The organism is Diplocloster modestus (genome assembly GCF_019042245.1).
In the GTDB taxonomy this organism is placed as follows: domain Bacteria; phylum Bacillota; class Clostridia; order Lachnospirales; family Lachnospiraceae; genus Diplocloster; species Diplocloster modestus.
On sequence record NZ_JAHQCX010000001.1, the window covers coordinates 171,347 to 402,032 of the forward strand.

A 230,686-nucleotide genomic window follows, 5' to 3' on the forward strand; every position below is an offset into this window, starting at 1 on the left:
GCGAATACGAAACAGCCCACGATTGCCAGCACATTGTACCATTTCAGCTTCTTTTCCTTATCGAGAACTTCATTTAACCAGAGGATAAAGCCCAGGATGGTGAAAGAGATAGCCACACCGTCGTAGGCATAACAGGTCGCCTGGAACAGGCAGGTGGGGAGCAGACCGATGACGGCGATGATGGCTTTCCCGACTTTCGCGTATTTGATTGCCAGTGCGACAACCAATGTGTAGAGGAGCAGATTGCCGAATTTACCAAACATATAGAGAATGGTAAAGGGCAGATGCAGCAGCCGTCCAACCGCCAGGAACAGAGTCTGGGTAATGTAGGCCCACTGATTATAGGGAATAAACCGGGCTTTGCTGACCAGAACCGCCTGATCGGTATTATCTTTGGAATTAAAATAGTCGGCAATGTACTGCCGTTCCTCCAGCGTATTGTAATAGGGCTGATGCGCCTCTTTCATGATCGTGGCGGCTTCCGTATATTGAACCGTGGAAAAATAAGCGTTGGAATAGGCGTTGTCAAAATGAACCTGCTCGTCCCAGCCGATCCGGAGGGTACCACCAAAAATAATGTAGATACTTCCGGCAAGCAGACTAAGGAATGCAAAGTATACTTCCAGCTTCCTGCCGAACACCGGTGCGCCGAAGATCAGGAACATGATACAGCTGAATACCACGGCCAGGAAAAACATACGGTAGGGATTCATGGATAATTCATTGCTGAATTCAATGAAATCAATGGTACCGTTGAAATTATTCACCACACGGATCTTGCATCCGGCGGCTTCCTGACCGATGTTGTTATAATAATCGGTAAAGGCGGCAAGGGACTGATCATAATATTCGGTGGTGGAGGTTTCGCCGTATCCGTTATCACTGTAGGCATTCATGGTGATGGAAAAATCTACCGGTGACTGGTAGCCGATATGCAGCTTTTTGATATACATATTTTCGGGGAAAGTAAAGGTATAATCGGTTTCAAGGCCCTTGCTTTCCACGGTTTTCCCGTCCTGTTCGGTTGTAGTAGAGTAATCCACATCTTCGATTTTCACATGATCATACGTCTGGCCGCTTGTAAAATCATAGCGGGTTGTGTAAGTGTCATTGAACAGGGAATGAAAGTTAAACACCAGAAGTTCAACCAATACTGTCAAAAGAATTACCGCACCGATCATGATCAGTAATTTTCGCCAGTGTTCTTTGATATAAGTTTTCATGCCTTCTTTTTCCCCTTTCTGATGATTGGCTGGCCCTTATCCGTGACGGCAAATAGGGTCAGCAGTACGAACAGGAATAGAACAAAATACCACAGCAGCGGTTTGTTGTATGCGGGATAACAGTAAGTCATGATCATATTTCCCTGAAGAACCTGGCCGTTAATGCTGGTGCTGACATCCGGGATGATCTGCGGATTCGTATAGATGCCGGGATAATTCCCATCGGTCACGCCGTCACACCAGATGCGCAGAATCAGGGGACCGGAACAGGTCTCAAAGCCGGTGAACGGCATCAGCACATCCTGGCCCTCTGCGATATTGGGAGCGGCCATAGCAGAACTTCCCAGAGAATGACCATCCGTCTGGGATAAGACTTCGTAGTGAATCACACCGGATGTAAGCTTCTTGTCGTAAGTAGTATATTTCACCTGTACACCCAGCAAACGCTCATCGACCTGGAACTTGTACTCCATAACCGTTCCCTCGGCCAGCGGGTTTTGGACCAATTGTTCCGCCTTGGTATTATAGCCCTGTGTCGCCATATATTCATTGGGGAACAGGTAGCTGGCGATGATTCCAAGAACACTCAGCAGTATCCCCAGCAGAAGCAGACGGCGGATATTCCGGTCTATCCAGTTACACACTTTTTTAATCATGTCTTACCTCTTTTCTATATCGTTTGTTACAATTTTTACCATCATACTATAAGCACGGGAAAGTGTCAATTTTCGGCAGTATGATAAGGCTTCGCCGCATAATAGAACAGAATCTCGTATTCATCGAACGTAAAGGTCCCCCGGTATTCCGGCTGGTATCCGGCTGCTCTAAAGTCCTCCAGTACTGTTTCATGAGCAGGATCAGCGGCGATCCAAATGCGCCCATCCGCATGATCCAGCTGGGAGAGAGCGTTTAATTCCCCGATTCGGTAATTCTGATAAACTTTTTGATAGACGTCTGTAATTTCCGACCCATACAGCTCATGCTGCTCTTCAGGAAAATAATAGGCAAAACATTTTTGAACTCCATTGTGTGTATGCACAATGACGTCTCCCGGTTCGAATACGGATTCCATATAGGATTCCATCTGTTCCGCGCCGGATTGGTAACGCAGTTTCAAGATGTCTATAAAATTCAGGGCACTGCAAAATATAAGCCATACGGTTAACAGACGGGATATCCAAGGCTGCCTGATGTTCCGTGCTTCGATGGCGAAGAAAAGCCACATGCAGCCATAGGAAGACACCATATAGCGCTGATAAAAAACAGGCCGGATCAGGAATGAGGCGGCCAGCCCCACCAGGACCATTCCGACGGAAGTGCTGAAACAGGCCGCCGCGAACCAGTCTTCCCGCTCCTTTTTTCGAAATATAAACAGCCAGAAAACAGCCAGAAATACCAAAAGGAGAAATAGGGAGAGAAGGTGGCTGCGCTTTACGGCAAAAGTATATTCTATATAAGTCACCAGCGTAGAAAAGGTAATGGGAGGAATCCAGTATTTCTCCGTAACCTGAGATATCTGCCGGAGAACGACTCCCAGCCAGGGCAGATAGGCGAGTACAGTGAAAACGGCACAGAGCATCCATTTTTTCAAAACTTGTTTATTTTGCCTGAATGCGTGGATCAGGAGATAAAAATAAAGGAAGGCTACCGCTGCACAGGCAAAATAATGGGTATAAGCAGCCAGAAGGCTGAACACAGTAAAATACAGCCAATTACGGAATTTCCCGTTCAATATTATTTCATATGAAAACAGCGCTGCGGCTGTGACGAAGAACATGGCCCAGCTGTACATACGGATGTCTGTAGAGTAATACAACATTTTTGGCATACCGAACAGACAGAGCAGAAACAGAAAAGATGTCCTGTCACCAAACCGTTTCCGGACCAGCGTACAGCCCAGAATCATTTGGAAAAGAAAAGGAAGTACAGATACCAGGTGCATCACAATAAGACTGGTTCCGAAAATACCAGTCAAAAACTTCAGGATCAGATAATAAACCGGAGGATGTACATCCGCGGCGGTCAAAGCGATGACATCCGGGTAAGAATGTCCCGACAGGGAAATAGTAAAAGCCTCATCCATAAATATATTTTTATGAAAAATGAGGGTAAGCATCAACAGGCTTTCCAGAATACATAAACCAGCCAGAAATACAGTTTTCTGCTTTTTTGATAAAACCATAACAAAAATCCTTCTACTTATCTTCGATGTTGGTCTCCTTGCAAATAAACAAGGGACGTTTTTTTGTTTCAAGATAAGTCTTAGCCAAATATTCGCCTAAAATACCTATACTGAATAATTGTAAGCCCCCCAACAGAAAGATAATACAGACCATGGATGGCCATCCGCTGGTCGGATCGCCGAAAATCAAGGTTCGTATAATGATAAAGCAGATCATGATAAACGCAGCCAGGCATAGGACTACACCTGTAAAAGCGGCCAGGGCTAAAGGCGCGGTTGAAAAGGCCACAATGCCCTCAATGCTGTAAACCAGCAGTTTCCAGAAAGACCATTTGGTCTCCCCGGCCACACGTTCTACATTTTCAAATTCAATCCACTTGGTGTCAAAGCCCACCCAGCCAAACAGGCCCTTGGAAAAGCGGTTGTACTCCCCCATCTCCAGCAGCGCGTTTACAAACTGACGGGTCATGAGACGGAAATCCCGGGCGCCGTCTACGATCTCGGTTTTGGATATTTTATGCATGAATTTATAAAAACAGCGGGCGAAAAAGGAACGGATCGGAGGTTCTCCCTTCCGGGTAACCCGGCGGGTAGCGGCTGAATCGTAGCCTTCTTTCGTGACTGCATCATACATCTGCGGCAGCAGTGACGGCGGATCCTGCAAATCAGCATCCATAATGGCTGCGTAATCGCCCTGGGCATAGGAGAGACCGGCATAAATGGCGGCTTCCTTGCCGAAGTTCCGGGAAAACGAGACATATTTTATTCGGGGATCATTTTCGGCGAACTGTTTGGCTATCGCCAGTGTCTGATCAGTAGATCCGTCGTTGACGAATATAATCTCAAATTCCACATAGGGCATGGATTCTGCAACGCTGCAGATTTCTTTGTAAAAATAGGGAAGGGCATCCTGCTCGTTATAGCAGGGGACGATTGCTGAAAGTTTTTCCATATAGAATGTTCACGCACCTTTTTGTTTACCAGGATAATTTTTATTTTTTTAAATATTGCTGATTAAATTCATGGACTAAATTTACAGCTACTATACCATAAACAGGCAAAACTTGCAAAGTATGGTAAATAGAAAAGAATTGTATGATAAATAGAAAAGAATCCAGTTGAAAATAGGACAAAAACTTGCTATGATGGAACACATGAATAAGCCAACTGTATCAGTGATAACAACCACATATAATAATGCAGATAATCTTAGACAGACCATGGAGATGATATTGTCCCAGGACTATGAGCAGATTCAGTATGTAATCGTAGATGGAGGATCTACGGATGATACACTTAAGTTAATCCGGGAATTTGAGCCCAGATTCGGAGCACGTTTAAAATGGATCTCCGAGCCGGATGAGGGGATCTACGATGCGATTAACAAAGGGTATCTGCTGTCCGACGGTGATATCATCGGATATTGTTTCGATCGCTATACCGATGAACATGTGATCAGCCGTATGGTGGAAACGATCGTACGTGAAAAAACAGATGGCGTACACAGCGATCTGATCTACCTGGATGGAGAAAAAGTCGTACGGAAATGGCATATGGGCCAGGGATCGATCCGGACCGGCTGGATGCCGGCTCATCCTACGCTCTATCTGAAACGGGAAGTATATGAAAAATATGGACTGTATAAAACGGATTATAAGTGCTCTGCGGATTATGAATATATGATCCGGTGCCTGAAAGACGGACAGGTAAAATTATCTTATATACCTGAAGTACTGATCTATATGTATTATGGGGGAACCAGCACCAATGGGTTGTCCTCTTATCTGTTATCCCTCAAAGAAGGGCATAGAGCTTTGAAGGAAAATGGTGTAGCTTTTGCCTGGGTGACAGATTTTCTGCGTATAATCCGGGTTTGTCTTCAGTTCTTAACAAAATCTTAAGGGTTTTTTTGTTGACTTTATCACTCGTATACAGTAAAGTAATCTCAAATCAGCTAGCGTTGGATCCGGTAATCAGGGGAACAAGATACGGACAGGCCGGAGATTATAAAGCAAGTCGGATTTTTATTGGAGATCCGATAAATATTTTGATTTTTCTGCAATTGGAAAGTTTTTAATTAATTTAGAACATAATTATATTTATATATAATAAAACCGTGCGTGAGAAGTAGTGATAAAATTTACTATGGAAAGGCGGCGGTAGGATGTCGTTTAATTCGATGGAATTCCTGCTGTTTTTTCCGATCGTGGTACTCATTTATTTTATCATTCCGCATAAGGTTCGATGGGTCTGGCTTTTGCTGGCCAGCTACTATTTTTATATGTCGTGGAATCCTAAGTACGCGTTGCTTATGGGGATCTCCACAGTAATTACATACCTGTGCGGAATCCTGATCGGGAGAACGCAGCAAAAGAGCAGTGAAAATCAGATATTTCTGAAAAAGCTATGGGTAGTTTTAAGCCTGGTATTGAATCTGGCCATACTCTTTTTCTTCAAATATTTCGATTTTGCGGTGAACAGTTTAAACAGTATTTTTTCGTATCTGAATCTTGCGCCGGTGCGGGTGTCGTTCGATGTGATCCTGCCGGTGGGAATCTCGTTTTATACCTTTCAGGCGCTTGGCTACACGCTGGATGTCTATCGCGGTGAAATTGAACCGGAAAAGAATCTAGGGAGGTACGCCCTGTTCGTCTCATTTTTCCCGCAATTGGTAGCGGGACCGATCGAACGCAGTAAGAATCTGCTGCATCAGCTCCGGGAGAAGCATACCTTTGATTTTGACAGGGTCAAGGATGGGCTTTTGCTGATGCTTTGGGGATTTTTCCTCAAGATCGTAATCGCGGACAGAGCTGCGATTCTCGTCGATCAGGTTTACAATCACTATACTGAATATGAAGCTGTCGCGTTGATCCTGGCAACAGTCTTGTTTGCTGTTCAAATTTACTGCGATTTCAGCTCTTACTCCAATATTGCTATCGGAGCGGCCCGGGTAATGGGTTTTCATCTGATGACGAATTTTGAAGAGCCATATCTGGCTTCATCGGTGGCCGGATTTTGGAGAAGATGGCATATCTCCCTGAGTACATGGTTTCGGGATTATGTCTACATTCCATTAGGGGGAAACCGGGTCAAAAAAGGAAGATGGGCTTTTAACGTATTCCTGGTTTTTCTGCTGAGCGGCCTTTGGCACGGAGCAGGATGGACCTTTGTAATCTGGGGCGCGCTGCACGGAGCCTATCAGATTATAGGAGGATATCTAAGGCCCTGGAAGCAGAAAATCTGGAAAACCTTGCATGTAAATGCAGACACTGCCAGTTTTCGGATTGGTCAGATCTTGGTGACTTTTCTGCTCGTGGATTTCGGATGGATCTTTTTTCGATCCAACTCATTTGATCAGGCTAAAACCATTATAAGTAAAATGTTATTTGAATTTGAGTGGCCGCAGCTGTCTTTGAATTATCTGAGCACATTAGGGTTGGACTACCAGCAGCTGATGATACTTCTGGGAGCGATTCTGATGCTGTCGGTTGTCAGTCTCTGTCATTATCGGGGAATTCGTATCCGTCCCCTGATCGAAAGACAGCAGCTTTGGTTTCGTTGGTCCTGCTATTTGTGTTTGCTGTTTGCTGTGTTGACCTTCGGTATACTGGGAGTTCGATATACAACGAGTCCGTTTCTGTATTTCCAGTTCTAAGCGATAAGGCAAAAAGCTGCACACATGGAGGAAAGGTTGAACAAAGAGATGTTCACGCATACCTTTATGTGCAAAAAACTGCACACATGGAGGAAACTATGAAAATAAAAAGAATGTTAGCGGCAGTTGCCTTTCTTGTATTGGCGGCGGGGCTGTATGTGGGGATCCCCAGAGTATTGACCGGCAGTCATGTGCTGGTACGATTTACCAATTCGATTTCCCTGGATGCCAGAATATATGAAACCCGCCGGCTTCCTGAAGAAAATTATGATTATCTGGCAGTCGGGTCATCCATGACTATGAACAATCTGAACTCAGATGTATTGCTGAATTATCTTGGCCCCATGGGTGAAAAGTTCTATAATTTTTCTGTATGGGGTGTTACGATGGAGGATATTGAGAACTGGACTGAAGTACTGCTGGAAAAATATAGCCCCAAAGGCATAATTATTTTCAGTTCCATGGAAGATTTCGACGGGGAAGAAAAGGATTATGATTATAAAGATATCAGCCGCTACATAAGGGGCTTTCCCGAGAGTATGTTCTATCTGCATTACGGTGTGTTCGGGGATCTGCATTATTATGACGAATATGCAAAACTCCAGGGGTACAAAAATGACTATGATTCCCTGGATTTTGACGCGAATGGCGGCGTAGCCCTGGAGGTATACGGGATTGAACGATCCATGAACCGCTGGGACAAACAGTTTGCGGAAGTCTACCAGCAGGACGGCCCCAGCTATGAGAGCCTGTATCAGATGGCATCGAAGCTGAAACTAAAAGGAATCGACCTGTATTTTGTCCAGGTTCCCAGCAGACCGAATTATATGGCAGCCGAAGGGGCAAAAGAGGTACTGGATCAGCATATAGAACGCTGCAGGGATATTGTGGAGAGCAGCGGACAGTATTACTACAGTGCGGTGGACTATGAACAATATTCCGACCAGTATTTTTCTGATTATACCCATATGGATGTCCATGGAGCTACTATGCTGACACAGGAATTCCTGGAAAATGTATTGATACCATCAAGAGATCAGGAATACTAATGCCAAAGTCAGGAACGGACTGGTTCCTGTATGATATGAGACCATGTATACTTTCAGGTAACAGCCCGTTCTTTTTTTGGTCCATTTATTTAAAAAGATTTACCACCAGTTTAATCCCATATTTACAATAATTCAGGAAGATTTTCGGATGTGTGATGCATTCCCCCATCTTTTTGAAAATGTAGCTGGGCCGCAGGTAATATTGCAGCAGAATATTTCTGCGCAGTTTCAGCAGCTCTTCCATACTCAGATATTTGGTCCCCTTCATGCTGGAGTGGAAGAAGTCGCTTCCCAGAACGGATTGGGCGAGAAGATTATCTTCTTTGCACATATTGTAAAGAGGTGTCCCATAAAAAGGCAGGGCCAGCGTAATTTCGATGAAGTCGGGTTTCATCTGGAAGATGAGCTTTTTGGTTTCCATAATATGTTCCTTGGTTTCCCAGGGAAAGCCAATTACGAAAAATCCCCATACGGTCAGCCCCGCTTCTTTGGACCATGCGCAGGCCTGGATGTTTTCCGCAACCGTTGCCCCTTTATGTACCTTGGTCAGCGTATCGTCACTGCCCGATTCAAAGCCAAAGGCAATCGTAAAGCAGCCGGCCTCTTTCATGAGAACCAGAGTTTCCTTTGCGAGCGGGCGGACCCTCGAATTGGCGGTAAAAGCAATTTTATTGTGGAGCGGTGAATTTATGATCAGAGTACATAATTCTTTGACCCACTGGGCATTGATGGTGAAGGTATCCGCTTTGAAGAAGAAATTACGGATACCGAACTTCTCATAGCATTCCGTCATTTCATCCATGACATTCTGCGGACTGCGGAATCGCACTTTTTTTCCGGATATCTCAGGGGACAGACAGAAAATACAGTTGGAAGGGCAGCCGCGGGACGTCTGGATCGTTGCCATAGGCTCATCCGTATCCGGGCGTGTATAGAGGGCATTGTTCATCAACTGGCGGGCCGGGAAGGGCTGGCCGTCCAGATCCTGTCCCCATACATGGAATGGGGTTCTTTTTATATTACCATCCGCATCCTTATAGAGGATATTATCTACATCCTCTATATTCCCTTTATTGTGGAACTCATAATCAGCGATCAGATCGATGGCAAAATCCACTTCTCCGCCAATCAGATAATCAACCTTGGAAAGATCCAGCAGATCCAGCATAGCCTGTTCCGGATCATAGAATATAGCGCCCTTCAGGACCATAACCGCATTCGTCTTTTCCTTGATCCGATTAGAAATCTTAATATCATCAAAAATCGTCGTGTTTGTAACACTGATCATGACCATATCCGGCTGATACTCTTCTAATTCACGGAACATATCCGCTTCCGAACAGAATTCCGTCTGATAATCCCGCAGCTTCACATTATAATTTTTCCGAAGAAGAACTGCGGCGGCGTAGCCCAGATCATTGCAGGCCCGCATGGCCTGTGCGCTTCCGTCGTCGATATTCTGCTGACAACGATCCTCGCCTCTTTGAAATAATGGGCCTGGGGGATACATAAGTAATACTTTTTCCATAGTGTTTGGATATATTATTACCAGTGATAATATATCCTGCTCCTTTCTGAAAACTCATTTTTATCTTAAGCTAATTTCTATGAATGCCATCTTATGATTAACGCGCCTGGGAAAGCGCTCCGGCGCAGATATAATGTCTTTCGACATTATATCATGATTGCACGCAATCATGATCCCTTCCGGGAGATGCACACTCCGCGCTAAGGAAAGCGCTCCGGTGCAGATATAATGTCTTTCGACATTATATCATAAAAAGTAGAACTTGCAAATAATGGTTGTTGGATAAAACTTCCTATTCAATGTATAACTATATGATAGAGAATAATGGGATTTTTGGGGAAATTTTGTAAGAAAAGGTTGTTTCGTGGGGGAAAAATTGATATGATATGTAAGAATTATGGAGGAGGGTTAGAAAATTGAATCAATTAAAAAGTTATATCAAGATCGCGAGGCCGGACCATTGGGTCAAGAATGCCTTTATCGTTCCTGGTGTTATTATTGCTGAGCTTTTAACCGGAAAAGTGTTTGATTCCGGCGTTGTAATTCGTTTTATCTGGGGCTTTATGGCCACATGCTTCATCGCTTCTGCGAATTATGTGATCAATGAATGGCTGGACGCCAAATTCGACAAATATCATCCTACGAAAAAGAATAGGCCTGTTGTGGTATCGAACATCAAGTTTCATTGGGTAATGGTGGAATATGCTTTATTGATCATACTGGGTGTTATATGCTCGATCCAGGTAAACCGTTATTTCCTGTATATGGAATTATGGCTTTTGCTGATGGGCGTTCTCTACAATGTACGTCCGATCAGGACCAAAGACATTCCATACATCGACGTTCTCTCAGAATCATTAAATAACCTGATCCGTCTTTTGATTGGATGGTTTATCATTACCGAATCTTATCAGCCGCCCAGCAGTGTGCTGGTAGGTTATTGGATGTGCGGTGCCTACCTGATGGCGACTAAGCGGTACGCGGAGTACCGGATGATCGGGGATCCCGAAGTTGCCGGAAAATACAGGAAATCATTCAAATATTACACCGAACATACCCTTCTGGTATCTGCCTTCTTTTATGCGATGAGCGCCACTTTCTTCCTGGGTGTATTCATGATGAAGTACAAGATCGAACTGCTGATCGCCATGCCCTTTGTATTTGGCCTGTTCTGCTACTACCTGTATCTGAGTTTTAAAGAAGATTCGGCCGTGCAGAAACCCGAGAAATTATACAAAGAAAAAGGGCTTTTGATCTATATCGTAATACTGATCGCACTGATCGCAGTATTGATGTACAGCAGAATCCCTGCTATGGATTATTTTGTGGAAACTATGCTGCTTAACGTGTAGGCCCGATTTTAAAATAACAGGCCCGGCTCACCAAATCGCGCTCCATCAAGTGGAGTAACGAATAAAAGCCGGGCCATTTTTGTTTTTTGCAATCCAGAACTAGTGGGGCAGTATAGCTCCCGTATCATCAGCAAGAATCCAGTTCGGATCCTCCGGGTATCCATGCCAGAAATTCTGAGGACAAATTTTTAATCCCCTGTTCAGTAAAGCTGGTTTATAGGAAAAGGAACTTTTACTTGTTATAAGGAGATCCGCATTTACCATATGAAGAAATGAATCGATAGGCCCCATATCCAGGCAATAATGCAGATTCAAAAAATCTGCAAATTCCGGAAAATCCTGTTTTTCTCCCTGAGAAAACAGGTAAACCGCAACCGGCTTATCCCCAGGCAGCTGTGGAAGAGTGAGCGCCTGTTCCAAAACCCGGAGAAAATAAGAATTATCCTGCCAGCGTTTCGTAAGACCCGGGTCATTATTCGTCTGTCCAATCACAATATCGCCCCTTCTGACATGGACAGCGATATTAAACTCTTCGGGCCGGTAAATCAAATGATCATCCCGGCGTGCCGAAGCGCTATAGAATTTACGCTGCAGATCCTGCATGACACCGAATTGGGCCTTATAAAACTGATCCTGCTCGCACAAAAACACAACCTTTTGCTCCGCATAAGCGTCCACGATCTCCCGGATCGCAGCCATTTCCTCGTCATTTGCCTCATTAAAATGGGGAATCCGGACTTTTTTATAATGCTGCCGCTTTACCAGTTCATCCAGAGTAATCTCACCCTCACCAAACCCTAAAAACTTTTCCCATTTCGACGAAGCAAACGGCATATGGGCAAAATTCAGCCCCAAAACCTGTGCGAAGTAATACCCGGCAATCCAGTTTGCCATCTGATGACCGATCCCGGAATCCGGATTCGGCCGCGCCGCCAGATAATTTACATGGCCAACATCTCTGTTTCCCTTCACCGGATGCCTTTTCGCAAATCGATAGGCTCTATAAAGTCTGTAATAATAACTTTTATTTCTTGTCTTTGCGATAAACACGGTACGTACCGCCCGCAATTTTTGTGCTAAACCCATGAGATACCTCCTGAAATCAAAAGAAGCAGAACCTTTTCCAATCCATCTTTGCCCAATATAACATGAAACCAAGACATACACAACCCCTTTCCAGGTGCCGCCCGGCTCCCCATACCACGCCCCTCCGCTCCCGGCCCTTTAAAAATCAGCCGTAAATAGTAACGGAGAATGAGCAGAAAGGCAGGGAAAGTCTGATAAACGTCTTGCATTCGTTCGGGCATGTTTGATATAATAGTATAACTTATACTTACGGAACAGAAGTACCTTAGAAATAGGAAGAAAGAAGTCTTGTTATGAAAATGCAAATGCATCGTAATTTAGAGGAATATCACGCGGTTCTGTTTGATATGGACGGAACCCTCTATTATCAGCCGCCGCTTCGCAGAACCATGGCGGTCAGACTGGCCTGCCACTATGTGCTGCATTTCTGGAGGATCAAGGATCTTCTGATTATAAAAAAGTTCAGGGAAGAGCGTGACCGGATGGTTACGGAATATCATAAAGAAGATCCGGAAAAATATCTTTATCAACTGGTCGGAGAAAAATACCGGGTCCCGGCTTATCGGGTGGAATCCGTTATAGGACGGTGGATGTACCGCTTTCCCCTTCCGTATCTGAAGAAATTCCGTGATCATGAAGTGTATGACTTGCTGAAATATCTGCGTAAACATAAGATTACCGTGGGAATTTACTCGGATTATCCCGTCCAGGATAAGCTGGAAGCTTTGGGAATCGTGGCGGATTATTGTTTTGCGGCTACGGATCCCCAGATGCAGTGCCTAAAACCAGATCCCAAAGGGATGAGTGTGATTCTGAATGAATTAGGACTGCCTGCGGAAGAGGTACTGATGATCGGGGACCGCTATGAAAAAGACGGACTGTCGGCAGAAAGCGCTGGGGTGGATTATGTGATCCTGCCGGCAAAAGCGAATAAGCGTCATGAAATACTTATGCAGATAAAAAGGAGCACACAGTAACATGGAGACAACGAAAGATAAAGGTTTTAGGAATGATGCGGAGCAGTCCGGAAAAGCGGGGGTTCCCATGAAAACGTGGAAAAATATCGTATCGTCTGGAATTATGAAGAAAGTGCTGCTGACTGCGGTCGGGCTTTTTGCGTTTTACTTGCTGAGCCTGACGCTGGTTTATTGTATCCCAAAATCAGCCATGGTAGAGAACGTGGCGGAATCGATCGGTGTGATCGCCCAGGACGGGAAATATCCCAACTGGTTTTTCGGATCTCCGGTCTGTTTTTTTGATAACTATTCGGATTCCCGGATGCTGAATATGGCGCTTCAGACTTCAGAGCATCCGTTTCACGCGGCAATGTCAGCGGATTATGAGGTGGCGGAGGGCTCTGCAGATACCCCATTTGCACAGTACCATGATCTTGTGGCGGCGGCCGAAGGAAAAGCTGCCGGAAGAGAGAGTTATGGAAGGATGTGGCATGGCTACCTGGTATGGTTGAAGCCTTTGCTGACTTTTTTGAATCTGCATGAGATCCGGCAAATTATTTATATGGTAAGTTTCTTTTTATATTTACTGACCATTCTGGCAATGAATAAGAAGATGGGATTCCGGGCTGCGTTTCCGTTTATCTGCGCAACGCTCATGAGTTACACCACGATCATAACGATCAATATGATGTTTTCTGTGGATGTAAACCTGATGCTGTTGGGAGTCATGATGGTGCTGCTCTTTTCGGGCAACAAGACATATGACAAGTATGAACCTTTGTTTTTCGGATTGATCGGAACGAGTATGGCATTTTGGGGGACCTTTGAAGCTCCCCTGATTACGCTCGGAATGCCGCTTCTGGTCTCTCTTCAGATGAGGCAGCGGCAAGGAAAGAGCGCGAAGCAGCTGTGGGGACACCTGATCGGGAATTGCGCCGGTTATGGCATCGTCTATTCGATTACGCTGGTGTCGAAATGGATACTCGCCGCGCTGGTTACCGGATCCAGTGACGGCTCTTCGGTATCAGGGGGATGGATCGGACTTCCGCCCAGCTTTCGGGAATATGCGGGGCGGCTGGTAAGTTTACTTCAGGGCTTCCTGACTCCGCTTCGTTCCATGGGTATCCTGATATTGCTGACGGCAGTGGTACTGATAGTTTTAATGATCCGGTTCCGGGCGAAGAAGGTGGCCGTAAGCAGTCTGCTGCCGTTTTTGTTTATTTTCTGCTTCCCGGCGTTTTGGGCGTTGGTGCTGTTCGGACATTCCGGCCACGGATTTACCAGATTTATCGTGATGATTTCTGTGGATGCATTCTTATGGATCGTTATGAATTTTATTGACTGGGAATCCTTTCGGAACAAATTAGAAAAAGGCCGTTTTGGGAAAACAGGTTTGTTGGGGTAATCCTGTCGATATGCCGGTAAAACGCAGGGAGCCGGACAATTGGATCATAGATTAAATGGCCTGGTGCCAAGGGAAGAAAGGTGGATTTGCGTGAACCGATTTCAGATTATAACAAATATATTCCGCTCCTTTTTCATGAAAAGGAAATTGACGAAGCAAAAACATGTAATGTTCGGCCGCGGCGTATTTTTCGATGTAGACAACTGTGAATTCGAGGGACATGCCCGCATCTATTATAATGCCTATATGCTGAATACGTATCTGGGGTATGGCACCATCGTCCAGCATGATTGTGTGCTGAATGATGTCAAGGTGGGCCGGTTTACCGGGATCGGACCGAATGTTAAGTTTGTGATCGGCCAGCATCCCACTTCTAAGTTCGTCTCCACCCATACGGCATTTTTCACGCTGTCCCCGGTCAGCGGTTTTACCTATGTAAAGGAACAGAAGTTTCCGGATTATACGGATCCGGTCTGTGACGGGCGTTACCAGTTTAAAGTGGGAAGCGATGTATGGTTCGGAGACGGCGCTACGGTAATGGCCGGGGTGACGATTGGAGACGGTGCGGTGATCGCGGCGGGTGCGGTTGTGACGAAGGATGTTCCTCCCTTTGCCATTGTGGGAGGTGTGCCGGCTAAAGTGATCAAATACCGGTTTGACGAGGATGACCGGAAATTTTTGATGGATTTTAAATGGTGGGACAGGGATATTTCCTGGATCGAAAGCCATGCGGATTATTTTGATGATATCGAGAGATTTAAGAAAATAGTAAAAGAGGAAGGCTTGCGATAGCCTGGAGGAAATGATACGATGACACAGTATGCTATAGTGGCAATCGGTTATAACAGGCCGCGCAGTATGAAGCGGCTGTTAAAATCTCTGACACAGGCCGACTATGACGCTGACCAGGTGACGCTGATAATAAGTATCGACAACAGCGGTGATGACAGCGTTTTGCGCTGTGCGGAAGAGTTCAGCTGGCCATTCGGACCCAAAATAGTTAAGACCTATCCGGAACGCATGGGGCTTCGCAGACACGTTCTGTCTTGCGGGGATCTGGTGGCAGACTATGAAGCGATAGCTGTATTTGAGGATGACATCTATGTATCCCCGAATTTTTATCAATATATGAAACAGGCGGTTGCTTATTATGAGCAGGATGATCGGATCGCCGGAATTTCCCTGTATCAGCATTTGTGGAATGTCCATGCCAACCGGCCGTTTGTCCCGCTGGCCGATTCTAACGATGTATACTTCGTACAGTTCGCCCAGTCCTGGGGACAGGTCTGGATGAAACGTCAGTGGATGGAGTTTCGGATATGGTATGACGGGCAGGGGGAGGAGTTTCAGGAATCCGCGGATATTCCTGACTATGTGGCTTCCTGGCCCGGTACCTCCTGGCTAAAATATCATGTCAGGTATTGTATTGAGCGGAAAAAATATTTTGTCTACCCTTATATCTCACAGTGTACGAACTTTACGGACGCGGGAGAAAACTTTGCGATTCCCTCCACTGGTCTTCAGGTCCCGTTTCAGACGGGTATTCAGAGGAAGTACCGGTTCGTACCGCTGGATGGCAGTGACACGGTATATGACGCGTTTTGGGAAAATGAAAAGCTGGCCGGTATCCTGGGTCTGCCCGCGGAAGAACTCTGCACCGATCTTTATGGGGTGAAGAAAAACAGGAAAAATCAGAGATACTGGTTGACTTTGGAGATCAAAGATTATAAGATTGTGAGATCCTTTGGATTGTTATTAAAGCCTCAGGAGCAGAATATATTGGCGGATATGGAGGGCAGCCAGATCTTTTTATATGATACGGCTCAAGTGGAGAAAAATCCGTTTCATCATCATGTGGGACGTCTGGCCTGCAGCTATGACTTCCGGGGGGACAACCTGTCGGTCGGTATGCTTAAGAATCTGATGGTGAATAAAGTAAACCGCCAGATTAGGCATAAATGATGCTATCAGAATCCGGAGAAAAATATTTAGGGATACGGCAAATAGGATATGCGAAACTTTGGTCCGGGATCATTGCCGTATAGATGGGATAATGCTATGAATAATCAGCCGAAAATATCGGTAGTCATTCCGATTTACAATGTAGAAAAATATCTGGCAGAATGTATCGACAGCGTGCTTGCACAGACCCTGTCCGATATAGAAATCATTCTGGTAAATGACGGTTCCAACGATGGAGGGCCGCAGATCGCAGAGAATTATGCCGCGCAGCACGGGAATATCCGTCTGATTCATCAGGAAAACGCAGGACTAAGCGCGGCCAGAAATACCGGGCTTCGTGCCGCTGCCGGCCAGTATATCTATTTTCTTGACAGTGATGATTACATTGAGCCGGACGGACTGGAAGTGATTTACAAACAGGCGGCTGATCAGGACTGTGATTTGGTTTTATTTGACGGAGCCTCTTTTTATGATGACGGGGATATCCGTAAACCGAATATGCAGTACGATTATCAGAAACACTATGAATATTCAGGCGTCTATGACGGCGAGGATTTATTTGCGCTTACCCTTCCCAGGGAGGACTTTCGGACCCAGGTCTGCCTGCAGCTGGTGAAAAGACAGACGCTGCTGGATCTGGGACTTACATTTTTAGAAGGGATTATCCACGAGGATCAGTACTATACCTTTGCGCTGTTGCTGCAGTGCCATCGGGTTAAGATAGTGCGTAAAATTGTGTATCACCGGAGGTTTCGTGACGGCTCCATCATGATGCAGGCAAAGACCCTACGCAATTTTGACGGCTTTTACCGGTCGGTCATAGAGATGTTCGCATTCTATGAGGAACATCAATTCCGTCCGGAAAATGATAAAATGATCCGCAGGCATATCGCCAATGTGTTTTGTCTGACAACGGTGGATGTCTATCATCAGCTGGACCGGGCTGTTCAGAAAGAGCAAAAAGAAAAGATACGGGAATTGATCCGGATCGCCCGGGGGAAAGAGTATCTGGGAGACAGCCGGGTGAAATCCTACTGTTTGCTTTACTGGTTTTATCCTGTCTACAAAAAGATAAAGAGCAGGCAGGCTTAATGGACTTTAAATGAAGTTAAGGCAGTGCCTTTCAGGTTCCAGAAGAAGAAAAGCCTGTGAGACTTGAGATAAAGAAAAGGAAAATCTATGAGACTTGAAAAGATCATGAAAAACGGAGTGATCGGCTTGGTGACACAGGTCATTGTGCTGGTCATGGGGTTTTTGACGCAGATCGTGTTTACGCATTATCTGGGACAGACGAACTATGGTTTAAACAGTGTAATCAGCAATCTGCTGAACATGCTGTCCCTGGCGGAATTGGGTGTGGGAAGCGCGATTACCTATCATCTGTATAAACCCATTGCGGAGGGGGATCAGAATACAATTGCCAGTATTATGGCGCTGTTCCGCCGGGTATATTGGACGATCGGTTTTGTGGTGTTCGGCCTGGGCTGTCTGCTGATGCTGCTGATACCGGTGTTTATTACGGAGTCCGGTGTGGATATTGCCTTTGTGCGGCTGATTTTCTTTATTCAGCTGATGTCCACCGTGTCCACATATTTTCTTTCCTATAAAAGAACATTGCTGTATGCCGATCAGAAGAACTATGTCTGCGCGCTGTATGATACTTTAATGAATATTATATTCAGCGTGCTCAGGATCGTGTTCCTGGTTCTTTATCAGGATTACATTGTCTACTCCGTCCTGATGGTGCTGCAGCAGATCGCTGCGAATCTGCTGATCTCCTATTACTGCAATAAACAATATCCGCAGCTTAAGGATAGGCATATCAAGCCTTATGACAAGGCAAAAAATCTGTTTGTGGATACAAAAAATATCCTGGTCGGGAAGGTGGCCGTTTATATCTACTCTTCCACGGATAACCTGGTGATTTCTACGTTCAGCAGTATTACTGGCGGTCTATTTACCGTCGGCGGATTGAACTATTATGTATATATCACCAACGCGATACGCACCATCGTCAACAGTGTGCTGTATTCCATGGCGCCGGCGATCGGTAATTTTCTGCAGAGCGGCAGGGACAGAAAAGAAATGTATCCGCTGTTTAATCACTATACTTTTGTGCGGCATTTCATAGCTACGGTGTCGGCTACCGGACTGATCGTGTGCAGCACGCCGTTAGTTTACATGTGTTATGGGGGAGAACAGGCGGTGATGCCGCAGATCGTGGTGCTGCTCATCAGCCTGGATGTATTTATCAGTATTACATCGGGGCCGATCAATGAGCTAATCAGTGTCCTGGGACTGTTCCATTATGAAAAATATCTGAACGCGGTCGGCGCTGCCATGAATCTGATTTCTTCCATTATTTTCGTGCAGTTCATCGGCGTTCCGGGCGTTTTGCTGGGAACTGTTATCAGCCAGCTGTTTTTCTGGATCAGTAAATGTATACTGGTGTTCCGGAAATATTTTAAGGAAGGTATGATGGAATACTGGAGAAAAGTGTCAGCCTATATAGCGGTGGATATCGTTCAGGTAATAGGACTTCTGTGGCTGTGCGGCAGATTGTTTCCGACTCCGTCGGTGGGAGGTTTTATCGGGGCGGCAGCCCTGTGTGTGGCGGTTCCGTTTGTATTGGTTGTTATCGTATTTCATAGATCAAAAGAATTTCAGTTTGCATACCAGCTGACGTTGGGCGTGCTGAGTAAATTAAGGAGAGTGAAAAAATGAATATTGCAGTTGCAGGTACAGGATATGTCGGCCTGGTTACGGGAGTTTGCCTGGCGGAGCATGGCCATGGTGTAACCTGTGTGGATGTAGACCAGCAGAAAGTTAAGACCATGCGCAAAGGGATATCTCCAATCTTTGAACCGGGTTTGGATGAGCTGATGCAGAAAAACATGGAGAGGCTTACTTTTACCACAGACTATCAGGCGGCATATCGCGGAGCGGATGTAATCTTTATCGGTGTAGGGACCCCGGAAAAGAGAGATGGATCGGCAAACCTGGCCTACGTATATGAGGTGGCGGGACAGATCGCTGCCAGCATTGAAAAGGACTGTGTTGTCGTGGTTAAGTCAACGGTGCCGATTGGGACAAACGATAAAATAGAAGCGTATATGAAAGCACGCCTGGCTCATCCTGTTCAGGTGTGGATTGCCTCCAACCCGGAATTCCTGGCACAGGGCACAGCAGTACAGGACACACTGCATGCCTCCAGAATCGTAATCGGAGTGGAAGAGGAGAAGCCGGGCGCTATCCTGCAGGAGGTTTATAAGGATTTTGACGCGCCTAAGCTGGTGACAAACCGCCGCAGTGCGGAGATGATTAAATATGCATCCAACGATTTCCTGGCACTTAAGATTTCTTATGTAAATGAGATTGCGAATTTATGCGAAACAGTGGGAGCGGATATAGAGGATGTGACCAAGGGGATGGGTTTTGACGGCCGTATCGGGAAGCAGTTCCTGCGGGCCGGCATTGGCTACGGAGGTTCCTGTTTCCCTAAGGATACGAAGGCGTTGAGCTGGCTGGCCAGTTTTAATGATAATGAAATTAAGACAATAAAAGCGGCTATCGAAGTCAACGAGAACCAGAAATACCGGCTGGTAAAAAAAGCGCGGAAATATTACGAAGATTTTAAAGGACTGACGGTTGCGGTTCTGGGACTCACGTTCAAACCGGGAACGGACGACCTGCGGGAAGCCCCCTCTCTGGTTAATATACCGGTATTCCTGGAGGATGGAGCTTTCGTTAAAGCCTGGGATCCGGTAGGGGTCCAAAACTTCAAAAAGAAGTGTGAAGGTGATATCCGGTATTGTGAATCCATTGAGGAGACCTTGCAGGATGCGGATATTTGTTTTATATTTACAGAGTGGCCTGAGGTGAAAGAATTGGATGCTCATATATTTGAAAAATGTATGAAACACCCGATCATTTTAGATGGCCGGAACTGCTATGATTTGGAGCAGATGGAACAGGCCAACGTAATCTATGAAAGCATCGGGCGGAAAGTTGTCCAACCGGCGAAGGAGAACCACAATGGGTAAAAAGATGGAATGGTATGCCGCCAGAGTCAGGAATATTTCCCGGAAGCTATGCGGCAGGATTACCAAAAAACCGATGATTGGCAGCAAGTTCGGCGGTAAAGTGGTACTGGAGCAGCAGGCTGGAAACGACCGGATTCAGCAGTTACTCAGCCAGAAGCAGCCGTTTATGGCAGGACGGTTTGGCTCTACGGAGCTGGCTGTGATGCGTTCTGTGGTCGCATACCAGCTGGGGGTGCGCAAAAACGTGCATCCGGAGGTGGTTAACCGCATCTATGAGCTGTCCGGATTTTTTCCGAAGGATGAGCAGTTAACGATCCGCTTCTCAGATCTTATGTGTGAGAGCTGCGCAAAACTGGACCTGATCGGGACCTGGTTTAATCTGATGGAGGATTATATGATCCAGCATTTTGCGCCGCAGAGTGAAGTGACCTATCTGCGGGCCATCGAACCGTGGTATCACGAAAATCCGTGGTCCGGAGCCCTTAAGGGAAAAAAAGTTCTGGTGATCCATCCGTTTAAGAACACCATCGAAAGACAGTTCGCTCGCAGGGAATTATTATTTCCCGGTACGGATATTCTGCCGGAATTTTATCTGCAGGTGATCCGGGCGGTACAGACGCTGGCGGACCAGACGGATGAGCGTTTTGCCAACTGGTTTGAAGCGCTGGATTATATGTATGAGGAAGCGATGAAACTGGATTTTGAGGTGGCGATACTGGGCTGCGGAGCTTATGGATTCCCGCTGGCAGCCAGACTGAAGGCCGCCGGCCGGCAGGCGATCCATATGGGAGGAGCCACCCAGCTGCTGTTCGGAATCCGGGGATCCAGGTGGGACAGCCATCCGGTAATATCTAAATTATATAACGAAAACTGGGTGAAACCCAATGAAGATGAAAAGCCGGCCGGCTTCAAGAAAGTGGAAGAAGGCTGCTACTGGTAAAATAATTATGAAGATAGCCTTATGTGTAAACCATGATAAATATCTGCAGGATGGGATGTTTTCCGAGGACCGCTACGTGGAAAGCCATCTGCGGGAATTCTACCGGCTGCTGCAGAAAGCGGTGGAGGACCGGGGAGATGAAATCCATACGCTGGATCTTTATGGGGATCCCGAGGAACCGGATGTATTCCTGTTCTTTGATTATCCGATCTTTAATCCGCTGGAATACTCTGCGGTGAAATGGAAAAATTACCGGCGCATGCGAAAGGTCCTGCAGGGGGCGGGGCGTAAAATTCTGTACATTTGGGAAAGCCCGCTTTATAATAAAGGGAATTTTAATACGGAGAATTACCGACAGTTCACCAAAGTCCTGTGTTATTCTCCGCTTAAAACACTGAACTATGAATACTTCCCCTACTCCATCCGTCAGACGGATGTGAGCCGTTGCCGGGTTATCAGCCAGCAGGAGTTTGAACGACGCAAGCTGTCCTGTATGATTACCTCCAACAAACTGATCCAGGGAAACGGTTATGATCTGCGCTATCAGATTGTGGATTATTTTGAGAATCGGCCGGATGGTTTTGATCTGTACGGTGTCAACTGGATCTTTGGCGGAATTAGTAAAGCGGTCAGGGTTATACTGAGAAAGAAATATGCGGCACATCCTCCGAAGAACTATAAGGGCAGCTGCGATTCCAAACAGGATACTTTTGAGCAATACCGGTTTGGGTTTGCCATCGAGAATCTGTATGGTTTTCCTGGATATGTATCCGAAAAATTGTTTGACGTGCTGACATCAGATTGCGTTCCGGTCTATACCGGTTCCAACATTATGGCTGGCACGATTCCGAAAGATATTTTCGTCGATATTGAGGCATTTTCCTCATTGAAACAGCTGGATGACTATTTGAGAGCGATGAGTTATGAGGAGTATGCAGGCTTTCTGGAAAGAAAAATAAAATTTCTGCACTCGCCGCAGTTTGCCGATTATTTTCATCAGGCTAACGTGGGACGGATGATGGACGTCATTTATGGAAAGAATGAGTGATAGAGCTAATGGGTATAAGGCGCAGTAAATGCGCCACTGGAGGAACGGCCGAACGAAAGTTCGTCCATACCTGAATGAAAAACGCGGTACCGCGCCACTGGAGGAAAGCATGAGAAGTGTATCTGTCATTGTACCGGTGTATAATGTAGAAAAATATCTCGCCAGATGCCTGGATTCCCTTTTGAACCAGACACAGCCGGACATCGAAATTCTGGTGGTCAATGACGGCAGTACGGATGCATCCGGTCATATCGTCGATGAATACGCGCGAAAGTATCCCGATAGGATCCGGGCTTTCCACATGGAAAATGAGGGCGTGTCTGCGGCGAGAAACCGCGGAGTGGCAAAAGCGCAAGGCAAATACTTAACCTTTGTGGACAGCGATGACTATGTCACCGGGGATTATCTGGAACGTATGGTTACGGCGGCTGAGAAGAATAGCTCCGATCTGGTGATACAGGGGTTCCGGATGGTGGATGAAAATGGTGCCGTACTGTCCGAGGTCTGTCCAACAGAGTATATTCCAGGAAAAAAAGAAGAATGGCCGCTGCGGATTATATCTGCCTGGGGACGGCTGTTCCGTCGGGATTTCTGGATGGAACATAAACTGATGTTCCCGCTGGGAGTGCGGGCCGAGGATGCGCCGGTGAATCTGGCGGCCAATGCCCTGGCGCATCATATCCAGGTGGTTCCTCATACGGGATATCAGTATTTCCAGCATTCCGCGTCCGCCATGCATAATTTCAAGGGCCTGCAAAAATACAGGCTGCCCTATGAGGCACTGAAGGAAACTCTCCAATATATCCAAGATACCGGCCTTGTGAACGATCGCTATTTCTACGAATATTGTGTGATGCGGATTCTGGCATTCTGGGTGTTTGAGTTCGCCAGAGGCAGCTCGGTTGCAAAAATCAAAGAATTGTGTCATTATATCATGGATATGTTAAAGACCTACATACCGGGATATATGCGGAATCCTTATGTAAACCCATTCCGAAAACTGGAGATACCGTTTTTACACCGGGCCTCTATTTTGGTACTGGCGGTTCTGTGTAAGCTGCATATATTGACGCCGGTAATTAGAGTTTATGCAAAGCTTCTGCGTTGATACAAAACTTCTGGATGGATGCAAAGCTTTGATATTAGGTATAAACACAGGATACAGCATGAGTGGATTCCGCGTCTGGAGGATCGAAAAAGTATGAAAAAATTAGTAATCATACCGGCATACAATGAGAGCAAAAGTATAGAGAGAACCGTACAGGATATTCTTACGAACGCACCTGATTTTGACTATGTGATTATCAATGACTGTTCCACGGATAACACACTGGAGGTTTGCAGAAAAAATAATTTTAATGTTGTAGACCTACCAATTAACATGGGAATCGGCGGAGCCGTGCAGACGGGTTATCTCTATGCGTTCCGCTATGGATATGATATGGCGGTTCAGTTCGATGGGGATGGCCAGCATGACGCGAAATATTTGGATTCCATGGCGGAGTATCTGGTGGAAAATGCGCTGGATATGGTAATCGGTTCCCGTTTCCTGGAAAAAGAAGGATTTCAGTCCACTGGGGCCAGGAGGATCGGTATCCGGTATTTCAGTGTACTGATCCGTATTCTGACCGGCAGGAAGGTCAGTGATCCCACTTCCGGGATGCGGCTGATCAACCGCAAAGTCATGTCTGTCTATGCAAAGGATTATCCGAAGGATTATCCGGAGCCGGAGAGCGTCGTGGCTATCTTAAAAGAGGGCATGATCGTGAAAGAAGTGCCGGTGGTGATGAAAGAGAGAAGCGACGGTGTATCCTCTATTTCTTTCAAACGATCGGTTTATTATATGGTAAAAGTAACATTGGCGATATTGATGGAGTGCTTAAGGCATTAGAAAGGGGCAGCCGGCATGATGACACTTAAGTTACAGATTATTCTGGGAGTAGTACTGATCCTTGCGTTCCTGCTTCTGGTCAATATGATCCGGAAGAAGAGTCTGGAGTTAAAATACGCGCTGTCCTGGCTCATTGTCATCTTCGCGCTGTTTATTCTGGATTGTTTCCCGGTTCTTTTGGATGATGTGGCCGGGTTTTTGGGCATATTTTCCCCGGTCAATATGATCTTTTTCCTGGGATTTGTATTTTCTCTGTTAATCATCTTCGTGCTGACCATTGCGCTTTCCAGAATTTCGAACCGGGTAAGGGCTCTGGCGCAGAATCTGGCGCTTAGTACGAAAAAACTGGAAATCCTGGAGAAAAAGCTTGCAGAGCTGGAAGATAGAAACGAACCGGCAGAAGCCGTAAAGGAAGAGAAAGCGGAAGCCGATTCCTTTGAAATGTAAAATGACTGAGTGGAGTATGTGAGGAGTATTATAGTTAAGAAAAGGAGAATTGCAAAATGAAGAAAATCATGGTAACCGGATGTAACGGACAATTGGGCAGAGCGATCAATAAAGAGATGAGTCAGGACCCTGCGCTGGAATTCGTTAATACAGATGTGGGAGAATTGGATATTACCGATGTAAATAAGGTATTAAGCTTTGTACAGGAAGTCAAACCTTATGCCATTATCAATTGTGCCGCGCATACCAATGTCAACAAATGTGAAACAGATGTGGACAACGCCTATAAAATCAACGCGATCGGCCCAAGAAATCTGAGTATTGCTGCGGCCAGAACGGGCGCGAAGCTGATGCATGTGTCGACGGATTATGTATTTGATGGAAATGGTAGCAAACCTTATATCGAATTTGACCCGGTTGACCCGGTAGGGATGTATGGCGCTACAAAACTTGCAGGTGAGAATTTTGTCCGGGATTTTGCAAAAGACTGGTTTATTATCCGTACCGCATGGCTGTATGGGGACGGCAATAATTTTGTCAAAACGATGCTGCGCCTATCGGAACAAAACGATACGGTGCGTGTGGTTGCGGACCAGTTCGGAACCCCCACCAGCGCGTCAGAACTGGCGAAAGCTATCAAGACCCTGATTTTTACAGATAATTATGGGATTTTCCATGGTACCTGTGAGGGGAGCTGCAGCTGGGCGGAATTCGCTTCGGAAATTTTCCGTTTGGCAGGAAAGAGTACGAAAGTGGACTATATTACCACGGAGGAGTTCGCTTCTCCCGCGCCCCGGCCGGCCTATTCCGTATTGGAGAATTATATGTTAAAGCTGACCACCGATTTTATGTTTGCGGACTGGCGCGATGCGCTGGTGGAATATATGAAGACCATCTAATTCAAGTCTAAACTGTCCTTGAATCTAGGAGGGGACTTGACCAGGCTCACATCCGGGGACAGGCCCGCATCCGGGGACAGGCCCCTTTCTCCGCATAGTTGCTGAAAAGTTTAGCTTTATTACCGAAAGGTGCCAGTCCCCTCCCGAAAACGAAAGAAGTGTCTTTGCGGAACAAAGAGAAGACTATTTGACGCAAAGCCCCTTTGATGTTAGAATGAATAAGTGTATGCCTATGAAAACAATAAAAGTAAAATGTATCGGTTTTTGGGGTGCTTTTGATCCCCAGGATAATTTCATACTGGATCTGCTGAAAAAACGTTATCGGGTGGAGCTTTCAGATGAGCCTGAATACCTGTTTTATGCTACGTCTACGGAAGATTTTCTGGATTATGACTGCGTGCGGATTTTTTATACCGGGGAAAATGTCTGCCCGGATTTTAATCTATGCGATTATGCGGTTGGTTTTGAACGAATGACCTTCGAAGACCGCTATTTACGCCGTCCCTTTTATCTGGACGTTCCCATGTACCGGGAGGATTTGGAACGGGCGATGCATAAGCATGAGTTTTGTCTGGAAGATCTGAAGGAAAAAACGGAATTCTGCAGCTTTATTTATTCGAACAAAGAATCCGATCCATTCCGGGACCAGCTTCTGGACAAGATCAACAGTTATAAGGAAGTTCACTCCGGCGGGCGTTACCGGAACAATATCGGAGGCAGCGTGGATGATAAGTTCGCGTATCAGTGGAAACACAAATTTTCTATCGCATCCGAGAACAGTTATCATACCGGATACAGCACGGAGAAGCTGGTGCAGTCTCTGGCGGCCCTGACGATTCCGATTTATTGGGGAGATCCTTCCATTTCCCGGGATTTTAATGAGAAGGCATTTATCAATTGTCATCGGTACGATTCCCTGGATGCGGTTTTGGAACGCGTAATAGAAATTGACCAGAATGAGGAACTTTATCTGCAGATGCTCCGGGAACCTGCTTTTTATACGGATTTTTCACTGGAAGAAAAGCAGCGGGAACTGGAGGAGTTTATTTATCATATTATAGACCAGCCATATGAGAAAGCCTTCCGGAAGACCCGGTACTGTTGGGGCGCTATTTATGAGGCCAACGCGAAGCGGCATCGGAAAATGGACCGGATGGCAGAGAAGTTTTTGAAAATTTTCCATAGATAAGAACAGGAGGGATTCCCATGGTGACCGTGGAACCCGGCGGCGGATTGTGCAACCGTTTGAGAACGGTGAATTCCGCATATTTCCTTGCAAAGCAGCTGAATCAGAAGCTGCGGATTGTCTGGAAGTTGAATAAAGAATTGAATTGTGCCTATGAGAAGCTTTTTAAAAAGCCTAAAAATATAGAAATCCTGAACTACCGCTATTCCTTTAACGGGGAACGCAAGAAATGGATCCGGACAGCGGATACGATCCTGACGCAAGAGGATATCTCCTTACAGACCGAGCGGGGAAACAGGATGCTTCCGCAGGAATTTATCGATACACTGGGTGAGCAGATCTATATCAATACCTGCCAGCAGTTCATGGATCATCCTGACTATCATCTTTTTGTGCCGACGGAGGAAATGCAGACCAGGATCGATGTGGTCAAGTCCAATTTTGGAAACGAGTGTGTCGGCGTGCATATCCGCAGGACCGACAGTATGAAGTCTATCGAGACCAGTACAACGGATGGATTTGTGGATGCGATGCAAAGAGAACTGGAAAAGAATTCGCATGTTCGGTTTTATTTGGCTACGGATGATCTGGGCGAGGAAGAGAAGATCAAAAAAGAGTTTCCCGGTAAAGTGCTAACTTTGGGAAATAAAACACTGGACAGGAACAGTGAGGACGGTGTCAAGGATGCGATGGTAGATTTTATGTGTCTGGCCGGTACGAAACGGCTGATCGGCAGCTACTGGAGTTCATTTACCGATATGGCAGCCGATTTTTATAAGATTCCGGTTTATATAGTAGGTGGAGAGACAGATATGGCGCAGTGAATGCGCCTCTGGAGGAACGATTGAACGGAAAAGCTGTTCACTCATACCTGAATAAATGGCGCAGCAAGTGCGCCTCTGGAGGAAATTAAGATGAGAATAATGCCGAACCGTATGGATCGCGGCTTTTATCAATATCAGCAGGAGTTTGAAGACAAGGCATTGGAAGTTCTGCGTTCCGGCTGGTATGTGCTGGGTAAGGAAGTTGAGGCTTTTGAACAGGAATTCGCCTCTTATACAGGCGGGGGATATTGTGTCGGGCTTGCCAGCGGACTGGATGCTTTGTGGATTGCCTTCCGGCTGCTGGGAATCGGCGCCGGGGATGAAGTCATCGTTCAGGGAAACACATATATTGCCAGTGTTATGGGGGTTACCATAAACGGTGCTGCTCCGGTATTTGTGGAGCCGGATATGTACTATAACATGGATACGTCGCTGATAGAGGAAAAGATCACGGAGCGGACTAAGGCGATACTGGTTACACATCTGTACGGACAGGCGTCCCATATGGACGAGATCATGAGAATCGCCGGAAAGCATCATCTGAAGGTAGTGGAAGACTGTGCGCAGTCCCACGGAGCCTGCTATCAGGGACAGATGACAGGTACCTTTGGCGACGTAGGCTGTTTTTCATTCTATCCCTCCAAAAACCTGGGAGCTTTCGGAGATGGAGGCGCTGTAGTGGTCAAAGAAGAAAGCCTCGCAAGAGAATTCCGGATCTTCCGGAATTATGGAAGTGAGAAGCGCTATCATAATAAAGTGGTGGGGGCCAATTCAAGGCTGGATGAGCTGCAGGCCGGCCTGCTTCGGGTGAGACTTACACATCTGGAGGAGCTTACGAAGGAAAAAGAAAAAATCGCAAACCGCTATCTGAGAGAGATAAAGAATCCGGATATTAGACTACCGGAAATTCGGGAAAATGCTACCAGCGTCTGGCATCAGTTCGTCATCCGCTGTAAGAATCGGACAAGTCTGATCGAATACCTGAACGACCGGGAAATCGGGACGATTATCCATTATCCGATCCCTCCGCATCTGTCGGAGGCTTATGGGTATCTGGGTTATACGAACGGAGATTTCCCGATTACCGAACAATTCGCAAATGAAGTTTTATCGATTCCAATGTATAATGGAATGGCGGATGAGGAACAACAGATAGTAATCGATGCGATCAATCAATGGAGGGCGTAGTTTTATGCGTATTGAAGATCAATATAAAATACTGGAATTCAAGGATTTCGGGGATGAGAGAGGGAATCTGGTAGTGGTGGAAGGCAATGCGGATATACCGTTTGATCTGAAAAGGGTCTTCTACATCTATGGTTCCGATCCTGATGTAGTCCGTGGAATGCATGCCAACCGCAAGACCGAGTTTGTACTAATCAATGTTGGCGGCACTTCAAAAGTGAAAGTCGACAACGGTTTTGAGACGGTAGTGGTTGAGTTAAACCGCCCCCGAATGGGAATCTACCTGCCCACCATGGTATGGAAAGAGATGTACGACTTCTCAGAGGATTCTATTCTGCTGGTACTGGCCAGCGAACACTATGATTCCAAGGAATACATAAGGGATTATAGTGATTTTCTGAAAGAAGTGGGAGGCATTCATGAGTAAAATATCAATCATCGTTCCGGTCTATTACAATTCGGATACGCTGATGCTGTTATATGAGGACATGAAAGAAAAAATACTGGGTAAGCTTGACTATGAGCTGGTCTTTGTGGATGACGGCTCCGGGGATAATTCCTGGGAGATCATGCAGCAGATCCGGGCGTTGGATGATAATGTAAAACTGGTCAAGCTCTCCCGGAATTTTGGGGAGCATTCTGCTATTCTGGCAGGGCTGTCCCAGTGTACCGGAGACTGTGCCGTGACCAAACAGGCCGATCTGCAGGAGGATTCCGAGCTTATTCTCCAGATGTATGAGAGCTGGAAAAGAGGAAACAAGGTGGTACTGGCCGTACGTTCTGACCGTGATGAGGGCGTGATTCAAAAGTTTTTTGCCAACCTGTATTACGGCATCGTGCGCAAATGTATCGCTTCCAATATGCCGAAGGGCGGTTTTGACTGCTATCTGCTGGACAGGCAGGCGATCGAGGTGTTAAAGATGCTGGATGAAAAGAACTCCGCGCTGACGCTTCAGGTTCTGTGGATCGGCTTTAAGACGGACAAGGTATACTTCCACAGAAAAGCAAGGGAAATAGGGGAGTCCCGCTGGACGCTGTCCAAGAAGGTAAAGCTGGTGCTGGATTCCATGATGAGCTTTTCCTATTTTCCGATTCGATTTATGACTTTTATTGGGGGCGCATTTTTTCTGGTCTCCATGATTATGGTGATCTATCTGGTACTGGCGAAGCTGATTTCCGGTGAAAACGTGGCAGGGTGGACGTCGCTGATGGCTGTGGTACTGTTGGCCTCCGGGCTGATTATGCTGATGCTGGGCATACTCGGAGAGTATGTGTACCGTGGTATGGACGCATCCAGGAACCGGCCTCCATTTTTGGTGGATGAGGTGGTGGATTCCGGCCGGAAGGCTAAGCATACGGCCATGGCAGGGAACGCCGGTGAGGAAGAGTCCTCCTGTGTGGTTAAAAAATCCACCGGAGCAAATGAAATGGATGACCAGACCCAAACAGAAGGAAAGTGATTCAAAGTATGGACAGACTGGCAGAATGTATAAAACGCGATTGGTGGTTATATGTGTTGTGCCTGGGTGTGATGATCTGGGGAATATTCAGCTGGAACACAAGTTCCAGCTTTTATGAACGAGCATTTCAAAATGAAGCGCTGACGATATCCGCAGCGACAGAACAATGCTATGTAGTCTCACCGGATCTTTATCTGGAACCGGGAGAATACGTAGCATTTTTGACGTTATCCGCCGGCCATGGTGACATTGCATTTACGGTATGTGATACTTACGGGGTATCTGAGGATAATAAAACAGGGATTACCCTGGGAGCTATGGAATTGGAAACAGGTGAGGATGCCGGAAGTATTTCATTTACTGTAGAGCAGGAAATGAAACATGTACATATGCAGCTGACCTGTTCGGAGGATGACGCGGAGCTGATTTCCGGTATGGAGGTTCGTTCTGCACAACCCATTTACCATGATTCTCTGGTTGGGATCCTTCTGTCCCTGCTGGTTATGATTGGATTTTCTGTCTATACCCTGCGGTCAGGTGAAAAATGGGATGCGGCGGAGAAAAAGAAACGTCTGGTGATTGGCGGGGTGCTGCTGGCGGCGGCTATGATCGCCAGTTTACCTATGTTGAATCAAACTACTTATTGGGGACACGATATCTGGTTTCATCTGAGCAGGATTGACGGTATTTCCCAAGGGCTTCTGGACGGACAATTCCCGGTTCGGATGCATCCCAACGGAAACCATGGTTTTGGATATGCGTCCTCGGTATTTTATCCGGAGGCTTTTTTGTATATACCGGCCGTCTTGAGAATAATGGGCGTGTCTACCTATATGGCCTATAAAACGCTGCTGGTGGGCATGAATATGGCAGCGGCAGTGATCTCTTATTACAGCTTCTCTAAACTGCTGAAATCGCGTAAAATAGGCCTTCTGGCGGCTGTTCTTTATACCTTGTCTCTATATCGGCTCATTAACCTGTATACAAGGGCCGCTGTAGGGGAGAGCCTGGCCATGGTATTTTTCCCTCTGCTGATGTGGGCCATCTATGAAATCGTCAGAGGAAATGAGAAAAAATGGCTGTGGACGGTGGCGGCGTACAGCTGCATCATCCAGTCCCATGTCATTTCCATTGTTTTGGCGGCTATCTGTATTTTGGTTTTTCTGCTTTGCAATCCCGGATTTTTTCGGGAGAAAAAGAGGATTATTTCTATGGGGAAAGCGGCGGGAACGACTGTCTTGCTGAACCTATGGTTTTTTGTGCCGCTGTTAGCTCATATCGGATATCCGTATTATTCTATGGAGATGAATTACCGAATGCGGGACGGCAGCTTGTATCTGAATCAATTGCTGGCAGTAACTGGGTTTCAGCCGCAGGCTTTGAGTGCAGATCTTGGGGTGGTTACCGGGGAGATGCCCTATGCGATTGGATTTGGACTGCTGGCTGGGACTGCGCTGTTCCTTGGATGGTATTTATTTGGAAATAAATTAAAAAACAATGAAAATGGGCATGAAAGTGGACAAAGCAGTGTGAGCCTGCACAGGAAGATTGGTATCTTCTGCTTCTGGATGTCGACCGGTGCTGCTGTGATGACGCTTTATCCATTCCCATGGGATATGGTACAGAGTATACCAGGGGTGGGGAAAGTGCTTGGGTCCTTTCAATATCCATGGAGATTTTTGTCTGTGCCGGCTCTGTTTTTGTCAGTTACGGCAGCGCTGGGATATTCGTATTTCTGCGCAAAAGCTGAGGCGCGAAGGATAATGTTCGCCGCAGGTGCGGCCGTATCGCTGCTTTGTGCGCTGCTTTATCTGGATGTGTTCTGTGAAGACTCCATATATTTTCTTAATCGGAATGAGATGCCGATGGATAATTATGATTATATGTATACCATGTCAGATGTGAACTGGGGATCATTCCAACAGAGGAATAATCAGCTGGAGGCGAGCCGGCCGGGAACGGAGTTCTCAGAGTTTGAGCATGGATATGGGCATGTTTCGTTCCGCTATGCGATGGAAGGGCGGACAGAGGAGGACTATATTGAGATTCCGCTGATTTTTGACCCGGATTACCGAATTATTTATAGTGACGGGAATAATCAGAGCGATGGCGATGGAGAGATAAGGCTCGAAGGCGGGTGGAGCAGTAACAGTCTGCTGACAGTGACGCTGCCGGAGGATGAAGGGGTGATCACGGTGGAATACCGGGTACCCTGGTATGATCGGGCGGGGGACCTGATATCGCTGGTGGCTTTGCTTAGTTTGCTGGGCTGGGGTGTCTGGAATAGAAATGTATGCCGTGGGAATAGAGGGCAGGGAAGGGAGATGCAGAATGGCTGAGTTTGATTATCTGATCGTTGGAGCGGGGCTGTATGGTTCTGTTTTTGTACATGAGATGAAGAAACGTGGGAAAAAGTGCCTCGTTCTGGAGAAACGAGATAAGGTCGGAGGAAATATTTATACGGAAGAGATAGAAGGGATACAGGTGCACCGCTATGGGGCCCATATTTTTCATACAAGTGATCCGATCATATGGAATTATGTAAATCAATTTGCAGATTTTAACCGGTATACCAACTCGCCCGTTGCGAGATACAAAGATGAATTATATAACCTGCCATTTAATATGAATACATTTCATCAGTTGTGGGGAGTAGCAACGCCGGCTGAGGCAAGAGAAATAATTGAGCGTCAGAAAAAGGAGTGCGGAATTACGCAGCCGAAGAACCTGGAAGAACAGGCGCTTATGCTGGTCGGGCGGGATATTTATGAAAAGCTGGTAAAAGGTTATACAGAAAAACAGTGGGGAAGACAGGCAAGTGAGCTTCCTGCTTTTATCATAAAGAGGCTGCCGGTTCGGTTCATCTATGATAATAATTATTTTAATGACTGTTATCAGGGAATACCAATCGGCGGATACACGAAAATGATAGAAAAAATGCTGGAAGGAGTCGAGGTAAAAACAAATACGGACTATTTGGCAGAGAAAGAAGTCTGGGACAAAATAGCAGACAGAATCCTGTTTACCGGTGGAATCGATGATTACTTTGGTTACTGCTATGGGCCGTTGGAATACCGGAGCCTCAGGTTTGAGAGTGAGGTGCTGGATATGGAGAATTATCAGGGGAATGCGGTTGTGAATTACACAGAGTATGAGGTGCCGTATACCAGAATTATTGAGCATAAACATTTCGAGTTCGGCAAGCAGGAGAAAACGGTGATTACACGGGAGTATCCGCTGGATTGGCAGTGCGGAATGGATGCGTACTATCCGGTGAATAATGAGGAGAATAACGCTCTCTATGAGAAATACAGGGCGCTAGGGGAAAAAGAGAATAAGGTTTTGTTTGGCGGAAGACTTGGCATGTATCGGTATCTGGATATGGATAAAGTGGTGAAAGCCGCGCTGCAGGCCGTAGAAGGAATAAAAGAGTAGATAGGATACAGAAGGAATTTTGAAATCAAAATATAAATGAATCTAGAAAAGTGAAATTTTAAAGCACAAGATAGATACCATGATATGCCCCCTGTCAAGTAGACAGGGGGCATATCTTACTGCTTATCCTGTGCTTTTTCATTATTTACAAAATATCATTCATAATAGATATAATTCGGTGATATCATCAATTCATGGCCAGGCAGGCAACCCGATAACTCCAGAAGCCTACAAAACTGATACCAAGCACAATCACACAAATCAGTATTTTTAGCACCAGATTTGCCAGCTTGTTCTTAATAAGACGGTCAAGAAGGGCGGTGATACCATAAACAGTAAAATACATAAGAGGTATCAACATTGGCATACTATACCGTCCCTGAGGCTGATAATCGATCGCATACGAGGCATACAGATTCAGGATATTTGGAATGATAAGCGCGAGTATCATGAACCAGTTAAACAATCCTTTTTCCAGCCATTTTCCGTCTTTGCGGAGGGCTAACAGTTTGGGGATTTCAATGATACAGCCTAAAATACCAACCGCAAAGATAAGCTTGTAAATGGTATAGCAAATCGTCGGAAGTAAAACAGCCATCTCTTTAAAGATACCGATGAAACTCTTAAACGTGTCGGAATGCCATTTCCATTCCCAGAACAGCATCTTTAAGGCTTCGGAGGCTGAGACTCCTGACATCTTAATGGTCCAATGCTTAGAAGGTTTGAACGCATCCTGGGCGTGCAGCTCGCCGCAGATATCTCTGGCAGTTAATCCAAGGAAATCACCCTGATAGAGTATTGCATTTCTAATAAACCACCAGCCGGCCAGCAGCAGGAAAACAGCCAACACAACAAGGCCTTTTTGGATCATACTCTTGAAATCCCATTTTTTATCCTGACAAAGCAGGATTGTCAAACAGAATAAGAAGAAGCTGCAAAGGAGGAAGCCGTAAGCGGTCACATAGGAGAGCGCACATAGGGCCAGACCTACACCAAGCCAGATACAACTTTTCAAATCCCATTTTCTCTCCAGTCCGGCGATCCAGCTGTAGACGATCACAGCAGTGCTGAAGATAGCCATGCTTTCGCAGTTCATATAGGAATTCAGGTACACCATCTGCGGAAGGAAAGTTACGAGAAAGATAAAAATCCATCCATCTGCTTTAGCGGGAAGCAGTTTCCTGGCAATTTTAATGGTAAACCACACCGTACCTGCTCCAAAAAATACACTTGCCAGCCTTCCGGCAAAGATCAGGATGTGCATGTCCTCCGTGAACAGTTTTGCAACACGGATAAACAGCGCACTGAAAATATGGGGAATATAGGGCTGAAAAGCATAGCTGAATCCCCAGATAGGGTTGATGATGGAAGGATCGTCTCCTCTGGGCAGAGACCAGTGTTCCACCAGGTAATTTACTATGTCATAGCGCATCAGTTCATCGGGACCATCCATATAGGAGGACTGCCAGGCCCACAGCAGAAAGAAAACTGCTGCCAGGCCAACGAAAATCAAATCGATCGCCAGCTGTCTTTTCTGCGCGCTGCCTGTAGTCATATCCCGGGTTTGAATCTTAGTCATACAATACCTCGCAATCCCAAACGTCTACGCCGCTGTCCTGGAAGACTCCGCGCAGCCGTTCTCTTAATTGTTCGTGGGTAACACCCTTCTTCATGATTACCTGTATAAAGCCGCCTCCGCCGGCCCCGGCGATAAAATGGGCGTCGATCAAATCCTCACAGGATAAGAAAATCTGATCGATACAGGTATTCGTGGAACCGTGGTCCAGCTGTTTTGAGAGTTCCCAATGTTGATTGATCAGTTTAGCAAAGCCATCCACATTCTCACGTTCCAGTTCAAATTTCATCAGAGCGGCCAGACGCTGGATATCGTGAAGGGCATGGATAGACTCCGGACGGGAGCCGATATATCCTCCTACCACATCTCTGAGGAGATTTCTGGCCAGCCTGCGCTGACCGGTATAGATCAGAGCGAAACGGTCGTTTATCTCTTTTTTTGTCTTCTCTGAGAGATGGACCTGCTCTACCTGGATTTTCTGCAGAATACCGGGTGTAGTGGTACAATACTTCACACCCGGGGTCAGTCCACCGACCTGATCCTGCCAGCCGCCGCCGGTACTCATCACCTGCTCCATACACAGGACAATATCATATAATTCGTTGTCAGACAAGTCCTGTCCCAAAAATTCAAAGATCCCTTTTACGCAGGCACCGGATAATATGCTGCTGGTACCCAGGCCGGAGCCTTTGGGCACACCGATTACCTGGGTGGACAGATAAATACCGCCGCCGAGCTTTTTCAAATGTTCGCTTAGATTGCAAGGGCCTTCCAGCGGAATCACACCGCAGGCGATCAGAGCGGCCTTGTGGAGGGCAAACGGGTCAAAGGGATCGTGGCAGTTCTGGATATCTGCTGCGTCCTCTACGGTACCGAACACGCCGATGTCCTGGCTTTCGAACTCCACATGGTATTCCGGGAGACGTTTTAAGGTGATCTGGATCGGCAGATTTCCGCGCAGCTTTAGCGCAGCGTTCAGGACGACACCACCGCATTCATTACAGTGCGGAGGTGTATCAGACCAGCCGCCGCCCCAGTTGACACGGACAGGAAGGCTCACATCTACGCGGTCTTTGCAGATGCGGTAGGAATCGCTGTTTTTGATATTGGCGATTACACTGTTATAGATTTCCTGCTGTATGGTCTCAAAACAGAGGCTTTCCACTTTATCGTAGGAGTATTCACCGATGGTCAGAGAATGTTCCTTCATGAAGCGGGAGACTGCGTAATAAATTCTTATTTTGGTAGAGAATGGAGCTGCTTCTGCCTTTTCTAAAAGTAAATCAAACTGATGATGGCGGATGCCGGAGATACCGAATACGTTGAGGGCATCTTTATAATAGACTCCGGATTCCAGTTTGTGAATGAACTTGTCCACCAGGATCCGGGTCTTCAGTTCCTGGGTCCAGGGGATGACGGATTTGAAGTCGGCTTCGTTGAAACTGGAATACAGGCTCATCCGGGGGGCCGCCTTCCAGGCGGCTATATCATCGGCAGTTCCAACTGCACGGATCATGTAATAGAGAATAATGGCATAATGAACAGCTTGTTCCATGGTGTCACATACAGGGTACAGGTTGGCGAACCATAAATAAGGAGCCTGATCCGGCCAGAGATCCGTTTTAGACAACTGGTAGCGATCCATGAATTTACGGATGGGCTCACCAAGGAATAACGTATCCTGATCTAAAGTTCCTTTTGGATTGTCGTAGACACCGTAGATACGAACGATGTATTTACCACTTTTTAAGCGAAGACCGTGAAGTACGACATCATCGGGTACGGAATTGTCCTGTAAAGTGAGATTAGAGACAACCGAGCCGTTTCCTATACTGGAAGAACCCAGGATGTTACTGTTTTCAATATAAGAGTTGACACCAACGCTGGAGGCATCTTCGATAAGGCTGTTGTGGGAGGCAAAAGGTACCGCGTCGGGTACATTCGTGATCACACAGCGTTTCCAGTCCAGGAATTCATAGTCTGTGATATCTGTGGTAACCAGGGAGAGGAGTTCTGCTGTGGTCCCGAAGTGAATGAATTCGGCCGGAGAGAGACAGAGAAGTTTCATATTGAAATCGTGGAGCGCTTCCCAGAGTTTTGTCCGGCAGTCATGAAGTTCAGGGCAGAATTCGCCCTCAGGGGCCTCGTTATAATATTGTTCTAATGTAGATTTACGGGCCAGGGGATAGAGAAAATCACCGTAGAAGCTGATGCGGGATTTTTCATTGACAAATTCATTGAATTTGGCCTGGTCCGGCTGATTGTTGGTGCTGATCAGGGAGTAGAGCGCGTTTAGAAGGTCGCTGTCCATAATGACGGCACCGGTATCAAGGTCTACATGATCATGGTCGTTGACGGCACCCAGAGTGCGGAGCTGTTCGATAGATTGCTTGTGGAGAAAGCGGTCTACGTGATCATAGCCATCATTTAAGAAGACACCGTGGTCCTTGCCGGTGTTTACGTGTTCTTTGATGGAGATAGCGGCCGCGCCGTGGTACTGGAAATCCAGCTGGAGCGGATTGAACAGCAAAAGAACATCGCCGGAAAGGATGAGCATGCCTTCCTTGATGCGGGAAGGGATGCCGGACATAGCGATGATGAATTCATCAAATAAGGTGGACGGGTAGCCGTTGGGCAGTTCCCTGGGAACCGGGGAGAAGAGCTTGCCGCAGGCAGAATACTGGGGGACGCGCTTGCTGTCGCCGCCGGAGTGGATGACCAGGATCCGCTTGTTAGCGAAATGGTTGGCGGCGGTTGAGGAACTTGTGGATTGGGCGCCCGCAGTTACTGCATTTTTTTGGATGTCTTGTTCAGCGATGTAGCGAAGGACGTTAAAGGTGGCGCCACCGGAACCGACCCGCTTGCCGTCGGGGTCGGGGAGGACGACGTATTTAGTCGCCGCGGGGAGAAGGTGGTGCTTTAGGCGGAAGCTGATCTGGGACTGGTAGGCTTCGGCCTGGTCTGCGTTTGAGGCGGTCAGGATGATGTAGTCCCAGCGGATGTAGCTCTCGTTTTGGATGCTTTTTTCGTAGTCTTCCCAGGAGTCTAGGTAGCTTTGACGGAGGAAGAGGTGTTTTATTTTTTTGTATTCGGGTGTTTGCATATTGGTATCCTCGCATTTCTGGAATGTATCCTATTGGCTGCTTATATATAGTACGATAGAATTGGAAACAGCCTGCTTATGGGTTATGATAACATATATATCCATAATTTCAAAGGAGATAGTAACTATTTTTAGACAAAATTATGATTAATATTACAGTGTCTATCCATTACTTGCCAGAAGAGTTGGTTGAGTTTTAAACTCCAATCATATATAATATACTTATTACATTTCAAAATGGAAGAGAGATTTAAATGAAAAAGCAATTTGAACAATATAAAAAATTATATATAACTACTATTGATTTTTTAATGCTGCTCCTTCCAGCATTGTTTTTTTGGATATTATGGAGTAGAGAAATAAATGAACTGTTATACGTAGACTTCAAAAATAAAGGGAATTGGCTGATCGTTATTTTTTATGTGATTGTACTAGCAATTATGCTACATACATTTAGAGGTTTTAAAATAGGTTACTATAAGATTGCCAGCCTGCTTATATCACAGCTCTTGGCCTTGATATGTACTCATATTATTATAATAGTTCAGTTGATTTTAATGGTAGGAAAAGTTGGGGCTATAGGCATTATTATAGCGAATATGATAGGATTGTTTTTGATAAATTGGATAGCAATTTCGTGTGTTACTATTGTATTTGCAAAGATTTATAATAAACTAATGCCTCCATATAGATTACTTCATGTTTATGGAGATTATCAAAATAATCTGAAAAATAAAATTGGTACGCGCTCAGACAAATATACTATAGAAAGAGACATCTATATTGGCAAACCGATTGATGAGATTAAAAAGGAAATATTACTATATGACGGTGTTGTTCTAAATGATATACCTAGCGAAAAGAAAAATGAATTGTTAAAATTCTGTTTTAATAATGGTATCAGAGTATACTTTATACCTAAAATTTCTGATATCTTTATAAAAGGAGCGGAAGAATTAAATATTTTTGACACACCATTGTTTGTATGTAAAAATACTGGATTATCAATTGAACAGAGAATAATAAAGCGATTAATGGATTTAATCATTTCAAGCATAGTACTTGTATTAATGTCTCCAATTATGGGAGTTACTGCATTGGCTATTAAACTGGAAGATGGAGGGCCGGTGATTTATAGCCAAGAGCGATGTACCATAAATGGTAAATACTTCATGCTATATAAATTCAGAAGTATGAGAGTGAATGCAGAGAAAAAGGGTGGGGCACAATTAGCCAAAAAAAATGACGACCGTATTACAAAGACTGGCAATTTTATCAGGAAAACTAGACTAGATGAATTACCACAACTGATAAACGTGTTAAAAGGTGACATGAGTTTTGTTGGACCAAGACCTGAAAGACCAGAGTTTGTGGAAATAAACAGTAGAGAGATACCGGAATTTAGATATCGAATGAAGGCCAAAGCTGGTTTAACAGGTTATGCACAAGTATTCGGCAAATATAATACAAGTTTTTTAGATAAATTAAAATTGGATCTATTATATATAGAAAAATACACACTGTTGTTGGATATACAGATTATATTAATGACTTTGAAAGTTATTCTAATGAAAGAAAGCGCGGAAGGATTAGATGAATGAGTGAGATATCGTTTAGAGCATTATTTCTATTTCTGTTTGCTGTAGTAATACCAATTTCCTGTGGTAAGGTGATGGAATATCTTGATAAAAATAAGCAATTTCAGTTTGAAGAAGTAATTCTATATGGATTTTTATCACAGTTAGTGATTGCCCTGCTGCTGGGAGTGATATGCGTAACTTTTAAATTACAATTTATAGTATTTGAGATATTATACCTTATTATGATGCTCTTAATAATATTATGTGCTGGTATAATTATCTTTAAGAAAAACTTGTGTGTAAAATATCATCGCTTGGACTGGAGCTGCCTTAAACTTATTGTAGTACTAATTATAATAGGGCAAATATTATTAATAATAACACATACGGCAGAAATTATTTCGGACGGAACGATCGAACAACTCGTTACGATTAAAGAGAATGGGACTATCCATCAAATAAATCCTTATACCGGAGATTTAGTGAAAACATTAACCTGGAAAGACTTTACAGGTTTTTATCCAGAATTGTTAGCTGTTTGGGTGCAGTTAATGAATATTTCTCCTAGTGTATTTTGCCATATGGTTCTTCCAATAATTCTTATACCATATGGATATATGGTATATACTTTATGGGCTAGGAAGTTTTTCCCTCAAGATAAAAAATTACAAGATGTATTTATGCTATTTTGCTGTTTGCTGAATTTATATGGCTGCTATTCTGTTTATACAAATTCTTCCTTTCTATTGCTATACCCGTGGTCAACCAATCATTTATTGACTAATATGATTCTTCCCCTTCTATTATATAATTTATATGACGAAGAAATATCAGTTAAGAAGAAAATTTTATATTCAGTTTTAGGCTTGCTTACAGCTGCCTGTCTGGGTAGCCTTAAGATGGGAGTTATCATATTATTAGTAGGAGTTTGGGGAGGAATTGAGGTTTGCAGGAGGTATGTGCGGATTGAAAGAAATATTTAACGTTATAAGTAATGCTTACAATTCTTATAATAATTTGAGCACTTACTATACCATGGGGAGCTACGTTGTTTTGCTGGTAATAGTGCTTATATGGTCATATTATAATAAGAACAAGATTGAAGAGCAGAAAAGAATTATAGATTACACCCTATTATCATTAATATTATGTATGTTCATTCCGACAGCGACTGTTATTATGGATTTATTATTGACTAGAGAAGCTTATTACCAGATTTTTTGGATTTTGCCTATCATAATAGTGATCGCATACTGCGCTATTAAGATCAGTTATGATTTTGACAAACACAAATTTGACAAGATTACTCTATTATTTTTTGTGATTATATTACTTATGTCTGGTGTAAATCCATTTTTGAATACAAATTTTTATAAGACAAATAAATATGAAACAAGTGACAACAATCTGAAGATCAATAATAATATTATTTATTTAGCGAATTATCTGAACGAACTAGATCAAAACATTAGAATTATAGCTCCACCTGATATTATGTTTAATATTCGTAAATATACATCAAATATAAAAACTTTGTATGGTATTGATATTACAATGGAAGATGCTAGTCAGCGATATACGGCAGAAATAATAGCAGCCTATAATACCATGAAATTAGAGATACCAGACATCAATTATGTATTACAAATTGCTGAGAATACAAAGTGTAATATCATTATTTTACAAAATGAAACCGTGAGTGATTATATTTATGAGTCATGGGATATAATTCTGTCAATGTTAGAATATGGTGGTTTTTATCCGGTAAATTATTTTGAGGAGTATACTGTATTTTTGAAAGATACAAATTGAGCAGGAGTATATATGAATATATTATTAATTGGAAATGATTTTCATTCAATATATTACACAAGAAAAGAATTGATTACAGAATTAGTAAAAAAGAATCGGGTATATGTCGCCATTCCTGATAATAATAAAAATTATTTAATAGAACAACTTGGTGCGCAGTTAATAACTATAAATTTGAACCGAATGGGTAAGAATCCTTTTCGGGAGATTTTGGTTATAAATAAAATAAATGAAATTACGAAAAAAACAAAAGCTGATATTATTTTTACATTTACTATAAAACCCAATTTATATACAGGATTGCTTCAATCCCCAAAAACTAAGAAACAAATTGTTACTATAACAGGATTGGGAAGATTATTTCAAAAGGATAATATTATAAAAAAAATTCTGATCTATTTTTATCGTAAATCTTTTCAAAATGTGAAAAGTATTATTTTTGAAAACAAAGAAAATGAATCAATTTTTACGAAGCTAAGGATTGCGAATGGCCGTCATATATTAGTGAACGGTGCTGGTGTTAATTTAGATGAGAATCCACTGGAGAGTTATCCAGAGGATAAAGATGTTTTAAGGATTCTTTTTGTAGGAAGGATCGAAAGAGATAAAGGGTTTATTGAGTTATATAGAGCAGCCCAACATTATGAAAAAAAGAATGAGCGAATTGAGTTTATAATACTGGGTTCATGTGAAAAAACATTTGAAAAGGAATTTAAAAAAATGTGTATTCCGAATAATATGAAATTGGAAGGATGGCAGATGAATGTACATAAGTATTTGAAATTATCTCACGCAGTTATTTTGCCCTCTTACCATGAAGGGATGGCAAACGTACTCTTGGAGGCAGCAGCTGCAGGAAGGCCTATCCTTGCTTCCCGAATTCATGGTTGTATGGAAAGTTTTGAAGAAGGAGAAAGTGGATTGGGTTTTGAAAAAGGAAATTTGGAAGATATGGTCAGAGTGATTGACAAGTTTGTCAAAATGTCAAATGATGATAGGAAATTAATGGGACTAAAAGGTAGACATAAAATGGAGAGGGAATTTGACAGGAAAAATGTGGTTGATAAATTTGTAGAACAGATCTATGAATAGTGGTTGGAAGGAAAAAGGTATGATAAAAGTATTACATGTCTTTAATGTTATGGATAGAGGTGGAGCCGAAGCCATGATCATGAACCTTTATCGAAATATTAACAGAAAAAATGTACAGTTTGGATTTATCGTACACCAGGAAAGAGAAGGGGAATATGACCGTGAGATAATCGAACTCGGAGGTGAAATTTTCCGGGTACCTCAATTTTGTGGGTATAATATGAAAGCTTATAAGAAGGCTTTTCAGTGCATATTTATGGAACATTCAGAGTACGCTATTGTGCATGGGCATATGCAAAGCACAGCCGCTATTTACTTGAAGGAGGCTAAAAAATTAGGGAGGATTACGATAGCGCACAGTCACAATACTTCTTCAGGTAGAGGATTTAAGGCTATGCTTAAAACAATATTGCAGTACCCAATCCGTTTTAGGACTGATTATATGTTCGCTTGTTCTAAAGCGGCTGGTAAATGGCTATATGGTAAGAATAAAATGTCTCAGAATAGTGTAAAAGTAATATATAACGCTATTGATATAGACCGATATCGTTTTGATGCTGAAGTTAGGAATAAAATAAGAAAACAACAAGGACTAGACGACAAGATCGTTATTGGACATGTTGGTCGGTTTACGTATCAGAAAAACCACGAATTTTTAATAAAAGTTTTTCAGATATTTCAAGAAAAACATGGCAGTGCAATACTTCTTTTGATTGGAAACGGGGAGTCAGAAGAAAAAATAAGGAATTTAGTAAAATATAGTGGGCTTGAAAATTCAGTAAAGTTTTTAGGTGTACAAGATAATGTGCATGAATGGATACAGGCGATGGACTTATTCTTGTTTCCTTCGAGATACGAAGGACTGCCGGTTACATTAATTGAGGCTCAAACATGTGGAGTGCCATGTGTTATTTCTGATAATATCACAGATGAAGCGATTCTGTATAAAGTAGCAAAAGTATCCTTGAAAAGTGACGTTAATGAATGGGTTCATGTGATGGAGGAAAGCTTGAAAATAAATGTCAGCCGGTCTGAGGGTGAAGCTGTCATCAAAAATACCAATTATAATATAAAGAATGCTGCTGCACAGATTGAAAATGCCTACTGTAATATGATAATAAAAAAATAATTTATTAAATTCATTGAAAGGTTAATCATACGGAAAATATGGAAAAGAAGCTAATATATATATTGAATAGTTATTCTAAAAATTCGGCGCAACATTTTTACCATGTAGTACACTTGCTGGAAACAATGGCGGATCAGGGGGTAGATATTACTCTGGTTATTGAAAAGGCTACGGACATACCTGAAGTGGGGAATAAAATAAAAATTATTTGTCAAAAAGATAATGGAAAAATTGCTAGAGTAAGAGAATTAAGTAAAATTTTGAGAAGTTTATTTGATGAAGGTTATCGTAAAGTATTCGTACGTATTACAATGCCTGCAGCGATTATAGCTATAAATATTGCCAAAAAATATGGTGCGGAAGTTTATTTTTGGCAAAGTGGAGATAATTTAACCTACGATAAGAAACAGCCAATACTTCCTAGAATAAAATGGTACCTTACAAATTATTCTCTATTGGTATATATAAGAGATCATGTGAATTTTTTTGTGACAGGCCCGGAATCTATGGCAGATTACTACGTAAAGAATCTCAAGGTGAAAAGAGAGAAAGTACTGGTTCTTTATAATGATATTGATGATAAGAGATTTGAGTCGGTAAATGAAGCTGATCAAAAGGCGTTAAAAGAAAAATTGGGTATACCAATCGATAAAAAAGTTGTATTATTTGTACATCGTTTAACTCCAGTTAAGCGTTTCTCCTATCAAATTCCCTTTTTGGCTGAATCAGAGGACTTTAGAAGGGCTAATGCAATTCTTATAGTGGTTGGTGGGGGACCAGAAGAGAATATTATTTATGAAGAATATAAGAAATCTTTATTTAAAGATTGTATTCAATTAATAGGTAAAGTTCCGAATGCAGAAATTATGGACTATTACAAAGTTGCGGATGTTTTTATTAATCCGTCTTATTCTGAAGGATTTCCGCGAGTAGTAATTGAAGCGATGAGTAGTGGCCTGCCAGTTGTAGCGACTGATGTAGGAGGAACTAGGGATATTATGGGGCCAGAACAAAAGAAATTTTTGGTCGACAAGGATGACAGGACAGAATTTAGAAATAAAGTAATTTATTTGCTGACCCATAGTGAAGTTCGTAACAAAATAATATTAGAAAATAAGGAACATGTAAAGAGATATACGACAGATTCAGTGAGCAAAATGTATATAGAGCGAATTTTTAAATGAAAGAGAAAAGGTGATTATGTCAAAATTATTACATATAACCCCAAATGTTTATCCGAAATTAGAAGTTGAACATGCAACGAAACAAATTTGGAAAGAATTATCCAAGGATTATGAAGAATATCATATTGTTGGGAGATCTGATGATCAGCACTTTCATACGGAAAAAGAAGGAAAGCTATATTTGCATCGTGTACCTAAATTGGGAGGAAATAAATCCTTTTTATTTACTTCATTTTTAATCATATATTACCTTCGAAAGTACAAAATTGACACAATGCTTTCACAATGTGCGGTATTAGGCGGTATAGCGGGAGTGCTCTATGGAAGAATTTTTCGTATACCTATCATGATAGAAATTCATGATACTATATATTTTGATATTCTGGACGGAGGTTCGTTTGTAAAAAGATTAAATGCAAGAATCTTAAAAAGAACGTATCAAAGTGCAGATCTCATAAGAGTTTTAAATCCTCTTATGAAAGAAATGTTAGAAGCGAGGATTGGCGCAGCAAAAATAGTTGTTATTGAAAACCGCGTTAATTTTTCGATTTTTAATAAACCTAAAGAAAGTTATTCTGTGAATGACCCCATTAATATTATAAGTGTTGGAACATTTACGAAGAGAAAAGGTTATGCAGATGCAATTAAAGTAATTAATAGGGTTCGGAAAAGGTATAATGTTCATTTAACGTTAATAGGTGGAGGAGATGAGAAAGAGCACTATATACAATTATCGCATGGCGAAGACTGGCTAACGTTAATTGATTTTATATCTCAGAGTGAGCTGAAGGAATTGATTTGCAAATCGGACATCTATATACAGACCTCATACAGGGAAGGGATGCCTAGGACGATTTTGGAAGCAATGGCTTTGGGAATGCCAATTATAACAAGCGATGCCGGAGTGACGGCCGGAAGCGTAGAACATAAAAAAGATGCAATGATGTTTCCGGCAGGAGATTTTAATACATTCGAAAAATATTTAATATTATTGATTCAAAATGACCAGTTGCGTGAAGAATTAGGAAAACATGCTTTGATCGAAGCCAAGAATAGATTTGATTGGAATACAAATTTTTTACATTACAGAAGAGCACTACGTGATATGAAAAAAACCTCTGAAAGTAATTAAAGGAAAATAAATATGAACAAAGATTTTATTATTATAACGGGAAGTAACTTCTTAAATAAAGGATCGCAATCCATGCTTTTTTCAACAGTTCAAATGTTGAAGGAGAAATATCCGGATAAGAAGATAATTATGCTGTCTACAAAAGATTATTTTGATTCAAAGTTGGACAAAGGGAATTTTAATTTTGAAATTTTACCAGATTATTTATCAAGATTTATTGCGCCCCCCATAAGATATGCACGTAAAATTTTTATGAAACTAACAGGCGAGGAAGGGGTAATGGAAAAGAAAGAAGAAATGCAAAAGTTAAAAGAAATTTTGAGCCACACATCGATGCTAGTTGATATCAGTGGTTTTGCTTTGTCTTCTGAATGGAAAAGTCAGGTTGTCAGTATCAACTATATATTGCGAATCGCTGCTGCAAAATACTGGAAGATACCAATGTATATATTACCGCAATCATTTGGACCATTTGAATATAAATTTCCATATAATTTTATAAATAATATTTTAAATTATTATTATCTTAGATATCCACGCATCATATGTTCCAGAGAACAAGATGGCGTGAATTGTTTGCGGAAATATCATTTGAAAAATGTAAAGCGAGTAAACGATACGGTAATAACTACAAAATTTATAGAACTTTCAAAAATATATATGAAAGCACAACATTTGAAAAAATATGAAATAAAAGGAGAACATCCAATTGCAGTTATACCAAATATGAGAAGTATACAGAGAGGGAAAACAGAGCAACTACTAGAATTATATGAAGAATTAATCAATGATTTAAGTAAAATACATGATATTTATTTAATTCGGCATTCAGTAGAAGATATTGAAGGTTGCCGGATGATTGCAGAACGTTGTAGCGGGAACAGCAGGCTACATTTGATTGGGGATGATATGAACTGTTTTGAGTTTGAAGCTTTGGTGAAGCAGTTTGATTTTTGTATAGCAGCACGCTTCCATTCCATTGTACATGCTTATAAAAATGGAATTCCCTGTATTTCCATGGGGTGGGCCGTCAAATATAAAGAATTATTAGAAAGTTTTGGACAAGAAAAGTTTTTGTTTGATGTAAGAGGCGGAGTTGACAGGAAAAGATTGAAAAATTGCATTCAATATCTGGAGAGTAATTATGAAGTTGAAAGTAACGAGATTTTAGAGAATTTACCGTTGTTGAGACAAAATAATGCGCTGTCAGCGATGGAGGAAAGTAAATGAATCAAAAAAAGTATATTCTAATTACAGGAACGGGATTCGTCAATAAGGGGTCTCAGGCAATGCTGTTTACTGCAGTGGATGAACTTAAACGGCGGTTTCCTGATAAAGAAATAATAGACTTATCAACATTAGATTATCAGAAACCTGAGGCGCATGATTTTTCTTTCCGTATTGAACCAGACTATTTATCTATGTTTATACCAAAAAAATATTTAAGAATTCGTGATATGGGACAAAAACTGATGCGTTACAGAGAAAGTCCCAGACAGAGAGAAGAAAGAAGGAAGAATTATAAGCGAGTAAAGGAAATTTATGAAAATACTTATTTTATCGTTAATGCAGGTGGATTTGCATTAGGGGCACCAATAGGAAGAGGAAAATCAGCTGGAAGTTTAGCATATTTAATGCGAATTATGGCCGCAAAGGAACTTAAAGTTCCGATATATTTATTACCACAATCTTTTGGACCATTTGACTATAAGCCTGGGCACAATTTTCTGGTAAAACATTTGATGAAAAAGTATATGGATTACCCGAGACTTATCTTTGCCAGAGAACAAGAAGGTTATGAGTGCCTCTTGCCTTATAGAAAATCAGGGTTATTGAAAGAAAAAGATATAGTTATTACAAATGTTCAAATTGATAAGCAAAATATATATAAAGCCGGTAAAGGTGAGATTAATAATATAAACATTAAGGGAGAACATCCGGTAGCTGTTATTCCGAACATGATGAGCTTTGCAAATGCGGAAAAGAAGGAATTGTTGAGTTTGTATAAAGTTATTCTAGGCAAACTGATAGAGACTCACGATGTCTTTTTGATGCGTCATTCAAAAGAAGATATTCAAGGCTGCCAAGAAATTGCGGAATATTTCGGTAAGAATGACCGTTTGCATCTCTTATTAGATGATATGAATTGTTTTGAGTTGGAATATGTTTTGGGACAGTTCGAATTCTGTATAGCGTCGAGATTTCACTCAATTATTCATGCTTATAAAAATGGTACTCCATGCGTAGTGTTGGGATGGGCTGTAAAATATAAGGATTTATTAGAAGGATTTGAGCAGACAAAGTATCTTTTTGATGTGCGTGAAGAAATGAAAGAGGATAAAGTGTTAAATGCTATCGCTAAAATGGAGCAACAAGTTGATATGGAAAAAGAGACACTTAATAGGTGTTTGTTAAAACAGCAAGAAAGTAATGCCTTCGATCTAATAGAGGAGAATATAAATGAAATTAACAGTTGAAGCCCTTAATCCTGAATTATGTATGGGATGTGGAATATGCAAGGGTGTCTGCATGAAAAGTGCCATAATATACGAAAGGAATGATATAGGGCAATTCCTGCCAAAAGTAAATAAAGAAGATTGTAATCAGTGTGGGAGCTGCTATGCTGTTTGCCCAGGAAAAGGAATTGAGGATTCTGCAATTTTTAATAGCATGGGACAGAAGATTCCAGAAGATGAAATCCTTGGAAAAATCCGAAGTTGCTTTAATGCTAAAATTACAGATGAAAATCTTAGAAAAAAATGCACTTCGGGAGGCATGGTTACAGATTTAATTCGCTTTTTACTTAATGAAGGTTTTTATGACGTTGCATTCTGTGTGGAAGATGATAATTTCGAGGATCAAGTTAATACTAAGCCGCAGTATAAAGACAGTGATTTTACTAAATCAGCACAATCCCGATATATAGCAATCGCTCATACCCAAATGATCAATTATATATTAAAAAATAGAGAAAAAAAGGTAATTATAGTGGGGACTGGGTGTGTAATTGCTGGAATCAGGAGAGTAATTGAACGTTATAAATTAAAACATAATAACTATCTCATTTTAGGATTGTTTTGCTCTATGAGTTTAAATTATAATTCATATGATTATTTGAAGCTTTTCAGTAAAGAAAAGTTAATACAATGTAAGTTTAGATCTAAGGAAAATGGGATCTATAAATATGGAAACATGAAACTTGTTTATAGGAATGGCGATAGCAGATATTTACATTTTATACAGAAGGGATATTTAAAAGAGTATATGTTGCAAGAACGTTGTCTTTATTGTACTGATTTGATGGCAATTTTTGCAGATATTGCATTTGGTGATAATAACACTGCATCGGCAGATGGAGATTCTACTTCAGTTGTAGTAAGGACAGAAGCAGGAGAGAATATTCTGAAGTTATTTCCGAAAGAAAGATATCAGATTGAAAAAATCCAACCGGAAAAGTTATGCCGAAAGGGAACACTAAAAGACAGGCGAAAACATAAGAAATATGCCGAGATTTATGCATCTGAAAAAAAAGTGGATCTATATCCGGACAGACAGAGCTTAATTACGAAACAAGAGGAATATGAAAAAATAAAACAAGAGTTAGATGAAAAAATAAAAAAGATTTGTTGGGGAAGCAATAAGAAAAACCTTCGAAAGTTATACATCTTATTAAAGATAAAAATGATGAGGTTACAAATATTTAAACGAGATTTATTGAACCCAATAGAAGGAATCAAAAATGATTAACATAGGAAAGAAAGACGCAATTTATAGTTATATAAATTATTTTCTAACTGCTGTATCTAATGTAATTGTACTTCCATTTGTTTTAAATAAAGTATCATCAGAGGAATATGCATTATGGAGTGTATTTCTTTCTATTCAGGCATTGGTTATGCTTATTGATACGGGATTCTCCACTCTGGTAGCTCGTTATACTACTTATGCGTATTGTGGTGCGGAGAATATTCCGTTATCAGGCACACCTAATATAAACAAACAAAATACAAGTAATTATACTTTAGTATTTCGAGTTTTTTTTGTGGCCCGTAATATCTATCGTAAACTGGCATGGGTGGCTTTTGGCATTTTAATACTGGGAAGTCTATATATTGCATATCTTTCGCGAGACTTAGAGAATCGTTATATGATCTTATTTGCGTGGGTACTATTCTCTATTGGAGTTGCAATTAAGATATATTTCACTTATTATTCCAGCTTCTTGAAGGGAGTAGGGCATATACAAGAAGTGAATATTATTTCTATTAGTAATACGATAGTATATGTATTTGTTAAAGTGATTTTAGTGCTATGCGGCTGGGGGATTTTGGGTATTGCAATAGGAAATGTAGTTTCAGTTATTATAACCAGAATTCTGGTTATAAAATATGTGAGAGATGTTATAAAAGAAGATCATAATACTTATAAATTAGAAAAAAGTAATCGGAAGAAGATTGATAATTACAGTATTGAAAAAGCATTTATTCATAATTCGAAACAGCTTGGGGCGGTCGTGATAGCTAATTATGTGCAAGGACAAGGAACAACATTGATTTGTTCCGCTTTGATGCCTTTGCAGTATACTGCAAGTTATGGATTAACAATTCAGTTGATTAATGTGGTCGTGAGTTTGGCGAATATTCCATTTAGTACATTTAAACCCAAAATGAATGAATTAAGAATATCTCCGCATAAAGAGACATTCAAAAATATGTATGCATTTATAACGTTATCGATGTGGGCAATATTTTTACTTGGATCTGTTGGAATTGTATGGATACTTCCGGGAGCCTTGGCAATCATTCATTCTCAGACCGCACTTTTACCGGTAGGGTTTACCATACTTATATGTTTATATCAATTTATATATGTTAATCATCAAAGAGCTACTGATATCATTGCATTGGGAAATGAACAGCCATATGCCCGTGCTTATGCTATTTCAAGTATAGTTATGTTGGGTACAGAGCTAATAGCTTTTAAACTTGGCTTTGGTTTGGCAGGATTTTTGTGTGCGAATCTGTTTACGCAATTAGCTTATAATGGGTGGAAATGGCCTAGAGAGGTTTTTAAACTAGTCGGCGTGTCGGCACCGGAAGTTTTTACGCGAGGAACGCGTGAGATTAGAAGACTAGTGAAAAGGGGATAAGGAAAATGGAGACAAAAAGGATTCGACAGTCTAATATGGAATTGTTACGAATTATAGCCATGCTATTTATAGTTGCTCATCACTATGTGTGGAATGGCGGCGGCTGGAAATTCTCTACTGGAATAGTGCAAATGGAATCGGGCTTTTTTGTTGCTGGAGGAAGTCTTGGTATTAATCTGTTTATGTTGATTAGTGGATACTTTCTCGGGGGTGGGAGTACCGAGTATAAGACAAAGCGCTTTATCAGTATTCTTACTGATGTATGGAGTTATTCATGGATTATAGCTGCAATTTTCATGGCATTTGGTCTCGGAACATATAATATGGATGATATACTGGCAAGCGTATTTCCGGTTAGCAGGAGTGCTTATTGGTTTATTACTGCGTATATAGGCGTAATGTTATTTGTACCATTCTTAAATCGCTTTGTTATGAAAATAAGTAAAAAAAACTTTAAGATACTATTATTGGTCACCGCCTTCATAATGTCTGTACTTCCGACATTTATCCCGTATGGGGATCCGTGGACAAGTGAATTTACATGGTTATTGTTTTTGTATTTGGTAGGTGCCTATATTAAATTACATGGTTTTAATATTTTTAAGAACAAAAGCTTCTATTTATGGATATTTTTAGGAGTTTATTTTCTGGTGGGTGCTGCTAATGATGTTTTTGCACAAATCTTTAATGGACATGATGCACTGTTTGATTATGCCAGCTATTTTACGCGAAGAAATGTTTTGCCACTTTTAGTCTGCTCTATTGCATTATTCTTATATTTTGTTAATCTGGAAATAAAACCAAATAAAGTCGTAAACTATTTCGGTAAAATGACGTTAGGAGTTTATTTATTACATTCAAATTTATGGATCAAGAAGATTTTGTATGATAAAGTATTATTTAGTGATAAGGTGTTGGATTCAGGGGGGCTCTTTAGTATAGCTCTTATTGGCAGTACAATCTTTATTTTTATAGCAGGTATTCTTATTGAAAGTATTAGAAGTAAGGGTATGGAGAAGATACTGTTAAATAGAAAATTTGTTGGCCGTTTTTGTGAGTGGATGGATAATAAACTAAAGCTTCAGGAAGAAAAGTAGAGTAGATATATGAAAAATATTATTTATTATGGAATTAGCCAAAACCGTGGTGGGATTGAAAACTACATCTTAAGAATAAGTCAAAATCTAGATAACAGCTTATATCGTATTTATTATATTGACGAAAACGAACAAAGACCATGCATGCAAGAAGAATTTCAAAAATTTGGAGAATTCTGTAAAATAACGCCTAGACGTAAGGGAATAAATAAAAATAGAAGAGAACTGGATCAATTGTTTAGAGAGAAAAAGTTCGACATACTTCATTTTAATGTAAATACGCTAAGCTATGTAGAACCGATATATGCAGCATTGCGTCACGGATGCAAAGTGCTTTTACACAGCAGAAATGCAGGAAATCAAGAAAGGGCGATTACATTATTACTGCATAGAATAAACCAATTTTTGCTACCAGATACAAAAGATATATTTCGACTTGCAGTTTCTAGAGAGGCCGGAGAATGGCTATTTAAAAAAAATAATTATCAAATTATCCATAATGGTATCGATATATCAAACTTTTCGTATCAAGATAAAAAAAGAGACCGAATCCGGCACGAATGGAATATTGGAAAAGAGTTATTAATAGGAAATATTGGCATATTCCTTCCGGTAAAAAATCAGAAATTTGTGTTGGAAATTTTTCGGGTTATATGTGACAAAAGGCCAAAAAGCAGGTTGATTCTGGTAGGCGAAGGGCCTCAGCTTGAAAATTGCAAGGAATATGCAAAACATTTGAAAGTGTATGATAATGTGATTTTTACGGGAAGGCGGGATGATGTACAGGACATTTATTCTGCTTTGGATGTATTGTTATTTCCGTCTATGTACGAAGGTTTTCCTAATGTAGTGTTAGAAGCTCAAACGGCTGGATTACCATGTTGTATTTCAGATGTTATTACACCCGAGGTAGTACTATTCCCGACAACTGAGAGGATCTCTCTAAACAAAACAGCGGAAGAATGGGCAAAAAAGTTATTAGAAAAAGACTGTACAATTGATAAGAGAAAAAGTTATGCGGCGAGAGTGGAGCAGATGGGATATTCCCATAAAAATGAAATAAAAAGAATAGAAAAAATATACAATTTAATGAGTTGAGGGAGGTATTAATGGATACAGTACAAAAGGTGCCGGAAGAATTATGTATATCCTGCGGTATGTGTCAGGGAGTTTGTCCTCTTTCTTGTATTGATATGATACGTAACAAACAAGGACAATATATACCCCAAATCAATAGAGATATATGTGTTAATTGCGGAAAGTGTTTTTCTATATGCCCAGGTAAGGGGATAAACTTACAGGAAATATACAAGACCATATATGAAAAAGAAATGGTTGATGTTTTTCATGGAAATTACCATGCGGTTATAAACTGTGCGGCTAAAGATAAAGAAGTGTTAAAAAAAGCGACTAGTGGCGGAGTAGTTACTACACTGGTAGAGAAATTATTACAGGATGAGAAATATCAAATAGCCTTTTTGGTAGATACTTATAATTATGAACAGCAAATTAGTGTAAAGGCATATCAAAAAGGAGATGTATTTACTAATACTTTTAAGAGTAGATACATACCGGTATCACAAGCCGCAATGGTAAGATTTTGTATAGAAAACCCTAACGAAAAGGTTATTATAGTTGGTACAGGATGCATAGTAGAAAGTTTTTGTAAATTGGTAATTGAGAATAAACTTAATAGGAAAAATTATTTTATAATCGGATTATTTTGTAATTCGGTACTGAATTATAACAGCTGGGAATATTTTGCTAGAATGCTTAAAGAACCATTAAAAGAATTGCGATATCGGGAAAAATCAGACAGTAGGCATTATTTTTATGGAACTATATGTCTTGAGGGAAATAAAGGAAGAAGGAAGGTGATTAACCCCGGGAAGAAAATGTTGGTTAAGCCATATTTAACAATGGAAAAATGTATTTATTGCTTTGACCGATTAAATGTATTGGCAGATATATCTGTGGGCGATAACAATACAAAAAGTGGAGACGGTTCCTCTTGCAGCGTTATTATTCGTACCGAGATTGGCAGACAAATTATGAAACATTATGAAGCTCTTTTTGACTGCTTAGATACTGTATTAGAAAGAGTATCAAAGAGTCAGCAGATAAAATTAGTGAAGCAACAATATCGGTTTGCTAAAGTATATTCATTAAATAAAAAAATGGATATTTTATGTGGGATGAATGATTGTGGAAATGAAAAAGTTAGCACTTCAGATTTGAATGAACTTGACAAACGACTACGCAGGCATAAGTTTGGATCAGACATCAAAAATCTAACAAAATTATTTTATTGGATGCAAATTAAATGGATATTAGTGGAAGTTATAAATTATAGAAGAAAGTTAACTAAATGGTTTAAAAATAAGATACGTTAGGAGATGCAAAATCGGTTACTTAAAACAATGTTATTATAATGAAAGAGAAAAAATCATGATCGATATTTTTACAATAATGCGGTCTATAGGAGCGTTATTATGGTATGCCGTAGTTTGTTATTCTTTTGGAGAATTGTTTATACCAAAAAAATATAATATTGAACATACTATCAAAGAGAAGACATTAATAGGTTTTATGGTATATCATTCAGTTTTTTTTATTCTAATGCTCCCATTTATATTCGTAAGAGTACCGCTTCATATTGTTAGCAGAATATGGATGGTAATAACATCAGTTATTCTGTTTCTTTGTTTCTTTAAAAAGTGTAGGTTGAAAAATAAGTCATTTTATAATATTGGTTTAATAAAAGAATGGCGATGGATAATAGTAGTTATTATTGTGATTTTGTTAGAAGTTGTATTTTCCATATATCATTGGACAGATTACGATTCTCCAACGTATGTAGGTTATGTAGTAACATCTGTTTATACAGACAGTATAAATAGATTTGATTACTTAACGGGCAAGCTATTAGAGGTATTAGAAATAAAGCGTATGTTTAATACTTCATTAGTAAATAGTTCCGTTATTTCGCAGATTTTTTCTTTACATCCATTAATTGAATTACGTTATATAGAGGGTAGTTTTCATATTATTCTTACTAATATTATATATTGGCAGTTTGCAAAGTTGTTTTTTCCTGATAAAAATGAAAAAATAAAATGTTATATTGTAATTGTTTGTACATGTATTATCAATCTTTTGTGGGCCTCAAGTTGGAATACTTCCATTTATCTGCTTGGGAGAAGTTATATGGGGAAGAATGTTGCATCTAATATACTTATGCCTTTAATCCTTTTTGGAATAGTATTACTCAAAAAGGAGAAACAAATAGGATGGACTTATTTATTTTGGATAAGTGCATGCTCAGCTGCTATATCACCAAGTTCTATGATACTAGTACCTATTTCCATGGTAATATGGATATTAGCATATATGATAACGAAAAAATCGTTTCGTGATATTATAAAACCTGCTATTTGCGCAATGCTTCCAGGTAGTATCGTGTTTGGTATATGGTTATTGGTTTACTATTTTAACGGACCCAAAATATACTTATAACGAATTTATATTGAAAGGGAGAGGGTATATGGAGAATTTTGGGTTTGCAGTAGATATATTCCGAAATGTACAGGGTACATATCCATGGTTTATTATTTATTTATGTATTTTATTATATTATATGAAAAAGAATAGGTGGAATCTTGTACAAACAGGTATGTTGTTATGGATACTACTGTTTTTTAATGATATTGCCGGGGTTCTATGGGCCGGTGTAGGAAGTTTAAGAAGTGGTATTTTTAGGTTTAGCTGGATGATGTGTATGGTAATTCTAATTGCTATATTTTGCGCTGAGAAGATTTGGGAAAGTAAAAAAAATATAATCGTTTGGATATTGGGGATAGCAGGCGTAATTTATATATCGGTACTGTATTCTCCGAAGCAGTTCTATCAATATTTTCCTAGTTATAACAATTTATATCAAATTAATGAGGACCTGATCGAAACTGTAAATATTGTTGTAAAGGATGCCAACATGGAAGGGGAACAAAACCCATATGTGATGGGGGATTACACTTTCCTGGAAAAGGCGCGTTTATATAATCCAGCAATAATTTTACTCGAGAGTTACTATGAATCATTTAAATTAACGGATTCAAGGCAAAATTCTGGGTATAAAACGGAAGAGTTTCCTGTGCTGGCTGATATGTGTAAAGGTGGGAATGTTTATACTGTTAATGAAAAAAAGAAAGCCATTAAAAATACTTCTGTTAAGTATATAGTGATTAAGAGAAATGAATTTACGGATGAGTACCAACAAGTATATCAGGATGAATTGAATCAATTGGGTAAAAATATGACTTATGATATTTATAAGATACAGTTAGATTCTGAAAATTATAAGAATTAAAGACAAATAATAATAGATAAAATACGGGAGGCTATAATTATGAAAATAGCAGTAGCAGGAACCGGCTATGTAGGTCTGGTGGCAGGAGTATGTTTTGCAGAGGTTGGGCATGAAGTTACTTGTGTTGATGTGGATGAAATGAAAATTGAATCTATGAAGTCTGGCAGAAGCCCAATCTATGAACGGGATTTGGAAGAGTTAATGAAAAAAAATTATGTAGAGGGAAGACTGCATTATACTACAGATTATGCGAATGCCTATCGGAATGCAGAAGCAATATTCATAGGAGTAGGGACACCTGAGCAGGCAGATGGCTCAGCTAATTTGTCGTATATAGCAACTGTTGCCCGTCAAATAGCTGAAAATGTAGAGAATGATTGTCTGGTTGTCGTTAAATCGACTGTACCAGTAGGAACCAACGATAAAGTGGAACAATTTATAAAAGATTTTATTGTACATGATGTAAAAATTGAGGTCGCCAGTAATCCTGAATTTTTGGCACAAGGAACTGCTGTGCACGACACATTGCATGCAGCCCGCGTGATTATTGGGACTGAAAGTAAAGAAGCAGAAGACAAGATGTTGAAGATATATGAGCCATTTCATCTGCCGATTGTATCTGTTAAAAGGCGTAGCGCAGAAATGATAAAATATGCCAGCAACGATTTTTTAGCACTTAAAATTTCATATATGAATGACATTGCTAACCTTTGCGAAATGGTTGGTGCCGATATAGAAGATGTTGCTAAAGGGATGTCATTTGATGACAGGATTGGAAATCGATTTCTAAACGCTGGAATTGGTTTTGGAGGAAGTTGTTTTCCAAAAGATACCAAAGCACTCGAATATTTAGCCAGACAGCATGGATATGAACTTAAAACTGTAAAGGCTGCTATCGAAGTAAATAAGAAGCAAAAAACAGTATTGTTTAGAAAGGCCTCCAATCGCTTAATAACATTTAGCGGTTTAAAGGTGGCGGTTTTGGGCCTGACTTTTAAACCGGGTACAGATGATTTGAGAGAAGCTCCTTCATTAGAAAATATACCTCTTCTATTAGAGGCAGGTGCAAAAATTTATGCCTATGATCCCGTTGGAATAGAGAATTTCAGAAAAAGATATCCGGAGCATATAACATATGTTAATAACCCTCAAGAGGCTTTGACAGATGCGAATGTATGCTTTATATTTACAGAATGGGCTGAAATTAAGAACGTTCAGCCGATGGAATATAAAAATTGGATGCGTACGGCTTTGGTATATGATGGAAGAAATATTTATCCCTCGAAAGATATGGAAAAAGCTGGAGTAGAGTATTATTCTATTGGAAGGTAGGAGAAAAATATGGAATCTAATAAAAAGGAATTGGATAAATCCCAAAAAGTGTTTATTACCGGCGGGGCCGGGTTTATAGGTTTTCATCTAAGTAAAAGTTTGTTAAATAAAGGGTGTCATGTTATCGGACTTGATAACCTAAATGATTACTATGAAGTCAAGCTTAAGATGGATAGACTTAAGATTCTTAGGAATCACGATAACTATAAATTTTATAAGGATGACTTATCCGATAAAGAAAGATTAAACTTTATATTCTCGGAAGAACGACCTGACATTGTTGTGAATCTTGGGGCGCAGGCTGGAGTTCGATATAGTATAGATAATCCAGATGCATATATGCAATCAAATGTTATTGGATTCTATAATATATTAGAATGCTGCAGAAAATATCCGGTAGAACATTTGGTGTTTGCATCATCGAGTTCTGTTTATGGAGCAAATAAAAAAGTACCATTTTCTACGGAGGACATGGTGGACTATCCGGTTAGCCTTTATGCTGCGACAAAAAAATCCAACGAGTTAATGGCCCACTGCTATAGTAAGCTGTATAAAATCCCAGCAACAGGCTTAAGATTTTTTACTGTATATGGTCCTTTTGGAAGACCTGATATGGCATATTTTAAATTTGCAAAGAAAATAATGAACGGTGAACCTATCCAGGTCTATAATAACGGGGATATGATGCGTGATTTTACTTTTATCGATGACATCGTATTAGGTGTTGAGAATATTCTAAGTAATCCTCCGGCAGAAATGGAGACAGGTGCACGATATAAAGTCTATAATATTGGTAACAACAAGCCTGAAAGTTTAATGTATTTTATACAGACATTGGAGAAGTGCTTAGGAAGAAAAGCTGAAAAACAATTTCTTCCCATGCAGCCAGGAGATGTATACCAGACATATGCTGATGTAACTGAGCTGATGCGTGATTTTGATTTTAAACCCAGTACATCTATTGAGATCGGTCTTGCAAAATTTGTCGAGTGGTTTAAGGAGTATTATGGGTTATGAGCGAAAACGGAGGAAATCAATATGAATTCTTGGTTTGGTATAATCTTAGTGGGTATATTGAGCTGTTCTGTATATCTCATATTGGGCAGATTAATTTCAATTACATTGGGATTAAGCAGATTCGTTAGCATTCAGTTTATCATAGGTTATGCAGCAAGTATTTTGATTTTCAGTTTGATAAATATTCCGTTTGAATTTTTGAATGTCAAGTTAAGCATGTTGGCCAATGTGTACGCAGTAGTATTATTGCTTATTATGCTTATACTTACAATTATCAATAAGAAACATTTGATGGATGTTAAGGTTATAAAAAGATTTATTAAAGAAAATTGGATATGGGTTGTTTGTTTTAGCATAATTATTATAATTCAGTTGTTATATGTACTTTTTAACGGTATATATGGTAGTCTGTGGGACAGCAGTACGTATACGGGCAGAGTTACAACAGCTCTTTTTACAGATGTATTAAATAGAGTAAATCCTTATACCGGTGAACCGACACCTTTTGATTGGTTAGATGCTTTTTTTGGTTTAGAGATGCATTCAGCCGTTATATGTAAGCTGACGAATATGCATGCGCTCGTCTATGTGAATAAGGTGCTTGCTGCGGTTGAAGTGTTGTTATACAATTTTTGCGCATATGCAATTGCTTTGGAATTGTTTAAAAAGGACAGAAAAAAAACAGTTGTGGCAATTGCATTTTTGTTTTTAATAAATTTGGGAATGTATACCAAATACACTCCAGCCACATTTTTGTTTTTTCGTGCCGGGGAACCAAAGTCTATGCTTTCTAATGTAGGATTGATGGTTGTACTATTGACTCTAACAAAACTTTACAAACACGAACAGGATAAAAAAAATTGGGTATTGCTCTCTGTGTCAAGTATCTTTGCATTATGTTTATCTCAAACGGGAGTCTTTCTAGTTCCTGTACTGTTGACGGTAGGCGTTGTACCTCTTATTGTTAAAGATTTCAGATTAATAAAATCATACATTTTCTGTATTTTGCCATCCATTTTTTTTATTTCCATCGTAATTTTGAAAAGGGGATAAGCAATGAATTCTTATTATATCTCTGATTACGGAATATCATTTTTTGCAAAAGTTTTTTGTGACTATTGGCCGGGCTTTGTTTTTCCGTTACTAATATTATTGTCAGAAATATATATATTGAAGACAAAAGATCAATTTTGGAAAAAGATAATGGTATATCCTATCATAATCACTCTGCTTACCGTTTTAAACCCAATTATCATGTATTGGATAGTGTTAAAGATGTCTTGGTCTGACCGATATTATCGTTTTTATTGGCTGATACCGGTAGCTTTTATTTTGGCTTGCTGTATCACAGACATTTTAAGTAAACTAAAATATGGTTGGGAAAAGCTTGCCTGCAGTGTGCTTGTAGTATTCATTCTGTTTGTTTTAGGAGTGAGATTCCCAGTAGACAGTAAGGCCGATAATATATATAAAATTAGTAATGAAGCAATTGAAATATCTGAAATGATACACGCAGATAGTCCTGAAAATCAAATGCCACTTGTTTTATATGATTTATCATTGGTACCGGTAATAAGGCAATACGATGCTTCCATTAGATCTGCCATGGATCGTGGGGAATGCCGTGGATTACGATATTTTGATGTGAATGATAAAGTATATCTAGATGCAGCTGAGGCTGATCAATCATATTTGATAATAGGTAATATAAATTATGAATATAATATAGATAAAATCAGACACGATATGCAGAAGAGAGGAATAGAATATTTCATTAGAAATAAATGGTGGTTTAGTAATAGTTACGTTGAAAAGTTAGGTTATCAATGGATTGGTGAAACGGAAAATTATGAAGTATATAAGTGTCTGTACGAAACAGGTTTGTAAAGGAAATAAAAAATTATTACAAACTATTGGTATGCGCTTGAAAGTGGTGAAAAAATATGCATTTGTAAATTCTGGTAAACAATGCTATAATGAATAGAATCATGCTAAAAATTAAAAAGTAATTGGAGGAAATTGTCAATGAGAACATATCTTGTTACCGGGGGAGCTGGTTTTATTGGCTCCAACTATATTCATTATATGTTTAGGAAATATGGGGACCAAATCAAGATAATTAATGTGGATGCCCTAACTTATGCTGGGAATCTAGAAAACTTAAAAGAAATTGAGAACAGATCAAATTATGTTTTTATCAAAGCTGATATATGCGACAGTAATAAAATACAAGAGATATTTGATAATAATGACATTGATAGAGTAGTGCATTTTGCAGCGGAAAGTCATGTTGACAGAAGCATTCGCAATCCGGATATATTCGTAAAAACGAATGTTCTTGGTACGTTAGTAATGCTGAATGCGGCAAAATGTTCATGGGAGAATAGTGACGGAAGTTATAAATCAGATAAAAAGTTCTTGCATGTATCTACGGATGAAGTATATGGTTCCTTAAGCGATGAGGGAGGATATTTTTACGAAACTACAGCATATGATCCTCATAGCCCCTACTCAGCCAGTAAAGCATCTTCGGATTTCTTGGTGAAGTCTTATGTAGATACTTATAATTTTCCGGCTAATATTACAAATTGCAGCAATAATTATGGACCTTATCAATTTCCAGAAAAATTGATTCCCTTAATGATTAACAATGCTTTGCAAGGGAAGCAGTTACCAATATATGGAGACGGAAAAAATGTAAGAGATTGGCTATATGTGGAAGATCACGCAAAAGCGATTGATATGGTGCAAGAATTAGGAAAACTAGGAGAGACTTATAATATTGGGGGACATAATGAAAAGCAGAATATAGAGATTGTGGAAATAATACTTGATACACTTCTGGATGTATTACCGGAAAATGATCAAAGGAGAAAATTGATATCTAAGGATTTGATCACGTATATTTCAGATCGTAAAGGCCATGATCGCAGATATGCGATTGCTCCAGATAAAATTAAAAAGGATATTGGCTGGTTTCCGGAGACGATGTTTAAAGAGGGAATTAAGCAGACTATAAGATGGTATCTGGATCATGAAGATTGGATGAGTAATATTACCAACGGAGACTATCAAAAATATTACGAAGAAATGTATAAATAATAGACATAGCAGTATCCAAGGATACTGCTAGTTTGTGTATTTTAGGAGGTAGTAAAATGAAAGGAATTATTTTAGCCGGTGGATCAGGTACGAGGCTTTATCCTTTAACAAAAGCAATATCTAAACAAATTATGCCTGTTTATGATAAACCTATGATTTATTATCCTCTCTCTATATTGATGCTGGCAGATATTAGAGAGATATTAATAATATCGACGCCAAGAGATCTTCCAGTCTTTAAGGAGCTGTTAGGAGATGGATCACAATTAGGATTGTATTTGGAATATGCAGTTCAAGATGTCCCGCGTGGTCTTGCTGATGCATTTATTATTGGTGAAAAGTTTATTGGTGAAGATAGTGTAGCATTAATTTTAGGGGATAATATATTTTATGGACAAAGCTTTTCAACAATCCTGCGCCGTGCGGCATCCAGAAAGAAAGGAGCTACTATATTTGGATATTATGTTAGAGATCCAAGAGAATATGGTGTAGTTGAGTTTGACGATAATGGCAAAGCTCTTTCAATAGAAGAAAAACCTGAGAACCCTAAGTCAAATTATGCAGTTCCTGGTTTATATTTTTATGATAATCAAGTTGTTGATATTGCTAAAAATGTAAAGCCTTCCGCCAGGGGGGAGATTGAAATTACCAGTGTTAATAATGAGTATTTAAGGCGAGAAGAATTGTTGGTTGAAACGTTAGGCAGGGGATTCGCTTGGTTGGATACCGGAAATTATGATTCTTTATTAGATGCAGCTGATTTTGTATCGGCATTTCAAAAAAGGCAGGGACTGTATATTTCGTGTATTGAGGAAATAGCATATCGCAGACAATTTATTGATAAAGAACAATTAATAAATTTAGCACAGCCATATCTTAAAACTCAATACGGACAGTATTTATTAGAAATATCAAATGGTTTATAGGGAGATAAGAAATATGGGTCAGATAAGTCTAAAAACATGTGAGATTGAAGGATTAAAGATAATTGAACCGAAAGTATTTGGCGATGAACGTGGCTATTTTATGGAAACTTATAATTACAAAGACTATGCTGCGGCTGGAATCAATATGGAATTTGTTCAAGATAATCAATCGATGTCGAAAAAAGGGGTTCTTCGAGGTTTGCATTTCCAGAAAAATTTCCCCCAGGATAAACTTGTGCGTATTATACAGGGAGAAGTTTTCGATGTTGCAGTAGATTTGAGAAAGGGATCGAAAACGTTTGGCAAGTGGTATGGAGTAATATTATCCGCTCAAAATAAAAAGCAGTTTTATATTCCGAAAAACTTTGCACATGGGTTTTATGTTTTATCAGAGATTGCAGAATTTGCTTACAAATGTACTGATTTTTACCATCCTGATGATGAGGGCGGGTTAGCTTGGGACGATCCTGATATAGGCATTGATTGGCCGCTAGATGATAAAGTAGAATTAATCATATCAGAAAAGGATCGCAATTGGGGAGGCATCAAACAATTGAAACTGAATTGATGTTGAACTGGAGGAAATAATGAAATTTTTAAATAGTATTTTAGATGTGTTATCCAAACATAATTTGGTGTTGTCATTAGCGAAATCTGATTTTAAAAAGAGGTTTGTCGGATCATATTTTGGTATATTTTGGATGTTTGTGCAGCCTATTGTAACTGTGCTTATTTATTATTTCGTTTTTCAAGTTGGATTTAAGGCTGCGCCCCCAGTAAATATGCCGTATGTGTTATGGTTGATACCAGGTATTGTCCCTTGGTTTTTTTTCAATGAAGCATTAGGGGCAGCGACAAACAGTCTGTATGATTATAATTATTTAGTGAAAAAAGTGGTTTTTAAAGTAAGTATATTGCCAATGGTTAAGATTGTATCATGTATCTTTGTTCATGCTATTTTTATATATATACTTTTTGGTGTATATTTGCTCTATGGAGAGATGCCGTCTATTTATTGGCTTCAATGCATTTATTATTCTTTTTGTACTTTTGCACTAGTAGTAGGACTCTCATTTATTACTTCTTCTATAAATGTATTTTTTAAAGATATGAGTCAAATTGTGAATATAGCACTCCAGTTTGGAATGTGGTTAGCGCCGATTATGTGGCATTATAGTATGATGCCGGAGAAATTTTTATGGTTGATCAAATTAAATCCGGTATATTATATAGTAGAAGGTTATAGAGATAGTTTTATTACACATGTTGGGTTTTGGAATCGTCCTTTACTTACATTATATTTTTGGGTAATTACAGGTATAATATTTTTAGTTGGTTTGAAATTGTTTAAGAGGTTGAAGCCTCATTTTGCAGATGTTCTTTAGGAGGGTTTATATATGCATGCGATAGAGGTAAAAGATCTTACAAAGATATATAGGCTTTATGACCGTCCTATTGAGCGGCTAAAAGAATCATTATCACCTATGCATAAGCAATATCACAAAAAGTTTTTTGCTTTAGACAATATCAGTTTTAATGTCAATAAGGGAGAAACGGTAGGGATTATCGGTACTAATGGATCAGGTAAATCGACTATTTTAAAAATAATTACTGGTGTATTAACGCCAACATCAGGTACAGTCAATATACAGGGAAAAATATCAGCATTATTGGAGCTGGGGGCCGGCTTCAATATGGATTATACCGGCATAGAAAATATATATATGAATGGAACAATGTTAGGATATTCTAAAGAAGAGATGGATCAAAAGCTGGAAGAAATTTTAAATTTTGCTGACATTGGAGAATTTGTATACCAGCCAGTTAAGACTTATTCAAGTGGTATGTTTGTAAGATTGGCCTTCGCACTCGCTATAAATGTTGATCCTGAGATACTTATCGTGGATGAAGCGCTGTCTGTTGGGGACGTATTTTTTCAAACGAAGTGTTATAAACGTATCAATGAAATAAAAGAAAAAGGTACAACAATTCTATTAGTGACTCACGACATGAGTAATATAATTAAATATTGTGACAAAGCTGTCCTATTAAACAAAGGTAAATTTATTGAAGAAGGTAAGCCAAGTCAAGTAGTTGATTCGTATAAAAAAATATTGGCTAATCAGTTCGAGGATACAGAAGAAGAAAATACTATAATAGAGGAAAAGAAAAACCATACTCAGTATAATGTGGTTTGGAAAGAAAAGTTAGCAGATAACCCGCAACGTTTAGTTTATGGTGACGGTAGAGCAGAAATCACAGATTATGGAATTTTTGATCATAAGAATCAAGTTTCTAATTTGTTGTTAAAGGGAAAAGACTTCTCTATCAAAATGCGAGTGAAATTTAAAGAAAATGTTACGAATCCAATCTTTGCCTTTACCATAAAGGATAAAAAAGGAATGGAATTAACGGGTACAAATACGTTAATATCGGATACAGGTATTGAGGTAGGTGAAGCGGGCAAAATATATACCATTACTTTTAAGCAGATTGAGAGCTTGCAAGGTGGTGAATATTTGCTTTCGTTGGGATGTACAGGGTATGAAAACGGCGAGTTATCGGTATTTCATAGATTATATGATGTTACCTATATAACTGTGATATCTGAAAATAATACGATTGGTATTTATGATATGTATTCTCAAATAGAAATAAATTGCGGTGAGTGAGGATAACGATATGGAACATACGATATTAAATTTAAAATATTACGGAGGTCAGGATCAATACTCGGATGGAGACATAGAAGACGAGTTATTGAATATTTGTAAGGATAAAGAGAAGATTCCGGAAATATTAAAAAGTGATAAACGCTGGCCTATTCTATATCATTTATCTGATATCAGAGAAAATTTGCTGGATTGGTATGAATTTGGACCAGACACTAGTCTGTTAGAAATAGGGGCTGGGTGTGGTGCTTTGACTGGTCTGTTCTGTAGAAAAGTAAAGAAAGTAACAGCTATAGAATTATCCAAACGCCGATCAGAAATTAATGTGTTACGAAATGGAGATTATGGTAATCTTGAGATAATGGTTGGTAATTTTGAAGATGTTGAGATAAAAGAGAAATTCGATTATATAACACTTATCGGTGTTTTGGAGTATGCATCCAGTTATATCCAATCAGAATTCCCTTTTCATGATATGCTGGTGCGGGTGAAAAAGTATCTGAAACCGCAAGGACAACTAATTATCGCTATTGAAAATAAATATGGATTAAAATATTGGTCTGGAGCAGCAGAGGATCATACCGGAATTACGTTCGATGGGATTGAAAATTATCATTCCAATAATGTTCGTACGTTTTCTAAAACTGAATTGGAAAATTTGTTGCAGGAAGCGGGATTTAGTAAAACACAGTTTTATTACCCCGTGCCGGATTATAAATTGCCATCTGCTATCTATTCGTCAACTTATCTTCCGAAACCAGGGGATCTGAGAAATATATCACTATCTTATGATAGGAAAAGATTTCTTCTGTTTGATGAAGGAGCGGCTTTTGACGGCTTATGCCAAAGCCAGCAGTTTGAATTTTTTTCAAATTCATTTTTAGTAATTGCTGGAATATAGCAGGAGGTTATCATGAGAAAAACATTGTTTATAAAATATAATAAAACAAGAAGAAAAAAGTTTCAGATAAGTACGGCTATATGTCAGGATGAAAATGGTTTTGTAGTAGAAAAAAGGCCTCTAAATCAGGAAGCATATAAACATATTAATGAATTACAATCAAATTTTGAAATTTTAGAACCTGTTTATACTAAAATTAAATTCTTAAAACCTCAAATAAATAATAATGTAGCTTCTTTCAATTATGTAAGTGGTAAAACATTGGAACAAGAATTACAGGTACATCTAGATGATTTAGAGAGTTTAATTGCGGAAATTAAAAGAAAAATAGATGACATTTTTCAGATTTCGTCAAGTTATATTACTGATTTTTATGTTAGTGAAGAGTATGTGAATATGTTTGGCACTAATTACAACTATAACGGTAAAGCTGTTACAGTAGCAAATATAGACATGTTATTTGATAATATTATAGAAATAAAGGGAGATAGCTACTGTTTGGATTATGAATGGGTCTTCAAGTTCCCCGTGCCCATTGATTTTTTGGTATATAGATGTTTAACTTATTTTTATAATAGATATAGTTATAAAATTAAAAAATATTGTACGAGAGAACAATTTTTAAATAAATTTGAAATCTATACCGTGGATTTTTTTGATAGTATGGAAACAAATTTCCAAAAATATGTACATGGAAATAATTTGGAATGGATTTATACAAGTAATTATATTAAAGAAACAGAAACTTTAGATGAGTTGACCAGTTATGAGGAAGAGGCTTTAAGATCTAGAAGTCGTATTATTCAACTGCAGAATGAAGAAGAAGAAAGAAATGAACATCTTCATAAGTTGGATGAAGAAATAGAAGTTTTAAGATCAGAAGTTAAGAATTGTTATAATCAATTAGATATAGCCCATAAAGAGCAGGCATCATCCGCTATATATACGAATGAATTACACCAAAAGATTAAAAGTATGGAAAAAGAACAAAAAGAACAACTTAAAAAGATTAGAGAGATTAAGGAGCAAGAGATTGAAAAAAGAGATAATGATATCGCTTTTTTAAACGATTTGGTTCATAGCAAAGAGCGGATAATCGATGATCAAACATTACTAATACAAAATAAAGATAGATATATTTGTGATTTAGAATTATATACACAAAAAATACAGAACAGTTTATTTTATAAAATAGCCAAGTTACCTAAAAAAGTTTTATCCAAGATATTTCCTAGAGATTCTAGGCGTAGAAAGATTTTGGGATATTGTAAACATGCGCTAATTCATCCTATCAATTTTATAAACGCCAGTAGCGATTCTAAAAATAGAATATTAGGTGATATTTTAATAGGCAGGGGCTATTTAGAAAAAGGCAAAGCGATTTTCAAGTATGAAGAAAATCCGCTGGTATCCATAATCATTCCCGTATATAATCAGGTGACATATACGTATAACTGCTTACACTCAATTATTGAAAATACAAGAGACGTAACTTATGAAGTTATTATAGCAGATGATGTTTCATCAGATGCTACGAAACATCTTAAAAAGTTAACGGAAAATATTACTATAATTCGAAATAATAGAAATCTGGGGTTTTTAAAAAATTGTAATAATGCAGCTGAAAAAGCTAGAGGGAAATATATTCTTTTTTTAAACAATGATACACAGGTTAATGATAATTGGCTGAGTTCTCTTAAAAACTTAATAGAATCAGACCCTAAGATTGGTATGGTAGGATCCAAATTAGTATATCCGGATGGAAGACTTCAAGAGGCAGGAGGGATCATTTGGTCTGATGGCAGTGGATGGAATTATGGGCGCATGGATGATCCGAATAAGCCGGAATACTGTTATGTAAAAGATGTGGACTATATATCCGGAGCTTCAATAATGATTAAAAAAGATTTATGGCAGCAGATTGGTGGTTTTGATGAGAGGTATGCTCCGGCTTATTGTGAAGATTCTGATCTGGCTTTTCAGGTGCGTGATTTGGGGTATCGTGTAGTATTTCAGCCTTTATCTATAGTTACTCATTACGAAGGAATATCAAATGGAACAGATGTGTCCCAAGGGATCAAACAATATCAGGTTGAGAACAGCGTAAAATTTAGAAATAAATGGAAGAAAGAATTAGAAGGACAGCCAGAAGGACCGGATTCATTATTCTATGCAAGAGATAGAAGTAATCATAAAAAAACGATATTAGTGATCGATCATTATGTTCCGATGTATGATCGGGACGCTGGCTCCAGGACAACATACCAATATATTAAAATGTTTCTTCAAAAAGGATTCAACGTAAAATTTATAGGAGATAATTATTATCCAATGCAACCATATACTTCACAGCTGGAGCAATTGGGTGTCGAAGTGCTTTATGGTACATGGTACGCGCAGAATATTTTTGAATGGATAGGAAATAACAAAGAATTTATAGATTTCGCATATGTAACAAGACCGCATATAGTGATTAAGTATATTGACTTTTTAAGAGATCAGACAAATATTAAAATAATGTATTATGGATGTGATTTGGCAGCATTACGTTTGCGAAGGGAATATGAATTAACTAATCAAGAGGAGATCAGAGAAGAGGCAGAAAGCTGGGAAGAGAAAGAATTTTACATCATGAAAAAGGCTGATGTTTCCTATTATCCATCTTATGTGGAAGTTGACTATATTAAAGGAATTGATCCATCTATTCATGTTAAGCCGTTTAATATTTTCGCTTATGATGAATTTAAAAAAGATTTGACCTTGAATTTTAAAGATAGAAAAGGGTTAATGTTTGTTGGTGGATTTGCACATGGACCTAATATTGATGCAGCGATATGGTTTGTAACACAGGTGTATCCATTAATTAGAGAAAAAGAGAAAATACCTTTTTATATCGTAGGTTCTAATCCAACGGATGAAGTAAAGGCATTAGCTAATGATGATGTAATTGTTACAGGATTTGTATCAGACGAAGAGCTTGATCGGATTTATTCAAATTGTAAAATGGCCGTAGTTCCTTTACGCTATGGAGCTGGGGTCAAGGGAAAAGTTATTGAAGCTTTGTATAATGGTATGCCTTTGGTAACTACATCCATTGGAGCGGAAGGTATTGTTGGGGCATCTAAAGTAATGGAAATTGTAGATGGGGAGCGGGAATTTGCACAGTCAATTTTAAGATTGTATCATCGAAATGATTTACTGGAGAAAATGTCGGTTAACACGCAAGATTTTGTGAAAAAGTACTTTAGTATGGACGCAGTATGGGAAAGTGTTGGAGAAGATTTTAGGTAGTGTTTTTATAGGCGTCTTGCAGCTCATAAATATCTGTGTTATATTGTTCATGTGATTTTTATACTTGTATAAGAAGGGATAATTTAATTATGATTATAACAAAAACGCCGTTTAGAATGTCATTTTTTGGTGGAGGTACTGATTTCCCGGAGTTTTACCAAAAAAATGGTGGCTCTGTTATTTCAACAACTTTTGACAAATATTGTTATGTAACAGTTCGACATTTACCTAGGTTTTTTGAGTATAAAACACACCTCACATATTCAAGGATGGAGTATGTAAATTCATATGAAGAAATTGAACATCCAGCAATACGGGAGGCCATGAAATATTTAGATATGCATGAGATCCGCCTTACGTACGAATCGGATCTTCCGGCACGCTCCGGTTTAGGGACAAGCAGTTCATTTGCTGTAGGTATGTTGAATTCGTTTTATGCTTTAAAAGGAAAATATGCGGATAAGCGAAAGCTGGCTGATGATGCTATATACTTGGAGAGAGTCTTGTGTGATGAGGCAGGAGGGGTTCAAGATCAGATAGCAGCGTCATTTGGTGGGTTTAATAGGATAAACTTTAATAGTAATGGATACACAGTTAATCCCATAATAATATCGCCAGAACGTAAAAGAAAGCTAAATCAAAATCTGATGTTATTCTTTACTGGATTTTCGAGATTTTCGGCAGACATACAGATTTCTACACAAAAAGCTTTGAAAAGTAAAGAAGAACAGTTATTGGAGATGCTTGATCTAGTTGATAAAGCAGAGCAAGTTTTAACTTCAGATTCCGATTTGGACGAATTTGGGAGAATGTTAGATTATACTTGGAATTTAAAGAGAGGTATTACTGACAGCATCTCTTCTGATTCCATAAACGGAATTTATAAAAAGGCAATGGAAGCGGGTGCATTAGGAGGAAAACTGTTAGGTGCCGGAGGCGGAGGCTTTCTTTTGTTTTATGTGACACCTGAATATAGGAAAAGTGTAAGAACTGCATTAAATGATTTACTCTATGTTCCGTTTCAGTTTGAAAATGAAGGAACAAGGGTGATCTATTATGCCGCTGAGGCATATTCCCCAGAAGAGGATTAAAGTATTAAGGGAATGAATGGGAGAAGGAATCCATTATGAAGATAGTTATCATGGCAGGCGGAAAAGGAACTAGAATAGCAGCATTAAATTCGGAGATACCTAAACCTATGTTCCCGATAAATGGTAAGCCTATTCTTGAATATCAAATTGAGTGTTTACGAGATCAGGGATACGAAGATATTATTCTTATTGTAGGACATTTGGGACATGTGATAAAAGAGTATTTCGGTGATGGTAATCAAGTCTCGCAGTCAACTGGTAAAGCTTTTGGCGTTCATATAGAATATATTGTTGAGGAGGAACCTCTTGGTACTGCGGGAGCTTTATACCTGTTAAAAAATAAATTGACGGAATCTTTCCTATTATTAAACGGAGATGTGATTTTTGACATTGATATAGAGCGCTTTAAACAATATCATATTTCAAAAGGCGGAGATGCTACATTATTGGTTCATCCAAACAATCACCCCTATGATAGCGGTATTGTAGTGGTAGATGAAGAAGGTAGAGTGCTGAAATGGCTCCATAAAGAGGACAAGAGAACTTGGTATAAAAATCTTGTTAATTCCGGCATCCATATGTTGTCTCCAAATGTTTTAGACAAACTTACTCAATTGAAAAAGATTGATTTAGATAGAGAAATCTTAAAACCGATGGTTGAGGAAGAAAAATTGTATGCTTATCACTCAACCGAATATATAAAGGATATGGGGACACCTGAACGGTTAAATATCGTTTCTGCGGATATTAATCAGGGATTGGTTCAAGCTAAGAATTTGTCTAATAAGCAAAAAGCAATATTTATTGACCGTGATGGCACCATCAATAAGTATGTCGGATTTTTACGAAATATTGATGACTTTGAGTTAATCGAAGGTGTAGCAGAAGCAATCCGTATAATTAATCAGAGCGGGTATTTGACTATAGTCATAACGAATCAGCCGGTGATAGCCAGAGGGGAAGTATCTATTCCTCAATTAAATGAAATTCATAATAAAATGGAAACTTTATTGGGAAATGAAGGCGCATATTTAGATGATATATTTTATTGTCCGCACCATCCCGACAGGGGATATGAAGGTGAGATACCGGAATATAAAAAAGTCTGCGATTGCAGGAAGCCAAAACCTGGTCTAATCATAAAGGCAGCAAAGAAATATAATATTGATCTGGAGCAATCATGGATGATTGGTGATGAGGAAACGGATGTTACCGCAGGGATTTTGGCTGGCTGTCATGTTATGCGAATCGGCGAGAAATCGAACCATGCAAAAAGTTATCCGAACTTATTAACATGTGTTACAGAGATATTTTGTGCTAAATAAGAAAGGAGTATGATAAATTTGGGCGATGTTGCTATAGTTGGCAGTGAAGGTTATATTTCTCAATTTATAATTAAAGCATTAAAAAATTGTAATCATGATCAGAACATTATAAAAATAGATAAGATAAAAAGAGAGGACATTTTTTATTTAGATTTAGAAGAACCAGACAAGTTTGATTTTAATATTTTAGATAATATTGAGTATTTGGTTTTTACTGCTGCCATATCTGGACCTGATGCATGTGCAAAAGAATTCGAAAAGTGTTGGAAGATAAATGTTTTAGGAACTAGCTATGTGATACGAGAAGCATTGAAGAGAAAATGCAAGGTTTTGTTTTTTTCCAGTGATGCGGTTTATGGTGATATTCCAGGATGTGTATATAATGAATTATCAAAAACGCAAGCTTTAACACCATATGGAAAAATGAAAAAAGCTGTTGAAGATGATTTTAAAGCTGAACAGAATTTTAAATGTATAAGATTATCCTATGTTGTATCAGCAAAAGACAGATTTATATCTTATTGCTTAGCCTGCATAACTAAACACGAGACTGCTGAGATATTTCATCCCTTTTATCGAAATTGTACGACCATTAGTGATGTAGTTAAAGTAGTGATATGGTTGAGATCTAACTGGGATAAACTGGATTCTTATTGCTTAAATGTAACAGGAAATGAACTGGTGAGTAGAGTTCGGATGGCAGATGAGTTAAATCGGATCTATTGCGATAAACTTAATTATACGATTGTTACTCCCTCGAATGAATTTTACGTAAATAGGCCTGCGATAACTCAAATGGAGAGTCTATATTTATATAATTTAGGTATACTAGAAGAGAGTTCCTTTACAAAAAAAATACAAAAAGAAATGGAGAATGTTATATTATGAGTAAAAAGGCATTGATAACTGGAATAACTGGAATGGTAGGTTCCCATTTGGCTGATTATATCTTGGATAACACGGATTGGGAAATTTACGGTGTTTGTAGATGGAGAAGTCCTATGGATAACGTAGAGCATCTTTTGGACAAGGTAAATAAAAAGGATCGTGTATACTTCGAATATGCTGATTTGAACGATCAAATATCTCTGATTACTGTTATGCAAAAGGTAAAGCCAGACTACATTTTTCATTTGGCAGCTCAAAGTTACCCCAAAACAAGCTTCGATTCACCAATTGATACATTAAATACTAATATTTTAGGCACTTGCCGACTGCTTGAAGCGGTGCGGGCGACCGCTGATTGCGATCCTATCATTCATGTTTGTGCTTCCTCTGAAGTTTTTGGTCGTGTTAAGAAAGAAAAACTTCCAATTAATGAAGAATGTACGTTTCATCCGGCATCTCCTTACGCAATATCTAAGGTAGGAACCGATCTTTTAGGAAGATATTATGCGGAAGCTTATGGTATGACTGTTATGACAACACGTATGTTTACACATACTGGACCAAGAAGAGGGGATGTATTTGCTGAATCCACATTCGCTAAACAAATTGCTATGATCGAAAAAGGTTTAATTCCACCAATTGTGAAGACTGGTAATTTGGAATCCCTTAGAACATATGCAGATGTTAGAGATGCTGTTCGGGCATATTTCCTTTTAGTGACCCAAAATCCGATCGCTGGGGAATATTACAATATTGGCGGAACATATACCTGTATGGTCAGGGATATGCTGGATACGCTTCTATCTTTTTCTCCTATGAAGGATCAGATTACAGTAGAAACGGATCCGGAAAGGTTAAGGCCTATTGATGCAGATTTGCAAGTGCCTGATTGCAGTAAATTTAAAAAGCATACGGGTTGGGAGCCAGAGATTTCATTTGAGACCACAATGTTAGATTTGTTAAATTATTGGAGAGACAGGGTGAATAAAGGTGAAGTGTTCTTGACCAGATAACCTGTTTGGATGTGTTATTTTATAGATAAAATCATCAACTCAATATGTTAAAACATATGCGGTTGATGATTTTATTCTTTGTTTTTTATGGCTGGAGGAGTAATTAATGAGTACTAAAAAAAAAGCTGTAGTTATATTAGGATTAGTTCTAGGATTAATATGTTGTTTTTTTATAGGACAAATATTTATTTTGCCGATAAGAAATTCCAATACTGATACGGATGAAAACAAAGAGTATGATTTAATTTCGCACTACGATGAGGCATCGCTAGAGGGAGAAACAACAAAAGAGGACAATCCTTGGAAAACTAGTGTTGGTAAAATTGAAACTGATGAATATGGTACGGTTATATTTTTAACCCCAGAGACAAGTATCATATTCAATTGCCCGGATAATATTGGATCAAATTTAAAGTTTGACTATCGGATACATCCATGGGTGGACAAAACGCAATCTGATGGAACTAATTTAGAGGTAAATATTTCTGTAAGTGACAATAATAAGGTTGTTCTTAGCAAGGAATTTAGGATAACACCTGAAGAAGAGATGACCTCTGCAGTTCTGGACTTAAAAGAGTTTTCAGGAAAGGCTATTAAAATAAAGTTTTCCTGTGAGGATAATAGTAACCAAAATTCGGACTGGGTTATTCTAAATAAAATTGAGATTTACTAATGGAGGAAAAAAACTATGGAAAGTAAAAGTTATTTGGATGAGTTAATTGTTAGATATCCTGTTTTGGATAGTATTAAAGAAGATATTATTAAAGCATATGAAGTGCTAGAAGAATGTTATGAAAATGGCAATAAATTATTAATTGCTGGAAATGGTGGAAGTGCTTCTGATGCAGAACATATAGTTGGTGAGCTTATGAAAAGTTTTATTAAGCCAAGACACATGGAAGAAGAATTCATATCTAAGTTAATATCGTGTGATGAGCAATATGGAAAAGAGTTAGGGGCAAAGCTGCAAGGCGGGCTTCCGGCTATAGCTTTATCAGTTCATAATTCTTTAAATACGGCTTTCTTAAACGATGTAGATGGACTTTTATGCTATGCACAGGAAGTATGTGGTTATGGCAAAGAAGGGGATGTTTTATTAGGTATATCAACGTCTGGTAATGCAGAAAACATTATATATGCAGCTGTCACAGCAAAAGCAAAAGGAATGAAAGTAATAGGTCTTACTGGAAAAGACGGTGGACGATTACGCGAGAGGTCTGATACTTGCATAATAGTTCCAGAATTTGAAACCTATAAAATTCAGGAACTTCATCTGCCTATTTACCATACCCTGTGTCTAATGTTAGAAGAAAGATTTTTTCAGTAATTGTAAGGAGACTTTTGAATGATTAGAATTCGAAAATTAGTATTGGCTATATTAACATCCGTACTGTTGGCCTGTGTTGGATGTAGCTTAAGTAATAAAACAGAAACACAGGATTATAAAAATTTGGACTATGTTAAATCTGCCCATTATTTTGCTGATGAATGGCCAGTTAATTTTTGGAATGCAGAGTTACTAAATATTGACGATGATTTTAAACAGATTCAGAGTGATGGTTTTAATAGTATTGTATTAGTTATACCCTGGAGAGAGTTTCAACCCGATATAAATCCAATACAATATAACGAACGAGTTTTTGAAGTTTTAGACGAGCTATTCACAAAAGCTTCTGAGCACGATTTGGGTGTCATATTAAGGGTAGGCTATACTTGGGACTTTTATAATGATGCTGATGACGATGTTACACAGCGGTATTATAAACTCATGTATGATCAACAAACCAAAAAGGCTTGGCTTGATTATTCTGAAACGATTTATCAGTTTGCTAATAAATATAATAACTTTATTGGAGGCTTTTTGTGCTGGGAAGACTTCTGGAAAAATATCTATACAGCTAAAGATGCCTTAAATACTGGTAATGGTATAAAAATGGCAATGGAATCAGGATATCAGGAGTACTTAAGTACGCATTATGATTTAAAAGATATAAATGAAGCTTATAAAGAATCCTTTGATGGTTTTGATAAAGTTTATGTTCCAGATGAAAAAAGTCCAGCTTTTAAATATTTTTATGAGTTTTATGATTATTTCCTAAACAGTTTATTAGAGGAAACGCAAGAGGTATTTCCTAATCTTTCTATGGAAGTACGCGTAGATGCTGATATCGTTTATAATGAACAGGGAAAGCCCGAGATATATACTCATGAGGCAACATACATGTGCGGGAATAGTGATTTTACAACTACAATGTATGGGATTCCTATGGGTTTTGAGAATAAGGGAGAAGAGATTTCCGGGAAAGAAGCTCTTAAAATGACAGATTATATTCTCGGGAATATTAATTCAGTTACATTGAATAAAAAATTATATATAGATCAGTTTATATTTTCCGATAATACACCTAAATTTTCATATAATACAAGACTAAAAAAAGATGAGATAGATAATTACCTAAGTGGCTTAGATGATATTCTGGTTAATGATTCATGGGGATATGGTATTTGGACATACCGTGATTACCTATCAAATATGCTATATAATCCGCAGTTTGGATTAGATGATGAAGGATGGAGCGTCGATGGAAGTAGTAATATTATAGAGGATGGAAAGACTGGACGCTGTATTGAACTTAGTGGCGGTACAAAACTTAGCCAAATAGTCCCAAAACTTAGAAATCATTTTTCGGATTTAGACACTATTTATGTTTCTTTAGACGCTGTAGTAGATGAGCCTACAAAACTGGCTATTAGTGTGGGAAATGAGACTAAGGAGGTTATAATTGATAAATCTGGGACATATCAGATAGAGTTTTCGGATAGCGGAATATACGATTTTACTATTAGTACCGAAAAACAAATAATTCTTGATAATATAAGATTATATTCGCAATATCAGGAAGGTTATTTATACAAATCTGATAATTCGGAAAGTGACTATATAGAAGACCTCAGAAAGCTTAATAAACGTATAGATAAGAAAGTGGAAGTGCTGAAAAAAAACAAACCATACTTTAGTTTCATTGATAATATTCGGGAAGCAAATCTAAGTGGGAAAATAGAAAGTAATGATTTTCCATGGCAAACTAATATTGGTATTATAAATGTAGATAATATTGGCTCATGTGTATTTATGACACCCGGGACATCAATTGAATATAATGTACCTCTTGATAACAAAAAGCACTATCTGAAATTTTCTTATGGTTTGCATCCGACAGCACAAAAGTGGAATATATCTGACGGGATGCAGTTCATCGTTAAAGTAAAAGAAGATTCGGAGAATGAATATACTGTTCTTGATACAATTTTAGTAGATCCTAATAAGACGTCATTGGTAGATTATAATGTTAGCTTAAACAAATATAAAGGCAAAAATATTAGTATTGAAATCATTGCAGACAATAAAAATTCTATGAAATCAGAAGGCGATTGGGGGATATTAAGTAATCCTGTTATACAATGATAATATAGTTTGATTAGATGTTAAACTGCCATATAACCTGTGTTAACAGTCATATGGCAGTTCTTTTATCAAAAAGTACTACTAATCCCCCCTGATTCGTCCAAAAATAAGAGAAACAAGGGGGATAACATCTTTATTCTAATTTGTACTGCATTTCGGTTATTAATTTGTTATCATCTACTCCAATAAATTTAACATTTACTTGAATATCACTGGCCTTTTCACCTTTGACAGCCTGGTAATAATATGCCTGCATATATAGCCCTACAGATGCATAGGAAGTTGATTCATCATATTCTTCGCTTTTACATTTAAATATAAATTCGGTCATATCATCATTGTAAGTTATACTTTTGATACTTTTGTAATTAATTGTATCATCGAGAATTGTATTGATATTTGAATCTATTGTTGCTTGGATATTTTGTAAAAAACTATCATAATCATCTTTAGATAATGTAAATAATATGTAACCGTCATCAGTTAATCTAACCGTATCTATTTTTTCTCCATTAGGTTTATATAATGAATCTGTTTCAGTAAATCCTGGTATGACAGCAGCGGGAACTGTGATCTCAATTGTGGGAATCTCTTCTTTATCAATCGCACTCACATTGTCAGGAACTGCTGTTGTATCAACTGTAGGCCCTGGAGTTTTTGAAGCAGAATTACACGAAGTAAATAATAAAACAATCAGTAGGGCACAACTGATAAAATAATAATTTTTCTTCATCATGTAATGTTGATCCTCCAATTATCATTTGATCTTTTCGGTTGAGGTTTTTAGGCATGAACCCACAGCACCTGAAGCATTTTGTGTATATGCATGGAAGTTATACAGACCTCTGGTGCTATTATGATATTGTTTTAATGAAAAAGTAATTTGATATGTTGTCATATTCAATTGTGTAGCCTTATACCAGTGCAAATCGTCCTGTCCTTTAACATCACTCCAAACAGCAATCATCACCCCGGAGTTACCCCGTTTCAGTTTTGTGTTATACAACGTGACTGTAACCAAATCGCTGTTAGTTGGATTTTGTAATATCTCCATAGAGATATTGTTAAAATTAATATTCATAACAGTCGAGGTTACACCAACTAGCTTCTTAACACCTCTCTTATCAGTAGTATAGGCATGAATCTGATACGCACCATTGTCATAACTATGATTAGAGGTATAGATATAAGCAAGATATTCATCACCAGTCTTGAATGCACTGTACCATTTCAAGTCATCCTGTCCGTTAACTTCACTCCATACAGCAACTTGAACATTAGCGATACCGGCAGGGGAACTGATTCCGCTTATTCTGGCGATAAACGAACCGGTATTGTTATCTTTATTCGTGATAGAAACTTTTCCGCCGTCTATACTTGCTACACTAATTTTTCCCGTTTTGAGGCAGCTATAAGGCATGCCGGCTGACGAGCGGCTATACGCATGTATATTATATTGTCCGGTATCATATTTGTGATCACTTATATTAATATTTAATTTGTAAGTTGAATTATTAATTTTGCTTGCAGGGTACCATTTAAGATCATCTTGCCCATTCACAGAACTCCATACTGCAAATAAAACTCCATTTAATCCATTACCAATCTTAGCATTACTTAATGTAGCCGAAATCTGACCCTCATCCTTACTTTTGTCTAACTGTAAGGCTATATTTGAATTATCAATAGACATATCAACTGTAGCAGTTTTTACTAATTGATGTATGCCGCGAGAATCTTTAGCATAAACATGTATATAATATATACCGGTATCATAATTATGATTGCCTGTATCTACTGTAACGGAAGCTTTCCCTAAATTGTAATTAGAATAATACCATTTCAGGTCATCCTGCCCATTAGATTTACTCCAGACAGCTGCCGTTATACTGGACATCATTGCCGGTGATTTTAGTTCAGTAACATTAAAAGAAAATTTGCCGCCTTTACTATCCACACTGGATGTTATTTTGCCACCAGTAATCCCTTCCATATTAATAACAGAACCTGTTATAAAACGTCCCGGACTACCATTTGCAAGTTTTGTGTATGCATGCACATTATAACTGGTACCAATTCCGTCCTTGTGATCCATGACAGAAATATATGTATAATACGTTGAATCATCTGATTTATCAGCATTGTACCATCTTAAATCATCCTGTCCATTTGCGGTATTCCAAACTGCGAATAATATACCACTGTCAGAAGCGCCAAGGCGGGGATTCTGCAATATAGCAGTGATAGTTGCTTGAGACAGATCCTTATCTAAAGTTAAAATACTGTTTTCGGCAGCCAGTTTCATTACAGTTGTCGTGGTGCCTGCAATTTTTTCATAACCACCAACATTTTGATAATAAACATGAATATTGTATATCCCACTGTCAAAATTATGGTTCGCAATATCTATATATGCATTGTATGTACTGCCGTTTTTATAAGCGGAATACCATTTAAGATCATCCTGGCCATTAATATTACTCCATACAGCAACACGAACCTGTTTAATACCCCCAGGTGCTGCCAGGTTTTTAATTATTACATTAAAAAGGCCAGCCGTTTCATTTTTGTTTAGAATACTGATATTTCCATTATTCCAGGCATCTACGGTTGTTGTCGTATAATAAATACCTTCGTATGCGGTTCCATACCTTGCATACACATGTATATTGTAAATACCACTATCATAATTATGATCTCTTAAGTCTATGGATACCCGCCATGAATCATCGTACCATTTGGAAGCTGATAAATAGGTTAAATCATCCTGCCCATTTACTTCACTCCATACAGGTACGGTTACGGCACTAACGCTGGAACTCAAACCAGAGATTTTTACATCTATTAAATTATCGAGATAATCGAAGGTGACCGAAACTTTTGGTTTGCCATATTCATAACCTGGGCTTCCATAGGATAATGTTGCCATAGGATATTTGTTCATAAATTCACTGGTTGAATAATCATAATCTCTTGAATGACCAGGGAAATCTGCCATATTCTTTAGAAAGTATTCATAACTATAGAAAGGTAAGTTCACACACTCATCCCAAGTCGCATCCAAATTATAATACAGACCGTTAATGGCGGCGATATTCCATGCATGAGCACCACCAGCATCCCCGGGGATAATTCTGGTAGAAACCCCCAAATGCTTTAGCAGTCGGTGTACAGCTAATACATACCCTTGACAAACTGCATTATTTTCCACTAATGCATTATAAGCAGAATGTTTTTGCAATGTATCATCATAGGTAACATGTTTGATAATATAGTCATATACTGCTTTGATCTTTTCATATTCAGAGCCGTTCCATATATTTAATTCATTTAATATAGAATTAATTTTAAGGTTAACTTGCTCCTCTTGAGCAGCTGTAGACCAATATACTACAGATATATTATAAGTATATTTGTCGTAATAAGAATAGCCAGTTGCATTTGAGTAATAGTAACTAAACATTAAATAATCGCCTTCGTCAGGGGCGCAGCCGGGTAACTCCTGCATAGCTCCATGCATAGCATCTAGAAATGTGGTTTTCCAACTTTTTCTTGTATCATATAGAGTAAAAGATAAATTTGTCTGACGGCATCTGGTTTGATACTTTATATAGGAGATGGCATCATCAATTATATAAAAAGTATTTGAGTCACTGTAAGTCTGAGCTAAGCGATTAACAGTAGTTTGGTTTTCTGAAGATTCAAATTGATTTTGATCAAGAAGTTCTTTATAATACGGATTTATATCATAATCTTGATATGAAGTTACTTCTTCCATATCAGATGCTTGCTCAGAGTTTTCGGTAGTTTGATCATTAGAAAGCTGATTTTTAATGATATCTTCTTCTTTTTCAGATTCTGTATTACCAGAAAGGTCTTTGCCTTCATCCGCGTCAGGTTCCGGTGTGTTTTGTGTGGCCGAGTCCTCGGGATGAGGAGTGGGACTGCTGTCAGGACGTTCGGTATCCGATGGTTCGGGGGCCACAGGTATATCAATGCCTGGTGATACAGATGGTATAACAGATGGTGAAGGTGAATTTGTTGGTGCTGGTGTAGCAGACTGCAATACATCTGGTTGTATTGTAGGTAGTGGAGTTGGTTCGGACTCTGTTGTGACATTAGTTGAGGTTCCGTTGTTTGTTACGCCCAGATCCATAGCATATACTGGCATGGACATAATTATAGATAATGTTAGCGCTAAAAGGACCTTACAGGTATGTTTCATTTTTTATCCCCCTTATTTGTGTATAAAATTTAAATCCATACTCATTATCAATATGAGATTATTACTATTATACTTTATTTTATATAAATTTCCAATATGATAAAAAAATATAAACAATTATTATACAAATAGTTTGATAATATTTGTATTGAAAAATGGGTGAACTGTGCAATTTGTACAGAAGAGCCATTTGAACACGAAAGGAATGGTTGAAATGTACAATATCTTGCCTGCTGGTGTAATACTGTAGTTTGTTAAATAGGTATTAAAAAAGAGTCAGATATAAAAATTCTGACTCTTTATAATAAGATTATTCTTAGCTATAATTATGTGATATTTTTTAAAATCTAAAGTAAATAAACGGATTATAAGCTCCACTAGCAATAGAGGAAAAACTCAATATCATAAGTATAGTAAGACAAGCTATTTTAAAACAGGCTATGATGTGTATATTCTTTGTATGTTTATATTTATTTTCTAAATTATCCAAAATTTTTGTAGGATAGCCAGAGGATATGATAACCCCTATAATAATAACTATTAACAATAAAGGAGTAATATATTGTGAAAGGTTATAACCTGATAATTTTGCACCGCTTCCAAACATAATGGTTAACATCTGCGTAGCACTAGACAACGTTTCAGCACGGAAAAAAACCCAACCTATCATGACGATTAACAATGTATATACATGCTGTAGAGGCTTCCATAATTTGTTTACAAAATTACCTAAACCAATTCGTTCCAAAACTAAGAATAATCCGTGAATCAAGCCCCATATTACGAAATTCCAACTTGACCCATGCCATAACCCACATAGGAAGAAGACAATTAACTGATTTAGATAAATTCGCCAGGTAGCACAGCGGCTTCCGCCCAAAGGTATATATAGGTAATCTCTAAACCACGTAGATAATGAAATATGCCATTTTCTCCAGAAATCCCTGATTGATGTAGCATTGTAAGGGTAATTAAAATTCTCTAAAAATTCGAAACCAAACATACGTCCTAAACCAATTGCCATATCAGAATATGCTGAAAAATCAAAATAGATTTGCAATGTATAACATATTATAACTAACCAAGAAATACCAGTGGTCCAATAGTCCATGGAAACGATAAATAAATTATCAACTAATTCTCCTACAACATTAGAAATTAATACTTTTTTAGATAAACCAATTAAAAATCGTTGTATACCGGACGCCATTTGTCGATAGTTAACGGATCGATTCCGAATCTGATTGTCTATATCTTTATACCGGACAATGGGTCCTGCTATTAATTGAGGGAAGAATGAGATATATAAAGCTAATGAAAAATAATTTTTTTGAACATTTCCATCTTTACGATAAACATCTATTACATACGACATAGCTTGGAACGTAAAAAATGAAATACCAATAGGAAGTGGGATCTGGGGATCGGGCAAATTGGTTGATAGAAGCGTATTTAGATTAATAATTATAAATGAACTATACTTAAAGATTATTAAAATACCTAAATTTGCTATTACAGAAAGAATAAGAACAGTCTTTTGCAATACTGGCCGAGTTGATTTATCAACAAGAAGGCCAAACATATAATTTATAGTAATAGAAAAGATCATTAATATAACAGCATATGGTTCACCCCAAGCATAAAATATTAAGCTTACAGCCAACAATATTAAATTCCGTAACTTTTCTTGGGAGAAATAGTAAAGTAGTATAGTAAATGGTAAAAAAGCGAAAAGGAATATAGGAGTACTAAAAACCATAGTGTCACCTCACTGGTTATGTTAATAATCTGAATTTTAACAATAAATATAGAAACTCTCTTTCGATTATACAAGTATTCTATAAATTGTCAAGAAAAAGGTAATAGGGCAAAGAGGCAGTAAATATTAGGTTTAAATCTTATTAATATCAGAATTAACAGATTCAAGTAATTATATTTAATATAATTTGAGATTGTTTATTAATGAATATTTTGGTATTTGAACATTGAAGTGTAATATGTTAATATTTTAAAATAGCCGGAATCTGGATATCTGGTATTTCGGACTTTAAAATATAATTGTATTATGTTATCATTGAAAACAATTAATAAGGAAACTGTAGATAATAAGTTTGTTAATTCAAAGGGAAAATGAGGTATAGAGATGTTAAAGAATGGGCATAAAAGAATATTTAAAACAAGCTTTATGAAGAGACTGATTTGTTTTACACTTACAGCTTATTTGATTTTTGGAGACAGTGGTTTTCTTACTACAGTCTTTGCTCTAGAAAGTTCTGAAAATAGTATAGATATAAAAACGGAAGGACAAAATATTCTGTCAAAAGTGCCCACAGATATTAGCGATGTGCCGGAGGTCCCAACTAAGTCACCTGTCGAATCAGAAACACCGAAAGTGACAGAAACGCCAGAAGTGACAGAGACGCCGAAAGTGACAGAAACACCAGAAGTGACAGAGACGCCGAAAGTGACAGAAACACCGGAAGTGACAGAGACGCCAAAAGCGCCGGAGACAGATAAACCGGCATCAGACGATAAATCTGAAGTTATGGAAAAATCAATTGCAGATATAGAAGTTCTTGATAATAAGGGTAATTCCCTGATCAGTTTTAATAGAGATGTGCTAACTTACGAAATCTCAATTCCATCGTCTACCTTGAATATAAATATTGAATATGTTATCCAAGAGGGAATAAATCAAACTGTACATAATATTGTAGCCGATAATCTGCAGATGGGAAAAAATGAAATAATAATATACGAAGATGATAATATCGGTACATATAAACTGATTATAAATATTTATGATGAGTCATCTGATGAAAATACATTAGATAAGAATACTGAAGATATTCTTGCAAGTACGGATTATCTGAATAATGTTCAACCGATTGAGATTAAAGATAAAGATGATCATAATGGTACCTTTAAGATTCAATATCGTATAAATGATAAAACAGAAAAACTGTCACAATTAAAAGCAGCGGTCTGGAGTGAGGCCAATGGCCAGGATGATTTGAAATGGTATACGTTAACGAATGAGGGAGATGTTTGGGAAACCTATGTGGACAGTGCCGATCATGGATATGATCAAGGTAATTATTTTATACATCTTTATGTAGTTGACAATGAAGGGGTTTCCACGTGTATTAATACGACATCAGTAGATGTTTTGCGAGACGACAATGAGCTATCTTTATCTGTATGGGCAAATGATAAACAAAGTCATATAGCTGCCCGTTTGGAAAGTCGATTTTTTGACAAAGATATTGAAGAGGTGGAATTCGCGGTATGGAGTGATGTGAATGGTCAGGATGATTTGAAATGGTATAATGCGGTCCAAAAATCAGAAAATGATTGGGAAGCTGTCTTTGCTGTTGCTGATCACAAAAGTAGTATTGGAAATTATCAGGTCCACGCGTATACAAAGAATAAGTCCGGTGAGATGAAGTGTGTTTCAACTGGAAAAGTTACGATATCTGGAATTACATCAAGCGGTATTAAAATTACAGATCAAAATGATAAAAATGGAACGTTCCGAGTTGAAGTCGGTAATATAACTTCACCAGCAGATTTAACTAGTGTTCGAGTGGCGGTTTGGAGCGAGATTAACGGCCAGGATGATCTGAAATGGTATAATTTGAAAAAAAATGACTCAGGTTGGTTTGCTGATATTGATTCGGGGAATCATGGATATGATCAAGGAAATTACCAGGTACATTTATATGCTGAAGATAGTAGGAACATAAATGTATGCCTTGATACTAAAACAGTCACCATTCACTCAGAAAATTCATCTGTGAATATGACGGTTTGGACAAATGATACTCAGAGTCATATTGCGGCCAGACTGCAAAATGCTTTTTTTGATAGAGATATCGTAAATGTGAAATTTGCAGTATGGAGTGAGGTAAATGGACAAGATGATTTAAAATGGTATGATGCGACGAAAGCATCAAACTCGTCTTGGGAAGCAGTGTTTGCAGTTGCAGATCATAAAGGGAGTGTTGGTAAATATCAAATTCATGCTTACACAGTAAGTAAAAGTGGCATAATGAAATGTATTCAAACAGGAAATATAGTTATTAATGGATTGTCGGGAGGGAGTATTAGAATTGCGGAACAGGATAATGTGAAGGGGACCTTTAGAGTTTGGGCAGACAATATTAAATCTCCTTCTAAGATTATCAGTGCAACAGTCGCAGTTTGGAGTGAAGTAAATGGACAAGATGATTTGAGATGGTATTCTATGAAGAAATCTGGGGATTCTTGGTATGTAGATATTGACTCTGGTAATCATGGATTTGATAAAGGGAATTATCAAGTTCATTTATATGCTAATGACAGCAGAAATGTATCACAGTGCTTAGACACAAAAACTGTTAAGGTTTCTTCTTCAACAGATAATTTGAAGATGAAAGTATGGACCGATGATTCTCAAGCATACATTGCTGCTAGAATAGAGAACGCGAGATTTGACCGGAATATTACAGATGTACAGTTTGCAGTATGGAGTGAGGTAAATGGACAAGATGATTTAAAGTGGTATTCCGGCAAAAAAGTGAATGATTCTACATGGGAAGGTGTTTTTGCGGTAGCGGCCCATTTGGGGAGTACTGGAGTATACCAAGTCCATGCTTATACAGTCGATAAAAAAGGTATGAAACAATGTATATCAACGTCGAGTGTTTATATAGGTGGAATCTATGCTACCTCTGCCCGGGAGATCGAAAACGATAGTTATAAAGGACAAGCAAAATTAGCATTAGGGGGACTGACATCTCCTGCGCGTATAACGAATGTCAGTGCAGCAGTATGGAGTGAAAACAATGGACAGGATGATTTGAGATGGTATTCACCTACACTTATAAATGGTGAATGGATAGTAATGGTCGATGCATATTATCATGGGTATGTAAAAGGAAATTATAAAGTACATTATTATGCTACAGATGAGAGAGGAGTTACTCAATTGGTAGCAGATATGACAGTAGGTATTAGTGTATCACAGGATTATCTGAATGCGAATGCGCTTTGGGGAATCGATGTCTCTAGGCATCAAAAGGAAATAAATTGGGGCGCAGTCAGAAGCAGTGGTGTTGATTTTGCCATGATAAGGAGTGGTTACGGTAAAGATAGCGGCCAGGAGGATCCATATTTCCGTCAAAATATTATGCAAGCTAGAGCCAATGGAATTAGAGTTGGGGTCTATCACTACAGCTATGCAGATTCTGTTGAAAGAGCGCGTGCTGAAGCAGAATACTGTCTATCTATTATAAGACCATATGGGGGACTGGATTTTCCGGTGGCTTTTGATTTTGAAGAGAGTAGCAGAAAGAAAAAGGAATTGAGGGATGAAAATACAGACATTGTCATAGCATTTTGTACTGTTTTACGTAATGCGGGATATAAAACCTCATTATACTCTGGAGCTAATATGTTAAATAATTATATAGACTGCAATCGTGTAAGAGATAATGGTATTGACTTATGGGTAGCTCATTATGGAGTATCTGAACCGAGAATAAATTATCCTTATGAAATGTGGCAATACACAAGCAGTGGAAAGATTGCCGGTATAGACGGCAATGTTGATCTGAATTATTCTTATAAAAAATATTAATATAAAAGGATGGGCTTGATATGAAAAAAGGCAAAGTAAATATATATTTGCTATTATTTGGAATATTTACAATAATGCTGGCTCTGCCAACAATATTGGGCCCCATAGTTCACAGTGGGTTTGATAGTGAATTAGAGAAAAGAAAAATAAGTTCGAAGCCGGATTATTCCCTGTCGAATATTTCTAATTGGAGTAAGGAAACAGAAGCTTATTATAATGACAGATTTGCATTTAGAGATAAAATGATTACCCTTAATACCGAAGTGAAAGCGGGAATATTGAAAACTTCATCGAGCGATTTGGTTGTTTACGGAAAGGATGGGTGGCTTTTTTACACAGGAGATAATAATTTTCAGATTGCTAGAGGGTTATACCCTATGGATAGTGATATGATGATTAAAGTGAAAAATAACCAAACTGTATTAAAAGAATATTTTGCTAAGAAAGGTATGAAATATTATTTGATCCTGGTTCCGAGTAAAGTCAGTGTATATCCGGAATATCTTCCTGATAATGGTAAAGAGATGACAGATAGAACACCGGTTGATATTTTGGAGGATTACTTAAATGAGTATACCGATATTAATGTAATAAACGTTAAAAAAGCATTGATCGAAGCAAAAGATACAGGAAAACTGTATCATAAAACAGATACTCACTGGACGGAACGAGGAGCATATGTTGCTTATCAGAATATTATAAATGAAACAATAAAAAATAATGATGTAACAATAGCGCCGGCTGAAGTAACATACGAAAAAGGGACCTTTAAAGGAGATTTTTCTGGTTTGTTGGGTAATGACAGTCTGTTAGAACCAGAGATAAAGGATATCTCACAGATATTAGATTGTAAATCAATAGAAATTGCAGATGGATCTGAATATGAAAAATGGGATGCTATAAGAAGCGAAGATGGAGTATCTTATCCAATTAAATTATTTCAAAATGGTAATGTACCTGAAGATAAACTTTTATACTATGGTGATTCCTTTTCTCACAATTTTAATGTACCGGAATTATTTAGTCAAAATTATTCAGAGATGATGTTTGTGAGGTCGGATGCTATCAAGGATGACATGATAGAAGCATTTCGGCCGGATGTTGTTTATCTTCAGCGAACTGAGAGATTTATAGATCAACTAGCAAATGATTTAGATCCCCTTATCATCAGCAGTTTTGTTGAAGGGGCATCGGGGGCTTTGAATGTAGAAAATAGAAATGATAAAGTGATTGTCTCAGCAAAAAATATAGGTGATTCATCCTGGGAACGCAAATATTATTATAAGTTGGCTTTTTTTAGGGATGGTGTAGACACTGGCAAAAGACTGGAGATTCCGGACACAAAATTTGTTAATCCAGGAGAAGAAATTCAGTTTGATGTTACTGATATAGTCGATCAAGAGGGAAACACAGGAATGACCGTCCAAATGATCGTGGAGACAATAGGGGGGATTAGTGAGCCCGTTGAATTAAATTAATTCTTTATATAAATTTTTCTACTAAACTAGGTGTATAATATGTTTAAATATCAATTTGAAAATATCAAATTATATCTAAGTAGAATATTTTCTGAAGATAATATCGAAGTCTTGAGAAAAAATGGTCTTAGAAGCTTTTTATGGAATCTTAGTTATGCAGACGAAGTTTGTAAACAGAAAGATTTATATTTAGCCTGGAGAAATGCAAATAGAGAAGATCCTTATAAAAAATGTCGGATAAAGAATCCGACAAGTTTTTCCATAGTAGTATATAATAAAAATGCTAATGAGAAACAAGCTGAGATGTTTTGGAGAGCTCTTAGGGATCAGGTATATCGCTTTAAGGAAATTCAATACTTTCAGAATTTCGAGGGTGATTGGAGTCAGCTGCTTGGAGAATATATTGTTTTGACAGATGATACCATCTTATTACAACCCAACAATTTACAATGTTTTGCAGACTATATTAGTACTCATCCGGATGTAGATATTATTTATTGTGATGAGGACAGTATATTAGACGATACGGATAAAAGAGGTTTTCCTTTTTTTAAACCAGATTGGTCTCCAGACACGTTTTTATCATTTCAGTATTTTGGGAAATTTTTAGTCGTAAGAAAAGCTTTGCTGCATAACTGTAAATTTGAATTCGATCGTGATCCCTATGTAAATTTATATGAATTATTACTAATACTAACAGAGCATATTAATGAGATTGGTCATATCGATAAGGTCTTGTTTAGTAAACCCTATGAGGAGCCTGTTGGTGATGGAAAAGAAATAAAGGAAATAAAGGAAAGAACATTAAAACGGAGAAATTATAATGGAGACGTAACCCGGGAGCCCAACACCGGTATTTACCGTATTCAATATAAAAATCCTAATTTTCCTAAAGTAAGTATTATTATTCCATCAAAAGATAATCCGGGTATAATAAATCAATGTCTTAAAAGTATTAGGCAATATACATCATATAAAAACTTTGATATAATAGTAATCGATAATGGCAGTAGTAGTAATAATAAGATAGAATATCATTTATTATGCGAGAAGTATGAGGCAAAGTATCTATATTATCCTATAGATTTTAATTATTCAAAAATGTGTAATATAGGTGCTAAAAGCACAGACGGTGAGTTCCTTCTGTTTTTAAACGATGATATTGAAGTTATAAATGAAAATTGGATTGAGTTGTTGGTGGGACATGCGAGTTTGCCATATGTAGGTGCAGTTGGTGCAAAATTACTTTATCCGAATACAAATATAATTCAACACGTAGGAGTTACAAATTTAAAGATAGGCCCGGCTCATAAATTATCTTTGTTACAGGACGACAAGAACTATTATTTTGGTCGAAATTATTTAGAATATAATTATTTAGCTGTAACAGGGGCGTGTTTAATGCTGGAAAGAAAAAAATACAATCGTGTGGGAGGTTTTGATGAAAATTTAAGGATAAGATATAATGATGTGGAGCTATGCTTTTCGCTATATGAAATGGGATACTATAATATAGTTCGTACAGATGTTGTATTGTATCATCATGAATCGTTAAGCAGAGGTGATGATACTTTAGATAATAAAAAAATGTTGGAACTAAAATGTGAAAGAGAAAAGTTATATTCAAAACACTCTATGTTTTATAATCATGATCCTTTTTATAATACGAATCTCGTAGACCATAAAACATTATATGAGCCTAATTTTATTTACAATTTTGAAGAAAGGCAATCCTTTGCTAAATATAGGAAGTTTAATCGGCAGCTTAAGCCTGAATGGTATAATTCATGTTTTAAATGTGTAATTGAAAATATTCAATATTTGGATGAATGTATTCTTCTGGAAGGATGGACATTTGTAATGGGTGCTGATAACAGTGCTTTTAAAAGAAATATACTACTTTTAAATAATAAGATGGATCATAATATTTTATGTTCATTGTTTCCAAGATACAGAGACGATGTAGTTAAACAGTTTCCAAATGAGAAAAAAATAGCTTTGTCAGGGTTTGTCAGCAGGATTCCTTATAACTGCCTTGAAGTGAATGCAAAATATAGAATAAACTTAATTGCTAAGGCTAAATTTTCGAGACAGGTATTATTAGCAGAAACGGATACGATTATAAATCCAAACAAAATATTACACAACAGTAAATGAAGGGCTTAGACTACTTCAATTCTATTATTATGAAATATTTAAATTAAGTAGAATTTAATCTAATAAGATTGATTTATACAATAAAGAATACGAATGCTTATAGAATGAATAATACAAAATTAACATTTATCTATAAGTAAACATGAAAGGTACCAGATATGAAAAAAGTGCAGCCGGCAGAGGAGCTTCTCGAATATTACAAATCCCTCTACGAATCAGAACAAAAAAAAGTAGAAGATTTAGAATCCCAGCTTGAAGAATCCGAAAAAGAAATAGAAGAACTAAAATTTCATCTCGACCGAATAAAAGGCAGTTTTGTCTGGAGACTTTCCAAACCTTTCCGAGGCGCCCTGCATGTATATGAACGTACCCGTGATCGTCTGCGCCGTTACGGCAACGTAAGGGGGATACTGCGCAAAATCCGCAGTAAAATGCGGGAGAAGAAGGCTGCATCCCGCATTCACGGTACGAAAAGTTTTCCTGGTCCAGAAGAAGTGCAGCGACAACGAAAAGAAAAGTTTCCGAAAGATGTTAAAATAAGTATATTAGTTCCTTTGTATAACACTCCTGAAAATTTCCTGCGCGAAATGATAGATTCTGTTTTATGGCAGACCTACCAAAATTGGGAATTATGTCTTGCGGATGGCAGTGATGACGCTCATGAATATGTGGGTGAAATATGCCGGGAGTATCAAAAGGATACCAGGATCAAATACAAAAAGATTACAGAAAATTTGGGTATCTCAGGGAATACCAACGTATGCCTGGAATTAGCCACCGGGAATTTTATTGGTCTTTTCGATCATGACGATATATTACATCCCTCCGTATTATATGAGGTGGTAAAAGTCATCTGTGACAAGAATGCAGACTATGTTTACACAGATGAAGCAACGTTTGAAGGGAAAAATATCAATAACATGATAGTTCTTCATTTCAAACCGGATTATTCGATTGATACGCTGCGTGCGAATAATTATATATGCCATTTCTCTGTGTTTGATGTAAAACTACTGGACAAAACCGGTCTGTTCCGCAGCGCCTATGATGGCAGTCAGGACCATGATCTGATTTTGCGTCTGACAACTGCAGCAAAAAATGTGCAACATATACCGAAAATACTATATTATTGGCGTTCACACAAGAATTCTGTAGCGTCCGATATAAATGCAAAAACCTATGCTATAGATGCCGCTAAGCGGGCAGTGCAGGATCATCTTAAGCAATGTGGTTTGGAGGCGAAGATTGAGAGCACAAGGGCGTTTCCGACGATTTTTCGGCTGAAATATAAACTGACTGCGGAACCTCTGATCTCAATCCTGATACCAAATAAAGACCATAAAGAGGATTTGTCACGTTGTATTGACTCGATCATAAATAAATCTACCTATCAAAACTTTGAAATTATCGTGATTGAAAACAACAGTGCAGAACCAGAGATATTCGATTATTATGAGGTGATCAAAAAGCATCCTCAGATCCGGGTAGTTACTTATGAAGGGAGTTTCAACTATTCTGCGATCAATAATTTCGGAGTTACATTTGCCAAAGGCGAGTACCTGCTGTTCCTGAACAATGATGTTAAAGTAATCACACGGGAATGGATCGAAGAACTGCTGATGTATGCACAGCGCCCGGATGTTGGTGCAGTTGGATGTAAACTCTATTACTCAGACAATACCATACAGCATGCAGGTATCGTAATCGGTCTGGGAGCACACCGGGCAGCCGGCCATACCCATTACAAAGAACCGAAACAAAATCTTGGTTACATGGGGAGGCTGTGTTATGCACAAAATGTAACCGCAGTAACGGGAGCATGCTTATTCGTCAGCAGGAGTATCTATGATGAGGTAGGCGGTTTGGACGAATCCTTTGCGGTTGCTTTAAATGATGTGGATTTCTGCTTGAAAATCCGTAAAAAAGGTTATTTAAATGTTTTCACACCTTTTGCGGAGCTGTATCACTATGAATCAAAATCCAGAGGTCTGGAAGATGATAAAGCCAAAGCAGAGCGATATAATGAAGAGACTGCCAGATTTCGGGATAAATGGAAACAGGAACTAGAAGCAGGTGACCCCTATTATAATAAAAATTTTAGTTTGGATTACTCGGATTATTCACTGAAGTTAGAGTAGAGCAAAAATAATAGTGGAGTCGATCCATATTATTCTTGGTAAGTTTACTTTTTCGTATATAATTCCTCGATATTCATGATTGAAGATTGAGGAATTATATTTTTCTTCTATGAGAAAGCGCTCCTGATGAATTTCCACAAGAGATTCCTTTAGAAATTGAAAGTCAAAAGTAGTATTGATGATTAGATATAAGCAGTACGAAAGAAATCCACGAAAAATCTGAATTAAGGGCTTAGTATGCTATTATAAATGATACCAAACAATACGAAGGAAAGCCTGCTATTGAAATTAGTTAAAAGGAATGCTATACTGATACCCAAATAAAGTATTAATGTAACCCCTTTAACGGCAAGATTTCAAATTTAATACGATCAATAAAAGAATAAAGGTAAGCACAACTTCCTTGCCAATAAAAGGCAGGGAAATTTTTATGAAATAGAGCGATGTTATCTAAATAATGTTATCATGATAAATATATATAAAAGTATTTTTTAGAATGACACCCTCAAGGAGTAAACAAATGAAAAATTTATTCATCCAATTAATCCGTTTTGGAATAGTCGGTGCTATCGCATTCCTGATCGACTACGCAATCATGATTGCCCTGACTGAACTGGCAGGAATTAATTATTTGATCTCCAGTGGTATATCCTTTACCATATCGGTTATTGTAAACTATATACTCAGTGTCACCCTTGTTTTCAAGCGCAAGAAAGATGCCAATAAAAGCAAGGAATTTATTATATTCGTATGCCTCAGCGTCGTTGGTTTGGGGCTAAATCAGCTACTGATGTATATACAGGTGGATCTTCTGTCCATCTATTATATGATAGCTAAAATTGTTGCGACAGCCGTGGTCATGGTCTACAATTTCATTACAAGAAAATTATTTATCGAAGACCATTCAAAAACATGAATTATAAGTCTTGATCAATATGACTTTGTCACAGATGATGAGTTAGTATGAAATAAGAGGAACACCTAATGATCCAAAATATAAAAAAAACCTGGCACTACTTCAAACGAAACGGAATAACCGCAGCCTTAGCCAAAGTATCAGAACAATTATCACAGCAGTCTGCCGAACGTAACTATTCCAGTTGGTTGGCGGACCATCTGCCAGAGGCGGCCCAACTGGAGGCTCAGCGCCGCCATATTTTTATTAATCCGATTACATTCAGTATCATTGTTCCCACCTACTGCACCAACCCCACATTCCTGCAGCAGATGGTGGAATCCGTATTGAATCAGACGTATCCGTACCTGGAACTGTGTATTGCTGATGGCAGTCCGGATGACAGCGTAGCAACCATATTGTCTGAATACCAGGACCCAAGGATTCATTATCGGCATCTTCAGGAAAACAACGGTATCTCAGGAAACACCAACGCCGCATTTGAGATGGCAACCGGTACCTACGTAGCCTTACTGGATCATGACGACTTACTGACACCAGATGCTTTATATGAAATGGCTATTGCAGTGGAGTCTAATCCGGCCACAGATATGATGTACTCGGATGAAGATAAAGTTTCCGCTGATCTTCGGGCATACTTTAATCCACATTACAAACCAGATTATAACCCGGAACTGTTGCGTACAAACAATTATATTTGTCATTTTCTTGCGGTAAAAAGGGAGCTGGCTATCCGGGCCGGTTATTTCAGGCCTGATTATGACGGCGCTCAGGATTATGATTTTATCTTCCGATGTGTCGAATTGGCACAGCATATCCATCATATACCCAGAATTCTCTATCACTGGCGTTCCCATGCTGAGTCTACAGCGGCAAATCCTCAGAGTAAGCGCTATGCCTATGAAGCTGGGAAAAGAGCACTGGAAAGCCATTTGATTAGAAACAATATAGAGGCTATTGTATCGCATACACCACATCTGGGGTTTTATCGTGTACAGTACCGGATCAAGATAACACACGATTCTGATCATTGCTGCCTTCACATAAGTGAAAATGCAGCAAATCCGCCGTTGATTTTAAAAGAGGTAAAACAGGAACTAATATCAAACTGCATGCGTCCAGATGTAGGAATTGTCGGAGGCAAGACTTTATACCCAAATGGCCGCATCAAACAAGCCGGCCTGCGACGGACGTCAGACGGAACCTATGAACCCGAATACAACGGCTTGAAAAAGCACTTTTCCGGCTACATGCACCGTGCTAATTTACAGCGCTGTGTTGACTCGGTGTCCTGTGATTGTTTTGCCGTAAAATTGGAACTTTTAGATCAACTGGGAGTCAGTCCCCAGGACTTGCAGACACAGAAGGATGTCAACCTTCTGTGTGAGAGAATCAGGTCTGCCGGATATCTCGTGGTTTTCACGCCATATGCATGTATTAAAATAAAAGATAGCAGAATGAGACATAGAGGAATAAAACGTAACAGAAGTAAACATGCATAAGTCAAAGCAGGTTGAAAAGCGAGGAACAAACATGAAAAAAGTATCGATCGTGATACCAAATTACAACGGAAAAACCTATCTGGACACCTGCCTGCGTGCCGTATACCATCAAACCTTACGGGACATAGCCGTAATCGTCGTCGACAACGGCTCCACAGACGGCAGCCAGACATTTATACAGGAAAACTATCCGCAAACACGCCTCATCGAACTGGATGACAACTACGGCTTCTGCCGTGCGGTGAATGAAGGAATCCAGGCGTCAGACACAGACTATGTAATTCTGTTAAACAATGATACGGAAGCTGCGCCGGATTTTGCGGCGGTACTGCTGAAGACTATGGAACAGTCCCCGGACATTTTTTCCTGTGCTGCTAAAATGCTCTGCTTCCACCGCCGGGACATCATTGACGATGCTGGGAATCTGTACTGCGCACTTGGCTGGGCTTTTGCAAGAGGAAAAGGAAAAACCGCGGCCAAATTCAACCGGCCGGAAAGTATCTTTGCTGCCTGCGCCGGAGCAGCCATATACAGAAGAGATCTATTCGAAAGAGTTGGACTCTTTGACGAAGCCCACTTTGCCTATCTGGAGGACGTGGATATCGGCTATCGGGCACGAATCATGGGCTTTCGCAACCAGTACCAGCCAAGCGCGGTCGTATATCATATAGGAAGCGCAACAACCGGCTCCAGGTATAATGAATTCAAAGTGCGCTATGCCGCCAGAAATAGTGTCTATCTGGCTTACAAGAATATGCCCTTACTACAGCTGTTGCTGAATCTGCCGCTTTTAATTCTGGGCTATCTGGTGAAAACAGCATTTTTCACCTCAAAAAAAATGGGGAAAGAATATCTGATCGGCATAAAAAATGGGCTTTCTATGTGCCTGAAGGGTCAAAAAGTGCGATTTTATTGGAAAAATATCCCGAACTATGTTAAAATCCAGATAGAACTGTGGGTAAATATTGTCAGAAGATTGACATCGTAACTGCCCTTTGAAAAGCTGCAAATAAAAGTACAAAGGAGAACTATAGGAACATGTCCGATTTTCAAACCAACCCAGAAGACGGTATAAATCCCATTGACCGTAAAAATCAAAAAGCTTACAAAAGAGGAAGATTCCATAAATACCGCATAGCCCTAACAGTAGTTGCTGGCATTACCCTGGTTCTGCTGTCCGGCGCCCTGTATGTGAATTCCAAACTGGACAAACTACAAAAAGACAAAGATTTCAAATCCAACGAGGTACAGATCAACCAGGTTCCGGCTGAAGTCCAAGAGGTGATGGAAGGCTACACGAATATTGCCGTTTTCGGTCTGGACGATGAAGATGGCAAGGGAAACAAGGATAAAGGTACCCACAGTGACTCGATCATCGTGGCCAGTATTGACAACAAGACGAAACAGGTGAAACTGGTTTCCGTATACCGGGACACCTATCTGAACCAGGCAGATGCCAAAGACAGCGGGAAATACCACAAAGCTAACAACGCCTATTTCCGAGGCGGCGCAAAGCAGGCGGTAGACATGCTGAACAAGAATCTGGACCTGGATATAGAAGACTATGTGGCGATCCAATATGATGCAATAGTAGCGGTCGTGGATGCCCTGGGCGGTGTGGATATCAATGTGGAGGAGGATGAAATCTTCCATATGAATAACTATATCATCGATGTTTCAGATGTGACAGGAAAGCGCACCCAGGAGATACTGGAGCCGGGCCTGCAGACGCTGGATGGAGTACAGGCCTCCGCCTATGTCAGAGTCCGCTATACCGCCGGAAGTGATTTTAAACGGACGGAACGGCAGCGGTTATTGATATCCAAGATCACGGAAAAAGCCCAATCCGCAAACCTGTCCACTATTTTGTCCATAGTAAATAAAGTGTTTCCGATGATCAAGACAAGTCTGGACAAGGATGAAATCATCGGTATGGCCAAAGATGCAGGTGCATACAGCATTGCGGATACCACGGGTTTTCCATTTGACAAGAATCCGGATGCCTATGTTGGCAAAATGTCCTGTGTGCTGGTAGATGATCTGGCGCAGAATGATAAACAGCTGCATGAATATTTGTTTGAAGGCGAGAGCTATACCCCTTCCGCGGAAGTGCTGAAGATCAGTGAAGATTTGAAAGAAGTATATGATAAAGATATCGGTCGGAAATAACCCCCTTTTGGCTGAAGGGCTAAATATATAGGAAAATTCGAAGAGATTTGGTCAAAAGTAGCTACTAAATGTTTTAATACTTGCCCTTTTGGGAAAATTATTGTATTATATGAGTTACGGCAAGTTGGCAGAAGGAAAATACTGCCTTTTGAGAATGGGTGATAACCATTGATTAAGGATAATCAGAAGTATTTCAATAGATTACATGTATTGGTCGATGCGTTGGTTGTGGCCGGATGCTACTCACTGACGTGGTTAATCCGCTTTAAAACGGCGCTTGGCCTTATGCTTTTCGGACATCCCGGAGAATACCTGCCGCCGAGCCAGTATTTTGCGGTTCTGTTAGTATTGGTACCGGGATATTTGCTGCTGTATTTTGCGTTTAATCTGTATACGTCCAAGCGGGTACAGGGCCGGCGGCTGGAATTTGGCAATATAGTGAAGGCCAATACGATCGGTCTTTTTCTGCTTGTCATGATTTTGTATTTTAATAAGCAGATGGATTTCGCCCGGTCCGTCATTATCACGTTTTATTTTATCAACATCGTGGTGGAGTCGGTGGTCAGGAACCTGATCCGGGTAGGGCTTCGCAAGATCCGCAAAAAAGGCTTTAATCTTCGCCACATTTTGCTGGTGGGATACAGCCGGGCGGCAGAGGAATACATTGACCGCATCAAATCCAATCCCCAGTGGGGTTATGTAGTCCGGGGCATTCTGGATGACAATGTGGAACGCGGCACCATGTACAAAGGGGTAAAAGTAATAGGAAGAATCGATAATCTGTTAGTGATTCTTCCCGAAAATAAATTGGACGAGATTGCGATCACTCTGGGGCTGGATGAATATTCCAAACTGGAGAGGATCGTGGGTCTGTGTGAAAAGTCCGGTGTGCATACGAAGTTTATACCGGATTACAATAATATTATTCCGACCAAACCCTATACGGAAGACCTGCTGGGGCTTCCGGTGGTCAATATCCGTCACGTGCCGCTTACGAACACGTTTAATATGATGGTGAAAAGAGCCATGGATTTGGCTGGTTCGATACTGGCCATTATCGTGTTTTCACCGGTCATGCTGTTTACGATCATCGCCATCAAGGTGACTTCCCCAGGACCTCTTGTTTTTACCCAGGAGAGAGTCGGCCTTCATAATAAAAATTTTCACATGTATAAATTCCGTTCCATGGAAGTTCAAAAGCCCAACGAAGAAAAAGGCTGCTGGACAGTGCAGAACGATCCACGGGTGACTAAGGTCGGCCGGGTGATCCGGAAACTCAGTATTGATGAGCTGCCGCAGCTATTCAATGTATTAAAAGGAGATATGAGTCTGGTCGGACCCCGGCCGGAGCGTCCGTTTTTTGTGGAAAAATTCCGGGAAGAGATTCCCCGCTATATGGTCAAGCACCAGGTCCGGCCGGGAATGACCGGATGGGCGCAGATCCATGGCTATCGAGGTAACACTTCGATTCGGAAACGAATTGAATATGATTTATATTATATAGAAAACTGGACAGTGGGCCTGGATATCAAAATACTGTTTCTGACGATATTCAGGGGATTTGTAAACAAAAATGCGTATTGAGCCGCGCAGGGAAGGAATGGTTACTAAATAATGGCAAAGACTACAAAAGCATCACCAAAACGCAAGGGAAGCAAAAAGGCAAGAAGAAGACGGAGGAGGATCCTCCTTGTAATAGAAATATTAGTTTTACTTATATTGCTGGCCGTTCTGTTTGTCGTGTCCAAGCTGGATAAAATACAGCAGGACAAGGATTTTAAAGGCGAAGAAACTCAAAAAAATGAATTGACGGAACAAGTTCAGGAGACCCTGGATGGCTATACCAACATCGCGCTGTTTGGCCTGGATTCTAGAGAAAGCGGGAATTTGGACAAAGGCAGCCACAGTGATACGATCATGGTGGCCAGTATTAACAACAAAACGAAAGAAGTAAAACTGGTATCCGTATACCGTGACACCTATTTGAATCAGGCAGATGGCAAAGATACTTATCACAAAGCGAATCAGGCGTATTATACAGGCGGACCAAAACAGGCGGTTGATATGCTGAATCTGAATCTGGATTTACAGATCGAGGATTATGTGACTATCGATTGGGCGGCCCTGGTAGCTGTGATCGATGACCTGGGCGGTATTGACGTTGACATTCAGGAAGACGAGATTATCCATCTGAACAACTACACGGTGAGTGTATCCGAAGAAACAGGGGTAAAAACCAATAAAATAACTTCACCTGGACTGCAGACTCTGGATGGTGTACAGGCAACTTCATATGCCAGAATCCGTTATACCGCGGGTGATGATTTCAAACGTACCGAACGCCAGCGTCTGGTTTTAACTCTGGTAGCGGAAAAAGCGAAGAAAGCCAGCATCGGAACGCTCTCTAAAATAGTTGATCATGTATTTCCTATGATTAAGACCAGTTTGACCTATTCAGAGATCATCGCTATGGCAGGTGATGCGACCGCTTACAGTATCGGTGAAACTGCAGGGTTCCCCAGCGATCACAGTACCGGCCCGGTGGGCAAAATGTCCGTAGTATTTGCAAATGGTTTGACTGAAAATGATAAAACCCTGCATGAATTCCTTTTTGACGGGGAGAACTACACACCCTCCAAAGAGGTACAGAATATCAATGATTACCTGATTAAGAAAACAGGTAAAACACCGACGAAGAGTTCCGGTTCCGGACAGAGTGAAGCGGGAGCAGAAGAATAGAAGCGTGGATTCACCGTAAATATAAGGAATCAATCGACCAAAGGGGGCCATACAGGCTCCCTTTTATCGGTTTCGCAGGGATGATGCGGTTCAACAGCATTCAATAAAATTCTATAGAACAAATCAAGTGGACAAAAAGGGAGAAGTTTGCTAGAATTATCACTATGAAAGTAGATGTAATAATACCGACTTACAAGCCGGATGAAAAATTTCGAAGATTGCTGTTTATGCTCGGCAGGCAGAGTATCTCAATTTCCCATATTATTATTGTGAATACGGAGGAGTCATGGTGGGATCCCGGATTGTGCGAGGGCATAGACGGGGTTCAGGTATATCATGTCCCGAAAAAGGATTTTGATCACGGAGGGACCAGGAATCTGGCCGCTCACAGATCTGACGCGGACATTATGGTATTTATGACCCAGGATGCGGTGCCGGTTGATGAATATCTGCTGGAACGGCTGACGGAGCCGTTTGCGGATGAGCAGGTGGCGGCCGCTTACGCAAGGCAGCTTCCGGATAAACATTGCAGTGAGATAGAGAAATATACCAGACAGTTTAACTATCCGGAAGAGGACCGGAAAAAGACGATTGCAGATCTGGATGAGCTGGGTATCAAGACATTTTTCTGTTCCAATGTGTGTGCCGCATACCGCAGGAGCACATATTTTCAACTGGGCGGTTTTGTGAAGAAAACGATATTCAACGAAGATATGATCTATGCAGGTACGCTGGTCCGGTCTGGTTATGCGATCAGCTATGCTTCCCGGGCGCTTGTGGTACATTCCCACAACTATGGTTGTCTGACGCAGTTTAAGCGGAATTTTGATCTGGCTGTGTCACAGCAGCAGTATCCGGAGATATTCGCGGGTGTACGTTCCGAATCAGAAGGGATCCGTTTGGTCAGACAGACAGCCGGATACCTGTGGCGCATTCACAAACCATGGCTGATCGTGTATCTGATTGTGCAAAGCGGTTTTAAATTTATGGGATACCGGTTCGGGAGAAAATATGAGAAACTGCCGAAATGTATCATTCATCTGTTTACCATGAATAAAGCATACTGGAAATGATGAAGATGGAGAAAGGTATGTTGGGGCTTTTACAGGAATAGATTTACTAAGAATCGTTACGGCATTATGGAAAATCGGCTTTAGAGGAGGAATGAAACTATGTGCGGAATAGTTGGTTACACCGGAGATGAGCAGGCGGCTCCGATCCTGCTGGACGGCCTGGCAAAATTGGAATACCGGGGATATGATTCAGCCGGTATTGCGGTTTTCGACGGAGAAAAGATTAATATGGCGAAAGCGGCGGGGAGACTGAAGGTACTGAGCGAGCTGACCCATGACGGGAAGGAACTCCCGGGTTTTATCGGCATCGGACATACCAGATGGGCTACCCATGGGGCACCCAGTGATACTAATGCCCATCCCCATTGCAATAAGGACCAGTCAATCGTGGTTGTGCACAACGGAATTATCGAGAATTATCTGAAACTGCGCAGGAAACTGGAGAGCAAAGGCTATGAATTCCAGTCCGAGACGGACACGGAAGTGTTGGCGCATCTTCTGGACTATTACTATACCGGAGAGCCTGTCTCCACGATCATCAAAGTGATGCATCGGGTGGAAGGGTCTTACGCGCTGGGAATTCTCTTTGAGAAACATCCCGGTGAAATGTATGCGGTACGTAAAGACAGCCCTCTGATCGTAGGGAAAGCCCAGAGCGGTAATTTAATCGCCTCCGACGTGCCGGCTGTCCTGAAATACACCAGGGAGGTCTGCTTCATAGAAAATGAAGAGATCGTTAAGCTGACCGGGAATGAAATGCATTTTTACAATGTGGATGAGGAAGAGATCACCAAGGAATTCCAGACGATAGCCTGGGATGTCAGCGCTGCGGAAAAGGGCGGATATGAACATTTCATGTTAAAAGAGATGTATGAGCAGCCGAAAGCGGTGGGTGATACCTTAAGTCCCAGAATCAAAGGGAACCGGATCGTGATCGAGGAACTGGGCATGTCCGACGAGGAGATCCGGGCGATCCGTAAGATCTATATTATCGCCTGTGGTTCTGCCTTTCACAGTGGTATGACGAATAAATATGTTTTTGAAGGGCTGGCGCGCATTCCGGTGGAAGTGGATCTGGCCAGCGAGTTCCGATACAGGGATCCGATTTTTGAGCCTAATACGCTGGTGATTATTGTAAGCCAGTCCGGCGAGACCGCGGATTCCCTGGCAGCGCTGCGGGAAGCCAAAGCCCACGGGGTACCGGTATTGGGAATTGTCAATGTAGTGGGAAGCTCTATCGCCCGGGAGGCCGACCATGTGATGTATACCTGGGCCGGGCCTGAGATCGCTGTGGCCACGACGAAGGCTTACAGCACGCAGCTGATCGCCCAGTATCTTCTGGCACTGAAGTTTGCGCAGGTGCGCGCAACTGTATCCGACGAAGAGTTAGAAGAAATGATACAAGATCTGAAACAGCTGCCGGATCAGATCGAGATGCTTCTGAACAATAAAGAAAAAATCCAGCATTTTGCGAACCGCTATATAGCAGCACGGGATGTCTTTTTTATCGGAAGAGGGATTGATTACGCGATATCCATGGAGGGTTCCCTGAAATTAAAGGAGATATCCTATATCCACTCGGAAGCCTATGCGGCCGGTGAATTAAAGCATGGTACCATATCGCTGATCGAGGACGGTACTTTAGTGGCAGCTGTGCTGACACAGGAAAGCCTATATAAAAAAATGATCAGTAATATTGAAGAGGTCCGTACCCGGGGTGCCTTTGTACTTGCCGTTACAAATGTGGGAAATCATGAAGTGGAAAAGACAGCAGATTATGTGATTTATATACCAAAAACAAATCGGTATTTTACCAATTCCCTGGCGATTATACCATTACAGCTGTTCGGATATTATGTGGCAATCGGAAAAGGCTGCGACGTTGATAAACCCAGAAATCTGGCAAAGTCCGTTACAGTAGAGTAAGGTTGAACGAAAATATGGAGTAGAATACAAATGATTAGAGTATATATCTGTCCAAAATGTGAAGCCATAAAAGTCGGTTCCAGAAGGAAGAAAGTTGTATGTTACTATTGCGGCGAAACACCGATGCTCATCACGGAACTGGAATTCCTGAAATATTCGGAGATGCTGCCGGAGGAAAGGCAGGAATATGCCAGAGAGTGGATGAAAAAATATCGGGAGAAGAAAAAAATCGTAGAGGAGAAGGAAGATGCAGATGAAGAACAAAAGGGTTAAAAAGGCAGTGATCCCGGCGGCAGGGCTGGGAACCAGATTTTTGCCGGCTACCAAGGCACTCCCCAAGGAAATGCTTCCCATCGTGGATATTCCGACCGTTCAATATATTATTGAAGAAGCTGTAGCCAGCGGAATCGAAGAGATCCTGATCATTACCAACTCCAATAAGCACTGTATGGAGAATCATTTTGACAAATCTTATGAGCTGGAGGATCGTCTGGCTGCCTCCGGAAAAAAAGCTGAGGTTAAAATGATCAATGATATCGCAAACCTAGCGGATATCTATTATGTGAGGCAGAAGGAACCGCGGGGCCTGGGACACGCCATCATGTGCGCACGTTCCTTTATCGGTGATGAGCCGTTCGCGATACTGCTGGGTGATGATGTGGTGGTGAATAAAGGCGGGACTCCGGCTCTCGGACAGCTGATCGACAGCTATTATAAGATCGGAGCATCTGTGGTTGGAGTTCAGACCGTTGCTGAGGATCAGGTAAGCAAGTATGGTATCGTTGCCCCGGATCCCTCTCACAAACAAAGAGGCCGCCTGTGCAAGCTGACCGACATGGTGGAAAAACCGAAAAAAGAAGAGGCGCCCAGCCAAATGGCGGTTCTGGGACGCTATGTGCTGACTCCTGAAATCTTTGAACTGCTGGAGAACCAGGAAGCCGGTGCGGGCGGGGAGATCCAGCTGACCGATGCCATAAAGCGCCTCATGGATATCCAGGCCGTGTATTCCTACGATTTTGAAGGAATCCGATATGATGTGGGTGACAAGTTCGGTTTTATCAAAGCTACCATTGACTTTGCTTTGGATCGTCCGGAATTGAAGGATGATGTCATGAAATATATTCTGGAAGTCGCTGAAAAAGCGAAAAGTGTTAAATAGAACATTGGTCAAACAACGGCAGATCCTCTCCGAAAGGTCTGCCGTTATTTGTCCTCCGGTATTCCGCGGTTTTTAATAAAATTTCCAACTGCACAAATTTTTAAAGTTTTAATCACATTTTAAACACAATTCCTTGTTACACTATAGGAAATCGAAAAGATAATATAACAAAGGAAGGAGATTTTATTATGAGTGAAGAATATGGAAATAACGGTTATAATGGATATCCCTCAACCGGTTCTGATATGAATAATACAGCAAATAACGAACATCAGGGAAGCGGGGCTTATGGCCAGCAGACAGCCTATACGCAGAACAGCGGGGGTGATTACCAAAGCGGCCATTACGCGGGAAGCTTCCAGAACAGCAGTTCCCAGGAGCAGGAGACGAATAGTACCACAGGATATCAAAACAGCGCCTATACTTCCTATCACATCTCCGGTGATTCCCCGAAGAAGAAACCGGAAAAAAAGAGAAAAGGCGGAGGAAGGAAAGCGGCAAAAGCTGTTGCCTGTCTGCTGGTAATCGTACTGGTCGGTGGAATAGGATTTTATGCCGGCGGCTTGAGAGATACTTCTCAAAAACAGGAAGCCAACGCCACACCACAGCCCGATGAAAAACAACAGGAAGAGCAGAAGGAACTGATACCGGCAGTGAATACCAATGACGGTTCCTCCAATGTTGTAGTCAACGATGTATCCGATGTGGTAGAAGCCGTAATGCCTTCTGTAGTATCCATCACAAACGCAGGGGTACAGGAGGTACAGACCTTCTTCGGAACCCAGCAGTATACGACCCAGAGTTCTGGTTCCGGCATTATCATAGGTCAAAACGATGACGAGTTATTAATCGTAACCAACAACCACGTAATCGCTGATTCCCAGGAATTAAGCGTAGCATTCGCGGATAACTCCGTATATGAAGCTTATGTAAAAGGAGCGGACCCCAACGCGGATCTGGCAGTGGTAGCAGTGAAACTGGATTCGATCAGCGATGAAACGAAGTCCAGTATCAAGACAGCTGCTCTGGGCGATTCCAATGCGCTGAAAGTAGGGGAAGCCGCCATCGCTATCGGCAATGCCCTTGGCTACGGCCAGTCTGTAACCACTGGTGTCATCAGCGCCCTGGACAGACAGGTAGAAGGCTATAACAGTACATTGATCCAGACAGATGCAGCCATTAACCCCGGCAACAGCGGCGGTGCCCTTCTGAATACCAAAGGGCAGGTAATCGGTATCAACGTAATGAAACTGGCCAGTGACAAAATAGAAGGTATGGGTTACGCGATCCCCATCAGCAACGTATCCGACATCATCGATACTCTGATGAACCGTGAAACCAGATCCATAGTGGACGAAAACGAGCGGGGATATCTGGGAATATCCGGCCTTAACGTAACCGATGAGGTATCCAACAGCTATGCAATGCCTCAGGGTGCCTTTGTAGTACAGGTCTATGACGATTCCGCCGCATCAAATGCGGGAATCCACAAAGGCGACATCATTACCAAATTCGACGGTCTCCCGGTAACTTCCATGGAAAGTCTTTCCAGCACCCTGGAATACTATAAAAAAGGAGAAACCGTTGATGTAGCAGTACAATCTGCCAACAACGGAGAATATGTGGAACGTACCATCAGTGTCACGCTGGGAGAGAAGCCGGCGGAAAATAACGTGAATACGAACCAGTAGTTGGAGGGGATCAGGGAAATAAATATAATTTAAGCCGTGGCGGGCGTGGAGGGGACTGGCACCTTTCGGTTATAAAGTGAAACTTTCAGGCAGCTGCGTGGAGAAAGGGGCCTGTCCCCGGATGTTGACTAGAATAGACTCACATCCGGGGACAGGCCCCTTTCTCGGCATGGCTGCCTGAAGATTTGACTTTCCTGCCGAAAGGTGCCAGTCCCCTCCCCGCGCATCCAGTTTATAAAAAGTTTACTTGTAACCGCACAAATGGTAGTCTATAATGAAGGATGAATTGATTTTAGTATGAATGTAGAAGAGGTGGTCATATATGGCATTTGATGATGATAAGTTATCAGACGAAAAGCTTGATGATAAAAAACACGTTGTAACAGAGGCTGAGAAGAAAGACGATGAGTATGAAAGCGTATGTTTCCTCTGCCGGCGCCCGGAGAGCCAGACCGGCAAGATGATCCATCTGCCGAATGATATCTGCATCTGCCCGGACTGTATGCAGAAAACGTTTGACATGGTGGAAAACAGCGGCTTCCAGACCTTTGATTTTATGAATCCGAATCATGTATTACCGAATAATAAAAAGCCTGCAGGCAAATCCCAGGATGAGAAAAAAGAGCAGGATATCCCGGAGGAGACAGATTCACAGAAGAAAACTTTGGACAGCCAGAATCAGGGTTCCATGCCCTATATCAGCATGATCAATCTGGCGGACCTGCAGAATATGATGCCGAAACCGCAGAAGATCAAAAAGAAAAAGCCAAAAGATGAGCAGGACAAGCCGGCCCTGGATATCCACAGTATTCCGGCTCCGCATAAGATCAAAGCCAGCCTGGATGAGTATATCATCGGACAGGAGCAGGCAAAGAAAGTGGTGTCGGTTGCTGTTTATAATCATTATAAGCGTGTGGCTACCGGTACGATGGACGATATTGAGATCGAAAAATCCAATATGCTGATGATCGGTCCTACCGGCTGCGGAAAGACGTATCTGGTCCGTACCCTGGCCAGACTGTTGGATGTGCCGCTGGCGATCGCGGACGCCACGTCTTTGACAGAGGCGGGTTATATCGGCGACGATATCGAGAGTGTGGTTTCCAAACTTCTGGCCGCTGCGGATAATGATGTGGAAAAAGCGGAACGGGGTATCATCTTTATAGATGAAATTGATAAAATAGCAAAGAAAAAGAATACGACCCAGCGGGATGTCAGCGGCGAATCCGTTCAGCAGGGGCTGCTGCGGCTTCTGGAAGGCAGTGATGTGGAGGTGCCGGTTGGGGCAAACAGTAAAAACGCCATGGTGCCGCTTACGACGGTGAATACAAAGAATATTCTGTTTATCTGCGGCGGGGCGTTTCCGGACCTGGAGAATATCATCAAGGAGCGTTTGAATAAACAATCTTCCATCGGTTTCCAGGCAGATCTAAAAGACAAATATGATGATGATCCAACACTGCTTCACAAGGTTACCGTTGAGGACATCCGGCATTTTGGGATGATTCCTGAGTTTATCGGCCGGCTTCCGGTTATTTTCACACTGGATGGTTTGACCGAGGATATGCTGGTTAAGATATTAAAAGAACCCAAGAACGCGATTCTGAAGCAATATCAGAAGCTTCTGGAGCTGGATGAGGTGAAGCTGGAATTCGACGACAGAGCGCTGGGGGCCATAGCCAGGAAAGCGCTGGAGAAGAAAACCGGAGCCAGAGCGCTGCGGGCGATCATTGAAGAATTTATGCTGGATATCATGTATGAGATTCCAAAGGACGACAATATCGGCAGGGTGACGATCACAGAGGAATATATCAATCATACGGGCGGTCCGGTCATTGAGCTTCGGGGAAATCTGCCCCGGATTGCGGAGCAGGCGTAAACCCTTAGGAATATTCCGATCATGTCTGAAATATACCAGTTCTGCATATAGTAGTAAAAAAGATATGAGAGGAATCTCATGCCAGAAGATATGCAGGAATTTGTGGAGGAGATACAAGCCTCCCAGACACAGAACGGGCGGCCTGCGCCGGAAGAATGCCGCCGACGGATTGTCTCCAACGATTATGCGGATTTTATCTATAATACGGATGTTTTATACCAGGATATAGAGGAATTATTCGGCCCTTACTGTGTACAGATCGTGAACCGGCAGTTTGTAACCATGTATGCTGAACGCTCCAGGATGCTTCCTTTGTCAATTGGGAATTTTACGTATACAGCGATCCCTAACTGTTATACGCTGTTGGACACTGCGGCGCTGGATGCCAGCGGAATTACCCAGATCCAGAATCAGCCTACCCTGAACCTTACGGGCAAGGGTGTAATTATAGGATTTATCGATACCGGAATTGATTATCAGAATGATATTTTCCGGAATACCGATGGAACCAGCCGGATCCTGGCTATCTGGGACCAGACAGTTCAGACGGGACAAATGCCCGAAGACATAAACTATGGAAGTGTATATAGGAAAGAAATGATCGACGAGGCGCTGCAGCGTACGGATCCCTATGAGCTGGTACCCAGCAGGGATGAAGATGGTCATGGAACGGTGATGGCCTCCGTAGCCGCGGGCGGCCGGAATCCGGAGCAGGATTTTTCCGGTGCGGCCCCGGAGGCAGATCTGGTAGTGGTTAAGCTAAAGGAAGCAAAAGAATACTTAAGGCAGTTCTATTTTATTAATCCTGATGCGAAAGTATATCAGGAAAATGATATCATGTTTGGAATCCGCTTTATCGGGGATATCGCGGCCGAGTACAACAGACCGGTGATTTTCTGTATAGGCCTTGGCACAAATCAGGGTGACCACGGAGGCAGTTCACCTTTGGGGCTGTTTATGACGGACACGTCCGGCGGCAGGGGCCGGGCTATGGTGGTTGGCACTGGAAATGAAGGGAATCAGGGACACCATTTTGCGGGAAAACTGGAACAGAGCCTGGAATACCAGGATGCGGAAATACGGGTGGGAGCCGGTGAGATTGGATTCACCCTTGAATTGTGGGGGCAGATCCCTGACATATTTTCCGTATCCATTATATCTCCCACGGGAGAGTCGGTGCCCCGCACGATGAACCGGATCGGCTACAGTGACGTGTATAATATGGTGTTTTCGGGAACGACTATATATGTCGATTATCGGGCGGCATCAGAGATCGCCGGTTCCCAGATCATTTTCATGCGCTTTGAAAATCCGATTCAGGGAATCTGGACGATCCGGGTGTTTGGAAATAATGTAAGCAGAGGCGTCTACAATATGTGGCTGCCGGTTCGGGGGTTTACGGTTACAGACGTTGTCTTTCTGCGACCGGAACCGGATATGACACTGACCGAGCCCTCGGCTGTGACCAGTGCCATCAGCGTAGGCACGTATAATGACAGCAATGAAAGCATGTATCTGGACTCAGGGCGCGGTTTTGCGAGGGATAATATTGTGAAACCGGAGTTCGCGGCCCCGGGGGTGGATGTATACAGCGGGCTGCCCGCTAATCGGTTTGGAGACAGAACCGGTTCCAGCGTGTCCGCGGCGCTGACAGCAGGCGCGGTGGCATTGCTGCTGCAATGGGCCGCTGTTGATGGGAATGATGTCACGATCACTCCCATACAGTTGAAAAATTATCTGATCAGGGGAGCCACCAGAAAGCCGAATCTGACTTATCCCAACCAATCCTGGGGTTATGGGGCGTTAAACCTGTATGGAACATTTCAAAATCTTTAAGGTTACAAAGGAGAACAGGAATGATTTATCTGATCATCACGGCCGGGATTCTGGCGCTGGATCTTGCGGTAAAAGCCTATATTGAAAAAACAAAGAAGCCGGGAGATACCCAGGAGATTCTGGGAGGAAAAGTGATCCTGCAGAAAGTATATAACCGTGGATTATGTCTGAACCTGCTGGACAAAAAGAGAAATATTGTGGTGGGCTTATCTGCCGGCTGTACGCTGGCAGTTCTGCTCTTTTATATCGGCCTGCTGTTTCAAAAGGGATATCATGGTCTGAAGCTTGCGCTCAGTTTTTTGGCTGGCGGTGCGCTCAGTAACCTTTATGACCGCCTGGTCAGGAAATATGTGGTAGACTATTTTAGTTTTCAGGTGAAATGGAAAAGATTGAGTAAGGTGGTATTCAATCTGGCTGATCTGTTTGTTTTTCTTGGCTCCGCTCTGGCCGTGATCGCGACTATGTGCAGGAGAAAAGCGTGAGTCAGACCCGGGAAGCAGAACCAGGCCGGAGCCAGACCAAATTCAAGATGAGTCGTAAGGACAACCAGGAAAGGATCGCAGGATGTTAGACATTATAAAAGCAATCATATTGGGAATTATCGAAGGTATCACGGAATGGCTTCCGATCAGCAGCACCGGGCATTTGATTCTGGCGGATCAGTTTATCAGGATACAGATGTCGGATGCGTTTATGGAAATGTTCAATGTGGTGATCCAGCTCGGAGCGATACTTGCAGTCATTGTGCTCTATTTCAAAAAATTGTTTCCGGTCGGGAAGGTAAATGGCTGTTACCGTGTGAAAACGGATACGGTCTCTCTGTGGCTGAAGGTGATCGTGGCGGTCCTTCCGGCGGCCCTGATCGGTGTTCCCTTCGAGCAGCAGCTGGACGATCTGTTTTACAATTACCAGACGATTATCGTGACGCTGATCGTCTACGGCATCCTGTTTATCATTTTGGAAAATAGAAACCGTACCAAAATGTTTCCTATTAACAGTTTTTCCGATGTAAATTATCGAACGGCGCTTCTCATCGGTATGTTCCAGGTATTAGCCCTGATTCCCGGTACCTCCCGGTCAGGGGCTACGATACTTGGAGCCATGCTGCTTGGGTGTTCCCGGGCGGTATCGGCGGAGTTTTCTTTTTTCCTGGCGATTCCGGTTATGTTCGGGGCCAGCCTGCTGAAATTATTAAAATTCGGGTTTGATTTTACCGGTTTGGAGATGGCCGTGCTGGCAGCGGGCATGATAACCGCTTTTGCAGTATCCATTCTTGCCATCAAGTTTTTAATGGGATATATCCGCAAACACGACTTTAAAGCTTTTGGCTGGTATCGGATTGTGCTGGGGGTTATCCTGGGCGCATATTTTATCTTTCTGGCCTAGCGCCTAGAGCTGAACACACATTTTTCTCCCATACCGATGTGTGTGGTGAGGCATGTAAGTCGGAAAATACGTAACGGAGAACAACTATGGTTTTTGCATCTTATGAATTTGTTTTTGCATTTCTGCCGGCTGTGGCAGTCATTTATTTCCTATTAGGAAAAATAAGTACGATACGTATCCAACACCTGTTTTTGGTGTTGGCTTCGTTGTTTTTCTATGGTTATTTTAATGTAAGCTATCTGTGGATTATTACGGCTTCCATTGCTGCGAACTACGGGATAGCGGTATCGATGCAGAGGATGGAGCGGATCCGTCTGCCGCTGTTCGTACTGGGGATTCTGGTTAACGTTGGGCTGCTGGGCTATTTCAAATACTATGATTTCTTCGTGGAGAATATCAATGCTGTTTTCCATGCGGATTTTGCCTTGAAGCATATACTGCTCCCGCTGGGTATCAGCTTCTTTACGTTTCAGCAGCTTTCCTTTCTGGTCAGTGTCTACAAAAAAGAAGAACGGATCGGTCATTTTATCGATTACTGCCTGTTTGTCACCTTTTTCCCCCAGCTGGTTGCCGGCCCCATTGTATTGTATAAGGAAATGATGCCCCAGTTTCAGGAAGAAACGCGCAGGCATATGAATTATGAAAATATGGCTACCGGTTTCGGCATCTTTGCACTGGGGATGTTTAAAAAGGCGGTTCTGGCAGATACGCTGAACGTGTTTGTGGGGAATGGATTCGGTTCGCCGGCGGGATTGGGATTTCTTCCAGCGTGGCTGACAGCCCTGTCCTATACCTTGCAGATTTATTTTGATTTCTCCGGCTATTCGGATATGGCGATCGGGATAGGGCGCATGTTCAATATCCATCTGCCGGTCAATTTTAATTCCCCATACAAATCAGCCAGTGTGACAGAGTTCTGGAAGCGCTGGCATATCACGCTTGGACGGGCTTTATCCACGTATGTCTATATTCCGCTGGGTGGAAACCGGAAAGGCCTTCCCAGAACCTGTATCAATCTGATGCTGGTATTCTTGGTCAGCGGTCTCTGGCACGGCGCCGCCTGGACATTCGTGATCTGGGGGGCTCTGCATGGGCTGGTCAGTGTCTTTGAAAGGATCTTTCATAAGCAGCTGGACAAGCTGCCCCATATACTGCGGGTAGCGGGTACTTTTTTGTTTGTCAATACGGCATGGGTGCTGTTCCGGGCCGATTCCCTGGGCAGTGCCCTGGCTTTGCTGCGGGAGATGTTCCTGCCTGCCTCTTTCAATCTGGCCGGGGTATCTAAAATAGCGGCAGATGGAATAATCAATTTCCCTATGGCGGCTAATCTGCTGCTGGTAGCGGGGATGGTGCTGATCCTGCTGTTTATCGTATTTCGAAATAGGAATACCCTGGAGATGATGAAAAGATTTACCTATAATCGAAAGTATATGGCACTGATTGCTGCCGCTTTCTGCATTGCTGTGATCCATCTTTCCCGGGAGAGCGTGTTTATATACTTTAACTTCTAGCTGTGGGGATGGCATTTAAGCAGGGAGCAGAAACCTGGAATATGTATGACAGAAAGGGTTTGGATATTTTGAGAAAAACCAGCAATATAAAAGATGAACTGGAAAAGGACTTTGAATCAGCGTCGGATCCTTTGAAATCAGCCGGCAAAGCCTTCGACGGATCCGGCAGCGGCCGGCAGATGAGTCCCGCAGATCAGATAACGGCGGGAAAATGGTTCCGCAATTTGCTTGTTCTTATCGCGGGACTACTGGTCCTCATGATGCTTTTTGTATATTTCATTGATCCCTTTTTGTATTACCGTTCAGGAGATCACCGCTACTGGCTGAATTCCAGATATGTGACCAAAGGGGTCTTGGAACACGAAGACTATGACACGGTGATCATCGGCTCTTCCATGGTGCAGAATTTCCGCATGCAGTCTTTCCGGGACAAGCTGGGCTATGAACCCGTAAAAGCGACGATCGGAGCCATGAACCTGACGGAGATGGAAATGATGCATGAGATCGTGCGGGACCGCCCGGGTGTTGAGCGGATAATTTTGAATCTGGATCTGGCGGAATTCACCAATGACGATCAGTCCGTGATCTTTCCCGCTTACCAGTATGACGATAATCCGTGGAATGACTACAATTACCTGCTGGGATATGAGACCTGGATGCGGTTTCTGCCTCTGGATGTGGTGATTGATGGAATGTACCAGCTGGGAGTCAAGCTGCCGGAAAAGGTGGAGCGAAAGACCCGGATCGATGATCTGGCAGACTGGTCGGATGACGCGGTATTCGGCAGCGAAGTAACCTGGAATTACTATCAGAGCCTGCCGAAGGTTCCCTCCGGCAGCAGTCCGGAAGAGATCTATGAGGTCATGGTATCCAGATTTGAGGCTTTTATGGAGCAGATGCAGTTTCATCCGGAGAAGGAATATCAGATCATTTTCCCGCCGTATTCCGCGCTTTACTGGGTTCAGGCGGCTGAGGAGGGGACCTTTGACGCGGAACTGCGTTTTAAGCGTTATATTGTACAGTATTTTTCGGATTGGGATAATGTCAGAATGATCGATATGCAGGAGATTCCGGAGATTACAGACTTGGATCATTATATGGATCTGGTGCATTTTGATCCTGAGATACAGGAAATGATCGTGGATGCTATCCAAAGCCGGAGCTGTGATATCACAGAGGCAGATGTAAATGAGCGGATAACAGCCACGATCGATATGGCGAGAGCTTTTGTCAAAAAGGAGGATGCGAGATTTAGTAACCCAATTCCTCTCCTATCAGAATAACTTTAATCCGTCCCGGTATATGGGAACGTCTGGTTACCACTATAGAGCTGCAGATGCATTCCGGCGACAGACAGTCTTCGCATTTTCCGGTAACCGCGCAGGGGGTCTTGCGATTGAGACGGATATTATTGGGCGGGGCTGCGATATTGCGGACCCGGTCCATTCCTGCTTTTACGTCTGGCACCAGTTTGTTCATTCCTGCCATGACGATGACATTGGAAGGACCGAAAGACAGACAGGAAACCCGGTTCCCGGCACCGTCTATGTTCACCAGCTGTCCGTCCAATGTAATTGCGTTAGAACTCATAAAGAAGTAGTCGCAGACATATATTTTTGACATGATGTCCTTCTTTTCATCCGGTGTGGAGGCACTGTGACGGTCCAGGAGCGTATGTACGGAATTCTTCAGCGCTTCCATCATTCCGCATTCCTCCAGTGTCATGGATCCTCCCCAGGAGACAACAGAAGGGGTGTCCATGAACTCCATGGCTTTTGCGACCGCGTCTTCTGATGTGGGACAGTAGTACCCCTCCATCCCTCTTTTTTTAAAATTCTGTATTATGGTGGTGGCGGCTTTTTCGTAGTATTGCTTTTTAGGTGTCATGTGATCTTCTCCTTTACATAAAATTTGTTGTGCTGGTTTCTATAACACTGACTCAAAGCCCCCCCGAGACTGTCCGAAAACCAGGGTGCAGCCCGCCAGGTGTCCGCTCTGTACGGACGTATCCTTTGGGGCGCGCCAGGGAGAGCGGTGTCTATGGGCCTCTTCCTCACATAAGGCGCCCGTGTGAAATCTTAATGAAATCGGGCCGTCCGGTTGTGGGCGAAAGACTGCGTTCCGTGCAGTCTTTCGGTGGCTGTTGAGCCGCGAATGCATCCGGCATTCGGGGTGAATCAGCCACGTACCCGCAACCGGACGGCCTGATTTCATTTAGATTTAACCGGGTAACAGCCTTAAGTGAGGAAGAGGCCCATAGACACCGCTCTCCCTGGCGGCGCCCCAAAGGATACGTCCGTACAGAGCGGACACCTGGCGGGCTGCACCCTGGTTTTCGGACAGTCTCCCCCGTATAAGGGAGCGTGTCAGCAGCGATTTGATTAAGCTCTGAAAACAGAATTCTATAAAGGAAAGTAATGATTCAGACGTTGAATTTTTTGATAAAGCATGCGCCAATGGCATCAGGGCCTGTATTGGTACCAATGGTTACCCCGATCTGGAATAAGGGATAATCAATCTTACGACCGATCAGCTCTTCCAGCTGTACCCGAAATGCTTCGGCTTCCTCCACACAAGTACCTGTCGTAACACAGAAATCATAATCCTTGTAATTCTCACCTGTCTCAGAGAAATATTCAGAGACCATGGATAAGGCTTTATCTAACGATTTGTTTCTGCCCCGGATCGTTCCGTAGGGCATCAGTTCCCCGTCCTTTAACTGGATCAGCGGTTTCAGATTCAGCATGGTTCCGGCTATGGAGGATACCTTTCCGATCCGGCCCCCCTTCTGCAGATATTCCAGGGTGCCTACCGTAAACATAATACGGGAGGAGAGTCTTATCTGCTCCAGCCTTTTGACAGTCTCATCAAGGGAATATCCGGCGTCTCTCATATAAGCTGCCTGCAGTACGGTTAATCCCTCGCAGGCGGTCGCCTGCATCGAATCCACTACAGCGATATTGGCATTTGGATAATCCTCTTCCAGAATCATACGGGCCGTCACTGCCGATTGAAAAGAACCGCTGAATTTGGATGTCAGACAGACACATAGGATATCCCTGCCTTCCTTCAATGTTTCCTTAAATTTTACCAGGTAATCCTGCACAGAAGGCAGAGAGGTTTTGGGAAAAACCTTTTCGGAAGTCAGGCGTGTGTAAAAATCTGATATGGACAATTCTTCGATCTCTTTTTCATAGTGCTCCTGATCAAAAGAAACATAGAATGGAATTCTCTTGATTTTATATTGATTCAACAGGTCTGTCGGTGTGTCACAGGACGAATCGCAGAATATTTCAAAATTATGCATAAAGTCTCCTTTTCCGTGCTCGTTTTATGTCATGAATTACAGCATCCCTTAATGCATGCCCTTCGGGCGGGGGCGCGGCGCAGCCGCTCCATAAGGTATAGATTTTATTATATCATACTTTTGGATTTCTGCTATAACAATTTTTTCTATCAGAAATACTTGGGATGTATCGATAATTTATATGAAATTTTGTAAAAGATATCAATTCATCACAAGTTTTTTGCTCAGATATGATATATTTTCCATAATCTGGTATAATACAGAGTAATAGAAAATTCAGTGCAGGATCCGGCGCTGTGAATTTGATTATATAATTTGGAGGAGACAGAATATGAAATCGGTACCGAGAAGAGAAGATATGGATAAAACCTATTGCTGGGCAATGGAGGACCTATACAGGACAGAAAAGGACTGGGAGGCGGACTTGCGGAAGCTGTCGCAAATGGAAACACAGATTACAGCCTACCGCAGACGCCTGGCAGAGAGCGGAGCGGTTCTTCTGGAAGCCTTGAGAAAGCAGGATGAGATGTCGAAGCTGCTGGAAAAGGTATATGTATATGCAAGTCAGAAATCCCATGAGGATATGGGGAACGCCCATTTTCAGGAACTGTCCAGCAAAGCATCCGTGCTGATGATGAAACTGGAGGCTGCAGGTTCGTATTTTGTGCCGGAGCTGCTGGCCATGCCGGAAGAGAAGCTTGAAGAATATCTGCGGGAAACACCCGGGCTGCAGGAATACCGGCATTATTTAGAAAATATAATGAGGCAGAAAAAACATGTGCTCTCAGAAGAAATGGAAGAATTGCTGGCTCAGGCCCAGGAGGTGGCACAGGGGCCATCCGATATATTTACCATGTTCAATAACGCGGATCTGAAATTCGGAATGATAAAAAATGAGAACGGTGAGGAGACGGAGCTGACCCACGGCCGGTTTATTACCTTTATGGAGAGCCAGGACCGCCGGGTGCGAAAAGAGGCATTTAAACAGATGTACCAGGCCTATGACGGTTTCCGCAACACGCTGGCCGCTGCCTATCGGGCCAATGTAAAACAGGAAATATTTTTTGCAAACGCAAGGCATTACGGTTCCTCCCTTGAAATGGCCCTGGACGGCAGCAACATACCAGCGGCCGTCTATGACAGCCTGATCGGGACGGTTCACGAAAACCTGCCTCTGCTGCACCGGTATGTACGGCTGCGGAAGCGGCTGCTGGGCGTGGAGGAACTTCATATGTATGATCTCTATGTACCAATGATTCCGGAGGTGGATATGAAGATCCCGTATGAAGAGGCGAAAGAGATTGTTAAATCAGGTCTGAAACCCCTTGGCAGTGATTACCTTGGTGTGCTGGAAGAGGGATACAAAGGCGGATGGATCGATGTCTATGAGAATCAGGGAAAGAGAAGCGGAGCCTACTCCTGGGGGGCCTACGGTACCCATCCCTATGTACTGCTGAACTATCAGGATAATCTGAATAACGTTTTTACGCTGGCTCATGAAATGGGCCATGCGCTGCATTCCTGGTACTCGGATGAGGCGCAGCCCTATATCTATGCCGGCTACAAGATTTTTGTGGCGGAGGTGGCCTCCACCTGCAATGAATCGCTGCTGATTCACCATCTTCTGGAGACGACCAGCGATCCGAAGAAGAGGGCCTACCTGGTGAATTATTTCCTGGAACAGTTCCGGGGAACCCTGTATCGGCAGACCATGTTCGCGGAATTTGAAAAAATAACGCATCTGAAAGAGGCGGAAGGAGAAGTCCTTACTCCGGAGACGCTGTGCGCGATCTATTATGAGCTCAATAAAAAATATTTTGGAGATGATATTGTTGTGGATGAGGCGATCGCCATGGAGTGGGCCAGGATTCCCCATTTCTATACATCCTTCTATGTCTATCAGTATGCCACCGGATTCTCCGCCGCCATTGCGATCAGCCGGAAAATCCTGGCGGGGGATCAGGAGGTATTAAAAGGATACCGCCAGTTCTTGAGTAGCGGAAGCTCACTGTATCCGATCGAACTGCTGAAACTGGCTGGGGTGGATATGACGACGAAGGAGCCGGTAGAGGAAGCGTTAAAGCTGTTCGGTAACCTGCTCTATGAGATGGAACAGATTATGGCTCAGCGCTGACGCAGGAATTGATGCAGAAAAATATAGAAAAATCCCTTATAAAAGGGAGGATGCCAAGCAACCGGGTTGCTTGGCATTTATTATGAAAAAGTTTATTCAAATTGTAACTTGTCGTCTTATTCATGTGGCAGAACTTTTTTTCTTTTGATAGTATTATTATATGGAATAGAAATGAAGAATTCATGTTACTTAAATGAAACTTTTTTGAATGATATTTGAATAAACTATGAACTTTGGACCAAAACAAAAAGAAACATATTACGATGACAACGATAGACAGAAGCCCACCTTTTCTGATAAAATAGAAAAAAACCTCCGGGAGGATGACGATGGTTATTACATATAAGTGTCCAAATTGCGGCGCCGATCTGGTATTTGACAGCGAAAAGCAGAAACTGGTCTGCGGCCATTGCGGGACAGAAAAATCAGTGGAAGAAATGGAACGGATAACCGCTTCCAAAACGAAAGATGACACAGGGCAAAGAGCAGAATTTAAGATGTTCCACTGCCCGACCTGCGGCGCAGAGATTCTGACGGATGAGCACACCAGTGCCACATTCTGCAGTTACTGCGGAAGTACGGCGCTTATTGAGAGCCGGCTCACGGATGAGTTGGCACCGGCCTATGTAATTCCGTTTAAGATTAACAGGGAGCAGGCCAAAGAAGCTTATCTGCGCTGGACTAAGAAGGGGAAGCTCACGCCCCGGGAGTTTTCCAGCCAGAGCACCATCGAAAAAATCAGTGGCATCTATGTGCCGTACTGGATATACGATTATAACACTCATGTAAAATTAAGGGCGGATTGTACCAGAATCCGTACGGAGCGCCGGGGAGATACGGAATACACCCATACGGATCATTTTGATGTATACCGGGAAGTGGCCGCTGCTTTTGAAAAAGTGCCTGCTGACGCATCCGAAAAAATGGCCGATGATGTGATGGACCGGTTGGAGCCTTTTGATTACAGTGCCATGAAGCAGTTCGAAATGCCTTATCTCTCCGGCTATCTGGCCGAAAAATATAATTTTACCGATGAAGAGTTAAAAAACAGGATCGAAAAACGGATCCGTCAATACGCGGCTTCCTCTACCCGGGAGACCATAGGCGGTTACGCCTCTGTGAATGTTCTTCAGGAAAATGTAAATATGGCGGAGAAGAAAGCGGACTATGTACTGCTCCCGGTCTGGATGCTGAACTACCGCTATCAGAACAAAAACTACCAGTTTGCCATGAACGGGCAGACCGGAAAGATCGTCGGAAAACTTCCCGCAAGCAGGGGCCGGGCAGCTGCCTGGTTCGCCGGGGTGTCGGCTGTTGTATTTCTGATTTTATCCGTCATCGGAATCTTACTTTAAGGAGGGCAAAAGATTGAAGAAAAAGCTTTCATTTATCTGTTTCATCATCGCTATATTCTTATTCGCCACCGGATTCCGCAGTGACGAGCAGAAAGTTTACGACAATGCAGGACTCCTGACAGAACAGGAAGCGGCAAGACTGCAGGGACAGTGTATCGAGACTGCCCAAATCAACGGGATCGACATCATCATCGTTACAGAGAATGGCCTCCAGGGAAAATCCCCCATGGACTATGCGGACGATTTTTACGATGAACACGCATTTGGCTACGAACAGGAACATGGAACCGGAATCCTGCTTCTGGTAGATATGCAGAACAGAGATTGGTGGATCTCCACATCCGGAGAAGCCATGCACTATTTCCCGGTAAAACGGACAGACAAGATGGGAGAAAACATTGCTGCCCATCTGTCCAAAGCCGAATACGTGGAAGCTTTTGAGACCTTTATCGCAGAGACCGGAAAATACATGGGGAAAGATCCCAAACAGGACGGTCTGGCCGTAAAACTCCTCATTTTCCTGGGAATCGCGCTGATATCCGGTGCCATAGTCACCGGTATCCTGTACCACCGTCAGAAGACCCCGATGACGGTCAACAGCAGGACTTACATGAAGGGGCATCAGCCCAGTGTACTTCAGCAGTATGACCACTACACACACACCACTACCGTGACCAGACATATAGAACGTGACTCGGGAGGTTCCGGCGGAAGCGGTGCCCATATCAGCAGCGGCGGACACAGCCACGGAGGCAGCGGGGGAAAATTCTAGTTACTATCCATGTTCTAGTGAATGACAAGAAAAAATAGTTGACAACTGGAAAAATTTGTGTATAATAAAATTCATTAAAAGACGAAGGCGTTTTCTTAAGAAATTAAGAGACGTCTTTTTTGTTTCTGGATTATATAATTCTTGTCTTTTAGACATAGGAAAGCCGGTACCCTTTCTGCCAATCAGCCATGAGGAGGTAGTGTTATGAGAAAACTGGAAATCATAGTAAAACCAGAAAAACTGGAAGCAGTGAAAGAAATCCTGGAAGAGTGTGAAGCCAATGGCGTTATGATCAGCAATATTATGGGTTATGGAAATCAAAAAGGATACACGAAGATGTATCGCGGCACAAAATACAATGTAAACCTTCTGCCGAAAGTGAAAGTGGAGACGGTGATACCAAAGGAAATGGCTGAGACGGTCATTGATAAAATCGTCTCGGCAATCAATACCGGCAGCTACGGTGACGGGAAAATATTTGTCTATGATGTGGAAGACGCGGTCCGGATTCGTACCGGGGAGCATGGACAGGAAGCACTATAAGAATTTGTAAGAATCAATGGAACGATAGTTTACCATATACGGGATAATAACATTATCAAGGGAGATAATTGCAAACGGCAGTTATCTCTTTTTCAATTACTGGATGAAGTACACCGTTGAAAAAAGTATCTTTTGAAATTCACCCTGAAATCAACGGAAAAAATATCCTAATTTCTATGAGGAGGAATGATTATGAATTTATCGGACTTAGTTACTTCCACAGGAGATCAGCTGGGATCGGTTGAACTTCTGATGAATATTATGTGGACAATGCTCGGCGCATTTCTTGTATACTTTATGCAGGCAGGCTTTGCGATGGTGGAGACAGGGTTTACCAGAGCGAAAAATGCCGGAAATATTATTATGAAAAATATGATGGATTTTGTGATCGGAAGCCTGTTCTTCTTTATCATTGGCTTCGCGCTGATGTTCGGATCAGATATGGGCGGTGTGATCGGAACCAGTGGTTTTTTCAATCCTACCGTGCTGCAGGATGTGACCTCGCTGCCAATCGGAACCTTTCTCTTCTTCCATACGGTCTTTTGTGCTACCGCGGCCACGATCGTATCCGGGGCAATGGCAGAGCGGACCAAATTCGTATCTTATCTGATCTACAGCGCATGCATCAGTATTTTTATCTATCCGGTTACCGGGCATTGGATCTGGGGCGGCGGCTGGCTTTCTCAGATGGGCTTTCATGATTTCGCCGGTTCCACAGCGGTACATATGGTAGGCGGTGTATGTGCCCTCGTCGGAGCATGGCTGTTAGGACCGAGAACTGGTAAATACACTAAGGAGGGAAAAACCAATGCGGTTCCGGGCCATAATATCCCGATCGGCGCTCTGGGCGTATTTATCCTCTGGTTCTGCTGGTTTGGGTTCAATTGTGGTTCGACCACAGCGGCGTCCACTTCCATTGGTGACATCGCCATGACTACGAACCTGGCGGCAGCGGCGTCCACTCTGGCGACACTTATTTTTACCTGGATCAAATACGGGAAACCGGACGTTTCCATGACTCTGAATGGATCACTGGCCGGCCTGGTAGCGATCACTGCCGGCTGCGATGTAGTATCCAATTGGGAAGCGATCCTGATCGGCCTGATCGCCGGAGTATTCGTGGTATTGGTGATCGAATTCGTCGATAGGGTGCTCAAGGTCGATGATCCCGTCGGGGCGATCGGTGTTCACGGAGCCTGCGGTATTCTAGGTACACTCCTGACGGGAGTATTCGGAACCGGGTGCAGCCTGCTGACACAGCTAATTGGTGTAGGTTCCGTACTGATATATGTATTAATTCTTGCTTTTATTATCTTCTTCGTGTTGAAAAAAACCGTCGGCCTTCGGGTCAATGAGACGGAAGAGTACGAAGGACTGGATCTCCATGAGCACGGGATGTCCGCGTATGCCAACTTCCGGTTTCATGAAGACCGTTAACTCAGAGTTTCTCTTATTTCCCTCTGTTGTACATATAGGATTCAGCGACACCCCGGAATTCCACTCCGGGGTGTCGGACGTTTTTATATAATAGGTGGGCGGTCCTATTGAATAAGGATTTCAATTTTAGTTGCCGGAAATCCGGTTTAGAGGTACAATCGTCATAGAAAAGATCATGTTTCTATGGAGGTAACTATGAGGGTCTTGGTCATATCATGTAATACGGGAGAAGGTCATAACGCAGCGGGACGCGCGATCTATGAAAATCTGACAGATCGGGGAATAGATGCTGAGTTTGTAAATATGATGTCGCTTATGGGAGAAAAAGTGGACCGGGCTGTGTCCGGGACCTATGTGAAATCCACGCGGATTCCTTTTGTTTTCCATACAATCTACCGGATCGGGGGAGCGCTCAGCCGTCTTTTATTTAAAATGCATGTAAAGTCCCCCGTTTATCTGGCGAACCGGAAATGCTGCGGGAAACTGGGCGGTTATATAGAAGAAAAGGAGTTTGACGTGGTGGTGACACCGCATCTGTTCTGCGCGGAAACGCTGACGGCTCTGAAGCGGGCTGGAAGACTGAAAGCCAAGACGATGGCAGTCTGCACGGATTATACCAGTATCCCGTTTTGGGAGGAGACGGAACTGGACTATTATGTCATCCCCCATGAAGATCTGATCGAAGAGTTTGTTAACAAAGGAATTCCCCGGGAGAAGCTGCTGCCCTATGGAATACCGGTTATGAAAGCATTCCGGACCAGGATCGGCCGGGAGAAAGCCCGTATGATTATCAACAGCCGGGAGAATATTCATCTGGATACCCGCAAACGGACCTACCTGGTAATGTCGGGCAGTATGGGCTTTGGAAAAGTGGAGCTGCTGACCGTGAACCTGATCCGCTATTATGGGGATCGGGTAAATGTAGTGATTATCTGCGGAAATAATGAAAAACTCAGAAGACGGCTGAATTTTCTGTTCTCAGGGCACAAGAATGTGATTATCTGCGGGTTTACAAAACATGTGTCGCTGTACATGGATGCCTGCGATGTGATTTTTACAAAGCCCGGCGGTCTGTCAGGGACCGAAGCGGCAGTAAAGAATATCCCGATCGTGCATACGAACCCCATTCCGGGCTGCGAGACCAGAAACGCGGAATTTTTCTCCCGGCGGGGAATGTCCTGTTCCTGTACGAAGATCAAAGATCAGCTTCAGGCGGCCAGGCAGCTGTGCAAGGATGAAATCATGCGCAATCAGATGCTGGAGGCCCAGCGCGCTTACATTTACCCTGAGACCTGCGACCGGATTGTAGATAAGATAATGGAGACCGGCGGTAATGCCATATGTTCATAAAAATACGCGCAAGGAGGAGGAAAATATGAGATATTTCATCTGGACTTTAGCGGGCTACCTGTGCGGCAGCCTGATGTTCAGCAGTCTGGTTCCCAAATATTTGTGTCATATCGATATCGGTACAGTCAGTGATGATAAAAATCCGGGAGCCGGGAATGTATTCAAATATGTTGGAATCGGTTGGGGCGTATTATGTTTGGCTTTGGATCTTGGAAAGGGTTTTCTGCCGGTCTGGATGGCGGCCAGAATGATCGGAGTCGAAAGTATTCTGTTTGCGCTGGTGATCGCCGCTCCGGTGGCAGGTCACGCATTCCCGGTATTTTGCAAAGGGAAAGGTGGGAAAGGAATCGCGGTGACCTTCGGTGTTTTGCTGGGAATCGGCTCGCACAGTGACGCTGTATGGATGTTAGCACTCCTGCTGATCCTGTTTACGGGGATCCTGGTCATTCGGCCTCACCATGTCCGGGTGATCCTGTCGTTTCTCCTGTTTGCTGTCTGGTGCGGATTCCGGATTCGGATTCCTTCTATATTATATGGATGCTGCCTGATCGCCCTGCTTGTGATTGTGAAGCATCTGTTGGCCCCAAATCAGGGGAAATGGGAAGTACAATTATTTCCAGGGGGACTCCTGAGGAGAATGAAGGAGCATTCAGTTTCTACTTACCCGGATTTGCGGCAAAGCAAATGGAGGGTGGAGAATGATAAGGGAGAAAGGAAGCGGTCTGAATGAGTGGATATGTCAGCCTCAAAGGGGTGCGAAAAAGCTATCGTATGGGTGAGGTAATCATACATGCGGTGGATGGGATAGAATTTGAGATCGAGGAGGGTGAATTTGTGGTGATCGTAGGGCCCAGCGGCGCTGGAAAGACAACGGTGTTAAATATACTGGGCGGTATGGACACCTGCGATGAGGGAGAAGTTCTGGTGGATGGACAGGATGTCAGTAAATACCGGAAACGGGAACTGACGGCGTATCGCAGAGAAGCCATTGGTTTCGTATTTCAGTTCTATAACCTGGTCCAGAACTTGACGGCACTGGAGAATGTGGAACTGGCGCTTCAGATCTGTAAAAATCCGTTGGACGCCAAACAGGTATTGACCGAAGTGGGGTTGGGAGAGCGTCTGGCGAATTTTCCGGCCCAGTTATCCGGAGGCGAGCAGCAGCGGGTGGCCATCGCACGGGCTCTGGCGAAAAATCCGAAGCTGCTGTTATGCGATGAGCCCACCGGCGCGCTGGATTACCAGACCGGTAAGGCGATCCTGAAGCTTCTGCAGGATACCTGCAGGGAGCGGGGAATGACGGTCATCGTGATTACCCATAACTCAGCGATCGCGCCGATGGCAGACCGTATGATCAAGATCAAGAATGGAAAGGTCAGCCGGATCACGGTCAATCCGGAACCGGTATCGGTAGAAACCATTGAATGGTAACGTATACAGAGCTGCAGCGCAGCAATTCTGTAACTAGTTAATAGGAACCAGAATTTTAGACGAAAAGCAAGGAGGCTATTCGACGGACAGATGAAGAAACGTGCGTTACATAAAGATTTTTTCATGGAAATTAAAAAGAGTTTTCACCGGTATGCCTCCATTTTATTAATCGTTGCGCTGGGAGTGGCATTCTTCTCCGGAGTCCGGGCGTCAAAGCCGGATATGGTCCTTTCGGCGGACATCTTTTACGATGAAAGTAATCTGATGGATATCCGGGTCGTCAGCACGCTGGGACTGACGGATGAGGATGTGGAGGCGATCCGTCAGGTTGAAGGAGCCGGGGATGTTATGCCGGTATATTCTTCAGATGTCCTGTGTGAGTCAAAAGATAATCTGCTGGTGATTAAGCTGATGTCCCTGCCAGACCCGGTGAATCAGCTGAAGATCGAAGCGGGAAGGCTGCCGCAAGAGTCCGGTGAGTGTCTGGTGGATGAGAAACTGATCGATTCTTACGGTTATCAGATCGGTGATCAGATCACAGTACAGTCCGGAAACGACACGGAACTGTCCGATATCGTCAACACCTCGGAATATACGATCGTGGGATATGGCAGCAGTCCGCTGTACCTGTCGCTGGAACGGGGAAGCAGCAGTATCGGAAGCGGGGATATGAACGGTTTTGTCGTGATTCCGAAGGAGAACTTCACGCTGGAGGCTTACACAGAGATCTGTCTGACGGCTGCGGGGGCGAAAGAGCTGACCTGTTACACGGATGAGTATGATGATTTTGTCGATAAGCTGGTGTCCAGGATCGAGGATATCTCCGAGACCAGATGTGAGGCACGCTATGAAGAGGTAAAAAAAGAGGGCGATGACAAAATCAGGGACGCGGAAGAGGAAGTAGCCGATGGAGAACAGAAGCTCGCGGACGCGAAACAGAAGATAGAAGACGGACAGCAGGAAATCAATGATGCCAAGCAGACACTGGCAGAAAAAGAGCAGGAATTAAAAGATGCCAAAAAGGAGCTGGCAGATAAAGAACAGGAGCTTGAGGACGGCAAAGAGCAGTTAGCCGACGGTTTCCGTGAGCTGGAAGAGAATCAGGACAAAGTAGCCGAGGGCAGGGAAAAGTGGCAGGAGGGTATCGGGCAGGCTTCCGATGGGGAGCGCGAGCTGGAAGAGGCGAAGCGAAAATTAACGGAAACCGAAGCCCAGTTAAAAGATGCCAGGGAGCAGCTGAATACACAGGAACAAAGCTTAAACGCCGCTCAGGAACAGTTAAAGCAGATGAAGGAGGCATACGCCCCGTTAAAAGCAGCGGCGGACGCCGGTTACCCGTTAAGCCCGCAGCAGCAGGCCCAGCTCGCCCAGCTGGAGGCCGGAATCGCTGCCATGGAACCGGAGCTGCAAAGGGGAGCGCAGGAGCTGGAAACCGGAAAACAGCAGTTGGAAGCCGGAGAACAGCAGCTGGAAGCCGGCAGAGGCCAGCTGGCCCAACAGGAAGCGCTGCTTGAGGCGTCGAAACAGCAGCTTTCCGACAGCGGCTGGGAGTTAGAAGATGCAGAGAGGCAGATCGGGGAAGCCAAAGCCCTGCTGTATGAGAAACAGGAAGAGATCCACGACGGTGACGTCAAGATCGCGGATGCAAAAGCAGAACTGCGGGATGGAGAACATAAGCTTGAAGATGCCCGGAAGGAACTAACGGACGCGGAACAAAAACTGACGGATGGGCAGCAGGAGTACGAGGAGGCCAGAGCCGAAAATGAGCCGAAGATCGCGGATGCCAAACAGGACATCGAGGATGCGAAAGAGCAGTTAAATGATCTGGAGGTTCCGGAATGGTTCGTGCTGGACCGCCAGTATCTGCAGACGTATGTAGAATACGGGCAGAATTCAGACCGTATCGGAGCCATAGGCGATGTCTTCCCGGCGATCTTTTTCCTGGTAGCCGCCCTGGTAGCCCTGACCACCATGACCAGGATGGTGGAGGAGGAGCGGACCCAGATCGGTACACTCAAGGCCCTTGGTTATGGAAAAGCCGGTATAGCGGGAAAATATATCTGGTACGCGTTATCAGCCAGTCTGTTCGGCAGCCTGCTGGGCTTAGTGGTGGGGCAGAAGCTGCTGCCCTATGTGATCATCAACGCGTATAAGATCCTATATAATAATCTGCCGGCTATCGTCACCCCTCTGAATTTTAACTATTCCGTTACGTCCACGGCGCTGGCCGTATTCTGTACGACGATCGCGGTGATTGCTGCCTGTTATAAAGAATTGCTAGCGGTACCGGCCCAGTTGATGCGCCCCGCCGCACCGAAAGCGGGCAAGCGGGTCATGCTGGAACGGGTGACCTTCCTGTGGAAGCATCTGAACTTTACCGGAAAGGCCACCATACGGAATCTAATCCGGTATAAAAAGCGGTTTCTCATGACCGTACTGGGCATCGGAGGCTGCACGGCGCTGCTGCTGGTGGGATTCGGCCTGCAGGATTCCATCATGTCCATCGGTGATCTGCAGTTTGAGAACGTCCGGGTATACAACGCGTCCATTGGGATCGATGAGGACGCGGATGCGCCGGCCCAGGAAGCGCTGGCTGATAAGATAAAGTCCGATGACCGGATCAAAAGCTATCTCCCCGCCAGGGAGGTGGCGATGGACATCGGATTCGGCGGAGCAGAGCGAAGCGGATATCTGGTGGTTCCGGAATATCCGGACCAGTTACAGGACTATATCCGTTTGAAGGACCGGATCACCGATACGCCATATGTGCTGACAGATGACACGGTGATTATAACAGAAAAAGTGGCGGCGCTGCTTGGCATATCCAAGGGGGATACGATCTATCTGAAAGACAAAGAGACCAGCCGGGTTGAAGTTGCCGTGGGAGAGATTGCGGAGAACTACTTCATGCATTATGTCTACATGACACCGGCCCTCTATGAAAAGCTATACCAGGAAAAACCAGTCTACAATGAATACCTGACCATCGACCAGGAAAAAGGGGAAGCTTTCCAAAAAGAGATGCAGGAAGAATATATCAATATGGAGGCGTGCAGCGGAGTAAGCTTCGTAAGCGATACGGAAAACCGAATCCGGGATATGTTAAAAAGTATGGACACCATCATCTATGTGCTGGTTATTTCTGCGGGTATGCTGGCCTTTATCGTGCTGTATAACCTGAATAATATCAATATCACAGAGCGGAAGCGGGAGCTGGCCACACTGAAGGTACTGGGATTCTTTGACGGGGAAGTATCGGCTTATATGCTGCGTGAAAATATACTGCTGACCATGATCGGGGCGCTGATCGGCCTGTTCATGGGAGTTGCGCTGCACCGGTTTGTCATCATAACAGCGGAAATTGATATGCTGATGTTCGGCAGGCTGATCAAGCCCAGAAGCTTCGTGTACAGTGTATTATTTACATTTGCTTTTTCACTGTTTGTTAATTTTACCATGCATTTTAAACTGAAAAAGATCGACATGGTGGAATCTATGAAGAGCGTGGAATAGAGGGAAAAGAATATGCCGGATGTGAATAAGGGAGAAAAAACAAAGTACCGGCTGGCGGACTCGATCAAGGTGTGTATGAGGACCGCCCCGGTGGATAAGATTACGGTACAGAGCATCGTGGATGGCTGTCATATGACCAGACAGACTTTTTATCGGAATTTTAAGGATAAATATGATCTGATCAACTGGTATTTCGACAAGCTGGTCCTGGAGTCATTTGCCCGCATGGGTACCGACCGTACCGTATATGAGGGGTTGGTACGTAAATTTGAATTTATCCGTCAGGAGAAAATATTCTTCACGGAGGCTTTCCGGTCGGACGATCACAACTCATTAAAGGAACATGATTTTGAGCTGATCATAGAGTTCTATCGGGAGCAGATCCAGCGCAAGACCCATCGGAAGGTAAGAGAGGACCTGATGTTCCTGCTGGAAATGTATTGCAGAGGTTCTGTATACATGACGGTGAAGTGGGTGCTGAACGGAATGAAAGAGACACCGGAGGAGATGGCCGGGGCGCTGGTGGATGCGATGCCTCCGAAGCTGCGGGAGGTGTTTATGGAGATTCATTTGGTTTGAGGGGGACGGAGCGGTCTGGCGCAGGGAATGACGGGACGGGGTGGATTAACGGTGGGGGATGCCTGCCAGCTGTCTGGGCCGGGATTGGAAAAGAGGCACCCGGCGGTGTCCCGGCGTGAGGGGGTGTCCATCCATGCTGTCACGCAAGGCTGTTACCCGGTAAAATCTAAATGAAATCCAGCCGGGCTGTTATAGGTGCGTGGCTTATTCGCTCCGAATGCTGATGCATTCGCAGCTCAGAAGCCACCGAACGGCTGCAGGGAATGCAGCCATTCGCCCATAACAGCCCGGCTGGATTTCATTTAGATTTTATACGGGCGCCTTATGTGACAGCACGGATGGACACCCCCTCACGCTGGGACACCGCCGGGTGCCTCTTTTCCGATCCCGGCCCAGACAGCTGGCAGGCATCCCCCACCGTTAATCCACCCCGTCCCGTCATTCCCTGCGCCAGACCGCTCCTGCTTTAGTGAATGCTGAGGCTGGAGGTTTATTTGAATGAAATAATAAATAATATTTGAAAATGTGACAGTTATCTAAGATTGTAACTTTTCAGGGATTCCATAGATTGTTAAAATTATATCATAAGAAACCGGGCAGTAATACGAAAAGGCACCTGCTGGCCGGGGCAATCACTGGTAAAGGTGCGAAAAGGAGAAGAGAATATGGCAAACAGAATCGTATTGAATGAAACATCTTATCATGGAGCAGGAGCAATTCAGGAGATCGTCCATGAGGTTGCAGGCAGAGGATTTCAGAAAGCATTTATCTGTTCTGATCCGGATCTGGTAAAATTCAAAGTGACGGCGAAGGTGACCAATGTTCTGGACAAAGCCGGACTGGCTTATGAAGTTTATTCAAATATCAAACCCAATCCCACGATTGAAAATGTACAGACTGGGGTAGCGGCATTTAAGGCTTCCAATGCGGACTACATTATCGCGATCGGGGGAGGTTCCTCCATGGATACGTCCAAAGCGATCGGAATCATCATCGCGAATCCGGAGTTCGAAGATGTGAGAAGCCTGGAAGGCGTAGCGCCCACGAAGAATCCAAGTGTTCCGATTATTGCGGTTCCCACGACGGCCGGCACTGCAGCCGAAGTCACGATCAACTATGTAATCACGGATGTGGAGAAAAAACGGAAGTTCGTCTGTGTGGATACACATGATATCCCGGTAGTTGCCATTGTTGATCCCGAGATGATGTCCAGCATGCCCAAGGGCCTGACCGCGTCCACCGGTATGGATGCTCTGACCCATGCGATCGAAGGCTACACCACCAAAGGTGCCTGGGAGATGACCGACATGTTTAACTTGAAGGCAATCGAAGTGATAGCGAAAAACTTAAGAGGTGCTGTGGAAAATACCCCCGAGGGCCGGGAAGGAATGGCTCTGGGACAGTATCTGACCGGTATGGGATTCTCTAACTGCGGACTCGGAATCGTGCACTCCATGGCTCATGCGCTTGGTGCCGTATACGATACCCCCCACGGTGTGGCCAACGCGATTCTGCTGCCGACCGTGATGGCATATAATGCCGATATGACAGGTGACAAATATAAATATATCGCGGCCGCCATGGGCGTGGAAGGTGCCGAAACCATGAGCCAGGATGAGTACCGGAAGGCCGCAGTGGACGCGGTCCGTAAGTTGTCCCTGGATGTGGGGATTCCGGCAGATTTAAAAGAGATCGTAAAAGAAGAGGATATTCAGTTCCTGGCGGAATCCGCAGTTGCGGACGCATGTGCTCCGGGCAATCCAAAGGAAGCAAGCCTGGATGACATTATTGGGCTGTACCGTTCTCTCCTGTAACCTAATTAAAGAAACGAATACGGCGGAACGGAATGATACCTGTTCGCCGTAAGAAGGGGCATGGCAGTGGCTGTGCCCTTTTTTTCATAGGAAAGTGCTCCTATGAAATAAAAAACGCTTTGCAGGGATCGCACTGCGTCGGAACGGAAGAATGCCGCTTACGCGGCCGGCCCGTGATCGATGAAAACTACCGGTGCGGGGGAGGGTTCATGTCAAAAATTATTGTCATTGGATGTCCCGGTGCGGGAAAGAGTACATTCGCACGAAAATTACGGGATGCGGCCAGACTTCCGTTATATTATCTGGACGTACTCTGGCACAAACCAGATCACACCAATATTTGGAGAGATACCAGGATTATCTGAATAAAATACAGACGACAATTTAAATAGATGCAGTTCGACCTTCTTTCGGCAAGTCGTGACGACCGGATGCCAAAGAGGTTCTATCCGGATGGAATAGAAGAAAATGTGGGATTGCGTGGGTTTCTGCTGAAATGTGGGTCTGAAAGGGTTGCTTTTGATTGAAAAATGTGAACGTTAACGTGGAATTTGTTGGATTTGTGTTGGGAAAAAAAGATGGAAAAAGTAAATGGTTTCATGTATAATAGGGTAGGACTTGTTGTATATAATAATGGTATGGAGGTAGATAAAATGTTAGTATCAGCAAAAGAGATGTTAGAGAAAGCGAAAGCGGGTCATTACGCAGTTGGACAGTTCAATATTAATAACCTGGAATGGACAAAGGCAGTTCTTCTGACCGCGCAGGAGTTAAATTCTCCGGTTATCCTGGGTGTATCCGAGGGTGCCGGAAAGTATATGTGCGGATATAAAACGGTAGTTGGTATGGTGAACGGGATGCTGGAAGAATTAAATATCACGGTTCCGGTAGCTCTGCACCTGGATCACGGCAGCTACGACGCATGCTATAAATGTATTGATGCCGGATTCTCTTCCATTATGTTTGATGGTTCCCATTATCCGATCGAAGAGAATGTAGAAAAGACAAAAGAGCTGGTTAAAGTCTGCGCAGAGAAGGGGATGTCCCTGGAAGCCGAAGTCGGATCCATCGGCGGCGAAGAAGACGGTGTGATCGGAATGGGCGAGTGTGCGGACCCTAAGGAATGCAAGATGATCGCGGATCTGGGTGTTACCATGCTGGCTGCCGGTATCGGGAACATTCACGGGAAATATCCGGAAAACTGGGCAGGCTTAAGCTTTGAGACCCTGGATGCGATCCAGCAGCTGACCGGCGAGATGCCTCTGGTTCTGCACGGCGGCACAGGAATCCCGGCCGACATGATAAAAAAAGCCATCACCCTGGGTGTTGCCAAGATCAACGTAAATACGGAGTGCCAGCTGTCCTTCGCAGCCGCTACCCGTAAATACATCGAAGAAGGAAAAGACCTGGTAGGCAAGGGCTTCGATCCTCGTAAAATCCTGGCTCCCGGCCTGGAAGCGATCAAAGCAACTGTAAAAGAAAAAATGGAACTGTTTGGCTCCATCGGAAAAGCTTGAGAATAGAGCAGATATCATGTGACTCCCGCCAATTGGCGGGGGCCATTTTATAAGGATACCAATTCCGCATTATTTTGCACAATCATTTGAGCCAAAGTAACTCTAATCTGTAAAAAGTGTTTAAAGTTCAGGTTTTTTGAAAGATTTGCTTGATTTTTAGAAAGAATTAGTTTATCTTATAGGAAGATTGGAAACGATGTTTCCAGAAAATGAGACAGAACAAAGGCGTTCCAGTAATTGGAATGTCTTTTTTTATGCAATGGGAAAGTGCCTCTCTTGCTGGACTGTCAAATACATATCTTAATAGAGGAAAGGGTGTTAGTTATGAGCGAACTGTTCAACGTAGCGGATATTTTCGGTGAAGATGTGTTTAGTGATGCGGTAATGGAAGAACGTCTTCCCAAAAAGGTTTACAAGGAATTGAGAAAAACCATTGATGAGGGGAAAGAACTGGATCCGATGATAGCCGAAGTGGTGGCAGGAGCTATGAAAGATTGGGCGATTGAAAAAGGGGCTACCCACTATACCCATTGGTTCCAGCCGCTTACCGGCGTGACTGCCGAAAAGCACGACTCTTTTATCTCAGCTCCCGTTAATGGAAAGGTTCTGATGGAGTTTTCCGGGAAAGAGCTGATCAAAGGGGAGCCGGACGCGTCATCCTTCCCTTCCGGCGGCCTGCGTGCCACCTTTGAGGCGAGGGGCTATACCGCGTGGGACTGCACTTCACCGGCTTTCGTCAGACACGATGCCGCCGGCGCGATTCTGTGCATCCCCACAGCCTTCTGTTCTTATACAGGAGAGGCGTTGGACCAGAAGACCCCGTTGCTGCGTTCCATGGAAGCGTTAAATACGCAGGCTCTCCGTCTGTTAAGATTGTTTGGCAACACGACTTCGAAAAAAGCGACTCCTTCCGTAGGGCCGGAGCAGGAATATTTCCTGGTGGACCGCAGGAAATATTTACAGAGAAAGGACCTGATCTTCGCTGGACGGACCTTATTTGGGGCCATGCCTCCCAAGGGACAGGAGTTGGAGGACCATTACTTTGGAAGCATCCGGGAACGGATCGCGGCCTACATGAAGGATGTCAACAAAGAACTGTGGAAACTGGGCGTATCCTCCAAGACACAGCACAATGAAGTGGCTCCCGCGCAGCATGAACTGGCGCCGATCTATGCCGAAGCGAATATTGCCGTGGACCACAACCAGCTGATTATGGAGACTTTGAAAAAAGTGGCCGAGAGAAATGGATTATACTGCCTGCTTCATGAGAAGCCCTTCGCCGGTGTGAATGGTTCCGGAAAACATAACAACTGGTCTGTCATCACCGATGACGGTATCAACCTGTTGAATCCGGGGAAAACACCTCATGAGAACATTCAGTTCCTCCTTGTACTGACCTGTATCTTAAAGGCGATAGACGAGCATGCGGATCTGCTAAGAGAATCCGCTGCCGACGTAGGGAATGATCACAGGCTGGGAGCCAATGAGGCACCTCCGGCGATTATATCGATCTTCCTGGGCGAACAGCTGGAGGATGTGCTGGAACAGCTGGTTAGCACAGGAGAAGCGACCCACAGTCTGAAGGGCGGCAGACTTCAGACCGGTGTGAAAACCCTTCCGGATCTGGCCAAGGATGCTACCGACCGGAACAGAACCTCCCCGTTCGCTTTTACCGGAAACAAGTTCGAATTCCGTATGTGCGGTTCCAGAGATTCCATCGCATCGCCTAATACCGTACTGAACACGATCGTAGCGGACGCGTTCTGTGAGGTATGCGATGTACTGGAGAAATCCGATGATTTTGACATGGCGGTACATGATCTGATTAAGAAATACGCCAGTGAGCACCAGAGAATCGTATTTAACGGCAACGGCTACTCCGAAGAATGGGTGGAAGAGGCGATGCGCAGAGGCCTTCCAAATATCACATCCATGGTAGACGCGATCCCGGCGCTCATAACAGATAAGTCCGTAAAGCTTTTCGAAAAATACGGCGTGTTTACAAAAGCGGAATTAGAGTCCCGGGTGGAAGTCAAATACGAGACCTACGCCAAGGCAATCAATATCGAGGCGCGCACCATGGTAGATATGGCCAGAAAACAGATAATCCCGGCGGTGATCAAATACACCAAAGTGCTGGCCGACTCTATCAATTCTGTGAGAGCCGCCTGTGATGCCGATGTATCGGTACAGACAGGGGAACTAAAAGATGCATCCGCGCTCCTGGCCCAGACCAAAGCCGCTCTGATCAAGCTGGAAGAGGTTACTGAAGCAGCTTGTGCCATGGAAGAAGGGGAGACTCAGGCAAAATATTATCATGACGCAGTGATGCCGGCCATGGAAGCGTTGCGCATCCCGGTTGACAAACTGGAGATGATCGTAGACAAAGACCTCTGGCCGATGCCTTCCTATGGAGATTTGATATTCGAAGTTTAAAGCGTGTTACATGCCCATTGGGCAGGGTCGCAGCATTCGCTGCTCCATAAGGTATAGAAAAATCCCGGGATTCGTCCCGGGATTTTTTTGCACGCCGGCCCTCTCGGCACGAGAGTCTTCCCAGCGATACCGGCACTAATCAGTCAGGCTGGGAATATCGGTGGATTTGCGGTTCACAAGTTTAGGGGCAATGATAATTTCGCGCACAGACTTTGTCTGGGAATCTGGAGCGGCAATCAGTTCCAGGAGGAGCTCGGCCGCCCGCTCACCGGTCTGAAACGGCCGGATATCGATGGTTGTCAGCGCTGGCAGCATCATATCGGCATATTCATTGTTATCGTAGCCGATTACAGAGATATCCTGCGGGATGCGCAGACTGTACTTAGCGAACGCGGAATAGACTCCGCAGGCCACATAATCACTGAAACAGAAAACAGCAGTGGCGCTTAGCGAGTGCAAATCCGGATGCTGCTTAAGCCATTGTTTCATAACCAGGTGGCTTCCGGAACGGGTTCCGTCACATTCCAGTACCTGCACGCAGTCAGCCGGCAGGTTTTTATCCCTCAGATAAGAGAGAAAACCTTCATACCGTTCCCGGGCGGATGAGATATGCATAGGGGCTGAGACATACAAAAATGAGCGGTGCCCCAGTTTATATAAGTGCTCCGCAGCCAGATTGCCGCCTTTGACATCGTTGCTTTGGACATAGTTGGTTGCGATGTCCGGAAATTTTCTCTGCAGGATGACATATGGGATTTTAGCCTTCTTTAGTTGGGTGAGCACCCGTGTATTTCTCATACTGGGTACAAGAAGAATTCCGTCCACGCCGTGGTCCATCATGCTTGAAATCATGGCGGTCTCCTCTGCGGAATTTTCATTGGAATTCCCCAGCATGATGGTATAGCTGGTTCGCTTGCAGGTTTTCTCCACGCCCTTGATCATTCCAGAGAAGACCGGATTGCTGATATCGGTAACCACCATACCCAGGATCAGAGATTTGTTAGTACGCAGACGACTGGCGGCCAGATTTTTATGGTATCCCAGCCGGGTGGCCGTCTCCCTCACATGATCTTTGGTTTCCTGGCTGATGTCCGGCATGTCCCGCAAAGCGCGGGAAACAGTGTTAATGGAAACGCCCAGTTCCTCGGCGATATCTTTCAGGGTTGCGCTCAATATAACATTCCTCCATTTGTGAAAATGCTTCTTTTATTATACATGTTAGCAGCGTCAGTGTCAAAAAGTGATTTGGCAATTTTGCCATATTGACAAACAGCTTTTCTGATTGTATTATAACATTAACGTTAATGTAATGAAAGCATTTTTTTACGACAGGAGGATTTAATTTGAAATTAGCACTATTAATAGCTAACCGTGGTTTTTTTCCGAGTACGGTGATCGATCTCGCCCGGGAGGATATGCAGACCGCGGCTTTAAAAGAGGGGATTCAACTGCTGGAGATGGATCCTGCCCTGACCCGTTATGGTGCGGTGGAGACCCGGGAGGAAGGCGCGGTATATGCGGATTTTTTGGCACATCATTATGGAGAGTACGAGGGGGTGATTATTTGTCTGCCTAATTTTGGGGATGAGAATGGAATCAAAGAAGCGATACGGGATGTGAACGTTCCGATTTTGCTGCAGGCTTATCCGGATGAATTGGGAAAACTGGATTTTGATAACCGCAGGGACGCATTTTGTGGGAAGCTTGGTTTATGCGCGGTGTTAAAGCAGATGAGGACCACCTTTACTTCAGGGGAACCTTTTGTTATGCATCCGTTGAGTCAGGAGTTTCAGCGGGAATTAAGTGATTTTGCAGGAATCTGCCGGATAGTCAGCAGGATGCGGCATCTGCGAATTGGGGTGTTGGGCGCCAGAACCACTGCTTTTAAAAGCGTTCGGTTTGACGAAGCTGCCATGGAGACCAGAGGTGCGGATGTGGAGACGCTGGATCTGACGCAGGTCTTTGCACGTATCCGGGAAATAACGGATGACGATCCACGGTTGGCAGATTGGCGGGAAGAATTGGAACGGATTTCCGATATGCGGGACGTACCGGATTATGCCAGCATTCATCAGGGAAAGTTGGGCATTGCGCTTCAGGAGCTGCAAAGGGAAATGGCTTTGGATGTCATGGCGATCCGTTGCTGGAGCGAAATGCAGTATGAATTTAAGATTACACCCTGCACGGTCATGGGCATTCTGAATCAGCGGGGAATACCGGTCGTATGCGAGACCGACGTGACGAATGCGCCGGCGATGATGGCACTGAGTCTGGCTTCCGGCCGGCCGGCCGGATGTCTCGACATCAATAATAACTATGGCGGCGATCCGGATGCCTGTATTATGTTCCACTGCGGACCTCTTCCTATAGATCTTCTAAGCGGACCGGGGCATATGGAAGAGCATAAAATGTTTGTCAAAACACAGGGGGAGGATTGTTCCTGGGGTGTGAACGCAGGAAAGCTGAAGCCTGGAATCATAACCGTTTGCGGTATGCGTACGGAATATGGGGAGATACGCTATTTCGTGGAAGAAGCGGAGGTGGTGGACGTGCCGGTGGATGAAGGATTTTTTGGTACTTATGGGGTTGTTAAGATTCCCGGACTGCAGAGGAAGCTGCGTCATATGAGTGAAGAAGGGTTCCGGCATCACGCGATTATTACATCAGGCGACCAATCCCGCAGAGTGAGAGAAGCTCTGACCAAGTATTTGGGATACACGGAAATATATTTATAATGAACGACACTACATAGCATTATTTTTTTTCTTAATTACATTAACGTTAATGTAAATAAAAGATGGATGAGGATTGTTTTTCATACATGGCCAGACAGTGAGGGGACGGACATATCACGTTATTAAAATGGAGGGAATTAAATGAACAAACTGGGAATCTTTACGAATTTCTGGGAAACAAACTGGAATTTTGATCATATGAAATATGTGAAAAAGGCCAGGAAGATCGGGTTTGATATTTTGGAGTTTCAGGCACAGCCCTTGCTGGAAATGACAAAAGAGCATATGCGTGACATCAGGAAGATGGCTGACGACGAGGGAATTGAACTGACCTACAGCCTGGGGCTTGATCCCAATTATGATGTATCCAGTGCAGATGAACAGATCAGAAAGAGTGGTATCGATTATCTAAAACGCATTGTGGAGTGTGTGGGCTTTATGGATGGCAGGATTATTTCGGGAGTCAGTTATGCCGGCTGGGGATCACCAGACTATATCGTAAATGACAAAACTTCTATTGTGGAACTGTCTTTGGACAGCATGCGGCAGATTGTGAAGACGGCGGAAGATTATGGCGTCATTTATTGTGTGGAAGCGGTGAACCGTTTCGAAGGCTGTGTCATTAATACAGCGGAAGAGGCGCTGGACTATGTCTCCAAAATCGACAGCGAAAATATTGCCATTTTACTAGATACCTATCATATGAACATCGAAGAAGACTGTATCGGAGACGCGATCCGCTCCGTGGGAAACCGGCTGGGTTCCTTCCATACCGGAGACAATAACCGGCGCTGTCCCGGAAGAGGACATATCAATTTTGATGAAGTCTTTCAGGCCCTTTCCGATATCGGTTATAAAGGAAGGATTGTATCTGAGCCTTTTGTGCAGATGGGAGGAGAAGTGGGAAGGGATATCAAAGTCTGGAGAAATCTCGATCCTCCGGATGAAGCCTGCCTGGATCAGGAGGCGGCGTATCTGCTGAAGTATGAGCAGGATATGCTGCGCAAATATGGGATGGAGTAGATATCCTGATTTCCGAAATCCGGATTTTAAAATCGGAAAGAAAAAGAATTCAAAATAATTGTTACAAATTGGTAAAAATTCAACTGTTTCATTGTGTAGTATTTCCTGTTGACACATTGTATTTTGATGGGATATACTTATATTATTATTTACATTAACGTTAAAGTCACTGTTTTTTGAGCATTTTGCATAAACGAAAGGAGTAGGAAATGAAAAAGAAATTAATCAGTTTACTAACGAGCATGGCGATGATAGCTATTCTATTAACCGGATGCGGGAGCACACCGGATACAGCTGCAGACAGCGATGCCGCGGCGAAACCTCAGTCAGAGGAGACTCCGAAGGCGGGACAGCCGGACGACAAAGCCGACACGAAATCCGCCCAGGAGGGTTCTTCTGATGTTCATAACGATTTGGATTATGATGCCGCTAATAAGACCTATGCTTTTGTATTTAAAGCCACAGGTAATCCAAACGGCGAAAAACAGATGGAAGGATTTAAAAAAGTAATTGAGGCGTATGGAGGAAACGTTATTTTAAAATCTCCGGAAGCCGCCACGGTAGAAGGCCAGATTACCATTGTAAACGAACTGATCCAGCAGAAAGTAGACTGTATCGCTATTACGGGAAATGATGTGGATGCTCTGCAGCCAATCCTGACACAGGCTATGGATGCCGGAATCAAAGTTCTCTCCACGGATGGCCAGGTGAATCCGGACAGCCGTATGATCCATGTGAATCAGGCAGACTCCAAATTGGTCGGACAGACCCTGGCAAAAGGGGTGGCAGATATGATCGGTGGTTCCGGTGAAATCGCGGTGCTGTCCGCCACCAGTCAGTCCGCTAACCAGAACACCTGGATCGGTTATATGCAGGATGAACTGGATGCCAATTTTAAAGATGTGAAATGTGTGGAAGTAGCTTATGGAGATGATGAATTCCAGAAATCAGTGGATCAGACGCAGGCGTTGATCACCAACTATCCCGATTTGAAGGCGATCGTGGCTCCTACTACGGTGGGAATCGCAGCGGCCGCTAAAGTGGTCAGCGACGAAGGGCTGACAGGTAAGATCTCCGTGACAGGTCTGGGACTTCCTTCCGAGATGGCGGAATATATCGAGAGCGGCGTGTGCCCTTATATGTATTTGTGGAACCCAGACTATGTGGGCGCCTTGACGGCTTATACCTCCATGGCTCTGGTGGATGGCAAGATTACCGGCGCGGTGGGCGACAGTTTCGAAGGCTACCTGGGAGATGATAAGAAAACCTTTAAAGTGACCGAAGCGCTGGACGGCGGTACGGAAGTTTTATTGGGAGAGCCTTTTGAGTTTAATTCCGATAACATCGCCGAATGGAAAAATGTATTTTAGATTCTGACAGTATAAAGTATCCAAAGCGGCAGGGCTTCCGTGTATCCGGGAGGGAATCCTCACGGAAGCCCCTAACTGCTTCATTGGGAGGAAAGAAATTTGAGCGAATACGTTCTTGAGTTAAAAGATATCACCAAGATATTTCCAGGCGTAAAAGCTTTAGATCAGGTTCGGTTTCAGTTGAAAAAAGGTGAGATCCATGCCCTGATGGGTGAAAACGGTGCCGGAAAGTCTACTTTTATAAAGGTAATTACCGGTGTACACAGAGCAGAGGAAGGAGAAATGTATCTGAACGGCAGCAAAGTACATTTCAAAGGTCCAAAAGACGCTCAGAAGGCCGGTATAGCGGCGATCTATCAGCATGTGACGGCCTATCCTCATCTGACCGTGGCTGAAAATATTTTTATAGGTCATGAGAAAATGAAACATGGATTTATTTCTTGGAAAATGATGAAGGAAGAAGCAAATCTTCTGTTAAAAGAATTGAATGCGGATTTTAATGCTTCGGATGAGATGGGAAGCTTAAGTGTCGCTCAGCAGCAGATGGTGGAGATCGCCAAGGCATTATCCATGAATGCGAAGATCATCATAATGGATGAACCGACGGCGGCCCTGACCAAACGGGAATCCGAGGAATTATACCGGGTCACCGAAAAGTTCCGGGATCAGGGGGCGTCCATTATCTTTATCTCACACCGGTTTGAGGATATGTATCGTTTGGCTTCGAGAGTAACTGTCTTTCGGGACTCAAAATATATCGGTACTTACGATGTGGACCGCATATCGAATAAGGACCTGATCACGGCTATGGTAGGGCGGGAAATTACGGAGCTCTTCCCGAAACCGGAGATTACACCCGGCGGGGAAGTCCTGCGCGTAGAGAATTTAAGCCGTTACGGCTATTTTAAGGATATATCTTTTCAAGTTAGAGCAGGGGAGATCCTGGGCTTGACCGGCTTGGTAGGAGCAGGGCGCACAGAAGTGGTGGAGACAATCTACGGCGCCGAGCGCTCAGATGCCGGAGCGATTTTTGTGGAAGGAAAAGAGGTAAAGATCAGAAATGTTCACGATGCCCTGAACATGGGGATCGGGCTGCTGACAGAGGACCGTCAGAACAAGGGACTGATACTGGACTGGGGTATAGGCAGAAACATTACTCTGTCCGAGATTCAAAAATATGGCAGCAGATATTTTACCAATGAAAAGGCGGAGGGCCAGGCAGCTAAGAAATTGGCGGAGGAAGTGGACACGAAAGCGGTCACGATCTTTGACAAAGCCAGTTCCCTCTCAGGCGGCAATCAGCAGAAAGTAGTCGTGGCAAAGATCCTGGCTTCAGACCTGAAGGTTCTGATTATGGATGAGCCGACAAAGGGCGTGGATGTGGGTGCGAAAGCCGAGATCTATGCCATTATGGGGGAGCTGGCCAAAAAAGGCTATGCGATCATTATGATTTCCTCCGAGATGCCGGAGATTATCGGTATGAGCGACCGGATCGTCGTCATGTGCGAGGGCAGGGTTACCGGAGAACTGACCCGGGAGGAGGCCACCCAGGAAGCGATCCTGGAAAAGGCGATGGCCAGAACTCCAGCCGGACACAAGGACAGGGGGGATGAAGTATGAACAGGAAATGGAATCTGAAGAAATTTACCAGTTCCCGGGAAAGCAGTCTGGTATTGATACTGATTGTTTTGTGCACGCTGATTCAACTGCGGAATCAACAGTTTCTGACCCTGAATATGTTTGAAAGCATGTTCAAGAATTACGCAGTGATCATGATTCTGGCATTGGGAATGATGTGTGTGCTGCTGATCGGGGGCATTGATATCGCCATCGGCTCTACTCTGGGGTTCGCCGGGATGTGCGCGTCCCTGATCATGCGGGATCATCAGGAGCTGCCGGTCCTGGTCATCTTTTTGATTTCTATGGGGATCGGAACGGCGGTCGGGATACTGATAGGCTGTGTGATATCATTTGGAAAGGTCCCTCCCATTATAGCCACGTTAGGGGGGATGTATGCACTGCGGGGACTGACTTATCTGGTGGCAAACAGCCAGTGGGTGGCGTCTTACCAGTTTACCAAATCCTATAAGAATTTCGCCCAGGACAGATATCTGGGATTCGGAGTGATAAATAACCTGGTGATGATTACTGTGATCATATACCTCCTGTTCTTTGTCTTTCTCAAATGGACCCGGACCGGCCGGAAGATCTATGCGGTGGGAAGCAACAGCGAAGCAGCTGCCGTAAGCGGCATTAGAATAGAAAAGATCAAGATTTTATGTTATACAATAATGGGATTCCTGTGCGGATTGTGCGGGGCGATCTATACGTCTCTGTACGCATCAGCCCAGGGCGATATGGGAACTGGACTGGAGATGGATGTTATTGCGGCCTGTGTGGTAGGCGGAGTCAGCTTAAACGGCGGGAGAGGCAGCGTATTCGGAGTTTTTTTGGGTGCGCTTACGATGGCGATCGTAGGAAAAGCTCTGCCGCTGATCGGGGTATCCCAGTTCTGGCAGACGGCGATTAAAGGTTTTATCATTATCGTGGCGATCGTTCTGAATGTAGTGGCGCAAAGAGCCATGGACAAAAATAATCTGAGAGGGAGGGAGGCGTAGATATGGCAGGAAAATCCGGGCGTGTGATCAGTGCCCAGCAACAATTCAGCATAAAAAGGTCACTCATGAAATGGGAGGCATTTCTTCTGTTGGTTTTTGTCCTTGTTAATATTATGAACGTATGTATTTCCCCTTATTATCTGAGCGTAAACGGTTTGTTTACCGCGACCTCTTCATTTCTGGAGAAAGCGTTTATCGTCCTGCCGATGGCCTATATACTGCTGCTGGGGGAAATCGATATTTCTGTAGGCGCCACTGTCGCATTGTCGGCCTGCATGTTGGGAATTACTTATAATGCCGGCCTGCCGATGGGAGCAGCAGTGGTTGTATGTCTTCTGGTCGGAACCGCATGCGGCCTTTTTAACGGTCTTATGCTGACCAGATTCACGGAACTGGCACCGATGATCCTGACTCTTGGCAGCCAGATCCTGTACCGGGGGATCGCAGAGATCCTGCTCACCGATAAAGGAACAGGCGGTTTCACTGCGGTAAAGTGGTTTCAGAACCTTTACTGGGGAAAGATCGGCGTAGTGCCGATTATGTTCCTGATCTTTGTAATCTGCGCGATCCTATTTGGCATTGTGATGCATAAGACCACATTCGGTCGGTGGATGTATGCGATTGGCAGCAACGCCAGGGCGGCGAAATATTCCGGTATCCGGGTACAGCGGATCCGATGTATTGTCTATACTTTGACCGGGGCTTTTTCAGCGGTAACCGCGGTTTTCCTGGCCTCCCGGATGGGAAGCGTGCGGTCGAATATCGCAGAAGGATATGAACTGGAAGCGATCTCCATGGTAGTCTTAGGCGGGGTCCTGACCGACGGCGGGAAGGGAAATTTTCCGGGAGTCGTTATCGCGATCTTCGTGCTGGGATTTTTGAGATATGGACTGGGCCTCGCCAATATTCCCTCCCAGGTTATGATGGTGATCATTGGCCTGCTGCTGATTGTTGCTGTTATGCTGCCGAATCTGGCTGGAAAGATAAGAAAGAGTTTATAGGGCCCCCCTTACGTTACATACCGAACCTTAGTAAACATAAATCTATTTACCTGGGCGCGCTGGATGTCGATGACATTTAATTAAGCTATTTGGTTAGATTCTATGATAGAATCAAACCAAATAGCTTAATTAAATGTTATTGGCTGTGAATAATAACTTAGAAAACGGACTTCAAATTTTTGAATCATGTTTCTAAAAATTCATTTTAAAAACGTTTCTAAAATAAAGATTGACTCTACCGCAGCGTAACGGTTTAACATGAGAGACGGAAAGGAGGATAAGTCAGCTATGAAAACAGTAAAGGAAGTATCGGAGATAACCGGAGTCAGCATCCGAACACTGAGATATTACGATGAGATCGGGCTGCTGAAACCAACACAATTGACCGACTCCGGTTACCGGCTCTATGATTTAAAGGCTTTGGAAAAACTGCAGCAGATTATGTTCTTCCGGGAACTGGAGATCCCCCTGGCTGAGATCAAAGAGATCATGGGAAAGCCAGATTTCGACAAAGAACAGGTACTGTCTGTCCAGAAATCCCTGTTGGAAAACAAGAGAAACCGTTTAAACGGAATTATTGAACTGATCAATGATGTAAGGGAAGGAGTCAATACGATGAATTTTGAAGCGTTTAACGAAGCGGATGTGGAACACATCATATCAACCATGCAGAAAGAATTATCAGAAGAGCAGTTTGAAGAATTTATAAAAACCCACGGGGACGGAAGTGTGGACAATTATCAGAAAATCCTGCTGGATGCACTGAAAAATGAAAAAGTCAGCGCAGACCTGCTGAGATGGTTCGGCAGTAAAGATAAGGTGATAGCCAGTGCGGCTCCTATCGATAAGATAGATGAAAAACGCTTAGACCACAATGAAATCTATCAGCAGCTGGCCGGGCTTCGAACTGTCGATGACGAAGAAGCGGAAAGAAAGCTGATCTCGAAACTGGCCGACAGCTATAAACAGCTGCTGAATCTGGACAATGCCAGAGCTTTCCTGATCGATCTATCAAAGGAATATCTTCAGGACGAAAAATTGGCAGAAGCCAACGATACCCAATACGGGAAAGGAAGCGCGGAATATATCGCGAAAGCGATCAGACGCTATTATGGGGTATAAAGAACCCAGCCCCCGGCCGCCCGCCTGATCGGGACAACTTATTGGGACAGGCATTTGCCCGTCACATTTCTTGATCTAGAAGCAGGATTTCCCCTTCCAGGTCGGCATAGGTTACCGGAACCGGTTCGGAGAATCCTGTCCGCCCTCCGGTCGCCTCCATAATATCCGCTTTTCGGGAGGGGAAGCTGTTCCGGGGAAACAGTACCTGCAAAGTGACAGTGTCCGTGTATACGCTGTTCAATGTGGAAATCCCATTCTGGGCCAGCAGGTACTGGATTTTCCCGACATCCGTATAGTCACAGGTTAGGATGACCTGATAGCCGGGATGCTTTTCGATCACCACACTTTGGGCAAGACCCTCCTGGACAGCCCTGGAATACGCCCTTACCAGGCCGCCGGTGCCTAAAAGGGTTCCGCCAAAATATCTGGTGACTACGACGATGACATTATGAAGGGAAGCGCCCGTCAGCACATCCAGGATGGGCCGCCCCGCGGTCTGGGCCGGCTCCCCGTCGTCGCTGCAGCGCATCAGGCTGTTCTCCTGTCCGATGATGTAGGCATAACAATGATGCGAGGCGTCCCAGTATTTTTTCCGCAGGCGTTCCAACACCCGGAGAGCCTCGTCCTCCGACGCGGCCGGTTCAATGGTTGCGATAAAACGTGATTTCTTTTCGATAACCTCTCCCTGGCCGCCGCGGTAAACGGTACAAGACTTAAGTTCCATATGTATTTATCCGATTCTGGGTATATCCTGACAATATTCCTGGGAAACTTTTTCGTCGACCAGCTCCAGCATGCACATCGGCGTTACCAGATTCTGAATAAACTGATTCAGGATCTCCAGCACAAACTCCTTTGAATAGGAGATGGCCGCGGCAGTCTTCTGTTCCCGCAGTATTCCGTCGGACGCTTTGGACCACTTCATGATCCGCATTCCGTACAGCGGCATATAATTGGATACGTCCCTGGTTTCCTCCAGCAGGTAATACTCCAGACGGATTTCTCCTTTCTCTGTATCTGTCAAAAAGCGGTTTCCTACCAATGTTAATTTTCTCATGCGAATTCCTCCTGAGGCTATTATAACGGAGGCATGTCCGCCCATAAAGCAGGAATAAACGCAGAAAAACCGATGAAACCATCTGATCTGCTATGGTTCGGAAAATTTGTTGTCCCTTTTTATGGAAATGGGGATCTTTTTGCAGGAAACTGCGATAATTTCTAGTCATTATTATACCGGCAACGGGGGAAATGTGCAAGAGGGCCGGCTGCGGTAAGATTTGCGCGAATAATGCTATTGACATACTTTTAAATTAAGTGCACTATAAAAGAGTAATAAAAAGTTGGATAACAAGAAGAAGGGAGGATGTGTTATGTTAGAGGAAAAAGATCTAAGTGCTATTGCAGAAATTGTACATTTGCAGGCTGTTGAAACTGAAAATTTGGTACTTGATGAAATGGGAAGGACTCAGGAATATCTGGACAAGAGAATAGGAGACATACAAAAAAATCTGGAAGAGTTACAACAGTATTACAGAATTACAAAACTTGAAAAAGATAATACAACCCTATTGCTTAAAATGATAGAAACGTTGCAAAAAGATGTAGAAAAGCTCAAACAAAATAGAACGGACGATCTCGGTACTGCTTTATTTATATCAGAGTAAGCAGGAGAAGGAAAATCCGTAGCACGGTGGCTAAATAATGGAGTTTATGTTCTGTCTGTTTTTCAATAGTTCTCTATCCGATAACGATTGGCTAATCAGCCATATGCCTGCCTTTGTTTCATAAAGTCTTTTGTAATCTCATCATAATCCCAAATGTTCTTTTAAAATACTTCTTTTAAAATTCTTTTGCAGAAACCCTTTTCTGCCTGTATAAAATCCCAGAAATAGCCAATTATTTATCATAAGAAAAGCTTAATTCTTTATGAAAAAAAGGGGCAATTTGTTTTTTTCCTTTATTTAGGCAGCTTTATTTGCTATAATGGATGGGATAAAGGAGGCATATTATGAATTATGGGAAAAAAGGGGCTTCGAGAAAGCAGAAGAAATTAACCTCTAAATCCGCCATGGTAGGCAAAAAACTGACGATTACATTCTTTAAAGCGTTTTTGGTCGGACTTGTCGCCGTCGCCGTTGTGTTAATTTGTGCCGGGATCGGAGTTCTGAAAGGTGTTATTGACAGCGCGCCTGATATATCTAATATAGATATTAGCCCGAACCGATTTTCCACTTTTGTATATGACCAGGATGGAAATGAGATTACTAAGCTGGTAGCATCGGATTCAAACCGGATCTCCGCCACGATCGAAGAGATGCCGCTGGATCTCCAGCATGCCTTTGTGGCGATAGAAGATGTAAGATTTTATACCCATAATGGGATCGATATCAAGGGTATTATCAGAGCAGGTGTCACAGGAATTAGAAACGGGGGGGATTTTTCAGAAGGGGCCAGTACGATAACGCAGCAGCTGCTGAAGAATAACGTATTTACGGACTGGACCGAGGAATCATCGTTCTCTGAGAAGCTGGAACGGAAAATCCAGGAACAGTATCTGGCGATTCAGCTGGAGAAACGGATGGATAAGGATACGATCCTGGAGAATTATCTCAATACCATTAACCTTGGTCAGAATACACTGGGAGTACGCGCGGCGTCCCACCGGTATTTTGATAAGGATGTAAGCGAGCTGAATCTGTCGGAGTCGGCTGTACTGGCTGCGATTACACAGAATCCTTCCAGGTTTAATCCGCTGACGAACCCGGAGAAGAATGCCGAGCGGCGGAAAAAAGTGCTGGACAATATGCTGGAACAGGAGTATATCAATCAGCAGCAGTATGACGAAGCGATGGCGGATGATGTGTATTCCAGAATTAAAAATGTAAATGACGAGTCAGATGAATCATCAATATATACATATTTTGTTGATGAACTGACCAAACAGGTAATTGCGGATCTTCAGGAATTAAAGGGATATTCCAATATTCAGGCCTATAACGCGCTGTACAGCTCAGGGCTCAGTATTTATACGACCCAGGACCCGGCGCTCCAGAAAATCTGTGATGAAGAATTTGCCAATCCGGAAAATTATCCCGACGGCACGCAGGTGTCCCTGGATTATGCCCTGACGGTGAAGAAAGCCGATGGGTCTAAGGAAAACCACAGTACCGAGATGTTTATCTCCTATTTTAAGGAGCATGAAAAAAAGAATTTCAACATGATCTTCAAGGATGAAGAGGACGCCAGGGCTCATATCCAGCAGTATAAGGATGCGGTGCTGGGCGCTGGAGACGAGGTGGAAGCGGAACGGGTCAGCCTGACGCCGCAGCCCCAGGCTTCGGTGGTGATCATGGACCAGAACACCGGATACGTGAAGGCCATCGTAGGCGGAAGAGGGGAAAAGGAAGCCAGTCTTACCCTGAACCGTGCTACGGGAACCAGAAGACAGCCGGGGTCTACCTTTAAGGTATTGGCGGCTTTTGCGCCGGCCCTGGATAAAGCTGGCATGACTCTGGCTACGGTACAGGATGACGCGCCGTTTAATTACGCCAACGGACGCCCGGTCAGCAACTGGTATGGCTCCGGTTATAAGGGACTGTCCACCATCCGGCAGGCGATCGAGCAGTCCATGAATATCGTAGCAGTTAAGACGATTACAGATATCACTCCCCAGGTTGGGTTTGATTATTTGAAGAAATTCGGATTTGATACCGAAGAATCCCTGGTGGAAAAGAAGATCGTAAACGGGGAAGTGAAGTCCGATATCGGTCAGGCGCTGGCGCTGGGCGGACTGACCAACGGTGTGACGAATCTGGAGCTGACTGCCGCTTATGCCACGATCGCAGATGGCGGTACGTATACGAAACCGATCTTCTATACGAAGATCCTGGATCATGACGGCAATGTGCTGATCGACAACACGCCGCAGCAGACTACAGTGCTCAAGGATACGACAGCCTGGCTGCTGATCGACGCCATGCGGGACGTGGTGAGCGGAAGTAAGGGTACGGCCACAGACTGTAAGATCCCCAACATGGATGTGGCAGGTAAGACGGGTACGACTACCGGCTATAAGGATATCTGGTTTACCGGATCGACACCTTATTATACCTGTACAGTGTGGGGCGGTTATGATATCGGTGGTGTGGAGCTGCCAAGCAGGGGTATTTACCATACTTACCATAAGAAGATGTGGAAGAGCATCATGACACGGGTTCATGAAAATCTGGAGCCCCGGGAGTTTGAGCGGCCGGATGGGATCGTCACGGCTTCCGTGTGCCGGAAGTCCGGAAAACTGGCGGTGCCGGGCCTGTGCGATGCGGACCCCAGAGGCAGTATGATTATCTCAGAATATTTTGCCAAGGGAACGGTGCCGACGGATTCCTGTGATGTGCATGTACAGGTGCTTTACTGTACGGAGTCCGGTATGATAGCGAATCAGGGCTGTCCGAATGTGGAAGCGAGGATCTGTATCCGAAGGCCGGACGGCGACATCGGTGTGACTGATGACACGCCGTATGAACTGCCGGATGATATCGCTGCCGGAACCTGTGTCATTCACGGAGGAGAATCTTCCTATGTACCTCCGGCCGATACCGGGCAGGGGAATGCGCCGCCTCAGGACAATGGGGGAAGCGTTTCCGACGATATCCAGGACATTCTGGATAATGCGTTCGGCGATGAAGGGGAATAAAACTCGTTAAATCAGAAACAGGAAGGGGTGTTCCGGTAAAAGGGACACCCCCTTTGTACATAAGGAGAACAGTCCATGTCTTTACAGATTATACTGGGAAACGCGGGAGCGGGGAAGTCCACCTGTCTATATGAGGAAATGATTCGTCAATCGATCGAGTATCCGGACCAGAAGTATTTCGTGATCGTTCCGGAGCAGTTTACGATGCAGACGCAGATGGATCTGGTCCGGATGCATCCCAGAGGGGGTGTCCTGAACATTGACATCTTAAGCTTCGAACGGCTGGCCTACCGGATCTTCGACGAGCTGGGCGGGAACCACTGTCTGGTACTGGAGGAAACCGGTAAGAACCTGGTGCTGCAAAAGATTGCGGAGGAAAAACGGGAGGATCTGAAACTGCTGGGAGGCAGTATCCGAAAACCCGGCTATATCCGAGAAATCAAATCCGTTATTTCCGAGTTTACCCAATACGGGGTGGAGGACGAACAGCTGGAGGAAATGATCCGGTTCGCGGATAAGAATCCCAGACTTCAGTGGAAACTTCAGGATATCCGTGTACTTTACGACGCGTTCCGGCAGTATCTGAAGGACCGGTATATTACGGCGGAGCAGGTGCTGGAAGTGTTGTGCCACTTAGTGGAGCGTTCCAGGCTTTTAAAAGACAGCGTAATTGCGCTGGATGGATTTACCGGCTTTACCCCCGTTCAGAATCAGCTGCTGGAAAAGCTGCTGCGCACAGCCGGGCAGATCTGGGTGACGGTGACCCTGGATGGGCGGGAGAACCCCATGCATCTGGGGGCAGATCACCAATTATTCTATATGAGTAAGAAAACGATAAGGGGTCTTATGAAACTGGCGGAAACCGCTGGTGCCCGGGTAAAAGAACCCATCGTGCTGAACAACCGGAAGAATCCACGATTCCGGGAGGCTCCTGCGCTGGCCTGGCTGGAACAGCATTTATACAGGTATGGCAAAGGACGCTATGAAAAGGAACAGGATCAGCTGACCCTGTACTGTTCCCAGAATCCCATGGAAGAGGTGGAAGAGACCGCCAGACGGATTCTGGCATTGGTAAGAGACCGCGGATTCCGTTATCGGGAGATCGCGGTGGTGGCTGGGGATATCTCTGTCTATGGGAATTATGTGAGAAAGGTGTTTGCGGAATACGGCATACCCTCCTTTATCGACCAGAAGCGGAATATTCTGATGAATCCGGCTGTGGAGTGGATCCGGTCCCTGCTTCAGATGGCGGATCAGAACTTCAGCTACGAGAGTGTGTTCCGGTATCTGCGGTGCGGGCTGTCCGGTTTTACCAGAAGAGAGACGGATCTGCTGGAGAATTACTGCATTGCGCTGGGAATCCGGGGCTTTTCGAAATGGAAGCAGAAATGGGTGCGCAGCTACCCCGGTCTTACGGAAGAGGAGCTTGCGCAGGTGAACATTCTGCGGGACCGGTTCGCCGGTGAAATGGCGGATACGGTCTCTGTGCTGGGGCGAAAGGGTGCTACGGTGGAGGAGATCACGAAGGCGGTCTATGAGTTGATGGTCCGCCGGGAGATTCAGCTGCGGCTGAAAGAGTACGAGGAACAGTTCAAGGCTTCCGGTAATATGGATCTGGCCAAAGAATATTCCCAGGTGTACCGGATCCTGATGGACCTGTTTGACAAGCTGATCGACCTGCTGGGAGATGCCCGGATCGTGCTGCGGGAATACGCGAAGATTCTGGACGCCGGCTTTGAGGAGGCCAAGGTGGGAGTGATTCCCATGGAACAGGATCTGGTACTGATCGGTGATGTGGAGCGTACCAGACTGAATGAGATCCAGGTATTATTTTTCCTGGGAGCCAACGACGGACTGGTGCCGAAGGCTGGAGGCAGCGGCGGAATCCTCTCGGACATGGACCGGGAGCTGCTGGCAGGAAGCGACGTGGAGCTGGCCCCGACAGCCAGGCAGAATGTGTGTATTCAAAAATTCTATCTGTACCTGGTGCTGACGAAGCCCAGCAGACAGCTGTACATAAGCTTCAGTAAGGTGGACTCAGGCGGTAAGACGCTGCGGCCGTCTTCCCTGGTAGGAACGCTGCGGAAGCTGTTCCCGGGACTTATACCGGAGGAAGCCACAGTGGGACTAACGATGGAAGAAGCTGGAGAAAACCTGGAATCAGAGGAAGCTGAAAACAGACTGGAATCAGAGGATGACCGGGCGAGGCGGATACTGGCCAGTCGTGTAATGACCCTGGAGAGCGGAATCCACTGCCTGGCAGAGCAGATGCAGGATAATCTGCAAAATCCGACTGCCCCGTATAAGGAGCTGTTCAGCTGGTACCGGAGGGATCCCGGCTGGGGTCCGGTGATTCGGGAACTGGCGGAGGTCTCCGGTATCTCCAACTCCGACTCACGGATCAGCAGGGCTGTCGCCAATGTGCTGTACGGGACTGTCCTGGAGAACAGTGTGACGAGATTAGAGCGGTACGCGTCCTGCGCCTGCGCCCACTTTCTGGATTATGGCCTGCGTCTTACGGAGCGGGCGGAGTATTCCTTTGAGGCGGTGGATCTGGGGACGGTATTCCACCGGGCGCTGGAAGTGTTTGGGAAGAAACTGAACCAGAGCGGATACAGCTGGTTTACGCTGGACGATCAGAAACGGGAGGAGCTGACCGACGCGGCGGTGGAGGAAGTGGTCACCGATTATGGAAATATGGTGCTGTACAGTTCCGCGCGCAATACGTATCTCCTGTCCAGGATGAAGCGCCTGCTGCGCAGGACGACCTGGGCATTATCCAGACAGCTGGAAAAAGGTGGATTTACGCCCGGAGATTATGAGATCTCATTTTCCAACGCCACGAATCTGGATTCCGTCAATATCGCCCTGTCTGCGGAAGAAAGGCTGCGGCTTCAGGGGAGAATCGACCGGGTGGATGTCTGTGAGGACGGGGACAACCTATATGTGAAGGTGGTGGATTACAAATCGGGCAGCACGGCTTTTGACCTGGTAGCGCTGTATTATGGGCTCCAGCTTCAGCTGGTAGTCTACCTGAACGCGGCCATGGAGATCGAACAGAAGGAGAATCCGGGCAAACATGTGATTCCGGCCGGCATTCTTTATTATAATTTGAAAGATCCGATCCTGGACCGGAAGGAGACCGAGCAGCCGGAGGAAATACAGGAGCGGTTATTAAGCCAGCTGCAGATGAACGGGCTGGTCAATGCGGACCGGGAGATTATAGACCGGATGGATCAGCAGCTGAGCGGGCGGTCCCAGGTGATACCGGTCTGCGTCAATAAGGACGGGAGTCTGTCCAAGAGCTCCAGTGTGGCCAGCAGCGAAGAATTCCGTACGATATCGGATTATGTAAATCAGAAAATCGTGGAACTGGGCAAAGGAATGCTGGATGGTAATATCAAGGCTGAGCCTTATGAGCTTTCGGGACAGACCGCCTGTGATTACTGCCCGTACCGGGCAGTCTGCGGGTTCGACGAGAAGCTGGACGGTTTTGCGCGCAGGAGGTTTAACAGCTATCAGCCGGATGAGATCTTAAGACGTATGAAAGAGGAGGTGTGAGCATGGGATTTTCCTGGACAGAGGAACAGCAGCGGGTGCTGGATGCCCGAAAGAAGAATGTGCTGGTGTCGGCGGCGGCCGGGTCCGGCAAGACGGCGGTTCTGGTGGAGCGGATTATCCGTATGGTCACCGATCCCAGGGATCCCGTGGACATTGACCGCCTGTTGATCGTGACCTTTACCAACGCGGCTGCTGCACAGATGCGGGAGCGGATTACAAAGGCGATCGAGAGCCGGCTGGAGGAGCAGGAGGAGAACAGTCATCTGCTAAGGCAGCTGACGCTGATACACAATGCGCAGATTTCTACGATAGACAGTTTCTGTCTTTATGTGATCCGGAATTATTTTCATGTCATAGAGCTGGATCCCAACTTCCGGGTAGCCGACGAAGGGGAGCTAAAGCTTTTAAAGAGCGATATGGCTGCGGAACTGCTGGAAGAGTATTATGAAAAGGGGGAGGAACATTTCCTGCATTTTGTGGAGTGCTATTCCACAGGGAAATCGGATAAAGGGCTGGAAGATCTGATCCTGCAGCTGTATGAGTTCTCCATGAGCTATCCATGGCCGAAGGAGTGGCTGCTGGAATGTGCGAAAGCCTACCAGATAGAGGAACCGGAGGAGATGGAGGAGAGTCCCTGGATGGGAGCCATACGCCGTTATCTGGATCAGGTACTGGCGGAGCTGAAGGTACAGACCAGGCAGGCGGTGGAACTGCTCCATCAGCCGGATGGCCCATATATGTATGAGGATGCGCTGCAGGGGGATCTGAACCTGCTGGAACAGCTGGCTGCCTGCGGTACCTATGCGGAATATGCGAAGGTGTTCGAGACCCTCATGTATGTCAGGATGTCGGCCAAGAAAGACGCGAACGTATCGGATGAAAAACGGCAGGCGGTAAAAGAAGGGAGAGAGCAGTTTAAAAAAGTACTGAAAGGCTTAAAGGAGCAGTTTTTCTACAGTTCTGCCGCGCAGGTACTGGCGGATATCCGGAGCAGCCGGGAAAATATGGAAGTTCTGATAAACCTGGTGCTGGATTTTTCGGAAAAGCTCTCCAAAAAGAAAAAAGAGAAGAACCTGGTGGATTTTCCCGATCTGGAACATTACGCGTTAGAGATACTGGTGGAGCGCACGGAAGATGGCTGGAAGGCCAGGCCGGCCGCAGAAGACCTGAAAAACTATTTTACAGAAATCATAATTGATGAGTATCAGGACAGCAATCTGGTGCAGGAAATGATTCTGAACAGTATATCCCGGGAAAAGGACGGGCATCCGAATATCTTCATGGTAGGGGATGTGAAACAGAGCATCTACCGGTTCCGGCTGGCGCGCCCGGAACTTTTCATAGAAAAATATGATACCTACAGCAAGGATGATACCGCGGCCTACCAGCGGATCGATCTGCACCGGAACTTCCGCAGCCGAATGGAAGTGATCGACTGTGCAAACTTTATTTTCCGGAGAATTATGTCCAAGACACTGGGGAATGTGGAGTATGACGGGGATGCCGCGCTATATCCGGGGGCGGATTTTCCGGAAGCTCCCTGGGGGAATCGGACGGAGCTGCTGCTTCTGGACCCGGACAGTGTGGAAGAGCTGGAGGAAGAAACCGAGGAAAATGCCCGGGAACTGGAGGCCAGGGCAGTGGCCGGCCGGATTCTGGAACTGAAGGGAAGTCAGAAGGTTTGGGATCGGGATCTGGGTGAATACCGTACGGCCAGATACAGCGATATGGTGATTCTGCTGAGGACGGTATCCGGCTGGGCGCAGACGTTTACCCAGATTCTTCTCGCTTACGGCATTCCGGCACATACCAGTTCCCAGACTGGATATTTCTCTACGCTGGAAGTGCAGGTGGTACTGAATTTCCTGCGCCTTATCGACAATCCCAGGCAGGATCTGCCGCTGGCCTCGGTGTTAAAGTCGCCGGTTGCCGGGTTGTGCGGGGAAGAGCTGGCGTTGATCAAAAGCGCATACCCCAATCTCCGGTTCTATGAGTGCTGTGAACAGTGTGCGATGCGGACTGCGCAGGCGGAGCCGTTACCGCATCCTGTTGAGGAGAGGGTGGAGGAGCGCCCTGTGGAGGAAGAGGCGCTACATCCCATTCCGGAGCGGGTGACTAAGAAGCTTGGAGCCTTCTACCGGCTGCTGGAGAGTTTTCGGGAGAGGGTACCGTATACGGCGATTCACGAACTGCTCTGGGAAATATTAAGAGAGACCGGCTACGGCGACTGTGCGGCGGCTATGCCGGGCGGAGCCCAGCGGCTGGCGAATCTGGATATGCTGGTAGAGAAGGCGCTGGATTTTGAGAAGACCAGCTACCGGGGATTGTTCCACTTTATCCGGTATATTGAGCAGCTTCAGAAATATGACGTGGATTTCGGGGAAGCTTCCCTGTTGGGAGAAAATGAGGACGCGGTGCGGATTATGAGTATCCACAAGAGCAAGGGGCTGGAATTTCCCATCGTGTTCGTAAGCGGTATGGGCAAAAGCTTCAATAAGCAGGATGTCCGAAGTAAGATCGTGATCCACCCGGATCTGGGCATGGGCGCGGACTACGTGGATCCTGTGCTTCGGGTGAAGACACCGACTCTGATCAAGAAAGCCGTGCAGCGGCAGACGGATCTGGAGAACCTGGGGGAGGAGCTGCGGGTGCTCTATGTGGCGCTGACCAGGGCGAAGGAGAAACTGATCATGACCGGGGCCGTTAAAAAACTGGCGGAGCGGCTGGCAGCCGGGGCCGGCGGGACAAACGGGGGCGGAGATGCAGCGGTTCAGGACGGGGCCGCCGGAACCGGTGCGGCCAGTGGCAGTGAGAGGCTGTCGTTCTTAAAAAGGACCTCGGCGGGCAGTTATCTGGACTGGATCCTTCCGGTATCGTTACAGCCGGGTTCCGGGATAGAGATAAGAGCCTTAAGCTTACTGGAACTGGTAGGATTGGAAGCGCGGCAGCAGGTGACACAGAAGCTTTCGAAGGAAGCGATGTTTAAGTGGGATCCGAATGTGGTATATGATCCACAGTTACATGAGATTCTGGAACAAAGGCTTACTTACCAATACCCGTTCCGGGAAGAAGCTGCGTTAAAAACCAAACTCAGCGTGTCGGAAATCAAACGTATGGGCCAGTATGAAGCGGATGAGCCTCAGGAGCAGATGTATGAGGAGCCAGAGATTATCCCGCTGCTGCCTCAGTTTATCCAGAAGGAAGGAAAAGAGATGACGCCCGCCCAGAGGGGGACGATTTACCATAAAGTCCTGGAGTGTCTGGAATATCAGGAGCTGCAGGCCAAAGATTCGATCCGGGAGCGGCTGCGGATACTTGAGCAGGATGGGATACTGACATCTCAGGAGATCCAGGCAGTGGACATATCCCGCATTCTGCTTTTTGGAAAATCTACTCTGGCAAAGCGGATGGCAGATGCCAAGAAAACGGGCCGGCTCTGGCGGGAGCAGCAGTTTGTGCTGGAGGTACCGGCTGCGGAGGTCTATCCGGATTATCAGGGGGAAGCGTATGTTCTGATTCAGGGGATCATCGATGTTTATTTTCAGGAAGAGGATCGGTTGATCGTCGCGGATTATAAAAGTGACCGGATACGGCCTGGCCGGGAACGGGAGCTGGCAGAACGGTATCAGGTGCAGCTGAATTATTATCAGCGGGCGTTGGAGCAGCTCACCGGTAAAAAAGTGAAGGAGAAACTGATCTATTCACTGGAAACCGGGAAGGAGATCAGGGTTCTATAGATATGCATAAAAAAGTAAATGCCACAACTATACTTAGTTAATTATAGTTATGTGGCATTTACACAAAATTAGTAATTTAAGCTCAAATTATCAAACTATTACCTCTTAGTTATTATATGATTTATTTTTATTAATGTAAAAACCGATGATTGGATAACAAATTATTATTAATAAATCATGAATTAATCCAATCAGGCAAAGACTTATATTCTGATCTAAGATTTTTAACTGTATGTTTACGGAATAGTATAAGGGGATTATTGAATAATAAGATAAAAATATAATAACACTCAATATCTTAAGCCAAGTCATATTCTTATGGAAACTAATAATGATTAGTATAGAGCATAATAATACTATGTCTATCAAAGCTTCTTGTGAATTAGTAGGTTGGGGAAAGGGATTATTTTGTAATGTTATTTCTGTTTTCGTATAAATCAAACGTAATATAATTGTTAACAATGGTATAGTCAAAACTAACATGGTTACTATTTTTAATGCATAAATATAATTCAAAAGAATATCATCTGATTTTGCAAAAAAGATATATATTATTAATAGTATCAAAATTAAAATATTTTGGGAATAAAAAATATAGCTGTATATTTTTTCGTTACATAAAAATAGACCAATTAAACCCAAAATTAGAAAGATTAGTTTTAATAAACCATATATAATTAAAATATGAGATATATAATATAATATTGATTCTTTTTTATTCATATTTAACTCCATTCTGCCACCGAGCTGGTGGAATAAATAATGAAGGTCAGCTTTTTTATATACTAAATTTCTCCATCAAATTTGGTTTAGGTTGCTTCAAAAAAGTATTATAGCGATTACTCAATATATAGGTAGTGATAGTTTTAAATTAATGAATAATCGCTATAATTAATGACTATATATATTTAATCAATCGAAAGTATTTAATCTGTGTATGTGTATTCACTTTTTATAGTCATATTTCCTATACCGTATGAATTCCCACAAGGATGTATATCACCTGTAAATGAAACCATTAAAGTTCTGCCCCCATCAATAATACTTGAACTGGGACCACTTTGATTAGCAACAAATGTACCAAGACAACCCGTGTTAACGATTAAAAGCTGAGCGCCTTGAAAACTACCAACTCTATGTTGGTCCAAATTAGCATAATATTGCGCTCTGATATTACAGTATTGTGTATTAGTAGATTTGGTTACATCCCGGAATACAGAACTTCTATTTGAACGGAATGTTAAAGTATTGTCAATTGAATTACTGTCAGCTAACTTCTGTTCTATGTAGTCTAAAGTAGCTCTTTGTTCTACAGCTATCGCACGAACAACACTCTCATAATCTGCTAAACTTATCTTATCAGGATTAACCCCCTCGAATGTTAAATCTAAATTATAATCTGTTATAATACCAGGAATACAGCTTCATAAGGGGAGGTTTGTCCCTGAAATGCTAATGCCGAGAAGTTTATCATAAGCACATTTATAACAGTAAATACAAAACAAAAAATTTTTTTCATATAAAACCTCCTTAATTGTAATTGCTGTTGACAGGATAGCTAATATTTATTTACTTATGCTAAATTCCCCATTGGTATCACCCCCTATACATTTTATATAATCTAATTATAAAATAACGGATATTATTATAATCAAATTGACCTTTAAATGATTATAATTGACAGTATAAAATCTGTATTTACGAATAATGTCTATATATAGTACCGTAAATGTAAATAAGTGTAACATTATTGCGTTGATAATTATATTTTATCAAAATTTGCTTAAAAGGTATAGAGCCAGAAGAATACAAAAATACAAGTTTTATAGTTATATGAGCTATTTATAAATATAACCTGTAGAAAATTATTAGCAAAGAGTGTATAGTATTCTTAATATATAATATAGTATTCCTATAGGAATATATAAAAAAGCAAATAGGTAACAACGAAACGGAGGCGTGAGAATGAAAATATTTGTCTATAGCTACCGGGAATTTGATGAGGCGGTTCACTTTCAGAATTTCAGTCGAGAACTGGGGATAGAGCTTCAAACCACCCCAAAGCCGCCTACCCTTGAAACCGCGTATCTGGCAGAAGGCTATGAATATATCAGCGTCATCACCACCAGGATCGATGCCGCTCTGCTGGAGAAATTCCATGATATGGGGATCAAAATGATTTCAACCAGAACGATCGGGTACGACCATATAGATCTGGAAAAAGCAAAGGAACTGGGAATCCGTGTGAGCAATGCTACCTATCCTCCCAGCAGTGTGGCGGACTATACGGTTCTGCTGATCCTGATGATGATCCGCAGGATGAAGCAGATCATGAACCGGGCGGCAGTCCAGGATTTTACCCTGCCCGGAATACAGGGCGGGGAGATGCCGGATTATACGATCGGTGTGGCCGGTACCGGCCGGATCGGAAGTACGGTGCTTAAGAGCCTGTCCGGTTTTGGCTGCAGGCTGCTGGCATACGATCTGCATCCCAATGAGGAAGCAGAAAAATATGCGTCCTACTGCAGTTTTGATCAGCTGCTGGAGCAGAGTGATATTATTACCCTGCATATGCCGGGCGGGGACGGAACCTATCACATCATGAATGAAGATACGATCGGAAAAATGAAGGCCCAAGCGGTTCTGATCAATACTGCCAGAGGAAGTCTGATCGACACCGAGGCGATGATCCGGGCCATGGAAAGCCACAAACTGGGAGGCGTCGCCCTGGACGTGGTGGAAAATGAATTCGGACTGTACTATGGGGACCGCAAATCCGATGTGATCGTCAACCGGGATCTGGCGGTGTTAAAAAGCTTTCCCAATGCCATCGTTACCCCGCATATGGCCTGGTATACGGATGGGGCGGTCAGGGAGATGGTCTACAGTTCCCTGAAGAGCTGCTGCCTGTGCGCGGCTGGGGAAAAGAATCCATGGGAGGTCTTGTAAGAATATGAAAGTTTCTACAAAAGGAAGATACGCGCTTCGGATGATGTTGGATCTGGCGCTGCACAATACCGGCGAGTACATCGCGCTGAAGGATATCTCCGCCAGGCAGGAGGTTTCTGTCAAATATCTGGAGCAGATCGTCACCATGCTCTCCAAAGTGGGTTATCTGAAAAGTGTACGCGGGCCCCAGGGAGGATATAAACTGGCGAAAAAACCGGAGGAATACACGGTAGGCGATATTTTGCGGATCACCGAGGGCAGTCTCGCCCCGGTGGCCTGCCTGGAGGATGAGCCCAACCAGTGCGGCAGATATGAGGAGTGTTCTACGATCGCGTTTTGGGAGGGCTTTTACCGGTGCATAACAGAATATGTAGACCGGTTCACGTTGGAAGATCTGGCAGAACAGCAGCGCAGAAAAATTTCCAATAATTATGTAATTTAGTATTGACAAATGGTAAAAAATCTCTTATATTAATTCCATACTAATCCTATATGAAATATGGGAAAGAAAAAAGAGGAGTGGGATTATGGAGAAAAAATTAAAATTCGAGACATTACAGCTGCACGCGGGACAGGAGGCGCCGGATTCGGCCACGGACGCCAGATGTGTTCCGATCTATCAGACATCCTCCTATGTATTCAGGGACAGCGCGCAGGCGGAGGCCCGGTTCGGCCTCTCGGAAGGCGGGAACATCTACACCAGAATCATGAATCCCACTTCGGATATATTTGAACAGCGGATGACGGCGCTGGAAGGCGGCGTAGGAGCGCTGGCCACCGCATCCGGTGCGGCGGCGATCACTTATGCGGTCCAGAATATCGCCCGGGCGGGAGATCACATCGTATCGTCCAAGACGGTCTATGGAGGCACCTATAATCTATTCGCCAACACGCTGGCGGACTGTGGGATTACAACTACTTTTACGGACGCCTCACGGCTGGAAAACATAGAGAAGGCGATCCGTCCGGAGACGAAAGCGGTCTTCATCGAGACACTGGGCAATCCCAATTCCGATGTTCTGGATGTGGAGGGGATCGCGGCGCTGGCTCATAGGCATGGAATTCCTCTGATCGTGGATAACACTTTTGCCACCCCTTACCTGTTCCGGCCTATCGAACACGGTGCGGACGTAGTCGTTCATTCCGCTACTAAGTTCATCGGCGGGCACGGCACCAGCGTGGGCGGTGTGATGATCGACGGGGGGACGTTCCCGTGGGCATCGAATGACAAATTCCCCGGGCTCTCCAGGCCGAACCCCAGCTACCATGGCGTGGTCTTTACGGATGCGGCCGGGACGGCTGCTTATATCACGAAAGCGCGGGTGACCCTGTTAAGAGATACGGGAGCGGCGCTGGCGCCGTTAAACGCTTTCTTATTCCTGCAGGGCCTGGAAACCCTGTCCTTACGGGTAGAGCGCCATGTAGACAATGCTTTACGGGTGGTGGATTACCTGTCGCATCATCCCCTGGTAGAGCGGGTGAACCACCCGTCGCTGCCGGACAGCGGATATAAAGAGCTCTATGACCGGTACTTCCCAAGGGGAGCAGGTTCCATTTTCACCTTTGAGATCCGGGGCGGAGCGAAGGAAGCGAAGGAATTTATCGATCACCTGAAGATCTTTTCCCTGCTGGCGAACGTGGCGGATGTGAAAAGCCTCGTGATCCATCCGGCCAGCACGACTCATTCCCAGATGACACAGGATGAACTGGCGGATTCCGGAATCCGGGAGAATACCATCCGGCTGTCCATCGGTACAGAACATATAGATGATATCATCGATGATCTGGAACAGGCGTTTGATAGCCTGGGACAGCACAGATGAGGCGAAATGAAATGTGCGGAAAACGCACGATTGGAGGAAAATATGAAAATAGCGAACAGCGTATCGGATTTAATTGGAAAGACTCCGCTTCTGGAGCTTACAAATTATGAAAAAAAACATGGCCTGAATGCCAGATTGGCAGCGAAGCTGGAATACTTTAATCCGGCAGGAAGCGCCAAAGACCGGATCGCCAAAGCCATGATCGATGACGCGGAGGCAAAAGGAAAATTAAAGCCTGGAGCCGTAATCATCGAACCGACCAGCGGCAACACCGGGATCGGTCTGGCGTCCATCGCGGCATCCAGAGGCTATCAGCTGATCCTGACCATGCCGGACACCATGAGCGTGGAACGCCGGAACCTGCTGAAGGCCTATGGCGCCACGATTGTCCTGACACCTGGGGCACAAGGGATGAACGGTGCGATCAAAAAGGCACAGGAACTGGCGGAGGAGACGCCCGGAAGCTATATTCCGGGACAGTTTGAGAACCCGGCCAATCCCGCGATCCACGCGGCTACCACGGGTGTGGAGATCTGGGAGGACACCGAAGGAAAGGTGGATATCTTTGTGGCCGGAATCGGAACCGGCGGGACGATCTCCGGGGCAGGCGGCTTCCTGAAATCCCAAAACCCCAACGTGAAAGTCGTCGCTGTGGAACCTGCGGACTCCCCGGTCCTGTCCAAAGGTGTGGCGGGCCCTCATAAAATCCAGGGAATCGGCGCGGGATTTGTGCCTAAGACACTGAATACCCACGTATACGATGAAATTATTACGGTGGAGAACGAGGCGGCTTTTGAAGCAGGACGGGAGATCGCCAGAAGCGAGGGTGTTCTGGTTGGGATTTCCTCCGGGGCGGCTGTTTGGGCGGCGGCCGAGCTGGCGAAACGGCCGGAGAATGCAGGGAAGATCATTGTGGTTCTGCTGCCGGATACCGGGGACAGGTATTTGTCTACGCCTATGTTTTCCTGAGGAGCATCACCATTTTAAAAGTGCAAGCACCACTAATTAAAGTACAGAAGCAGGGAAGGCTGGATTAATACAAACAAATCCAGCTTTCCCTATTTTATTTATACAGTCCGGTGGACAGTGAACCGTAATCTTTCCGTGGAATGTTTTAGTCTTTCCATGAGAGATGGTAATTGGTATAATGATAGTAATATTGACGAAAACCAGATGAATTCATTACGAACAGAATGGGAACAAGGGAAGAGGAGTAGTACGGTATGTTTCGGATTAGGGATATGATGAGGAGAAGAACAGTCAAAAAGGGAGCCGGGAGTATTAGCATGATCGGGGGCGCTGATGGGCCTACGTCGGTTTTTGTGGCTGGGAAGGTGAAGAGCAAAAAGAATGCGGATAAGAAGAGTCAGGAGCAGGAGCGTAGGATTCAGGAGATTATAGGGACGATTGTGCCCGGGAAGAGGAGTATGGAGGAAGTTTGTGAATATTTGATATCGGACTTGGGGGCGGAGGAGAGTGAGATTGACCGGGGGCGCAGGGAATGTATGAAGTTTAATATCCTGTGCAGGTATTTTCCGGAAATTTTGCCTTCGATGCCAGAAATCAAGGGCAGGCATACGCAGGCGCGGGCGGATAAGTGGGCGGAAGAATGCAGGATCAGGCATGAGGAGATACAGAATTACCCCGAGGAGAGTCTGGACCTGGATATGCATCTTTTTGAACTGCCGCTGGTGGTGAAGGGGGAGAGGATCGGCTGTTTTTATGTGGAGTTAGAAAGGAATACCGGTTATCTGTCCTGCAGCTGGAACTATGATATCGGTGACAGGAAGATGGATCAGAGGGATATCAAGGAGGCGGGGGACCGATTGATGGCAGGGATTATGAGGTTTCGGGGATTGGCGCAGGAGGATATCGATAACAGGACTCAGGAGTTCTGGTGTTATATTAGTATGGAGCAGTACTTAAGCGGACGTTTCGCACAGGAGGAAATTTGATGAGCGCAAGAAAGACATTCAGCAGGCTGGGATTTGTTTTATTGCTGGTCATGGCCGTGGCACAGGGAGGGCAGGTTCTGCTGCTGAAATTGGGATATTGGCTGCTGCCGGCGGACTGGCAGGGGGAGTGGATGACCTACGCGGTCCTGGAAATCGTTATGTGGGGGATGGCACTGCCGGTTATGTGGGCGCTTACCAGGAAGATCCCGGTCGAGGGGAAGGGAGAGGTCAGGAAGCTTCGGACCAGGGAATTTTTGTTTTTGGTTCCAGTGACGGAGGCGGCGGGATATATCTGTAATCTGTTCGGGATTATCCTGTTGATCCCGTTGATTCTTCTGTTGGTTTTGAAGGGGGGGAATCCCTCGGATATCAACCCGCTGTTTGATCTGCTGGGCCATGGCGCGGGGGTTCCTATGTTTCTTGCAGTTGTGGTTTTTTCACCTGTCGTGGAGGAACTGCTGTTTCGATGGCTGCTGCTGGACCGGTTGAGAAGGTTTGGGGATAAGACTGCTATTCTGATCAGTGCGCTGGCCTTCGGATTGTTCCACGGTAATCCACTGCAGTTTTTGTACGCGACGGCGGTGGGAACGATATTTGCTTATATTACGCTGAAAACTAATACAGTGCGCTATTCGATCGGACTTCATATGATTTTGAACCTGTTCGGGAGCCTTGCCATGTATGTGATGATGATAAAGAATCCGTTTCTGATGCTGAAGGTAACTGTCCTGCTGTTGGCGGTCATTTTTGGTATGGTGGTTACCGGGATTGTGCTCTTGTGTATTCGGTGGAGGTGGATCCGGTTTGCGCCGGGGCCTGATCCGGTCCCGCGGGGGGCGGGCTTCCGGACCGCAGTGCTGAACCCGGGGATGATCTGCTTTCTTCTGTGCTGTTTCGTGTTATTTACCGCATTTTTTGTGTCGCTGTTTATCCAACTGTAGCAGATGGGTGGGAATAGGAGTTGTGTACCGGGATGAAAAGCAGAGAACGAAGCATTCATTCTTTGAAATATATTTTATCAATGCTGATACTGGCCGTGATTCTTCCTATGTATTTATGCGTCGGTATTATCAGTGGGTTCTATATTAATCTTTATAAAGGGCAAAGCGATGCGGCCAGAGAGAATACTTTGATGATTCAGCTCAATACGCTGGAAACTTCGCTGGATAATATTCAGCGAACCGTGTCTAATTACTATACCAAAAATTTGTCTGCCGGATATAAAAAAGCGAAAAATAGTGAACTGGAGCTTTATTTTTTTCAGCAGCAGCGGGGCCAAGATCAGTGTCCGAAAGGAATCTTTTCTTGATAAACTGTTGGAACAGGAGATTTCTACTTCAGGCATTGACAGAATCTTATCAGAAAAACAAAAGCAACTAAACAGCTGGCTTCAGGAAAAAGACAGATCATGATAAAGCAGATATCAGATCACAGAGGAGGTACTTAAATTGGAACATACCTATGAACAACGGCTGCTCCACTACCGGCGGGATTTTCACCGCCATCCGGAAACCGCCTGGCTGGAGTACAGGACCAGTGCGATTCTGGCCAACCGGTTGGAGGAACTGGGCTGTGAAGTGCGGGCCGGTGAAGAGATCATTGATCCCGGATATATGATCTCGCCCGTAGAAGAGGCAGAACGGAACAGGCAAATAGATAAAGTTCAGGAAGAGATGCCGGAACTGGCACCATATCTGCAGCGGATGGGAAATGCCACAGGAGTGATCGGGGTGATGGACACTCACAGACCCGGTCCGCTGACCGCTTTCCGGTTCGACATCGATGCATTACCGATAGAAGAGGCGTATAACAGCAGCCATCTGCCCTGCCGGCAGAATTTCCGGTCGTTATGGGGACAACGGATGCACGCCTGCGGCCACGATGGGCACAGTGCCGTGGGGATCGTGCTGGCAGAAAAAATAATAAATAATTTGGACAAATTCTGCGGCCGGTTCATGTTCATATTCCAACCGGCGGAAGAGGGGGCAAAAGGGGGAAAATCCATAACGGATTCCTGGAAGTATCCCATTCCCGATTACCTGTTCGCTTTTCATATCGGTTTCGCCAAGGCCGATGAGCTGGTATGCGGCGTGGATCGGTTCCTGGTTACCACGAAATTTGATGTCACTTTCACCGGAGAGTCCGCCCACGCGGGAACCACCCCAAACAAGACCAGGAACGCGCTGCTGGCGGCAGCCGAGGCAACCCTTCGGTTTCAGGACATTCCGCCCAGTCCCGAGGGGACTACCCGGGTAAATATAGGCTGCTTTACGGCGGGGGAAGCCCGGAACGCCATTGCTTCCAAAGCGTACCTGCAGGGCGAAACCCGTGGGGAGACCGAGAAACTGGATGCCTACGTCATGGACCAGGTACAGAAGCTAATCCCTCAATGCGCAGCTCACTACCAGGCCGGATCAGAGCTTTGTGTGGTGGGCAGGACGGCCAGCGAACCAAGTGACACCCGGCTTTGCCGCCTGATCGCCCGGCAGGCGGAAGAACTGGGCATTTACCGTGAAATTACGCTCCACAAGCATTTCCCGGCCAGCGAGGATGCCACCTGGCTGATGCGGATGGTCCGGGAACATGGCGGAGAGGCCTCCTATCTGTTATTCGGTGCGGCCCTTGAGGCCGGGCATCACAGTCCGGAATTTGATTTTGATGAACAGGTGCTGATGAAAGCCCTTAGACTATTGTACCGGATGGCTTGTGTGCTTCAACAGGCAGGGAAGGACTGAGCGTTTACACTGACTAACGGAGAAAAAATACAATTGGCCAATGGAGGAAAAGATAATGGATGATACTAAGAAAGAACAAGAGCGTGAGTATGAACTGCGAATTGGCGACCACGATCTCCTTACGGAGCGGACAAGATATAACTGAAAATAGCAAACGAAACGACCATGCTTGAGCATTTCTACTCTTGCATGGTCGTCTTCTGTCTGTACCGTTTGAAGGAGTCCCCGCCCGCGCCCCAAGGTTCTTCCCGGACCATAGTCAAAAATCCTCTAACAGCCAATTTCATTGAATTTACATATAAAGTTTATATTGAGTTTAAACTGCCGTGATAATTTACTGAAAGATCTTAACAGAACGGAGGATTAAGGTGAAAAATAAATGGAATAAGGTATGGAACTTTATAAAACGTCATAAAAAGATGGAAATCGCTTTCGTGTTGATCGTGGCAGTGGGTGTGGTGATTGTCCAGGTGGTCAGCGCCATGGGGAGCAAAGCATCCATACCGGTGGACCTACCGCAGCAGACAGCGGCTGTGGAGAGGCGGGATCTGATGAATACGCTGAGCGCTACAGGTACGGTAGAGAGCCAGGAGCAAAAGGAGATCAGTTCGACGCTTCAGAATTATGAAGTGAAGACGGTGAACGTTGCGGTAGGAGATCAGGTGCAGGAGGGGGATGTGCTGCTGGAGTTCGACAGCACGGATCTGGAAGAGTCTTTGCAGCAGGCCAGGGATGAACTGGCTGTGGCCCAGGCACAGAACAGCCTGAGTCTGAAATCCGCCCAAAGGGATCTGGAAAGTACCAAGACGAATGTGGAATATCAGACCCAGAGTGATGACCAGAAGGTGGAGAACGCGGAACAGAATCTGGATGCCGCGCAGACGAAAGCGGCTGACGCGGCGGCTCAGTATCAGGCGGCTGTCGATGATAAAAATGCCAGGAAAACGGCTCTTAATGAGGCAGTGGCGGCTCAGGCAGCACAGGAGGAGATCGAGGCGCTGACCAAGGCTTATGAGGAAGCTTCCGCAGCGGAAAAGTCTGCGAAGGAGGCCAGCGAGTCCGCAGATAATGCAGTGGTTACCGCCCAGAATAATTATGATTCCGCCGTCACCGACCGGGCGAAAAGTTATGAAAGTAATGTCAGCAGTGTGGAAAAACAGGAAGATTCCGTTACGAATCAGAAGTTAAATAACTCAACCAGCCTGACCAAACAGGAAGACTCCGTTTCGTCTTACGAGGAGGACCTGGAGAAATGTACGGTTACGGCGCCATGGGCCGGAACGGTTACGGAAGTAAATGTGGAAGCCGGTGATACCTATACAAGCGGCACACTGGTCAAAATAGAAGATTGCACAGGATATATGGTAACTGCCAATATTGATGAATATGATATCAGTAAAATCAGCCAGGGTATGAAGGTCTATATAAAAACGGATGCCACCGGTGAGGAGGAACTGGAGGGGGAAGTGACGCACGTATCCCCGGTACCGGTCAGCAGCAGTTCAACCGGCACCAGCGGCGGGATGTCCACCAGCACGGATGCCTCTTATGAGATCAAAGTTTCGATCCTGACTCCGGCCGAAGAACTCAGGATCGGTATGACTGCGAAACTCAGTATTGTACTGGAATCTGTGGAAAATGTGCTGGCTGTCCCATACGACGCGGTGCAGCAGAACGCAAACGGCGACAGTGTGATCTATGTGCTGGACAGCAGCGCAGGGACGCAGAACAGCCAGGTTCCAGCTGACGGCGGGGAAGGCCGGAAAGAGGGAGCGCAGAAGGCTTCCGCTGCCGACCAGACGGCGCAGCAGAATCAAAAAGAAATCGTGGTGACCACCGGACTGGAGACCGACTATTACATCGAGGTGCAGAGTGATGAACTCACCGAAGGAATGCAGGTGATTACCCCCACATATTCCACAACGACCGGCAGCGATACAGGCTCCGCCATGTTCGACATGGGCGGCGGCATGATGGGCGGCGGTGGCGGCGGAATGCCGATGGGCCGATAGGAGGCCGCTATGGAACAGGAAATCATGTTGGATTTACAAAATATAATAAAGAGGTTCTATGTGGGGAAACCCAATGAGCTGGAGATACTTCATGGAGTCAATCTGAAGATAAAACGGGGGGAATTCGTATCCATCGTCGGCGCGTCCGGTTCCGGCAAATCGACCCTGATGAATATCATCGGTGCGCTGGACCGCCCCACGGAAGGGGAATATCATCTGGACGGCATCGATATCTGTAAGGCGAAAGACAAGGAACTTTCCAGAATCCGCAACCAGAAGATCGGATTTATCTTTCAGACCTATAATCTGGTGGCCAGAACCAACGCGCTGCAAAATGTGGAGCTTCCTATGCTCTATGGACGCAAAGGCAGGACGGACCGGAACAAAAGGGCGAAGGAGCTGCTGGAGCTGGTCGGAATGGAGGATCGGATGAACCACAAGTCCGATGAACTCTCCGGCGGGCAGAAACAGCGTGTAGCCATTGCCAGAGCCATGGCCAATGATCCGGCGATCCTGCTGGCCGATGAGCCTACCGGAGCGCTGGACTCCAAAACAGGCCGGCTGATCATGGATATTTTTCACCGCCTGCATCAGGAGCAGAACAAAACCGTCATACTGATCACGCATTCCAATGAACTGGCGGAGGAGACGGAGCGGATCCTGACGATCAAGGACGGTCTGATCACCGGGGAAAGAAAGGGGAGTCTGTCCTATGCTGGTGCTTGAAAATCTAAAACTTGCGGTGATGGGGCTTGTGACGAATAAGATGCGCGCCTTTTTGACCATGCTGGGCATCATCATCGGGATTGCCTCGGTAATCGCGATTGTGACGGTGGGGAATTCGCTGACGACTTCGATTACCGAATCCATGCAGTCCATGGGAGCGAATAACATTACGGTCGGCCTGCAGCAAAAAAGTGAAGAAACGGAAGTATCCGAGAGCGGAATGGAGTTTCGCGGACCCGGACGGCAAAAGGAACCGGCAGACGAAGACCTGATTACCGACGAGATGCTGGAAGAACTGCAGGCGGAATATACCACTGAAATTGAAGCGATATCCCTTACTGAGAGTGTCGGAAGCGGGACTGCCAAAGATGGGGACAAATATGCCAATGTCAGTATAACAGGAGCCAATGACGGATATTTTAAAACGGATGAGCTGACCATATTGAGCGGCAGAATGTTTCTGGATGTGGATCACGAAAAAGGCAAATCGGTAGCTATCGTCTCCGATAAGCTGGTCAACAATATGTTCGATGGAAATAATCAGGCGGCCCTTGGCAGCACCATCGATGTAAACATTGGCAGCCGCTATTATACCTATACGATTGTCGGAGTCTATGAGTATTCAGAATCCAGCTTTGGATTCTCCTCTTCCTCTGAGGAGGATATCACTACGACACTTTACATTCCGCTGGAGGCGGCAAAAAGCCAGAATCATTCCAGTGACGGATATCAGCAGTTAACGCTGGTTACCAGCGTGGGTACCGACGCTACCCAGTTTTTGAACCAGGTACAGTATTTCTTCGACAGCAGATACCGGAAAAACGAAGACTTCCAGGTATCCGCCTACAGCATGGAGAGTATGGTATCTTCCATGACGGATATGCTCTCTACGGTATCCCTGGCCATCGCGGTAATCGCCGGAATCTCCCTGCTGGTAGGAGGAATCGGCGTGATGAACATTATGCTGGTATCCATCACGGAGCGCACCCGGGAGATCGGGACCCGTAAGGCACTAGGCGCTACCAACGGTTCCATCCAGCTGCAATTTATCGTGGAGGCGGTCATTATTTGTTTGATTGGTGGGATAATTGGTATTATACTGGGAGTGGGACTTGGTTCGGTCGCAGCGAAGTTATTGGGATACGCGGCCAAAGCATCTGTGCTCAGTATCGTTGTATCGGTACTGTTCTCCATGGCGATCGGCGTGTTCTTCGGATTCTATCCGGCGAACAAAGCGGCGAAGCTGGACCCGATCGAAGCGCTGCGCTATGAATAGATGAGAGGGGACGATGGGAATGAATACGATCTGTATTGCCGAAGACGATACGCATATCCGCGGACTCATGGTGGAGTACTTAAACCGGGAAGGTTTTCGTATTCTGGAAGCAAATGACGGCCAGCAGGCGCTTAAGTGCCTGGAGAACTTGCAGGTGGATCTTCTGATAACGGATCTGATGATGCCCCGGGTCAATGGAATCGAATTGATCACGGAAGTGCGCAAGATAGACCGGGATATTCCGGTGCTGATTATAACGGCCAAAGAGATGTTTGAGGACAAAAAGATGGGATTCCTGGCCGGTGCCGACGACTATATGGTAAAACCTATAGATATGGATGAGATGGTACTGAGGGTCCGGGCGCTGCTGCGGCGCGCCAAATACGCCAGAGAACAGCGGATCGAATACCACGATACGGTATTAGATTACAGTAACTATGGATTCTTTATCAAAGGCCAGCCCATCGACTTGGCGAGAAAGGAATTCGAGATCCTGTTTTTGTTCATGTCCAATCCCAACAAGATATTCACACGGCAGCAGATCATGGACCACGTGTGGGGAAGGGATGCCAACAGCGTCGACCGGACGGTGGATGTGCATATCAACCGGATCCGAGATAAACTGGCGGACAATGAGGACATTAAAATCAGTACGGTGAGAGGACTGGGCTATAAACTGGTAAGAAATTATGAATAATCAGACGGATAGTCAACAAAAGAATAGTCAGCTCAAGAACAGTCAACCAAAGAATAGACGGCAAACGAAGATCCGGAACAAACATATTAAATTTTATAATTCCATAAGCTTTAAGCTGACAGTCATTGTTTTCCTGTCCTTTGCGGTGACGAACCTGATATCATCCGGTATCCTGAATCAGGTTGAGCGGCCCAGGGTAGAGGGATTTATGGAAGACCAGTTAAGAGGGAAACTTCTGGATTTTGAAAGAATATACAATGAACTGGGAATACATCCGAACGAGGCAGCCAAGTATTTCGCAGACCCTTCCATAGAGGTAAGGGTCTGTTCGGATGTCCGGGAACTAGTGGAAGAAGGCTTAATAAGTGAGGAAGGGGCCTTAAAAGTGGACAAGGGTGAAGCAGTAAATCTTCCGCCCGACAGAGACAGGCGCCTCCCCTGCTCCATTGGAAAAATTGGAAACCAGGTCGTAGTGATTTCCCCCCATGTAATGCGGAATTTTGCCAGCCAGTTTGACCGGTATCAGAAATTATTCATACTGATCACCATGCTCTTAGGGCTGATGCTGGTTTGGCTGGTAATCCATCTGGCGGTAAAGAGAATAAAAAAAGTCAATCAGGGAGTAACAGAGATCGCCGGAGGCAATTTTGACATCCTGCTTCCGGAGATGGGGAACGACGAAATGTCGGAGCTTTCCCATAATTTCAACATCATGGCGGAAGAACTTCGGTCAAACGAGTACCTGCACAAGGAATTCGTCTCCTCCGTCTCCCACGAGTTCAAAACCCCCATCGCCTCCATGAAAGGATACGCCAAGGCCTTAAAAGAGCAAACCTTAAGTGAAGAAAAGAGGTCCCAATATCTGGATATACTGATCGAAGAGAGCGGCAGGCTTTCGAATCTGGCGACCAATCTTTTAAGAATATCGGAGTTAAACCATGTGGTAATACAGAAACAGTTCCAGACAATCCAACTGGACGAGCAGATCCGGGATATCCTCATCCGCCTGCAGAATAAATGGGAAGAAAAAGATCTGAACCTGGAGCTGGAACTGGATGAAATCGCCTATTCATGCGACGAGGAGCTGCTCCATAATGTCTGGTACAATCTGCTCATAAACGCAATAAAGTTCAGCCCCACCGGCGGTACTCTCTGGATCACCCTGAAACAGCAAAACACACATATCCTATTCCGTGTCAAAGACGAAGGTCCGGGAATAGCGGAAGAAGACCAGGAACGCATCTTCCACAATTTCTACAAAGTAGACCGTTCCAGGAACACAGAGGGCAACGGCCTGGGCCTTCCGCTGGCTTTAAAAATCGTCCAGCTCCACGAAGGAACGATCCGTGTGGAAAGCGAACCCGGCCGGGGAGCCAGCTTCATAGTCGAACTTCCAGGCCATTAGTCTATGCATAAAGTGGACAAGGGGGGCCTCCGGAATAGGAGAAAAAAGTAACGGGTGCCGGATCGCTTGAGGCCGTGCCTAAGAACGGGTGACTCCGAAGAGGACGAAACCCGTTCTTTGGCACGGCCACAGGCGATCCGGCGCCCGTTACTTTTTTCTCCCATCCCGGAGCCCCCTTGCCCCTTCACACTCCGGCCTTATATCAATATATTACATTTATATTAAATCGAAAATACCTAGTTGACATATTATATTATATGATATATAGTATTGACTATAAAATAGTATTGCGAGTTGAATAATATTGAACTGTTTATATTATCATATGAGGAATACAATGTAAGGGAGTGGATTGCATGGTATTTAACACAGGTGCAGCCCTTCTGGACGCGATCGTATTAGCTGTAGTATCCAAGGAACAGAACGGAACTTACGGCTATAAGATCACCCAGGATGTGCGGCAGGTTATCGAGGTTTCAGAATCGACGCTGTATCCGGTACTGCGAAGGCTGCAAAAGGATGCCTGTCTGGAAGTGTACGACATGGAATGCGGCGGAAGAAACCGGAGATATTATAAGATAACGGAAAAGGGAACCGTTCAGCTAAACCTTTATAAAACAGAGTGGAAAGCTTACTCTACAAAAATATCAATGTTGTTCGCGGGGAGGATATAGAGGATGAACAGAGCAGAATTTATGAAAGAATTAGAGTTCCTGCTTCAGGACGTAACCGACAGTGAAAGAGAAGAGGCACTGCAATACTATAACGATTATTTTGACGATGCAGGCCCGGAAAATGAACCTGCCGTCATAGAGGAACTGGACAGTCCGGAGAAAGTGGCTGCCATCATCAAAAACGGCCTGAATTATAATGACCGGGAAGCGGGAGAATTTACCGAAACCGGCTACAGCGATATCCGGTTCAACACAAAGAAAGAGGTAAGCCGGCACGAGAACCCGAATGAAAAACAATATGAATATGACAAACGGCCGAAAGATACCGCCAAGATTATCCTGATTATCGTTCTCTGCCTGCTGGCATCACCGATTATCGTGCCTGTGGGCGGTGGGATCCTGGGACTGTGTGTAGGAATCTTCGGAGGGGCGATCGGATTATTTGTAGCTCTTCTGGTTGGAACAATCGGGCTGTTAGTAGCGGGTGTTGCGGTCTTTGTAATTGGTATCTTTAACATGTTTACCGGGCCGGCCACGGGCCTTGTTTTGACCGGGATCGGCTGTATCCTGTTTGCAGTGGGGATGCTGCTGACTATATTAGTAGTCTGGATCTGTGCAAAACTGATCCCCTGTATCATCAGAGGAATCGTAAACCTGTTCAGCAGATTATTCCATAGAGGGAGGGTGTAAGAAATGAAAAAATTTACTGGAATCTGCCTGATTGTCAGTGCGATTATTCTGGCTGCCGGTATCGCGTGCTGTACCGCCGGAGCGGCCATGGGATTTACCTGGAGCGATTTTAAATACTCTGCCCGGCTGGGTAACAGCTGGATCTTTAGGACCGTCGCTTACTGGAATGATGTGGAAGGATTTGATGATTATGATGTGACTGATTGGGACGATTACGATCCTGACATTGACACCGGCGACTTTGATGTAAATACCGGAGATATAGATATCAATGAGATGGAAACCAGAGATGGTGAGCACATGCGTGTGGGTATGGAAAATGTGCGGGAACTGGATGTGGAAATCAAAAACGGCACGCTGCGGATCGAGCCGTCGGCCGATGGCACCATGTATATGGAAGCCTGGGGTTATCTGAAAAAGCTGGATTTCGGGCAGGACGATGATGAATTTAAAATCAAGGACCGTTCCAGGACAAAGGACCGCTATAAAAAGAGTGTGGTCATCTATGTACCGGATGGCTATACATTTACCAAAACTAAGATCAGCCTGGGGGCAGGCGCGGGCTATATCGAAAGCATGACGGTCAGCGAGGAGGCAAAGTTCGAACTGGGTGCCGGTGAACTGGAGGTGAACCAATTTACCGGAGGTGAACTTAAGATTCAATGCGGAGTCGGCAGGCTGAGCCTGAACGGATCGGTAAACGCAGATGTAGATGTGGAGTGCGGAATAGGCGATACCCTGGTGCAGCTTGCCAACGCGGAGAACGAGTTTAATTATGACATGCAGTGCGGCATCGGAAGCATTGATCTGAATGGGAATTCGTATACTGCGCTGGGAGCCCGGAAAAAAATAAATAATGATGCAATGAATGAATTTGATCTTGAATGTGGGATCGGTACGATCCAGGTAGATATGGGGCGATAGCCGGGAGCACGAAAATAAGTGGTAATATATCAGTAAGCCAAAAGGGCAGGAGGAATCGAAATGAATGTAGAACAGAAAAAATTATACAGATCCAGAAGTAAGAGAATGATATGCGGAGTCTGCGGAGGCGTTGGGGAATATCTGAATATTGATCCCACCGTGATCCGGTTGTTATGGGTGGTCCTGAGCTTTGTGGGATTTGCCGGAATCATTGCCTATATTATTGCGGCCATCATTATACCGGAAGAACCATATAACCAGCAGTAACATATAGCGTTCGAGGTATAAAGGACGGGAAAACAGGCGATACTCCAGTTGTCAAATATTTGGAAAGGGGTATCGCCTGTTATGTCAAAGAAAAAAGATAAACCAATCAACCTTCATGAAATAGAACCGGAAGAGCAGCTGAAATATGAAATCGCAGAAGAGCTGGGACTTCTGGACCGGGTACTGACCGATGGGTGGAAGTCGCTGTCAGCGAAGGAGACCGGACGCATCGGAGGAATGATGACCCGCCGGAAAAAGCAGATTAAGGAGGAAGCGCTCAGAGAACTTTGAAGAAAAGAGCTTATGCGCTATGGGGCCGGGATGAGAGCGAAGCGGCAGGGATTTGCGGGACGTACCGCAATTTCTCTGCCGCCCCGCTCTCCTTTCTTATATAATGCCCCTTACCCGTCCCGCTGCAGGCAGGGGTTGCATAAAAATATTACATATGGCATAGTAAGGGTACGAAGAAACAGATAGTTTGTTGATATAGGAGGATCATATGTTTGCAGTAAGAGATATGAAATTAAGTGACAAAGAGCAGGTACTTTCTATGGTTGAGGAGTTTTACCAGAGCGACGCTGTGGATCATGCCATTTCCAAAGAGATCAGGGAGCGGTCATTTGAAGCAGCAGCCGGGACATCTCCAATGATACGGGGCATCGTGCTTGTGGAAGAAGAGCAGATTGTAGGATATGCCTACCTGACGCCATTCTATACCTGTGAGGCAGGCGGTGTGAACCTGATGATCGAAGAACTATTTCTCAAGGATGTATGCAGAGGGAAAGGGTACGGTACGAAATTTTTCCAATGGATGTTCCGGGAATATCCGGATGTGGTCCGGTTCCGGCTGGAGGTGACAGCGGCCAACGAGGGAGCAGCTGCTTTATATAAGAAACTGGGATTTGAATATTTGGATTACCGTCAGATGGTTCTGGACCGGTTGTAGAAGACAGGATATGGGATTATCTTTTTATATATTTTAAATTTGATTTTATTTCTTTTTAAAATAAAAGTCCCAATATATATATTATTTGGATTAAAAATTACCAACGGTGCTCTCGTGATGATTTATGTCGAAACGCACATACTATCTATGATTCAAAAGTTAATTCGAGATATATTCGATAGATTTATTCTAATCATACAGGATTCGAGCAGAATAACCGATGAATATCTGGAATTTATTTGAATGAATCAAGAGATGGAAGGAGCGTTTGGAATGGATACAAATTGTGATTGTACACAGACTCAGGCAGATCAGCTGCCGATCGCCATGGCATATGTGCCGAAACAGAAGTGGAACGGGACGTATGAATTAGCACAGGCGCTTGAGAAGGGGACGATATTCCCGGATCTGGACAAACCTCTTATGGTAGGAGGTGGCCTGATTCATGGATAAGAGCAAAGAGGAACTGTTAAAGGAAATTACGCAGGTCAGTTTTGCGGTGAATGACCTCACCCTGTATCTGGATACGCATCCAAATGATATGGAAGCCCTGAAGATGTTCGATCAATGTAAACAACAGCGCAAGGACGCCCTGAAACAATTTGCAGAAAAATATGAACCGCTCTGTTTGGATGACGTAGAAGCGGGCGCATCCTCATGGGCCTGGAACAACGCTCCGGTACCCTGGGAAGGAGGTGTCTGCTAATGTGGAATTATGAAAAGAGACTACAGTTTCCTGTGAATATTAAAACGCCCTGTCCGAAAACCGCGACTATGATTATTACGCAGTTCGGAGGACCCGACGGAGAGCTGGCCGCTTCCATGCGGTATCTGTCCCAGCGGTATTCTATGCCCTATAAGGAAGTGGGCGGCCTGCTGACCGATATCGGTACGGAAGAGCTGGCTCATATGGAAATGATCTGTGCTATCGTTCACCAGCTGACCAGAAACCTGACGGAAGAACAGTTAAAAACAGACGGATTCGACACGTATTATGTGGATCACACGACCGCCTGCTGGCCTACTGCCGCCGCGGGAATCCCTTTCAACGCCTGTGAGTTCCAGTCCAAAGGCGACTGTATCACAGACCTGACCGAGGACCTTGCAGCCGAACAGAAGGCCAGGACCACCTATGACAATATACTGCGGGTGGTCAAGGATCCGGATGTACTGGCTCCGATCCGGTTCCTGCGGGCCAGGGAAGTCGTGCATTTCCAGAGGTTCGGCGAAGCCCTTCGATCCGTACAGGAAAAGCTTGATTTCAAAAATTTCTATGCCTTCAACCCTGAGATCGACAAGCAATTTATGGCGTAAGCAAAATATAGAAAGGGACATGTCCAATATCAGACATGTCCCTTTCTATATTTCAAAAGCAGATTATACCTGGCCAACTTTATCGAAACATTAAATATACTTATGCTTTCCTTGCATCCGCCTTAATCTTTTTCAGACGTTTCATCACATCATTTTCACCGCGACCGAAATAATCATGAAGGAGCTTGAATTCCGCATACAGCTGCTTATAAGCTTCCACGTTTTCGGGAATCGGTTTATAATATTCGTCCTTGACCTTGCCCATAACTTTTGCCGCATCGAATATGGAATCGTATCCGCCTTTTTCTCTGCCGGCAGCCACAGCGCCGAACATGGCGGCACCCAGAGCCGGCGTCTGGTCGGAGGCGCTTAAGTAGATTTCCCGGTTGCAGACATCCGCGTAGATCTGCATCATCATAGGATTCTTGTAAGCAATTCCGCCGCATGCAAACAGTTTGTTGATCGGTACGCCATTTTCTTCAAAGGTCTGAATGATCATATTTTTGCCGAAAGCAGTGGCTTCGATCAGCGCGCGGTAGATTTCCTCCGGCTTTGTCTGAAGCGTGCAGCCGAGCAGCAGACCGGTCAGGTCCACGTCTACCAGCACAGACCGGTTGCCGTTCCACCAGTCCAGAGCCAGCAGGCCGCTTTCGCCGACTTTTAATTTGCTTGCCTTCTCGGTCAGGTACTGATGGATTCCTTTTCCTTCGGTGGCAGCCGCATCCTGGTAACTCTTTGGAACACAGTTTTTGACAAACCAGTCGAAATGATCGCCTACACAGGACTGACCGGCTTCATATCCAAAATAGCCCGGAAGAACTCCATCTTCTACGACGCCGCACATGCCGGGTACTATTTTTTCTTCGGTTCCGCATAAGATGTCGCAGGTCGAGGTTCCCATGATCATCAGCAGGTTGCCAGGCTCGGTGATGCCTACGGCCGGCAGTGCCACATGGGCGTCTACATTAGCGATGCCAACAGCAGTACCAGGGAGCAGCCCCATGCGGCCTGCCATTTCCGGGGTGAGTTCACCGGCTTTTTGCCCCAGCGGATAGATGTCCGCAGCCAATTTCTCTTCTACCACGTGATCCAGTTTTGGATGCAGGGCTTTGAAGAAGTCATTGGGGGGATATCCCTCCCGTTTACTCCACAAGGCTTTGTAACCAGCAGTACAGCTGTTGCGCCTCTCCTGGCCGGTCATCATCATGGTGACCCAGTCAGTGGCTTCCATAAAGCGGTCCATCCGATCATAGATGTCGGGAGCTTCTTCTGCGATCTGCATTAACTTGGGAAATAACCACTCGGAGGAGATCTTGCCGCCATAGCGCTGCAGGAAGCTCTCGCCCCGTTCTTTCGCGACGGCATTGAGACGGTTGGCCTGATCCTGGGCCGCATGATGTTTCCACAGCTTGACATAGGCATGAGGATTGTCCTTGAGATCCTCGTGAAAACACAGCGGGATTCCTTTGTCATCCACCGGAAGTACGGTACAGGCGGTAAAGTCAATGGCCAGTCCGATAACATCCTCTTTGCTGATTCCGGATTCTTTTAACACAGCCGGAATCGTCTGTTCCAATACCTCCAGGTAATCCTGGGGATGCTGAAGCGCCCAGTCGGGCCCCAGACGGGTAACACCGTCAGGAAGGTATTCATCCATGACCGCATGCGTATAATCTTTGACTGCCTGAGCCAGAATGGAACCATTCTCTACGTCAACCAGTACTGCCCGGCCGGACAGACTGCCGTAATCTACACCTATGGAATATTTTTTGGACATTCTTATTCCTCCTGTTTCTGCCGTATTAGCGGTACGCTGCCGCATTCCAGCGGAGCTCATTTTTAAAATTACGGATCGTGGTATCCTGATCAATAGTAACAGCTTCGATATCCATGGCAGCAGCCCAGTCACCCATCTGCTCGGAACTCAGATCATAGGAGAACGCCGTATGGTGGGCTCCGCCTGCCAGAATCCATGCTTCCGCTCCGGTGATCAGATCCGGCATCGGTTTCCACAGCGCAGTGGCCACCGGAAGTTTCGGCATCGGGATATCCTGCTTTAAGCACTCCACATCATTGATAATCAGGCGGAAACGGTTCCCCAGATCCACCAGGGAGCAGGCCACGCCTTTGCCGGGCTTGGATGTGAATACCAGACGGGCGGGATCTTCACGGTCACCCATGCTGAGAGGGCATACCTTGATGGCAGGCTTATTTTCCGCGATGGTGGGGCAGACCTCCAGCATATGGGACTGCAGGATCGCTTCGCTTCCCGGAGTCAGACGGTATGTATAATCCTCCATAAAGGACGTACCCTTGGCATCTTTGACGTTGGCGGTCATTAATTTCATCAGACGTACCATGGCTGCGGTTTTCCAGTCACCTTCCGCACCGAATCCATAACCGTCGGCCATCAGACGCTGCATCGCAAGGCCCGGAAGCTGCTGTAATCCGGAGAGCATCTGGAAATTTGTAACCACTGCCTGATAATCATTCTCCGTTAAGAACTTCCGGAAGCCCAGCTCAATACCGGCCTGCACGGCCACGTGCTGTTTGAATTCTGCCGCATCCCGGCCTTCCGTCAGGATATCATAGCTGTCATAATACTCATCCACCAGCGCTTCGATCTCGCCCAGAGGTACAGCCTGGACATATTCCGCCACATCCGTGATATTGAACGCGTCGATTTCCCAGCCGAATTTAATGTGGGCTTCTACCTTGTCGCCTTCGGTCACGGCCACGTTTCTCATGTTATCGCCGACTCTTACGACGCGGATATGGCTGCTTTCCATCACACCCACCGCGGTACGCATCCAGCTGCCGATGCGGTCCTGCACCCGGGTGTCGCTCCAGTGGCCGACCACGATCTTACGCTCGATACCCATCCGGCTGACGATATGGCCGAATTCCCGGTCACCATGAGCGGACTGGTTCGTGTTCATAAAGTCCATATCGATGGTATCATACGGTATATCCTGATTAAACTGTGTATGCAGATGGAGCAGAGGTTTGCGGTATTCCTGTAAGCCCAGAATCCACATCTTGGCAGGAGAGAACGTGTGCATCCAGGTGATGACCCCGGCACAGGTTTCATCGGCGTTGGCCTCATTGAAGAGCTTGCGGATAGAAGTATTGTCGATCAGCGTACCTTTGCATTCCACCTCATAGGGTAGGCGGCCGGATGCATTTAACCCCTCCACCATGATTTTCGAATGATTTTCCACTTCCCTGACACACTCATCACCGTACAGGTCCTGAGAACCGGTTGCAAACCAGAATTTGTATTGTTTCGTCTCTAGCATTCTTATATCCTCCTTCTTAAAATAAATGTACACTGGTCAATACGAAAGAGCTCTTTCCGGCATTGGCCGTATAATGTTCGCTTACTTTCTATTTTAAGAACCGGAGGCTGTAAACTCAATTTCCCTTTCCTACGAAAATAGTAAAATAGTTACCTATTCCGACTTTTATTCCTGGCCTGGGCAGGCGTCATGTGATATTTTGCCGTAAATATCTTATAGAAATAGCCCTTGTTCTGATAGCCGACGCTGACAGCGACCTGCTCCACGGTCATCTTTGTATCTGTGAGCAGTTCCATCGCCTTTGCCAGCCGGATATCCTGCACGTACTCCGAATAAGTTTTCCCACTCCTTTCCTTCAGCACGCGGTTGAAATAGTCTTCGTTAAAATGAAAGCGGTCCACCAGGTCACGGATCGTGATCTCACGGTAATGAGTTCTGATGTAATCCCCGATATCTTCGTAGATCAGCCAGCGCATTTTCTTTTTTTGCTGGTCGGTCAGTGAAAATTCATATTCCGTACTGATCAGATGCAGCAGGCGCAGTAAAAGGCCCTTGCAGGTATACTTCGTACCGATATCGTTGGCCTCCAGCTCGGTGATCAGCTGTTCGATCAGCTGCTCCGCTCTTGGATCATGGTCCCGTTTGGGCTTAAAATGGATAAACTGCTGGACATCCTTTTGCTTCATCAGCGCGTCGTGCAGAAACTTTACGATTTTAGGTTCCCCCAGCTTTTCTACCATGCCCTCCTCCAGGATCGCGTGATCCATTCCGATGAACAGGACACAGCTTTTCTGGCAGAACAGATAGTCCTGGTGCAGGCAGCTTTTGTCGATCAGGCACAAATCCCCCTGCTGGAATCGGACGTCTTTTCCCAGGATCCGTTGACGGAACTCGCCCTTCACCACATAGGCCAATTCAATATAATCATGGGTGTGAAGCTGGGTCTTTTCCCCGTCCGTGAATACACTGCAGAAAGAAAAGGGGGTGAGGGAGGGCTTGATCGTGGCGTATAACCGGCCCTCCCGCTCCATATTCCAGAACAGGATATAGACCGGATGTTCAGTCGTAATAGGAAACGTCTTGACATCCTGGACCTCAAGGGAGTATTCCGGACACATAATCCTCATTGCGATGCTGTGATTTTCATCGATGGGGTCCGGAATTTTTTTTGTAATCTTTTCTATTTTGTTTAACAGCAAACGTTTCAGCTCCATTCCTTGCCGGGTCATATCATTAAAGAGAATTCCTACATTTAGTATAATAAAAACCGGCGTGATTGACAACTGAATTCAGGCTGTCAGGACCCGTTCTGCAATTCCCGTTCCTGCCCTTCAGGAACCGAAAAGGGATACCAGATACATAAATGTACGGACTGAACAACAAATAACAACAAAATGTTACATTAATTGTAGCCTCATATTTAAGATGCTATATTAAAACAGAATGTTACGGCATACTGGCAGGAGGCTTACAATGAACTTGGAAGATAAAGAGAAAAGATACATACAAAGCGATAATGATAACCGCGCAGACAGTCAAGCAGACAGGGCAAACAGATCCGACGTAACAGACATAGCTGCGCGGGACAACAGCAGCGGTGAGATGGAAATCGACCTGCGGGTCCTGTTATACATGCTGTGGAGCCGGCTTTGGCTAATCATATCCTTAGGGATAATGGGGGCGTGTCTTGCCGCCGTCATCAGTCAGAACATTCTGATTCCCCAATACAGTGCGTCCACGCAGATTTATATTTTAAATAAACAGGACCAGTCTGCCGTTACCTACAACGACCTCCAGAGCGGCGCCCAGCTCACCAAGGATTATATGCAGCTGATAAAAAGCAGAACCGTATTGAAGCAGGCGATCGCGGACCTGAATCTTCAGATGACGCCCGAACAGCTCGCATCCAAAATCGATGTATCCGCCGTTTCGGACACGAGAATCATCACTATAACGCTGACAGACGCCGATCCGTACAGAGCGGCGGAAATGGCCAACCGGGTACGGGAAATATCTTCAAAGCAGATTCAGGAGGTAATGGATATCGAGGCGGTCAGCCTGGTTGATGCGGCGGATATCCCTTCGAAGCCCACGTCGCCGGATTTCAGGAAAAATATACTGCTGGGGGGACTGGCGGTATCCGCTGTGACCATTTTCTGCCTGATCCTGTTATTTCTGCTGAATGACAAAATTAAAACATCAGAAGATGTCGGGGAAAAATTAGCGTTGAATGTTTTGGGGTCCATCCCACAATTTAACCGGAAAAATCGAAAATATAAGAAACCGAAAACCAGGCAGCAGGAGGAAGCAAAAAAACATGAAAACAATATAATACCGGGCAAAATTAAAAACGATATACCTGTAAGCGAAGCTTACAATACCCTGCGCAGTAATATCCAGTTCTGCGGCAGCCATATAAAAGTGATCTCTGTCACCAGCTGTTTATCGGGAGAAGGAAAGTCCTGCGTCTCTATGCAGATGGCATTTTCCATGTCAGACATCGGAAAAAAAGTGCTCTATATCGATGCAGACCTGCGCAAGCCCGCTTCCTCAAAACAGATAAGTATAGATCGTGCGATCCCGGGCCTGACACAGTATCTCTCGGGGATGTGTGAAACCGAAGAGGTACTGTTGAATACGAACAGAAAGAATCTGGACATGATTCATTCAGGACCGGTGCCGGCCAACCCATCGGAGCTGCTGGAAAACGGAAGACTGAAAGAACTGCTTGATGAAGTAAAAACCCAGTACGATTACATATTCATCGACACACCTCCGCTGGTCCCGGTTATCGACAGCGCCATAATATCGAATATTTGCGACAGGATCATTATGGTGATCGAATTTAACCGGATCAGCTGCCGCCTGGCTTCTTCCGTGACGAAACAATTGAATAAAACCAACTGCCGGATCCTGGGAGTCATCTTAAATAAAATAGACATCAATAAAAAATCCTCTTATGAAAAGTATTATGACAGTACTTATTACAGGGAATATTACGGAAGGCATTGAGCCGTTTCGCAGAAGTGTCAGAGAAAGTGCTTCTATTATTATAGCTTGACAAGGTGGAAAAGGGGATGTATTATAATGATATCAAAATAATATCATTTTTAATCCGTGAGGAGGATTATTATGAGTACTAAAAACACCGGATTTCAGGAAGAAAAAGTATTAAAGCCCGCGAGCGGCTTTGGCATGCTGTTTTTAGTCGTTTTGGTCATGATCGTCAGCATTCTGATCCCGGCTTTGAACGCGTCCCGCCCAGTGATCGGGCCTGTACTGTGGGTGATAGGTATCTTGTTGATCTGCATAGCATTTGTGTTCCTGTTTGGGCTTAAGGTGATTCATCCCAATGAGGCGCTGGTCCTGACTCTGTTTGGTAATTATTACGGTACCTTGAAAAACGACGGCTTCTTCTGGGTAAATCCTTTCTGTACGGCGATTAATCCGGCTGCGAAGCAGGCTGTGGAGCAGACGGCTGCTGCAGGTGCCCGAAACGGAGCAGCCGCACAGAGCGTCAGCAAAAAAGTATCACTGAAGACGATGACACTCAACAATGAAAAACAAAAAGTAAACGATGAACTGGGTAATCCTATAGAAATTGGTACCGTTGTCATATGGAAAGTAGAGAATGCTACAAAGGCTGTCATGAATGTGGAAAATTTTAAAGATTATCTATCCATCCAGTGCGACGCGATTACGAGAAACGCGGCCCGTCGTTACCCGTACGATACCTGCGAGGGCAAAGATGAGAAATCTCTGCGCGGCAGCAGCCAGGAAGTAGCGGATATAATGAAACAGGAACTGCAGGAAAAGGTGGAGGATGCCGGAATTCAGATACTGGAAGTAAGGATCACACATCTGTCCTATGCGCCGGAGATCGCTTCCGCCATGCTGCAGAGACAGCAGGCAGCCGCCATCATCGATGCGCGCCAGAAGATCGTGGAAGGCGCAGTCAGTATGGTGGAAATGGCCCTGTCGAAATTAAACGATACACAGATTGTAGAACTGGACGAAGAGCGCAAGGCCGCAATGGTCAGTAATCTGTTAGTTATCCTCTGTGGAAACAAAGATGCCCAGCCCATTGTAAACAGCGGCAGTTTATATTAAACTGGTACATAAGTCTGAAAATGGCAGAAAAAAAATCCGGTTTTTTATAAGCATGGAAGGATTCGGATAAGAAACGGCAGGAAAGGTCTGACGCAGTCATGGAGAACAAACCGAAAGAGAAAAATAAAAAACAGGTACCATTACGGCTTTCGGCTAGTCTCTGGAATGATCTGGCCCAGTGGGCCGAGGACGATTTCCGTTCGATCAATGGCCAGATCGAATATCTGCTGACCGAATGCGTGAAACATCGTAAGAAAAAGCAGAATGGTGATTCTGAAGAATAAGGTCTGAAAAAAGTAACCGGAAGGTTACTTTTTTCAGAGGGTGGGGGATGCGAAGTTTCCTGCAAGCTGTAATTGCGAGCTATTTGTAAAGGAGAACGAATAACAATATGAATGGAGCCTCGGTTGTCTGGCCGGGACTTATGCCAGGGATAAAGACGCGGCCTGCGGTGTGCTGTGTCCGTCCCCCCGGCACAGAGCCAAAAGTGAAGTTTTACTGCGGGATCCGGGGAAGACGCCGGCCAGAGGTCAGAGAAGCTCTGTAATTGGAAAGGCTGGCTTTAATCTTCCAGCTTCAGCAGCCGGCAATAATCCTTCTCCGTATCCAGCACACACTGCCCGATCAGTTCGATAAAGGGATCAGGATTTTTGCGGGTCTGGGCCTCGATCAGAGCGTTCACATATTCCTCTTTCCGATCGGGAGAGATAGAGACGGCACTGTATCCGTCACGGATCAGCAGATAATTCATCAATAATCTGCCGGTCCGTCCATTACCATCGGTGAACGGATGGATATCCAGCAGCCGTTTCAGCGCCATCGCCGCCCGTTCGATGGGATGCAGCGTGGCGGCGGACGATAGGATCTGATCGATAAAGTGGGACATCAGATGAGGAACATCCTCCGACAGAGGGGGGATATATTCCGTACCCGGAATATAGACCGGCATATCCCGGTAAACGCCGGCGGCCTCCAGGTCAATCTTCTGATAAAATAGGAAATGCAGTTTTTTAATCATGTCTTCAGTCAGAACGGCCTGCGGATCTCTGGCGCAGGAAAGCATATAATCATAGGCATTGGCGTGCCCTACCACCTCAAGATAGGCTTTCAATGGTTTCTCACCGGATACCGTTCCCTTTACCAGCAACAGCCTGGTTTCCTCAAGTGTCAGTGCATTGCCTTCCAGCGCATTACTGCTGTAGGAGAGGCCGGTTCGGAAATAGCGGTCCAGGGAGGCGCGCTCGTCGGCGGGTATGGAGCGGGCGGTCTTAAGCCGGTCCCTGTAAGTGTCTGCTTCCTGAAAGAGATTCTGTTTCATCATGTCGATCACTGCCCTTTCTTGCATATATAATCATCATCGGATTCTTGTGTACAAGATTTTTGTGTTCCATATTGCTGCGGATACCGCTGTGCGGGTGTGCTTTTTGTCTTGGGAATTCTAGTTACGACTAAATTATAACACCCGGAAAAGTATGCAACAAGGGGCAGGGGAAGAAAAAGATGTTTCCTATTACCTTAGTTCTAGAAAGTCCAGTTATAAAAACGTTTTCTAAAGTTAATATCGAAAAACGGATGCCTTTTGAGCATCCGTATCCATGTGATTTCCAATAAAAAAAGCGGATAACGGGAATCGAACCCGCCTATCCAGCTTGGGAAGCTGGTGTTCTACCAATGAACTATATCCGCATCGCATATACTATTATGTGTGGTTTTGTACAAAAAGTCAAGAAAAAATTTTAATGTTTTTCTGGATGTGTGTAGGATTACAATACATGTGTGACAACTGAAGAAACAACATCCGGACATCCGGGGACAGGCCCCTTTCTCCGCGCAGCTGCTTGAGAATATGGCGATACTACCGAAAGGTGCCAGTCCCCTCTCCTCTGACTGGGAATAAGTACGTTAATTGAAAGCAATAGAAGGAGGACAGCCAAAATAGCATATTTAACCCAAGTCCGGTCATATAATGAAGCAAGCGCCAACTGAACCGGAGAACCTATGCAGGATATCGTAATCAAAATTATGAATGAATATGGTTATCTGGGCATCATATTCCTGATCTTTATAGAAAATATATTTCCGCCCATACCGTCCGAGGTCATCTTAACCTTCGGCGGCTTTTTGACCACCTGTACCGTGATGAATGTACCCGGCGTAGTCGTTTTCGCCACGGTAGGTTCTGTGATGGGAGCCTTTCTTCTATACTATTTAGGGTATTTTTTGTCTCCTTCCAGACAGGAACAGCTGATTAACGGAAAAGTAGGAAAACTCCTGCACCTGAAAATGGAAAGTTTCCAAAAAGGACAGTCGTGGTTTGAAAAGCACGGGAACACGACCGTCTTTTTCTGCCGTTTTATCCCAATTATCCGCAGCGTCATCTCCGTTCCGGCAGGGATGGCAGGAATGGACATCGGAAAATTCACGATACTGACGACTCTCGGGTCCTTTGGCTGGAATCTGGTATTAGTATCGTTAGGAGCCTGGGCCGGCAAGTCATGGGAAAAAATCGCAGACTACATGAAGGAATATGCGCTGGTCGGGAAAGGGATCCTGATCGCGGTGGTGGTAATCTGGATTTACCGCTGGCTTAAGCGTAAGAAGAAAACAGTCTGTGAAAAATAAGCGACGGATATTGGTGTTTATAAGATGCAATGTCCCTTGGGGGGAATAATACAAAACAGATGTAATCAAAGCTCCCAGCTCCCCTTTTGACACAAACGGGCATCCTTCAAGTGTTGCCTATTTTTTAATTTTCAAAGAGAATTCCTCCTATCCTATGGATGCGTAAAAAGTTTCATGCTATAATGAGACAGACTTGCAGATTCGTAATCCGGGAAAAGAACAGGAGGCAGGAAACGATGAGTTATGCAGACGAGTTATTTATCCATATGTGTAAAGACATATTGGAAAATGGGACAAGCACGGAAGGAGAAAAGGTCCGTCCTCACTGGGAGGATGGGGCCTCAGCCTATACCATAAAGAAATTTGGTGTTGTGAACCGATATGATTTATCCAGAGAATTTCCGGCGCTGACTTTAAGGAAGACAGCGATTAAGAGCGCTGCCGATGAAATGCTCTGGATCTGGCAGAGAAAATCCAATAACATTAAGGACCTGAACAGCCATATCTGGGACAGCTGGGCTGATGAGGAAGGATCGATCGGGAAGGCGTACGGCTACCAGATGCAGGTGAAACATCAGTACCGGGAAGGGCTGATGGATCAGGTGGACCGGGTGATCTATGACCTGAAACACAATCCGTACAGCAGACGGATTATGACAAACCTGTATGTACATCAGGATCTGCATGAGATGAATCTGTATCCCTGCGCGTACAGTATGACTTTTAATGTCACGAAGGAAAAGAACAGTGAAAAGCTTAAGTTAAATGCGATTCTCAACCAGCGGTCCCAGGATATCCTGACGGCGAATAACTGGAATGTGGTACAGTATTCGGTGCTGGTGTATATGCTGGCCCAGATCTGTGACATGGTCCCGGGAGAACTGGTGCATGTCATCGCGGACGCCCATATTTATGACCGGCATATTCCTCTGGTGGAGGAGCTGATTACCCGTCCCACGTATGCGGCCCCTACATTTAAGCTGAACCCTGAGATTAAGAATTTCTATGATTTTACAGTCCGGGATATTACAGTAGAAAATTATGAAGCCGGGCCTCAGATTACCAATATACCGGTGGCTATATAAGCAGATTTAGAAAAGGAGTTTTCAGAATATGAATATCATTGTAGCAGTAGACAGCAACTGGGCGATCGGAAAGGATAACAGCCTGCTGGTCAGCATTCCGTCGGATCACAAATTTTTCCGGGAGATGACCACGGGTAAAGTGGTGGTGCTGGGCCGTAAGACACTGGAGACATTTCCCAATGGCCTGCCGCTTAAGAACCGGACGAATATTATTCTTTCCACGGACCCGGCTTATCACGTAAAGGATGCCATTGTGGTGCACAGTGTGGACGAGCTGCTGGAGGAACTGAAGAAATACCCATCCGGGGATGTATTCATTATCGGAGGAGAGAGCGTATACCGGCAGCTACTGCCTTATTGTGATACGGCTCACGTGACCAAAATCGATCATGAATATGATGCCGACAGCTATTTCCCAGATCTGGATCAGATGCCGGAGTGGGAGATTACCGGTGACAGCGAGGAACAGACGTATTTTGATTTGGAATACCGTTTTTTGCGCTATCAAAAGAAATAAATGTAAGAGTACAGGATAAGGTTGGAGAAAGACATGGACGTAAGAGACAGGATCAGGCATGTGGTAGAGCCGATATTGACAAAAGAACAAAAGAGCCGCTTCCGCGAATACTATCCGGAGAAGATCTATAGAGTGGAGCGAAATATCGGTTTGGTTGTTGCGGGGACCCAGTTCTGTATGATGCTTATCTTTTTTTTCCTGAAGGGCGACTACGTAATGGAGGGAGACGGAAGATTTTATTTGTATTTATATATGTATCTGTTTCTGGTGACCGTCATCCTGATTCCAGTTTATATGAAGCTCGTGAAACAAAAAAAATATGCCGTTCTCTCCTGGCTCAGACGAGGATATGTGCTCGCCATGTGTGTCTGGGTTATGGGTATCACGGTACTTGACCAGATACATGGCAGCGGACTAGGAGTATTCTGTTATCTGATTCCTACCATGGCGGCTGTTTTGCTGATGTCGCCGGCGGAGAGTTTAGTGATATTCGGCGGACAGTGGATGATACTTTTGCTGATCCTGACTATTAGGGGTATCAATCCGGATGAACTCTTTTCCAGCATTGTTAACAGTTTCTTTGTCACTGTCCTGGCTGTCTTTATTTCTATGAGGTATTACCGCAGTATGGAGATGGAATTCCGGGACCGGGATATTATCGAGTCCCAGTACAAAGAGATCGAAAAAGTAAACGAAAAACTGAGTGTCATGGTGAATACGGATCAGCTGACCGGTTTAAACAACCGAAGGTATCTGTCGGAAGTGATCGGCTGCAAGTTTGAAGAGTATAAGAAACAGAATTGCTTTATGGAGATCCTGATGCTGGATATTGATTTTTTCAAACAGTATAATGACACTTACGGACATGTACAGGGCGACGCCTGCCTGCGGGAGATATCCGCCATCATCAGGGAATGCATCAGCCAGGAAAACATTGTGGTAATTCGATATGGTGGGGAAGAGTTTCTGATTATGCATTGCCTCCCCAAAGACTGCCATCGCATCGGTGAAAGCGGCTCCGGGGAAAGTATGGCGGATTGTATCCAGGCCAGGATACGCAAGGCGGGGATTCCAAGGAATGATACCTTCCGGGATCATGTAACCGTAAGTATCGGAATCTGGCGGGGCTGGCTGCAGCAGTCGGATAATATGGAAAAGCTTATATCCCATGCGGATGAGGCTCTTTACAAGGCTAAGAAGGCGGGAAGGGACTGCGTTCAATATTATATGGCCATGCCTTAAAAAAACCTGGCTCTGCCCATGAAAGTATTGACAATCAAAGGAAAAAGGTCAATAATAGGAAAATAAATTCAGTATACGGAAGGAAGAGGAGCAGTATGTTAGATATCAGAGTTGAGAAAACCACAAGTCCGAAGCCGATTCCGGACAAAGATAATCCGCTGGTATTCGGTACGATCTTTACGGATCACATGTTTGTCATGGATTACGAAAAGGGAAAGGGTTGGTATGACCCCAGGATCGTGCCTTATGCACCGATTTCCCTGGAGCCCTCCGCCATGGTATTCCATTATGGCCAGGAGATGTTCGAAGGACTCAAGGCATATAAAACCGAAGATGGCAGGACTCTGCTGTTCCGCCCTGATAAAAATATAGAGAGAGCGAATAATTCTAACAGAAGGCTGTGTATCCCCGAGATCAATCCGGAGGATTTCCTGCAGGCCATCAAAGCTGTGGTAAAAATGGACGAAGCCTGGATTCCCACGAAAGAGGGTACATCTCTTTACATCCGTCCCTTTGTGATCGCAACCGATCCGTTCCTGGGGGTCAGACCGTCTGATACCTATAAGTTTATGATCATCTTATCGCCGGTTGGCGCTTATTATCCGGAAGGACTGAATCCGGTGAAGATCTGGATCGAAGACGAATATGTCCGTGCGGTTAAGGGCGGAATCGGAGAGGCCAAGACCGGAGGAAACTACGTGGCCAGCCTGGCTTCCCAGGTAAAGGCCCATGACGAGGGATATTCCCAGGTACTCTGGCTGGACGGCGTGCACCGCAAGTATATTGAAGAAGTAGGGGCCATGAATATTTTCTTCAAGATCAATGGAACTGTGGTTACACCCAAGTTAAACGGCAGTATCCTTCCGGGTGTTACCAGGAATTCCTGTATCGCGCTTTGCAGGGAATGGGGCCTGCCGGTGGAAGAACGGCAGATTTCCGTGGATGAGATCCTGGAAGCGGCCAAGAGCGGCACCATGGAAGAAGTGTGGGGAACCGGAACCGCGGCAGTTATCTCCCCGGTTGGCGCCCTTCGGTTTGAAGACGAAGTGATGCAGATTCAGGATGGAGGAATCGGTCCGGTCAGCCATAAACTGTATGATACGGTGACCGGTATCCAGACAGGGAAGATCGATGACTTTATGGACTGGACTGTAGAGGTTAGATAGATAGAGACGCTGAGATCCGGAGCGGGTAGTCCTTGTGGCTGCCCGCTCCGTTTTGATGAAGGCTCAGGTCTTATAATATTTTGCCCGGGTTCATGATGTTTTTGGGATCGAAGACGGATTTTATGCCTTTCATGAGCTGGATTTGGGTATCTCCAAGGGATTCCAGCAGGAATCTTTTTTTGGCGGAGCCGATTCCGTGTTCTCCGGATACCTGGCCGCCGAATTCCTGAGCCTTTTGATACATGAGGCGGAAAGCCTCTTGCATGGATTTTTGCCATAGTTCTGTTTCCATATCGTCCCGGCACAGGTAGATATGGAGGTTTCCATCGCCGGCGTGACCGAAGCTGGGGATCCGCATGTGAAGTGTGCGGGCGATGGAGTGGATGTAGGTGAAGTATTCGGCGGTTTTATTTCTGGGGACTACTACGTCGCATTCATCCATATCGGTAGTAGAGGCTTTGATAGCTTCCAGAAAAGAACCTCGGGCATTCCAGACAGAATCTTTGCGTTCCGGGGTGTCCACCAGATAGACGTCCCGGGCTTTATTTTCCAGACAGAGATCAGCGGCTTTTTCATATTCGGTTTGTACCTGTTTGGGACTGCTGCCGTCGAAGGTGAGCAGGAGGTAAGCGTCGGAACCGGTGTCGGGAAATGTTTTGCCCAGGTATTCTTCAGAGAAGAGAATGGTTTGCCTGGACATATATTCGAGGGCGGTGGGGACGGTACGGGCTTTGAGTATAAGGGGGACTACATGCAATGCATCCTCCATGGTCCCGAACGGAATCAGAAGGCTGATGCTGTGTGCGGGGCAAGGGATAAGTTTTAATATGGCTTCGGTTATCACGGCGAGGGTTCCTTCTGAACCGATGATCAGGTTTTTCAGATCGTAGCCGGAACTGTTTTTTACTATTTTTCCGCCCAGATTTTGGATATTTCCATCCGGTAATACGACGGTTAATCCCAGTACATAGTCCCGTGTAACACCGTATTTGACAGCGCGCATTCCCCCGGCGTTGGTAGAGATATTTCCGCCGATGGTCGCTGATTTTTCACCGGGATCAGGGGGATAGAAAAATTGATGAGAGAGGGCATATTCGGCCAGATCCATTAATAATACGCCAGGCTGTACCGTGACGGTGAGATTGTCTTCGTCCAGCTCCAGGATTTTATTCATTCGTATCATGTCCAGCATGATTCCGCCGTAGATGGCGACGGAGGAGCCTACGAGGCCGGTTCCCGCGCCTCTGACTACGACGGGTATCTCTTTTTTCCAGGCGTAACGCATGATGAGAGAGACTTCTTCTGTGGTTTCGGGCCGGATCAGCAGCTCAGGATAGGCGTTAGTACCGCTTAATTCGTCATGACTGTAATCCTCCTGAATTTCCGGACCGTACAGAAGGTTTTCTCTTTTTAAAACGCTTTGAAAATAGGTATAATCCTGTTCATCTATTTTGTGATAAGACATATTAGCGCTCCTCCTTTTTTTGTATGGAAACCGCCTCGTTTCCCAGCCTGGGATGTGTTTCAGGTTTGGAATCCGGTTCCAGGATCTGAAGAAAACCGGACAGCAGCTGATATAGGTCGCCGACAAAGCCATAGTGGGCGATGTCAAAGACAGGTGCGTTGGGATCGGAATTAATGGCTATGATGCAGGCAGAATTCCGCATTCCGGCAGCGAACTGAACGGAGCCGGAGATACCGAGCGTGATGATCAGGTCCGCGTTAACCGTTCGGCCGCTTAGACCGATCTGCCTTTTGGCATCAAACCATCCGTTTTCAACCAGGGGCCTGGTACAAGCTAACTGTGCGTTCAGGACAGCGGACAGTTTTTCCGCCAGTTTCAGATCCGCCTGTTTTTTTATTCCCCGGCCGACGGCGACGATTATTTTGGACTCAGCGATATCCAGAGCCGGTGCTTTGGGCTGAATCTCTAGTATTCTGGTTTCGCTTTTGAGTAAACGGGCCTCCGGCGTTATCTCAGTGATACTTCCATGTGGCTGGTCCGATGGAGGGGGAACCGGAAATACTTTAGAGCGGACAGTACAAAACTGCGGTCTGTGATTCGGCGTCACAATCTGAGCCATGATATTGCCGCCGAATGCAGGACGTATCTGTACCAGATCGGTGTTTTCTTTCATTTCCAGCAGAGTGCAGTCCGCCGTAAGTCCTGCCCGGAAGCGGGCGGCGGTCCTTGACGCCAGTGTCCGCCCCGCATGGGTGGCTCCGATCATCACGCAGGAGGGATGTATGTTACGTATAAAATCTTCCAATAAATTTACATAGAGTTCCGGCAGATAATGTTGGAGATGGGGCGCGTCATAGAGATAAATGTGATCTGCGCCGTAGTGCAGTAACTGCTCCGCCAATGGCCGCGCGTTGTATCCGGCCAGCAGTACGTAGACCGGATGGTGAATGACGGCAGCCAGTTCTTTTGCTTTTCCTATTAATTCCAGGGTGACGTTGTGAAGTCTGCCATTCCGGCATTCTGCGAAAACGGCAATTCCTTGCCAGGCCTCTTTAGAAAAGAGCGCCACAGCAGGTTCTTCCGACATGGTGATAACCCCGGCGGGTCCTTTCTTTATACAGATTTTGCACATTTTACAGCCGGAATTGATTTCCAGCAGGCCATCGCGGTAGGAAATAGCGGAGAAGGGGCATAATGACTCCAGCTCTTTTGCCGTCTGAGGCGTAACTTTATGCTGGTGTATGGTTAATGCGGGCATGGGATCACCTCCTTGTATAATAATGATGTAGTCAATCAAGACTACTTAATTAATAATTTACTTAATATCAGATAGCAGAAGAAGGGATTCTTCCTTCATCAGATGTTATCCATAATAGTTATCATGTCTGACGGTTCCTGATAGACACCAGGTAAAACATAAGGTATCATCTCTTAGGATAGGACAAAGAATGTTCACCTCCTTGGGAAGCTGATTCTTATCAGCCCATACCTATAATTTAGTCAATTAGTCCATTCGACAGGGTTTTATGTTTTAGCTGGTTGGGAGCCTGAGGGCTATACCCGAATAACACGCAAGGTTGTGTACCTGCCAGATTGGAAATGGATTCCTATCAGAAAGGAGCTTTTGCTCATGTCAAACAAAGTTGTTTTTAATCTTGATGAATTATTCATCTCTGTTGGTATTGATGTCGGTGCTGACTTCTCTTGGATGTCTATTGCACTTCCTAACCAACAGTTTGTAGGAAAACCTTATAAAATCCTACACAGTCGCATAAATTCTCTCACAACCGCTCTTTCTAAAATAAAAGAAGCAGAAGAGTTGTATTCCTTAGAAAGTCGCATCTTTCTGGAATCCACGGGAATTTATCATTACCCACTCTTCTGCTATCTTCGTGATAAGGGTTTTAACTGCTCTGTTATCAATCCTATCATCACTAAGAATAGCACAAATATGAATATACGAAAAGTACATAATGATCGTTTTGATTCTAAAAAGGCGGCTTTAGTTGGTTTAAAGCCTGATTTAAAGGTTTCTCTTATGCCATCGGATCTTGCCTTGAACTGTCGTAACCTGTGTCGTGAATACTACGATTTAATGGATAACCGCAGTGCTTATATTAACAAGCTTCAGGGCGAACTGCGTATGGCTTTTCCACAGTATCTTGGCATCTTTTCCAAGGTTACTACCAATACATCTCTGACTTTACTGGAAACTTATACATCTCCAACTGCTTTTATTGAAGCTGACTGTCAAGAGATTATTGATACCATCAAATCGACTGCTCGTTTTGGTCTTACATATGCTCAGAAGAAGTATAATGCCATTATCCAGGCTACAAACGAAGCAAAGGAGTTCGGCTATATCATTGACAGCAATATCAAGCGGATTCGTCTATATATCAGTTTCATTCGCAAGTACGATGAAGAAATCAAAGGAATACTTGATTCCATGCATGAACTGATCAATGCCAATGAGGATACTGTCTTTGTAAATCAGGTCCATCTAATTGAAACCTATAAAGGTGCAGGTTTCTTATCTGCTGTATCCCTAATGGGTGAGATTGGAGACTTTTCAGCGTTTTCAAAACCAAAACAGCTTTTTGCCTACTTTGGTCTTGATCCGGCTGTGAAACAATCAGGTAAATTCGAAGGTACAAAAATCAAGATGTCTAAGCGTGGCTCTGCCATAGCCAGGCGTGTTCTTCATACACTGACGTTACAAAGCATCAGTACCTCACGCACTGGAGAAGCCAAAAATCCAGTACTACATGATTACTATCTTAAAAAATGTGAATCTAAGCCAAAGCTGGTTGCTATGGGTGCTGTTTCGCATAAGGTTTGCAACATAATATTTGCAATACTTCGGGATAACAAGCCATTTGAAATCATTAAACCTGAGGAACATATCAAACAATACAATGCTGCTAAATGCGATAATGCTGCATAAAATACTACTACACCACAGAATCAATATCTTTTAAAAAATGATATTTTCACCAAGGGGGAAGTGCGCCCTTTTTTAATCCAGAAATTTTTCATTTCTCTATTGACATTTATTAGCTGGACTATATGAATTTTAGCCGGGACAGCAGGGTGAATAGCTGTTGTGCCATGGGTTCCCCAAAACTGCGGTAGATAACTTTTTCCTCATTTTTCGCAGGCGGAAAGATCCGCTCTACCTGTGTGGGAGAACCGGCCAGTCCATAATGAGTTTCATCCTTGTCCTGAAAATCCGCCAGCGTGAGTATTTGGATTCGTTCGTCTATATTTCCCAGGGATTTTTTCTTTTTATAGGAGGGGAGTCTCGGGGTATTAATCCTGCTGTCGGTGCAAATCAGACATGGAAGCGGAAGATATTCGGTTTGGATGGAATCTTCCATATTGCTTCGGATCACGAGACCCTTATCGGTAATATCTGTTATCTCCACCACATAACCGGCGTGTGGAATATTCAGGAATTCCGCCAGTTCTGCCCCTACCTGGGCGGTGTCTCCGTCGGTGGTCTGTTTGCCGCACAGGATGAGGTCATAATTTCCAATCATAGGCAGAGCCTGTGAGAGGGTATAGGCGGTGGCCGATACGTCTGCACCGGCAAACCTGCGGTCGCTGAGCAAGACGGCTGAGTCCGCGCCCATAAACAGGGTTTCCGCCAGCATGTCCTGTGCTTGGGGAGGTCCCATGCTGATAGTGCGTACGGTTCCGCCTGTTCCGGAGGCCAGGGTGAGAGCTAATTCTAAAGCATAAAGGTCATAGGGATTCATTTTGGAAGGGATTCCGTCTCTTTTCAGAATACCGGTCACCGGATCGACGTCAACGCTGGCGGTACCTGGAACCTGTTTTACACAAACTACGATGTTCAAAGTATTTCCCCCTTTGGGACAAAGAGGCGTCCGATTCGATATACGGCCGCCTCTTTGCTTCAATTTTTATAGCTATGAGCACTTAGCGGCTGTATTGTAGCCGCTTACGTGCGATGCATGAAAAATAGTCAGCGAGGTTTTTTCGAGCGCTACTATTTTTTATAGCTATGCGGTTCGGGTTAGGACGATAAGGCTCCCAGTTCCTTTAAGATACCTTTGAGTTCTTTAATTTCGTCACTGTTCAGATTGTACATAGGACGCATGACATTGCCGGTCATGGGGAGCCCCACGATCTTCATGGCTTCCTTAACAAAACTTTGATAGATCGGAACGCCTCCCACCGGGAGATAAGTGCTCAGAGCGGTGGAAACGTTCTGTCTGGAAGCCACGCGGCCCTTGAACTGCTCCAGGGGATCCAGAGCCTCTACCAGTGAGGTAAGCTTTTTGAAATCCTCAGCCGCACCGGCTTTGTAGATTTCAAATGCTTTATCCGGCAGATAGTTGGCCAGATCGGACACAAATGCACGGCTTCCGTGCAGAGCCGTATACTGGAAGAAGCTTTCGCCTAATCCGGTAAATACGTTCATATCATTGGGATCTATAGTCTGATACATACGGTAGAACATCTGGGCTTTGTCCGTATTTTCCTTCAATCCGACGATATTATCGATCTTAGACAGGCGTTTCATCAGGTCCGGATAAATGTATAGCTTGGTGGTTATGGGATTGTTATAGACCACAACGCCGCACCGGACCGAATCAGCGATTGCTTTATAGTGCTCATACACACATTCATCGGTGGAGGGATGATAGTAAGTATTGACTATCATGATACCGTCGGCTCCGGCGTCCTCTGCGTATTTGCTCATTTTGATGGAATACCCGGTGCCGGGTCTGCTGGTACCGAAGATGAGCGGGAACGCGCCGTTCACCGCTTCCACGACCACGTTTACGTATTTTTTGAACATATCATCCGTCCAGCCGTAGAACTCGGATGTGCTTCCGCCGGCCAGAAAGACACAGTCGTTTCCTTTAAATTGTTTTACCTGTACCCGGATCAGCTCTTTCAGACATTCAAAATCGATCTCTTCCTCTTTGGTAACAGGGGTCATAACGAGATGGACAGGGCCTTTCAGACTTTTTCTGAGTTCGTCATACGTCATACTCATAGTTTTTTTCTCCTTTTCTTATTATAAGTTTTATGTTTTCCCCGGAAGCATCAGCCTTTGACTGCTCCGGCCGCGGCGCCTTCGATGATGTCTTTTTGGAAGAAGAGGAAGGCGATAAGCGGAGGGATCATTCCGATCAGGGCTCCTGCAGCCAGCGTGTGCCATTCGATCGTGGTCGCGGACATGATACTGTTCAGGGTTAACGTTATGGTGTGCCATTTGGCATTTCCCATCAGAAACAGGGGGATCACAAATTCATTATAGGTGTTAATAAAGGCAAATATTGCGCTGACCGCGATCCCGGGCTTTACCATGGGAACGGCTACCAGATAGAGAAGCTGAAAACGTCCGGCGCCGTCTATGATGGAGGCCTCCTCCACTTCAACGGGAACAGAGCTGAAAAAGCCGGTCAGGAGCCAGATCGTGAGGGCCAGATTTACACTTACAAACATAATGAGCAGTCCCGGCACCGTGTTAATCAAATGTATTTTGATATAAATGGTGTATACGGAAGGCATCAGGACAATACCGGCCAGCATCTGGGTAAAAAGCAGGCTGAAGAGGATGAGGCTGCGGCCCCTGAACTGGAATCTGGTGATGACGTAGGCTGCCGGAATCGCAATCAACAGATCGAGAATCACGGTTACGATGGCGTATAAAAAGCTGTTCAGCAGCTGCCGGTAGAGCAGTGCAAAAGTATCTGTAAAATTAGAAATGTGAAAATACTTCGGGTACAGCATCGGCTCCAGCATATGGGAATACGGTGTCAGCGATACGATCACCGCATTGTAAAGCGGCAGCAGCGCAAACCCCAGAATCGCCACGATCACCAGCAGTTTTAAAAGTCCCAGTGCGGGAGGAAGTCTTCGGATTCGGTTCCTTCTCATCTAATCGGCCTCCTTCAAACATTTCCAGTATATGGTGGTCATGATCATCAGGATGAGGATGGCGATCAGCGAGAGGGCGCTGGCCGCTCCGGTATCGTGCATGGAGATCAGCTCATGGTAGATAGACATAGGCATGATAGTGGTGGCCTTTCCGGGTCCGCCGCCCGTCATGGAATATACGATATCAAATACCAGGAACGTCCATACGGTAAGGATGATACCGGTAGTCAGCGTGATCGGTTTCAGCTGCGGTAAAGTGATGTACCGCAGTGTCTGGAAATGTCCCGCACCGTCCACGGCCGCTGCTTCCATATACTCAGCCGGGATGGACTTAAGCGCTGCATAATACGAGATAAATGCAAACGGCATCGATCTCCAGATACGAGCCACGATCACAGCCGTCAGCGCGGTATTTCTGGATAAAAATTGCACCGGTTTGCCGGTCAGTCCCACAGTTTGCATAAAAGTATTCAGCAGACCGAAGTTTGGCTGGTACAGCAGGTACCAACAGACAGCCACAATGATCAGCGGAATGGTATAGGGCAGCAGGCAGATACTGACGCACAGCTTTTTCCCGAAAAAATTCCGGTTAAACACCAGCGCCGCGGCGAGGCCAAGGAGCATGGAAGGGATGATAGAACCAAAGGTCCAGATCAGTGTCCTGCCAATCACCGGCCCAAGATCCTTTGCGATCTTCGCAAAGTTTCCGGTCAACGTGAAGCTGTCTTCCCCTGCGATCGTTGTGTTTTGAAACGCATGGCAGACCGTTGAGACAATAGGGACAACATAGACAAGTAATTGAATCAGAAACAACGGAACTAAAAATAGCAGAAACCCGTTTTTTAACCTTTGCAAGTATATCACCCCTTCGCGCGATCTTTTTTAGACGGTCCTTATGGTTATTGGATACCATACCGGGAGTTGATATCGTCAACAGCGGTAACTGCTTCCTCTATAGCGGTTTCAGAGTCTATGCTTCCCATGAGCATTTCCTGCCAGATCGGTTCCAGCTCCGTATAGAAAGCGGAAGGAGCAGGATGATATTTTCCGATTCTCTGGATCAGGGTGAAATCAGATACCGCCGACTTGAAAACGTTCCAGAAATCATAATGGAATGCCGGCTGTTCCAGTTCATAGGAGGTGTAAGGCATCCCTCCGTAGATACTATGATGCTGATAGCTTACTTCCGGTGAACACAGGTAGGTAATCAGGCGTCCGGCCGCTTCAGCCGTGTCTTCCTGCGCGATGGCCCAGCCGTCCAGCCCGCACCAGTTATATTTTCCGGCCGGCCCGGTGGGGGCGTCGGCGACTCCCAGGTCACTTTCATCCAGATTTTCACCAAAGGCCGCCTGGAATTCCGGAACCGCCCAGGTGCTGTCTCCTAATTCGATAGCGATCTGTCCGTCCTTTAACAGCTGCCGTACATCGCCGCGGCCGTAGTCTGTCACATTGGGATCGGCGTATTGCATTAAGTCATTGAGGTAATTTAGAGCTTCCAGCCCTTTCTCATTGTCAAAGGTAACTCGGTTGTTTTCATCTAACAGAGGTTCTCCGGTAGCCTGCGTGATAAACTCAGCCACCATTTCATGACAGCTTTCCAGCCCAGCCTTTCCCGGAAGTCCGATCGGATTCACACCGGTCTTCTCTTTGATCTGTTTGGCTGCGGCCAGCAGTTCCTCCCAGGTCTTCGGCGGAGCATCCGGATCCAGGCCCGCCTGCTCGAAGATATCTTTCCGGTAATACATGACAAAACCGTACATATCTACCGGAATATGATATAGCGTTCCGTCTATCTTACAGGTATCTAGGATATTCTGCGGGATTTCTTCCAATATAGCGGGGTCTATGTAATCTTCGATCGGCAGGATCTTTCCCTGTGCGTACATATCGCATAATGCTTTGTCCCACCAGAAAATGACATCCGGCTGTGTACCGGCCTGGAATACAGTGGGATATTTGGAGATCCAGCCGCCCCAGCTTTCGTATTGGATCGTCACTTCGATATCCGGATTTTCTTTCATGAATTCTTCTACGACCGGTTCCAGGAACGCACGAACTTTCTTTTCATCACCGGGTCTTAGGATGGTCAGCTTGGTTTTTTCACCTGTGGAGGAAGCTTCTTCCGGCAAGACAGTTTCGGCTGCAGATGAACCGTCGGCGGGTTTTGCATCGGTATCGTCACCGGGCGCCTGCGTGGCGGCGCTGTCACCGCAGGCAGTGAGTGATAAAAGCATCAGGAATGACAGGAACAGACACAACATTTTTTTCATACTATTACCCCTTTCATCGATTACGCCTTGTTTTACAAGGCAGACAGGTAAACCGTTCGTGTGAATTCATAAATGACCCTGATATAAGGCATGGATGAATGTCTCTGTGAGCTGCATATTTTTTACCAATACGACTTCATCTACAGGCACCGGCATCTTGCGCATCAGCGGATCCTGATTTGCTTTTTTTGCCACGGTCCGCATAGTAATTTCATCCTGCGGCAATCCCATCCCTTTTAAAGAGGCAGTAACCCCCAAACGGTGAAAATAATCAGAAAGCTCTTTGATTTCAGCTTTTGCTTTTCCCTCCATGAATAGTTGGACAATGATTCCGTAGGCGACCTTGACCCCGTGGAGCAGCTGGTGGCTGCCGGGTATCAAAGACAGGCCGCCCTGGATCGGATGGGCCGCAGCGCCTCTGGTGGAAGCCTGACCCAGACTCTGGATCATGGCTGTTAGGAAGATATTCACATCGATGACATCGGTTAATTCCGCTCCGGCTGCATGATTGCAAACCTGATCGGCCGCCGCCTCCCCCTTAGCCAGCAGCAGGTCGTTCAATAGCCGGGAGAGGGTGTAAGCTGATCGGGTATAGACGTCGGGAGATGTAAGCCCTTGATAGGCTGCCCGCCCTTCATACCATTTGGAGAGAGCGTCTATGATCCCGGAAGTCAGATATTGCAGCGGCGCATTGGCGATAATGGATGGGTCCACGATAACCAACTCCGGATTCCTGGGATAATAGTGATCTCTTAAAAATTCTCCGTCCGCCGTGTATATGACGGATACGGCAGAGGCCGCGGCACATGTGGCGGCAATGGTAGGGATACAGACGACGGGTACGGACAAGTCAAAAGCGGCGGCTTTTCCCGTATCCAGGGATTTTCCTCCGCCGGCGCAGATGAGAATATCGGCTCCGAACGCCCGGGCTTTTTTGGTCAGAGACCGGATATTCTCATCACAACATTCCCCGGTGAAGAGCTGGTGTTCCCAGACTATCCCATAATCGGATAAGGATTCGGTTAAATCGTGTTCGATAACAGAATAAGCGGTTTTCCCAGCGGAAATAAAAGCTCTTTTTCCCCATTCGGCAATGAACAGACCCGATTCTTTCAACGCCCCGATACGGTTGAAATATTGGACGGGTGCCGTCTGGACATAATCCGTTTGGGGATGAATTACCTGGCGCATGATATTACTCCTTTCCTGATTAATGTTTCATACAATGAAATAACTGTTTCATAATTTAATCATACATTCATAATCCTAAAATTTCAATTCGCAAACACAACAAAGATCTATAATAATATTTGTGAAAAAATACAAAAAACCGGCTGCAGACGGCATTGACTTTCCAATATCGGTTACGTTATACTTAAAAAAGCCTGTGTATAGAAATAAATACATACATTATTGAGCGGCGAATGCCGCGAACCAACCCGAAAGGTATGATTTATGGGATACTGTAAAGCATAGATCTGTGATCAAAGCCTGAAACAGTACGAAGGATATCTGGCGTGATTGGCATCTGATATACCAAAGAAAAATTGAAAATATGGCAGGGGAAGAAAATGAGTCAAATAAGTAACAATAAGACGGATCAATCCGAACAAAAAACGGGAGACAGCAGACTGCTGGTGCGGGCTGTCTCTGTTATTGAGGCGGTTTCATCTTCCACTGCGCCGCTTGGCGTACATGATATAAGCCGGCTGACGGATATTCATCCGACTACAGTTTTAAGAATCAGCCGGACTTTATGTAACTATGGCTGGCTGATCAAAGACGAGGATGGAAAATATCGAATCGGTATGAGTTTGTATTCCATAGGGTGCAGGTATAGTCAGGCGGATGATCTCAAAGAAGTGGCTTACGGCGCGATGGAAAAGCTATCGAAACAGGTAAAGCAGCCGGTGAATCTAATGATTCGTCAGAATACGCAGAGTATTTTGCTACAGCAGATCCATCAGCAAAATATCTATAACACACTGGGTTCGGTCGGCAGCAGTCTGCCTCTGTATCTCACGGCTTGCGGTAAAGTTATGATGAGTGAGCTACCGGATATTATTTTGAAGGATATGCTGCAATCCTTTAGTTATGAACCTTACACCCCTAATTCCATAATTAGCCCTGACCGGTTGTTAGAGCAGATCAAAGAAGTGCGTAAAAACGGCTATGCCATAGACGACCAGGAAGCCATGTGGGGAGCTTTTTGTGTAGCGGCGCCGATCCGGGATGAGAGCGGACAGATTATCGCAGGTTTGTCGATTACCAGCGTAGTATCTTATATCCGGTTTAAGGACGAATATATACAGGCCGTAAAAGATTATGCTGGCTTGATCACGGATAAATTGAAACAATTATATAAAGAACGGGGATATCTTATTTCTAAGGTCGATAAATCTCGGTATGAATAAAAATTAGTATTAGCGGATCGAACTAAAGTCGGGAAAAACCTAATTCACCGGGCCTGGGACAGTCTTGCCATTCGGCTAGACATGTACCGGGCCTTGCGAATCATGTCTCTCCCGACTTTTGTTCGATCCGTTCTTAGTTCTGGACTAAATGATAAGGGATTCCGTGATATAGGTAAGAGATTTACATAGTATGTTGACATGACAACAAGTCAAGTTTATAATGGATATATATTTTAAAAATTAAAGAAGGAGGATAAGGAAAGAGTTGATAGATAAGGGAAATTGAGGCGTTTCGAGGCTTTTGCATGATTTTGTTGAAGATATAACTTGATATATTAACATATCAAAAAAGTGCTTGACAAATGAAATATAAGAGGTTATTATATCGATATATCAAGTATGTCAATATAATAACCTCTGCAAAAATGATATGAGGTGAAAGAAATGATTGACAGAACGAATCCAATCCCAATGTACCTGCAGGTTAAGAGTGAATTGGAAAAGATGATTAAATCCGGGGAATTAAAACCCGGAGATAGGATTTATTCGGAAAGCGAACTGTGTGAAAAGTATAATGTCAGCCGGATTACGGCTAAGAAATCTCTGGATGAACTGGTACAGGATGGCTGTGTTTACCGTATCCAGGGACGGGGCAGCTTTGTACAGGGGCCGAAAATCGACCACAAGCTTTCGAATTTTTATTCCTTTACAGAGGAGGTGAAAGCCAGAGGGATGATCGCGCAGTCGATCATTCTGAATACAGAGGTTGTAGTTCCAAACCAGGAAGTAGTGGAAAATTTAAATTTGGAATCAGATGAAAAAGTTTACTTTATACGGCGTTTACGGATGGCAAATGATGCGATTATTGCTTTGGACCATTCCTACATTCCATGTTCCATGTGTGAACATCTGACGAAAGAGGATCTCACACACCATTCTCTGTATGAAATGCTGAATATGCAGGGAGTGGTACCGGATAAAGCGGTGGAATCTTTTCTGGCTGTAGGATTAAATGAGGAGGAAGCTAATCTTCTGGGGGAAAAAGTTGGCACGGCCTCATTGAAAGTATGTCGCAGGACTTATAGTAAGAACCGCTTGATTGAATATAATTACCGGTTCTATAAGGGGAATCAGTATTGCTATACCGTAGAGCTGAATGTGAAATAAAATAGCCGGAATAGCAAAGGAGAGAGTATTTATGAAGAAGAGAGTTACGATATTCGCAGGGCTTTTGATGACCGCAGCACTGGTATGCACAGCCTGCTCCGCGAAAGCGGAGGACGCTTCCACTCAGACAAAAGATACGCCGAAGAAAACAGCGCAGGAGGAAACGCCGGCTGCGGCAGAGACGCCGGCAGACAAGAATGATACTTCGAATGGGGAATTTAAAACAGAAGGCCTGAAGATTGCCTATACCTGCCAGGATCTGACGAATACATATTTTGTAGAGGTATCCAGAGGGGTACAGGCCCGGTGTGATGAGTTGGGGATCGAAGTCAACATCGTAGATGGAAAAGCGGATGTGGCGAACCAGATAACCGCGTTCGAAAACTTTATTTCCCAGAAGCTGGATGGTATTATCATCAGCCCCATCGACGAGACTGCCCTGGTGCCCTCCGTAAAGGCAGCTCAGGATGCCGGGATTCCTGTAATATCCGGTAACCAGCTGGTAGAGGGAAGCGATGCATTTATCACAGTACCGGAGTATGAATATGGTTTTGCGATCGGTGAGGAAGCCGGCAAGTGGATCAAAGAAAAACTGGACGGAAAAGCGAAGGTGGCAATCTTTGATTATCCGGAACTGGAATCTGTCATCGAACGAGGAAACGGAATCCAGGCTGGGATCTTAAGCCAGGCTCCCGATGCGGATATCGTGGCGAGACAGAGCGCGAACAACGCGGAAAAAGGCATGGCAAACATGGAAAATATCCTGCAGGCAAATCCCGATGTGGAAGTACTGGCCTGCGTAAACGATGCGGGAGCGTTAGGAGCTTACGAGGCTGTAATGGCTGCCCATAAGGACAGTGACCGTTTCTTTATCGGCGGACTGGACGCCACGGATGAAGCTCTGAATAAGATCAAAGAAGGCGGCATCTACCGTGCGACGGTAGACATTCAGCCCTTTGAATCCGGCAAATTATTCGTGGATATCTTGATCAAGGTGATGCAGGAAGGGCCCATCGAAGAAACGATTAACATTCCGATGAAGGTGGTTAACGCTTCCAACATCAGCGATTATAAAGAATAAAGAACGGATTGCCGTTAACAGTAAAAAATTTAATTCCCCACTGTTCTTAAAATAGTGGGGAATTCTTATACAAAAGGTTCACCTATACCTGAACTTACGCGCAGTAAATGCGCCACTGGAGGAACGGATGAACAAAAAGTGTTCCTCCATACCTGAATTTAAGGCGCAGTAAATGCGCCACTGGAGGAAATTATGGCAGAAAAATTATTGGAGCTTAGGCATGTATCCAAAAAATTCTCCGGAGTAACCGCATTAGAGGATGTTTCCATCGATATCGAACCGGGAGAGGTACTGACCCTGGTGGGAGAAAATGGTGCGGGAAAGTCAACCCTAATTAAAGTAATCACAGGTGCGCATCATCCCACGGAAGGCGAGCTATGGTTCGAGGGAAAGAAAATAGAGAACAACAGTCCTGCGAAAGCCAAAGAACTGGGAATCGGCGTCATATACCAGGAACTGAATATGATGCCAACGCTGACAGTGGCGGAAAATATCTTCTATGGAAAAGAACTGAAAAAAGGGATCGTGCTCCGGCGCAGGGAAATGCTGGAAAAGAGCAATGAAATTATACAGGAACTGGGAGCGAATATCGATGCATCCAAAAGGGTCTCTGAATTGTCCATCGCGGAACAGCAGATCGTGGAGATTGTAAAGGCAGTGTCGGAAGAGATCAAGCTGCTGATCATGGATGAGCCTACCGCTCCGCTGACCAACAGTGAAATTGAGAAAATGTTTGATATCGTGGAAAGACTGCGTAAGCGAAATGTGGCTATTCTCTATATTTCTCACCGGTTGGAGGAAGTGTTCCGGATCTCTGAACGGACTGTGGTGCTGCGGGACGGTAAGCATGTGATTACGGTTCCAACCCGGGACATAGACCGGCAGATGCTGATTAAGTATATGGTGGGACGGGAGCTGGGACAGGAATATCCGGCCCGCACCACGGAAATTGGAGAAGTGATACTGAAAGCAGATCACTTGATCAACGATCATCTCAAAGACTGCAGCCTGGAACTGAAAAAAGGGGAAATATTGGGGCTGGCTGGTCTGGTTGGCGCGGGGCGCACGGAGATGGCGCGGGCGATCTTTGGGGCGGACCCCCTAAAATCCGGTGAACTGACCCTTCATGGCAAAAAAGTCAAGATCAAGAGTCCGGAGGATGCAATCTCACATGGCATCGGGCTCATCACGGAAGACCGTAAGAATCAGGGCCTTCTGCTAAATCAGGGAATCGACTATAACGTATCCTATGCCAACTTAAAAAGTGTATGCAGATTCGGGGTTATCAATAAAAAGAAAGAAACCCAGGTCACGAAGAAATATGTGGAGGCAATGGACATAAAAATACATTCGTTGGGGCAGATGGCAAAAACACTTTCCGGTGGAAACCAACAGAAAGTTGTATTGGGAAAATGGCTGGCAACCAATTCAGAAATCCTGATCTTTGACGAACCTACCAGAGGTATCGATGTCGGTGCAAAATCTGAGATCTATCAGCTGATGCGCAGGCTAATCGAGGAAGGGAAATCCATTATCATGATTTCCTCGGAAATGCCGGAACTGATTGGAATGAGTGACCGGATTCTGGTTATGCACGACGGACGCATCACGGGTGAGATCAACGATTCGGAAGTGACGCAGGAAAAGATTCTGGAATTTGCCACTCGATGAGCAAAAGATATGATACTGGAAAGGGGTATACTGCAAATGAATAAAAAAGGAAATGGCGGCGTGTCTAAAATATTGTCGCAATTTGCTATATTAATCGCCTTAATAATTTTACTGATCTTTTTTTCTGTTACCACGGACGGATTTTTGAGTACCACCAATATTTTCAATATTATGCGGCAGGTGGCCGTCAACGGAATCGCTGCCGTTGGGATGACCATGGTTATCATCACCGGGGGAATCGATATCAGCGTCGGTTCTATGATGGGTGTGGCCTCCGTGTGCTGCGCCACACTGATGGTGCGGGGGATGCATCCGGTTCTGGCCGTCCTGCTGGTATTAATTCTGGGTCTGGCGGTCGGCACCGCCCATGGCTGCTTTGTCTATGATATCGGGCTTCCGCCAATGATCGCGACGCTGGCTACCATGAGTATTTTAAGGGGTGTGACTTATATTATATCCGGGGGACTGCCGGTCTATGGATTTCCGGAAGGATTTAACGTGATCGGCCAGGGTTATATCGGGCCGGTACCGGTGCCGGTGATCATCATGGTGATCTGTTTTGTCATCGGATGGTTCATTCTGGAACGGACTTCTTTCGGCCGATATGTATACGGCGTGGGAAGCAACAAAGAGGCGTCCCGGTTAAGCGGAGTAAATGTGCGCAAGGTAATTTACGGGGTCTATGGACTGTGCGGCATGCTGGCCGCTATGTCCGGTGTGGTGCTCTTAAGCCGTGTCAACAGCGGGCAGCCAAAAGCCGGAGAGAGTTATGAGATGGATATTATTACAGCTGTTGTCCTGGGAGGAGTCAGTACCAACGGCGGAGAAGGAAGGATTGGAAATGTTATCATCGGTCTGCTGCTGATGGGTGTTTTGTTAAACGGGATGGTCATGATGAATATTCCGGATTATTACCAGAGGGTCGTGAAGGGCTTTGTCCTTCTGCTGGCCATCAGTTACGATAAACTTAGTCAGAAAAGGGCAAATAAAAAATAGTATATAGAGAGGAACAATCATATGAAGGCAGAAGAATTGAAAAAAGGATTGATCGTTTCCTGTCAGGCTACGTCAGAAGAGCCCATGCGGGAAAGTTCCATTATCGGAAGATTTGCATTGGCCGCGGAAATGGGTGGAGCTGTAGGTGTCAGGATCAATGGTATATCAGACATCCTGGCGACCAAGCAGATCGTAAAAATTCCGGTTATCGGACTGGTGAAGCATACATATCCAGGGTACTGGAGCTATATCACACCGACGCTTCGGGATGTGGAATCCGTCTATGTCACAGGCGCTGAAATTATAGCGGTGGATGCCTGCAAATTACCTAAGCCTGAGGGAAAGGACGTACGTCAGCTCTTAAGAGAGATCAAAAAGGAATTCCCGGATGTACTGCTTCTGGCGGATGTATCCACACTGGAAGAAGGATTGGCTGCCATCGAAGAGGGCAGTGATATGATATCCACCACACTGGCCGGCTATACGGAATATACAAGGAATTACGAGGACCCCAGAATTATCGAGCTGCAGGACCCCGATGTGAAACTGGTGCGGGAACTGGCACAGAGGGTAAAGGTACCGGTGATTGCCGAGGGGCGCTACTGGGATGATACTCTGGCCATACAGGCATTTGAGGCAGGCGCCCATAACGTGGTCATCGGCGCGGGTATCACCAGGCCCCAGATTATAACGAAAAAAATCGTGGATAACATCCAGGCTTATCTGTAGTGCGCGGCATGTTAGGAGAGGAATTTATGATAGCGGCGGCAATTGACACAGGCGGAACGAAAATCAACGGAGCGGCCGTTGACGAGGAAGGGAATATCCTGAAAAAGATCAGGATTGAAAATACCGGAAGGACCGGAGCGTTTATCATGGACGCGTACCGGAAAATTCTGCGGGAGCTGACAGAAGCGTTTCCTATAAAAGCAGTCGGTATCGGAGCCGGTGGGCGCATCGATGAGAGAGCGGGAAAGGTGCTCTACGCAGTCGGAATCTACCAGGATTATATCGGCCTGCCCATGAAACAACTGTTAGAGGAAGAGTTTCAGCTGCCTACAGCGGTTACCAACGACTGCCGGGCCGGACTGATTGGGGAAAAGTGGAAGGGAAGCGCAGCAGGATATGAGAATGTAACCGGAATAATTCTGGGCACAGGAGTCGGCGGCGGAGTGATTGACCACCACCGGATCCTGGAGGGCGCCTTCAGCGGGTTCGGGGAAATCGGACATATGATCCTGCATCCTGGCGGTCGTTTGTGTACCTGTGGCCAGCGGGGATGCGCCGAGCAATATATATCAGGAACAGCTCTGTGGCAGATATATAACGAAAGATCGGGGAGCGCTAGCCTGAGCTCAGGATATGAATTCTTTGGCCGTGTTCAGCATAATGACGGCATCGCGCTGGAGGTCTTAAAGGAATTCCAACTGGATCTGGCCAGCTGTGCGGTGAGCTGTGCGAATCTGCTGGATCCGGAAGTGATTTTGATCGGCGGAGGGCTTGCGGATACGGCGGATTACTGGTGGGACGGATTCACAGCGTACTGCCGGGAAATTGGGAACCAGCACACGCAGAATCAGAAACTGATTTTGGCAGCCAGAGGGAACGACGCGGCTCTTCTGGGTGCGGCGCGCATTGCTTTTGATTTGTACAAAACAAGGCACTATCAATGAAATACCCTTCGGGTATACCTGTACGCTTTTTAATACAAAGCAACATTATGGAAAGGAGATTATCGGGATCATGTATCGTACACAGCAGGAAATAAAGGATCAATTCCAGGCATTGGATAAAACATTAAACTATATAAAAGAAAAAGAGGCTTACTTCACCCCGTTTTACCAGAATGCAAAGAAAGTAATTGTATTTGGGTGCGGTTCCAGCTATATGCTGGCTAAGTCGGTGGCTTCCCAGCTGGAGCAGATAGCGGGGATTCCGGCTGCGGCTATAGCGGCGGGAGATTATCTGGTGAATGAGGCTTCCTATAAGAAAATGGTACAGGGAAGCAGTCTGATCAGTATCTCCAGATCAGGCAGTACATCGGAAATTATTCGGGCTGTGCGGCTGGCAAAAGATAACGGAGCAGCAGCCTGCCTGTCCGTTTGTGCCAGGGAAAACGCGGAGATTGCCGCTTCCAGTGCGTATAATCTGGAGCTGCCATGGTGCTATGATACCTCCGTTTGCCAGACCCGGACTGTGACGAACCTATATGCTGCTCTGCTGATGAGTGTGGCTGTCTTCTGCAATGACCAGGAACTGATCGGGTGTCTGATGCAGGTACCGGGCGCGGCGGAGGCTTATCAGACCAGATTCGATAACGTGTTTGAAGAGATTGCCGGCTGGAACTGGAAACGGGGCATTGTGCTGGCGGATGCGGGGATGGCAGGGATCGCCGAAGAAGGAGCACTGGCCTTTAAAGAAATCTGCCAATGCGACTCTAACTATTATCACTTGCTGGATTCCAGACACGGTCCCATGGTTATGATTGGACCGGAAACGCTGGTGCTTGCCCTGGTGACGGGTCAGGCGCCCGGACTGCAGTATGACCTGCTGCGGGATGTCAGGAAAAAGGGCGCTCCCTGTGTATATTTTGACACCAATATCCGGGAGCCGGAGATGTTTACAGATGAAGAAAATATGATTCGGATCCAGCTGCCCTGTGAGAAAAGACCGGAAGCTGCCGTACTATTCATGATGTATGGAATCCAGCGCATCACTTGTGAGCGGGCCGTGAACAGCGGGATAAATCCCGATGAACCATATGGCCTGGATGCCTGGATCGAGTTAAAAGAAGGGGAAGCTTAACTATGCCGTTGACCACATTGCCGGAACTAAGGAAAGAGGCCGCATCCGTTCACGGCGCCATAGCAGCCTTTCAAACCGACTTTGTGGAGATGATGCAGGCAGTCTGCCGGGAAGCCCAGGCCGCACGGACGCCTGTAATCGTTCAGACCACGCCAAAATGCTGGGACTATAACAGGCCGGCTCTATTTGCTGCTGCGTTGAAGGAGTTGACGGCCCGGAACGATATACCGGTCTGCCTGCATCTGGAGCAGGCCAAAAGCCTGGAACAGATAGAGAGGGCAATCGAATACGGGTATACTTCTGTTATGTTTGAGGATATAGAAGAAATGGGCCTGTTCGATAAAGATCCGTCTAATGTGGGAACTATAGGTGTTAAACCGCTATCAGAGACCCGGCTGGAAGATGCGGCAGGTCTTTGCGCCGGCGCCGGGATCAGTATGGGGGTCCGCCTGCATCCGATGCTCTTTGGAAATAGAAACAGATATGCCAGGGAACGATCTGAAAGACTGGAGTATTTCCGGTCATTGAAGATAGAAATACTGGGGATTGACTTGATGGAATGTTATTTCATCCACAGAAGCGGTGGAGAAGCTGTGCTTGACGGGAATATAGTGGACGCAATACAGAGCTGCTTAAGGCAAGAGTTTTCCCTGATTCTGCAAAATGGGAGCAGGCTGTCGGACCAGGAGGTTCAGGCTGTGGTAGCTGAAGGATTTTACGCGGTGAATTTTGCGGATGAAGCGGGGAGGGTATATTGCGATGGGATGAAAGAAGCGATCAGGATAAGTCCTAGTGAGACGGATCCTTTGATTTATACTTCAGAAGCTATGAATTATGTGAGACAGCTGGTGAACGAGAGGATTTCACTATGTAAATCTATTTAACACAAAAACACAGGAAAAAGCGGTATCGCACCGAAATGCAATACCGCTGATGAAACAAGTTCTGCAATATTTTCCGGACTATTTATTCTGAGCCTCCGCCATTTTCATAGCGCGTACTTTCAACGGCAGGCCGAACAGGTTAATGAATCCTTCCGCATCGTGATGGTCGTAAAGCTCACCGGTGGTGAAGCTGGCCAGTGTTTCACTGTACAGGGAATAGGGGGAAGTTGTACCGGCTTTGATAATATTACCCTTATACAGTTTGAATTTCACTTCTCCGGTTACATATTCCTGCGTAGAGTCCACGAAAGCCTGAACAGCCTCACGCAGAGGAGTGAACCATTTCCCTTCATATACGATATCGGCGAATTTATTGCCCATTTCTTTCTTCACAGTATAGGTGGCGCGGTCCAGGATCAGCTCTTCTAACTGCTGATGTGCTTCCATCAGGATCGTTCCGCCGGGAGTCTCGTAGACACCGCGGGATTTCATACCGACCACACGGTTTTCCACAATATCGATAATGCCGATGCCGTGCTTTCCGCCCAGAGCATTTAACTCGCGGATGATATCGGAGACTTTCATTTCTTTTCCATTTACACTTGTGGGAACACCTTTTTCAAAGGTCATGCTGACATATTCCGGTTCGTCCGGTGCTTCCTCGGGGGTGACACCCAATACCAGCAGATGGTTGTAATTCGGTTCCTGGGCGGGATCTTCCAGTTCCAGACCCTCGTGGCTGATGTGCCATAAGTTCCGGTCACGGCTGTAGCTGGAATCTGTGGAAAACGGAAGATCGATGCCATGTTCTTTGCAGTAGTCGATTTCATCCTGACGGGACTGCATCTTCCAGGTCTCATTACAGCGCCAGGGGGCGATGATCTTGATATCCGGGGCCAGAGCTTTGATGCCCAGCTCAAAACGGACCTGGTCATTCCCCTTTCCGGTAGCGCCATGGCAGATGGCCACGGCGTTTTCTTTCCGGGCGATCTCTACCAGTTTTTGAGCGATCAGCGGGCGGGCCATGGAGGTTCCCAACAGATATTTATTTTCATAGATGGCGTTTGCCTTTACACAGGGCATGATGTAGTCATCGCAGAATTCGTCAACCACATCTAATATGTATAATTTCTCAGCACCGGATAATTTCGCCCGTTCTTCCAGGCCGTCCAGTTCGCTTTCCTGCCCGACATCGATACAGCAGCAGATGACTTCATAGTCATAGTTTTCCTTTAACCAGGGAATAATGGCGGTGGTGTCCAGGCCGCCGGAATAGGCTAATACGACTTTTTCTTTCATAATCTAAGTTCCTCCTGTGAATGAATCTTTCTATTTTTTATCTTTTCTTGAACTTCCTTTGAGCTAAAACTATGATACAACATTCTTTTTGATTATGCAAGTGAAAAAATATGCAAAAAATAGATTTTTTATACATTATACTTGCATATTATTCACAAAAGTTGTATAATTATGCAAATATAAGGGGCGAAATTCGGAAAATCCCTTTACTTCCGGTACAAACTGATATAATATAGGAAAAGAATAAAGACATCGTGGGAAATAGAGTAAAGAAAATACCCTTCGGGTATACCTGTATGTCTTGAAAATCAGACAATAATAAGGAAAAGGAGAAGTGGGATGATAAGAGTGGGAATCATCGGAGCGACCGGTTATGCGGGACAAGAGATCGTCCGGCTGTTGATGGGACATAAAGAAGCGAAGATCCAGTGGTATGGATCCAGGAGTTACATAGATAAAAGATACTACGAGGTATTCCAGAACATGTTCCAGATCGTGCACGGCACCTGTCTGGATGATAATATGGAAGAACTGGCGAATCAGGTGGATGTCATTTTCACCGCCACACCGCAGGGGCTATGCGCTTCCCTGGTAAATGAAGGGATACTCTCAAAGACCAGGGTAGTGGATCTGAGCGCGGATTTCCGCATCAAAGATGTGAAAACCTACGAGCAGTGGTATGGAATCCAGCACAAGACACCGCAGTTTATACCGGAAGCTGTCTACGGTCTGTGTGAGATTAACCGGGAGGAGATCAAGAAGGCCAGGCTGGTGGCGAATCCGGGCTGTTATCCTACGTGCAGTACCCTGTCGGTGTATCCCTTATTAAAAGAAGGGCTGATCGAGCCGGACACGATTATCATCGATGCCAAGTCGGGTACGTCCGGAGCAGGCAGAGGCGCGAAATTAGATAACCTGTACTGTGAAGTGAATGAAAATATCAAAGCCTACGGCGTTGCGACGCACCGTCATACACCGGAGATCGAGGAGCAGCTGGGATATGCGGCCGGTTGTGAGATCCGGATTAACTTTACCCCGCATCTGGTGCCCATGAACAGGGGGATTCTGGTGACGGCTTACGCTGCTCTTAAAAGACAGGTTTCCTATGAGGAAGTCAAAGCGGCATATGATAAATACTATGCCAAAGAAACCTTTGTCCGGGTGCTGGATCAGGATGTCTGCCCCCAGACAAAATGGGTGGAGGGCAGCAATTATGTGGATGTCAATTTTAAGATCGATCCCCGCACCAACCGGATTATCATGATGGGTGCCATGGATAATCTGGTAAAAGGGGCCGCAGGCCAGGCAGTACAGAATATGAATCTCATGTTCGGTTTCCCGGAAAATGAAGGACTGATGCAGGTTCCTATGTTCCCGTAGAGACCGGGGGTACAGACAGTTCCAGAATACAGATTGAATAGGGCGCAGCAGGTGTGCCGCAGGAGGCTAATATGGTACGGGCAATGACGATAGAAGATTATGATGAAGTGCTCCAGCTTTGGCATAGGATACAGGGACTGGGAATACGCAGTATCGATGATTCCCGGGAAGGAGTTGCCCGGTTCCTGAACCGGAATCCGGGTTTAAGTGTGGTAGCGCAGGAGGATGGAAAGATAGTAGGAAGTATCCTGTGCGGACACGATGGACGCCGCGGGTGTTTCTACCATGTCTGTGTGGAAGAGGGCTACCGGCACCGGGGGATTGGCACGAAGATGGCTGACACGGCCATGGAAGCACTGAAAAAAGAAAAGATCAACAAAGTCACGCTGATCGCGTTCCGCAGAAATGAAATCGGCAATCTGTTCTGGAATAAAGAGGGCTTCGCGTACCGGACGGATCTGAATTATTATGATATGTCCCTGAATGAAGAAAATGTCACCACATTCGTGGAATAAGAAGAGGCAAGGCTTCTGGCGGATATGACAGATAAGCTACAGAGATAAATAGGAGGAGATGTGTGTTATGAAAATAATCGATGGCGGAGTTACGGCTCCCAAAGGTTTTAAAGCAGCCAGCACAGCAGCGGCCATCAAATACCAGAACCGGAAAGATATGGCCATGATCTACAGTGAAAACCCATGTAAAGCAGCCGGAACCTTTACGACAAATGTGGTCAAGGCGGCTCCCGTAAAGTGGGATGCACAGATTGTCAAAAACTCCCCCTATGCGCAGGCGGTAGTCGTAAACGCGGGAATTGCCAATGCGTGTACCGGTGAAGAGGGAATGCGGTATTGTAAAGAGACGTCCGTGAAAGCGGGAGAACTGCTGGGGATACCGGCAGATGCTGTGTTGGTGGCGTCCACAGGAGTGATCGGAATGCAGCTTCCGATGGAACGTATCACGGCCGGAGTGACCGGTATGGTCCCGTTGCTGGCCCAGGACAGAGAAGCGGCTAAGCTGGCGGCGGAGGCCATTATGACAACGGACACTATTTCCAAGGAGGCGGCTGCCACCGTGGAAATCGGCGGAAAAACGGTTACGGTCGCAGGCATGTGTAAGGGATCGGGTATGATCCATCCCAATATGTGCACGATGTTAAGCTTTGTCACCACGGATGCGGTGATCACAAAGGAACTGCTCCAGGAAGCGCTGAGTACGGATATCCAGGATACCTATAATATGATATCGGTGGACGGTGACACCTCCACCAACGACACAGTTCTGCTACTGGCGAACGGTATGGCGGAAAATCCGGAGATAACAGAAAAAAATGCGGACTATGAGGCATTTCTGGAAGCCCTTCACTATGTAAATGAGACATTGGCCAAGTACATGGCAGGAGACGGGGAAGGGGCCACCGCCCTGTTCGAGGTCAAGGTAACAGGCGCCGCTTCGAAAGCGGACGCGGTTAGATTGAGCAAATCCATTGTGACATCCAGCCTGACGAAAGCCGCGATCTACGGCCATGACGCCAACTGGGGACGTATCCTGTGCGCGATGGGATATTCCGGTGTGCAGTTCGATCCGGAGAACGTTGATCTCTTTTTCGAAAGCGCGGCGGGTAAGATCCAGATCGTAAAGGACGGCACCGCTTTAGACTACAGCGAAGAGGAAGCCACAAGGATTCTGTCCGAACCGGCTGTGACCGCTGCCGCGGATGTGAAAATGGGCGAAGCCTCCGCAACCGCCTGGGGCTGTGATCTGACTTATGACTACGTAAAAATAAATGCGGATTACCGTTCATAAAAAGAATAGACTGCATTCATAAAGGAGTAAGTACCATGAGAGAAAATATGCATAAATATCTGGAAAAGGCGGAGGTTCTGATCGAGGCGCTGCCCTATATCCAGCGTTTTAACCGGAAGATCATCGTTGTAAAGTACGGCGGCAGCGCCATGGTGGACGGTGAGCTGAAAAACAATGTAATCCAGGATGTGACGCTGTTAAAACTGGTTGGTTTCAAACCGATCATTGTACACGGAGGCGGAAAAGAGATCAGCCGCTGGGTCGGCAAAGTCGGTATGGAGCCGAAATTTATCAACGGCCTGCGGGTAACCGACGGGGAAACCATGGAAATTGCCGAGATGGTATTAAATAAAGTCAACAAAGAGCTGGTGACCCTTGTGGAGCGCCTGGGTGTGAAGGCAGTCGGCGTCAGCGGCAAGGACGGCGGCCTGCTGAAGGTAGACAAAAAATATTCAGACGGCCAGGACATTGGTTTTGTGGGAGAGATCAAAGAAGTAGATCCACAGATCCTCTATGACATGCTGGAAAAAGATTTCCTTCCGATCGTATGCCCGGTGGGGATGGACGATGAATTCCACACCTACAATATCAACGCCGATGACGCGGCCTGTGCCATCGCCAAGACCATGAATGCTGAAAAGCTGGCATTCCTGACCGATATTGAGGGGGTCTACAAAGATTATGAGGATAAAGATTCCCTGATCTCGGAGCTGACGGTCAGCGAGGCAGAACAGTTAATTATTGATGGGAACATCGGAGGCGGTATGCTTCCGAAGCTGGGAAATTGTATCGACGCTATTAGAAGCGGAGTGTCACGGGTTCATATCATGGACGGCCGGATTCCCCACTGCCTGTTATTGGAGATCTTTACCAACAAAGGGATTGGAACCGCTATCATAGGCGAAGCAGAAAGCAGGTATTATCATGAAAAACAGTGAGATAATCAGCCAGGCCGAACAGTATATCCTGCATACTTATAACCGTTACCAGATCGTTCTGGATAAGGGGGAGGGCGTGTATCTGTACGATGTGGAAGGAAAGAAATATCTGGATTTCGCTGCCGGTATTGCCGTGTTCGCCCTTGGTTATCAGGACAAAGAGTATAATGACGCGCTGAAAGGACAGATCGACAAACTGATCCACACGTCCAATCTGTATTATAATCTTCCCGCAGCCAAAGCAGCCGAAAAGGTGGTAAAGGCAGCCGGAATGGATAAGGCATTTTTCACGAACAGCGGAACGGAAGCGATCGAAGGCGCTATCAAAGTGGCGCGAAAATACGCGTACCTCAAAGACGGCAGCACGGATCATGAGATTATCGCCATGAACCATTCCTTCCACGGCCGTAGTATGGGAGCCCTGTCCGTCACAGGAAATCCGCATTATCAGGAAGCGTTCAAGCCTTTAATCGGGGGAATCCGTTTTGCGGAATTCAACAATCTGGAAAGTGTGAAGGCAGAGCTTACGGAAAAAACCTGCGCGATCCTGCTGGAACCGGTTCAGGGAGAAGGAGGGATCTACCCCGCTGCCCAGGAGTTCCTGGATGGGGTGAAGGCCATCTGCGAGGAGCGGGATATCCTGCTGATCTTTGACGAGATACAGTGCGGTATGGGAAGAACCGGCGAGATGTTCGCCTGGCAGCATTACGGCGTTCAGCCGGATGTGATGACCTGTGCTAAGGCGCTGGGGTGCGGTATCGCTGTAGGAGCCTTTGTGTTAAATGAGAAAGTGGCGGGGGCATCCCTGGTACCCGGGGATCACGGCACGACATACGGCGGAAATCCGCTGGCCTGTGAAGCGGTCAGCACGGTATTTACTATCTTCGAAAAACGTCATATCGTGGAGCATGTCCGGGAGATATCTACCTATCTGGAAGAAAAATTGGATCTGCTTGTGGATAAATATGATTTTATCAGGGCGAGACGTGGAAAAGGCCTGATGCAGGGACTGGTGGTCGAAGGACGTCCTGTGGGAGATATCGTGAAACGTGCGCTTTATAATGGCCTGATCGTGATCACGGCGGCCTCCGACGTGCTGCGGCTGGTGCCTCCGCTGGTGATCGGGAAAGAACATGTGGATGAGATGCTGGAGAAATTGGAAAAGAGTTTCTGATTTTGCGAATAAACGGAATATACCGGGAAACGGCGATTTATCATGCCGATCCCCGGTGTGCCGGTGCCGGACATTAATCGTCCCTCTTCAGGCTTTTCCGAAACCCAGCCGGGCTTAAGCCCACCCGTTCTTTGAAACTGTTATAGAAGAACCCTTTGTTGTTATAGCCTACCTCCAGCATGATCTCATCGACGGTTGAGCGGGTAGTCTCGAGCAGATGCTTGGCGTGCAGGATCCGCACCTCAATCAGATAATCCGAGTAGGTCATCCCGGTAAAATCCTTGATCAGCCGGTTAAAATAATTTCTTTGATAGTGAAAGTGATCGATGAGATCCTGAATCTGCATATTCTGATAGTTCTGAAAGATATAATTCTTTACTTCGTCAAACAGATATTTCCGAAAGAAATCTTTTTCCTCCCGCGTATAAGAATACTCATATTCAGAGGCGATATTGTCCATCAGCCTGACCAAATATCCTTTGCAGATATATTCAAAACCCCGCTTCTTGTCCTTGATCTCGAAGAGGATATCGGAGATCAGGTTGCTGATGATCAAGCTTTCTTCCGGCTTCTTTGGGAAAAAGTACAGCATGTTCTGCTTACCTTTCTCTTTGATAAAGCTTCGGTGTAAAAAGCCCTGCAGGGTATCCTCGTTCTCATAGGTCAGAAAAATTTCATTGATGACGGATACGGAAACGGAAATATTGATGATTGTTCCCTCGGACAGCTTGATATCCTCGCAATAGTAGGTGTTGTCATCGATGAGCAGAACCCCGCCTTCCTCCACTGTAACCTGGGCATCCCGGATGTGGTACACGATTTTTCCGCACAGCACATAGCTGATCTGGAAGAAGTCATTGTACCGGTAGTTGATGCTTTTGTTGGTCAACTCGATGGTGGTGGGGCTTCCGTCTGAGTAGATAATATTTTTCATATGGCCGTTTTTCTGGAGATTATTGACGGAAGCGATGATGGGACGGGTGATCTGGTGATGTTCCTCCTGGGTTCCGGGTTCGAACACGGTCTTATAGCCCAGATCCTCCGGGAGCTGGATCAGCTCCTCATAGGCCATATACAGGTTTCGGTTGGCAGCAGCTCTGGTGCTGTCGATCTGTGATGATAGCTTCATATCTTCCTCCCCGGCCGTTTTCTGCGGCTTGTTCCGTATGCATCCTACATTTCTATTTAATAGAATCATAATTTATTTTTAAAAAAGAGTCAATAAACGGATTCAGAACAGAGTGCAATAGGTAACTTTTTTATGCAGGGTACGTGTCACTTTATGGAATAGCAAAATGGAAGAATATTCGATATGATACAGATAAGCAAACAGGATAGAACAATCTATAAAATAAGGCAGAGCAGAGGATAAAGATATGGAGAACGTATTCGTACAGGAGCAGGCAAAAAGGGTCGCGGATAAAATCCTTCGGCTGGAGGCCTACACAGAGATACAAAACAATATGGGATGCTGCGTGCTGTCCTATAATTACCGGAAGCCGGAGGAGGTACTCTCATTTTTCAGCAGCAGGGAGGACGCCTCTCTTGAAATCGCCGACGAGGGGGTCTTTCGGGGACAGAATATCCGGGAGGGAATTACTTACCTGATGCCCTCGAGGTGTGAGCCGGGAGAATTGATGGATATCCAGCTGGCCTCACCGATTATCGAGGTAGCGAAGGACCTTGCGACAGCCCGTACCCAGTGGGTGTGTCCTGGAATCGGGGCGCTGCCCCGGGAGGGGGAAGATCCCCAGGCCATCTGGAACTGGGGAATCATCGGCGCCGATTTTATCTACGAGGATGGCAGGTGGAAGATCTGGCATTTTCACTGGTTCCGGCTGATGAAGTGTGATTATCACAAAGGATGGGTACAGGATGTAAGCCTGGAGAACCGGCCAAACCTTCCGGTCCATCCGCTGGCGGAGGAGTCCACCTACCACAATCCCTATACTCCATATTCGATCAGAGAATGCATCCCCATGTATCCCAGACCCTATCAGACATGGGATGGGGAGGACTGGATGCTGAAGAAAAAGAAAGAGTGATAGAGACGGTATGAATAATAGGAAAACATTCGAACAGTTATTGCATGAGTTAAGAGAACTGCCGCCGGATCAGCTGGCGGATTGGGAAAAAAGGCTGGACCTGCAGCTGTCTGTCTGGGAGATCCGAAACCTGCGGGGAATCTTTTACCGTTATCATGACGACCAGCATATTGGGCAGAGGAGAAGAGAGCTGTATGCGGATGAACACCCTGGGGTGGATATGGAGGCTATACGCAGGGCGAGAATTCAGCCCGTAGTTGACAGCCTGGAGGGCAACACCCTGATCCACCCGCTGCTGACACCGGTCATTCAAGTGAACCGGGAAAATGACAAAGCCCGGGCGGTCTTCACCTCTTTCGGCTATGAAGGCCTTTCCATACACCGGGAACCACCCATGGCGATCTGGAGTATGGGCTACATACCAGGAGGCCACTTAAGGCAGCACGGCGAGTGGAGGATCCTATATGGGGAGTGGCAGAGAACAGTTAAGGCAGACCGGGAAAAGGGCTGGGTACATGACATGCAGCGATCCAACTGCCGTCCGCCGCTTACGCAGGAGGAAGACCGGAAATATTTGGGGCAGTTTGCATATCGAAAAGAGGAATCCAGAAAACCGGTCCCGGCCTATCCGGATGAAAACACCTGGGATGATTATCCGGATGAGATGGATACGGCATGGATCCACAGAAATCTGGAGGATAGAAGGGATGATGGAGTATGAAAAAGAGAAAAATGGCATGGCGTTACCGGTATCTGTATCTGCTGATGCTGCCGGGACTCATCTATCTGCTGATTAATAATTATCTGCCGATGGCAGGCCTGGTGATCGCCTTTAAGAAGGTGAATTTCAGAACCGGTATCTGGTCCAGCCCCTGGTGCGGATTAGAGAATTTTAAATATCTGTTTGCCACCAAAGATGCCTGGATTATAACCCGGAACACGATCCTGTATAATCTTGTATTTATTATCCTGGGTCTGGTAGTTTCGGTGGCACTGGCTATCTTCCTGTCAGAGATGAGAAGCAGGAAAATGCGTTCCGTGCACCAGGGCTGTCTGCTGATTCCCTATATCATATCCTATGTGGTGGTCAGCTACCTGGTATATGCATTTCTGGGCAGCAATGGGCTCGTCAACAAAGGGCTCCTGCAGGAAATGGGTAAGAATTCCGTCAACTGGTATCTGGAAAGCAAATACTGGCCGTTTATCCTGGTATTTGTCAATACCTGGAAGAACGCAGGGTATGCAAGCGTCATCTATCTGGCTACCATCCTGGGATTTGATGATTCCGTCTATGAGGCGGCCCAACTGGATGGGGTATCACCCTGGCAGAAGATCCGCTATATCACCATTCCGCTGTTAAAACCCACGATTATCACCTTGACCATGCTCAATGTGGGAAGAATCTTCTACTCGGATTTTGGCCTGTTCTATCAGGTACCGCAGAATTCAGGAGCAATTCTGAATGTGACCAATGTTCTGGATACTTATGTATACCGTGGTCTTCTGGAGCTGGGGGATGTGAGTATGTCATCGGCGGCAGGGCTCTATCAGGCGGTGGTCGGGTTCTTCGTAATCATGGCGGCCAATGCCCTGGTCCGTAAGATCAGTCCGGATGACGCTATTATATAGGAGATGTGAAGATGAAAAGACAAGTCGGCATTTATAGTGTACTAAAACATGCGGTTTTATGGATCTGTTCCCTGAGCTGCCTGATCCCCTTTCTCCTGTTGATTATCTCTTCCTTTACGGACGACAGCACGATCGCGCTGAGAGGATACTCGTTCTTCCCCAAGGCATGGAGCCTGGATGCGTACCGGTATCTGCTGGGGCAGGGCGGCAAGATCCTGCATGCATATGGCATATCCCTGTTTGTCACAGTGTTTGGCACCCTGGCGGGACTGGCAATGACGCTCATGCTGGCTTACCCGCTGTCCAGGCCGGATCTTCCGGGCAGAAGAGTATTTTCGTTCTATGTACTGTTTACCCTGCTGTTCAATGGGGGACTGGTTCCCAGTTATATCATGTGGACTACCATCTTCCATATAAAGAACACCATATGGGCATTGGTGATTCCCAATTTGATGGTAAAGGCATTTTTTGTGATTATGGCCCGCTCTTATTTTAAATCCAACATTCCGCTGGAGATCATAGAATCGGCCAGGATCGACGGAGCAAGTGAAATCGGGATATTCACCAGAATCGTCCTGCCGCTTGCGAAACCCATTGTCAGCACATTGTTATTGTTCATCGGGCTTTCCTACTGGAATGACTGGAACAACGGGCTGATCTATCTGACGGACTCAAGCCTCTACAGTATTCAGAATGTGTTAAATGAAATGATCAAGAGTATTACCTCGTTGTCCACCATGGGCGGATCCGTGTCCAGTATGACCACGCTGCCCAGCAATACGGTACGGATGGCCATAGCGGTGGTGGGCACACTTCCGGTTCTGATCGCGTATCCCTTCCTGCAGAAAGGATTCGTAAAGGGAATCGTAATGGGCGGTGTAAAAGGTTGATATAGAAACCTTGCATATAGAAACTTTACATACCAGAAAGCAATGATTTTTAAGGAGGAAAAACATGAAAAGAAAATTAATGGCCTTACTGATGGCGGCAGCAATGACTATGACAGCGCTCACAGGCTGTGCAGGCAGCCAGGCAGCAGAAACTAAGAACAAAAGTGCGGGGGATTTTGCAAATGAGGAGACCGCAGGAGAGACCCAGACGAAAGAGGGCGAGATGCCAAATCTGGTCGTCACCTATGCCTATCTGGAAGTACCTGCCGATATCGATGCGGTGTCGGAGAAACTCAATGAAATCACGAAAGAAAAACTGGGCTGTACCGTAACCTTTATCCCTTATACCTACGGCAATATTCAGGATCAGATGGCACTGACCCTGGCCTCGCCCAGTGAGCAGGTCGACTGTATGTTCGGCATGTTCCGCCAAGGCATCGCCGGAGCCGTCGGGAAAGGCCAGCTAAAAGCACTGGACAGCCTGCTGGATGAGTATGGGCAGGATATCAAGGCCACACTGGGAGACTACCTGGAAGGGACTACCGTGAACGGGGAAGTATACGGTGTGACCACGGTGCGGGATCTGGCTGGCCAATCCGCTTACTATTTTGACAAAGCCATCATCGATGAACTTAAGATTGACCTGTCCACAGTACATAAATACGAGGATCTGACCCCTGTATTTGCAAAAATAAAAGAAGCTTATCCCAATCTATACCTGGCCTGCAACGCCGGAGTGAAACCGGAAGGGTATTATATGAGTGATGACGGGATTCAGGATCCGCTGACGGATAAGCTGGGTGTGCTGATGGACAGCAGTAAGCTGACAGTCTCCAATCTCTTCGAGTCTTCCGAGTATAAGGATTTCTGTAAAATGATGAAAGAATGGAATGATGCGGGCTATGTGTATCCGGATATTATCACCGACGAGGCAAACGGGGGCCAGGCACTGATGAAGAGCGGCGTGGTGGCCAGTTACCAGAATGTATATAAGCCCGGAGCCCTGACGGAAAATGAATTGCTCGCCGGAAGAGAACTGGAAGTGGCGGTTCTGGGAGAGCCTATCTCCTATACCTCCAAAGTACAGAACTGGAGCTGGGTCATCCCGGAGAATTCGGTATACCCTGAAATGGCCATGCAGTTCCTGAATCTGCTGTACACGGATGCGGATCTGGTCAACCTGCTCAACTATGGAGTGGAAGGAAAGAACTGGGTACTGGATGCGGACGGCTTCGCCACGGATGGCCCTGATACGCAGGGGTATTCGGATAAAACCGCATGGAAATCCGGCAACGCTATGCTCTCCGCAGTCTGGAAGGGGGATGAAGCGACCCTTTATACGGACCTCATGGATTGGAATAAGAGCGCAAACAAATCAGCAGCGCTGGGATTCGCCTTTGATTCCGCCAATGTTACTTCGGAATATACCGCTCTAACCTCAGTTACCGCTCAGTACCGTATGATGATCGAGTGGGGATTCGCATCCGATGTGGACGCATCCATCGCTGAGATGAACGAGGCATTATATGCAGCGGGGCTGAAGGAATATATGCAAGAGAAACAAAACCAGCTGGATGCCTGGGCGGCTGCAAAATAAAAGACCCCGGATCGGATAGAGCAAAGCGTAATCTGGGAAAAGGAGATGCGAAAATATATGGTGGCATTAACAGAAAATCCGTTTTTTCTGGATCAGGATCAGAAACGCTGGGTTATGGATACTCTGGCGGGAATGACGGTAGAGGAGAAGATCGGGCAGCTCTTCTGCGAGACACTTTGGAACTGTACCTCTGAGGAGAGCGACGTGATCTTCAGCGAGATCAAACCCGGCGGAGTCATGTTCCGGCCAAACACAGCGGAGGACTTAAACAAGTTCACACAGATTGTTCAGGATCGCTCGGACATCCCGCTTCTGATCGCCGCGAATTTCGAGCGGGGCGGAAACGGGGGAATCAGCAACGGGACCTATTATGGAACACAGATGCAGGTGGCGGCCACCGACAGCGATGCGTGTGCCGAACAGCTGGGTATCATCGCGGGCCGGGAGGGAGCGGCACTTGGATTCAACTGGTCCTTCGCGCCGATCGTGGATATTGATGAGAATTATCTGAGTACGGTGACCAACACCCGTACCTACGGTTCAGATCCGGATAAAATTATCCGTATGGCAAAGGGGTATATAGAGGGTGTCCATCGGTATAATCTGGCCGCCACCATCAAGCATTTTCCGGGCGACGGGAAAGATTTCCGGGATCAGCATAAGGTAGCCACAGTGAACAGCTGTACGGTTGAAGAGTGGGATAAAACCTTTGGAAAAATATACAGGGAACTCATTGCTTTCGGCGCAGACGCAGTCATGGCGGCTCATATTATGTGCCCGGCATACAGCAGATTCCTGAATCCAGGTCTTAAAGACCGGGAGATCCTTCCGGCTTCTCTTTCAAGAGAGCTTCTGCAGGGACTGCTTCGGGACAGGCTGGGCTTTAACGGCCTGATCGTGTCGGATGATACTCATATGACGGGCTTCATGACTTCCATGGAGCGGGAAAAGGCGGTGCCCTTCTGTATCGCGGCCGGAGTGGATATGTTCCTGTTTACCATCAACCACAGGGAAGATGTGGAGTACATGCGAAAGGGAGTCAGAGACGGAATCATTACACAGGAACGCCTGGATGAGGCTGTCACCAGAATTCTGGCTCTGAAGGCAAAGCTTCGGCTGCATGAAAAGAACAATAAACGAAGAGCGGACTTTGGTCAGGAGATCGTCTGCTGTGAAGAGCACAGAACATGGGCCGCAGCATGCGCGGATCAGGCCGTAACCCTGGTAAAGGATGTAAACGGACTGCTGCCGCTGTCACCAGAAAAATATAAACGGTTGCTGCTGATTCCCCTGGAAGGAGAAAAGGCCGGACGATATGATAACAATCCCCAGTATCAGAAATTCCGTGAATCCCTGGAAGCGGAGGGATTCCAGGTGTCCGAAATCGATCTGGAGGAGATGCCGGGAATCGGCAAGACCGGTACCGGTATCCGGCCTTTAAAGGAAAAATATGACCTGATGCTCTATTTTATAGGCGCTCACACCGGATACCGGATCAACTGGCAGTCCATCGTGTGCGGGGAGATACCCTGCTACACGAAGGAGATACCGACCATGGCCATTTCCTTTAACAGCCCTTATATGCTGATGGATATTCCCATGGTCAGTACCTACATCAATGCCTACAGTGAATCCGACTACACCAGAGAAGCGGTTGTGGAAAAGATCATGGGCAGAAGCCCCTTCCTGGGAGTGAGTCCGGTGGACCCTTTCTGTGGAATGTGGGATCTGCCTCTGTAGGAGAAAGAGCGGTGTGATTATGCAGATTATGACAGATGTATATCAGCTAAGCGGGGTACCGCTGGCAACGAATTCCAACAGTTATGTCATTCGGGCAGGAGGACAGCTGATACTGATCGATGCGGGATTCTCTGACCTTCAGTGGGAGAAAATGGAGCAGATGCTCCGATTCTGGGGACTGGATGGGCTTCCGGTCACCCACACCCTGTTTACCCACTGTCATTTTGATCATGCGGGGAACGCCTGGAGGGCCAGAGAACTTGGCTCCCGTATATTGGCCGGACCGGGTGATGCCAAGGCTATGGAGGAGGGGGACAGGAATTGTATCGGATACCTGTTTGGCAGGGAGTTCAGGCCCTGTAAGGTAGATGAAGTCCTGGAGGACGGGCAGGTGCTTTCCTTCGGGGATGTAAGGATCAGAGTGCTTCACGTGCCTGGACACAGCCGGGGATCGATGATGTATGAGGCCAGCCTCCACGATAAGAAGATATTATTCCTGGGAGACTTCCTGGCTGTCGAACCGGCGGCGCCGGAGGACGATATAAAAGTGATGCTGGCCTGGACGGGCGCCCCCGATTTTTCCCGACAGGATTATCTGAAGTCTCTGGAAAAAGCGTCCGGACTGCATGAGGATATTCTGTGCCCCGGACATTACCATCTGCTGTATGGACCGGATGTCTGCAAGCGGGCGCTGCTCATGGCGTATGAACTGGGAAAAGAGACTCTGCCCCTATGAGCAGCAGAAAGTTTATCTATACAGGAAACTGGGCACAGACATACAATGAACCGGGAGAGGCGGCTGTCTGTGTCTACGAATATAAGGAGGCCCAGGGGGAATGGGAGCGGATACAGCGAGTCCCCGTGGAATACAGCATCAGCGGACTCTGGGTAGATACAGAGAAATATATGCTGTATGCCTGCCTGGAAATCTCACGGTTCCATCGGGAAGAACCCGGCGGCCGGGTGCTGTGGTTCAGGATCGATCAGGAGACGGGAACACTTATGCCGGCGGGACAGATCAATTCCTTTGGTGCGTTCCCTCTGGATCTGAAGCTGTCAGAACACTATGCACTGGTGCTGAATCATGGTTCCAACCGGACTCCCGTGTGTGGTGTGTTCGTTGACCGTGACGGCTCGATCCGGACCGGGGAGGTATTCGATGCGGCCACATTGGTGCTCTTTGAGAGAGACGATAGGGGGAATCTCACCAGGCCCAGAGATTTCTATCCGTTTACCGGGGCGGGAGAAATCCCGTTTTTCCAGGATACGGTTTCACCCCACTCCCTGTGCTGCGGTATGGAACGGACGGAATATTTGGTTCCGGAACGGGGAACCGATCAGGTTTCGATATTCCGGATCGATGAGGAAAACTGGAAGATACGCAGACGAGGGGAGATCCGGATTCCCAAGGGATATGGCCCCAGAAATGCTGTGGCGGTAAACGGGCTGTCCAGCTGTTATGTGATTGGGGAGATCACGCCAAAGGTGCTTGCCTGCACCGGGGATAGTCCGGTACAGGAATGGCCTACTGTGCCGGAGAAGGAATTGGGACATTATCGGGATCCGGTCACATCTTTTCAATATCCCCATCCGGTAGCTGTGGCTGTCAGTCCAGATCATCGTTTTCTATACACGCTGACCAGATCCGCAGATGTACTGACCATCTGTTCCCTTGATCCGGAAACCGGTAAGATGGGCATACCCCATTACCACCGGCTGGCAGGTGCCAACCCCAGACAGATGCTGCTGGAGAACAGGGATCTATATATCGTATTCCAGGATACGGAAACCATAGAAAGGATCCGGATGAATCCCCGCACGGGAATTCCGGTCCAGGAAAAAACCATAATCAGAGACATTCCACGCCTGGCGGTGATGGATCTGCTTATCATGTAGTATGTGAGGGGGGAGAAGAGAATGGAACCGATGATACCAGACAGCGGCAAAGAAAGCAGTCAGATGATCAGAGCGTTTATTTTCGATCTGGATGGAGTGCTCACAGATACGGCGGAATATCATTACCAGGCATGGAAGCAGATCGCCGATGAACACGGACTTTTTTTTGACCGCAGTGCCAATGAGCAGTTAAAAGGCGTCAGCCGAAGACGTTCCCTGGAAATTATACTGGAGGCCAATCAGGCAGGGCAGCGTTTTAACGAACAGGAGAAAGAACAGATCATCGGTATAAAAAATAAGATATACCAGAATCTCCTAAAAAATATTACGGTCAGGGATATTTTACCCGGTATCGAAGGTTTTCTGAGGGAAGCCAGGACCAGGGGGCTTTTGCTGGCAGTGGCATCGGCCAGCCGCAATGCGGATACGGTGTTGACCCGTCTGGGAATCAAACCGGTCTTTGACTACATTGCGGATGCCGGTAAGATCGCTAGAACGAAACCCGACCCGGAGGTGTTCTTAGACTGCTGCCGGAATCTGGGCGTCCAGCCGCAGTCCTGTATAGGCTTTGAGGATTCGCAGGCAGGAATTGAAGCCATTCGGTCGGCGCAAATGAGGTCCGTGGGTATCCATGTCAATGTGACATCATTGGCCCCGGATCTTCCATATCAGGGAACGGAGGAACTGGATGTACAGCAGGTACTGGCTTATTTTGAGGAGTCGGTATAGGGGAGACTGTCCGAAAACCAGGGCGCAGCCCGCCAGGCGTCCGCTCTGTACGGACGTATCCTATGGGGCGCCCGCCAGGGAGAGCGGTGTCTGGGGGCCTCTTCCTCACTTAAGGCTGTTACCCGGTTAAATCTAAATGAAATCGGGCCGTCCGGTTGCGGGTACGTGGCTGATTCACCCCGAATGCCGGATGCATTCGCGGCTCAACAGCCACCGAAAGACTGCACGGAACGCAGTCTTTCGCCCACAACCGGACGGCACGATTTCATTAAGATTTCACACGGGCGCCTTATGTGAGGAAGAGGCCCCCAGACACCGCTCTCCCTGGCGGGCGCCCCAAAGGATACGTCCGTACAGAGCGGACGCCTGGCGGGCTGCACCCTGGTTTTCGGACAGCCTCAGGGGGGATCCACTGTTCCTGGTTGGGACTTAATTTCCTTGCTATCATGCTTGCGATAATAAGTTCAGCTTTTTTGTCAAAGTGGAGGAGAAAAAAGTGATTTTTAATGGAATAGGATGTTGGAGTTGAGCATGGTTGCTTTATTTTTGCATGGAAATGCGGTATACTGATACTGTTGGTATTAGAGAATTCAGGTGTCATACCTGAATTAAGCCACAGTAAATGCGGCACTGGAGGAACGCGTAAAACGCATACCTTGAATTAAGCCGCAGTAAATGCGGCACTGGAGGAAACTATGAAAAGTTGTTTGACCACGCTTGGCTACATAGAAAAAGATGACTGTTATCTGATGCTGCACCGGATCGTGAAGAAAAATGATGTAAACAAGGATAAATGGATTGGGATCGGAGGTCATTTTGAGCATGGGGAAAGCCCGGAAGAATGTCTGCTGCGTGAGGCAGAGGAAGAAACGGGACTGATACTAACATCCTATCAGTTCCGTGGGATCGTGACCTTTATCGCAGATGATTATCCTCCGGAATATATGTGTTTGTTTACCGCAGATGCGTTCGAGGGGGAAATGATCTCCTGCGATGAGGGGGTTTTG

At 44.6% G+C, this 230,686-nt stretch carries 188 protein-coding genes, 1 tRNA gene and 1 pseudogene (2 of these 190 cut by a window edge); 159 read left to right on the plus strand and 31 right to left on the minus strand.

What is annotated here, in order from left to right:
- From KTH90_RS00920 to KTH90_RS00935, 4 genes are all read right to left on the minus strand, one after another.
- Positions 1 to 1,223, minus strand: partial view of a DUF2142 domain-containing protein gene (locus KTH90_RS00920; RefSeq protein WP_238726102.1) — the 5' portion only. It extends 724 nt beyond the left edge of the window; 1,223 of the gene's 1,947 nt are visible here — the first part of the coding sequence; the start codon lies at positions 1,221 to 1,223; its stop codon lies beyond the left edge, outside the window.
- On the minus strand, positions 1,220 to 1,879 hold the full coding sequence (locus tag KTH90_RS00925; protein WP_158351581.1) for a hypothetical protein: 660 nt from the start codon (positions 1,877 to 1,879) through the stop codon (positions 1,220 to 1,222). The genes KTH90_RS00920 and KTH90_RS00925 overlap by 4 nt, the downstream gene beginning before the upstream one ends.
- A gap of 65 nt (positions 1,880 to 1,944) precedes the next feature.
- On the minus strand, positions 1,945 to 3,405 hold the full coding sequence (locus KTH90_RS00930) for a glycosyltransferase family 39 protein (protein WP_158351583.1): 1,461 nt from the start codon (positions 3,403 to 3,405) through the stop codon (positions 1,945 to 1,947).
- 13 nt (positions 3,406 to 3,418) lie between these two features.
- Positions 3,419 to 4,357 (minus strand): glycosyltransferase family 2 protein, encoded by a 939-nt coding sequence (locus KTH90_RS00935; protein WP_158351585.1) that lies wholly within the window; start codon positions 4,355 to 4,357, stop codon positions 3,419 to 3,421.
- A gap of 202 nt (positions 4,358 to 4,559) precedes the next feature.
- Between KTH90_RS00935 and KTH90_RS00940 the strand changes: the two genes are divergently transcribed.
- The 3 genes from KTH90_RS00940 to KTH90_RS00950 all read left to right on the plus strand — a co-directional run bounded on the left by KTH90_RS00940 (position 4,560) and on the right by KTH90_RS00950 (position 8,109).
- Positions 4,560 to 5,306 (plus strand): glycosyltransferase family 2 protein, encoded by a 747-nt coding sequence (locus KTH90_RS00940; RefSeq protein ID WP_238726103.1) that lies wholly within the window; start codon positions 4,560 to 4,562, stop codon positions 5,304 to 5,306.
- Between the two features lie 263 nt (positions 5,307 to 5,569).
- Entirely contained in the window at positions 5,570 to 7,060 is a 1,491-nt protein-coding gene (locus KTH90_RS00945) for an MBOAT family O-acyltransferase (RefSeq protein ID WP_158351588.1), read from the plus strand.
- Positions 7,061 to 7,158: 98 nt separating this feature from the next.
- A complete protein-coding gene (locus KTH90_RS00950) occupies positions 7,159 to 8,109 on the plus strand; it encodes a hypothetical protein (RefSeq protein ID WP_238726104.1) in 951 nt (316 codons plus the stop codon).
- Positions 8,110 to 8,194: 85 nt separating this feature from the next.
- Here the strand turns inward: KTH90_RS00950 and KTH90_RS00955 are convergent, their stop codons facing one another.
- Positions 8,195 to 9,619, minus strand: coding sequence for a B12-binding domain-containing radical SAM protein (locus KTH90_RS00955; RefSeq protein ID WP_238726105.1), 1,425 nt, complete (start codon positions 9,617 to 9,619; stop codon positions 8,195 to 8,197).
- 434 nt (positions 9,620 to 10,053) lie between these two features.
- Here KTH90_RS00955 and KTH90_RS00960 point away from each other — a divergent pair, with 434 nt between their 5' ends.
- Positions 10,054 to 10,989 carry a UbiA prenyltransferase family protein gene (locus KTH90_RS00960; RefSeq protein WP_238726106.1) on the plus strand — a complete coding sequence of 312 codons (936 nt, stop codon included), beginning with the start codon at positions 10,054 to 10,056 and terminating at the stop codon, positions 10,987 to 10,989.
- Between the two features lie 99 nt (positions 10,990 to 11,088).
- Here KTH90_RS00960 and KTH90_RS00965 read toward each other — a convergent pair whose 3' ends face one another.
- A complete protein-coding gene (locus tag KTH90_RS00965; RefSeq protein ID WP_238726107.1) occupies positions 11,089 to 12,075 on the minus strand; it encodes an O-fucosyltransferase family protein in 987 nt (328 codons plus the stop codon).
- A 293-nt stretch (positions 12,076 to 12,368) separates the two neighbouring features.
- Here KTH90_RS00965 and KTH90_RS00970 point away from each other — a divergent pair, with 293 nt between their 5' ends.
- From KTH90_RS00970 to glf, 20 genes and pseudogenes are all read left to right on the plus strand, one after another.
- Entirely contained in the window at positions 12,369 to 13,052 is a 684-nt protein-coding gene (locus tag KTH90_RS00970) for an HAD family hydrolase (RefSeq protein WP_238726108.1), read from the plus strand.
- Position 13,053: 1 nt separating this feature from the next.
- Entirely contained in the window at positions 13,054 to 14,436 is a 1,383-nt protein-coding gene (locus tag KTH90_RS00975) for a hypothetical protein (protein WP_238726109.1), read from the plus strand.
- A 501-nt stretch (positions 14,437 to 14,937) separates the two neighbouring features.
- A pseudogene (locus tag KTH90_RS25415) lies at positions 14,938 to 15,094 on the plus strand (DapH/DapD/GlmU-related protein); the annotation flags it as partial.
- A gap of 152 nt (positions 15,095 to 15,246) precedes the next feature.
- On the plus strand, positions 15,247 to 16,398 hold the full coding sequence (locus KTH90_RS00985) for a glycosyltransferase family protein (protein ID WP_238726110.1): 1,152 nt from the start codon (positions 15,247 to 15,249) through the stop codon (positions 16,396 to 16,398).
- Between the two features lie 96 nt (positions 16,399 to 16,494).
- Positions 16,495 to 17,490: a glycosyltransferase gene (locus KTH90_RS00990; protein ID WP_238726111.1), complete on the plus strand. Its 996-nt coding sequence runs from the start codon at positions 16,495 to 16,497 to the stop codon at positions 17,488 to 17,490.
- 87 nt (positions 17,491 to 17,577) lie between these two features.
- Positions 17,578 to 19,122 carry a lipopolysaccharide biosynthesis protein gene (locus KTH90_RS00995; RefSeq protein ID WP_158351616.1) on the plus strand — a complete coding sequence of 515 codons (1,545 nt, stop codon included), beginning with the start codon at positions 17,578 to 17,580 and terminating at the stop codon, positions 19,120 to 19,122.
- The gene (locus tag KTH90_RS01000; RefSeq protein WP_158351618.1) at positions 19,119 to 20,441 is read left to right on the plus strand and encodes a UDP-glucose dehydrogenase family protein; all 1,323 of its coding nucleotides are present in this window, start codon (positions 19,119 to 19,121) and stop codon (positions 20,439 to 20,441) included. The genes KTH90_RS00995 and KTH90_RS01000 overlap by 4 nt, the downstream gene beginning before the upstream one ends.
- Positions 20,434 to 21,381 (plus strand): hypothetical protein, encoded by a 948-nt coding sequence (locus KTH90_RS01005; protein ID WP_238726112.1) that lies wholly within the window; start codon positions 20,434 to 20,436, stop codon positions 21,379 to 21,381. The genes KTH90_RS01000 and KTH90_RS01005 overlap by 8 nt, the downstream gene beginning before the upstream one ends.
- A 7-nt stretch (positions 21,382 to 21,388) precedes the next feature.
- Positions 21,389 to 22,429 carry a glycosyltransferase family 10 domain-containing protein gene (locus tag KTH90_RS01010; RefSeq protein WP_238726113.1) on the plus strand — a complete coding sequence of 347 codons (1,041 nt, stop codon included), beginning with the start codon at positions 21,389 to 21,391 and terminating at the stop codon, positions 22,427 to 22,429.
- Positions 22,430 to 22,538: 109 nt separating this feature from the next.
- Complete coding sequence (locus KTH90_RS01015) at positions 22,539 to 23,537, plus strand: glycosyltransferase family 2 protein (RefSeq protein WP_238726114.1); 999 nt, start codon at positions 22,539 to 22,541, stop codon at positions 23,535 to 23,537.
- A 93-nt stretch (positions 23,538 to 23,630) separates the two neighbouring features.
- Positions 23,631 to 24,320: a glycosyltransferase family 2 protein gene (locus tag KTH90_RS01020; protein WP_158351625.1), complete on the plus strand. Its 690-nt coding sequence runs from the start codon at positions 23,631 to 23,633 to the stop codon at positions 24,318 to 24,320.
- Positions 24,321 to 24,335: 15 nt separating this feature from the next.
- A complete protein-coding gene (locus KTH90_RS01025) occupies positions 24,336 to 24,767 on the plus strand; it encodes a DUF2304 domain-containing protein (protein WP_238726115.1) in 432 nt (143 codons plus the stop codon).
- Positions 24,768 to 24,823: 56 nt separating this feature from the next.
- A complete protein-coding gene (gene rfbD, locus KTH90_RS01030; protein WP_158351627.1) occupies positions 24,824 to 25,666 on the plus strand; it encodes a dTDP-4-dehydrorhamnose reductase in 843 nt (280 codons plus the stop codon).
- Between the two features lie 232 nt (positions 25,667 to 25,898).
- On the plus strand, positions 25,899 to 26,855 hold the full coding sequence (locus KTH90_RS01035; RefSeq protein ID WP_238726116.1) for a glycosyltransferase family 10 domain-containing protein: 957 nt from the start codon (positions 25,899 to 25,901) through the stop codon (positions 26,853 to 26,855).
- Between the two features lie 17 nt (positions 26,856 to 26,872).
- Positions 26,873 to 27,676, plus strand: a complete 804-nt coding sequence (locus KTH90_RS01040; RefSeq protein WP_238726117.1) for an O-fucosyltransferase family protein — start codon at positions 26,873 to 26,875, stop codon at positions 27,674 to 27,676.
- 90 nt (positions 27,677 to 27,766) lie between these two features.
- Positions 27,767 to 28,864: a DegT/DnrJ/EryC1/StrS family aminotransferase gene (locus KTH90_RS01045; protein WP_238726118.1), complete on the plus strand. Its 1,098-nt coding sequence runs from the start codon at positions 27,767 to 27,769 to the stop codon at positions 28,862 to 28,864.
- 4 nt (positions 28,865 to 28,868) lie between these two features.
- Positions 28,869 to 29,288 (plus strand): sugar 3,4-ketoisomerase, encoded by a 420-nt coding sequence (locus KTH90_RS01050; protein ID WP_158351635.1) that lies wholly within the window; start codon positions 28,869 to 28,871, stop codon positions 29,286 to 29,288.
- Positions 29,281 to 30,321: a glycosyltransferase family 2 protein gene (locus KTH90_RS01055; protein WP_158351637.1), complete on the plus strand. Its 1,041-nt coding sequence runs from the start codon at positions 29,281 to 29,283 to the stop codon at positions 30,319 to 30,321. Before KTH90_RS01050 ends, KTH90_RS01055 begins: the two co-directional genes overlap by 8 nt.
- An 8-nt stretch (positions 30,322 to 30,329) precedes the next feature.
- Positions 30,330 to 32,660, plus strand: a complete 2,331-nt coding sequence (locus KTH90_RS01060; protein WP_238726119.1) for a glycosyltransferase family protein — start codon at positions 30,330 to 30,332, stop codon at positions 32,658 to 32,660.
- The gene (gene glf / locus KTH90_RS01065; protein WP_238726120.1) at positions 32,653 to 33,756 is read left to right on the plus strand and encodes a UDP-galactopyranose mutase; all 1,104 of its coding nucleotides are present in this window, start codon (positions 32,653 to 32,655) and stop codon (positions 33,754 to 33,756) included. Before KTH90_RS01060 ends, glf begins: the two co-directional genes overlap by 8 nt.
- Before the next feature lie 187 nt (positions 33,757 to 33,943).
- On the opposite strand, the gene KTH90_RS01070 is transcribed toward glf, so the two are convergent.
- Complete coding sequence (locus KTH90_RS01070) at positions 33,944 to 35,335, minus strand: ArnT family glycosyltransferase (RefSeq protein WP_158351643.1); 1,392 nt, start codon at positions 35,333 to 35,335, stop codon at positions 33,944 to 33,946.
- Positions 35,328 to 38,435, minus strand: coding sequence for a fucose pyrophosphorylase domain-containing protein (locus tag KTH90_RS01075; RefSeq protein ID WP_158351645.1), 3,108 nt, complete (start codon positions 38,433 to 38,435; stop codon positions 35,328 to 35,330). Before KTH90_RS01075 ends, KTH90_RS01070 begins: the two co-directional genes overlap by 8 nt.
- Positions 38,436 to 38,689: 254 nt before the next feature.
- Between KTH90_RS01075 and KTH90_RS01080 the strand changes: the two genes are divergently transcribed.
- The 34 genes from KTH90_RS01080 to KTH90_RS01245 all read left to right on the plus strand — a co-directional run bounded on the left by KTH90_RS01080 (position 38,690) and on the right by KTH90_RS01245 (position 78,000).
- Positions 38,690 to 40,036, plus strand: a complete 1,347-nt coding sequence (locus tag KTH90_RS01080) for a sugar transferase (RefSeq protein WP_158351647.1) — start codon at positions 38,690 to 38,692, stop codon at positions 40,034 to 40,036.
- Complete coding sequence (locus tag KTH90_RS01085) at positions 40,033 to 40,998, plus strand: DUF6077 domain-containing protein (protein WP_158351649.1); 966 nt, start codon at positions 40,033 to 40,035, stop codon at positions 40,996 to 40,998. Before KTH90_RS01080 ends, KTH90_RS01085 begins: the two co-directional genes overlap by 4 nt.
- On the plus strand, positions 40,982 to 41,827 hold the full coding sequence (locus KTH90_RS01090; RefSeq protein WP_158351651.1) for a hypothetical protein: 846 nt from the start codon (positions 40,982 to 40,984) through the stop codon (positions 41,825 to 41,827). Before KTH90_RS01085 ends, KTH90_RS01090 begins: the two co-directional genes overlap by 17 nt.
- A gap of 12 nt (positions 41,828 to 41,839) precedes the next feature.
- Positions 41,840 to 42,919 carry a glycosyltransferase family 4 protein gene (locus tag KTH90_RS01095; protein ID WP_158351653.1) on the plus strand — a complete coding sequence of 360 codons (1,080 nt, stop codon included), beginning with the start codon at positions 41,840 to 41,842 and terminating at the stop codon, positions 42,917 to 42,919.
- A 19-nt stretch (positions 42,920 to 42,938) separates the two neighbouring features.
- Complete coding sequence (locus tag KTH90_RS01100; RefSeq protein WP_238726121.1) at positions 42,939 to 44,048, plus strand: glycosyltransferase family 1 protein; 1,110 nt, start codon at positions 42,939 to 42,941, stop codon at positions 44,046 to 44,048.
- 38 nt (positions 44,049 to 44,086) lie between these two features.
- On the plus strand, positions 44,087 to 45,232 hold the full coding sequence (locus KTH90_RS01105) for a glycosyltransferase family 4 protein (RefSeq protein ID WP_158351657.1): 1,146 nt from the start codon (positions 44,087 to 44,089) through the stop codon (positions 45,230 to 45,232).
- A gap of 16 nt (positions 45,233 to 45,248) precedes the next feature.
- Positions 45,249 to 46,364: a glycosyltransferase family 4 protein gene (locus KTH90_RS01110; protein WP_158351659.1), complete on the plus strand. Its 1,116-nt coding sequence runs from the start codon at positions 45,249 to 45,251 to the stop codon at positions 46,362 to 46,364.
- A 12-nt stretch (positions 46,365 to 46,376) separates the two neighbouring features.
- Entirely contained in the window at positions 46,377 to 47,594 is a 1,218-nt protein-coding gene (locus KTH90_RS01115) for a polysaccharide pyruvyl transferase family protein (RefSeq protein ID WP_158351661.1), read from the plus strand.
- A complete protein-coding gene (locus tag KTH90_RS01120) occupies positions 47,591 to 48,841 on the plus strand; it encodes a polysaccharide pyruvyl transferase family protein (RefSeq protein WP_158351663.1) in 1,251 nt (416 codons plus the stop codon). The genes KTH90_RS01115 and KTH90_RS01120 overlap by 4 nt, the downstream gene beginning before the upstream one ends.
- Positions 48,825 to 50,111, plus strand: a complete 1,287-nt coding sequence (locus tag KTH90_RS01125) for a Coenzyme F420 hydrogenase/dehydrogenase, beta subunit C-terminal domain (RefSeq protein ID WP_158351665.1) — start codon at positions 48,825 to 48,827, stop codon at positions 50,109 to 50,111. Before KTH90_RS01120 ends, KTH90_RS01125 begins: the two co-directional genes overlap by 17 nt.
- A complete protein-coding gene (wzx, locus tag KTH90_RS01130) occupies positions 50,104 to 51,513 on the plus strand; it encodes an O-unit flippase-like protein (protein WP_158351667.1) in 1,410 nt (469 codons plus the stop codon). The genes KTH90_RS01125 and wzx overlap by 8 nt, the downstream gene beginning before the upstream one ends.
- Positions 51,514 to 51,518: 5 nt before the next feature.
- Positions 51,519 to 52,610, plus strand: a complete 1,092-nt coding sequence (locus tag KTH90_RS01135) for an acyltransferase (protein ID WP_158351669.1) — start codon at positions 51,519 to 51,521, stop codon at positions 52,608 to 52,610.
- Positions 52,611 to 52,619: 9 nt separating this feature from the next.
- Positions 52,620 to 53,708, plus strand: a complete 1,089-nt coding sequence (locus KTH90_RS01140; RefSeq protein WP_158351671.1) for a glycosyltransferase — start codon at positions 52,620 to 52,622, stop codon at positions 53,706 to 53,708.
- Between the two features lie 11 nt (positions 53,709 to 53,719).
- Positions 53,720 to 55,003 (plus strand): Coenzyme F420 hydrogenase/dehydrogenase, beta subunit C-terminal domain, encoded by a 1,284-nt coding sequence (locus KTH90_RS01145; protein ID WP_158351673.1) that lies wholly within the window; start codon positions 53,720 to 53,722, stop codon positions 55,001 to 55,003.
- 55 nt (positions 55,004 to 55,058) lie between these two features.
- Positions 55,059 to 56,126, plus strand: a complete 1,068-nt coding sequence (locus tag KTH90_RS01150) for a DUF6077 domain-containing protein (RefSeq protein WP_238726122.1) — start codon at positions 55,059 to 55,061, stop codon at positions 56,124 to 56,126.
- Between the two features lie 28 nt (positions 56,127 to 56,154).
- Positions 56,155 to 56,976 carry a hypothetical protein gene (locus tag KTH90_RS01155; protein ID WP_158351674.1) on the plus strand — a complete coding sequence of 274 codons (822 nt, stop codon included), beginning with the start codon at positions 56,155 to 56,157 and terminating at the stop codon, positions 56,974 to 56,976.
- Between the two features lie 39 nt (positions 56,977 to 57,015).
- Entirely contained in the window at positions 57,016 to 58,308 is a 1,293-nt protein-coding gene (locus tag KTH90_RS01160; protein WP_275061295.1) for a UDP-glucose dehydrogenase family protein, read from the plus strand.
- Between the two features lie 9 nt (positions 58,309 to 58,317).
- The gene (locus KTH90_RS01165; protein WP_158351678.1) at positions 58,318 to 59,325 is read left to right on the plus strand and encodes an NAD-dependent epimerase; all 1,008 of its coding nucleotides are present in this window, start codon (positions 58,318 to 58,320) and stop codon (positions 59,323 to 59,325) included.
- Positions 59,326 to 59,346: 21 nt separating this feature from the next.
- On the plus strand, positions 59,347 to 60,378 hold the full coding sequence (locus KTH90_RS01170) for a DUF6077 domain-containing protein (RefSeq protein ID WP_158351680.1): 1,032 nt from the start codon (positions 59,347 to 59,349) through the stop codon (positions 60,376 to 60,378).
- A 3-nt stretch (positions 60,379 to 60,381) separates the two neighbouring features.
- Positions 60,382 to 61,212 (plus strand): hypothetical protein, encoded by an 831-nt coding sequence (locus tag KTH90_RS01175; RefSeq protein WP_158351682.1) that lies wholly within the window; start codon positions 60,382 to 60,384, stop codon positions 61,210 to 61,212.
- A 138-nt stretch (positions 61,213 to 61,350) separates the two neighbouring features.
- Positions 61,351 to 62,427, plus strand: coding sequence for a dTDP-glucose 4,6-dehydratase (gene rfbB / locus KTH90_RS01180; protein WP_238726123.1), 1,077 nt, complete (start codon positions 61,351 to 61,353; stop codon positions 62,425 to 62,427).
- Positions 62,428 to 62,483: 56 nt separating this feature from the next.
- Positions 62,484 to 63,353, plus strand: coding sequence for a glucose-1-phosphate thymidylyltransferase RfbA (gene rfbA, locus KTH90_RS01185; RefSeq protein ID WP_158351685.1), 870 nt, complete (start codon positions 62,484 to 62,486; stop codon positions 63,351 to 63,353).
- A 13-nt stretch (positions 63,354 to 63,366) separates the two neighbouring features.
- Positions 63,367 to 63,921: a dTDP-4-dehydrorhamnose 3,5-epimerase gene (gene rfbC / locus KTH90_RS01190; protein WP_158351687.1), complete on the plus strand. Its 555-nt coding sequence runs from the start codon at positions 63,367 to 63,369 to the stop codon at positions 63,919 to 63,921.
- A 19-nt stretch (positions 63,922 to 63,940) separates the two neighbouring features.
- Entirely contained in the window at positions 63,941 to 64,738 is a 798-nt protein-coding gene (locus KTH90_RS01195; RefSeq protein ID WP_158351689.1) for an ABC transporter permease, read from the plus strand.
- A gap of 12 nt (positions 64,739 to 64,750) precedes the next feature.
- Positions 64,751 to 66,025 carry an ABC transporter ATP-binding protein gene (locus KTH90_RS01200; RefSeq protein WP_158351690.1) on the plus strand — a complete coding sequence of 425 codons (1,275 nt, stop codon included), beginning with the start codon at positions 64,751 to 64,753 and terminating at the stop codon, positions 66,023 to 66,025.
- 10 nt (positions 66,026 to 66,035) lie between these two features.
- Positions 66,036 to 66,926 carry a class I SAM-dependent methyltransferase gene (locus tag KTH90_RS01205; protein ID WP_158351692.1) on the plus strand — a complete coding sequence of 297 codons (891 nt, stop codon included), beginning with the start codon at positions 66,036 to 66,038 and terminating at the stop codon, positions 66,924 to 66,926.
- A 12-nt stretch (positions 66,927 to 66,938) separates the two neighbouring features.
- Positions 66,939 to 70,217, plus strand: coding sequence for a glycosyltransferase (locus KTH90_RS01210; protein WP_238726124.1), 3,279 nt, complete (start codon positions 66,939 to 66,941; stop codon positions 70,215 to 70,217).
- Positions 70,218 to 70,306: 89 nt separating this feature from the next.
- Complete coding sequence (locus tag KTH90_RS01215; protein ID WP_158351694.1) at positions 70,307 to 71,308, plus strand: GHMP family kinase ATP-binding protein; 1,002 nt, start codon at positions 70,307 to 70,309, stop codon at positions 71,306 to 71,308.
- Positions 71,309 to 71,343: 35 nt separating this feature from the next.
- On the plus strand, positions 71,344 to 72,633 hold the full coding sequence (gmhB, locus tag KTH90_RS01220) for a D-glycero-beta-D-manno-heptose 1,7-bisphosphate 7-phosphatase (RefSeq protein ID WP_158351696.1): 1,290 nt from the start codon (positions 71,344 to 71,346) through the stop codon (positions 72,631 to 72,633).
- Between the two features lie 18 nt (positions 72,634 to 72,651).
- Positions 72,652 to 73,521, plus strand: a complete 870-nt coding sequence (locus KTH90_RS01225) for an NAD-dependent epimerase/dehydratase family protein (RefSeq protein ID WP_238726125.1) — start codon at positions 72,652 to 72,654, stop codon at positions 73,519 to 73,521.
- Positions 73,518 to 74,534: a GDP-mannose 4,6-dehydratase gene (locus tag KTH90_RS01230; protein WP_158351700.1), complete on the plus strand. Its 1,017-nt coding sequence runs from the start codon at positions 73,518 to 73,520 to the stop codon at positions 74,532 to 74,534. The genes KTH90_RS01225 and KTH90_RS01230 overlap by 4 nt, the downstream gene beginning before the upstream one ends.
- A gap of 106 nt (positions 74,535 to 74,640) precedes the next feature.
- Positions 74,641 to 75,207 (plus strand): hypothetical protein, encoded by a 567-nt coding sequence (locus tag KTH90_RS01235; RefSeq protein WP_238726126.1) that lies wholly within the window; start codon positions 74,641 to 74,643, stop codon positions 75,205 to 75,207.
- Positions 75,208 to 75,222: 15 nt separating this feature from the next.
- Positions 75,223 to 75,861: a D-sedoheptulose-7-phosphate isomerase gene (locus tag KTH90_RS01240; RefSeq protein ID WP_238726127.1), complete on the plus strand. Its 639-nt coding sequence runs from the start codon at positions 75,223 to 75,225 to the stop codon at positions 75,859 to 75,861.
- Positions 75,862 to 75,879: 18 nt separating this feature from the next.
- Entirely contained in the window at positions 75,880 to 78,000 is a 2,121-nt protein-coding gene (locus KTH90_RS01245; protein ID WP_238726128.1) for a hypothetical protein, read from the plus strand.
- A 133-nt stretch (positions 78,001 to 78,133) separates the two neighbouring features.
- Here KTH90_RS01245 and KTH90_RS01250 read toward each other — a convergent pair whose 3' ends face one another.
- The 3 genes from KTH90_RS01250 to KTH90_RS01260 form a co-directional block, all read right to left on the minus strand.
- Positions 78,134 to 78,736 (minus strand): hypothetical protein, encoded by a 603-nt coding sequence (locus KTH90_RS01250; RefSeq protein WP_238726129.1) that lies wholly within the window; start codon positions 78,734 to 78,736, stop codon positions 78,134 to 78,136.
- A gap of 21 nt (positions 78,737 to 78,757) precedes the next feature.
- Positions 78,758 to 82,225: a GBS Bsp-like repeat-containing protein gene (locus tag KTH90_RS01255; RefSeq protein ID WP_158351709.1), complete on the minus strand. Its 3,468-nt coding sequence runs from the start codon at positions 82,223 to 82,225 to the stop codon at positions 78,758 to 78,760.
- 340 nt (positions 82,226 to 82,565) lie between these two features.
- Positions 82,566 to 83,984 carry an MBOAT family O-acyltransferase gene (locus KTH90_RS01260; RefSeq protein WP_158351711.1) on the minus strand — a complete coding sequence of 473 codons (1,419 nt, stop codon included), beginning with the start codon at positions 83,982 to 83,984 and terminating at the stop codon, positions 82,566 to 82,568.
- 384 nt (positions 83,985 to 84,368) lie between these two features.
- Here KTH90_RS01260 and KTH90_RS01265 point away from each other — a divergent pair, with 384 nt between their 5' ends.
- The 21 genes from KTH90_RS01265 (at position 84,369) to KTH90_RS01365 (ending at position 114,688) form a co-directional block, all read left to right on the plus strand.
- The gene (locus KTH90_RS01265) at positions 84,369 to 87,845 is read left to right on the plus strand and encodes a GBS Bsp-like repeat-containing protein (protein ID WP_238726130.1); all 3,477 of its coding nucleotides are present in this window, start codon (positions 84,369 to 84,371) and stop codon (positions 87,843 to 87,845) included.
- Positions 87,846 to 87,865: 20 nt separating this feature from the next.
- Positions 87,866 to 89,323 (plus strand): alginate O-acetyltransferase AlgX-related protein, encoded by a 1,458-nt coding sequence (locus tag KTH90_RS01270; protein ID WP_238726131.1) that lies wholly within the window; start codon positions 87,866 to 87,868, stop codon positions 89,321 to 89,323.
- 39 nt (positions 89,324 to 89,362) lie between these two features.
- Positions 89,363 to 91,480 carry a glycosyltransferase family 2 protein gene (locus tag KTH90_RS01275; protein WP_238726132.1) on the plus strand — a complete coding sequence of 706 codons (2,118 nt, stop codon included), beginning with the start codon at positions 89,363 to 89,365 and terminating at the stop codon, positions 91,478 to 91,480.
- Positions 91,481 to 91,638: 158 nt separating this feature from the next.
- A complete protein-coding gene (locus tag KTH90_RS01280; RefSeq protein ID WP_158351719.1) occupies positions 91,639 to 93,618 on the plus strand; it encodes a glycosyltransferase family 2 protein in 1,980 nt (659 codons plus the stop codon).
- Positions 93,619 to 94,138: 520 nt separating this feature from the next.
- Positions 94,139 to 94,534, plus strand: coding sequence for a GtrA family protein (locus KTH90_RS01285; protein ID WP_238726133.1), 396 nt, complete (start codon positions 94,139 to 94,141; stop codon positions 94,532 to 94,534).
- 68 nt (positions 94,535 to 94,602) lie between these two features.
- A complete protein-coding gene (locus KTH90_RS01290; RefSeq protein WP_238726134.1) occupies positions 94,603 to 96,036 on the plus strand; it encodes a glycosyltransferase family 2 protein in 1,434 nt (477 codons plus the stop codon).
- A gap of 31 nt (positions 96,037 to 96,067) precedes the next feature.
- Positions 96,068 to 97,024 carry a glycosyltransferase family 2 protein gene (locus KTH90_RS01295; RefSeq protein WP_238726135.1) on the plus strand — a complete coding sequence of 319 codons (957 nt, stop codon included), beginning with the start codon at positions 96,068 to 96,070 and terminating at the stop codon, positions 97,022 to 97,024.
- A gap of 50 nt (positions 97,025 to 97,074) precedes the next feature.
- Positions 97,075 to 98,205: an LCP family protein gene (locus tag KTH90_RS01300; protein ID WP_238726136.1), complete on the plus strand. Its 1,131-nt coding sequence runs from the start codon at positions 97,075 to 97,077 to the stop codon at positions 98,203 to 98,205.
- Positions 98,206 to 98,373: 168 nt separating this feature from the next.
- Complete coding sequence (locus tag KTH90_RS01305; RefSeq protein WP_158351729.1) at positions 98,374 to 99,789, plus strand: undecaprenyl-phosphate glucose phosphotransferase; 1,416 nt, start codon at positions 98,374 to 98,376, stop codon at positions 99,787 to 99,789.
- Between the two features lie 30 nt (positions 99,790 to 99,819).
- Entirely contained in the window at positions 99,820 to 100,944 is a 1,125-nt protein-coding gene (locus KTH90_RS01310) for an LCP family protein (protein ID WP_158351731.1), read from the plus strand.
- Positions 100,945 to 101,108: 164 nt separating this feature from the next.
- Positions 101,109 to 102,017 (plus strand): glycosyltransferase, encoded by a 909-nt coding sequence (locus KTH90_RS01315; protein ID WP_158351733.1) that lies wholly within the window; start codon positions 101,109 to 101,111, stop codon positions 102,015 to 102,017.
- A gap of 99 nt (positions 102,018 to 102,116) precedes the next feature.
- Positions 102,117 to 103,943 (plus strand): glutamine--fructose-6-phosphate transaminase (isomerizing), encoded by a 1,827-nt coding sequence (glmS, locus tag KTH90_RS01320; protein WP_158351735.1) that lies wholly within the window; start codon positions 102,117 to 102,119, stop codon positions 103,941 to 103,943.
- A gap of 30 nt (positions 103,944 to 103,973) precedes the next feature.
- Positions 103,974 to 104,216 (plus strand): DNA-directed RNA polymerase subunit M, encoded by a 243-nt coding sequence (locus KTH90_RS01325; RefSeq protein WP_238726137.1) that lies wholly within the window; start codon positions 103,974 to 103,976, stop codon positions 104,214 to 104,216.
- On the plus strand, positions 104,197 to 105,102 hold the full coding sequence (gene galU, locus KTH90_RS01330) for a UTP--glucose-1-phosphate uridylyltransferase GalU (protein WP_158351737.1): 906 nt from the start codon (positions 104,197 to 104,199) through the stop codon (positions 105,100 to 105,102). The genes KTH90_RS01325 and galU overlap by 20 nt, the downstream gene beginning before the upstream one ends.
- 188 nt (positions 105,103 to 105,290) lie before the next feature.
- Positions 105,291 to 106,793 (plus strand): S1C family serine protease, encoded by a 1,503-nt coding sequence (locus tag KTH90_RS01335; protein ID WP_238726138.1) that lies wholly within the window; start codon positions 105,291 to 105,293, stop codon positions 106,791 to 106,793.
- Between the two features lie 322 nt (positions 106,794 to 107,115).
- Entirely contained in the window at positions 107,116 to 108,672 is a 1,557-nt protein-coding gene (clpX, locus tag KTH90_RS01340; RefSeq protein WP_158351739.1) for an ATP-dependent Clp protease ATP-binding subunit ClpX, read from the plus strand.
- A gap of 78 nt (positions 108,673 to 108,750) precedes the next feature.
- Positions 108,751 to 110,508, plus strand: a complete 1,758-nt coding sequence (locus tag KTH90_RS01345) for a S8 family peptidase (protein WP_238726139.1) — start codon at positions 108,751 to 108,753, stop codon at positions 110,506 to 110,508.
- 20 nt (positions 110,509 to 110,528) lie between these two features.
- On the plus strand, positions 110,529 to 110,990 hold the full coding sequence (locus KTH90_RS01350; RefSeq protein ID WP_238726140.1) for a signal peptidase II: 462 nt from the start codon (positions 110,529 to 110,531) through the stop codon (positions 110,988 to 110,990).
- An 82-nt stretch (positions 110,991 to 111,072) separates the two neighbouring features.
- Positions 111,073 to 111,894, plus strand: a complete 822-nt coding sequence (locus KTH90_RS01355; RefSeq protein WP_238726141.1) for an undecaprenyl-diphosphate phosphatase — start codon at positions 111,073 to 111,075, stop codon at positions 111,892 to 111,894.
- A gap of 86 nt (positions 111,895 to 111,980) precedes the next feature.
- Complete coding sequence (locus KTH90_RS01360; protein WP_158351744.1) at positions 111,981 to 113,405, plus strand: MBOAT family O-acyltransferase; 1,425 nt, start codon at positions 111,981 to 111,983, stop codon at positions 113,403 to 113,405.
- Between the two features lie 41 nt (positions 113,406 to 113,446).
- Positions 113,447 to 114,688 carry a hypothetical protein gene (locus KTH90_RS01365; protein ID WP_238726142.1) on the plus strand — a complete coding sequence of 414 codons (1,242 nt, stop codon included), beginning with the start codon at positions 113,447 to 113,449 and terminating at the stop codon, positions 114,686 to 114,688.
- On the opposite strand, the gene KTH90_RS01370 is transcribed toward KTH90_RS01365, so the two are convergent.
- Both KTH90_RS01370 and KTH90_RS01375 read right to left on the minus strand, forming a co-directional pair.
- Entirely contained in the window at positions 114,657 to 115,292 is a 636-nt protein-coding gene (locus KTH90_RS01370) for a lactate utilization protein (protein ID WP_158351748.1), read from the minus strand. The two genes, KTH90_RS01365 and KTH90_RS01370, sit on opposite strands and share 32 nt — an antisense overlap.
- A 535-nt stretch (positions 115,293 to 115,827) precedes the next feature.
- The gene (locus KTH90_RS01375) at positions 115,828 to 116,712 is read right to left on the minus strand and encodes a DegV family protein (RefSeq protein ID WP_158351750.1); all 885 of its coding nucleotides are present in this window, start codon (positions 116,710 to 116,712) and stop codon (positions 115,828 to 115,830) included.
- Positions 116,713 to 117,043: 331 nt separating this feature from the next.
- On the opposite strand from KTH90_RS01375, the gene pepF reads away from it, so the two are divergent.
- The 14 genes from pepF (at position 117,044) to KTH90_RS01445 (ending at position 135,593) form a co-directional block, all read left to right on the plus strand.
- Positions 117,044 to 118,846 (plus strand): oligoendopeptidase F, encoded by a 1,803-nt coding sequence (gene pepF, locus KTH90_RS01380; RefSeq protein ID WP_238726143.1) that lies wholly within the window; start codon positions 117,044 to 117,046, stop codon positions 118,844 to 118,846.
- 329 nt (positions 118,847 to 119,175) lie between these two features.
- A complete protein-coding gene (locus KTH90_RS01385; RefSeq protein ID WP_238726144.1) occupies positions 119,176 to 120,201 on the plus strand; it encodes a zinc ribbon domain-containing protein in 1,026 nt (341 codons plus the stop codon).
- 13 nt (positions 120,202 to 120,214) lie between these two features.
- On the plus strand, positions 120,215 to 120,973 hold the full coding sequence (locus KTH90_RS01390; RefSeq protein WP_158351756.1) for a TPM domain-containing protein: 759 nt from the start codon (positions 120,215 to 120,217) through the stop codon (positions 120,971 to 120,973).
- A 204-nt stretch (positions 120,974 to 121,177) separates the two neighbouring features.
- Positions 121,178 to 121,516 (plus strand): P-II family nitrogen regulator, encoded by a 339-nt coding sequence (locus tag KTH90_RS01395; protein ID WP_158351758.1) that lies wholly within the window; start codon positions 121,178 to 121,180, stop codon positions 121,514 to 121,516.
- Between the two features lie 192 nt (positions 121,517 to 121,708).
- A complete protein-coding gene (locus KTH90_RS01400) occupies positions 121,709 to 122,953 on the plus strand; it encodes an ammonium transporter (protein WP_158351760.1) in 1,245 nt (414 codons plus the stop codon).
- Between the two features lie 195 nt (positions 122,954 to 123,148).
- Entirely contained in the window at positions 123,149 to 124,303 is a 1,155-nt protein-coding gene (locus tag KTH90_RS01405) for an MGDG synthase family glycosyltransferase (protein ID WP_238726145.1), read from the plus strand.
- Positions 124,304 to 124,328: 25 nt separating this feature from the next.
- On the plus strand, positions 124,329 to 125,033 hold the full coding sequence (locus tag KTH90_RS01410) for a glycerol-3-phosphate acyltransferase (protein ID WP_238726146.1): 705 nt from the start codon (positions 124,329 to 124,331) through the stop codon (positions 125,031 to 125,033).
- The gene (locus KTH90_RS01415) at positions 125,030 to 125,734 is read left to right on the plus strand and encodes an ABC transporter ATP-binding protein (RefSeq protein WP_158351765.1); all 705 of its coding nucleotides are present in this window, start codon (positions 125,030 to 125,032) and stop codon (positions 125,732 to 125,734) included. The genes KTH90_RS01410 and KTH90_RS01415 overlap by 4 nt, the downstream gene beginning before the upstream one ends.
- Before the next feature lie 123 nt (positions 125,735 to 125,857).
- The gene (locus KTH90_RS01420) at positions 125,858 to 129,247 is read left to right on the plus strand and encodes an ABC transporter permease (protein ID WP_238726147.1); all 3,390 of its coding nucleotides are present in this window, start codon (positions 125,858 to 125,860) and stop codon (positions 129,245 to 129,247) included.
- A 12-nt stretch (positions 129,248 to 129,259) separates the two neighbouring features.
- Positions 129,260 to 129,826, plus strand: coding sequence for a TetR/AcrR family transcriptional regulator C-terminal domain-containing protein (locus KTH90_RS01425; protein ID WP_238726148.1), 567 nt, complete (start codon positions 129,260 to 129,262; stop codon positions 129,824 to 129,826).
- Between the two features lie 665 nt (positions 129,827 to 130,491).
- Entirely contained in the window at positions 130,492 to 131,640 is a 1,149-nt protein-coding gene (gene fucO, locus KTH90_RS01430) for a lactaldehyde reductase (protein ID WP_158351771.1), read from the plus strand.
- Positions 131,641 to 131,849: 209 nt separating this feature from the next.
- A complete protein-coding gene (locus tag KTH90_RS01435; RefSeq protein WP_330655778.1) occupies positions 131,850 to 132,005 on the plus strand; it encodes a P-loop NTPase family protein in 156 nt (51 codons plus the stop codon).
- Between the two features lie 288 nt (positions 132,006 to 132,293).
- The gene (gene fba / locus KTH90_RS01440; protein WP_158342620.1) at positions 132,294 to 133,157 is read left to right on the plus strand and encodes a class II fructose-1,6-bisphosphate aldolase; all 864 of its coding nucleotides are present in this window, start codon (positions 132,294 to 132,296) and stop codon (positions 133,155 to 133,157) included.
- A gap of 324 nt (positions 133,158 to 133,481) precedes the next feature.
- Positions 133,482 to 135,593 carry a glutamine synthetase III family protein gene (locus KTH90_RS01445; RefSeq protein WP_238726149.1) on the plus strand — a complete coding sequence of 704 codons (2,112 nt, stop codon included), beginning with the start codon at positions 133,482 to 133,484 and terminating at the stop codon, positions 135,591 to 135,593.
- Between the two features lie 135 nt (positions 135,594 to 135,728).
- Here KTH90_RS01445 and KTH90_RS01450 read toward each other — a convergent pair whose 3' ends face one another.
- Entirely contained in the window at positions 135,729 to 136,766 is a 1,038-nt protein-coding gene (locus KTH90_RS01450; RefSeq protein WP_158351775.1) for a LacI family DNA-binding transcriptional regulator, read from the minus strand.
- Positions 136,767 to 136,936: 170 nt separating this feature from the next.
- Here KTH90_RS01450 and KTH90_RS01455 point away from each other — a divergent pair, with 170 nt between their 5' ends.
- The 7 genes from KTH90_RS01455 (at position 136,937) to KTH90_RS01485 (ending at position 145,462) form a co-directional block, all read left to right on the plus strand.
- Positions 136,937 to 138,328 carry an L-fucose/L-arabinose isomerase family protein gene (locus tag KTH90_RS01455; RefSeq protein WP_238726150.1) on the plus strand — a complete coding sequence of 464 codons (1,392 nt, stop codon included), beginning with the start codon at positions 136,937 to 136,939 and terminating at the stop codon, positions 138,326 to 138,328.
- Between the two features lie 141 nt (positions 138,329 to 138,469).
- The gene (locus KTH90_RS01460) at positions 138,470 to 139,351 is read left to right on the plus strand and encodes a D-psicose 3-epimerase (protein WP_238726151.1); all 882 of its coding nucleotides are present in this window, start codon (positions 138,470 to 138,472) and stop codon (positions 139,349 to 139,351) included.
- A gap of 209 nt (positions 139,352 to 139,560) precedes the next feature.
- Positions 139,561 to 140,721, plus strand: a complete 1,161-nt coding sequence (locus KTH90_RS01465) for a substrate-binding domain-containing protein (RefSeq protein WP_158351781.1) — start codon at positions 139,561 to 139,563, stop codon at positions 140,719 to 140,721.
- A gap of 99 nt (positions 140,722 to 140,820) precedes the next feature.
- A complete protein-coding gene (locus KTH90_RS01470) occupies positions 140,821 to 142,341 on the plus strand; it encodes a sugar ABC transporter ATP-binding protein (protein ID WP_238726152.1) in 1,521 nt (506 codons plus the stop codon).
- On the plus strand, positions 142,338 to 143,339 hold the full coding sequence (locus KTH90_RS01475; RefSeq protein WP_158351785.1) for an ABC transporter permease: 1,002 nt from the start codon (positions 142,338 to 142,340) through the stop codon (positions 143,337 to 143,339). Before KTH90_RS01470 ends, KTH90_RS01475 begins: the two co-directional genes overlap by 4 nt.
- Before the next feature lie 2 nt (positions 143,340 to 143,341).
- Complete coding sequence (locus tag KTH90_RS01480; RefSeq protein WP_158351787.1) at positions 143,342 to 144,340, plus strand: ABC transporter permease; 999 nt, start codon at positions 143,342 to 143,344, stop codon at positions 144,338 to 144,340.
- Positions 144,341 to 144,628: 288 nt separating this feature from the next.
- A complete protein-coding gene (locus KTH90_RS01485) occupies positions 144,629 to 145,462 on the plus strand; it encodes a MerR family transcriptional regulator (protein WP_158351789.1) in 834 nt (277 codons plus the stop codon).
- A gap of 61 nt (positions 145,463 to 145,523) precedes the next feature.
- On the opposite strand, the gene KTH90_RS01490 is transcribed toward KTH90_RS01485, so the two are convergent.
- Together KTH90_RS01490 and KTH90_RS01495 are read right to left on the minus strand one after the other, a co-directional pair.
- Positions 145,524 to 146,186: an IMPACT family protein gene (locus tag KTH90_RS01490; RefSeq protein WP_238726153.1), complete on the minus strand. Its 663-nt coding sequence runs from the start codon at positions 146,184 to 146,186 to the stop codon at positions 145,524 to 145,526.
- A 6-nt stretch (positions 146,187 to 146,192) separates the two neighbouring features.
- On the minus strand, positions 146,193 to 146,519 hold the full coding sequence (locus KTH90_RS01495; protein ID WP_158351793.1) for a DUF6514 family protein: 327 nt from the start codon (positions 146,517 to 146,519) through the stop codon (positions 146,193 to 146,195).
- A 313-nt stretch (positions 146,520 to 146,832) separates the two neighbouring features.
- Here KTH90_RS01495 and KTH90_RS01500 point away from each other — a divergent pair, with 313 nt between their 5' ends.
- The 26 genes from KTH90_RS01500 to KTH90_RS01625 all read left to right on the plus strand — a co-directional run bounded on the left by KTH90_RS01500 (position 146,833) and on the right by KTH90_RS01625 (position 177,846).
- Entirely contained in the window at positions 146,833 to 147,126 is a 294-nt protein-coding gene (locus KTH90_RS01500; protein ID WP_238726154.1) for a hypothetical protein, read from the plus strand.
- A 344-nt stretch (positions 147,127 to 147,470) separates the two neighbouring features.
- Positions 147,471 to 150,155 carry a transglycosylase domain-containing protein gene (locus KTH90_RS01505; protein ID WP_238726155.1) on the plus strand — a complete coding sequence of 895 codons (2,685 nt, stop codon included), beginning with the start codon at positions 147,471 to 147,473 and terminating at the stop codon, positions 150,153 to 150,155.
- A 75-nt stretch (positions 150,156 to 150,230) separates the two neighbouring features.
- A complete protein-coding gene (gene addB / locus KTH90_RS01510; protein WP_238726156.1) occupies positions 150,231 to 153,716 on the plus strand; it encodes a helicase-exonuclease AddAB subunit AddB in 3,486 nt (1,161 codons plus the stop codon).
- 2 nt (positions 153,717 to 153,718) lie between these two features.
- A complete protein-coding gene (addA, locus tag KTH90_RS01515; RefSeq protein WP_158351800.1) occupies positions 153,719 to 157,453 on the plus strand; it encodes a helicase-exonuclease AddAB subunit AddA in 3,735 nt (1,244 codons plus the stop codon).
- A gap of 1,965 nt (positions 157,454 to 159,418) precedes the next feature.
- Complete coding sequence (locus tag KTH90_RS01520) at positions 159,419 to 160,402, plus strand: D-isomer specific 2-hydroxyacid dehydrogenase family protein (RefSeq protein ID WP_158351802.1); 984 nt, start codon at positions 159,419 to 159,421, stop codon at positions 160,400 to 160,402.
- Positions 160,403 to 160,406: 4 nt separating this feature from the next.
- Positions 160,407 to 160,844, plus strand: a complete 438-nt coding sequence (locus KTH90_RS01525; RefSeq protein WP_158351804.1) for an RrF2 family transcriptional regulator — start codon at positions 160,407 to 160,409, stop codon at positions 160,842 to 160,844.
- Positions 160,845 to 160,929: 85 nt separating this feature from the next.
- Positions 160,930 to 162,225, plus strand: coding sequence for an O-acetylhomoserine aminocarboxypropyltransferase/cysteine synthase family protein (locus KTH90_RS01530; protein ID WP_158351806.1), 1,296 nt, complete (start codon positions 160,930 to 160,932; stop codon positions 162,223 to 162,225).
- A gap of 42 nt (positions 162,226 to 162,267) precedes the next feature.
- Entirely contained in the window at positions 162,268 to 163,194 is a 927-nt protein-coding gene (cysK, locus tag KTH90_RS01535) for a cysteine synthase A (protein ID WP_158351808.1), read from the plus strand.
- Between the two features lie 254 nt (positions 163,195 to 163,448).
- The gene (locus KTH90_RS01540) at positions 163,449 to 164,180 is read left to right on the plus strand and encodes a sodium ion-translocating decarboxylase subunit beta (protein ID WP_158351810.1); all 732 of its coding nucleotides are present in this window, start codon (positions 163,449 to 163,451) and stop codon (positions 164,178 to 164,180) included.
- Positions 164,180 to 165,121 (plus strand): CPBP family intramembrane glutamic endopeptidase, encoded by a 942-nt coding sequence (locus tag KTH90_RS01545; RefSeq protein WP_158351812.1) that lies wholly within the window; start codon positions 164,180 to 164,182, stop codon positions 165,119 to 165,121. Before KTH90_RS01540 ends, KTH90_RS01545 begins: the two co-directional genes overlap by 1 nt.
- A 32-nt stretch (positions 165,122 to 165,153) precedes the next feature.
- Positions 165,154 to 165,489 (plus strand): hypothetical protein, encoded by a 336-nt coding sequence (locus KTH90_RS01550; RefSeq protein WP_158351814.1) that lies wholly within the window; start codon positions 165,154 to 165,156, stop codon positions 165,487 to 165,489.
- A 139-nt stretch (positions 165,490 to 165,628) separates the two neighbouring features.
- Entirely contained in the window at positions 165,629 to 166,915 is a 1,287-nt protein-coding gene (locus tag KTH90_RS01555; RefSeq protein WP_238726157.1) for an amidohydrolase, read from the plus strand.
- A gap of 368 nt (positions 166,916 to 167,283) precedes the next feature.
- A complete protein-coding gene (locus tag KTH90_RS01560) occupies positions 167,284 to 168,927 on the plus strand; it encodes an efflux RND transporter periplasmic adaptor subunit (protein ID WP_158351818.1) in 1,644 nt (547 codons plus the stop codon).
- A gap of 9 nt (positions 168,928 to 168,936) precedes the next feature.
- Entirely contained in the window at positions 168,937 to 169,653 is a 717-nt protein-coding gene (locus KTH90_RS01565; RefSeq protein WP_275061296.1) for an ABC transporter ATP-binding protein, read from the plus strand.
- Entirely contained in the window at positions 169,640 to 170,929 is a 1,290-nt protein-coding gene (locus KTH90_RS01570) for an ABC transporter permease (protein ID WP_158351820.1), read from the plus strand. The genes KTH90_RS01565 and KTH90_RS01570 overlap by 14 nt, the downstream gene beginning before the upstream one ends.
- 19 nt (positions 170,930 to 170,948) lie before the next feature.
- Positions 170,949 to 171,626 (plus strand): response regulator transcription factor, encoded by a 678-nt coding sequence (locus KTH90_RS01575; RefSeq protein ID WP_158351822.1) that lies wholly within the window; start codon positions 170,949 to 170,951, stop codon positions 171,624 to 171,626.
- The gene (locus KTH90_RS01580) at positions 171,619 to 173,031 is read left to right on the plus strand and encodes a HAMP domain-containing sensor histidine kinase (RefSeq protein WP_158351824.1); all 1,413 of its coding nucleotides are present in this window, start codon (positions 171,619 to 171,621) and stop codon (positions 173,029 to 173,031) included. Before KTH90_RS01575 ends, KTH90_RS01580 begins: the two co-directional genes overlap by 8 nt.
- Positions 173,032 to 173,387: 356 nt before the next feature.
- Entirely contained in the window at positions 173,388 to 173,705 is a 318-nt protein-coding gene (locus KTH90_RS01585) for a PadR family transcriptional regulator (RefSeq protein WP_158351826.1), read from the plus strand.
- 3 nt (positions 173,706 to 173,708) lie between these two features.
- Positions 173,709 to 174,395, plus strand: a complete 687-nt coding sequence (locus KTH90_RS01590) for a DUF1700 domain-containing protein (protein WP_158351828.1) — start codon at positions 173,709 to 173,711, stop codon at positions 174,393 to 174,395.
- Positions 174,396 to 174,398: 3 nt separating this feature from the next.
- Positions 174,399 to 175,319 carry a DUF4097 family beta strand repeat-containing protein gene (locus KTH90_RS01595; protein ID WP_158351829.1) on the plus strand — a complete coding sequence of 307 codons (921 nt, stop codon included), beginning with the start codon at positions 174,399 to 174,401 and terminating at the stop codon, positions 175,317 to 175,319.
- 60 nt (positions 175,320 to 175,379) lie between these two features.
- Positions 175,380 to 175,586 (plus strand): PspC domain-containing protein, encoded by a 207-nt coding sequence (locus KTH90_RS01600; RefSeq protein WP_158351831.1) that lies wholly within the window; start codon positions 175,380 to 175,382, stop codon positions 175,584 to 175,586.
- An 81-nt stretch (positions 175,587 to 175,667) separates the two neighbouring features.
- Complete coding sequence (locus tag KTH90_RS01605) at positions 175,668 to 175,877, plus strand: small, acid-soluble spore protein, alpha/beta type (protein ID WP_158351833.1); 210 nt, start codon at positions 175,668 to 175,670, stop codon at positions 175,875 to 175,877.
- Positions 175,878 to 176,085: 208 nt separating this feature from the next.
- Complete coding sequence (locus KTH90_RS01610; RefSeq protein WP_158351835.1) at positions 176,086 to 176,532, plus strand: GNAT family N-acetyltransferase; 447 nt, start codon at positions 176,086 to 176,088, stop codon at positions 176,530 to 176,532.
- Positions 176,533 to 176,805: 273 nt separating this feature from the next.
- Positions 176,806 to 176,985, plus strand: a complete 180-nt coding sequence (locus KTH90_RS01615; RefSeq protein ID WP_238726158.1) for a spore coat associated protein CotJA — start codon at positions 176,806 to 176,808, stop codon at positions 176,983 to 176,985.
- Complete coding sequence (locus KTH90_RS01620; protein ID WP_158351838.1) at positions 176,978 to 177,238, plus strand: spore coat protein CotJB; 261 nt, start codon at positions 176,978 to 176,980, stop codon at positions 177,236 to 177,238. Before KTH90_RS01615 ends, KTH90_RS01620 begins: the two co-directional genes overlap by 8 nt.
- On the plus strand, positions 177,238 to 177,846 hold the full coding sequence (locus KTH90_RS01625; protein ID WP_158351840.1) for a manganese catalase family protein: 609 nt from the start codon (positions 177,238 to 177,240) through the stop codon (positions 177,844 to 177,846). Before KTH90_RS01620 ends, KTH90_RS01625 begins: the two co-directional genes overlap by 1 nt.
- Before the next feature lie 100 nt (positions 177,847 to 177,946).
- On the opposite strand, the gene KTH90_RS01630 is transcribed toward KTH90_RS01625, so the two are convergent.
- From KTH90_RS01630 to KTH90_RS01640, 3 genes are all read right to left on the minus strand, one after another.
- Positions 177,947 to 179,623, minus strand: a complete 1,677-nt coding sequence (locus tag KTH90_RS01630) for a ribulokinase (RefSeq protein ID WP_158351842.1) — start codon at positions 179,621 to 179,623, stop codon at positions 177,947 to 177,949.
- A 25-nt stretch (positions 179,624 to 179,648) separates the two neighbouring features.
- On the minus strand, positions 179,649 to 181,145 hold the full coding sequence (araA, locus tag KTH90_RS01635; RefSeq protein ID WP_158351843.1) for an L-arabinose isomerase: 1,497 nt from the start codon (positions 181,143 to 181,145) through the stop codon (positions 179,649 to 179,651).
- 149 nt (positions 181,146 to 181,294) lie between these two features.
- Positions 181,295 to 182,344, minus strand: coding sequence for an AraC family transcriptional regulator (locus KTH90_RS01640; RefSeq protein ID WP_238726159.1), 1,050 nt, complete (start codon positions 182,342 to 182,344; stop codon positions 181,295 to 181,297).
- Between the two features lie 274 nt (positions 182,345 to 182,618).
- Between KTH90_RS01640 and KTH90_RS01645 the strand changes: the two genes are divergently transcribed.
- The 3 genes from KTH90_RS01645 (at position 182,619) to KTH90_RS01655 (ending at position 185,539) form a co-directional block, all read left to right on the plus strand.
- Positions 182,619 to 184,157: a polysaccharide biosynthesis tyrosine autokinase gene (locus KTH90_RS01645; RefSeq protein WP_238726160.1), complete on the plus strand. Its 1,539-nt coding sequence runs from the start codon at positions 182,619 to 182,621 to the stop codon at positions 184,155 to 184,157.
- Between the two features lie 120 nt (positions 184,158 to 184,277).
- Positions 184,278 to 185,255 carry an SPFH domain-containing protein gene (locus KTH90_RS01650; RefSeq protein WP_238726161.1) on the plus strand — a complete coding sequence of 326 codons (978 nt, stop codon included), beginning with the start codon at positions 184,278 to 184,280 and terminating at the stop codon, positions 185,253 to 185,255.
- 98 nt (positions 185,256 to 185,353) lie between these two features.
- Positions 185,354 to 185,539 carry an Arc family DNA-binding protein gene (locus KTH90_RS01655; protein WP_158351849.1) on the plus strand — a complete coding sequence of 62 codons (186 nt, stop codon included), beginning with the start codon at positions 185,354 to 185,356 and terminating at the stop codon, positions 185,537 to 185,539.
- Between the two features lie 278 nt (positions 185,540 to 185,817).
- On the opposite strand, the gene KTH90_RS01660 is transcribed toward KTH90_RS01655, so the two are convergent.
- On the minus strand, positions 185,818 to 186,600 hold the full coding sequence (locus KTH90_RS01660) for a Fic family protein (RefSeq protein ID WP_158351851.1): 783 nt from the start codon (positions 186,598 to 186,600) through the stop codon (positions 185,818 to 185,820).
- A 270-nt stretch (positions 186,601 to 186,870) separates the two neighbouring features.
- Positions 186,871 to 186,941 (minus strand) — tRNA-Gly (locus tag KTH90_RS01665).
- 312 nt (positions 186,942 to 187,253) lie between these two features.
- Between KTH90_RS01665 and KTH90_RS01670 the strand changes: the two genes are divergently transcribed.
- The 5 genes from KTH90_RS01670 to KTH90_RS01690 all read left to right on the plus strand — a co-directional run bounded on the left by KTH90_RS01670 (position 187,254) and on the right by KTH90_RS01690 (position 191,887).
- Positions 187,254 to 187,877, plus strand: coding sequence for a DedA family protein (locus KTH90_RS01670; protein ID WP_158351853.1), 624 nt, complete (start codon positions 187,254 to 187,256; stop codon positions 187,875 to 187,877).
- Between the two features lie 236 nt (positions 187,878 to 188,113).
- A complete protein-coding gene (gene thyA / locus KTH90_RS01675; protein WP_158351854.1) occupies positions 188,114 to 188,962 on the plus strand; it encodes a thymidylate synthase in 849 nt (282 codons plus the stop codon).
- 28 nt (positions 188,963 to 188,990) lie between these two features.
- Positions 188,991 to 189,479, plus strand: coding sequence for a dihydrofolate reductase (locus tag KTH90_RS01680; protein ID WP_158351856.1), 489 nt, complete (start codon positions 188,991 to 188,993; stop codon positions 189,477 to 189,479).
- Positions 189,480 to 189,512: 33 nt separating this feature from the next.
- Positions 189,513 to 190,721: a GGDEF domain-containing protein gene (locus KTH90_RS01685; protein ID WP_158351858.1), complete on the plus strand. Its 1,209-nt coding sequence runs from the start codon at positions 189,513 to 189,515 to the stop codon at positions 190,719 to 190,721.
- A gap of 95 nt (positions 190,722 to 190,816) precedes the next feature.
- Positions 190,817 to 191,887 (plus strand): branched-chain amino acid aminotransferase, encoded by a 1,071-nt coding sequence (locus KTH90_RS01690; RefSeq protein WP_158351860.1) that lies wholly within the window; start codon positions 190,817 to 190,819, stop codon positions 191,885 to 191,887.
- Between the two features lie 70 nt (positions 191,888 to 191,957).
- Here the strand turns inward: KTH90_RS01690 and KTH90_RS01695 are convergent, their stop codons facing one another.
- Positions 191,958 to 193,352, minus strand: coding sequence for an FAD-binding oxidoreductase (locus KTH90_RS01695; RefSeq protein WP_158351862.1), 1,395 nt, complete (start codon positions 193,350 to 193,352; stop codon positions 191,958 to 191,960).
- A 1-nt stretch (position 193,353) separates the two neighbouring features.
- A complete protein-coding gene (locus tag KTH90_RS01700) occupies positions 193,354 to 194,610 on the minus strand; it encodes an electron transfer flavoprotein subunit alpha/FixB family protein (protein WP_158351864.1) in 1,257 nt (418 codons plus the stop codon).
- Positions 194,611 to 194,982: 372 nt separating this feature from the next.
- Here KTH90_RS01700 and KTH90_RS01705 point away from each other — a divergent pair, with 372 nt between their 5' ends.
- On the plus strand, positions 194,983 to 196,299 hold the full coding sequence (locus KTH90_RS01705) for an IS110 family RNA-guided transposase (protein ID WP_158353137.1): 1,317 nt from the start codon (positions 194,983 to 194,985) through the stop codon (positions 196,297 to 196,299).
- A 118-nt stretch (positions 196,300 to 196,417) separates the two neighbouring features.
- On the opposite strand, the gene KTH90_RS01710 is transcribed toward KTH90_RS01705, so the two are convergent.
- The 6 genes from KTH90_RS01710 to KTH90_RS01735 all read right to left on the minus strand — a co-directional run bounded on the left by KTH90_RS01710 (position 196,418) and on the right by KTH90_RS01735 (position 202,729).
- Positions 196,418 to 197,212 (minus strand): electron transfer flavoprotein subunit beta/FixA family protein, encoded by a 795-nt coding sequence (locus KTH90_RS01710; RefSeq protein WP_158352754.1) that lies wholly within the window; start codon positions 197,210 to 197,212, stop codon positions 196,418 to 196,420.
- Positions 197,213 to 197,391: 179 nt separating this feature from the next.
- Positions 197,392 to 198,381: a dihydrodipicolinate synthase family protein gene (locus KTH90_RS01715; protein WP_158352753.1), complete on the minus strand. Its 990-nt coding sequence runs from the start codon at positions 198,379 to 198,381 to the stop codon at positions 197,392 to 197,394.
- Positions 198,382 to 198,431: 50 nt separating this feature from the next.
- Positions 198,432 to 199,268 carry a carbohydrate ABC transporter permease gene (locus tag KTH90_RS01720; protein ID WP_158352752.1) on the minus strand — a complete coding sequence of 279 codons (837 nt, stop codon included), beginning with the start codon at positions 199,266 to 199,268 and terminating at the stop codon, positions 198,432 to 198,434.
- Positions 199,269 to 200,123 (minus strand): carbohydrate ABC transporter permease, encoded by an 855-nt coding sequence (locus KTH90_RS01725; RefSeq protein WP_238726162.1) that lies wholly within the window; start codon positions 200,121 to 200,123, stop codon positions 199,269 to 199,271.
- A 44-nt stretch (positions 200,124 to 200,167) separates the two neighbouring features.
- On the minus strand, positions 200,168 to 201,538 hold the full coding sequence (locus tag KTH90_RS01730; protein WP_158352750.1) for an ABC transporter substrate-binding protein: 1,371 nt from the start codon (positions 201,536 to 201,538) through the stop codon (positions 200,168 to 200,170).
- Positions 201,539 to 201,604: 66 nt separating this feature from the next.
- Positions 201,605 to 202,729, minus strand: coding sequence for an iron-containing alcohol dehydrogenase family protein (locus KTH90_RS01735; protein ID WP_158352749.1), 1,125 nt, complete (start codon positions 202,727 to 202,729; stop codon positions 201,605 to 201,607).
- Positions 202,730 to 203,109: 380 nt separating this feature from the next.
- On the opposite strand from KTH90_RS01735, the gene KTH90_RS01740 reads away from it, so the two are divergent.
- From KTH90_RS01740 to KTH90_RS01780, 9 genes are all read left to right on the plus strand, one after another.
- Complete coding sequence (locus KTH90_RS01740) at positions 203,110 to 203,952, plus strand: IclR family transcriptional regulator (RefSeq protein WP_158352748.1); 843 nt, start codon at positions 203,110 to 203,112, stop codon at positions 203,950 to 203,952.
- Between the two features lie 444 nt (positions 203,953 to 204,396).
- Positions 204,397 to 205,119: a GntR family transcriptional regulator gene (locus tag KTH90_RS01745; protein ID WP_158352747.1), complete on the plus strand. Its 723-nt coding sequence runs from the start codon at positions 204,397 to 204,399 to the stop codon at positions 205,117 to 205,119.
- Between the two features lie 31 nt (positions 205,120 to 205,150).
- On the plus strand, positions 205,151 to 206,200 hold the full coding sequence (locus KTH90_RS01750; protein ID WP_238726163.1) for a sugar ABC transporter substrate-binding protein: 1,050 nt from the start codon (positions 205,151 to 205,153) through the stop codon (positions 206,198 to 206,200).
- A 192-nt stretch (positions 206,201 to 206,392) separates the two neighbouring features.
- A complete protein-coding gene (locus KTH90_RS01755) occupies positions 206,393 to 207,871 on the plus strand; it encodes a sugar ABC transporter ATP-binding protein (protein ID WP_158352745.1) in 1,479 nt (492 codons plus the stop codon).
- A 36-nt stretch (positions 207,872 to 207,907) separates the two neighbouring features.
- The gene (locus tag KTH90_RS01760; protein ID WP_158352744.1) at positions 207,908 to 208,867 is read left to right on the plus strand and encodes an ABC transporter permease; all 960 of its coding nucleotides are present in this window, start codon (positions 207,908 to 207,910) and stop codon (positions 208,865 to 208,867) included.
- Positions 208,868 to 208,888: 21 nt separating this feature from the next.
- Positions 208,889 to 209,596 (plus strand): N-acetylmannosamine-6-phosphate 2-epimerase, encoded by a 708-nt coding sequence (locus KTH90_RS01765; RefSeq protein WP_158352743.1) that lies wholly within the window; start codon positions 208,889 to 208,891, stop codon positions 209,594 to 209,596.
- A 26-nt stretch (positions 209,597 to 209,622) separates the two neighbouring features.
- Positions 209,623 to 210,540 carry an ROK family protein gene (locus tag KTH90_RS01770; RefSeq protein ID WP_238726164.1) on the plus strand — a complete coding sequence of 306 codons (918 nt, stop codon included), beginning with the start codon at positions 209,623 to 209,625 and terminating at the stop codon, positions 210,538 to 210,540.
- Positions 210,541 to 210,610: 70 nt separating this feature from the next.
- A complete protein-coding gene (locus KTH90_RS01775; protein ID WP_158352741.1) occupies positions 210,611 to 211,672 on the plus strand; it encodes an SIS domain-containing protein in 1,062 nt (353 codons plus the stop codon).
- A 2-nt stretch (positions 211,673 to 211,674) separates the two neighbouring features.
- Complete coding sequence (locus tag KTH90_RS01780; RefSeq protein WP_158352740.1) at positions 211,675 to 212,556, plus strand: class II fructose-bisphosphate aldolase; 882 nt, start codon at positions 211,675 to 211,677, stop codon at positions 212,554 to 212,556.
- A gap of 78 nt (positions 212,557 to 212,634) precedes the next feature.
- On the opposite strand, the gene KTH90_RS01785 is transcribed toward KTH90_RS01780, so the two are convergent.
- Positions 212,635 to 213,855 carry an argininosuccinate synthase gene (locus KTH90_RS01785; RefSeq protein ID WP_158352739.1) on the minus strand — a complete coding sequence of 407 codons (1,221 nt, stop codon included), beginning with the start codon at positions 213,853 to 213,855 and terminating at the stop codon, positions 212,635 to 212,637.
- A 339-nt stretch (positions 213,856 to 214,194) separates the two neighbouring features.
- Between KTH90_RS01785 and argC the strand changes: the two genes are divergently transcribed.
- The 5 genes from argC to KTH90_RS01810 all read left to right on the plus strand — a co-directional run bounded on the left by argC (position 214,195) and on the right by KTH90_RS01810 (position 219,153).
- A complete protein-coding gene (argC, locus tag KTH90_RS01790; protein WP_158352738.1) occupies positions 214,195 to 215,235 on the plus strand; it encodes an N-acetyl-gamma-glutamyl-phosphate reductase in 1,041 nt (346 codons plus the stop codon).
- 71 nt (positions 215,236 to 215,306) lie between these two features.
- Complete coding sequence (locus KTH90_RS01795) at positions 215,307 to 215,750, plus strand: GNAT family N-acetyltransferase (protein ID WP_158352737.1); 444 nt, start codon at positions 215,307 to 215,309, stop codon at positions 215,748 to 215,750.
- A 67-nt stretch (positions 215,751 to 215,817) separates the two neighbouring features.
- Positions 215,818 to 217,041 carry a bifunctional glutamate N-acetyltransferase/amino-acid acetyltransferase ArgJ gene (gene argJ / locus KTH90_RS01800; protein ID WP_158352736.1) on the plus strand — a complete coding sequence of 408 codons (1,224 nt, stop codon included), beginning with the start codon at positions 215,818 to 215,820 and terminating at the stop codon, positions 217,039 to 217,041.
- Between the two features lie 35 nt (positions 217,042 to 217,076).
- Positions 217,077 to 217,979 carry an acetylglutamate kinase gene (argB, locus tag KTH90_RS01805; protein WP_158352735.1) on the plus strand — a complete coding sequence of 301 codons (903 nt, stop codon included), beginning with the start codon at positions 217,077 to 217,079 and terminating at the stop codon, positions 217,977 to 217,979.
- On the plus strand, positions 217,966 to 219,153 hold the full coding sequence (locus KTH90_RS01810; protein WP_158352734.1) for an aspartate aminotransferase family protein: 1,188 nt from the start codon (positions 217,966 to 217,968) through the stop codon (positions 219,151 to 219,153). The genes argB and KTH90_RS01810 overlap by 14 nt, the downstream gene beginning before the upstream one ends.
- Before the next feature lie 73 nt (positions 219,154 to 219,226).
- Here KTH90_RS01810 and KTH90_RS01815 read toward each other — a convergent pair whose 3' ends face one another.
- Positions 219,227 to 220,282, minus strand: a complete 1,056-nt coding sequence (locus tag KTH90_RS01815) for a helix-turn-helix domain-containing protein (RefSeq protein ID WP_238726165.1) — start codon at positions 220,280 to 220,282, stop codon at positions 219,227 to 219,229.
- A 247-nt stretch (positions 220,283 to 220,529) separates the two neighbouring features.
- Between KTH90_RS01815 and KTH90_RS01820 the strand changes: the two genes are divergently transcribed.
- The 10 genes from KTH90_RS01820 to KTH90_RS01865 form a co-directional block, all read left to right on the plus strand.
- A complete protein-coding gene (locus KTH90_RS01820) occupies positions 220,530 to 221,198 on the plus strand; it encodes a nuclear transport factor 2 family protein (RefSeq protein WP_158352732.1) in 669 nt (222 codons plus the stop codon).
- Positions 221,199 to 221,208: 10 nt separating this feature from the next.
- Entirely contained in the window at positions 221,209 to 221,919 is a 711-nt protein-coding gene (locus tag KTH90_RS01825) for a hypothetical protein (RefSeq protein ID WP_238726166.1), read from the plus strand.
- Positions 221,916 to 222,827, plus strand: coding sequence for an ABC transporter permease (locus KTH90_RS01830; RefSeq protein ID WP_158352731.1), 912 nt, complete (start codon positions 221,916 to 221,918; stop codon positions 222,825 to 222,827). Before KTH90_RS01825 ends, KTH90_RS01830 begins: the two co-directional genes overlap by 4 nt.
- Positions 222,828 to 222,838: 11 nt before the next feature.
- Positions 222,839 to 223,717, plus strand: a complete 879-nt coding sequence (locus KTH90_RS01835) for a carbohydrate ABC transporter permease (RefSeq protein WP_158352730.1) — start codon at positions 222,839 to 222,841, stop codon at positions 223,715 to 223,717.
- Between the two features lie 64 nt (positions 223,718 to 223,781).
- Positions 223,782 to 225,314, plus strand: coding sequence for an ABC transporter substrate-binding protein (locus tag KTH90_RS01840; protein WP_158352729.1), 1,533 nt, complete (start codon positions 223,782 to 223,784; stop codon positions 225,312 to 225,314).
- Positions 225,315 to 225,371: 57 nt separating this feature from the next.
- Positions 225,372 to 227,054 carry a glycoside hydrolase family 3 protein gene (locus KTH90_RS01845; RefSeq protein WP_158352728.1) on the plus strand — a complete coding sequence of 561 codons (1,683 nt, stop codon included), beginning with the start codon at positions 225,372 to 225,374 and terminating at the stop codon, positions 227,052 to 227,054.
- Positions 227,055 to 227,073: 19 nt separating this feature from the next.
- Entirely contained in the window at positions 227,074 to 227,790 is a 717-nt protein-coding gene (locus tag KTH90_RS01850; protein ID WP_238726220.1) for an MBL fold metallo-hydrolase, read from the plus strand.
- Positions 227,787 to 228,950 carry a lactonase family protein gene (locus tag KTH90_RS01855; protein WP_158352726.1) on the plus strand — a complete coding sequence of 388 codons (1,164 nt, stop codon included), beginning with the start codon at positions 227,787 to 227,789 and terminating at the stop codon, positions 228,948 to 228,950. The genes KTH90_RS01850 and KTH90_RS01855 overlap by 4 nt, the downstream gene beginning before the upstream one ends.
- Positions 228,951 to 228,971: 21 nt before the next feature.
- The gene (pgmB, locus tag KTH90_RS01860; protein WP_238726167.1) at positions 228,972 to 229,679 is read left to right on the plus strand and encodes a beta-phosphoglucomutase; all 708 of its coding nucleotides are present in this window, start codon (positions 228,972 to 228,974) and stop codon (positions 229,677 to 229,679) included.
- Between the two features lie 695 nt (positions 229,680 to 230,374).
- On the plus strand, positions 230,375 to 230,686 hold the 5' end (the start) of the coding sequence (locus KTH90_RS01865; RefSeq protein ID WP_158352725.1) for an NUDIX domain-containing protein. It continues 759 nt past the right edge of the window; only the first 312 of its 1,071 coding nucleotides appear in the window; it begins with the start codon at positions 230,375 to 230,377; its stop codon lies beyond the right edge, outside the window.

Coding starts and splice junctions, on each gene's coding strand:
- KTH90_RS01010 (WP_238726113.1), top strand. CDS start 21,389: ATGAAGATAGCCTTATGTGTAAACCATGATAAATATCTGCAGGATGGG.
- KTH90_RS01720 (WP_158352752.1), bottom strand. CDS start 199,268: ATGAGAAGGAACCGAATCCGAAGACTTCCTCCCGCACTGGGACTTTTA.
- rfbC (WP_158351687.1), top strand. CDS start 63,367: ATGGGTCAGATAAGTCTAAAAACATGTGAGATTGAAGGATTAAAGATA.
- KTH90_RS01730 (WP_158352750.1), bottom strand. CDS start 201,538: ATGAAAAAAATGTTGTGTCTGTTCCTGTCATTCCTGATGCTTTTATCA.
- addB (WP_238726156.1), top strand. CDS start 150,231: ATGTCTTTACAGATTATACTGGGAAACGCGGGAGCGGGGAAGTCCACC.
- KTH90_RS01280 (WP_158351719.1), top strand. CDS start 91,639: ATGAAAAAAGTGCAGCCGGCAGAGGAGCTTCTCGAATATTACAAATCC.
- KTH90_RS01160 (WP_275061295.1), top strand. CDS start 57,016: ATGAAAATAGCAGTAGCAGGAACCGGCTATGTAGGTCTGGTGGCAGGA.
- KTH90_RS01575 (WP_158351822.1), top strand. CDS start 170,949: ATGAATACGATCTGTATTGCCGAAGACGATACGCATATCCGCGGACTC.
- KTH90_RS01175 (WP_158351682.1), top strand. CDS start 60,382: ATGAATTCTTATTATATCTCTGATTACGGAATATCATTTTTTGCAAAA.
- KTH90_RS01075 (WP_158351645.1), bottom strand. CDS start 38,435: ATGCAAACACCCGAATACAAAAAAATAAAACACCTCTTCCTCCGTCAA.
- KTH90_RS01420 (WP_238726147.1), top strand. CDS start 125,858: ATGGAAATTAAAAAGAGTTTTCACCGGTATGCCTCCATTTTATTAATC.
- KTH90_RS01375 (WP_158351750.1), bottom strand. CDS start 116,712: ATGCATAATTTTGAAATATTCTGCGATTCGTCCTGTGACACACCGACA.
- KTH90_RS01580 (WP_158351824.1), top strand. CDS start 171,619: ATGAATAATCAGACGGATAGTCAACAAAAGAATAGTCAGCTCAAGAAC.
- KTH90_RS01770 (WP_238726164.1), top strand. CDS start 209,623: ATGATAGCGGCGGCAATTGACACAGGCGGAACGAAAATCAACGGAGCG.
- KTH90_RS01840 (WP_158352729.1), top strand. CDS start 223,782: ATGAAAAGAAAATTAATGGCCTTACTGATGGCGGCAGCAATGACTATG.
- pgmB (WP_238726167.1), top strand. CDS start 228,972: ATGGAACCGATGATACCAGACAGCGGCAAAGAAAGCAGTCAGATGATC.
- KTH90_RS01810 (WP_158352734.1), top strand. CDS start 217,966: ATGAAAAACAGTGAGATAATCAGCCAGGCCGAACAGTATATCCTGCAT.
- KTH90_RS01240 (WP_238726127.1), top strand. CDS start 75,223: ATGGAAAGTAAAAGTTATTTGGATGAGTTAATTGTTAGATATCCTGTT.
- KTH90_RS01485 (WP_158351789.1), top strand. CDS start 144,629: ATGAAAACAGTAAAGGAAGTATCGGAGATAACCGGAGTCAGCATCCGA.
- pepF (WP_238726143.1), top strand. CDS start 117,044: ATGAAATCGGTACCGAGAAGAGAAGATATGGATAAAACCTATTGCTGG.
- KTH90_RS01610 (WP_158351835.1), top strand. CDS start 176,086: ATGTTTGCAGTAAGAGATATGAAATTAAGTGACAAAGAGCAGGTACTT.
- KTH90_RS01705 (WP_158353137.1), top strand. CDS start 194,983: ATGTCAAACAAAGTTGTTTTTAATCTTGATGAATTATTCATCTCTGTT.
- gmhB (WP_158351696.1), top strand. CDS start 71,344: ATGAAGATAGTTATCATGGCAGGCGGAAAAGGAACTAGAATAGCAGCA.
- KTH90_RS01365 (WP_238726142.1), top strand. CDS start 113,447: ATGTATGACAGAAAGGGTTTGGATATTTTGAGAAAAACCAGCAATATA.
- KTH90_RS01085 (WP_158351649.1), top strand. CDS start 40,033: ATGAGTGAGATATCGTTTAGAGCATTATTTCTATTTCTGTTTGCTGTA.
- addA (WP_158351800.1), top strand. CDS start 153,719: ATGGGATTTTCCTGGACAGAGGAACAGCAGCGGGTGCTGGATGCCCGA.
- clpX (WP_158351739.1), top strand. CDS start 107,116: ATGGCATTTGATGATGATAAGTTATCAGACGAAAAGCTTGATGATAAA.
- glf (WP_238726120.1), top strand. CDS start 32,653: ATGGCTGAGTTTGATTATCTGATCGTTGGAGCGGGGCTGTATGGTTCT.
- KTH90_RS01655 (WP_158351849.1), top strand. CDS start 185,354: ATGGAGAACAAACCGAAAGAGAAAAATAAAAAACAGGTACCATTACGG.
- KTH90_RS01245 (WP_238726128.1), top strand. CDS start 75,880: ATGATTAGAATTCGAAAATTAGTATTGGCTATATTAACATCCGTACTG.
- KTH90_RS01155 (WP_158351674.1), top strand. CDS start 56,155: ATGGAGAATTTTGGGTTTGCAGTAGATATATTCCGAAATGTACAGGGT.
- KTH90_RS01530 (WP_158351806.1), top strand. CDS start 160,930: ATGGAGAAAAAATTAAAATTCGAGACATTACAGCTGCACGCGGGACAG.
- KTH90_RS01285 (WP_238726133.1), top strand. CDS start 94,139: ATGAAAAATTTATTCATCCAATTAATCCGTTTTGGAATAGTCGGTGCT.
- KTH90_RS01845 (WP_158352728.1), top strand. CDS start 225,372: ATGGTGGCATTAACAGAAAATCCGTTTTTTCTGGATCAGGATCAGAAA.
- KTH90_RS01170 (WP_158351680.1), top strand. CDS start 59,347: ATGAATTCTTGGTTTGGTATAATCTTAGTGGGTATATTGAGCTGTTCT.
- KTH90_RS01660 (WP_158351851.1), bottom strand. CDS start 186,600: ATGCAAGAAAGGGCAGTGATCGACATGATGAAACAGAATCTCTTTCAG.
- KTH90_RS01715 (WP_158352753.1), bottom strand. CDS start 198,381: ATGAGTATGACGTATGACGAACTCAGAAAAAGTCTGAAAGGCCCTGTC.
- KTH90_RS01735 (WP_158352749.1), bottom strand. CDS start 202,729: ATGCGCCAGGTAATTCATCCCCAAACGGATTATGTCCAGACGGCACCC.
- KTH90_RS01325 (WP_238726137.1), top strand. CDS start 103,974: ATGATTAGAGTATATATCTGTCCAAAATGTGAAGCCATAAAAGTCGGT.
- KTH90_RS01525 (WP_158351804.1), top strand. CDS start 160,407: ATGAAAGTTTCTACAAAAGGAAGATACGCGCTTCGGATGATGTTGGAT.
- KTH90_RS01605 (WP_158351833.1), top strand. CDS start 175,668: ATGTCAAAGAAAAAAGATAAACCAATCAACCTTCATGAAATAGAACCG.
- rfbD (WP_158351627.1), top strand. CDS start 24,824: ATGAAGAAAATCATGGTAACCGGATGTAACGGACAATTGGGCAGAGCG.
- KTH90_RS01625 (WP_158351840.1), top strand. CDS start 177,238: ATGTGGAATTATGAAAAGAGACTACAGTTTCCTGTGAATATTAAAACG.
- KTH90_RS01645 (WP_238726160.1), top strand. CDS start 182,619: ATGAACTTGGAAGATAAAGAGAAAAGATACATACAAAGCGATAATGAT.
- KTH90_RS01785 (WP_158352739.1), bottom strand. CDS start 213,855: ATGAAAGAAAAAGTCGTATTAGCCTATTCCGGCGGCCTGGACACCACC.
- KTH90_RS01345 (WP_238726139.1), top strand. CDS start 108,751: ATGCCAGAAGATATGCAGGAATTTGTGGAGGAGATACAAGCCTCCCAG.
- KTH90_RS01830 (WP_158352731.1), top strand. CDS start 221,916: ATGAAAAAGAGAAAAATGGCATGGCGTTACCGGTATCTGTATCTGCTG.
- KTH90_RS01115 (WP_158351661.1), top strand. CDS start 46,377: ATGAACAAAGATTTTATTATTATAACGGGAAGTAACTTCTTAAATAAA.
- KTH90_RS01295 (WP_238726135.1), top strand. CDS start 96,068: ATGAAAAAAGTATCGATCGTGATACCAAATTACAACGGAAAAACCTAT.
- KTH90_RS01105 (WP_158351657.1), top strand. CDS start 44,087: ATGGAAAAGAAGCTAATATATATATTGAATAGTTATTCTAAAAATTCG.
- KTH90_RS01385 (WP_238726144.1), top strand. CDS start 119,176: ATGGTTATTACATATAAGTGTCCAAATTGCGGCGCCGATCTGGTATTT.
- KTH90_RS01000 (WP_158351618.1), top strand. CDS start 19,119: ATGAATATTGCAGTTGCAGGTACAGGATATGTCGGCCTGGTTACGGGA.
- KTH90_RS01765 (WP_158352743.1), top strand. CDS start 208,889: ATGAAGGCAGAAGAATTGAAAAAAGGATTGATCGTTTCCTGTCAGGCT.
- KTH90_RS01260 (WP_158351711.1), bottom strand. CDS start 83,984: ATGGTTTTTAGTACTCCTATATTCCTTTTCGCTTTTTTACCATTTACT.
- KTH90_RS01195 (WP_158351689.1), top strand. CDS start 63,941: ATGAAATTTTTAAATAGTATTTTAGATGTGTTATCCAAACATAATTTG.
- KTH90_RS01680 (WP_158351856.1), top strand. CDS start 188,991: ATGAATATCATTGTAGCAGTAGACAGCAACTGGGCGATCGGAAAGGAT.
- KTH90_RS01060 (WP_238726119.1), top strand. CDS start 30,330: ATGGACAGACTGGCAGAATGTATAAAACGCGATTGGTGGTTATATGTG.
- KTH90_RS01125 (WP_158351665.1), top strand. CDS start 48,825: ATGAAATTAACAGTTGAAGCCCTTAATCCTGAATTATGTATGGGATGT.
- KTH90_RS01335 (WP_238726138.1), top strand. CDS start 105,291: ATGAGTGAAGAATATGGAAATAACGGTTATAATGGATATCCCTCAACC.
- KTH90_RS01615 (WP_238726158.1), top strand. CDS start 176,806: ATGGATACAAATTGTGATTGTACACAGACTCAGGCAGATCAGCTGCCG.
- KTH90_RS01235 (WP_238726126.1), top strand. CDS start 74,641: ATGAGTACTAAAAAAAAAGCTGTAGTTATATTAGGATTAGTTCTAGGA.
- KTH90_RS01080 (WP_158351647.1), top strand. CDS start 38,690: ATGAAAAAGCAATTTGAACAATATAAAAAATTATATATAACTACTATT.
- KTH90_RS00930 (WP_158351583.1), bottom strand. CDS start 3,405: ATGGTTTTATCAAAAAAGCAGAAAACTGTATTTCTGGCTGGTTTATGT.
- KTH90_RS01760 (WP_158352744.1), top strand. CDS start 207,908: ATGAATAAAAAAGGAAATGGCGGCGTGTCTAAAATATTGTCGCAATTT.
- KTH90_RS01035 (WP_238726116.1), top strand. CDS start 25,899: ATGAAAACAATAAAAGTAAAATGTATCGGTTTTTGGGGTGCTTTTGAT.
- KTH90_RS01745 (WP_158352747.1), top strand. CDS start 204,397: ATGATTGACAGAACGAATCCAATCCCAATGTACCTGCAGGTTAAGAGT.
- KTH90_RS01270 (WP_238726131.1), top strand. CDS start 87,866: ATGAAAAAAGGCAAAGTAAATATATATTTGCTATTATTTGGAATATTT.
- KTH90_RS01465 (WP_158351781.1), top strand. CDS start 139,561: ATGAAAAAGAAATTAATCAGTTTACTAACGAGCATGGCGATGATAGCT.
- KTH90_RS01695 (WP_158351862.1), bottom strand. CDS start 193,352: ATGTCTTATCACAAAATAGATGAACAGGATTATACCTATTTTCAAAGC.
- KTH90_RS01820 (WP_158352732.1), top strand. CDS start 220,530: ATGGAGAACGTATTCGTACAGGAGCAGGCAAAAAGGGTCGCGGATAAA.
- KTH90_RS01005 (WP_238726112.1), top strand. CDS start 20,434: ATGGGTAAAAAGATGGAATGGTATGCCGCCAGAGTCAGGAATATTTCC.
- KTH90_RS00965 (WP_238726107.1), bottom strand. CDS start 12,075: ATGGGTTTAGCACAAAAATTGCGGGCGGTACGTACCGTGTTTATCGCA.
- KTH90_RS01835 (WP_158352730.1), top strand. CDS start 222,839: ATGAAAAGACAAGTCGGCATTTATAGTGTACTAAAACATGCGGTTTTA.
- KTH90_RS01755 (WP_158352745.1), top strand. CDS start 206,393: ATGGCAGAAAAATTATTGGAGCTTAGGCATGTATCCAAAAAATTCTCC.
- KTH90_RS01140 (WP_158351671.1), top strand. CDS start 52,620: ATGAAAAATATTATTTATTATGGAATTAGCCAAAACCGTGGTGGGATT.
- KTH90_RS01045 (WP_238726118.1), top strand. CDS start 27,767: ATGAGAATAATGCCGAACCGTATGGATCGCGGCTTTTATCAATATCAG.
- cysK (WP_158351808.1), top strand. CDS start 162,268: ATGAAAATAGCGAACAGCGTATCGGATTTAATTGGAAAGACTCCGCTT.
- KTH90_RS01435 (WP_330655778.1), top strand. CDS start 131,850: ATGTCAAAAATTATTGTCATTGGATGTCCCGGTGCGGGAAAGAGTACA.
- KTH90_RS01480 (WP_158351787.1), top strand. CDS start 143,342: ATGGCAGGAAAATCCGGGCGTGTGATCAGTGCCCAGCAACAATTCAGC.
- KTH90_RS01750 (WP_238726163.1), top strand. CDS start 205,151: ATGAAGAAGAGAGTTACGATATTCGCAGGGCTTTTGATGACCGCAGCA.
- KTH90_RS00950 (WP_238726104.1), top strand. CDS start 7,159: ATGAAAATAAAAAGAATGTTAGCGGCAGTTGCCTTTCTTGTATTGGCG.
- KTH90_RS01210 (WP_238726124.1), top strand. CDS start 66,939: ATGAGAAAAACATTGTTTATAAAATATAATAAAACAAGAAGAAAAAAG.
- KTH90_RS01650 (WP_238726161.1), top strand. CDS start 184,278: ATGAGTACTAAAAACACCGGATTTCAGGAAGAAAAAGTATTAAAGCCC.
- KTH90_RS01460 (WP_238726151.1), top strand. CDS start 138,470: ATGAACAAACTGGGAATCTTTACGAATTTCTGGGAAACAAACTGGAAT.
- KTH90_RS01135 (WP_158351669.1), top strand. CDS start 51,519: ATGGAGACAAAAAGGATTCGACAGTCTAATATGGAATTGTTACGAATT.
- KTH90_RS01620 (WP_158351838.1), top strand. CDS start 176,978: ATGGATAAGAGCAAAGAGGAACTGTTAAAGGAAATTACGCAGGTCAGT.
- KTH90_RS01495 (WP_158351793.1), bottom strand. CDS start 146,519: ATGAGAAAATTAACATTGGTAGGAAACCGCTTTTTGACAGATACAGAG.
- KTH90_RS01300 (WP_238726136.1), top strand. CDS start 97,075: ATGTCCGATTTTCAAACCAACCCAGAAGACGGTATAAATCCCATTGAC.
- KTH90_RS01110 (WP_158351659.1), top strand. CDS start 45,249: ATGTCAAAATTATTACATATAACCCCAAATGTTTATCCGAAATTAGAA.
- KTH90_RS01500 (WP_238726154.1), top strand. CDS start 146,833: ATGTTAGAGGAAAAAGATCTAAGTGCTATTGCAGAAATTGTACATTTG.
- KTH90_RS01215 (WP_158351694.1), top strand. CDS start 70,307: ATGATTATAACAAAAACGCCGTTTAGAATGTCATTTTTTGGTGGAGGT.
- KTH90_RS01120 (WP_158351663.1), top strand. CDS start 47,591: ATGAATCAAAAAAAGTATATTCTAATTACAGGAACGGGATTCGTCAAT.
- araA (WP_158351843.1), bottom strand. CDS start 181,145: ATGCTAGAGACGAAACAATACAAATTCTGGTTTGCAACCGGTTCTCAG.
- KTH90_RS01205 (WP_158351692.1), top strand. CDS start 66,036: ATGGAACATACGATATTAAATTTAAAATATTACGGAGGTCAGGATCAA.
- KTH90_RS01150 (WP_238726122.1), top strand. CDS start 55,059: ATGATCGATATTTTTACAATAATGCGGTCTATAGGAGCGTTATTATGG.
- KTH90_RS01055 (WP_158351637.1), top strand. CDS start 29,281: ATGAGTAAAATATCAATCATCGTTCCGGTCTATTACAATTCGGATACG.
- KTH90_RS01405 (WP_238726145.1), top strand. CDS start 123,149: ATGAGGGTCTTGGTCATATCATGTAATACGGGAGAAGGTCATAACGCA.
- KTH90_RS01095 (WP_158351653.1), top strand. CDS start 41,840: ATGAATATATTATTAATTGGAAATGATTTTCATTCAATATATTACACA.
- KTH90_RS01685 (WP_158351858.1), top strand. CDS start 189,513: ATGGACGTAAGAGACAGGATCAGGCATGTGGTAGAGCCGATATTGACA.
- KTH90_RS01825 (WP_238726166.1), top strand. CDS start 221,209: ATGAATAATAGGAAAACATTCGAACAGTTATTGCATGAGTTAAGAGAA.
- KTH90_RS00990 (WP_238726111.1), top strand. CDS start 16,495: ATGAATAATCAGCCGAAAATATCGGTAGTCATTCCGATTTACAATGTA.
- KTH90_RS01250 (WP_238726129.1), bottom strand. CDS start 78,736: ATGATGAAGAAAAATTATTATTTTATCAGTTGTGCCCTACTGATTGTT.
- KTH90_RS01585 (WP_158351826.1), top strand. CDS start 173,388: ATGGTATTTAACACAGGTGCAGCCCTTCTGGACGCGATCGTATTAGCT.
- KTH90_RS00955 (WP_238726105.1), bottom strand. CDS start 9,619: ATGTATCCCCCAGGCCCATTATTTCAAAGAGGCGAGGATCGTTGTCAG.
- KTH90_RS01570 (WP_158351820.1), top strand. CDS start 169,640: ATGCTGGTGCTTGAAAATCTAAAACTTGCGGTGATGGGGCTTGTGACG.
- fba (WP_158342620.1), top strand. CDS start 132,294: ATGTTAGTATCAGCAAAAGAGATGTTAGAGAAAGCGAAAGCGGGTCAT.
- thyA (WP_158351854.1), top strand. CDS start 188,114: ATGAGTTATGCAGACGAGTTATTTATCCATATGTGTAAAGACATATTG.
- KTH90_RS01315 (WP_158351733.1), top strand. CDS start 101,109: ATGAAAGTAGATGTAATAATACCGACTTACAAGCCGGATGAAAAATTT.
- KTH90_RS01400 (WP_158351760.1), top strand. CDS start 121,709: ATGAATTTATCGGACTTAGTTACTTCCACAGGAGATCAGCTGGGATCG.
- KTH90_RS01165 (WP_158351678.1), top strand. CDS start 58,318: ATGGAATCTAATAAAAAGGAATTGGATAAATCCCAAAAAGTGTTTATT.
- KTH90_RS01040 (WP_238726117.1), top strand. CDS start 26,873: ATGGTGACCGTGGAACCCGGCGGCGGATTGTGCAACCGTTTGAGAACG.
- KTH90_RS00970 (WP_238726108.1), top strand. CDS start 12,369: ATGAAAATGCAAATGCATCGTAATTTAGAGGAATATCACGCGGTTCTG.
- glmS (WP_158351735.1), top strand. CDS start 102,117: ATGTGCGGAATAGTTGGTTACACCGGAGATGAGCAGGCGGCTCCGATC.
- KTH90_RS01630 (WP_158351842.1), bottom strand. CDS start 179,623: ATGTCCAAAAAATATTCCATAGGTGTAGATTACGGCAGTCTGTCCGGC.
- KTH90_RS01855 (WP_158352726.1), top strand. CDS start 227,787: ATGAGCAGCAGAAAGTTTATCTATACAGGAAACTGGGCACAGACATAC.
- KTH90_RS01670 (WP_158351853.1), top strand. CDS start 187,254: ATGCAGGATATCGTAATCAAAATTATGAATGAATATGGTTATCTGGGC.
- KTH90_RS01595 (WP_158351829.1), top strand. CDS start 174,399: ATGAAAAAATTTACTGGAATCTGCCTGATTGTCAGTGCGATTATTCTG.
- KTH90_RS00995 (WP_158351616.1), top strand. CDS start 17,578: ATGAGACTTGAAAAGATCATGAAAAACGGAGTGATCGGCTTGGTGACA.
- KTH90_RS00935 (WP_158351585.1), bottom strand. CDS start 4,357: ATGGAAAAACTTTCAGCAATCGTCCCCTGCTATAACGAGCAGGATGCC.
- KTH90_RS00925 (WP_158351581.1), bottom strand. CDS start 1,879: ATGATTAAAAAAGTGTGTAACTGGATAGACCGGAATATCCGCCGTCTG.
- KTH90_RS01255 (WP_158351709.1), bottom strand. CDS start 82,225: ATGAAACATACCTGTAAGGTCCTTTTAGCGCTAACATTATCTATAATT.
- KTH90_RS00945 (WP_158351588.1), top strand. CDS start 5,570: ATGTCGTTTAATTCGATGGAATTCCTGCTGTTTTTTCCGATCGTGGTA.
- argB (WP_158352735.1), top strand. CDS start 217,077: ATGAGAGAAAATATGCATAAATATCTGGAAAAGGCGGAGGTTCTGATC.
- KTH90_RS01545 (WP_158351812.1), top strand. CDS start 164,180: ATGAGCGCAAGAAAGACATTCAGCAGGCTGGGATTTGTTTTATTGCTG.
- wzx (WP_158351667.1), top strand. CDS start 50,104: ATGATTAACATAGGAAAGAAAGACGCAATTTATAGTTATATAAATTAT.
- KTH90_RS01540 (WP_158351810.1), top strand. CDS start 163,449: ATGTTTCGGATTAGGGATATGATGAGGAGAAGAACAGTCAAAAAGGGA.
- fucO (WP_158351771.1), top strand. CDS start 130,492: ATGGCAAACAGAATCGTATTGAATGAAACATCTTATCATGGAGCAGGA.
- KTH90_RS01020 (WP_158351625.1), top strand. CDS start 23,631: ATGAAAAAATTAGTAATCATACCGGCATACAATGAGAGCAAAAGTATA.
- KTH90_RS01445 (WP_238726149.1), top strand. CDS start 133,482: ATGAGCGAACTGTTCAACGTAGCGGATATTTTCGGTGAAGATGTGTTT.
- KTH90_RS01360 (WP_158351744.1), top strand. CDS start 111,981: ATGGTTTTTGCATCTTATGAATTTGTTTTTGCATTTCTGCCGGCTGTG.
- KTH90_RS01520 (WP_158351802.1), top strand. CDS start 159,419: ATGAAAATATTTGTCTATAGCTACCGGGAATTTGATGAGGCGGTTCAC.
- galU (WP_158351737.1), top strand. CDS start 104,197: ATGAAGAACAAAAGGGTTAAAAAGGCAGTGATCCCGGCGGCAGGGCTG.
- KTH90_RS01070 (WP_158351643.1), bottom strand. CDS start 35,335: ATGACTAAGATTCAAACCCGGGATATGACTACAGGCAGCGCGCAGAAA.
- KTH90_RS01145 (WP_158351673.1), top strand. CDS start 53,720: ATGGATACAGTACAAAAGGTGCCGGAAGAATTATGTATATCCTGCGGT.
- KTH90_RS01415 (WP_158351765.1), top strand. CDS start 125,030: ATGAGTGGATATGTCAGCCTCAAAGGGGTGCGAAAAAGCTATCGTATG.
- rfbB (WP_238726123.1), top strand. CDS start 61,351: ATGAGAACATATCTTGTTACCGGGGGAGCTGGTTTTATTGGCTCCAAC.
- KTH90_RS01350 (WP_238726140.1), top strand. CDS start 110,529: ATGATTTATCTGATCATCACGGCCGGGATTCTGGCGCTGGATCTTGCG.
- KTH90_RS01850 (WP_238726220.1), top strand. CDS start 227,074: ATGCAGATTATGACAGATGTATATCAGCTAAGCGGGGTACCGCTGGCA.
- KTH90_RS01410 (WP_238726146.1), top strand. CDS start 124,329: ATGAGATATTTCATCTGGACTTTAGCGGGCTACCTGTGCGGCAGCCTG.
- KTH90_RS01475 (WP_158351785.1), top strand. CDS start 142,338: ATGAACAGGAAATGGAATCTGAAGAAATTTACCAGTTCCCGGGAAAGC.
- KTH90_RS01100 (WP_238726121.1), top strand. CDS start 42,939: ATGATAAAAGTATTACATGTCTTTAATGTTATGGATAGAGGTGGAGCC.
- KTH90_RS01395 (WP_158351758.1), top strand. CDS start 121,178: ATGAGAAAACTGGAAATCATAGTAAAACCAGAAAAACTGGAAGCAGTG.
- KTH90_RS01425 (WP_238726148.1), top strand. CDS start 129,260: ATGCCGGATGTGAATAAGGGAGAAAAAACAAAGTACCGGCTGGCGGAC.
- KTH90_RS00975 (WP_238726109.1), top strand. CDS start 13,054: ATGGAGACAACGAAAGATAAAGGTTTTAGGAATGATGCGGAGCAGTCC.
- KTH90_RS01815 (WP_238726165.1), bottom strand. CDS start 220,282: ATGAAGCTATCATCACAGATCGACAGCACCAGAGCTGCTGCCAACCGA.
- KTH90_RS00985 (WP_238726110.1), top strand. CDS start 15,247: ATGACACAGTATGCTATAGTGGCAATCGGTTATAACAGGCCGCGCAGT.
- KTH90_RS01550 (WP_158351814.1), top strand. CDS start 165,154: ATGAAAAGCAGAGAACGAAGCATTCATTCTTTGAAATATATTTTATCA.
- rfbA (WP_158351685.1), top strand. CDS start 62,484: ATGAAAGGAATTATTTTAGCCGGTGGATCAGGTACGAGGCTTTATCCT.
- KTH90_RS01600 (WP_158351831.1), top strand. CDS start 175,380: ATGAATGTAGAACAGAAAAAATTATACAGATCCAGAAGTAAGAGAATG.
- KTH90_RS01265 (WP_238726130.1), top strand. CDS start 84,369: ATGTTAAAGAATGGGCATAAAAGAATATTTAAAACAAGCTTTATGAAG.
- KTH90_RS01490 (WP_238726153.1), bottom strand. CDS start 146,186: ATGGAACTTAAGTCTTGTACCGTTTACCGCGGCGGCCAGGGAGAGGTT.
- KTH90_RS01700 (WP_158351864.1), bottom strand. CDS start 194,610: ATGCCCGCATTAACCATACACCAGCATAAAGTTACGCCTCAGACGGCA.
- KTH90_RS01780 (WP_158352740.1), top strand. CDS start 211,675: ATGCCGTTGACCACATTGCCGGAACTAAGGAAAGAGGCCGCATCCGTT.
- KTH90_RS01230 (WP_158351700.1), top strand. CDS start 73,518: ATGAGTAAAAAGGCATTGATAACTGGAATAACTGGAATGGTAGGTTCC.
- KTH90_RS01275 (WP_238726132.1), top strand. CDS start 89,363: ATGTTTAAATATCAATTTGAAAATATCAAATTATATCTAAGTAGAATA.
- KTH90_RS01015 (WP_238726114.1), top strand. CDS start 22,539: ATGAGAAGTGTATCTGTCATTGTACCGGTGTATAATGTAGAAAAATAT.
- KTH90_RS01590 (WP_158351828.1), top strand. CDS start 173,709: ATGAACAGAGCAGAATTTATGAAAGAATTAGAGTTCCTGCTTCAGGAC.
- argC (WP_158352738.1), top strand. CDS start 214,195: ATGATAAGAGTGGGAATCATCGGAGCGACCGGTTATGCGGGACAAGAG.
- KTH90_RS01565 (WP_275061296.1), top strand. CDS start 168,937: ATGGAACAGGAAATCATGTTGGATTTACAAAATATAATAAAGAGGTTC.
- KTH90_RS01310 (WP_158351731.1), top strand. CDS start 99,820: ATGGCAAAGACTACAAAAGCATCACCAAAACGCAAGGGAAGCAAAAAG.
- KTH90_RS01740 (WP_158352748.1), top strand. CDS start 203,110: ATGAGTCAAATAAGTAACAATAAGACGGATCAATCCGAACAAAAAACG.
- KTH90_RS01025 (WP_238726115.1), top strand. CDS start 24,336: ATGATGACACTTAAGTTACAGATTATTCTGGGAGTAGTACTGATCCTT.
- KTH90_RS00940 (WP_238726103.1), top strand. CDS start 4,560: ATGAATAAGCCAACTGTATCAGTGATAACAACCACATATAATAATGCA.
- KTH90_RS01690 (WP_158351860.1), top strand. CDS start 190,817: ATGTTAGATATCAGAGTTGAGAAAACCACAAGTCCGAAGCCGATTCCG.
- KTH90_RS01775 (WP_158352741.1), top strand. CDS start 210,611: ATGTATCGTACACAGCAGGAAATAAAGGATCAATTCCAGGCATTGGAT.
- KTH90_RS01370 (WP_158351748.1), bottom strand. CDS start 115,292: ATGACACCTAAAAAGCAATACTACGAAAAAGCCGCCACCACCATAATA.
- KTH90_RS01795 (WP_158352737.1), top strand. CDS start 215,307: ATGGTACGGGCAATGACGATAGAAGATTATGATGAAGTGCTCCAGCTT.
- KTH90_RS01355 (WP_238726141.1), top strand. CDS start 111,073: ATGTTAGACATTATAAAAGCAATCATATTGGGAATTATCGAAGGTATC.
- argJ (WP_158352736.1), top strand. CDS start 215,818: ATGAAAATAATCGATGGCGGAGTTACGGCTCCCAAAGGTTTTAAAGCA.
- KTH90_RS01200 (WP_158351690.1), top strand. CDS start 64,751: ATGCATGCGATAGAGGTAAAAGATCTTACAAAGATATATAGGCTTTAT.
- KTH90_RS01290 (WP_238726134.1), top strand. CDS start 94,603: ATGATCCAAAATATAAAAAAAACCTGGCACTACTTCAAACGAAACGGA.
- KTH90_RS01050 (WP_158351635.1), top strand. CDS start 28,869: ATGCGTATTGAAGATCAATATAAAATACTGGAATTCAAGGATTTCGGG.
- KTH90_RS01505 (WP_238726155.1), top strand. CDS start 147,471: ATGAATTATGGGAAAAAAGGGGCTTCGAGAAAGCAGAAGAAATTAACC.